The sequence below is a fragment of the Halalkalibacter lacteus genome (genome assembly GCF_036663595.1).
Taxonomy (GTDB): Bacteria; Bacillota; Bacilli; order Bacillales; family Bacillaceae_D; genus Halalkalibacter; species Halalkalibacter lacteus.
This window is the reverse complement of sequence record NZ_JAWRVL010000001.1, coordinates 1-230,686: the sequence shown is the minus strand read 5'-3', so window position 1 is coordinate 230,686 and position 230,686 is coordinate 1. Positions and strand designations below refer to the sequence as shown.

At 38.5% G+C, this 230,686-nt stretch carries 213 protein-coding genes, 3 tRNA genes, 1 rRNA gene, 2 pseudogenes, 1 riboswitch and 3 other annotated features (1 of these 223 cut by a window edge); of the genes and pseudogenes, 167 read left to right on the top strand and 52 right to left on the bottom strand.

Annotated elements, in window-relative coordinates; all coding sequences use genetic code 11:
- From pheT to SAZ04_RS01060, 7 genes are all read left to right on the top strand, one after another.
- Positions 1-1,994 carry the 3' portion of a phenylalanine--tRNA ligase subunit beta gene (gene pheT / locus SAZ04_RS01090; protein WP_332689697.1) on the top strand. 433 nt of this gene lie to the left of the window's left edge, so 1,994 of the gene's 2,427 nt are visible here — the last part of the coding sequence; the start codon falls outside the window, past its left edge; the stop codon is at positions 1,992-1,994.
- Positions 1,995-2,362: 368 nt separating this feature from the next.
- Positions 2,363-2,638, top strand: coding sequence for a cell division protein ZapA (gene zapA, locus SAZ04_RS01085; protein ID WP_332689694.1), 276 nt, complete (start codon positions 2,363-2,365; stop codon positions 2,636-2,638).
- Between the two features lies 1 nt (position 2,639).
- Positions 2,640-3,179, top strand: coding sequence for a CvpA family protein (locus SAZ04_RS01080; RefSeq protein WP_332689691.1), 540 nt, complete (start codon positions 2,640-2,642; stop codon positions 3,177-3,179).
- Positions 3,180-3,497: 318 nt separating this feature from the next.
- Positions 3,498-5,228 carry a DNA polymerase/3'-5' exonuclease PolX gene (gene polX, locus SAZ04_RS01075; RefSeq protein ID WP_332689688.1) on the top strand — a complete coding sequence of 577 codons (1,731 nt, stop codon included), beginning with the start codon at positions 3,498-3,500 and terminating at the stop codon, positions 5,226-5,228.
- Positions 5,229-5,315: 87 nt separating this feature from the next.
- A complete protein-coding gene (locus SAZ04_RS01070) occupies positions 5,316-7,673 on the top strand; it encodes an endonuclease MutS2 (RefSeq protein ID WP_332689685.1) in 2,358 nt (785 codons plus the stop codon).
- A 14-nt stretch (positions 7,674-7,687) separates the two neighbouring features.
- A complete protein-coding gene (locus SAZ04_RS01065; RefSeq protein WP_332689682.1) occupies positions 7,688-8,101 on the top strand; it encodes a DUF350 domain-containing protein in 414 nt (137 codons plus the stop codon).
- Positions 8,102-8,522: 421 nt separating this feature from the next.
- Positions 8,523-10,229, top strand: coding sequence for a long-chain-fatty-acid--CoA ligase (locus SAZ04_RS01060; protein WP_332689935.1), 1,707 nt, complete (start codon positions 8,523-8,525; stop codon positions 10,227-10,229).
- Positions 10,230-10,708: 479 nt separating this feature from the next.
- Here SAZ04_RS01060 and SAZ04_RS01055 read toward each other — a convergent pair whose 3' ends face one another.
- Positions 10,709-10,843 (bottom strand): hypothetical protein, encoded by a 135-nt coding sequence (locus tag SAZ04_RS01055; RefSeq protein ID WP_332689680.1) that lies wholly within the window; start codon positions 10,841-10,843, stop codon positions 10,709-10,711.
- 598 nt (positions 10,844-11,441) lie between these two features.
- Here SAZ04_RS01055 and fadR point away from each other — a divergent pair.
- The 7 genes from fadR to SAZ04_RS01020 all read left to right on the top strand — a co-directional run bounded on the left by fadR (position 11,442) and on the right by SAZ04_RS01020 (position 19,239).
- Positions 11,442-12,026: a fatty acid metabolism transcriptional regulator FadR gene (fadR, locus tag SAZ04_RS01050; protein ID WP_332689678.1), complete on the top strand. Its 585-nt coding sequence runs from the start codon at positions 11,442-11,444 to the stop codon at positions 12,024-12,026.
- 23 nt (positions 12,027-12,049) lie between these two features.
- Positions 12,050-12,823: an enoyl-CoA hydratase gene (locus tag SAZ04_RS01045; protein WP_332689676.1), complete on the top strand. Its 774-nt coding sequence runs from the start codon at positions 12,050-12,052 to the stop codon at positions 12,821-12,823.
- 114 nt (positions 12,824-12,937) lie between these two features.
- The gene (locus SAZ04_RS01040) at positions 12,938-13,708 is read left to right on the top strand and encodes an electron transfer flavoprotein subunit beta/FixA family protein (RefSeq protein WP_332689673.1); all 771 of its coding nucleotides are present in this window, start codon (positions 12,938-12,940) and stop codon (positions 13,706-13,708) included.
- 238 nt (positions 13,709-13,946) lie between these two features.
- Positions 13,947-14,924, top strand: a complete 978-nt coding sequence (locus tag SAZ04_RS01035) for an electron transfer flavoprotein subunit alpha/FixB family protein (RefSeq protein WP_332689665.1) — start codon at positions 13,947-13,949, stop codon at positions 14,922-14,924.
- Positions 14,925-15,215: 291 nt separating this feature from the next.
- Positions 15,216-15,530: a thioredoxin gene (gene trxA, locus SAZ04_RS01030; protein ID WP_332689662.1), complete on the top strand. Its 315-nt coding sequence runs from the start codon at positions 15,216-15,218 to the stop codon at positions 15,528-15,530.
- Positions 15,531-15,664: 134 nt separating this feature from the next.
- Positions 15,665-17,443, top strand: coding sequence for an excinuclease ABC subunit UvrC (gene uvrC / locus SAZ04_RS01025; protein ID WP_332689659.1), 1,779 nt, complete (start codon positions 15,665-15,667; stop codon positions 17,441-17,443).
- Between the two features lie 249 nt (positions 17,444-17,692).
- A riboswitch (Lysine riboswitch) is annotated at positions 17,693-17,881 on the top strand.
- A gap of 119 nt (positions 17,882-18,000) precedes the next feature.
- Positions 18,001-19,239 (top strand): aspartate kinase, encoded by a 1,239-nt coding sequence (locus SAZ04_RS01020; protein WP_332689656.1) that lies wholly within the window; start codon positions 18,001-18,003, stop codon positions 19,237-19,239.
- A gap of 149 nt (positions 19,240-19,388) precedes the next feature.
- On the opposite strand, the gene SAZ04_RS01015 is transcribed toward SAZ04_RS01020, so the two are convergent.
- On the bottom strand, positions 19,389-19,784 hold the full coding sequence (locus SAZ04_RS01015; protein ID WP_332689653.1) for a YslB family protein: 396 nt from the start codon (positions 19,782-19,784) through the stop codon (positions 19,389-19,391).
- Between the two features lie 380 nt (positions 19,785-20,164).
- Here SAZ04_RS01015 and SAZ04_RS01010 point away from each other — a divergent pair, with 380 nt between their 5' ends.
- The 5 genes from SAZ04_RS01010 to SAZ04_RS00990 all read left to right on the top strand — a co-directional run bounded on the left by SAZ04_RS01010 (position 20,165) and on the right by SAZ04_RS00990 (position 25,491).
- A complete protein-coding gene (locus SAZ04_RS01010; RefSeq protein ID WP_332689650.1) occupies positions 20,165-21,514 on the top strand; it encodes a TrkH family potassium uptake protein in 1,350 nt (449 codons plus the stop codon).
- A gap of 278 nt (positions 21,515-21,792) precedes the next feature.
- Positions 21,793-22,422: a succinate dehydrogenase cytochrome b558 subunit gene (locus SAZ04_RS01005; protein ID WP_332689646.1), complete on the top strand. Its 630-nt coding sequence runs from the start codon at positions 21,793-21,795 to the stop codon at positions 22,420-22,422.
- 14 nt (positions 22,423-22,436) lie between these two features.
- Positions 22,437-24,206, top strand: coding sequence for a succinate dehydrogenase flavoprotein subunit (gene sdhA / locus SAZ04_RS01000; RefSeq protein ID WP_332689643.1), 1,770 nt, complete (start codon positions 22,437-22,439; stop codon positions 24,204-24,206).
- Positions 24,203-24,952 carry a succinate dehydrogenase iron-sulfur subunit gene (gene sdhB / locus SAZ04_RS00995; protein WP_332689640.1) on the top strand — a complete coding sequence of 250 codons (750 nt, stop codon included), beginning with the start codon at positions 24,203-24,205 and terminating at the stop codon, positions 24,950-24,952. Before sdhA ends, sdhB begins: the two co-directional genes overlap by 4 nt.
- 68 nt (positions 24,953-25,020) lie before the next feature.
- A complete protein-coding gene (locus SAZ04_RS00990) occupies positions 25,021-25,491 on the top strand; it encodes an acyl-CoA thioesterase (protein ID WP_332689637.1) in 471 nt (156 codons plus the stop codon).
- 184 nt (positions 25,492-25,675) lie between these two features.
- On the opposite strand, the gene SAZ04_RS00985 is transcribed toward SAZ04_RS00990, so the two are convergent.
- A complete protein-coding gene (locus tag SAZ04_RS00985) occupies positions 25,676-25,900 on the bottom strand; it encodes a helix-turn-helix domain-containing protein (protein WP_035664029.1) in 225 nt (74 codons plus the stop codon).
- A 606-nt stretch (positions 25,901-26,506) separates the two neighbouring features.
- On the opposite strand from SAZ04_RS00985, the gene SAZ04_RS00980 reads away from it, so the two are divergent.
- The 10 genes from SAZ04_RS00980 (at position 26,507) to SAZ04_RS00935 (ending at position 33,689) form a co-directional block, all read left to right on the top strand.
- Positions 26,507-26,770, top strand: coding sequence for a phosphocarrier protein HPr (locus tag SAZ04_RS00980; RefSeq protein ID WP_332689627.1), 264 nt, complete (start codon positions 26,507-26,509; stop codon positions 26,768-26,770).
- Positions 26,770-28,485 (top strand): phosphoenolpyruvate--protein phosphotransferase, encoded by a 1,716-nt coding sequence (ptsP, locus tag SAZ04_RS00975; RefSeq protein ID WP_332689625.1) that lies wholly within the window; start codon positions 26,770-26,772, stop codon positions 28,483-28,485. Before SAZ04_RS00980 ends, ptsP begins: the two co-directional genes overlap by 1 nt.
- Positions 28,486-28,676: 191 nt before the next feature.
- Positions 28,677-29,120: a MarR family winged helix-turn-helix transcriptional regulator gene (locus tag SAZ04_RS00970; RefSeq protein WP_332689623.1), complete on the top strand. Its 444-nt coding sequence runs from the start codon at positions 28,677-28,679 to the stop codon at positions 29,118-29,120.
- Between the two features lie 33 nt (positions 29,121-29,153).
- A complete protein-coding gene (gene racE, locus SAZ04_RS00965) occupies positions 29,154-29,951 on the top strand; it encodes a glutamate racemase (RefSeq protein ID WP_332689621.1) in 798 nt (265 codons plus the stop codon).
- Positions 29,952-30,190: 239 nt separating this feature from the next.
- Positions 30,191-31,273 carry a GerMN domain-containing protein gene (locus SAZ04_RS00960; protein ID WP_332689618.1) on the top strand — a complete coding sequence of 361 codons (1,083 nt, stop codon included), beginning with the start codon at positions 30,191-30,193 and terminating at the stop codon, positions 31,271-31,273.
- Positions 31,274-31,432: 159 nt separating this feature from the next.
- Positions 31,433-32,170, top strand: a complete 738-nt coding sequence (gene rph / locus SAZ04_RS00955; RefSeq protein WP_332689615.1) for a ribonuclease PH — start codon at positions 31,433-31,435, stop codon at positions 32,168-32,170.
- A 26-nt stretch (positions 32,171-32,196) separates the two neighbouring features.
- The gene (locus SAZ04_RS00950; protein ID WP_332689932.1) at positions 32,197-32,790 is read left to right on the top strand and encodes an XTP/dITP diphosphatase; all 594 of its coding nucleotides are present in this window, start codon (positions 32,197-32,199) and stop codon (positions 32,788-32,790) included.
- Positions 32,791-32,808: 18 nt separating this feature from the next.
- Positions 32,809-33,321 (top strand): metallophosphoesterase family protein, encoded by a 513-nt coding sequence (locus tag SAZ04_RS00945; protein WP_332689612.1) that lies wholly within the window; start codon positions 32,809-32,811, stop codon positions 33,319-33,321.
- A gap of 216 nt (positions 33,322-33,537) precedes the next feature.
- Positions 33,538-33,608: transfer RNA gene (locus SAZ04_RS00940), tRNA-Gly, on the top strand.
- A 4-nt stretch (positions 33,609-33,612) separates the two neighbouring features.
- Positions 33,613-33,689 (top strand) — tRNA-Arg (locus SAZ04_RS00935).
- 41 nt (positions 33,690-33,730) lie between these two features.
- Here the strand turns inward: SAZ04_RS00935 and SAZ04_RS00930 are convergent.
- Entirely contained in the window at positions 33,731-34,141 is a 411-nt protein-coding gene (locus SAZ04_RS00930; RefSeq protein WP_332689609.1) for a hypothetical protein, read from the bottom strand.
- Between the two features lie 309 nt (positions 34,142-34,450).
- On the opposite strand from SAZ04_RS00930, the gene ilvE reads away from it, so the two are divergent.
- The 15 genes from ilvE (at position 34,451) to yihA (ending at position 55,199) form a co-directional block, all read left to right on the top strand.
- Positions 34,451-35,344, top strand: a complete 894-nt coding sequence (gene ilvE, locus SAZ04_RS00925) for a branched-chain-amino-acid transaminase (protein ID WP_332689606.1) — start codon at positions 34,451-34,453, stop codon at positions 35,342-35,344.
- Between the two features lie 64 nt (positions 35,345-35,408).
- The gene (gene ilvD, locus SAZ04_RS00920) at positions 35,409-37,076 is read left to right on the top strand and encodes a dihydroxy-acid dehydratase (RefSeq protein WP_332689603.1); all 1,668 of its coding nucleotides are present in this window, start codon (positions 35,409-35,411) and stop codon (positions 37,074-37,076) included.
- Between the two features lie 3 nt (positions 37,077-37,079).
- Positions 37,080-37,322, top strand: a binding site (T-box leader).
- Positions 37,323-37,438: 116 nt separating this feature from the next.
- Positions 37,439-39,166 (top strand): acetolactate synthase large subunit, encoded by a 1,728-nt coding sequence (ilvB, locus tag SAZ04_RS00915; protein WP_332689600.1) that lies wholly within the window; start codon positions 37,439-37,441, stop codon positions 39,164-39,166.
- Positions 39,163-39,684 carry an acetolactate synthase small subunit gene (ilvN, locus tag SAZ04_RS00910; RefSeq protein ID WP_332689597.1) on the top strand — a complete coding sequence of 174 codons (522 nt, stop codon included), beginning with the start codon at positions 39,163-39,165 and terminating at the stop codon, positions 39,682-39,684. The genes ilvB and ilvN overlap by 4 nt, the downstream gene beginning before the upstream one ends.
- A 57-nt stretch (positions 39,685-39,741) precedes the next feature.
- The gene (gene ilvC / locus SAZ04_RS00905; RefSeq protein WP_332689594.1) at positions 39,742-40,743 is read left to right on the top strand and encodes a ketol-acid reductoisomerase; all 1,002 of its coding nucleotides are present in this window, start codon (positions 39,742-39,744) and stop codon (positions 40,741-40,743) included.
- A gap of 12 nt (positions 40,744-40,755) precedes the next feature.
- On the top strand, positions 40,756-42,303 hold the full coding sequence (locus tag SAZ04_RS00900) for a 2-isopropylmalate synthase (protein WP_332689591.1): 1,548 nt from the start codon (positions 40,756-40,758) through the stop codon (positions 42,301-42,303).
- Between the two features lie 17 nt (positions 42,304-42,320).
- Positions 42,321-43,412 carry a 3-isopropylmalate dehydrogenase gene (gene leuB, locus SAZ04_RS00895; RefSeq protein WP_332689589.1) on the top strand — a complete coding sequence of 364 codons (1,092 nt, stop codon included), beginning with the start codon at positions 42,321-42,323 and terminating at the stop codon, positions 43,410-43,412.
- Between the two features lie 92 nt (positions 43,413-43,504).
- Complete coding sequence (leuC, locus tag SAZ04_RS00890) at positions 43,505-44,923, top strand: 3-isopropylmalate dehydratase large subunit (protein ID WP_332689586.1); 1,419 nt, start codon at positions 43,505-43,507, stop codon at positions 44,921-44,923.
- Between the two features lie 11 nt (positions 44,924-44,934).
- Complete coding sequence (gene leuD, locus SAZ04_RS00885; protein WP_332689583.1) at positions 44,935-45,513, top strand: 3-isopropylmalate dehydratase small subunit; 579 nt, start codon at positions 44,935-44,937, stop codon at positions 45,511-45,513.
- 333 nt (positions 45,514-45,846) lie between these two features.
- Positions 45,847-46,905, top strand: coding sequence for a hypothetical protein (locus tag SAZ04_RS00880; protein ID WP_332689580.1), 1,059 nt, complete (start codon positions 45,847-45,849; stop codon positions 46,903-46,905).
- Positions 46,906-47,014: 109 nt separating this feature from the next.
- Positions 47,015-48,307 carry a trigger factor gene (gene tig / locus SAZ04_RS00875; RefSeq protein ID WP_332689576.1) on the top strand — a complete coding sequence of 431 codons (1,293 nt, stop codon included), beginning with the start codon at positions 47,015-47,017 and terminating at the stop codon, positions 48,305-48,307.
- Between the two features lie 623 nt (positions 48,308-48,930).
- Positions 48,931-50,205: an ATP-dependent protease ATP-binding subunit ClpX gene (clpX, locus tag SAZ04_RS00870; RefSeq protein ID WP_332689573.1), complete on the top strand. Its 1,275-nt coding sequence runs from the start codon at positions 48,931-48,933 to the stop codon at positions 50,203-50,205.
- Positions 50,206-50,413: 208 nt separating this feature from the next.
- Positions 50,414-52,078 carry an ATP-dependent protease LonB gene (gene lonB, locus SAZ04_RS00865; protein ID WP_332689570.1) on the top strand — a complete coding sequence of 555 codons (1,665 nt, stop codon included), beginning with the start codon at positions 50,414-50,416 and terminating at the stop codon, positions 52,076-52,078.
- A gap of 210 nt (positions 52,079-52,288) precedes the next feature.
- Positions 52,289-54,610, top strand: coding sequence for an endopeptidase La (gene lon, locus SAZ04_RS00860; protein ID WP_332689567.1), 2,322 nt, complete (start codon positions 52,289-52,291; stop codon positions 54,608-54,610).
- Between the two features lies 1 nt (position 54,611).
- A complete protein-coding gene (yihA, locus tag SAZ04_RS00855; protein ID WP_332689564.1) occupies positions 54,612-55,199 on the top strand; it encodes a ribosome biogenesis GTP-binding protein YihA/YsxC in 588 nt (195 codons plus the stop codon).
- Positions 55,200-55,565: 366 nt separating this feature from the next.
- Here yihA and SAZ04_RS00850 read toward each other — a convergent pair whose 3' ends face one another.
- On the bottom strand, positions 55,566-56,042 hold the full coding sequence (locus SAZ04_RS00850) for a LiaI-LiaF-like domain-containing protein (protein WP_332689561.1): 477 nt from the start codon (positions 56,040-56,042) through the stop codon (positions 55,566-55,568).
- Between the two features lie 396 nt (positions 56,043-56,438).
- Between SAZ04_RS00850 and hemA the strand changes: the two genes are divergently transcribed.
- From hemA to ysxE, 9 genes are all read left to right on the top strand, one after another.
- Positions 56,439-57,818: a glutamyl-tRNA reductase gene (hemA, locus tag SAZ04_RS00845; protein WP_332689558.1), complete on the top strand. Its 1,380-nt coding sequence runs from the start codon at positions 56,439-56,441 to the stop codon at positions 57,816-57,818.
- 18 nt (positions 57,819-57,836) lie between these two features.
- The gene (locus SAZ04_RS00840) at positions 57,837-58,652 is read left to right on the top strand and encodes a cytochrome C assembly family protein (RefSeq protein WP_332689555.1); all 816 of its coding nucleotides are present in this window, start codon (positions 57,837-57,839) and stop codon (positions 58,650-58,652) included.
- A 290-nt stretch (positions 58,653-58,942) separates the two neighbouring features.
- Entirely contained in the window at positions 58,943-59,878 is a 936-nt protein-coding gene (gene hemC / locus SAZ04_RS00835; RefSeq protein ID WP_332689552.1) for a hydroxymethylbilane synthase, read from the top strand.
- On the top strand, positions 59,875-60,666 hold the full coding sequence (locus SAZ04_RS00830) for a uroporphyrinogen-III synthase (protein ID WP_332689549.1): 792 nt from the start codon (positions 59,875-59,877) through the stop codon (positions 60,664-60,666). Before hemC ends, SAZ04_RS00830 begins: the two co-directional genes overlap by 4 nt.
- Positions 60,663-61,646: a porphobilinogen synthase gene (hemB, locus tag SAZ04_RS00825; protein WP_332689547.1), complete on the top strand. Its 984-nt coding sequence runs from the start codon at positions 60,663-60,665 to the stop codon at positions 61,644-61,646. Before SAZ04_RS00830 ends, hemB begins: the two co-directional genes overlap by 4 nt.
- A gap of 16 nt (positions 61,647-61,662) precedes the next feature.
- Entirely contained in the window at positions 61,663-62,949 is a 1,287-nt protein-coding gene (hemL, locus tag SAZ04_RS00820; protein WP_332689544.1) for a glutamate-1-semialdehyde 2,1-aminomutase, read from the top strand.
- Between the two features lie 246 nt (positions 62,950-63,195).
- Complete coding sequence (gene spoVID / locus SAZ04_RS00815) at positions 63,196-64,455, top strand: stage VI sporulation protein D (RefSeq protein ID WP_332689541.1); 1,260 nt, start codon at positions 63,196-63,198, stop codon at positions 64,453-64,455.
- Between the two features lie 14 nt (positions 64,456-64,469).
- On the top strand, positions 64,470-65,381 hold the full coding sequence (locus tag SAZ04_RS00810; protein WP_332689538.1) for a hypothetical protein: 912 nt from the start codon (positions 64,470-64,472) through the stop codon (positions 65,379-65,381).
- On the top strand, positions 65,378-66,400 hold the full coding sequence (ysxE, locus tag SAZ04_RS00805; RefSeq protein WP_332689535.1) for a spore coat protein YsxE: 1,023 nt from the start codon (positions 65,378-65,380) through the stop codon (positions 66,398-66,400). The genes SAZ04_RS00810 and ysxE overlap by 4 nt, the downstream gene beginning before the upstream one ends.
- 63 nt (positions 66,401-66,463) lie before the next feature.
- On the opposite strand, the gene SAZ04_RS00800 is transcribed toward ysxE, so the two are convergent.
- Positions 66,464-66,673 (bottom strand): hypothetical protein, encoded by a 210-nt coding sequence (locus SAZ04_RS00800; RefSeq protein ID WP_332689532.1) that lies wholly within the window; start codon positions 66,671-66,673, stop codon positions 66,464-66,466.
- A gap of 176 nt (positions 66,674-66,849) precedes the next feature.
- Positions 66,850-67,103, top strand: a binding site (T-box leader).
- A 46-nt stretch (positions 67,104-67,149) separates the two neighbouring features.
- Between SAZ04_RS00800 and SAZ04_RS00795 the strand changes: the two genes are divergently transcribed.
- From SAZ04_RS00795 to SAZ04_RS00730, 14 genes are all read left to right on the top strand, one after another.
- On the top strand, positions 67,150-69,792 hold the full coding sequence (locus tag SAZ04_RS00795) for a valine--tRNA ligase (RefSeq protein WP_332689529.1): 2,643 nt from the start codon (positions 67,150-67,152) through the stop codon (positions 69,790-69,792).
- Positions 69,793-70,334: 542 nt separating this feature from the next.
- A complete protein-coding gene (locus SAZ04_RS00790) occupies positions 70,335-71,630 on the top strand; it encodes a bifunctional folylpolyglutamate synthase/dihydrofolate synthase (protein ID WP_332689526.1) in 1,296 nt (431 codons plus the stop codon).
- A gap of 570 nt (positions 71,631-72,200) precedes the next feature.
- Positions 72,201-72,962 (top strand): prepilin peptidase, encoded by a 762-nt coding sequence (locus SAZ04_RS00785; protein WP_332689523.1) that lies wholly within the window; start codon positions 72,201-72,203, stop codon positions 72,960-72,962.
- Between the two features lie 37 nt (positions 72,963-72,999).
- Positions 73,000-73,353: a hypothetical protein gene (locus tag SAZ04_RS00780; protein ID WP_332689520.1), complete on the top strand. Its 354-nt coding sequence runs from the start codon at positions 73,000-73,002 to the stop codon at positions 73,351-73,353.
- Positions 73,331-73,609 (top strand): hypothetical protein, encoded by a 279-nt coding sequence (locus SAZ04_RS00775; protein ID WP_332689517.1) that lies wholly within the window; start codon positions 73,331-73,333, stop codon positions 73,607-73,609. Before SAZ04_RS00780 ends, SAZ04_RS00775 begins: the two co-directional genes overlap by 23 nt.
- 42 nt (positions 73,610-73,651) lie before the next feature.
- On the top strand, positions 73,652-74,704 hold the full coding sequence (locus SAZ04_RS00770; protein WP_332689515.1) for an SPOR domain-containing protein: 1,053 nt from the start codon (positions 73,652-73,654) through the stop codon (positions 74,702-74,704).
- A 404-nt stretch (positions 74,705-75,108) separates the two neighbouring features.
- Positions 75,109-75,681, top strand: coding sequence for a Maf family protein (locus SAZ04_RS00765; protein WP_332689512.1), 573 nt, complete (start codon positions 75,109-75,111; stop codon positions 75,679-75,681).
- A gap of 54 nt (positions 75,682-75,735) precedes the next feature.
- Positions 75,736-76,428 (top strand): RadC family protein, encoded by a 693-nt coding sequence (gene radC, locus SAZ04_RS00760; RefSeq protein ID WP_332689930.1) that lies wholly within the window; start codon positions 75,736-75,738, stop codon positions 76,426-76,428.
- 290 nt (positions 76,429-76,718) lie between these two features.
- The gene (locus SAZ04_RS00755) at positions 76,719-77,759 is read left to right on the top strand and encodes a rod shape-determining protein (RefSeq protein WP_332689509.1); all 1,041 of its coding nucleotides are present in this window, start codon (positions 76,719-76,721) and stop codon (positions 77,757-77,759) included.
- A 13-nt stretch (positions 77,760-77,772) separates the two neighbouring features.
- Positions 77,773-78,648: a rod shape-determining protein MreC gene (mreC, locus tag SAZ04_RS00750; RefSeq protein ID WP_332689506.1), complete on the top strand. Its 876-nt coding sequence runs from the start codon at positions 77,773-77,775 to the stop codon at positions 78,646-78,648.
- Entirely contained in the window at positions 78,645-79,169 is a 525-nt protein-coding gene (gene mreD, locus SAZ04_RS00745; RefSeq protein ID WP_332689503.1) for a rod shape-determining protein MreD, read from the top strand. Before mreC ends, mreD begins: the two co-directional genes overlap by 4 nt.
- A 125-nt stretch (positions 79,170-79,294) precedes the next feature.
- Positions 79,295-80,020, top strand: coding sequence for a septum site-determining protein MinC (gene minC, locus SAZ04_RS00740; protein ID WP_332689499.1), 726 nt, complete (start codon positions 79,295-79,297; stop codon positions 80,018-80,020).
- A gap of 80 nt (positions 80,021-80,100) precedes the next feature.
- On the top strand, positions 80,101-80,895 hold the full coding sequence (gene minD / locus SAZ04_RS00735; RefSeq protein ID WP_332689496.1) for a septum site-determining protein MinD: 795 nt from the start codon (positions 80,101-80,103) through the stop codon (positions 80,893-80,895).
- Positions 80,896-81,242: 347 nt separating this feature from the next.
- On the top strand, positions 81,243-81,767 hold the full coding sequence (locus SAZ04_RS00730) for a MogA/MoaB family molybdenum cofactor biosynthesis protein (protein WP_332689493.1): 525 nt from the start codon (positions 81,243-81,245) through the stop codon (positions 81,765-81,767).
- A gap of 131 nt (positions 81,768-81,898) precedes the next feature.
- Here SAZ04_RS00730 and SAZ04_RS00725 read toward each other — a convergent pair whose 3' ends face one another.
- Positions 81,899-82,819, bottom strand: a complete 921-nt coding sequence (locus SAZ04_RS00725; protein ID WP_332689490.1) for an aldo/keto reductase — start codon at positions 82,817-82,819, stop codon at positions 81,899-81,901.
- Between the two features lie 328 nt (positions 82,820-83,147).
- On the opposite strand from SAZ04_RS00725, the gene SAZ04_RS00720 reads away from it, so the two are divergent.
- The 32 genes from SAZ04_RS00720 to SAZ04_RS00565 all read left to right on the top strand — a co-directional run bounded on the left by SAZ04_RS00720 (position 83,148) and on the right by SAZ04_RS00565 (position 111,108).
- On the top strand, positions 83,148-83,942 hold the full coding sequence (locus SAZ04_RS00720; protein WP_332689487.1) for a M23 family metallopeptidase: 795 nt from the start codon (positions 83,148-83,150) through the stop codon (positions 83,940-83,942).
- Between the two features lies 1 nt (position 83,943).
- Positions 83,944-84,813 carry a M50 family metallopeptidase gene (locus tag SAZ04_RS00715; RefSeq protein ID WP_332689927.1) on the top strand — a complete coding sequence of 290 codons (870 nt, stop codon included), beginning with the start codon at positions 83,944-83,946 and terminating at the stop codon, positions 84,811-84,813.
- A gap of 79 nt (positions 84,814-84,892) precedes the next feature.
- Positions 84,893-86,395 (top strand): Rne/Rng family ribonuclease, encoded by a 1,503-nt coding sequence (locus SAZ04_RS00710; RefSeq protein ID WP_332689484.1) that lies wholly within the window; start codon positions 84,893-84,895, stop codon positions 86,393-86,395.
- Positions 86,396-86,458: 63 nt separating this feature from the next.
- Positions 86,459-86,533, top strand: a sequence feature (ribosomal protein L21 leader region).
- 12 nt (positions 86,534-86,545) lie between these two features.
- Positions 86,546-86,854, top strand: coding sequence for a 50S ribosomal protein L21 (gene rplU / locus SAZ04_RS00705; RefSeq protein ID WP_332689481.1), 309 nt, complete (start codon positions 86,546-86,548; stop codon positions 86,852-86,854).
- 4 nt (positions 86,855-86,858) lie between these two features.
- Positions 86,859-87,200, top strand: coding sequence for a ribosomal-processing cysteine protease Prp (locus SAZ04_RS00700; protein ID WP_332689478.1), 342 nt, complete (start codon positions 86,859-86,861; stop codon positions 87,198-87,200).
- 5 nt (positions 87,201-87,205) lie between these two features.
- Positions 87,206-87,484, top strand: coding sequence for a 50S ribosomal protein L27 (gene rpmA, locus SAZ04_RS00695; protein WP_332689475.1), 279 nt, complete (start codon positions 87,206-87,208; stop codon positions 87,482-87,484).
- A 320-nt stretch (positions 87,485-87,804) separates the two neighbouring features.
- Complete coding sequence (locus tag SAZ04_RS00690; protein ID WP_332689472.1) at positions 87,805-87,978, top strand: hypothetical protein; 174 nt, start codon at positions 87,805-87,807, stop codon at positions 87,976-87,978.
- Positions 87,975-88,709, top strand: coding sequence for an MBL fold metallo-hydrolase (locus SAZ04_RS00685; protein WP_332689469.1), 735 nt, complete (start codon positions 87,975-87,977; stop codon positions 88,707-88,709). Before SAZ04_RS00690 ends, SAZ04_RS00685 begins: the two co-directional genes overlap by 4 nt.
- A 124-nt stretch (positions 88,710-88,833) precedes the next feature.
- A complete protein-coding gene (locus tag SAZ04_RS00680; RefSeq protein WP_332689466.1) occupies positions 88,834-89,256 on the top strand; it encodes a disulfide oxidoreductase in 423 nt (140 codons plus the stop codon).
- Positions 89,257-89,260: 4 nt separating this feature from the next.
- Entirely contained in the window at positions 89,261-89,734 is a 474-nt protein-coding gene (locus SAZ04_RS00675; protein ID WP_332689463.1) for a thioredoxin family protein, read from the top strand.
- 125 nt (positions 89,735-89,859) lie between these two features.
- The gene (locus tag SAZ04_RS00670; RefSeq protein WP_332689460.1) at positions 89,860-90,210 is read left to right on the top strand and encodes an ArsR/SmtB family transcription factor; all 351 of its coding nucleotides are present in this window, start codon (positions 89,860-89,862) and stop codon (positions 90,208-90,210) included.
- Positions 90,211-90,225: 15 nt separating this feature from the next.
- Entirely contained in the window at positions 90,226-91,290 is a 1,065-nt protein-coding gene (gene arsB / locus SAZ04_RS00665; protein WP_332689457.1) for an ACR3 family arsenite efflux transporter, read from the top strand.
- A 24-nt stretch (positions 91,291-91,314) separates the two neighbouring features.
- On the top strand, positions 91,315-91,740 hold the full coding sequence (gene arsC, locus SAZ04_RS00660) for an arsenate reductase (thioredoxin) (protein WP_332689454.1): 426 nt from the start codon (positions 91,315-91,317) through the stop codon (positions 91,738-91,740).
- A 156-nt stretch (positions 91,741-91,896) separates the two neighbouring features.
- Positions 91,897-92,253, top strand: a complete 357-nt coding sequence (arsD, locus tag SAZ04_RS00655) for an arsenite efflux transporter metallochaperone ArsD (protein WP_332689451.1) — start codon at positions 91,897-91,899, stop codon at positions 92,251-92,253.
- Complete coding sequence (gene arsA, locus SAZ04_RS00650; RefSeq protein ID WP_332689448.1) at positions 92,250-94,013, top strand: arsenical pump-driving ATPase; 1,764 nt, start codon at positions 92,250-92,252, stop codon at positions 94,011-94,013. Before arsD ends, arsA begins: the two co-directional genes overlap by 4 nt.
- Before the next feature lie 123 nt (positions 94,014-94,136).
- The gene (locus SAZ04_RS00645; protein WP_332689445.1) at positions 94,137-94,460 is read left to right on the top strand and encodes an ArsR/SmtB family transcription factor; all 324 of its coding nucleotides are present in this window, start codon (positions 94,137-94,139) and stop codon (positions 94,458-94,460) included.
- Between the two features lie 97 nt (positions 94,461-94,557).
- Positions 94,558-94,935 (top strand): ArsR/SmtB family transcription factor, encoded by a 378-nt coding sequence (locus SAZ04_RS00640; RefSeq protein ID WP_332689442.1) that lies wholly within the window; start codon positions 94,558-94,560, stop codon positions 94,933-94,935.
- The gene (locus tag SAZ04_RS00635; RefSeq protein WP_332689439.1) at positions 94,932-97,040 is read left to right on the top strand and encodes a heavy metal translocating P-type ATPase; all 2,109 of its coding nucleotides are present in this window, start codon (positions 94,932-94,934) and stop codon (positions 97,038-97,040) included. Before SAZ04_RS00640 ends, SAZ04_RS00635 begins: the two co-directional genes overlap by 4 nt.
- Before the next feature lie 256 nt (positions 97,041-97,296).
- A complete protein-coding gene (locus SAZ04_RS00630) occupies positions 97,297-97,794 on the top strand; it encodes a DUF2243 domain-containing protein (protein ID WP_332689436.1) in 498 nt (165 codons plus the stop codon).
- Complete coding sequence (locus SAZ04_RS00625; RefSeq protein WP_332689433.1) at positions 97,784-98,614, top strand: cytochrome c oxidase assembly protein; 831 nt, start codon at positions 97,784-97,786, stop codon at positions 98,612-98,614. Before SAZ04_RS00630 ends, SAZ04_RS00625 begins: the two co-directional genes overlap by 11 nt.
- Before the next feature lie 177 nt (positions 98,615-98,791).
- Positions 98,792-99,052 (top strand): metal-sensitive transcriptional regulator, encoded by a 261-nt coding sequence (locus SAZ04_RS00620; RefSeq protein ID WP_332689430.1) that lies wholly within the window; start codon positions 98,792-98,794, stop codon positions 99,050-99,052.
- Positions 99,053-99,615: 563 nt separating this feature from the next.
- On the top strand, positions 99,616-101,079 hold the full coding sequence (locus tag SAZ04_RS00615; protein WP_332689427.1) for a SulP family inorganic anion transporter: 1,464 nt from the start codon (positions 99,616-99,618) through the stop codon (positions 101,077-101,079).
- Between the two features lie 152 nt (positions 101,080-101,231).
- A complete protein-coding gene (locus tag SAZ04_RS00610; RefSeq protein WP_332689424.1) occupies positions 101,232-101,648 on the top strand; it encodes a universal stress protein in 417 nt (138 codons plus the stop codon).
- A gap of 217 nt (positions 101,649-101,865) precedes the next feature.
- Complete coding sequence (locus SAZ04_RS00605) at positions 101,866-103,026, top strand: GNAT family N-acetyltransferase (RefSeq protein ID WP_332689421.1); 1,161 nt, start codon at positions 101,866-101,868, stop codon at positions 103,024-103,026.
- A 280-nt stretch (positions 103,027-103,306) separates the two neighbouring features.
- On the top strand, positions 103,307-104,329 hold the full coding sequence (locus SAZ04_RS00600) for a PstS family phosphate ABC transporter substrate-binding protein (RefSeq protein ID WP_332689418.1): 1,023 nt from the start codon (positions 103,307-103,309) through the stop codon (positions 104,327-104,329).
- A 111-nt stretch (positions 104,330-104,440) separates the two neighbouring features.
- Positions 104,441-105,397, top strand: coding sequence for a phosphate ABC transporter permease subunit PstC (gene pstC / locus SAZ04_RS00595; protein ID WP_332689924.1), 957 nt, complete (start codon positions 104,441-104,443; stop codon positions 105,395-105,397).
- A 1-nt stretch (position 105,398) separates the two neighbouring features.
- The gene (gene pstA / locus SAZ04_RS00590) at positions 105,399-106,283 is read left to right on the top strand and encodes a phosphate ABC transporter permease PstA (RefSeq protein WP_332689415.1); all 885 of its coding nucleotides are present in this window, start codon (positions 105,399-105,401) and stop codon (positions 106,281-106,283) included.
- Positions 106,284-106,303: 20 nt separating this feature from the next.
- Complete coding sequence (gene pstB / locus SAZ04_RS00585) at positions 106,304-107,128, top strand: phosphate ABC transporter ATP-binding protein PstB (protein WP_332689412.1); 825 nt, start codon at positions 106,304-106,306, stop codon at positions 107,126-107,128.
- 14 nt (positions 107,129-107,142) lie between these two features.
- Positions 107,143-107,796 (top strand): phosphate signaling complex protein PhoU, encoded by a 654-nt coding sequence (gene phoU, locus SAZ04_RS00580; protein WP_332689409.1) that lies wholly within the window; start codon positions 107,143-107,145, stop codon positions 107,794-107,796.
- A 338-nt stretch (positions 107,797-108,134) separates the two neighbouring features.
- Complete coding sequence (locus SAZ04_RS00575; RefSeq protein WP_332689406.1) at positions 108,135-109,757, top strand: Na/Pi cotransporter family protein; 1,623 nt, start codon at positions 108,135-108,137, stop codon at positions 109,755-109,757.
- A 268-nt stretch (positions 109,758-110,025) separates the two neighbouring features.
- Complete coding sequence (locus SAZ04_RS00570; protein WP_332689403.1) at positions 110,026-110,430, top strand: response regulator transcription factor; 405 nt, start codon at positions 110,026-110,028, stop codon at positions 110,428-110,430.
- Between the two features lie 315 nt (positions 110,431-110,745).
- A complete protein-coding gene (locus SAZ04_RS00565; protein WP_332689400.1) occupies positions 110,746-111,108 on the top strand; it encodes a DUF1516 family protein in 363 nt (120 codons plus the stop codon).
- Between the two features lie 26 nt (positions 111,109-111,134).
- Here SAZ04_RS00565 and hpaB read toward each other — a convergent pair whose 3' ends face one another.
- Positions 111,135-112,595: a 4-hydroxyphenylacetate 3-monooxygenase, oxygenase component gene (gene hpaB, locus SAZ04_RS00560; RefSeq protein WP_332689397.1), complete on the bottom strand. Its 1,461-nt coding sequence runs from the start codon at positions 112,593-112,595 to the stop codon at positions 111,135-111,137.
- Between the two features lie 291 nt (positions 112,596-112,886).
- On the opposite strand from hpaB, the gene SAZ04_RS00555 reads away from it, so the two are divergent.
- Entirely contained in the window at positions 112,887-115,769 is a 2,883-nt protein-coding gene (locus SAZ04_RS00555; RefSeq protein WP_332689394.1) for a PD-(D/E)XK nuclease family protein, read from the top strand.
- A gap of 102 nt (positions 115,770-115,871) precedes the next feature.
- Complete coding sequence (locus tag SAZ04_RS00550; RefSeq protein WP_332689391.1) at positions 115,872-119,252, top strand: UvrD-helicase domain-containing protein; 3,381 nt, start codon at positions 115,872-115,874, stop codon at positions 119,250-119,252.
- Positions 119,253-119,300: 48 nt separating this feature from the next.
- On the opposite strand, the pseudogene SAZ04_RS00545 reads toward SAZ04_RS00550, so the two are convergent.
- Positions 119,301-119,492: pseudogene (locus SAZ04_RS00545) on the bottom strand (phosphonate ABC transporter, permease protein PhnE); the annotation flags it as partial.
- 96 nt (positions 119,493-119,588) lie between these two features.
- Here SAZ04_RS00545 and SAZ04_RS00540 point away from each other — a divergent pair.
- Entirely contained in the window at positions 119,589-119,885 is a 297-nt protein-coding gene (locus SAZ04_RS00540; RefSeq protein ID WP_332689388.1) for an IDEAL domain-containing protein, read from the top strand.
- A 213-nt stretch (positions 119,886-120,098) separates the two neighbouring features.
- Complete coding sequence (locus tag SAZ04_RS00535; RefSeq protein WP_332689385.1) at positions 120,099-120,239, top strand: lmo0937 family membrane protein; 141 nt, start codon at positions 120,099-120,101, stop codon at positions 120,237-120,239.
- A 122-nt stretch (positions 120,240-120,361) separates the two neighbouring features.
- Here the strand turns inward: SAZ04_RS00535 and SAZ04_RS00530 are convergent, their stop codons facing one another.
- Positions 120,362-120,547: a hypothetical protein gene (locus tag SAZ04_RS00530; RefSeq protein ID WP_332689382.1), complete on the bottom strand. Its 186-nt coding sequence runs from the start codon at positions 120,545-120,547 to the stop codon at positions 120,362-120,364.
- A 208-nt stretch (positions 120,548-120,755) separates the two neighbouring features.
- Here SAZ04_RS00530 and SAZ04_RS00525 point away from each other — a divergent pair, with 208 nt between their 5' ends.
- From SAZ04_RS00525 to meaB, 5 genes are all read left to right on the top strand, one after another.
- A complete protein-coding gene (locus SAZ04_RS00525) occupies positions 120,756-121,397 on the top strand; it encodes a TetR/AcrR family transcriptional regulator (protein ID WP_332689379.1) in 642 nt (213 codons plus the stop codon).
- A 23-nt stretch (positions 121,398-121,420) separates the two neighbouring features.
- Positions 121,421-122,971: an acyl-CoA carboxylase subunit beta gene (locus SAZ04_RS00520; RefSeq protein ID WP_332689376.1), complete on the top strand. Its 1,551-nt coding sequence runs from the start codon at positions 121,421-121,423 to the stop codon at positions 122,969-122,971.
- Between the two features lie 62 nt (positions 122,972-123,033).
- On the top strand, positions 123,034-125,058 hold the full coding sequence (locus SAZ04_RS00515; protein ID WP_332689373.1) for a methylmalonyl-CoA mutase family protein: 2,025 nt from the start codon (positions 123,034-123,036) through the stop codon (positions 125,056-125,058).
- Between the two features lie 23 nt (positions 125,059-125,081).
- A complete protein-coding gene (scpA, locus tag SAZ04_RS00510) occupies positions 125,082-127,205 on the top strand; it encodes a methylmalonyl-CoA mutase (protein WP_332689921.1) in 2,124 nt (707 codons plus the stop codon).
- A 94-nt stretch (positions 127,206-127,299) separates the two neighbouring features.
- Positions 127,300-128,304, top strand: coding sequence for a methylmalonyl Co-A mutase-associated GTPase MeaB (meaB, locus tag SAZ04_RS00505; RefSeq protein ID WP_332689370.1), 1,005 nt, complete (start codon positions 127,300-127,302; stop codon positions 128,302-128,304).
- A gap of 196 nt (positions 128,305-128,500) precedes the next feature.
- On the opposite strand, the gene SAZ04_RS00500 is transcribed toward meaB, so the two are convergent.
- Both SAZ04_RS00500 and SAZ04_RS00495 read right to left on the bottom strand, forming a co-directional pair.
- The gene (locus SAZ04_RS00500) at positions 128,501-130,255 is read right to left on the bottom strand and encodes a B12-binding domain-containing radical SAM protein (RefSeq protein ID WP_332689367.1); all 1,755 of its coding nucleotides are present in this window, start codon (positions 130,253-130,255) and stop codon (positions 128,501-128,503) included.
- 492 nt (positions 130,256-130,747) lie between these two features.
- Positions 130,748-131,422 (bottom strand): GerMN domain-containing protein, encoded by a 675-nt coding sequence (locus SAZ04_RS00495; protein ID WP_332689364.1) that lies wholly within the window; start codon positions 131,420-131,422, stop codon positions 130,748-130,750.
- Between the two features lie 235 nt (positions 131,423-131,657).
- Between SAZ04_RS00495 and SAZ04_RS00490 the strand changes: the two genes are divergently transcribed.
- Positions 131,658-132,743 carry an AI-2E family transporter gene (locus SAZ04_RS00490; protein ID WP_332689361.1) on the top strand — a complete coding sequence of 362 codons (1,086 nt, stop codon included), beginning with the start codon at positions 131,658-131,660 and terminating at the stop codon, positions 132,741-132,743.
- A 54-nt stretch (positions 132,744-132,797) separates the two neighbouring features.
- Entirely contained in the window at positions 132,798-133,166 is a 369-nt protein-coding gene (locus tag SAZ04_RS00485; protein ID WP_332689358.1) for a rhodanese-like domain-containing protein, read from the top strand.
- Between the two features lie 158 nt (positions 133,167-133,324).
- On the opposite strand, the gene SAZ04_RS00480 is transcribed toward SAZ04_RS00485, so the two are convergent.
- Positions 133,325-133,456, bottom strand: coding sequence for a DUF3941 domain-containing protein (locus SAZ04_RS00480; RefSeq protein ID WP_332689355.1), 132 nt, complete (start codon positions 133,454-133,456; stop codon positions 133,325-133,327).
- 133 nt (positions 133,457-133,589) lie between these two features.
- Between SAZ04_RS00480 and SAZ04_RS00475 the strand changes: the two genes are divergently transcribed.
- From SAZ04_RS00475 to SAZ04_RS00460, 4 genes are all read left to right on the top strand, one after another.
- Entirely contained in the window at positions 133,590-133,862 is a 273-nt protein-coding gene (locus tag SAZ04_RS00475; protein ID WP_332689352.1) for a hypothetical protein, read from the top strand.
- A gap of 104 nt (positions 133,863-133,966) precedes the next feature.
- On the top strand, positions 133,967-134,752 hold the full coding sequence (yjfP, locus tag SAZ04_RS00470; RefSeq protein ID WP_332689349.1) for an esterase: 786 nt from the start codon (positions 133,967-133,969) through the stop codon (positions 134,750-134,752).
- Positions 134,753-134,773: 21 nt separating this feature from the next.
- Positions 134,774-135,601 carry a YitT family protein gene (locus SAZ04_RS00465; protein WP_332689919.1) on the top strand — a complete coding sequence of 276 codons (828 nt, stop codon included), beginning with the start codon at positions 134,774-134,776 and terminating at the stop codon, positions 135,599-135,601.
- Positions 135,602-135,616: 15 nt separating this feature from the next.
- Positions 135,617-136,096 (top strand): BsuPI-related putative proteinase inhibitor, encoded by a 480-nt coding sequence (locus tag SAZ04_RS00460; protein ID WP_332689347.1) that lies wholly within the window; start codon positions 135,617-135,619, stop codon positions 136,094-136,096.
- Positions 136,097-136,153: 57 nt separating this feature from the next.
- Here the strand turns inward: SAZ04_RS00460 and SAZ04_RS00455 are convergent, their stop codons facing one another.
- The 12 genes and pseudogenes from SAZ04_RS00455 to SAZ04_RS00400 form a co-directional block, all read right to left on the bottom strand.
- Positions 136,154-138,112 carry a heavy metal translocating P-type ATPase gene (locus SAZ04_RS00455; RefSeq protein ID WP_332689344.1) on the bottom strand — a complete coding sequence of 653 codons (1,959 nt, stop codon included), beginning with the start codon at positions 138,110-138,112 and terminating at the stop codon, positions 136,154-136,156.
- 633 nt (positions 138,113-138,745) lie between these two features.
- A pseudogene (locus SAZ04_RS23315) lies at positions 138,746-138,817 on the bottom strand (YjcZ family sporulation protein); the annotation flags it as partial.
- 287 nt (positions 138,818-139,104) lie between these two features.
- A complete protein-coding gene (locus tag SAZ04_RS00445) occupies positions 139,105-139,305 on the bottom strand; it encodes a hypothetical protein (protein WP_332689339.1) in 201 nt (66 codons plus the stop codon).
- A gap of 422 nt (positions 139,306-139,727) precedes the next feature.
- A complete protein-coding gene (locus SAZ04_RS00440; RefSeq protein ID WP_332689336.1) occupies positions 139,728-139,886 on the bottom strand; it encodes a hypothetical protein in 159 nt (52 codons plus the stop codon).
- Between the two features lie 6 nt (positions 139,887-139,892).
- Positions 139,893-142,898 carry a DEAD/DEAH box helicase gene (locus SAZ04_RS00435; protein WP_332689333.1) on the bottom strand — a complete coding sequence of 1,002 codons (3,006 nt, stop codon included), beginning with the start codon at positions 142,896-142,898 and terminating at the stop codon, positions 139,893-139,895.
- Complete coding sequence (locus SAZ04_RS00430; protein ID WP_332689330.1) at positions 142,888-144,153, bottom strand: hypothetical protein; 1,266 nt, start codon at positions 144,151-144,153, stop codon at positions 142,888-142,890. The genes SAZ04_RS00435 and SAZ04_RS00430 overlap by 11 nt, the downstream gene beginning before the upstream one ends.
- A gap of 381 nt (positions 144,154-144,534) precedes the next feature.
- Entirely contained in the window at positions 144,535-144,840 is a 306-nt protein-coding gene (locus SAZ04_RS00425; RefSeq protein ID WP_332689327.1) for an AzlD domain-containing protein, read from the bottom strand.
- Positions 144,841-145,379: 539 nt separating this feature from the next.
- On the bottom strand, positions 145,380-145,982 hold the full coding sequence (locus SAZ04_RS00420; protein WP_332689324.1) for a hypothetical protein: 603 nt from the start codon (positions 145,980-145,982) through the stop codon (positions 145,380-145,382).
- Between the two features lie 219 nt (positions 145,983-146,201).
- Positions 146,202-146,657 (bottom strand): GNAT family N-acetyltransferase, encoded by a 456-nt coding sequence (locus SAZ04_RS00415; protein ID WP_332689321.1) that lies wholly within the window; start codon positions 146,655-146,657, stop codon positions 146,202-146,204.
- 118 nt (positions 146,658-146,775) lie between these two features.
- Positions 146,776-147,000: a DUF3813 domain-containing protein gene (locus SAZ04_RS00410; RefSeq protein WP_332689318.1), complete on the bottom strand. Its 225-nt coding sequence runs from the start codon at positions 146,998-147,000 to the stop codon at positions 146,776-146,778.
- Positions 147,000-147,158 carry a hypothetical protein gene (locus tag SAZ04_RS00405; RefSeq protein ID WP_332689315.1) on the bottom strand — a complete coding sequence of 53 codons (159 nt, stop codon included), beginning with the start codon at positions 147,156-147,158 and terminating at the stop codon, positions 147,000-147,002. Before SAZ04_RS00405 ends, SAZ04_RS00410 begins: the two co-directional genes overlap by 1 nt.
- Before the next feature lie 72 nt (positions 147,159-147,230).
- The gene (locus SAZ04_RS00400; RefSeq protein WP_332689312.1) at positions 147,231-148,043 is read right to left on the bottom strand and encodes a Cof-type HAD-IIB family hydrolase; all 813 of its coding nucleotides are present in this window, start codon (positions 148,041-148,043) and stop codon (positions 147,231-147,233) included.
- Between the two features lie 109 nt (positions 148,044-148,152).
- On the opposite strand from SAZ04_RS00400, the gene ctaG reads away from it, so the two are divergent.
- The 14 genes from ctaG (at position 148,153) to SAZ04_RS00330 (ending at position 162,861) form a co-directional block, all read left to right on the top strand.
- Entirely contained in the window at positions 148,153-149,070 is a 918-nt protein-coding gene (gene ctaG / locus SAZ04_RS00395; RefSeq protein ID WP_332689308.1) for a cytochrome c oxidase assembly factor CtaG, read from the top strand.
- A gap of 15 nt (positions 149,071-149,085) precedes the next feature.
- Positions 149,086-149,682 (top strand): SCO family protein, encoded by a 597-nt coding sequence (locus SAZ04_RS00390; protein WP_332689305.1) that lies wholly within the window; start codon positions 149,086-149,088, stop codon positions 149,680-149,682.
- A 45-nt stretch (positions 149,683-149,727) separates the two neighbouring features.
- Positions 149,728-149,919, top strand: coding sequence for a hypothetical protein (locus tag SAZ04_RS00385; RefSeq protein WP_332689302.1), 192 nt, complete (start codon positions 149,728-149,730; stop codon positions 149,917-149,919).
- An 18-nt stretch (positions 149,920-149,937) separates the two neighbouring features.
- A complete protein-coding gene (locus SAZ04_RS00380; protein ID WP_332689917.1) occupies positions 149,938-150,252 on the top strand; it encodes a redoxin domain-containing protein in 315 nt (104 codons plus the stop codon).
- 817 nt (positions 150,253-151,069) lie between these two features.
- Entirely contained in the window at positions 151,070-152,107 is a 1,038-nt protein-coding gene (gene argC / locus SAZ04_RS00375) for an N-acetyl-gamma-glutamyl-phosphate reductase (protein ID WP_332689299.1), read from the top strand.
- A 17-nt stretch (positions 152,108-152,124) separates the two neighbouring features.
- Positions 152,125-153,357 (top strand): bifunctional glutamate N-acetyltransferase/amino-acid acetyltransferase ArgJ, encoded by a 1,233-nt coding sequence (argJ, locus tag SAZ04_RS00370; protein WP_332689297.1) that lies wholly within the window; start codon positions 152,125-152,127, stop codon positions 153,355-153,357.
- Positions 153,358-153,383: 26 nt separating this feature from the next.
- The gene (gene argB, locus SAZ04_RS00365) at positions 153,384-154,169 is read left to right on the top strand and encodes an acetylglutamate kinase (RefSeq protein WP_332689294.1); all 786 of its coding nucleotides are present in this window, start codon (positions 153,384-153,386) and stop codon (positions 154,167-154,169) included.
- 10 nt (positions 154,170-154,179) lie between these two features.
- A complete protein-coding gene (gene argD / locus SAZ04_RS00360; RefSeq protein ID WP_332689290.1) occupies positions 154,180-155,352 on the top strand; it encodes an acetylornithine transaminase in 1,173 nt (390 codons plus the stop codon).
- A gap of 97 nt (positions 155,353-155,449) precedes the next feature.
- Positions 155,450-156,529: a carbamoyl phosphate synthase small subunit gene (locus SAZ04_RS00355; protein ID WP_332689287.1), complete on the top strand. Its 1,080-nt coding sequence runs from the start codon at positions 155,450-155,452 to the stop codon at positions 156,527-156,529.
- Positions 156,522-159,671, top strand: a complete 3,150-nt coding sequence (gene carB / locus SAZ04_RS00350) for a carbamoyl-phosphate synthase (glutamine-hydrolyzing) large subunit (RefSeq protein ID WP_332689284.1) — start codon at positions 156,522-156,524, stop codon at positions 159,669-159,671. The genes SAZ04_RS00355 and carB overlap by 8 nt, the downstream gene beginning before the upstream one ends.
- A 16-nt stretch (positions 159,672-159,687) precedes the next feature.
- Entirely contained in the window at positions 159,688-160,644 is a 957-nt protein-coding gene (argF, locus tag SAZ04_RS00345; RefSeq protein ID WP_332689281.1) for an ornithine carbamoyltransferase, read from the top strand.
- Between the two features lie 65 nt (positions 160,645-160,709).
- Complete coding sequence (locus tag SAZ04_RS00340; protein ID WP_332689278.1) at positions 160,710-160,901, top strand: YjzC family protein; 192 nt, start codon at positions 160,710-160,712, stop codon at positions 160,899-160,901.
- Positions 160,902-161,154: 253 nt separating this feature from the next.
- Positions 161,155-161,898, top strand: a complete 744-nt coding sequence (locus SAZ04_RS00335) for an alpha/beta hydrolase (protein ID WP_332689275.1) — start codon at positions 161,155-161,157, stop codon at positions 161,896-161,898.
- A 66-nt stretch (positions 161,899-161,964) separates the two neighbouring features.
- On the top strand, positions 161,965-162,861 hold the full coding sequence (locus SAZ04_RS00330; protein ID WP_332689272.1) for an NAD-dependent epimerase/dehydratase family protein: 897 nt from the start codon (positions 161,965-161,967) through the stop codon (positions 162,859-162,861).
- A 265-nt stretch (positions 162,862-163,126) separates the two neighbouring features.
- Here the strand turns inward: SAZ04_RS00330 and SAZ04_RS00325 are convergent, their stop codons facing one another.
- Complete coding sequence (locus tag SAZ04_RS00325; protein WP_332689269.1) at positions 163,127-164,719, bottom strand: peptide chain release factor 3; 1,593 nt, start codon at positions 164,717-164,719, stop codon at positions 163,127-163,129.
- A gap of 241 nt (positions 164,720-164,960) precedes the next feature.
- Here SAZ04_RS00325 and SAZ04_RS00320 point away from each other — a divergent pair, with 241 nt between their 5' ends.
- From SAZ04_RS00320 to SAZ04_RS00305, 4 genes are all read left to right on the top strand, one after another.
- Positions 164,961-165,923 carry a BMP family ABC transporter substrate-binding protein gene (locus SAZ04_RS00320; protein WP_332689265.1) on the top strand — a complete coding sequence of 321 codons (963 nt, stop codon included), beginning with the start codon at positions 164,961-164,963 and terminating at the stop codon, positions 165,921-165,923.
- 236 nt (positions 165,924-166,159) lie between these two features.
- Complete coding sequence (locus SAZ04_RS00315; protein ID WP_332689915.1) at positions 166,160-166,333, top strand: ComZ family protein; 174 nt, start codon at positions 166,160-166,162, stop codon at positions 166,331-166,333.
- 110 nt (positions 166,334-166,443) lie between these two features.
- Positions 166,444-166,776 carry a hypothetical protein gene (locus SAZ04_RS00310; protein WP_332689262.1) on the top strand — a complete coding sequence of 111 codons (333 nt, stop codon included), beginning with the start codon at positions 166,444-166,446 and terminating at the stop codon, positions 166,774-166,776.
- Between the two features lie 68 nt (positions 166,777-166,844).
- On the top strand, positions 166,845-167,126 hold the full coding sequence (locus SAZ04_RS00305) for a penicillin-binding protein (protein ID WP_332689260.1): 282 nt from the start codon (positions 166,845-166,847) through the stop codon (positions 167,124-167,126).
- 28 nt (positions 167,127-167,154) lie between these two features.
- On the opposite strand, the gene SAZ04_RS00300 is transcribed toward SAZ04_RS00305, so the two are convergent.
- Entirely contained in the window at positions 167,155-167,472 is a 318-nt protein-coding gene (locus tag SAZ04_RS00300; RefSeq protein ID WP_332689258.1) for a hypothetical protein, read from the bottom strand.
- A 339-nt stretch (positions 167,473-167,811) separates the two neighbouring features.
- Here SAZ04_RS00300 and SAZ04_RS00295 point away from each other — a divergent pair, with 339 nt between their 5' ends.
- Positions 167,812-168,750 carry a beta-ketoacyl-ACP synthase III gene (locus SAZ04_RS00295; protein ID WP_332689256.1) on the top strand — a complete coding sequence of 313 codons (939 nt, stop codon included), beginning with the start codon at positions 167,812-167,814 and terminating at the stop codon, positions 168,748-168,750.
- Between the two features lie 26 nt (positions 168,751-168,776).
- Positions 168,777-170,018 (top strand): beta-ketoacyl-ACP synthase II, encoded by a 1,242-nt coding sequence (fabF, locus tag SAZ04_RS00290; RefSeq protein WP_332689254.1) that lies wholly within the window; start codon positions 168,777-168,779, stop codon positions 170,016-170,018.
- Between the two features lie 123 nt (positions 170,019-170,141).
- Here fabF and SAZ04_RS00285 read toward each other — a convergent pair whose 3' ends face one another.
- Complete coding sequence (locus SAZ04_RS00285) at positions 170,142-171,158, bottom strand: LCP family protein (RefSeq protein ID WP_332689252.1); 1,017 nt, start codon at positions 171,156-171,158, stop codon at positions 170,142-170,144.
- Positions 171,159-171,600: 442 nt separating this feature from the next.
- On the opposite strand from SAZ04_RS00285, the gene SAZ04_RS00280 reads away from it, so the two are divergent.
- Both SAZ04_RS00280 and SAZ04_RS00275 read left to right on the top strand, forming a co-directional pair.
- Entirely contained in the window at positions 171,601-172,815 is a 1,215-nt protein-coding gene (locus tag SAZ04_RS00280; protein ID WP_332689250.1) for a M20 metallopeptidase family protein, read from the top strand.
- Positions 172,816-173,142: 327 nt separating this feature from the next.
- On the top strand, positions 173,143-173,886 hold the full coding sequence (locus tag SAZ04_RS00275; protein ID WP_332689248.1) for a FixH family protein: 744 nt from the start codon (positions 173,143-173,145) through the stop codon (positions 173,884-173,886).
- 66 nt (positions 173,887-173,952) lie between these two features.
- Here SAZ04_RS00275 and SAZ04_RS00270 read toward each other — a convergent pair whose 3' ends face one another.
- A complete protein-coding gene (locus tag SAZ04_RS00270; protein ID WP_332689246.1) occupies positions 173,953-176,460 on the bottom strand; it encodes a CBS domain-containing protein in 2,508 nt (835 codons plus the stop codon).
- A gap of 715 nt (positions 176,461-177,175) precedes the next feature.
- On the opposite strand from SAZ04_RS00270, the gene SAZ04_RS00265 reads away from it, so the two are divergent.
- Complete coding sequence (locus tag SAZ04_RS00265; RefSeq protein ID WP_332689912.1) at positions 177,176-177,562, top strand: GNAT family N-acetyltransferase; 387 nt, start codon at positions 177,176-177,178, stop codon at positions 177,560-177,562.
- A gap of 165 nt (positions 177,563-177,727) precedes the next feature.
- Here SAZ04_RS00265 and SAZ04_RS00260 read toward each other — a convergent pair whose 3' ends face one another.
- Complete coding sequence (locus tag SAZ04_RS00260) at positions 177,728-178,315, bottom strand: cell wall hydrolase (protein ID WP_332689245.1); 588 nt, start codon at positions 178,313-178,315, stop codon at positions 177,728-177,730.
- A gap of 418 nt (positions 178,316-178,733) precedes the next feature.
- Here SAZ04_RS00260 and SAZ04_RS00255 point away from each other — a divergent pair, with 418 nt between their 5' ends.
- A complete protein-coding gene (locus SAZ04_RS00255) occupies positions 178,734-179,411 on the top strand; it encodes a CAP domain-containing protein (protein ID WP_332689243.1) in 678 nt (225 codons plus the stop codon).
- Between the two features lie 158 nt (positions 179,412-179,569).
- Positions 179,570-180,697 (top strand): D-alanyl-D-alanine carboxypeptidase family protein, encoded by a 1,128-nt coding sequence (locus SAZ04_RS00250; protein ID WP_332689909.1) that lies wholly within the window; start codon positions 179,570-179,572, stop codon positions 180,695-180,697.
- A gap of 186 nt (positions 180,698-180,883) precedes the next feature.
- Here the strand turns inward: SAZ04_RS00250 and coaA are convergent, their stop codons facing one another.
- On the bottom strand, positions 180,884-181,837 hold the full coding sequence (coaA, locus tag SAZ04_RS00245; protein WP_332689241.1) for a type I pantothenate kinase: 954 nt from the start codon (positions 181,835-181,837) through the stop codon (positions 180,884-180,886).
- Positions 181,838-182,083: 246 nt separating this feature from the next.
- On the opposite strand from coaA, the gene SAZ04_RS00240 reads away from it, so the two are divergent.
- The 4 genes from SAZ04_RS00240 (at position 182,084) to SAZ04_RS00225 (ending at position 186,482) form a co-directional block, all read left to right on the top strand.
- Complete coding sequence (locus SAZ04_RS00240) at positions 182,084-184,234, top strand: DNA topoisomerase III (protein WP_332689239.1); 2,151 nt, start codon at positions 182,084-182,086, stop codon at positions 184,232-184,234.
- A gap of 312 nt (positions 184,235-184,546) precedes the next feature.
- Positions 184,547-185,392, top strand: coding sequence for a DUF2268 domain-containing putative Zn-dependent protease (locus tag SAZ04_RS00235; protein ID WP_332689237.1), 846 nt, complete (start codon positions 184,547-184,549; stop codon positions 185,390-185,392).
- Positions 185,393-185,417: 25 nt separating this feature from the next.
- The gene (locus SAZ04_RS00230; RefSeq protein WP_332689235.1) at positions 185,418-185,642 is read left to right on the top strand and encodes a YuzI family membrane protein; all 225 of its coding nucleotides are present in this window, start codon (positions 185,418-185,420) and stop codon (positions 185,640-185,642) included.
- A 96-nt stretch (positions 185,643-185,738) separates the two neighbouring features.
- Positions 185,739-186,482, top strand: coding sequence for a YjbA family protein (locus tag SAZ04_RS00225; protein ID WP_332689233.1), 744 nt, complete (start codon positions 185,739-185,741; stop codon positions 186,480-186,482).
- A gap of 493 nt (positions 186,483-186,975) precedes the next feature.
- Here SAZ04_RS00225 and trpS read toward each other — a convergent pair whose 3' ends face one another.
- Complete coding sequence (gene trpS / locus SAZ04_RS00220) at positions 186,976-187,968, bottom strand: tryptophan--tRNA ligase (protein ID WP_332689231.1); 993 nt, start codon at positions 187,966-187,968, stop codon at positions 186,976-186,978.
- A 199-nt stretch (positions 187,969-188,167) separates the two neighbouring features.
- On the opposite strand from trpS, the gene SAZ04_RS00215 reads away from it, so the two are divergent.
- Positions 188,168-189,283 carry an MGDG synthase family glycosyltransferase gene (locus SAZ04_RS00215; RefSeq protein WP_332689229.1) on the top strand — a complete coding sequence of 372 codons (1,116 nt, stop codon included), beginning with the start codon at positions 188,168-188,170 and terminating at the stop codon, positions 189,281-189,283.
- 39 nt (positions 189,284-189,322) lie between these two features.
- Here SAZ04_RS00215 and SAZ04_RS00210 read toward each other — a convergent pair whose 3' ends face one another.
- Together SAZ04_RS00210 and SAZ04_RS00205 are read right to left on the bottom strand one after the other, a co-directional pair.
- Positions 189,323-190,414, bottom strand: a complete 1,092-nt coding sequence (locus SAZ04_RS00210) for a class II aldolase/adducin family protein (RefSeq protein WP_332689227.1) — start codon at positions 190,412-190,414, stop codon at positions 189,323-189,325.
- Between the two features lie 2 nt (positions 190,415-190,416).
- Positions 190,417-191,655, bottom strand: coding sequence for a zinc-dependent alcohol dehydrogenase (locus SAZ04_RS00205; RefSeq protein WP_332689906.1), 1,239 nt, complete (start codon positions 191,653-191,655; stop codon positions 190,417-190,419).
- Between the two features lie 165 nt (positions 191,656-191,820).
- Here SAZ04_RS00205 and SAZ04_RS00200 point away from each other — a divergent pair, with 165 nt between their 5' ends.
- A complete protein-coding gene (locus SAZ04_RS00200) occupies positions 191,821-192,699 on the top strand; it encodes a diacylglycerol/lipid kinase family protein (protein ID WP_332689224.1) in 879 nt (292 codons plus the stop codon).
- Positions 192,700-192,756: 57 nt separating this feature from the next.
- Here SAZ04_RS00200 and SAZ04_RS00195 read toward each other — a convergent pair whose 3' ends face one another.
- Together SAZ04_RS00195 and SAZ04_RS00190 are read right to left on the bottom strand one after the other, a co-directional pair.
- Positions 192,757-192,912 carry a hypothetical protein gene (locus tag SAZ04_RS00195; RefSeq protein WP_332689220.1) on the bottom strand — a complete coding sequence of 52 codons (156 nt, stop codon included), beginning with the start codon at positions 192,910-192,912 and terminating at the stop codon, positions 192,757-192,759.
- Positions 192,913-193,028: 116 nt separating this feature from the next.
- Positions 193,029-193,205 (bottom strand): hypothetical protein, encoded by a 177-nt coding sequence (locus tag SAZ04_RS00190; RefSeq protein WP_332689218.1) that lies wholly within the window; start codon positions 193,203-193,205, stop codon positions 193,029-193,031.
- A gap of 89 nt (positions 193,206-193,294) precedes the next feature.
- On the opposite strand from SAZ04_RS00190, the gene SAZ04_RS00185 reads away from it, so the two are divergent.
- The gene (locus tag SAZ04_RS00185; protein WP_332689215.1) at positions 193,295-193,849 is read left to right on the top strand and encodes a TlpA disulfide reductase family protein; all 555 of its coding nucleotides are present in this window, start codon (positions 193,295-193,297) and stop codon (positions 193,847-193,849) included.
- 134 nt (positions 193,850-193,983) lie between these two features.
- On the opposite strand, the gene SAZ04_RS00180 is transcribed toward SAZ04_RS00185, so the two are convergent.
- Both SAZ04_RS00180 and SAZ04_RS00175 read right to left on the bottom strand, forming a co-directional pair.
- A complete protein-coding gene (locus SAZ04_RS00180) occupies positions 193,984-194,967 on the bottom strand; it encodes a sodium:calcium antiporter (RefSeq protein WP_332689212.1) in 984 nt (327 codons plus the stop codon).
- Positions 194,968-195,303: 336 nt separating this feature from the next.
- On the bottom strand, positions 195,304-195,840 hold the full coding sequence (locus tag SAZ04_RS00175) for an HD domain-containing protein (RefSeq protein ID WP_332689209.1): 537 nt from the start codon (positions 195,838-195,840) through the stop codon (positions 195,304-195,306).
- A gap of 173 nt (positions 195,841-196,013) precedes the next feature.
- On the opposite strand from SAZ04_RS00175, the gene trhA reads away from it, so the two are divergent.
- The 5 genes from trhA to SAZ04_RS00150 all read left to right on the top strand — a co-directional run bounded on the left by trhA (position 196,014) and on the right by SAZ04_RS00150 (position 199,277).
- On the top strand, positions 196,014-196,658 hold the full coding sequence (gene trhA, locus SAZ04_RS00170; RefSeq protein WP_332689206.1) for a PAQR family membrane homeostasis protein TrhA: 645 nt from the start codon (positions 196,014-196,016) through the stop codon (positions 196,656-196,658).
- Positions 196,659-196,818: 160 nt separating this feature from the next.
- Positions 196,819-197,049 (top strand): excisionase family DNA-binding protein, encoded by a 231-nt coding sequence (locus tag SAZ04_RS00165; protein ID WP_332689203.1) that lies wholly within the window; start codon positions 196,819-196,821, stop codon positions 197,047-197,049.
- Positions 197,050-197,103: 54 nt separating this feature from the next.
- Positions 197,104-198,312 (top strand): putative glycoside hydrolase, encoded by a 1,209-nt coding sequence (locus SAZ04_RS00160; RefSeq protein WP_332689200.1) that lies wholly within the window; start codon positions 197,104-197,106, stop codon positions 198,310-198,312.
- Positions 198,313-198,540: 228 nt separating this feature from the next.
- On the top strand, positions 198,541-199,104 hold the full coding sequence (locus SAZ04_RS00155) for a GNAT family N-acetyltransferase (RefSeq protein ID WP_332689197.1): 564 nt from the start codon (positions 198,541-198,543) through the stop codon (positions 199,102-199,104).
- Positions 199,105-199,139: 35 nt separating this feature from the next.
- Complete coding sequence (locus tag SAZ04_RS00150) at positions 199,140-199,277, top strand: hypothetical protein (RefSeq protein WP_332689194.1); 138 nt, start codon at positions 199,140-199,142, stop codon at positions 199,275-199,277.
- Between the two features lie 153 nt (positions 199,278-199,430).
- Here SAZ04_RS00150 and SAZ04_RS00145 read toward each other — a convergent pair whose 3' ends face one another.
- Together SAZ04_RS00145 and SAZ04_RS00140 are read right to left on the bottom strand one after the other, a co-directional pair.
- Positions 199,431-202,496 (bottom strand): efflux RND transporter permease subunit, encoded by a 3,066-nt coding sequence (locus SAZ04_RS00145; RefSeq protein WP_332689191.1) that lies wholly within the window; start codon positions 202,494-202,496, stop codon positions 199,431-199,433.
- Between the two features lie 9 nt (positions 202,497-202,505).
- Positions 202,506-203,717: an efflux RND transporter periplasmic adaptor subunit gene (locus SAZ04_RS00140; protein ID WP_332689188.1), complete on the bottom strand. Its 1,212-nt coding sequence runs from the start codon at positions 203,715-203,717 to the stop codon at positions 202,506-202,508.
- Positions 203,718-204,162: 445 nt separating this feature from the next.
- Here SAZ04_RS00140 and spxA point away from each other — a divergent pair, with 445 nt between their 5' ends.
- A complete protein-coding gene (gene spxA / locus SAZ04_RS00135; protein WP_332689185.1) occupies positions 204,163-204,558 on the top strand; it encodes a transcriptional regulator SpxA in 396 nt (131 codons plus the stop codon).
- Between the two features lie 246 nt (positions 204,559-204,804).
- Here spxA and SAZ04_RS00130 read toward each other — a convergent pair whose 3' ends face one another.
- On the bottom strand, positions 204,805-205,458 hold the full coding sequence (locus tag SAZ04_RS00130; protein ID WP_332689182.1) for a TerC family protein: 654 nt from the start codon (positions 205,456-205,458) through the stop codon (positions 204,805-204,807).
- A gap of 463 nt (positions 205,459-205,921) precedes the next feature.
- Here SAZ04_RS00130 and mecA point away from each other — a divergent pair, with 463 nt between their 5' ends.
- From mecA to pepF, 4 genes are all read left to right on the top strand, one after another.
- A complete protein-coding gene (gene mecA / locus SAZ04_RS00125) occupies positions 205,922-206,566 on the top strand; it encodes an adaptor protein MecA (protein ID WP_332689180.1) in 645 nt (214 codons plus the stop codon).
- 193 nt (positions 206,567-206,759) lie between these two features.
- Positions 206,760-208,271, top strand: coding sequence for a cardiolipin synthase (gene cls / locus SAZ04_RS00120; RefSeq protein WP_332689177.1), 1,512 nt, complete (start codon positions 206,760-206,762; stop codon positions 208,269-208,271).
- A gap of 153 nt (positions 208,272-208,424) precedes the next feature.
- Entirely contained in the window at positions 208,425-209,675 is a 1,251-nt protein-coding gene (locus SAZ04_RS00115) for a competence protein CoiA (RefSeq protein ID WP_332689174.1), read from the top strand.
- Between the two features lie 31 nt (positions 209,676-209,706).
- Positions 209,707-211,506 (top strand): oligoendopeptidase F, encoded by a 1,800-nt coding sequence (pepF, locus tag SAZ04_RS00110; protein ID WP_332689171.1) that lies wholly within the window; start codon positions 209,707-209,709, stop codon positions 211,504-211,506.
- Positions 211,507-211,634: 128 nt separating this feature from the next.
- Here pepF and SAZ04_RS23700 read toward each other — a convergent pair whose 3' ends face one another.
- The 4 genes from SAZ04_RS23700 to SAZ04_RS00095 form a co-directional block, all read right to left on the bottom strand.
- Positions 211,635-211,757: a hypothetical protein gene (locus SAZ04_RS23700; protein ID WP_488803314.1), complete on the bottom strand. Its 123-nt coding sequence runs from the start codon at positions 211,755-211,757 to the stop codon at positions 211,635-211,637.
- 177 nt (positions 211,758-211,934) lie between these two features.
- Entirely contained in the window at positions 211,935-212,858 is a 924-nt protein-coding gene (locus SAZ04_RS00105) for a ClpXP adapter SpxH family protein (RefSeq protein ID WP_332689168.1), read from the bottom strand.
- Between the two features lie 15 nt (positions 212,859-212,873).
- Positions 212,874-213,254: a globin domain-containing protein gene (locus tag SAZ04_RS00100; RefSeq protein WP_332689165.1), complete on the bottom strand. Its 381-nt coding sequence runs from the start codon at positions 213,252-213,254 to the stop codon at positions 212,874-212,876.
- Positions 213,255-213,521: 267 nt separating this feature from the next.
- Entirely contained in the window at positions 213,522-214,106 is a 585-nt protein-coding gene (locus SAZ04_RS00095; protein WP_332689162.1) for a CYTH domain-containing protein, read from the bottom strand.
- Positions 214,107-214,278: 172 nt separating this feature from the next.
- Between SAZ04_RS00095 and SAZ04_RS00090 the strand changes: the two genes are divergently transcribed.
- From SAZ04_RS00090 to SAZ04_RS00075, 4 genes are read left to right on the top strand one after another with little or no spacing between them, the layout of a single operon-like run.
- Entirely contained in the window at positions 214,279-214,656 is a 378-nt protein-coding gene (locus SAZ04_RS00090; RefSeq protein WP_332689159.1) for a UPF0738 family protein, read from the top strand.
- 48 nt (positions 214,657-214,704) lie between these two features.
- Positions 214,705-215,337: a GTP diphosphokinase gene (gene yjbM / locus SAZ04_RS00085; protein ID WP_332689156.1), complete on the top strand. Its 633-nt coding sequence runs from the start codon at positions 214,705-214,707 to the stop codon at positions 215,335-215,337.
- A gap of 16 nt (positions 215,338-215,353) precedes the next feature.
- Complete coding sequence (locus SAZ04_RS00080) at positions 215,354-216,148, top strand: NAD kinase (protein WP_332689151.1); 795 nt, start codon at positions 215,354-215,356, stop codon at positions 216,146-216,148.
- Positions 216,141-217,049, top strand: coding sequence for an RluA family pseudouridine synthase (locus SAZ04_RS00075; protein WP_332689148.1), 909 nt, complete (start codon positions 216,141-216,143; stop codon positions 217,047-217,049). Before SAZ04_RS00080 ends, SAZ04_RS00075 begins: the two co-directional genes overlap by 8 nt.
- Positions 217,050-217,215: 166 nt before the next feature.
- Here SAZ04_RS00075 and prpE read toward each other — a convergent pair whose 3' ends face one another.
- Positions 217,216-217,956, bottom strand: coding sequence for a bis(5'-nucleosyl)-tetraphosphatase PrpE (gene prpE, locus SAZ04_RS00070; RefSeq protein ID WP_332689145.1), 741 nt, complete (start codon positions 217,954-217,956; stop codon positions 217,216-217,218).
- Between the two features lie 255 nt (positions 217,957-218,211).
- On the opposite strand from prpE, the gene SAZ04_RS00065 reads away from it, so the two are divergent.
- On the top strand, positions 218,212-220,275 hold the full coding sequence (locus tag SAZ04_RS00065; protein ID WP_332689142.1) for a cation:proton antiporter: 2,064 nt from the start codon (positions 218,212-218,214) through the stop codon (positions 220,273-220,275).
- Positions 220,276-220,862: 587 nt separating this feature from the next.
- Complete coding sequence (gene fabI, locus SAZ04_RS00060) at positions 220,863-221,642, top strand: enoyl-ACP reductase FabI (RefSeq protein ID WP_332689903.1); 780 nt, start codon at positions 220,863-220,865, stop codon at positions 221,640-221,642.
- 127 nt (positions 221,643-221,769) lie between these two features.
- Here the strand turns inward: fabI and SAZ04_RS00055 are convergent, their stop codons facing one another.
- The 4 genes from SAZ04_RS00055 to SAZ04_RS00040 all read right to left on the bottom strand — a co-directional run bounded on the left by SAZ04_RS00055 (position 221,770) and on the right by SAZ04_RS00040 (position 225,945).
- Positions 221,770-222,147, bottom strand: a complete 378-nt coding sequence (locus SAZ04_RS00055; protein WP_332689137.1) for a hypothetical protein — start codon at positions 222,145-222,147, stop codon at positions 221,770-221,772.
- A 158-nt stretch (positions 222,148-222,305) separates the two neighbouring features.
- Entirely contained in the window at positions 222,306-222,668 is a 363-nt protein-coding gene (locus tag SAZ04_RS00050) for a hypothetical protein (RefSeq protein WP_332689134.1), read from the bottom strand.
- A gap of 292 nt (positions 222,669-222,960) precedes the next feature.
- A complete protein-coding gene (locus SAZ04_RS00045; protein WP_332689131.1) occupies positions 222,961-223,605 on the bottom strand; it encodes an HD domain-containing protein in 645 nt (214 codons plus the stop codon).
- The gene (locus SAZ04_RS00040; RefSeq protein ID WP_332689129.1) at positions 223,606-225,945 is read right to left on the bottom strand and encodes an ATP-dependent helicase; all 2,340 of its coding nucleotides are present in this window, start codon (positions 225,943-225,945) and stop codon (positions 223,606-223,608) included.
- A gap of 121 nt (positions 225,946-226,066) precedes the next feature.
- Between SAZ04_RS00040 and SAZ04_RS00035 the strand changes: the two genes are divergently transcribed.
- Both SAZ04_RS00035 and SAZ04_RS00030 read left to right on the top strand, forming a co-directional pair.
- Positions 226,067-226,264, top strand: coding sequence for a hypothetical protein (locus tag SAZ04_RS00035; RefSeq protein WP_332689126.1), 198 nt, complete (start codon positions 226,067-226,069; stop codon positions 226,262-226,264).
- Positions 226,261-227,160: an MBL fold metallo-hydrolase gene (locus SAZ04_RS00030; protein ID WP_332689123.1), complete on the top strand. Its 900-nt coding sequence runs from the start codon at positions 226,261-226,263 to the stop codon at positions 227,158-227,160. The genes SAZ04_RS00035 and SAZ04_RS00030 overlap by 4 nt, the downstream gene beginning before the upstream one ends.
- Positions 227,161-227,177: 17 nt before the next feature.
- On the opposite strand, the gene mscL is transcribed toward SAZ04_RS00030, so the two are convergent.
- Both mscL and SAZ04_RS00020 read right to left on the bottom strand, forming a co-directional pair.
- Complete coding sequence (mscL, locus tag SAZ04_RS00025; protein WP_332689120.1) at positions 227,178-227,684, bottom strand: large conductance mechanosensitive channel protein MscL; 507 nt, start codon at positions 227,682-227,684, stop codon at positions 227,178-227,180.
- 111 nt (positions 227,685-227,795) lie between these two features.
- Positions 227,796-227,867: transfer RNA gene (locus tag SAZ04_RS00020), tRNA-Gln, on the bottom strand.
- A 211-nt stretch (positions 227,868-228,078) separates the two neighbouring features.
- Between SAZ04_RS00020 and comGA the strand changes: the two genes are divergently transcribed.
- From comGA to SAZ04_RS00005, 3 genes are all read left to right on the top strand, one after another.
- Positions 228,079-229,134: a competence type IV pilus ATPase ComGA gene (gene comGA / locus SAZ04_RS00015; protein ID WP_332689117.1), complete on the top strand. Its 1,056-nt coding sequence runs from the start codon at positions 228,079-228,081 to the stop codon at positions 229,132-229,134.
- Positions 229,124-230,167: a competence type IV pilus assembly protein ComGB gene (gene comGB, locus SAZ04_RS00010; protein ID WP_332689900.1), complete on the top strand. Its 1,044-nt coding sequence runs from the start codon at positions 229,124-229,126 to the stop codon at positions 230,165-230,167. The genes comGA and comGB overlap by 11 nt, the downstream gene beginning before the upstream one ends.
- A gap of 447 nt (positions 230,168-230,614) precedes the next feature.
- Positions 230,615-230,686 (top strand): 16S ribosomal RNA (locus SAZ04_RS00005); the annotation flags it as partial.

Sequence of the window (230,686 nt, the reverse complement as noted above, 5' to 3'; positions counted from 1 at the left end):
ACGATAAAGTAGAAGTTGGTAGTGATGCGCTTGCAGCACTTAATCTTGATGATGAAGTATTAGAATTAGATTTAACTCCAAACCGTTCAGACTGTTTAAATATGTTAGGGGTAGCCTATGAAGTCGGTGCACTATATGAACGGGAAGTGACATTGCCAAACATTGAAGTCATAACAAACGCAGAGGAAGCTTCGGATTACATCAGTGTCACTGTTGAGGCAAGTGAAGATAATCCATATTACGGAGCGGTTATTATTAAGGACGTAAAAGTCGGCACGTCTCCTCTGTGGTTACAGAATCGTCTCATGGCAGCAGGGATTCGCCCAATTAGCAATGTTGTCGATGTAACAAACTATGTGTTACTTGAATATGGTCAACCACTTCATGCATTTGATTATGATCGATTTGGTTCAAAAGAAGTAGTGGTTCGTCGCGCGCAAGGTGGCGAGAAGATTGTCACGCTTGATGAGCAAGAGCGTACGCTCACAAGTGATCACCTTGTCATCACAAATGGCAACGAACCTGTAGCCATCGCTGGTGTTATGGGTGGAGCAACTTCAGAGGTCCATGATGGAACGACAACTGTACTTTTAGAAGCAGCTTATTTCAAGGGAGCAACGATTCGGAAAGCTTCTCGTGACTTAGGACTTCGAAGTGATGCAAGTACAAGATATGAAAAAGGTGTTGATCAAGACCGAGTGCTTGCAGCTGGTAGAAGAGCAGCTGCTATGATTGCTGAACTTACTGGAGGAACAATTGTATCAGGTGTTGTGGAAGAAGATGTCCTTTCTTATGAGATGGCAACAGTCCGCCTTGATTTAGAACGAGTAAACAATCGTTTAGGGATGAGTGTATCCATGGAGGAAGCAGCTTCCTTTATGTCAAGATTAGGATTTACGTATGAGCAAGATGGCGATGTCTTGCATGTGACCGTTCCTTCTCGTCGTTCCGATATTCAAATTGAAGAAGATTTAATGGAAGAGGTTGCAAGATTATATGGATATGATCATATTCCAACAACACTTCCTAAAGGGGCGACAACTCAAGGAGCTCTTTCTGAATACCAGAAAAAGAGACGCCATGTTCGTCACGTATTAGCATCTTCAGGTTTGTCTGAAGTGATCACGTATTCATTAACAAGTCCTGAAAAAGCAAAAGGATTTGCATTTGAAACAACTAATAACTCACCGATTCGCTTAGCGATGCCAATGAGTGAAGATCGAAGTACAATGCGAACAAGTTTGATACCGCATTTATTTGATGTTCTTAGTTACAATATTAATCGTAAAAATCAAGAAGTTCATGTGTTTGAAATTGGTTCGATCTTCTTAACAGATGAAGATTCGTTAACGAAACAACCGACTGAAAAAGAAATGGTTACAGGTGCTTTGACAGGTTTATGGCATGAGCATAGCTGGCAAGGAGAAAAGAAGTCCGTCGATTTCTATGTAGTTAAAGGTATTCTTGAAGGTCTTTTCGCAGAATTAGGTCTAACAGAGCCAATTGTATTTGAACAAGCGAAATTGCCTGATATGCATCCAGGTAGAACAGCGCTAATATTGCTCGATGGGAAAGAAGTTGGCTTTATCGGTCAAGTACACCCAGCCTTGCAAAAGGAGTTAGGATTAAAAGAAACGTACGTTTACGAGCTTGAATTAGAAGTTCTTTTGAAGCATGATACGAAGCCAGTTGTGTATCAGGATTTGCCACGTTTTCCTGCAATGGTTCGTGACATTGCCCTTGTTGTCGATGCTCATCGTTCTGCTGGAGAAGTGGAAGCGGTCATTCGTTGGGCAGGAGGAGCACTGTTGAAAAAAGTTCGTCTCTTTGACCTATACGAAGGTGAGCATATGGAAGAAGGGAAGAAATCACTCGCCTTTTCGTTAACCTATCTTGATTCAGAACGTACATTAACAGACGAGGAAGTAACAAAAGCGCATACACAAGTATTGAAAATGCTCGAAGAACACGTAGGAGCAGCGTTAAGAGGATAAGGATCCCTTTCAATTGTTGAAGGTGACTAAAAATTCAAAAGGGCTACCCGCTAGTGCTCAATATTTGAAGCTAACTAGTCAAGGTAGCCCTTTTTGAGCACCTTCTTTTTTCTTAGTCATAATTTAAAAAACGTTCTCCCCTTTTTTCCTAGGAAGTCGCATGGCTTCGAGATTATTCAACAAGGAAATCCGCCTTTCTTGTAACAATCTCTTTAAATTTAACTGTGCGAAGTCTACATTTGTGTCATAATTCTCACATTTTCTTGATAACACTTTGTTTCAATAACTAAATCTTCATGTTATGATAGAATGTAGGATTTTATTGGAGTTATAGATTCAACTGGCAGATAGAGATAGGAGGCTTTTCCATGGCAAAGCAAAGTGGAAAGCAACGGATAACTGTTTCAATATATGGTCAACAGTATACAGTCGTCGGTGAAGAGCCTCCGGCACATGTAAAAGAAGTGGCTCATATAGTGGATCATAAAATGAGAGAAATAAGAAAACGAAACCCTTACCTTGATACAACCCGTTTAGCTGTTCTTACAGCGGTTAACATTGTTGATGATTATATGAAGTTACTAAAGGAAAATGAAAGGTTAAACGAAAAAGTCAACCAAGAAAGAACGACAGGAGACGAATAACATGCTTAGCTTTCTAATTCTATTTATCTTATTTTGCAGTTTCTTTATTGGTAGAAGAAGAGGGTTTATTCTCCAAATTATACACCTAGTAAGTTTTATTGTTGCCATCGTCGTAGCTTATAAGTACTTTGGCGAATTAGCAACCTATATTCGATTATGGATTCCATATCCTCAATTTTCATCAGATAGTACGGTTGGTATGATTATTAATACTTTTGATGCTGAAGGTGTTTACTACTCTGGTATTGCTTTTGCTATTCTGTTTTTTGCAACAAAAATTGTTTTACATTTACTAGGTTCAATGTTGGATTTCCTTGCTTACTTACCAATATTGCGTACCATCAACCAATTATTTGGTGGAATTCTCTGTTTTGTAGAGACATACCTTATTTTGTTTGTTCTTCTTTTTGTTGTGGCGCTTCTTCCGATGGAAGTTGTTCAGGATGTGATGCAGCGATCAATTGTAGTTCAAGTCATGCTTAACCATACACCCTTTCTATCAGTGTGGCTAAAGGAACTATGGATAAATAATCAATTGTAGTCGACCAACTGTTTAGCGTATAGACCAAAAAAATTATAGCTTCACTTACTATTTGAAGGTATGGAAAAAGGGATTATTATCCTTTTCCATACCTTTTTTAAAGGTAACTTATAAAATTCGAATAACGAGTTAAGCAGTGTAAAGGTATGTTCGAAGAGGATTTTTGATTACTTGAAGAAGGGCAATGGCTGATTTAAAATCTTGGTAGCGGCTATGTTCATTGCTTTAAGAAAACCGACACAGTCGGTTTTCTTAAGTAACAACCGTTGATTTTGTCTGCCAACTATCGGTATGATGGATAATAGAAGGAAAGGAACGGTGAAGATGAATAAAAAAGATGTAATAGGTTGTCTTGAGACGATTGCAACCTATTTAGAAATTAAAGGAGACAATCCTTTTAAAATATCTGCATACCGAAAGGCAGCGTTAGCATTAGAATCAGATGAGCGTACGTTAGTTGAAATCGATAATCCAGTATCATTAAATGGAATTGGAAAAGGAACGGCTGAAGTCATTCTTGAGTTGAAGAATGAGGGGAAATCTTCATTGTTAAAGGAACTGCAAGAAGAAGTGCCGTCAGGTCTTTTACCTCTTTTAAAGCTTCCTGGTCTAGGAGGAAAAAAAATAGGGAAACTATACAAAGAGTTACAAGTAGTAAATATGGATACACTTCAACAAGTATGTGAAGAAAAGAAAGTTCAGACATTAGCAGGGTTCGGGAAGAAAACAGAAGAAAAAATTTTGATTGCGATTCAAGAAGCGAATACACGTCCGGAACGTTTAGCTCTTCCTATCGTATTACCGATAGCAGAAGCGATTGAACGTGCTTTAACTGACATGCCAAGTGTTGAGCGTTTTTCACGAGCAGGAAGTTTACGTAGAATGAAAGAAACAGTGAAAGATTTGGATTTTATCATTGCGACAACAGACCCAGAAACAGTGAAATCAGGACTACTTGAACTTGAAGCAATGAGCAAAGTGATAGCTAATGGAGATACGAAAGTCTCTGTTGAAATCACGACAGATTTTCCGATATCAGTTGATTTTAGAATGGTTCTGCCAGAGGAATTTGCAACGACGCTGCACCATTTTACTGGATCGAAGGACCATAATGTGAAAATGCGACAACTGGCGAAAAAACGAGGGGAAAGTATTAGTGAGTATGGTGTGGAGAACTTGGAAACGAGTGAAGTAAAGACCTTTAAAACCGAGCAAGAGTTCTTTGCCCATTTTCAGCTTCCATACATTCCTCCAGAAGCAAGAGAAGACCAAGGGGAAGTGGAATTAGCTGCTAAAAGAAAAGAATTTCCTATTTATTTGACCAATGAAGATATTCGAAGTGATTTACATATGCATACGACATGGAGTGACGGGGCTCACTCGATAGAGGAGATGGTTGAGACAGCGAAAGCGCGAGGATATGAGTATATTGCGATTACCGATCATTCGAAGTTCTTAAGAGTTGCTAATGGGTTATCGGTAGAGCGTTTAAAAGAACAGCATGCAAAAATTCGTAGACTAAATGAGCACTATGATGACTTTACGATTCTAACAGGAATTGAAATGGATATTTTGCCTGATGGAACACTCGACTATGAAGATGACATTCTTTCAGAAGTTGATTTTGTCATTGCGGCGATCCATTCTTCTTTTCAGCAAGATCGTTCAACGATTATGTATCGATTAAAGACAGCACTTGAAAACAAACATGTTGATTTAATTGCTCATCCAACAGGGCGACTTCTTGGTCGTCGTGATGGATATGATGTTGATGTAGAGATGCTGATTCAATTGGCTAAAGAAACAAATACAGCACTTGAGTTAAATGCTAATCCACATCGCTTAGACTTATCTGCATATTGGTTAAAAAAGGCAGAAGAAGCTGAAGTTGTTCTGGCAATTAACACGGATGCTCATAATAAGGAATCGTTAGACTTAATGTCTTATGGCACAGCTGTAGCTAGAAAGGCCATGCTCAAATCAAACTCTGTAATGAATACTTGGCCGTTGGAACGTTTGCAAAAATATCTTCGTCGATATGAGAATTAAGACATTTAAAATGAAGATAGGATGTCATTATTAAATAAGGCAGTGAGAGAATGGTCTTTCTCTTAAAAAGGTGAAGGAGTTACGTAAATGGAACGAGTATTACGAGTATTAGAATATGAAAAGATGAAGAAACAACTGCTCGACCATGTGTCATCTTCTTTAGGAAGACAGAAGATTGAGGCGTTAGAGCCGTCTATCAATATAGAAGAAGTGCGAAAATGGCAGCAGGAAACAGCAGAAGGTGCGACAGTATTAAGGTTAAAGGGGCAGGCACCACTTGGCGGAATTACAGATGTTGCAGCAAATGCTAAAAGGGCTAAAATAGGTGGGGCTCTTGCTGCTACAGAGTTAATAGCGATTGCTAGTACGATTTATGGAGGACGTAGACTAAAGAAATTCATCCATACAATGGTAGAAGAAGAAATCGGCTTACCACTTCTTAATGAATATGCCGAGCAAATCGAGGCTTTAACCGATGTTGAACGTGAAATTAAGCAATGCATAGATGACAATGGTCATGTTCTTGATTCTGCTAGCTCAGAACTTCGAATGATCCGTCAGCAAGTTCGAAGCTATGAGTCTTCAGTCCGGTCGAAGCTCGAAAGCATTACACGCTCTTCTAGTACACAGAGAATGTTATCAGACGCCATTGTGACAATTCGAAATGATCGTTTTGTGATTCCTGTTAAACAAGAATATCGGAGCTCATTTGGAGGGATTGTCCATGACCAATCGGGATCTGGCGCGACGCTCTTTATTGAGCCACAAGCGATCGTCACATTGAACAATCAACTACGCGAAGCCAGGGTCAAAGAAAAGCAAGAAATTGAACGGATTTTAGCTTTTCTTTCTACTCAAGTAGCTGAAATAGCCGATTTGCTTTTGCATAATCTCACCGTTCTTGCAATTCTTGACTTTATCTTTGCGAAAGCACGCTATGCAAAGCAAATAAAAGCAACAGAGCCGATACTAAATGAAGATGGATATATGTATTTAAAAAAGGCACGTCATCCATTGTTAGAAGAAGATGAAGTAGTCCCAATTGACGTTGAACTTGGTGGCGAATATCGTTCTTTGATTATTACAGGTCCAAATACAGGAGGGAAGACCGTCACATTAAAGACGGTTGGCTTGCTCACTCTTATGGCGCAATCGGGTATACACGTGCCAGTTGAAGAAGAGTCTGAACTGGCTGTTTTTAAACAGGTGTTTGCCGATATTGGAGATGAACAATCAATTGAGCAGAGCTTGAGTACATTCTCTTCTCATATGACGAACATCGTGGACATTTTAGATAAAGTTGATTTTCAAAGTTTGGTTCTCTTTGATGAGTTAGGGGCAGGGACAGACCCAACCGAAGGGGCTGCTCTTGCCATTTCCATTCTAGATGACGTGTATAATCGCGGAGCATGTGTTGTTGCAACAACACATTATAGCGAGTTAAAAGGCTATGCTTATAATCGTGAAGGAGCGATTAATGCTAGTGTAGAATTTAATGTTGAAACGTTAAGACCGACTTACCGTCTTTTAATAGGAGTTCCAGGGCGAAGCAATGCATTTGCGATTTCAAGAAGACTTGGGCTTGATGAAAGAGTGATCGAAAAAGCAAAAGAGCAAATTGATAGCGAAACCAATCAAATTGAGAAAATGATTTCCTCTCTTGAAACAAGTCAAAAATCAGCTGAAAGTGAGAGAGAGGAAGCAAAATCGCTCCGACTAGAAGCAGAGAAGCTACGAGCTGATCTCGTTAAACAATTAGAGAGTCTAGAAGAGGAGAAGGAGCGAATCTTTAAAGAAGCAGAAGAAAAGGCTGAGAAAGCTGTTAAAAATGCAAAAGAAGAAGCAGAACTTATTATCGGAGAACTTCGGGAGATGCAAAAAGAAGGTCTTTCTGTTAAAGAACATCAGATTATTGATGCAAAGAAGCATCTGGAGCAAGCTACTCCGAAATTAACATCTAAACAAAAGAAAATTAAGAAAGACGTGGCTAAAGCGAAGCAGAATATTCAAGCCGGTGATGAAGTCAAAGTTCTTAGTTTTGGTCAAAAGGGGTTTGTGGTTGATAAAATTAGTGACAATGAATTCCAAGTCCAAATGGGAATTATGAAAATGAAAGTAAAGAAAGATGACCTCCAGCTTCTTGATCGACAGAAGCCAGTAGAAACAAAACCGCTTGCCATGATTCGTGGAGGAGAATCTCATGTGAAATCAGAATTGGATTTACGTGGTGAGCGATTTGAAGATGCCATGCGGCTTGTGGAGAAATATATTGACGATGCCCTTCTTGCTGGCTATCATCAAGTTTCAATCATTCACGGTAAAGGGAGTGGAGCTCTTCGTAAAGGTGTTAAGCAGCTCTTGAAAAAACACCCCCAAGTTAAAGGAGAACGTGATGGTGGAATGAATGAAGGTGGACTTGGAAACACCGTTGTTGAATTAAAATAAGAGAGGCGAAACGAATGGACGTATTATTTGAATATGAATGGATTCGAACAATTGCCTATTATAGTGTCTCTTTGCTTGCTCTTGTTTTATTTTTAGCGATTTTTGAAATCGTAACAAGCTATCGAAACTGGCATGAGATTAAAGAAGGAAATGTTGCCGTGGCTCTAGCAACTGGGGGAAAGATTTTTGGAATGGCTAATATATTTAGGCACTCGATTGAACATTCTGATTCTATTCTCACGATGCTTGGTTGGGGAGTACTCGGGTTTCTCTTATTGCTTTTTAGTTATTTTATGTTTGAATTTTTGACGCCAAGCTTTAAGGTTGATGAAGAAATACAACGTGATAATCGCGCTGTTGGGTTAATCGCCATGATAATATCGGTTGGTTTATCTTATGTTATCGGAGCAAGTGTAATTGGACGTTAACTAATTTTAGGCAGTGAATGGAGCCATTGCACCATTTCCTGGAACAGAGGAAAAGGAGACGTACGTAGTGGAGTTATTAATGAAAATTTTATATGTCAGTTGTGGGGCATTTATTTTAGCGGGCATTATTTTTATGATCTTTTTTGCTCCTTAAGAGAAGGCGGCGCTAGTACAGAAGTGGCGAACTTTTTATAGCAGACTACTACAATGTGGTCTGCTTTTTGATGTTGGTCCATGTTAATCAAGAGGATTCAGAAGGAAATAACATAGGGGAAATGCACTATTTTAAATGAATTTTGACGAAATCGTACAGTTTCTAAAAAAAATGATTCAATATTGTAAGCGATTACAATACAATGGTGGTAGAGGAGATTGAACTATGAGAAAGGAGCAAGCTTATATTGGTGAGGAGGAGATAGTAATGACAACGGTTGATAAGATTTGGCTCGAACAGTATCCCGAAGAAGTACCGCACTCGATTGAATATGATGAGAACTGTTTACATGACTATTTGCAACGGTCAGCAAAAAAATATCCGAAACATGTTGCTCTTCACTTTCTTGGAAAGGAAATGACCTATACTGAGTTATACACCGAGGCAAAAAAGTTTGCCAATCAACTACAATCGCTTGGAGTAAAAAAGGGTGATCGAGTTGCAATTATGCTCGCAAACTGTCCACAAGGAGTTATTAGTTATTATGGAGCGCTAATGATTGGTGCGATAGTTGTCCAGACGAACCCTCTTTATGTGGAGAGGGAGTTAGAGCATCAATTAATTGATTCGGGAGCGAAAGTCATTATTTGTCTAGATCTTGTATTTCCAAAAGTTCAAAAAGTACGGTCGAAAACCAACCTAGAATATGTCATCGTCACAAGCATTAAAGACTATCTACCATTTCCAAAAAACTTGCTCTATCCATTTGTTCAAAAGAAAAATACTGGCATAAAAGTTGATGTTGTCTATGATAAAAATACACTTGCCTTTAAACCTTTTTTAAAGATTGGAAAAACAACTGTCGTGAAGGTAGAGATGGACCCTGTCGAAGACCTAGCACTTCTTCAATATACTGGAGGAACCACTGGTCCAGCGAAAGGAGTTATGCTCAGTCATCAAAACCTTGTTGTGAATACGATACAATGTATTCACTGGACGTATAAGACAACTGCCGGACAAGAAAAGGGCTTAGCTGCCTTGCCGTTCTTTCATGTATACGGAATGACTGTAAGTATGAATTTAGGCATTATGAATGGGTATACTACGGTTATTTTGCCAAAGTTTGATCCGAAAGCTGTCCTAAAAACAATTGAAAAACAAAAAATCACGCTGTTCCCTGGAGCTCCAACGATGTATGTTGCTCTAATTAATCACCCTGCTATTAAAGATCATGATTTATCATCGATCAAAGCATGTTTAAGTGGAGCAGCCCCGCTGCCATTAGAAGTACAGCAGAAATTTGAAGAGCTAACAGGTGGTAAACTTGTTGAAGGGTATGGGTTAACTGAGACCTCGCCAGTTGCAATTGCAACTCCAATTTGGGGAAAACGCAAGTCGGGAAGCGTTGGTCTCCCGTGGCCTGACACGGAAGCCGTTATTATGTCAGCTGAAACGGGAGAGCCAGCAGATATTGGTGAAGTAGGGGAGGTTGCTATCCGAGGGCCTCAAGTAATGAAAGGCTATTGGAACCGACCAGAAGAAACGACAAAAGTATTTAAAGATGATTGGTTTCTTACAGGTGACATGGGATACATGGATAAAGAAGGTTATTTCTATATCGTTGACCGAAAGAAGGATATGATTATCGCGGGTGGATTTAATATTTATCCAAGAGAGATTGAGGAAGTTTTATATGAACATGAGGCAATTCAAGAAGCGGTTATAATTGGAGTGCCTGATGAGTATCGTGGAGAGACGGTGAAAGCCTTTATTGTCCGAAAAGAAGGAAGTGCACTTACGGAGAAGGAACTAAATGACTATTGCAGAAAACACCTGGCAGCTTTTAAAGTACCAAGATTATATGAATTTCGTGATGAACTACCTAAAACACTAGTTGGAAAAATCCTTCGTCGCGTACTGGTAGAAGAAGAAAAACAAAAGCAAGCGTTAGAAGAAAAAGTGAGCAATGAATGAAGGTAACTAGCTGCCTTAAAAGGGTCTGATCCCGACTGAACAGCGCTTGTATGGGTCCCCCATAATTGTGCTCTAGGAGTCAGACCCTTAGTTTTCTATAAATGACGATTTTGCTCAGCCATTTGCATCTCACCAAACATCTCAATCACACTTTCACTTTTATAATGGATTTGAACGAGCCCTTTTTCTTTAGCGAAGTGGTAAATGATATCATCGACTTGAACAGGAAGGGTTGTAATTTCTTGTCCATCAATAAGTGTTATTTCTTTCCGCTCTTTTGTGGATGAAAAATAAACGATGTTTGCATTCTGATCTTTATCCTTAAATTCCTCAAGTAAATCAAAGGCAGAAATGCCATTCGCGAGTTCGCTGTGAATCGACTCGAATTCTTCACTACCTTCTCTGTAATCATGCGTAATGACAATCCTATTATCCTCTTCAACAATTTCAAGTATTCGATAAAAAGCTACTGCCTGCCCTTAATGGCCCTCGGCAAGAACAAATGGTTCGCTCGTAGTAAGAAAAGTCATCCCTTCTCCTAAACCTGTAGCATCATGGTACATATCATAATCGGTAAAAGGAAGATACGTATTTATTATCTCATTAAAAGACATCTCCTCATCTCTTCCTTCTTTTGCACCTAACTCACCTTGTTCTTCCTCTTTTTTTGAATCAGGAACGGCCTCCGTTCCATTGCCATTGCCTTGGTCTGGGGTTATCGGTTGAACTGGGTCTTTACCCTAACAAGAAACGATGACCAAACTAGAAACGCCGACTAACTAAAACAAACGTTTCATAAAAAATCACCTCTTTCCCTATTATTTCACTAGAGAAAAGCTCTAAAACCTAAAACCTAAAACCTAAAACCACTGACTTTAAAAAAAGTAGTAAAAACCTATAGGGAAATGAATGAACATTCATTACAATTAAGAAGAGAGGAAGAAAGCTTTGAAAGATGGTTTCTTCTATATTATTGATTGCAAAAAAAGATATAATTATAGCTGGTGGATTCATCCTCGTAAATGAATTTAAAAATAATTACAAAAAACGATGATATGGGAAGAATTTCAAAAAGAGTTTTAACTGAAGAAGAAGAAAAGAAATCGAGTTAAATTTTTCTGATAAATTGTAGTGGATCATTGACAGTTTCATTCTTTTTCACTAAAATAAGATGTATGAATGAATATTCATTCATAAAAAGGAGAGACGACAGTGGGAAAGAAAAAAGGGCCTAAATACAACCAGATTATAGAAGCAGCTGTAAAAGTTATTGCTAATCACGGGTACCATCAAGCACAAGTATCGAAAATCGCCAAAGAAGCAGGTGTAGCTGACGGGACCATTTACTTATACTTTGAGAACAAAGAGGATATATTGACTTCATTATTTGAAGAGAAAATGGGAAGCTTTGTTAGCAAAATTCGTGATCGTATTACTCTAGAATCGTCGATCAATGAAAAGTTTTTACTTTTAATCACGATGCATTTTGAACAGCTCCAAACAGATAAACAACTAGCTATCGTAACACAGCTTGAACTACGGCAATCAAATACGGACCTTCGTCTAAAAATTAATGAGATTTTAAAAGATTATCTGCAATTACTTGAAGAATTATTAACGGAAGGAAAAAGCAATGGCTATTTCCGAGCCGATCTTGATAATCGTCTAGCTCGTCAAATGGTTTTTGGTACATTAGATGAGGTTGTCACAAATTGGGTAATGAAAGATTGTAAATATCATTTAGCATCATCAGCGAAACCAGTACATCAAATGCTTATGCGTGGGTTTCGTGCATAACCTTCGGGAGAGGAGTGAAAAATGTGCAATTTTTTACTGTGAAAGTTGAAGAAAGGGTTGCTATCATTACGTTAGAAAAACCGCCAGCAAATGCTCTTTCAAGTTCTGTACTAACAGAACTTGATCAAGTACTAACAGAACTTGAAGGCAATGAAGACGTTCACGTTCTCCTACTACATGGAAAGGGTAGATTCTTTGCAGCAGGAGCTGATATTAAAGAGTTTACTGGTGTGAAGAATGGGACAGAATTCGCCAAGCTTGCACGAAATGGGCAACAATTGTTTGATCGAATCGAAGAGTATCAGAAGCCAGTTATAGCTGCTATACATGGAGCAGCTTTAGGTGGTGGATTAGAACTTGCGATGGCTTGCCATATTAGACTAGCAACGGAGGATGCGAAGCTTGGGTTACCAGAACTTCAGCTTGGTCTGGTCCCAGGTTTTTCTGGAAGTCAACGTCTTCCTCATATTGTCGGAACAGCTAAAGCGACAGAAATGGTGTTAACGAGCGATCCAATTACCGGTTCCGATGCAAAAATGGTAGGGCTTGTTAATCAGGTTCATTCTGAGGAAACTCTGTTGGAAGAAGCTAATAAACTTGCAAAAAAAATCGCTGCTAAAAGCAGGGTATCTGTTAAGGCTGCACTTGAGCTTTTACGTTACAATCGTCCAACACACCATAAAGATGGTTCGATTCGTGAAGCCGAGTTATTCGGTCAAGTGTTTGATTCTTCAGATGGAAAAGAAGGAATAAATGCATTTATTGAAAAGCGTTCACCAAACTTCAAAAACTATTAAAGCGTTAGTTCCAAAAGGTCGGGTTTTACCTTTGGAAACAAACTCGAAGCAATTGTAAATGGTATGAGAAGTGTGTAGTGCCCTGAACACTATACTTTATTAGGAGGGACGAATATGAATATTTTTGTCATAATGAAACGTACGTTTGATACAGAAGAGAAGATTGCGATTAGCGGTAATCGAATTGATGATAGCGGAGCTGAGTTTATTATTAACCCATACGATGAATACGCCATTGAAGAAGCAATTGTTCTACGTGATGAGCATGGCGGTGAAGTAACGGTTGTAACAGTTGGGGAAGAAGAAGCAGAAAAGGAGCTTCGCAAAGCATTAGCCATGGGAGCGGATAAAGCTATCTTACTTGATAGTGAGGAAATTGATGAACTAGACCAATATACGACAGCTACTCTACTTGCAACTTATTTAAAAGATCAAGAAGTTGACATTGTATTAGCCGGAAATGTCGCAGTTGATGGTGGTTCTGGTCAAGTTGGTCCTCGAGTGGCAGAGCTCTTAGGAATGCCACAAGTGACAACGATTACAAAGTTAAAAGTGCAAGATGGAGTCGCTACGATTGTTAAAGATGTAGAAGGGGATGAGGAAACAATTGAGGTTTCTCTTCCAGTTCTAGTAACCGCACAACAAGGGTTAAACGAGCCAAGATATCCATCTTTACCAGGTATTATGAAGGCAAAGAAAAAACCATTAGAGAAGCTTGACTTAGATGATCTGGACCTAGATGTAGATGATGTAGAAGCAAAAACAACAACAGTAGAAATCTACTTACCTCCTGAAAAGCAACCTGGAAAAATTCTCGAAGGTGACTCAGTAACTAAAGTAAAAGAGCTTGTGTCATTGCTTAAATCTGAAGCGAAAGTTATTTAAGAGATAGTCCCCAAAGGGTGATCTTCCCTTTGGGGACTATCTCAAAACGCAATGAGCGAAGCCGCCGCAATGTTTTAAGCCTACTATGAGCGGGTTTCTCATAGTAGGCGTGCGGCGAGTGAAGCCATTGCACACTCTTCTTTAGTGGCTAATTTGGTGTTCAAAAAGGGTGATCTTCCCTTTGGGGACTATCTCAAAACGCACTCGTTTTAAAAATACATTAGTAGGAGGGGTAATCATGGCTAAAAAAATAGTAGTAGTTGGGGAAGTACGAGATGGAGAATTACGTAACGTTTCATTTGAAGCGATTGCTGCAGGTAAGACAGTATCTGATGGTGGGGAAGTTGTCGGTGTTTTATTAGGTGAAAATGTAAACGGTTTATCAGAAACGCTCATTCACTACGGAGCGGATCGTGTAATTGTAGTCAATCACGCCGACTTAAAGAGTTATACGACCGATGCTTATCAACAAGCGATATTACAAGTATTTGATGTCGAAAGACCAGAAGGTGTTATTCTTGGACATACGGCTATTGGAAAAGATTTAGCACCACGCCTTGCGATGAAAGTAAATGCAGGTTTGGTATCAGATGCTGTTACCGTTGAAGTAAATGGTGGGGAGGCTATATTTACTCGTCCAATATACTCTGGGAAGGCTTTTGAAAAGAAAAAAGTGAAAGAAGGTGTGGTGTTTGCAACGATTCGACCAAATAATATAGCATCACATGAACCAGATCCTTCCCGTAGCGGAGACGTTTCTGTTATGAAGGTTGATATTAAAGACCTTCGAACAACGATACATGATGTCGTTCGTAAAGCAACGGGAGGTGTTGACTTGTCGGAAGCTAACGTCATTGTAGCTGGGGGGCGTGGTGTGAAGAGCAAAGAAGGGTTTGGGCCACTTAAAGAACTTGCAGATCTACTAGGCGGTGCTGTTGGAGCCTCTCGTGGAGCTTGTGATGCGGACTACTGCGATTATGGACTTCAAATTGGTCAAACAGGGAAAGTTGTTACTCCTGACCTTTATTTTGCGATTGGGATTTCAGGAGCCATTCAGCACTTAGCGGGAATGTCAAATTCAAAAGTCATTGTTGCCATTAACAAAGATCCAGAGGCGCCAATCTTTGAAGTGGCTGATTATGGCATCGTTGGAGACTTGTTTGAAATTGTCCCTATATTAACGGAAGAATTAAAAAACAGCTTAGTATCAAACTAGTAACTGTCAAGGAGGAGGTGAAGACCTTCTCTTTTTCATTGTCGAATGTGATCGTTCATCAATCATAGGAGTATGACAAAATAGCAATAGGGGAAAGTATGAAATGAAGAAATGTAAGAAGCACTGACACTCTTTTTTAAAAGCGGAGATAAAACTATGCGTAACCTAGGATGGATCCAAGCTATTTTTAGGGGGAATTCTAATTTTCTCAAGCAACTTATTCGCCAGGAGGATAACTGTTTGGTATAATCGTGTTGAATTCAAATAGTGAAACATGAGGAGGCTATAAATATGGCGATCGTAAAAGTAACTGATCAAACATTCGCATCTGAAACAAGTGAAGGTGTAGTACTTGCAGATTTCTGGGCACCGTGGTGCGGACCTTGTAAAATGATTGCTCCAGTCCTTGAAGAATTAGATTCTGAAATGGGCGATAAAGTAAAAATTGCTAAACTTGATGTAGATGAAAATCAAGAAACAGCTGGAAAGTACAGTGTTATGAGCATCCCAACACTTCTTGTTTTTAAAGATGGTCAAGTGGTTGATCAAGTTGTTGGTTTCCAACCAAAAGAAGCATTAGCTGAATTGCTTAATAAACATCTATAAGGACTTTTGAACGTATACTAAGAAAAAAACTGCTTTCTCTTTGAGGAAGTAGTTTTTTGTTTTGCTACTTCCAGTTTTTCTGACTTGCATTTCAAGCTCTTTTAAACAAACAATAGAAAGAGAGGTGGAAAAAGATGAGTCAGATTAAAGAAAAATTAATGATTCTTCCGGATCGACCTGGCTGTTATTTAATGAAGGATCGCCAGGGTACGATCATCTATGTAGGAAAAGCAAAAGTGTTGAAACATCGAGTTCGGTCTTATTTCACAGGATCACACGATGGCAAGACGCAGCGTCTTGTTAGTGAAATTGCCGACTTTGAATATATTGTTACATCGTCAAACATCGAAGCATTGATTTTAGAAATGAATTTAATTAAGAAGCATGATCCTAAATACAATGTCATGCTAAAAGATGATAAATCATATCCTTATCTTAAAATTACGAACGAAGAGCACCCGAGACTTATTACGACACGACAAGTAAAGAAAGATGGTGGCAAGTATTTTGGACCTTATCCGAATGCAGGGGCTGCAAATGAGACGAAGAAGCTTCTTGATCGTCTTTACCCATTAAGGAAATGTCGAACACTTCCAGATAAAGTTTGTCTTTATTACCACATTGGTCAGTGTTTAGCACCGTGTGTGGCAGAAGTTACTAAAGAGCAGAACCGAGTGATGGTTCAAGATATTACGAAATTTCTTCGGTCTGGCCATGATGAAATCAAAGGGCAGTTAACTGAGAAAATGATGAAAGCTGCTGAAGAAATGGACTTTGAGCGTGCGAAAGAAATTCGTGATACTCTTCAACATATGGATACAGTCATTGAAAAGCAAAAGATGATGGTTGGTGATCTCGTTGATCGGGATGTATTTGGTTTTTCGTACGATAAGGGCTGGATGTGTGTCCAAGTGTTCTTTATTCGCCAAGGAAAACTGATTGAACGAGATGTTTCGATTTTTCCTTTTTATAAAGATGCCTCTGAAGATTTGATGACGTTTATTGGCCAATTTTATTTAAAAAAGGAACATATTAAACCAGCCGAAATCTTACTACCAGATGAAGTGGACCTTGGTTTGATGGAACAGTTATTAGAAGTAAAAGCGCATCATCCGAAACGAGGAAAGAAAAAGGAGCTACTTGATCTTGCCAATCAAAATGCTGCGATTGCCTTAAAAGATAAATTCTCTTTAATTGAACGTGATGAACAAAGAACGGTTAAAGCAGTTGAACGTTTAGGGGAAGCGATGAGCATTGCCACTCCTTATCGAATCGAAGCGTTTGATAATTCAAATATACAAGGAACAGACCCGGTCTCAGCAATGGTTTCGTTTGTAGATGGAAAACCGAGTCGAAAAGATTATCGCAAATACAAAATAAAATCGGTAGAAGGGCCAGATGATTATGGATCAATGCGTGAGGTAATTCGTAGACGCTATGTTCGCCTTTTAAAGGAATCCTTACCTTTACCAGATCTGATCGTCATTGATGGAGGGAAAGGTCAAATAGCAGTTACCCAAGAAGTGATCGCTGATGAACTTGGCCTATCGATTCCAGTTTGTGGACTAGCAAAAGATGAAAAACATAGAACATCACAGTTGTTGATGGGAGACCCACCTACTATCGTTCCACTTAGACGGGATAGTCACGAGTTTTATTTATTGCAACGAATTCAAGATGAAGTACACAGGTTTGCGATTACATTTCATCGTCAAACTCGTTCGAAGACATTTTTTAAATCAGCGCTCGATGATATTCCTGGTGTTGGAGAGAAACGAAAACGTCAACTTTTAAAGCATTTTGGATCAGTGAAAAAAATGAAGGAAGCAACAGTTGAAGATCTAAGACAGCTTGCGATTCCAGAAAAAGTAGCAGAGGCGATTGTTGAGACGTTAACAGAAAAAAAGGAATAGTCTCAACAAAAAGGAGAAAGTCGTCCCTTTATCATAAAGAGTGCGAACATGTTGCAATGGCTCCACACGTCGTGCGCCTTTTGAGAAGAGCACTCAAAAGGCTTAAAAGATAACGACGGCTCCGCACATCGCTTCGATTTATAAACAAAAAGGGAAAGGTCGTCCCTTTTTGTTTATAAATCTCTCTTGCGTGATTTTAATTCCTTTGCTAGAATGTAAATCAATTGAATATGCCACACTTCAAATGAAGTGATTGGTAGAGGAGCGAAAACCAATAGTACGCTTTCTGATGGTAATGAGAACCGTTGAAGAGAGTTGAAAGGGGAATTCGCCGAAGTGCAAGAATAGTCTCATCCTTCTTGTGCTGGACCTATGTTGAAAAAGCATAGGGCTGTCACATACCTACACCCAATTGGTATGTGGAGAACTATCTCACGAGAGAAAAAGGGAGCAGTGTGGTACCGGACTGGTATGACTAGCAACAGTGAGGGGTTTTCCTTATTGTTGCTTTTTTGCATTCCATTATCCCTGTGAGGAATAAGGAGAGGACGCGGAAAATGGCAAGGATAGTACAGAAATATGGAGGAACATCAGTAGGGTCAGTAGAGAGAATCAAGCATGTTGCATCAAGAGTAGAACGGTCTGTTAAAGAGGGCCATGAGCTTATCGTTGTTGTATCTGCTATGGGGAAATCAACAGATGAACTCGTTTCGTTAGCAAATCAAATTACCGACGCACCAAGCAAGCGAGAAATGGATATGCTTCTTACAACAGGAGAACAAGTCACGATCTCATTACTAACCATGGCTCTTCATGAGTGTGGAATTGAAGCTGTATCGCTTACAGGATGGCAAGCAGGTATGGAAACAGAAGCAAGTCATGGCAATGCGAGAATTTCGGCTATTAAAAATGAACGATTGGAAGCAGAGCTTGCAAAAGGAAAAGTAGTTATCGTAGCAGGCTTTCAAGGGTTAAGTGAACAGGGTGAAATTACGACGCTTGGACGTGGAGGCTCTGATACAACAGCAGTCGCTATAGCAGCTTCACTAAAAGCAAGTCGTTGTGATATTTATACCGATGTAACAGGTGTGTATACAACGGATCCACGTTATGTGAAAAAAGCAAGGAAACTTCATTCCATTTCCTATGATGAAATGTTAGAAATGGCCAATTTGGGGGCAGGAGTTTTGCACCCACGTGCAGTCGAATTTGCAAAAAATTATGATGTTCCCCTAATGGTCGCATCAAGCATGGAAGACGTGGAAGGTACATTAATCGAGGAGGAAGTTTCAATGGAACAAAATTTAGTCGTACGTGGGATTGCATTTGAAAATGACGTTATAAAAGTGACAGTCAAAGGACTGCCCAACCGTATTGATACACTATCAAAATTATTTACGACGTTGTCAGAAAATCATGTGAATGTCGATATTATTATCCAGAATCAATATGATGAAGAGCATGTAAATATCTCTTTCTCAATTACGCAAAGCTCGTTAAAAGAGACTCTAGCTGTTTTGGGAAAAGCGCAAGAGGATTTACAGTTTGCTGATGTTTCTTTCGAGGAAGAACTTGCGAAGCTATCGATTATTGGTTCAGGAATGGTATCCAATCCTGGCGTTGCTGCAAAAATGTTTGATGTGCTTGCAAAGAATGATATATTCGTGAAGATGGTTAGTACATCGGAGATAAAAGTTTCTGTAGTCGTTCTAGGAGCAGATATGACTCTTGCCGTAGAGATGTTACATGAGCAGTTTCAATTAGCAGAAGAAGTACAAGTGGCTGTTACGGTTTAATCTGTGTGAAAGTGACAGGATCCGAATAAGTTAGTGCAATAGTGATGACTTGAGCTTTTTTGAAGGTCATAGAATTGTGAGTTAGTTTTAGGCGGCAGACCCTTGTAGAGAATAGACGAAAGGTTGTTTTTTGACCTTTCGTCTATTCTTTATTTAATAGTGTCTTTTTTATCTGTTTCGATTTTGATTAGGATCAAGCCATTTTTTTCGGTATAAGTCGCGCCGGAGATACAATTATTCCATGTCTCAACTTGCTGAGCTAGAAACCCGGCTTCTAATTGGTAACAACGTTGATCCGATTTGTTCATCCATTCACCGGTTAGTTCAAAAAGCTGTTCTTGTTTTTTTTCTTTTATTCTTGCGAGTGTTCCCCAATTCGCTTCTTCAAAAAAGGTGATCATCTCTTCAACTGTTGGAACGGGGTATTTACGCGCAAGAGACTTTCCAATCCAATATAAAATTGTATCATGGTCTTTTCCTAGTAAGTCTCTAAGCACATCGTTCCGAATTAAATCATACCCAAATCGATTTGTTTCTACTTCCATGTGGTTATGCACCTCTTCCATACTCTTGTAACCAATTACTTGGTCGAGTGTAAAACAATGTAAAGTTATGTAGCCAATGTGATTATGGCATAAGTTCAAAACAGTACTATTGATTTTTAAAAAGCCCGAGTGCGGTCTTTCTTATTGAAAATATAGCTACTACTTTTGATCATAAACGATGTCGTAATCACGTACAAGCATAATTCACGATAAGGAGAAACGGTGTCTTAAGGTTGAGAAGGGAAAATAGATATGAGTAGTAGAAAAATCACTCGAGTATGGATTAATTAGGACCAAGTAATTCGTTAGCTTGCGCTTGTAGCCTTGCTGTTTCTTAAATGGTATACTTAAGCGCGAAATGAACATGGAGGTACGTATTAATGAAATCAGGACTGAATCAATTCCTTTCTCCATTTAGGGTCATTATTATCGCCTATATTATTGCAATGTTTGTCTTTAGCATTTTGTTATATTTGCCAATTTCTCATTTACCAGGGGTCGATATTTCGTTTGCAGAAGCATTATTTACTTCTGTTAGTGCGGTAAGTGTCACGGGATTAACTGTTGTGAACGTTCCCGAAACATACAGTTACATAGGGATTATCTTTCTTGCATTGGCTATTCAACTTGGTGGAATTGGAATTATGACAATGGGGACCTTTGTATGGATGCTATTTGGTCGAAAAATTAACCTTTCTCAACGAATGTTGATTATGGTTGACCAAAATCAAAACACGTTTTCAGGGCTCGTTAATTTGATGAGAGGAATTTTATTTGTTGCTTTAATCATTGAATTAGTTGGTGCGCTTATACTTGGTACTTATTTTATCCGTTACTTTGATACGGTTGGACAAGCTTACTATCAAGGAGCGTTTGCATCATTAAGTGCATTTACAAATGCCGGTTTTGATGTGACGGGTGAGTCTCTTATTCCGTTTGCGAATGATTATTACGTGCAGTTTGTTGTCATTTTGCTGATTTTTGCTGGGGCTATTGGATTCCCTGTTTTATTAGAACTTAGAGAATACTTCTCAAAAAGAAACAATAACTTTAAATTTAGTTTGTTTACGAAGATAACAACGACAACGTACTTTGCTGTATTTCTCATTGGTGTTATCGGAATTTGGGCGTTAGAAACGGGTCATTATTATATGGGGTTAGAATGGCATCAACAGTTGTTTTATTCAGTATTTAACTCTGCAACTGCCAGAAGTGGTGGACTGTCGATTATGGATGTGTCTGAGTTAAATATTGGTACTTTGCTTTTTGTTTCAGGATTGATGATTATTGGAGCAAGTCCTTCTAGTGTAGGTGGGGGGATACGAACGACTACCGTAGCGGTCATGTTTTTAACGATTCGTAGTTTTGCATTAGGGAAAGATGATGTAAAAGTATTCGGAAGGGAAATACACCCGGAGGATCGTCAAAAAGCGTTTATTGTCCTATCCGTTTTTCTTATAATGTTGTTTGTGGCTGTTACATTAATAGTAGCCTTTGAAGAAAGAAATCAAATTAGTTTAATCTCTATTATTTTTGAAGCAGCCTCGGCGTTTGGAACGTGTGGTTTATCAATGGGGATCACGCCTGATTTAACTTTTCCAAGTCAATTTGTGCTAATGATTCTTATGTTTATTGGTCGAGTTGGATTAATAGCGTTTTTATTTTCGATTAGAAAGAGAGAAACAAAAACTCATTTCAAATATCCAACGGAAAGAATTATTATCGGATAAAAATACTAGAATGTCTCAAAAGCCCTCATAAGAAGGGCTTTTTTCTATATTTGAAACCTTGAAGATTTGTATACGTTTTCTTGACGAGGGTACTTGATGGGAGTACAATAAATTTGTCGGATTTTTTTCACAGAAACTTACTAAAAGTTTCATAATATTGTTACTATAAAAATTTTTATTATTTTAATAGTAGAGTAACAGTATAAAGAAACAGATAGAAAAAAATCATAGTTTTAAAAAGTTTGGAAGGACAAAAACATTTGTGGGGGGAAAAAGGTATGGCCGGTAATCGAGAGTATTTCAATCGTAAGTTACATTCATTACTAGGTGTGATTCCAATTGGAATATTTTTAATTCAACACTTAGTAGTAAACCATTTTGCAACAAGAGGAGCAAGCGCTTTTAATCAAGCTTCTCACTTCATGGAGAGTTTACCTTTCCGTTATGCACTTGAAATTTTCATTATTTTTATCCCAATACTTTATCACGCAATTTACGGTCTTTATATTGCTTTCCAAGCAAGGAACAATACAAGTCGCTATGGCTTCTTCCGTAACTGGATGTTTGTTTTACAACGAATTTCTGGTGTCGTTCTCCTTATATTCATTGCTTGGCATGTATGGGAAACGAGAATTGCCGCAGCTTTTGGGGCAGAAGTAAGTTATGACATGATGGCTGATATTTTCAGTAATCCATTTATGATTGCATTTTATATTGTTGGTGTTGTTGCTGCAACGTTCCACTTTGCAAATGGTCTTTGGTCATTCGCGGTTTCATGGGGCATTACAGTTACACCTCGTTCGCAACAAATTGCAACATATGTAACGATCGCGGTTTTCTTTGTATTAACATTCATTGGCATTAGAGCTATTCTAGCATTCGTTAATCCAGACTTAGCAAACATTTAAGGAGTGGGGTCAATATGAGTAAAGGTAGAATTATTGTTGTCGGAGGCGGACTAGCTGGTCTGATGGCAACAATTAAAGCAGCAGAAAAAGGCGTACCCGTTGATCTATTCTCATTAGTTCCTGTAAAACGTTCACACTCAGTTTGTGCACAGGGTGGAATTAATGGAGCGGTTAACACAAAAGGGGAAGGTGACTCTCCTTGGGAACACTTTGATGATACTGTTTATGGAGGAGATTTCTTAGCAAACCAACCTCCAGTAAAAGCAATGACAGAAGCAGCACCAGGAATCATTCACTTAATGGATCGTATGGGTGTTATGTTTAACCGTACTCCAGAAGGTTTACTAGATTTCCGTCGTTTTGGTGGAACGCAACATCACCGTACAGCATTTGCAGGTGCAACAACAGGACAGCAATTATTATATGCTCTCGATGAGCAAGTTCGCCGTCATGAAGTAAGTGGTCTTGTTACAAAGTATGAAGGATGGGAATTCACTTCAGCTATCGTAGATGATGAGGGAACCTGTCGTGGGATAACGGCTCAAGATTTGAAATCTTCAGAGATCCGTAGCTTCCAAGGTGATGCAGTCATTATGGCAACTGGTGGACCTGGGATTATTTTCGGTAAATCTACTAACTCTGTTATCAATACTGGTTATGCAGCAGCAAAGCTATATCAGCAAGGGGTTCATTATGCAAATGGGGAATTCATTCAAATTCACCCGACAGCCATTCCTGGTGACGATAAACTTCGTCTCATGAGTGAATCTGCACGCGGTGAAGGTGGACGAGTATGGACGTATAAAGACGGTAAACCTTGGTACTTCTTAGAAGAAAAGTATCCAGCTTACGGAAACCTAGTTCCTCGTGACATCGCTACCCGTGAAATCTTTGACGTATGCGTTGAGCAAAAGCTTGGAATTAACGGTGAGAACATGGTTTATCTGGATCTTTCTCATAAAGATCCAAAAGAGCTTGATATTAAACTTGGTGGAATTATTGAAATCTATGAAAAATTCATGGGTGATGATCCTCGTAAAGTCCCTATGAAGATTTTCCCTGCTGTTCACTATTCTATGGGTGGTATGTGGATCGATTATGATCAAATGACGAACATCCCTGGATTGTTCGCAGCAGGTGAGTGTGATTATTCACAACATGGTGGAAACAGGTTAGGAGCAAACTCACTTCTTTCAGCTATTTATGGTGGAATGGTGGCAGGCCCTAAAGCTGTTGAATACATGAATGGGTTAGAAAAAACAGCTGATGCTATGCCTTCTTCTTTATTTGAGAATGAAGCAAAGAAAGAGCAACAAGCTTATGATGATATCATGAAGATGGATGGGAAAGAAAATGCTTACATTCTTCACAAAGAACTAGGTGAATGGATGACAGATAATGTAACGGTTGTTCGTTACAATGACAAGTTATTAAAAACGGATGAGAAAATCCAAGAGCTAATGGAACGCTTTAAAAACATTAATATCAATGATACAGCGAAGTGGAGCAACCAAGGTGCATCATTCACTCGTCAGCTAGATGGAATGTTAAGTTTAGCGCGTGTGATCACTCTAGGTGCTTACAACCGTAATGAAAGCCGTGGAGCTCATTATAAGCCTGACTTCCCAGAACGTAATGATGAAGAGTTCTTGAAGACAACTAAGGCTACGTTTAATCGAGCGAAAAATGGTCCTGACTTTTCATGGGAAGAGGTTGATACGTCGCTTATTAAGCCTCGTAAACGTGACTACTCACAAAAAAAGCAAGGAGCTGCTAAATCATGAGTGAAAAAACAATTAAATTCAATGTAACACGTCAAGATGACCCGAACAGTGCTCCTTATGTTGAGGAGTTTGAGGTACCTTATCGTCAAAATATGAACGTCATTTCTGCATTAATGGAGTTCCGTCGTAACCCTGTTAACAAAACAGGGGAACAAACAACTCCAATTGCATGGGATATGAACTGTTTGGAAGAAGTTTGTGGTGCGTGTTCAATGGTTATTAACGGAAAACCTCGTCAATCTTGTACAGCGCTAGTTGATCAGCTTGAACAACCGATTCGCCTTGAACCGATGAAAACATTCCCAGTCGTTCGAGATTTAATGGTTGATCGTAGTCGTATGTTTGATTCACTTAAGAAAGTGAAGGCGTGGATTCCAATCGATGGAACGTATGACCTTGGACCTGGTCCACGTATGGCAGAAACAAAGCGTCAATGGGCATACGAACTTTCGAAATGCATGACATGCGGTGTATGTCTAGAAGCATGTCCGAATGTTAACAGCAAATCAGAATTTATCGGTCCAGCGCCGCTATCACAAGTTCGTTTGTTTAATGCTCATCCAACGGGTGAGATGAATAAAGAAGAGCGTTTAGAGACAATTATGGATGAAGGTGGACTTGCTAACTGTGGAAACTCACAAAACTGTGTACAGTCTTGCCCTAAAGGAATTCCACTTACAACGTCGATTGCTGCATTAAATCGTTCAACGACTTTACAATCATTTAAGAACTTTTTCGGTGCGTAAGATTGGGGTCTGGTCTCTTAGAGATCAGGCTCTTTCTTTTTACTATCTTAGAGTGGGATGTGGTTGAAATGAAGACACCGTCTTATATACAAAATATAAATGAGTGGAAAGAAAAATTTACTTTCCAGGTTCCTGTGAAAGTGAGATTCTCTGAAACAGACGCTTTTGGCCATGTAAATAATACAAACGCCTTTGTTTATTTTGAAGAGGCGAGAATCGAATTTTTTAAACATCTTGGTTTCATGCAAAAATGGGCTTCGGATAGACATGAAACGATGATTGTCGTGGCAGATTTGCAGTGTGATTATATTAAACAAATGAAGTTCGACCAGAAATTATCTGTAGCCGTTCACATCAATCAAATTGGCCGTTCTTCCCTTGATCTACATTATATGGTTGTAGATGAAGATACTGAATTTTGTTTGACAGGAAGAGGGACGGTTGTCCAAATAAGCAAAAATACAGGTCGTTCGATTCCGTGGGATGATGAGGTGAAGATGGTTTTAGAAAAAGAATTAGACATAGAAGAAAGAAGGTGACTGCATCTTTCTGACCTCTACTACGCAATAATATAGAGTGTATCGACTAATTTTTATTGCGTGGCACGTGAGGTCAGTAAAGGATATGAATTAATTATCAAAAAGATGAGTCACCTTCATTCTAAATATGAGACGACTAAAACTCAGGTGAAGCAACGAAATAGTGCTGAGATTTTTAGCGTACCTATATTTCAAGTTCTCCTAGTCTTATTAATTCGATTACCGCTTGAGAGCGCCCCTTGACTCCTAGCTTCTGCATCGTATTAGAGATGTGATTTCGTACTGTTTTCTCACTTATGAAAAGTTCTTGAGCGATTTCTCGCGTTGTCTTGTCTTGGACAAGAAGTTCGAATACTTCGCGTTCCCTTTTCGTAAGTAAAGGTTTAGGTCCGAATTCTGCTCCTTTCAATGAGTTCACTCCTTCTTGCTCGGGCTGAGAGCGTTGTGGGGACTCAGGTCCCACGAATGGAAGGGTTTTAGTCTCGATAGTATATGTGTAGAACAGGGACTACGTGTTTTATTTCTGCGGTTATTAGCAAGTTCTTTTAAGAAATAAACTCTTGTCTACTTTTTTGTTTGAGGACCATGTCAATTTGTCGTTCTTTCTGTGTTATCGAAACAACGTAATTATGAGAAGTTAAACGTAATCTATTTTTAAAATTTTAGAAACAATAATTTAATCTATTGTAAATAAAAAAACACTTATGATATACTGATAATTGTTTAAATCCTACATTCGTACTTATAAATTACATTCTTCTTAGGTGAATGCACTTAATACGTGTTACTGATTCGATCAGGCATGAGTATAGAAGTGTATATGGGATTCAGTTGGGGTACGCTATAGTTGTACGCTCTCATTGTTTTCTGCATATGCGTTTCTTTACTTATGCCTTTTTCAGTACTAAGATGAATTGATGAAGGTACGGTGCAGTGGGGAAGTAAGTAGAAGAGAGAAAAGGGATAGATCCCTTTTTCTTGATAAATTTATACAAAAAGAAAGAGGTAGATTATTATGGCAGAAAAAACTTTTTTAATTACAGCAGATACGGGAATTCACGCACGTCCGGCTACACAATTAGTGAACAAAGCAGGTCAATTTTCTTCAGATATTACCCTAGAGCACAAAGGAAAAGCAGTAAATCTAAAGTCAATTATGGGTGTTATGTCTCTAGGAGTCGGAAAAGGTGCTGAGGTTACAGTTAAAACAGAAGGTTCTGATGCAGATGAAGCTCTTAAAGCAATTGAGGAAGTAATCAAGGAAGGATTAGGAGAATAATGCAAAAACTGACTGGTATCGCTGCTTCTTCTGGTGTGGCGATTGCAAAGGCTTTCGTACACGAAGAGCCCGATATGACTATAGAGTTAAAAGAAGTACAAGATCCAACTAGTGAAGTGGATCGTCTTTACGCGGCATTAGCTAAATCGAAAGACGAACTTTCTGTTATCAAAGATAAAACAGAAAAAGACTTAGGTGCTGATAAGGCTGAGATCTTTGCTGCACATTTACTCGTTTTAAGTGATCCTGAACTTGTAGATGCTGTAAAAGGAAAGATTACAGACGAAAAACAAAATGCTGAATATGCATTGAATGAAGTGGCTACGATGTTCATTACGATGTTTGAAAATATGGATAATGAATACATGAAGGAACGTGCATCTGATATTCGAGATGTATCAAAACGCGTTTTAGGCCATTTACTTGGGATTCAAACACAGTCTTTAGCGACGATTTCAGAAGAAACGATTATTATTGCTGAAGATCTAACTCCTTCAGATACAGCGCAATTGAATCCAGTATTTATTAAAGGATTTGCTACTGATATCGGTGGACGTACATCACACTCAGCCATTATGTCTAGATCACTAGAAATTCCTGCAGTCGTTGGAGCGAAAGAAGTAACTGCGCAAATTCATACAGGTATGACGGTTATTGTTGATGGTCTAGAAGGACTTGTCATCCTAGACCCTACTGAGGATGAAATTGCCGCATACACAAAAAAACGTGATGATTTCGCAAAACAAAAGGCTGAATGGGCAAAATTAGTGAACGAACAAACAACTACAAAAGACGGCGGGCACGTTGAGCTTGCAGCGAACATTGGGACACCTAAAGATTTAGAAGGTGTGATAAACAATGGTGCTGAGGGAATAGGTCTATATCGTACCGAATTTCTTTATATGGGGAGAACGGAACTTCCATCAGAGGAAGAACAGTTTGAAGCATACAAAGAAGTAGTCGAGCGTATGGAGGGCAAACCAGTTGTTATTCGTACTCTAGATATCGGTGGAGATAAAGAATTACCATACTTAGATTTACCAAAAGAAATGAATCCGTTTTTAGGATTTAGAGCGATTCGTTTATGTTTAGAAGAAAAAGAAATTTTCCGTACACAATTACGTGCTCTTCTTCGCGCGAGTGCATTTGGAAACTTGAAAATTATGTTTCCAATGATTGCTACACTTGATGAATTCCGTCAAGCGAAAGCGATGCTTCTTGAAGAAAAGGACAAGTTAGTTGCTGATGGGAGTTCGGTTTCTGATTCGATCGAAATTGGGATGATGGTTGAAATTCCTTCCACTGCAGTCGCAGCTGACTTATTTGCTAAAGAAGTCGACTTCTTTAGTATTGGTACAAATGATTTAATTCAATATACAATGGCAGCTGACCGCATGAATGAACGTGTCTCCTATTTATACCAACCATACCACCCAGCTATTTTACGACTTGTGAAAATGGTTGTAGATGCTGCTCATAACCATGGGAAGTGGGCAGGAATGTGCGGTGAAATGGCTGGAGATGAAGTTGCCATTCCGCTATTACTTGGTCTAGGCTTAGATGAATTTAGTATGAGTGCTACATCCATATTACCTGCACGAAATCAATTGCTAGAACTTTCAAAAGAAGAATTAGCGACATTTTCGTCTGAGATGCTTTCGTTAGATACAGCCGAAGAGGTAGAGCAACGAGTTCGTGAAACCTATATGAAATAGAGTAAAGAAACGTGTCTCAAATATTGAGACAGCATTTTGCTTCGGAGGTGTCTCGAAAGGTTACTAATGACCTTTCCGAGACACCTCCTTTTTACGTGCTGAATATGTAACATAATATACTTGCTTTTCACTAAGAAACAGGGGACAATAATGAAAGTATATGTAACTAGTTTTATAGGAGGTGCGTTGATATGGATTATCGCCAAATTGAACAAATAGAACGTTCATTACGCAGAGTGTCAGAAATGGTTAAACAGAAGGGGCGAGAAATCTTGACGCAATTCCCGATTACCCCACCACAATTTGTGGCGTTACAATGGTTAAATGAATATGGTGATATGACGATAGGTGAACTTTCAAGCAAAATGTATCTAGCTTGTAGTACGACTACAGATTTAGTCGATCGAATGGAAAAAAATGAGCTTGTTGAACGAGTGAAAGATAAAAATGACCGGCGCGTCGTTCGGATTCATTTATTAGATAAAGGTCGTACCATTATTGAGGAAGTAATCAAAAAACGTCAAGATTATTTAGAGAATATCTTAACCGATTTCTCACAAGAAGAAGTTGATTTTCTTGAAAAAAGTTTACATGTTCTTCACGAAGAAATGAAAGTGTCACGTATGAATCAGTAGTGAAGAGCTGGATAAGAAATTGAGGGGTAATTGTTGGATAGACCGATTGGTGTTATTGATTCGGGCTTAGGTGGCCTTACAGTAGCGAAAGAAATTATGAGACAACTGCCCAAAGAGGAAATTGTTTATTTAGGTGATTCTGCACGCTGTCCGTATGGACCGAGAACACCGGAAGAAGTTAGACAATTCACATGGGAAATGATTGACCGTCTATTAGAAGAAAGTATAAAAATGCTAGTTGTAGCTTGTAATACAGCAACAGCAGTTGTTCTTGAAGAAGTAAAGAGAGAACTGAATATTCCTGTTGTAGGAGTTGTTCATCCAGGTGCAATTAGTGCGTTAAAAGTCACAGAACGTGATCATGTAGCAATTATTGGTACAGTTGGGACGATTCATAGTCAGGCTTATGAAAAAGCATTAAAAGCGATTAATAGTGAAGTGAAGGTTGATAGTCTTGCTTGTCCTTCCTTTGTTCCGTTAGTGGAGCGTGGTATTTTTGAAGGGGAAGAAGCTGAACGTATCGTTGATGAAGCGCTCAAGCCTCTAGACAGACTTCACTTTGATACGCTTATTTTAGGGTGTACCCACTATCCTTTGCTAAAAGAAGCCATTGGAAAGCGGGTAGGTGAAGGGATTCAATTAATCTCTTCTGGAGACGAAACAGCTCGTGAAGTAAGTAGTCTTCTCTATTACAAAAATCTTTTATATACAGAAGATAGAAAACCTGGTCATCGTTTTTTTACAACAGGTGATGCTGTAAGCTTTAAGAGACTTGCAGATAAGTGGCTCGAGATAAATGTTAAACACGTGGAAACGTTGGTATTAGGTTGAGAATAGTATGGTTGAATCGAAGTGAGACTTTTTAAGTCTTGCTTCGTTTTTTTTTTTTTTTGTTGGAGAGAAAAAGAAGACCCCAAAAATAAATTTATTGGTTGGAAGAGAGTTGGGAAGTGGGTTTGTATGTTTCATCTAAAGGAATCTAGAGAGGGCCAAGTTTTTCAAAAAAACTTGGTCTATTCTGGGGTGAGGCTCGTATACATGTAGTACAAACTATCTTAGGAGGGAAAACAATGCGCAAAGTGTTACGAAAAGGGGTTCCCATTCTTGCTTTTACTATGTTAACAATGACAGCTTGTTCGTTTGGTTCGAATGAGACGACGAATGAGATGGATACACCTCCAACCAATTATGTAGAAGAAGATGAGTCGCTAGGATTAGAAGAAGATCCGGAACAAGTGCCAGATGAAGAGGTGGATGAAGGAGATGAACTAGGAGAAGAGGCTGTGGAAGAGTCAACTCAGCGTGAGCTTTATTTAATTGATGCGAATGGGCTCGTCGTTCCTCAAACATTAGAGCTTCCGAAGACGCAAAGTGTGTTAAGACAATCATTAGAATATTTAGTTGAAGGCGGTCCTGTAACTGACATGCTTCCAAGTGGATTCCGTGCTGTTATTCCTGCTGGCACAGAGGTGGATGTTAACTTAAAAGATGGTATTGCCATAGCTGATTTCTCTAATGAATTTAAAGAGTATGATCCAAATCAAGAAAAGCAAATTTTAGAGGCAATTACATGGACATTAACGCAATTTGAAAGTGTTGATAGTGTTCAGATTAATATTAATGGCTATAAACAAGATACGATGCCGGTTAACGATACTCCAATTGGTGAGGGGCTTAGCCGTGCGAACGGTATCAATATGGAAACGGGTTCAGTTACAGATGTGGTCAATAGTAAAGGGGTCACCCTTTACTTCCTTGCCCAAAATGGAGAAGAAACTTATTATGTCCCTGTAACGCGTCGTGTTTCATTAGGAGCTGATTCATTGACTGCTGCAGTGACTGAGTTGCTAAAAGGACCTGCTCATGAAACACAACTATTAACTGATTTCAGACAAGGTGTCGAACTTGTTGAAGAACCAATGTATGAAAATGGTACGGTGACACTAGATTTCAATGAAGCGCTGCTTTCGCAAATGCAATCAACAGCTGTGTCTTCTGATGTATTAAACATGTTAGCCCTTACGTTAACGGAACAAGAAGGCGTTGAAAAAGTTGCAGTTACTGTGAATGGTGAAGCAAATGTTCTAACAGAATCAGGTAAGGTTGCAGAACCTGTTTCTAGACCAAGTCTAGTAAATACAGGTAGTTATTAAACGAGTTATTGGACTATATGTACAAAATTCTTTATAATAGTAAATGGTTAAAAAAGGAGGAGCATCTGTGCTACCTCCTTTTTACCCTTACATAAAGGAAATAAAGATTTTGGGGAACGATAACATAGAACTATCTATTTAAAATAGGGAGGCGTTTGAATGAGGCAAGACGGACGTGAGGTTGATCAATTACGAAACCTCTCAATCGAAACAAATTATGTGAAGCATCCAGAAGGTTCTGTATTGATTTCAATGGGAGACACAAAGGTGATATGTACAGCTACTGTTGAAGACCGTGTGCCGCCTTTTTTAAGAGGACAAGGCAAAGGTTGGATTACGGCTGAATACTCCATGCTACCACGAGCTACAGAACAAAGAAATATACGAGAGTCATCAAAAGGGAAAGTGTCAGGAAGAACGATGGAAATTCAACGATTGATTGGGAGAGCGCTTAGGTCCATTATTGATCTTGATAAAATTGGTGAGAGAACTGTCTGGATTGATTGTGATGTGATCCAAGCTGATGGAGGAACGAGAACAGCAGCTATTACAGGGGCGTTTGTTGCTTTGGCGCTAGCGATGGAAAAAACGATAAAAAAGGGAAAAGTGAAACAATGGCCTATTAAAGATTTTCTGGCAGCTGTGTCAGTAGGTGTGGATACAAAAAAAGGCGTATTACTAGATTTATGTTATGTAGAAGATGCGGCGGCTGAAGTAGACATGAATGTAGTGATGACAGGGAGTCATCAGTTTGTTGAACTTCAGGGGACTGGAGAAGAAGCGACATTTTCTCGTGCGCAATTGAATGAGTTGCTTGATATAGCGGAAAAAGGAATTGACTCTTTAATAGCCAAACAGCGCGACGTTTTAGGGGAGATTGCTGATCGAATCAAATAAACGAGGCTTAATGGAAGGAGAAGATGATGAAGGAGTTAGTCATATCGACGCAGAATAAAGGAAAAATAGCAGAATTCAAACAAATGTTAGGAGAAAAAGGGCTGGAAGTGAAATCTTTACTTGATTATCCAACTATTCCAGATATTATAGAGGATGGAAAGACTTTCTCTGAAAATGCAACAAAAAAAGCAGAGACATTAGCGCAACAGCTTAATTGCATCGTCATTGCAGATGATTCAGGTTTGGTTGTGGATGCGTTAGATGGTCGACCTGGTGTCTATTCAGCACGTTATGCAGGAGAGGCGAAAAATGATAACGCCAATATGGAAAAAGTGTTACGTGAATTAGTCGATGTACCAAGTGAAGATCGAACTGCTCGATTTGTTTGTGTAATCGCAGTAGCTAGACCAAATAAAACGACACTCGTTTTCGAAGGCGCGTGTGAAGGAGTTATTGCAAGAGAACGACGCGGAACGAACGGTTTCGGATATGATCCGATTTTTTATGTACCGGAACTTGAAAAAACAATGGCGCAATTGACTTCTGAACAAAAAAACGAGCGAAGTCACCGTGCGAATGCTTTGAAAAAACTTTTTGCCACACAAGGTGAATGGAGTTAGCCTGGGGAGGATTAGTAAATGAAGGCCTTAATTATAAGTGATAGCCATGGATGGGAAAAAGAACTCCAGATTATTCTAGATCGTCATCGAAATGACATGGACATTCTCATTCATTGTGGTGACTCAGAACTAGACAGCGACCATCCAGCTATAGAAGGAGTAAAAGTTGTCAAAGGGAATTGTGACTTCGGCGATGACTTTCCAAATGAGAGAACGGAGAATGTAAATGGAGTTTCCATCTATGTTACTCACGGGCATCTTTATAATGTGAAAATGACAAATGTGCCACTAAGCTATCGTGCAGAAGAAAAACAAGCGCAAATAGCATGTTTTGGTCATTCTCATGTTGCAACAGCATTTCTTGAGAATGGTGTTATCTACATAAATCCGGGAAGCATCAGACTTCCACGCAATCGAGTTGAACGAACATATTGTATATGTGAACATCATGAAACAGAGGCTACGGTTACGTTTTATGAATACAATGGTGACGTTGTCTCTGATATGATTTATCATTATCAGTTAAAGTAAAAGGCGCAGTTCTCTTCCTAGTAGTTGTTCAAAAGGTTGATCCTTACCTTTTTGAACAACTTCATAAGTTAGGAAGAAAACATAATGATCAATATTTTTTGTGAAACTATTGACTTCTTGTCTTAGATCCTTTATAGTAATAAATGTCGCTGAAAGATATTAAGTAGTTGCTTCTAATGCGATGTTAATTTAAGAGTTAAATATATTTTAGAATATGCGGGTGTAGTTTAGTGGTAAAACCTCAGCCTTCCAAGCTGATGTCGTGAGTTCGATTCTCATCACCCGCTTTTTGTCCCAGTAGCTCAGCAGGATAGAGCAACGGCCTTCTAAGCCGTCGGTCGGGAGTTCGAATCTCTCCTGGGACGCCATTAAATTATAACATAAATAAATTAAATCAAAATGTCTCCCCTCATATTGAGGTGGAGACATTTTTTGTTTGAGTTGGAGCTTGTTGTAACACAAGGTTCACATACAATTGTTCATTTTGTAACAATTGGTCTGTGTCGTAAAATAACACCCGCCAACCACGCTTTTTTAATAGACGAATTATTTTCTTCTCATTGATTCCTGGTCTTAACTCGATTAAAGCTAAGCGGTAAGGCACAAGAGCAAGATTCGCACGTAAGTTATCAATCCAGAAATGTGGAGTCGGATAATACATGTTTGCTCGCAATTGACGATATAGAAGTTTTTCACTCTCTGTGTTACATACTTTCCAAAGATCTTCAACAACAACTAAAGAGGCTCGTTGTCTGTGCGGAAATCGAATATAAGGAAATTTTTTCGACAGTCTTACGTACTTTTTGTATTTTTTTAACATCTTCTATCACCCAACTATAGGATGTCCGCTAAAGCCGTTAATATGCTTAATATAGGTAATAGTGGAATTTTTATTTTAAGAAGCTACTAATAGCAGAGGTGTAAGCGTGTTCATTTATAATGACTAATCGCAATAGTCAAATTATTTTAAAAAAATGGTTGACCATATTGCTGAATGAGCGTATGATAAGTTTCAAACAACCTTATATCGAAAAACAAATGTCCGCTCTACAGAGATAAAATCATGTATAGTTTAATCTCTAAAATTGGGATCCTAACGTCTACGTGATACACGAGGAGAGTAAACGTCATGAGTGAACAATGGATTTATTTAAATGGGGAATTTGTTGAAAAAAAAGATGCTAAAATTTCAGTGTATGACCACGGTTTTCTTTATGGCGATGGCGTGTTTGAAGGTATCCGTGTCTATGAGGGGAATGTGTTTCGATTACAAGAACACCTCGATAGACTGTATAACTCAGCAAAATCCATAATGCTATCAATTCCACACACAAAAGAAGAAATGAAGAAACTTGTCGTAAAAACATTACAAAAGAATCAATTGAGTAATGCATATATACGTCTTGTTATTTCTAGAGGAGTTGGGAACTTAGGTCTTGATCCTGCATCGTGTTCAACACCTCAAATTATTATTATTGCAGAAGAACTTGCTCTATTTCCAAAAGAGCTATATAAGTCTGGATTAGAAATTGTAACCGTGGCGACACGGAGAAACCGTCCAGATGTCTTAAGTCCTAAAGTTAAATCATTGAATTATTTGAATAACATTCTTGTTAAGATTGAAGCGAGCTTAGCTGGAGTAAGTGAAGCGTTAATGCTAAATGACCAAGGCTATGTAGCAGAAGGATCTGCTGATAATGTATTTATTGTGAAGGGGAAAGAGCTTTTGACTCCACCTGGATACGTTGGAGCGCTTGAAGGAATCACAAGAAATGCAATCATAGAATTTGCTAGAGATCTTGGGTATACAGTAAAAGAAGAACCTTTTACAAGGCATGATGTCTACGTTGCTGATGAAGTGTTTTTAACTGGAACAGCTGCTGAAGTGATCGCAGTTGTAAAAGTTGATGGTCGAGTAATCGGTGAAGGAAAACCAGGCAAAGAGACTACGTGTTTACTAGAAGCATTTAGAAGTAGAGTCGTTCTTGAAGGAGAAAAGGTCTATACGGAGACCTTAAAATAAAGATAGTAAAGCAGAGTGGAGATTGAGCTAAAGATAGATGTAATGTAAATAGGGAGCGGGTAGTATGAGAAGTGATATGATAAAAAAGGGAATTGATCGAGCGCCACACCGAAGCTTACTACGAGCAGCTGGTGTAAAAGAAGATGAAATGGATAAACCATTCATTGGTGTATGTAATTCTTACATTGATATCATTCCTGGTCACATGCATTTAAATAAATTTGCAGAAGTGGCAAAACAAGCAATCCGAGAAGCTGGTGGTATTCCATTTGAATTCAATACAATTGGAGTAGATGATGGAATCGCAATGGGACATATCGGAATGAGATATTCTCTTCCAAGTAGAGAAATTATCTGTGATGCAGCCGAGACAGTCATTAACGCTCACTGGTTTGATGGAGTATTTTACATTCCAAACTGTGATAAAATAACTCCTGGAATGCTAATGGCTTCAGTAAGAACAAATGTACCATCTGTATTCGTATCAGGTGGACCGATGGAGGCAGGAAAAACAAAAGACGGTCAAAATTTGTCTCTTGTATCTGTCTTTGAAGGCGTAGGCGCATTTGCGTCAGGAAATATGACAAGAGAAGAGTTGCTTGAAATCGAACAGTCTGCTTGTCCAACCTGTGGTTCCTGTTCTGGAATGTTTACAGCTAACTCAATGAACTCATTAATGGAGATGCTCGGTTTAGCTTTACCTGGTAATGGTACCATCGTAGCCACGTCTAATAATCGTCATCAACTAATAAAAGATGCAGCAAAACATTTAATGAATTTAATTGAAAAAGATATTAAACCAAGAGATATTATTACTGAAGAAACAATCGATGATGCATTTGCCCTAGACATGGCGATGGGCGGATCTACTAATACAGTTCTTCATACGTTAGCGATAGCCAATGAAGCAGAAATTGAGTATGATCTAAATAGAATTAATAAAGTGGCTGAACGAGTTCCGTATTTATCAAAGATAAGTCCAGCTTCTGATTATTCTATGGATGATGTACACCATGCTGGTGGAGTAAGTGCTATTATCAAAGAATTATGCAACATTAAAGGAGCTATTCATCCAGATCGAATCACGATAACTGGAAAAAGTTTGTATGAAAATGTGAAAGATGCAGAAATTACAAACGATGATGTTATTCGCAGGCAGGATAATCCTTATAGTCCAGTTGGTGGTCTTTCTGTATTATACGGAAATATTGCACCGGATGGAGCAGTAATTAAAGTGGGAGCTGTTGATCCATCAATTAAAGTTTTCGATGGAGAGGCGATTGTTTTTAACTCTCAAGACGAAGCACAAAAAGGAATTGATGAAGGGTTAGTACAGGAAGGTCATGTTGTAGTCATTCGCTATGAAGGACCTAAAGGTGGACCTGGAATGCCTGAGATGTTGGCACCAACATCATCGATTGCTGGTAGAGGACTTGGAACGAAAGTAGCCCTTATTACCGATGGACGATTCTCAGGAGCGTCAAGAGGGATTTCAATTGGTCATATCTCACCAGAAGCTGCTGATGGAGGTCCAATTGCTTTTGTGGAAAATGGTGACCGTATTCGAATCGATTTAGTAAACAGAACGATTGAATGGTTAGTATCTGATGAAGTTCATGCTGCACGTAAAGAAGGCTGGGTTGAACCAGAACCTAAAGTGAAAAAAGGGTATTTAGCAAGATATGCTAAGCTAGTAACTTCTGCCAATACTGGTGGGGTAATGAAAATTTAATACGTGAAAACGTAGAAGAGGAAAAGTACTCAATGTGTTGACTTCAACAGAGAGCCGTGGTGCTGAGATGCGGTGTTGTGACCATTGACGAAGCTCGCCTCGGAGTATCAATCTGAAAGAATCATTCTAGTAGGATTGGTCGAGTGTTCACAGGCACTCGTTATCAAAAAACGATAAGATTGAACGGGGCTTTTCGTTCAATGAATAAGGGTGGTACCGTGGAAAGAAAATCTTTTCGCCCCTTTTAGCTACATGGGTAGCTTATATGGGGTGGGAAGATTTTTTTATTTTTAAATTGCACAATGTTCATTTTGTTTAAATGGGATGAGAAAAGAGAACAATACGTAAGGAGGCATTAAGAGATGAGTACGAAATTTAAAAAGAAAGAACAGCAAACGAATGAGCAGTCCAAACAACTATCAGGTTCGAGTATGTTGATTGAAGCTTTGGCCCAAGAGGGAGTGGACGTCATTTTTGGCTATCCCGGCGGGGCGATCCTACCAACGTATGATGAAATTTATAAAACAGGCATCCATCATGTATTAGCAAGGCATGAACAAGGAGCGATTCATGCTGCAGAAGGGTATGCTAGAGTATCTGGAAAACCAGGTGTCTGTATTGTGACCTCTGGACCTGGGGCGACAAATGTCGTAACTGGGATTGCTGATGCAATGATTGATTCGTTGCCTCTTGTTGTCATAACAGGGCAAGTTGCGACAACGGTAATCGGAACAGATGCTTTTCAAGAAGCTGATATGATCGGGATCACAATGCCGATTACAAAGCATAATTATCAAGTCCGTTCAGTCGAGGAATTTCCAAGAATTATAAAGGAAGCCTTTCATATTGCAACAACAGGAAGACCTGGCCCAGTATTAATTGATTTGCCTAAAGACGTTTCGTTAGCAACAGGAGTGTTTGACTATGATAAAGAAGTTAATGTTCCTGGTTATCAGCCAACTGTCATTCCGAATCGTTTGCAAATTCGCAAAGTAGTTGAAGCTGTGGCAGAAGCAAAGCAACCAATTATTTTAGCGGGTGCAGGAGTGTTACACGGGAAGGCATCAAGTGAGCTGTTTGAGTATGTAGAAGAAACAAAAATCCCTGTTGTTAATACATTACTTGGACTTGGAAGCTTTCCAGGGGATCATGAATTGTTTCTAGGTATGGGTGGAATGCATGGAACATATACAGCCAATATGGCCATTTACGAGTCTGATCTGTTAATAAGCATTGGTGCAAGATTTGATGACCGTTTAACAGGGAATCTCGCACACTTTGCTCCAAATGCTCGTGTAGTTCATATTGATATTGATCCTGCAGAGATCGGGAAAAATATTAAAACAGAAATTCCAGTAGTTGGTGATGCGAAGCAAGCATTACAAATGCTACTAGAAGAAAAAGGGACTCCTGGAGATACAACCGAGTGGCGGGCTAAGCAGAAACAAAGAAAAGAAGAGTTTCCACTTTGGTATAAAGAAGATGGCGAAACGATTAAGCCACAAAACCTGATTGAATTGATCCATGAAGTAACAAATGGCGAAGCAATTATCACAACAGATGTTGGTCAGCATCAAATGTGGTCAGCACAATTTTATCGTTTTACGAAACCGAATCGTTGGGTAACATCAGGTGGTCTTGGAACAATGGGCTTCGGTTTTCCAGCAGCAATTGGTGCTCAATTTGCTGAACCGGAGACTCCAGTTGTTGCAGTTGTGGGTGATGCAGGTTTTCAAATGACGGCACAAGAGCTTTCAATTTTGCAAGAGCGCAACATTCCAGTGAAGGTAGTTATTCTCAATAATGCCTCTTTAGGAATGGTTAGACAATGGCAGCAGCTCTTCCATGGTGAACGTTATTCTAACTCGTTATTCCCAATTCAGCCTAACTTTGTCAAACTAGCTGAAGCCTATGATATAAAAGGAATGAGAGTTGATAACCTCTCTGAATTAAAAGGTGCGCTTGAAGAAATGATTGCCCATCCTGGTCCAGTGTTAGTGGATGTCCGCGTGGCGAAAGAAGAAAATGTATATCCGATGATTTCGCCAGGAAAAGGACAGCACCAAATGGAAGGGGTTAAGCCGCTATGAAAAGAACGATTACTGCACTTGTAAACAATACATCAGGTGTATTGAACCGAATTACTGGATTGTTTGCAAGAAGACATTACAACATCGAAAGCATTACCGTTGGTGTAACAGAAAATCCATCTATTTCAAGAATGACATTTGTTATCGCTGCCGACAGTATGCAAAACATTGAGCAAGTTATTAAACAACTCAACAAACAAGTTGATGTACTCAAAGTGAAAGATATTACAGATGAGTCAATTGTTGCTCGCGAGCTTGCGCTAATAAAAATTGTTACAACACCACAACAACGTGGGGAAGTAGCAGCACTTGTTAATCCTTTCAGAGCAACAATTATTGATGTTGGTCGAGAGTCTATGACGATTCAAATAACGGGTGATCATCCAAAAGTTGAAGCCTTTATTGAGTTACTACGACCATATGGGATTAAAGAAATTGCTCGAACTGGGATTACTGCATTTAACCGCAGCACAAAAAAACCAGTAAATGACCCATATCGATTAACTCTAATTAACTAATTTCGTGAATTCATAATTCAAATATAAAATATGTAAACAAAAGAGGAGAGTTTTATTATGGCAAAGGTATATTACAATTCAGATGTAAACGAAGGAATTTTAAAAGGTAAAAAGGTAGCAGTAATCGGATATGGTTCACAAGGTCATGCTCATTCACTAAACATGCGTGAAAGTGGTCAAGATGTAATCATCGGTCTTCGTCCAGGGAAATCTTGGGATAAAGCTGTAGAGGATGGATTTGAAGTTGTATCTGTTCGCGAAGCTGCCGCTCAAGCTGATTTAATTATGATTCTTCTTCCAGATGAGCTTCAACCAACAGTATACAAAAACGAAATTGAGCCAGAATTAACAGCAGGAAAAACACTTGCATTTGCACATGGTTTCAACATTCATTTTAACCAAATTGTCCCACCAAGCAATGTTGACGTATTTCTAGCAGCACCAAAAGGTCCAGGTCACTTAGTTCGTCGTGTATTTGAAGAAGGTGGCGGTGTACCAGGATTAATCGCGGTATATCAAGATGCTACTGGTAACGCAAAAGATATTGCATTAGCTTATGCTAAACAAATTGGTTCTGCTCGCGCAGGTGTATTAGAAACAACATTCCAAGAAGAAACAGAAACAGATCTATTCGGAGAGCAAGCTGTATTATGTGGTGGAGCATCTGCACTTGTTAAAGCTGGTTTTGAAACACTTGTGGAAGCTGGTTACCAACCAGAAGTTGCTTACTTTGAGTGTTTACATGAATTAAAACTAATTGTTGATTTAATGTATGAGGGTGGACTTGAAACAATGCGTTATTCAATCTCTGATACTGCACAATGGGGAGATTATGTAGCTGGTCCTCAAATCGTAACGGAAGATACAAAGAAAGCAATGAAGAAAGTTCTAACTGATATTCAAACAGGGAAATTTGCAAAAGGTTGGATTCTTGAAAACCAAGCAAACCGTCCAGAATTTACAGCAATCACTAGAGCAGAAAGTCAACATCCAATTGAAGTAGTTGGTCGTGAATTGCGTGAAATGATGCCATTCGTTAAGGCAAAATCAAAAATCTAAGGAGTGGTAGTAGTGCGGAAAATTAATGTTTTCGATACCACGCTACGGGACGGAGAGCAGTCTGCTGGTGTGAACTTAAACTTTCAAGAAAAGCTAGAAATAGCAAAGCAACTAGAGCGTTTGGGTGTAGATATTATTGAGGCTGGTTTTCCAGCCTCCTCTCAAGGTGACTTTTCTTCTGTTCAAGCGATTGCACGAACAGTAAAAGGGAGCTCGATAACTGGTCTGGCCCGTTCACTTGAGCGTGATATTGAAACAACTTGGGAAGCACTAAAAGATAGTGCTGAGCCAAGAATCCATGTTTTCATTGCTACATCTCCGATTCATATGGAATATAAGCTTAAAATGACGCCAGAGCAAGTTGTTGAAAATGCAGTCGCTGCTGTGAAACTAGCGAAAACAAGATTTCCACAAGTTCAGTGGTCTGCAGAGGATGCAAGTCGTTCTGATTTACCATTCCTTGCACAAATTATCCGTGCCGTTATTGATGCAGGAGCAACCGTTATTAACCTTCCTGATACAGTTGGTTACACAACGCCATATGAAATAGGTCAAATGTTCCGTTATGTTTCAGAAAATGTCCCGAACATTGATAAAGCGATTTTATCTACTCATAATCATGATGATCTTGGGATGGCAGTTGCGAATTCACTAGCAGCTATCCAAAATGGTGCTGGTCAGGTGGAATGTACAGTCAATGGGATTGGTGAACGTGCAGGTAATGCTTCCCTTGAAGAAATTGCTGTTGCACTAAACATTCGTCAAGATCATTACAAAGCTGATACAGGTCTTGTATTAAAAGAAATTAAACGAACTAGTTCTCTTGTTAGCAAATTGACTGGTATGCTTATACCTAATAACAAAGCTGTTGTTGGTGCTAATGCCTTTGCGCATGAATCAGGAATTCATCAAGATGGTGTGTTGAAAAACAAAGAGACGTATGAAATTATAACGCCTGAACTAGTTGGAGTATCTTCAAACAGAATGGTGCTTGGAAAGCATTCTGGCCGTCACGCTTTCAAAGAAAAGTTAGTTGAGCTTGGGTTCAATGGAACAGATGAACAGTTACAAAAAACGTTTACTGCCTTTAAGAGTCTAGCTGATAAGAAGAAAGATATTACAGAAGATGATTTATTTGCACTTATGACAGAAGCAACTGTTGGTTCTGCCGTTGCCCATTATGAGATTGAAACATTACAAGTTAACTATGGTACAACAAACATTCCTACAGCAACGATTACGATGAAGTTACCTACTGGTGAAACGGTTCAAGAAGCGGCAACTGGTTCTGGTAGTGTAGAAGCTATCTACAATACGCTTGAACGCGTTATTGATGAACCGATTTTATTAATGGACTACCGAATTCAGTCAACAACAGCTGGGCGCGATTCTTTAGCTGAAGTATATGTTACTGTCAAATACGACGGAACAGAATCTTCAGGTCGTGGAACCGCTCATGATGTGTTAGAAGCGTCAGCTAAGGCATACATTAATGCGGTCAACCGTACAATTAATCGCAAACAATTCAATGAACAACGAACAAATACAGTAAAGATATAACGAGTGGGAGGAAGATCATGAAAAAACGCATTGCTATTCTCCCTGGTGATGGTATTGGACCAGAAGTATGTGACGCTGCTACCAAAGTATTAACCGAAATCAGTCGTTTGTACAATCACGAGTTTGAATTTACGTATGGCGATCTTGGTGGTGTGGCAATTGATTCTTCTGGTACTCCATTACCAGAAGAGACTCTCTCAATTTGTAAACAAAGTGATGCTGTCTTATTAGGAGCAGTCGGTGGACCTAAGTGGGATACACTCCCTGGAGAGAAGCGTCCAGAAAAAGGATTGCTCGGTTTAAGAAAAGAATTAGATCTTTTTGCAAACCTTCGTCCTGTTACGATCTATGGGTCCTTAGCAGAAGCATCACCATTAAAGGATGAAATCATTCAAGGTGTTGATCTCGTGATTGTTAGGGAATTAACCGGGGGACTTTACTTTGGTGAACCGCGTGAGCGTCGCGGTGAAGGTGAAGAAGAACTTGCTATTGATACCCTACTATATTCACGAAAAGAAATTGAACGCATCGTCCGAAAAGGATTTGAGTTTGCAAAGGTTCGCGGTGGAGCACTAACGTCTGTGGACAAAGCAAACGTTCTTGAATCAAGTAGGTTGTGGCGTGAAGTTGTAGAAGAGGTCGCAAAAGAATTTCCTGAGGTCCCATATAGTCATATGCTTGTTGACAATGCAGCGATGCAACTTATACGTAATCCAAAACAGTTTGATGTGATTGTCACAGAAAATATGTTTGGAGATATATTAAGTGACGAAGCATCCATGATTACTGGTTCTTTAGGGATGTTACCATCTGCGAGTTTAAGTCAGGATGGACCGGGTTTATTTGAACCGATTCATGGCTCTGCACCAGATATTGCGGGTAAAGGGATTGCAAATCCATTAGCAACACTTTCATCCGTTGTCATGATGCTAACGTACGCATTTAAATTAACTACTGAGGCTGATGCTCTTGCTGAAGCCATTAATGATGTGTTAGAGGATGGCTATAGAACAGCTGATTTAACACAAGACGAAAGCACGGCATTATCAACAGTTGAAATGACTGAAAAAGTGATTGACGCGTTAACAAAAAAAGTAGTCATATCGTAATCAATAAAGAATGACAACGATGATGAACTACATCATTGTTGTCATTCTCTTATTTTATAAAGAGAAATGATAAGGACTGGGAGGAGCGAAAAATGGCACCTAAAACGATAATTGAAAAAATTTGGGAAACTCATGAGGTCATGCAAGAAGAAGGAAAGCCAAGTCTCCTCTATATCGATTTACACATGGTTCATGAAGTGACATCTCCTCAAGCATTTGAGGGCCTAAGGCTCGCAAATCGAAAAGTGAGACGACCTGATTTAACATTTGCTACAATGGATCATAACGTTCCAACGGTTAATCGATATGATATTACCGATCGAATTGCTAGAACTCAGATGGAAACACTAGAGACAAATTGCAAAGAGTTTGGCGTTGATCTTGTTGATTTAGTGCATCCTGAAAACGGCATTGTTCATGTTATTGGTCCCGAGCTTGGGTTAACACAGCCAGGGAAAACGATCGTTTGTGGAGATAGTCATACGTCAACACATGGAGCATTTGGCGCATTAGCCTTTGGGATCGGAACGAGTGAAGTAGAGCATGTTCTTGCGACTCAAACGCTTTGGCAATCACGTCCAAAGACACTAGAAGTTCGTGTTACCGGAAAACTTTCACCTGAACTTTCAGCTAAAGATGTTATTTTAGCGATTATTGCTAAATTTGGTGTAGATGTTGGTACAGGTTCAGTTATTGAATTCACAGGTGATGCGATTCGCGGTATGACCATGGAAGAAAGAATGACGATTTGTAATATGTCTATTGAAGCTGGAGCGAAAGCGGGTCTTATTAGTCCGGATCAAGTGACGTTTGATTATTTAGAAGGGCGAGAGAATGTTCCTTCAGGTGATGAGTTTATCAAAAAGGTAGAACAATGGAAGCAGTTAGCAACGGACGCTGGTGCTACTTATGACCGTGTCGTGACAATTGACGCATCTGAAATTGAACCGATGGTGACATGGGGAACAAATCCTTCACAAGGTGTCGGCATCTCAAAAACGGTTCCAGCGCCTACGGACGGAAAAACAGAAACAGATCAGCGGGCAATTAAACAAGCATTAGAGTATATGGATTTAACTCCAGGTACACCCGTATCTTCTATTGACATTCAACATGTCTTTATTGGATCCTGTACGAACTCGCGTTTAAGTGACCTTCGTGCGGCAGCTAACCTTATAAAGGGGAAAACTGTATCAAAGCATGTACGTGCACTCGTTGTACCAGGTTCCGAAAAGGTAAAACAACGTGCTGAGGCAGAAGGTCTTGATCAAATATTTATTGACGCAGGGTTTGAGTGGCGTAGTTCTGGCTGCAGTATGTGTTTAAGTATGAATCCTGACGTTGTACCTGAAGGGGAACGCTGTGCATCGACATCCAACCGGAATTTCGAAGGACGTCAAGGAAAAGGAGCACGTACACACTTAGTAAGTCCTGAGATGGCTGCAGCTGCTGCGATTGCTGGACATTTTGTCGATATTCGTCAGTGGAAGCTACAACAAGTAACACAGTAGGGGGGAGAACGATGGAACCAATTATAAACCATAAAGGGACAGTTGCGACAATGGACCGAGTAAATGTTGATACGGATCAAATTATTCCAAAACAGTTTTTAAAGCGTGTAGAGCGTACCGGGTTTGGACAGTATTTATTTTTTGACTGGCGCTTTTTACCAGATGGTAAACCAGATCCGAAATTTGAATTAAACCAAAAGCATAATCAAGGAGCAACTATTTTAGTAGCAGGACACAATTTCGGTTGTGGTTCATCTCGTGAACATGCACCTTGGGCTTTGGATGATTACGGGTTTAGAGTGATTATAGCACCTAGTTTTGCTGATATCTTTTACAACAACTGCGTGAAAAATGGAATGCTTCCAATCCGATTAGATGAGAAAAAGGTGGATCAACTCTTAAGTAAAGGGGCAAATGACACCTACTCGCTTACTGTAAGTTTAGAAAATCAAAAGATAAGTGGAGAAGGTTTTGAAGCAACATTCTCCATTGATCCTTACTGGAAGGAAATGCTTCTAAATGGTTGGGATGAAATAGGATTAACACTTCAATATGACAAGGAAATTCAAGCGTTTGAGCAAAAAGCATAAGTAAGAGGGTAATTCTAGGGATCAATTAGCTAATCGGTTTATGAGAACAGCTAATGAATACTTGGAGTTACCCTTTTGTCTTGCGTACATAAGCATGAATTGTAATGGCTTGTTGGAACTGATAAAATTAAAGGAATAGTGTGAGTGATAATTCATTATAGAAGTTGTAAAAAGGATTAACGATTCTACGGCTCATTCATTTACTTTTTTAAAAGCATTGCTCTTCTTGCCTCTTTCAAAGCTTGCGGCAATGAAAACTTAGGTATTCTAGGTAAGAGAGGTGAATGGTTGGGAAAAAAGAAAAACGCATGAAAAAAGAGTGGAGCGGTTCCAGTGGATAAACGAAAGCAGCATAAAAATAAGAACGTTATTTTATACCCTGGTCTTGTAAAGCGTCTCATTGAGAAAGGAATGGATGCTTTAAAAAATAAGGACGGAAAAGAAGCTTATAAATTTTTCTTATCAGCAGAAGAACATGAGCCAGATCACCCTCAAGTTTTGTTTGGGAAGATGTTAAGTCTAGTCGAGTTAGGACGTTTAGAAGAAGCGGTTCGACATACTAATGATTTACTGAAAGAAGGGATAGGCGATTATTTTGAAAATCTCCAAGTACATATTTCATTGCTTGTCCAGTTGGGTAAATATCAAGAGGTTGTAGATATACTTGATGCTGTCTTAACGGAAAATCAATTCCCTTCTCAATATGCAGAATCACTCTATCAGTTGCTGCATTTTAGCCGTCAAATGGTTGGTGATCAGGAGTGGCTCGGTCAAACGGAAATGAAAGAAGAACAAATACCTATAGAAGTTATTCAAATGCTGCATTCAGGTTCATTGGAGCTTCAGTCTAAAGCGATTCAACACCTGAGAGAGATAGAAGGTGACGATGCTATCAATGAATTAATTCAGTATTTAGATGACAAAAATCATGATTATGTGCTGCAAAGTATGGCTTTGCAAGCTTTACATGATAAAGGATGTAATGAGAAAATACATATTGTAAAACAAGGTAGGGAACTGACTGTCATTCCCAATGAGCTTACCCAGGTTTATGAACAACAATTTCATAATGAAATTCTAGCATACTTAAGTAACCAACTTGAACATAATGATCCATTGTTATTCGAATTAGCGAAACAACTTAGTTGGACTCACCTTTGGTCGCTCTATCCTTTCTTGCCAGAACCAGAAGATCCTAAACTGTGGGGACAAGTCTTTCATTATTGCGCAGCAGAGAGAATTGGCTTAGAAGAAGAAGTAGGGGAGTTAGAAGAGGAGTATCAATTTAAACTCAATTTTTTTATTGAAAAAGTGCTAGAAGTAAAAGAACTAGAGTCATCTGTCTATCAAATAGACCAAAATCATTATATTAATAAGGGTGATGACAATTAGTTCTATTTGAAATGGACAAACGTTATGTTATACTAGAGTGGTTGTCAAGGATAATAGAAGAAATCTATCGTTCGAAAACGAAGATGTGTATAAGTTGGAGGGAAAGTAAATGACTACAAAATGGGAAAAATTAGAAGGAAATGAAGGCGTCCTTACAGTTGATGTAGCAGCTGAAAAGGTAGATGCTGCTCTTGATCAAGCTTTCAAAAAAGTTGTAAAAAAGGTGAATGTACCTGGATTCCGTAAAGGAAAGGTACCTCGTTCTATGTTTGAAAAGCAATTTGGTGTTGAGTCTCTTTACCAAGATGCTCTAGATATCTTACTTCCAGAAGCGTATGCTGGTGCGATTGAAGCAAAAGGAATTGAGCCTGTTGATCGTCCTGAAATTGATATCGAAACAATGGAAAAGGGAAGCACTCTAGTATTCACAGCCAAAGTGACTGTAAAGCCAGAAGTGGAACTTGGAGAGTATAAAGGTCTTGAAGTAGAAGAACAAGATACAACTGTTACAGATGAAGATGTTGATGCTGAACTTAAGACACTTCAAGAACGTCAAGCAGAGCTTGTTGTTGTAGAAGACGGAGCGATTGAAAACGGCGATACTGCAGTATTCGATTTTGACGGCTTTGTTGACGGTGAAGCATTTGAAGGCGGACAAGCTGAAAACTACTCTCTTGAAATCGGTTCTGGTCAATTCATTCCAGGTTTTGAAGAGCAACTAGTAGGTCTAAAAGCTGGGGAAGAAAAAGATGTTGAAGTATCATTCCCGGAAGAATACCATGCTGAAAATTTAGCTGGTAAGCCTGCAACATTTAAAGTGAAAATCCATGACATTAAACGCAAAGAGTTACCGGCTCTTGACGATGAGTTTGCAAAAGATGCAAACGAAGAAGTAGCAACTTTAGAAGAGCTTAAGACTCAACTAAAAGATAAGCTTCAAAAAGATAGAAATCATCAAGCTGAGCATGCAGTTCGTGATACTTTAGTAGAAAAAGCTGCTGAAAATGCAACAATTGATATTCCAGAAGCAATGATTAATACAGAAGTAGACCGTATGCTTCAAGAATTTGAGCAACGTCTTCAAGCTCAAGGCATGAATCTTGAAATGTACTTTCAATTTTCAGGTCAAGATGAAGCAGCTATGCGTGAGCAATTCAAAACGGATGCAGCAAAGCGTGTACGTGTAAATCTTACACTTGAAGCTATTGCTGCTGCAGAAAACCTTGAAGCATCTGACGAAGATGTGGACAAAGAAATCGAAAAAATGGCTGAAATGTACAAACGTTCAATTGAAGAAATTAAAAATATTTTTGCTGCTCAAGGTGGTCTTGAAGGTATTAAAGGTGACCTTAAAGTTCAAAAAGCAGTTGAATTTCTTGTCGAGAATAGCAAAAAAGCATAATATTTTGATGGAGTTTGTAGAGTCATTCGAAACAAGGCGCGAATTATCGCGCCTTGTTTTTCCTTTCAAGCGAGTAAGCTAAATCCTCTCTTTTTTTAAGAAGTTTTTAAAATAATTTGCCCTTTTGAACTTATGCCCATGTATGGAGAATGCAGGTTTTGAACAAGCTGAATTAAGGGATGGAAACATATGAATAAGTAGAAAAATGAATTTTTATCAAGAAAAAGGATTTTTATCACTTTATCTTGAATGTATAATCAATCCATACATAATATGATAGGAAGTAATCAAACTTAATTGCCTGTCTCTATGTCTATAGACAAATTGTACATAGGTGAAAGATGTTCGCATGGAGGTGAAATTGCTAAAGTGTATTGGTGTCGGATCCTTGTGTTCGACTGCAATCGATGTTGAGTGTTTCATGTGATAAGAGCAATAAGGGTTTTCTTTATGGTTCTCATCGCAAATGTGATACAATAACAAAAACATATGATTGTTTAATCGGTAAGTTTTAGTTTTATAATGTTCATAGTTAATTGTATTGTCGTTTCCATTTTTAATAGCCTGTATGTAGGTAGATTTTCTTGAGGATGGTACAATATTTACTAAGGGGTGATGATTGAATGTTTAAGTTTAATGAAGAAAAGGGACAACTTAAGTGTTCTTTTTGTGGAAAAACTCAAGACCAAGTTCGAAAATTAGTTGCTGGACCTGGTGTGTATATATGTGATGAATGTATTGAATTATGTACAGAGATCGTTGAAGAAGAACTAGGTACAGAAGAGGAAGTTGAATTTCAAGAAGTACCAAAGCCAAGCGAAATTAGACAAATCTTAAATGACTATGTAATCGGTCAGGATCGCGCGAAAAAATCGCTATCAGTTGCTGTTTACAATCATTATAAGCGCATTAACTCTTTATCACGTTCTGATGAGGTGGAACTCGCGAAGAGTAATATTTGTATGATTGGTCCAACAGGTAGTGGGAAGACATTACTTGCTCAGACGTTAGCTCGTATATTAAATGTACCATTTGCGATTGCAGATGCTACTTCATTAACAGAAGCTGGTTATGTTGGGGAAGATGTAGAAAACATCCTCTTGAAATTAATCCAAGCCGCTGACTATGATGTGGAGAAAGCAGAAAAAGGTATCATTTATATTGATGAAATTGATAAAGTGGCCCGTAAATCAGAGAACCCTTCAATTACACGTGACGTATCAGGTGAAGGGGTTCAGCAGGCCCTTTTAAAAATCTTAGAAGGTACGAGCGCAAGTGTCCCACCACAAGGAGGACGTAAGCACCCACATCAAGAGTTTATTCAAATTGACACAACGAATGTTCTCTTTATTTGTGGTGGTGCGTTTGATGGGATCGAGCAGATTATCAAGCGCCGTCTCGGTAAAAAAGTAATTGGATTTGGATCAGATGTCAGACAAGACGATCTTAAGCCAGGTGAATACTTAGGAAAAGTGTTACCTGAAGATTTGCTTCGTTTTGGTTTAATCCCTGAATTCATCGGACGTCTACCGGTTATCTCTAGTCTAGAACCGCTTGATGTAGATGCATTAGTTGAGATTTTAACTGAACCCAAAAATGCACTAGTTAAGCAGTATAAAAAATTACTTGAGCTTGATGAAGTGGAGCTTGAATTTACGCAAGAAGCACTAAGGGAAATTGCGAACAAAGCAATTGAAAGAAAAACTGGAGCGCGTGGATTACGTTCCATCATTGAAACGCTTATGCTTGATGTGATGTTTGATCTACCTTCACGTGAAGATATTGTGAAGTGTATTATCCACGGTAAGTGTTTGACTGAAAATGAGTTGCCAACGTTATTAACGGCTGATGGGCAAGAAATGAGTTTGTCTAAAACAGAACCGAAAGAAAGTGCTTAAAACACCAAGACTGACTCGTTAACGGGTCAGTCTTGCTTTTTTTTGTAAAATGATTTTCTGTTCATAGTACCCTTCTACATACGAATTTCTATCCTTGATTTCGTGGAGGGATTTTTTCTCCAATCATTCTCAAAACTTTCTTTGATTAGTGTTGTTCTTCCCGGTCATACTAAGGGAAAGAAAACGACTACTTCTGGGAGGTTTCATCATGAACTGGACAGGAATTGCTTTGGTGATACAGCTTTTCTTTGGTGTCATCATTGGTGTATATTTTTGGAATTTATTAAAAAGCCAACGAAATCAAAAAGTGTCAATCGATCGTGAATCAAAGAAAGAGATGGAGGAATTACGAAAGATGAGAGCCATCTCTCTAAGCGAACCTTTATCTGAAAAAGTTCGTCCTTTGACATTTGCTGATATTGTTGGACAAGAAGAAGGAATTAGGTCTTTACGAGCTGCATTATGTGGACCTAATCCACAACATGTCATTATATACGGACCACCTGGTGTCGGGAAGACCGCAGCTGCTCGCCTAGTTCTAGAAGAAGCAAAGAAAAATGCTTTGTCTCCTTTTTTACAAAAAGCAGTATTTGTTGAACTTGACGGGACAACAGCTAGGTTTGATGAAAGAGGAATTGCAGATCCATTGATCGGTTCTGTTCATGATCCAATTTATCAAGGTGCAGGTGCAATGGGACAAGCTGGAATCCCACAACCGAAACATGGAGCTGTGACAAAAGCGCATGGTGGAGTTTTATTTATTGATGAAATAGGTGAATTGCATTCTATTCAAATAAATAAACTTTTGAAGGTACTTGAAGATCGGAAAGTATTTCTTGAAAGTGCTTATTATAGCGCTGAAAATCAACAAATACCCCGCCATATTCATGAAATTTTTCAAAAGGGATTACCAGCTGATTTCCGATTAGTTGGGGCGACAACTAGAACACCAGATGAATTGCCACCAGCCATTCGTTCGCGTTGTTTAGAGGTGTATTTCCGGGCGTTAAAGCCAAAAGAAATTATTCAGATTGCAGAAAAGGCAACTGATAAAATTAATTTTGGAGCAGAAGTAGGAGCGATTGAACGTATTGCCAAATATGCGACTAATGGTCGTGAAGCTGTTAATATTGTTCAAATTGCAGCGGGAATTGCTACAGGTGATAATAGAGAAGAAATTACATTAGCAGATGTGGAATGGGTGCTTCATGCAAGTCAAATTGCACCAAGACCAGAAAGAAAGATTTATCACGAATCTGCTGTTGGTCTCGTTAATGGGTTAGCTGTTTATGGACCAAACTTAGGAGCATTACTTGAAATCGAAGTAAATGTCATTGAAAACGCTGGAAAAGGATCTGTTAATGTTACAGGGATAGCGGAAGAAGAGAGTACTGGAAATCAAATGCGATCGATTAAAAGAAAGAGCATGGCCAAAGGATCTGTTGAAAATGTTGTGACCGTCCTCAGGCGCATGGGCATTCCAACTCAAGACTACGATATCCATGTGAACTTTCCAGGAGGAGGTCCAGTCGATGGACCGTCAGCTGGAACCGCCATTGCTACAGGAATTTACTCTGCCATTCGTGGTGAAAAAGTTAAGAATACGATTGCTATGACAGGGGAGCTCGGCATTCATGGTAAGGTAAAGCCAATAGGAGGTGTAGTAGCAAAGGTTGAGGCAGCTAAAATGGCTGGTGTTAAAATGGTCATAATTCCTAAGGAAAATGAACAAGCTTTGCTACAAAAAGTAACGGGCGTTGAAGTGGTGGCGGTTGAGCATCTAGATGAAGTTCTAGAACTTGCAATTGAACAAGAAAAGGAAGAAATAATTCCAGCAAGTACCAATCTAAACACTTCCATCGCACCTGTTTAAATTAGACAAACATATGGTGATGAGATAAAATTGAAAATGACCAATTTTAATCTTTAGTAAAAATCACCAATTGAATCCAGTTTAACGTAAGGGTCTGACCTCAAAATCATGATGTTTGATGTCTTAACAAAGACACACATATGTACTTTGGGGTCGACACTTATGAGACTATACTGGATTCTCATTTTGGATGTATGGAGGTGTGTGCGGATGGTCGATACAAATGACAAACGACAAATTCCGCTTCTACCGTTACGCGGATTACTTGTTTTTCCTGCAATGGTTCTCCATTTAGATGTAGGAAGACCGAAATCCGTTCAGGCGTTAGAGCAGGTGATGGAACAGGACCATCAAATTTTACTTGCAACTCAAAAAGAAATTTCGATAGATGATCCGACAGAGGATGAAATTTATCATATAGGAACAATAGCAAAAGTAAAAAGTTTACTTAAGCTACCAAACGGTACCGTTCGAATTCATGTTGAAGGACTGCAGCGTGCACGAATTGATCAGTTTTTACAACATGATGATTATTTACGAGTTGAGGCTGAACTACTTCAGGATGAGGATGCATTTGTAACACCAGAATTGCAGGCACTCATGAGGAGTCTTCTTTCAATGTTTGAACAATATACGAAGGTGTCGAAAAAGGTTTCAGCAGAAACATTAGCATCTGTTAAAGATATTAGTGATCCAGGACAGTTTGCTGATGTCATTGCAGCAAACTTACCTCTTAAGCTAGTTCAAAAACAAGAGTTGCTTGAAATGAACTCGTTAAAAGCTCGTCTGTTAAAATTAATCGAAATTCTAAACAATGAGCAAGAGGTATTGGGTCTTGAAAAGAAAATCGGTCAACGCGTGAAAAAATCAATGGAAAAAACGCAAAAAGAGTATTATTTGCGCGAACAAATGAAGGCCATTCAAAAAGAGCTTGGGGATAAAGAGGGACGTACTGGGGAAGTCTCAACACTTCGAGAAAAAATTGAAGACTTAGACATGCCTTCTTCTGTAAAAGAAAAAGCATTAAAGGAATTAGATCGATATGAAAAGATGCCAGCTAATTCAGCAGAAAGTTCTGTGCTACGCAATTATTTGGATTGGCTTATTCAATTACCGTGGACATTTGAGACAGAAGATCAATTAGATGTCATTCGCGCTGAAGAAATATTAAATGAAGATCACTATGGCCTTGAAAAGGTAAAAGAACGCGTCTTAGAATATTTAGCTGTTCAACAGCTGACGAAAGAACTAAAAGGGCCAATCTTATGTTTAGCAGGACCTCCAGGAGTCGGGAAAACATCTTTAGCTCGTTCAATAGCGCGTTCACTGAATCGTAAGTTTGTTCGGATCTCTCTTGGTGGGGTTCGAGATGAAGCTGAGATTCGTGGACACCGTCGTACATACGTCGGTGCAATGCCTGGCCGAGTGATTCAAGGAATGAAAAAGAGTGGGTCAATTAATCCAGTGTTTTTGCTAGACGAAATCGATAAAATGGCTAATGACTTTAGAGGTGATCCATCTTCAGCACTGCTAGAAGTGTTAGACCCTGAACAAAATAGTACATTTAGCGATCATTATATTGAAGAACCGTATAATCTATCAAAGGTTATGTTTGTAACGACAGCCAATAATATAGGGACTATACCGGGTCCGCTTCTTGATCGAATGGAAATCATTTCGATTGCTGGTTATACAGAACTTGAAAAGATTCATATCGCAAAAGATTACTTATTACCAAAACAATTGAAGGACCACGGATTAACGAAAGGCATGTTACAAGTGAAAGATGAAGCGATTCAAAGCCTTGTTCGTTACTATACTCGTGAAGCGGGAGTTCGTAGCCTTGAAAGACAGCTAGCCTCACTTTGCCGTAAAACAGCGAAGATGATTGTGTCTGCCGAAAAGAAAAAAGTAATTTTGACTGCAAAAAAAATTGAAGACATGCTTGGTAAACCTAGATTTCGCTATGGATTAGCAGAAGAAGAAGATCAGGTAGGTGCTGCAACTGGATTAGCCTATACAACTGTTGGTGGCGATACGCTCACGATTGAAGTTTCCATTGCACCTGGGAAAGGCAAATTAACGCTAACCGGAAAACTTGGAGACGTCATGAAAGAATCAGCACAAGCTGCTTTTAGTTATATCCGGTCACGCTCAAAAGAACTAAACATTGATCCAAGTTTTAATGAAACAAACGATATCCATATTCACGTTCCAGAAGGAGCAACACCGAAAGACGGCCCTTCTGCTGGAATAACAATGGCGACAGCGTTAGTTTCTGCACTGACAGGTCGTAAAGTAAAAAAAGAAGTGGGAATGACAGGGGAAATTACATTACGTGGTCGAGTCCTCCCAATTGGTGGGTTGAAAGAAAAGTCAATGAGTGCACACCGAGCTGGACTGACTACCATTATTATTCCAAGAGATAATGAGAAAGATTTAGAAGATATACCAAAGAGCGTGCGAAACGACTTACAATTTATTCTCGTCTCTCACTTAGATGAAGTTTTGAAGCATGCGTTAGGAGAGTAGTATGAAAGTTACAAAGTCAGAATTAGCACATGTTGCTGTCAAGCCTGAACAGTATCCGATTTCACGTTTACCTGAAATTGCTTTATCAGGTCGTTCGAATGTTGGAAAATCATCTTTTATTAATAAGATGATTAATCGAAAGGGACTGGCACGTACGTCGCAACGTCCAGGAAAAACACAAACATTAAACTTTTACGAAATCAATGAAATCCTTTATTTCGTTGACGTTCCTGGTTATGGATTTGCGAAAGTACCGAAGACAGAACGTGACGCTTGGGGACGAATGATTGAAACATATTTGCAAGACCGAGAACAATTAAAAGCCGTTATTCAAATCGTTGATCTTCGTCATCCTCCTTCAGCAGATGATAAAATCATGTACAAGTGGCTCAAGCATTTTGATATTCCGGTTATTGTTGTTGCAACGAAAAGCGATAAGATTCCTAAAGGGAAATGGCAAAAGCATTTAAAAATCATAAAAGACGATTTGGAGAAAGTAGAATCAGACCCATTAATGCTCTTTTCTTCTGAAACAGCTCAAGGGAAAGAACAAATTTGGAAAACAATTCTTCATTATACTTCAAAGTAATGAGTCAAGAATTTTTTCGGAAATGAAATCGGTTATAATCGATAAGTGAGGAGTTGATCCTCACTTTTTTATTTTGTTTAAAAGTGGAAATGCGGGCACAACTTGATTAACGCATTCGTCATAAGAAAAACCTTTTTAGCAAATAGTATTTATGTGCCGAAAATCATAGGTCATCCCGTACCCGATCTACCAGGTATGCCAAATGAGAATAGTCCAGGTTTATCTGATTTAAATTCGTAAACATGAAAAAAACACTAGAAAATTTACTAGTGTTTTTTTCATTGGAAAAATAAGATTATAAAATGTGAATGACTATTCAAGCAGTGTTATAAGAAAAGGACCGCGGTTGCGGTTTTTCTTATCTATTTATTTTCTTTTGAAAATAAGGAATGCCCCAAGTCCGATTAAAAATATTGGCCAAAGAGAGCTAAGGAATGAATAGGCTTCATATAACCAACTAAATGGATTAATAGAAGCAAAGCTCAGAAGAGAAAAGACAATGAGTAAGATGCCGATAAAATAACCTTCTCGTTTTGTTTTTCGCGCTGAAAGAATAAAGGAAATACCAACAATACATGTATACATGCCCAAATGTTTTGGCCACCAGGTAACAAAGGAAATGAGGTGAAAATGGATTGCAAGACCTGTTAAAAGTGCACCTGGAAAAATCATGGAGTATTCTGGACCGACATATCCTTGTACTAAAAAAGCAAATCCTATCACAAATAAAAGGGATGGCCAGCTAAGAAGCTGTTGCTCGAAAGGAATAGAAAATTGTTGAAGTAAATAATAGCACCCGACTCCAATTAATAGCACTCCTGGAAAGATACGCTGTGTCTTCATAGTGTCCCCCTTATAAAAGGTTAAGTAACTGTTATACAAACTACAATAGTCAATACCCTAATAATAGTTCTCGTTTTTTCTTGGTATACTAGTTTTCTATATGTTATAAAGTCATACTTCTTGTCTCAATTGGATACAGTAATTGAATATAGGTAGTAATTGGCTGGTTAACCAAAACAATAACCTCATGATAGCATAGCTTCATGGTCTGTTCACAATTTTTTTTGGTTTCGTTGATTAGACATGTTATAATGTACTCAGTTATACTGGTAGAGGTCAGTCCAGTATGTTGGATCGAACAAATTCATTTATTATTTATACTTTTTGAATATGCTCTTATGATAAATATAGAGATAAATGGTCGAATGGAAATTAAATTTGGGGGTGAACGTCAGGATGCATATACTTGTTGTCGGATTCAACTATAAAACGGCTCCTGTCGAATTAAGAGAGAAATTTGCATTCCAAGAAAGTGAGCTTCCAACTGCACTAGCTCAATTACGGAATATGAAAAGCATTCTTGAATGTACGATTATATCAACCTGTAATCGCACAGAAGTCTATGTAGTGGCAGATCAATTGCATACGGGTCGACATTTTACCAAGCAGTTTTTGGCTGATTGGTTCAACTTACCTAAGGACGATTTCATCCCTTATTTAGATATTCGGGAAAACGACCATGCAATTGAGCACTTATTCCGTGTTGCCTGTGGGCTTGATTCGATGATTCTAGGTGAAACGCAAATACTAGGGCAAGTAAGAGATAGCTTCTTACTCGCACAAGAACAGCGAGCAACGGGTACAATATTTAATCACTTATTTAAGCAAGCTGTTACATTGGCGAAAAAAGCTCACACAGGTACCGAAATTGGTGCGCAGGCAGTTTCAGTCAGTTATGCGGCAGTTGAACTTGGAAAGAAGATATTTGGTGATTTCACAGGGAAACATGTCGTTATTTTAGGCGCAGGGAAGATGAGCGAATTAACGGCCAAGCATTTACATTCAAATGGAGCGGATCAAATTACCGTTATTAATCGTACAAAAGCAAAAGCGGTCGAACTTGCTGCCCGTTTTCTCGGACAGGCGCGGCCTTTTGAAGAATTACAGCGTACATTAGCAGAAGCGGATGTATTAATTAGTTCAACAGGAGCTCGTGATTTTGTCATTACAAAAGAGATGCTTGCAGGATCTTTGAAAAAGCGTAAAGGTCGTCCACTCTTTATGGTTGATATTGCAGTACCCCGTGATTTAGATCCAGCACTTGCTGAATTTGATGATGTTTATTTATATGATATCGATGATTTGCAAAATATTGTAGAAGCTAATTTAGCTGAACGTAAGCGTGAAGCAGAAAAAATTGAGCTTATGGTTGAAGTAGAAATTGATAATTTTAAACAATGGTTAAACATGTTAGGTGTTGTGCCGATTATTACGGCGCTCAGAACAAAAGCACTTGCGGTCCAAGCTGAAACAATGGAAAGCATTGAACGTAAGCTACCTAATTTAACAGACCGTGAAGTAAAAGTATTGCGCAAGCATACAAAGAGTATTGTAAATCAGCTTTTACGTGATCCAGTAACTCGAGTAAAGGAACTAGCAGCTGAACCAGACGCAGATGCAACTTTGGAGCTGTTTACAAAGATTTTTGCACTAGAAGAAGAATTAGCTTCACACGAAGAAGAAATTCGAATTACAGAAGCAGAAAAGCAATGGGAGACACAAAAACAAGAACACGTAAGCGTAGCAAGACAACGTACAGCTCTTGTCCGTTCTTAAGAAAGAAGGGGCGAACGCATGAATTGGATTTATCCTATTACAATTGTTTTATATAGTATTAGTTTATTTGGTTACTTCATTGATTTCTTACAGAACAACCGGAAGGTCAATCTATTGGCCTTCTGGTTGCTTTCTATTGTTTGGGTTCTTCAAACTGTTTTTTTTGTAATCCGAGCGGTTGAACTTGATCGAGTCCCCTTATTGACTCCTTTTGAAGGCTTGTTCTTTTATGCTTGGTTAGTTGTTACTCTTTCACTGGCAATCAACTGGTATTTTCGAGTCGATTTTCTTGTTTTATTCACAAATGTAATTGGGTTTAGTATGATGACCTTTAGCTTGTTTACTCCCGATGGTGATGTACCAGAATCGCTCTCTGCTTTACTTGCTTCAGAGCTCCTCATCATCCACATTTCATTTATTTTGCTCTCATATGCGGCATTTACTTTCTCATTTGCTTTGCAAATCATGTATGTGATCCAGCACCAAATGTTAAAGCGGAAAATTTGGGGGAAACGGTTAATACGATTTGGAGCACTATCCAAATTAGATTCACTTTCATTTTTTTCTGTTGTCATCGCTTGGCCATTTTTGCTAATTGGACTCATTTTAGGGTTTACATGGGCGCATAGCCAACTTACATATGTACCATTTTTTGATTCAAAAGTAATTAGTTCCTTAATTGTCTTAATCGTCTATGGCATATATATTTATCAAAGAGTTGTCAAATTAATGAAAGGCTACAACATGGCCTTACTTGGCATTGCCGGATTTCTCATTTTGTTAATAAACTATTTTCTCTCGGGACAATACTCGTCGTTTCATATATGGTATTAGAGTCAGTACAAAAAGGTCGATTTTTATCTTTTGTCCTAACTTTAACCAATGAGCGAAGCCACTGCCAATCTTTTAAAGCCCGTTATGAGTACTCTTCTCATAGCGGGCCGCTAACTAAGCGGAGCCATTGCAAATGTGTTTAAGCTACCTATAAGGATTCCAAAAGCCTAAGAGCAATCTGAGCGAATCCATTACAAGTAGAAACTACCACAAGCAATTGTCTCTATTTACCAGTTATGACTAAAAACATTGAGTTTAGGTCAAAATGTTACTAAAAATTGGAGGAACATATGCGTAAAATAGTAATTGGTTCACGAAAAAGTAATCTTGCCCTTGTTCAAACTGATTGGGTTATTGAACAGTTGAAGAAAATAGGACTTCCTTATGAATTTGAAGTAAAAAAAATTGTTACAAAAGGTGACAAAATCCTTGATGTCACGCTATCAAAAGTAGGAGGAAAAGGGTTATTTGTCAAAGAAATTGAACAAGCACTTGCTGATGGTGAAATTGATTTAGCCGTACATAGTATGAAAGATGTACCCTCTTCTTTGCAAGATGGCTTTACGCTAGCAGCGGTGACAGAGCGAGAAGATCCAAGGGATGCCTTTATTTCCAATAATCATGTAAAACTAGCTGATCTACCTGCGGGGTCTATTGTCGGAACGAGTAGTTTAAGACGATCTGCGCAAATTTTAGCGGAGCGCCCAGACCTTGAAGTAAAATGGATTCGTGGAAATGTTGAAACAAGATTGAGAAAGCTAAAAGAGGAAGACTTTGCTGCAATTATTTTAGCGGTAGCCGGTATTAAGCGGTTAGGCTTCCCAGACGATTTAATTACGGAATATTTAGATGAAACGATGTGTGTCCCAGCTGTTGGGCAAGGGGCATTAGGATTAGAATGTCGTTCTGATGACGAGGATTTAATTACCCTTCTGCAGAATATTAATCATGATCATACAGCCCGTACCGTAACGGCAGAGCGTACATTTTTAAATCGCATGGAAGGTGGATGCCAAGTTCCGATTGCTGGATATGCTGTCGTCACTGAAGATAATGACATTCAACTGACGGCACTTGTTGGCTCTCCTGATGGAAAAGTTTTGTTAAAAGAAACAGTATCAGGTACTGACCCTGTTGATGTTGGAGAGAAAGCGTCACAGCTATTGCTCGATCAAGGAGCAAAAGAGATTCTTGACCAAGTAAAGAAAGAGCTTGATCAAGGATGAGTGGTGGGCCTTTAGCTGGTAAAACGATTCTCGTTACACGAGCAAAGGAACAGGCTAACGACTTATCTCAGTTAATTAAAGAGCAGGGCGGAAACGCGGTAGAGGTTCCGCTTATTGCTTTTGAATCAAGCTTCTCAAAAGAAATTGGGCAAGCCATTCGTCAATTAAAAGACTACGAATGGTTACTTTTTACAAGTGCGAATGGCGTACGTTTCTTTATTGATCATTATAAAACAGTGCAACGAAATGAAGGGTTTCCTGCTATAAAAATAGCTGTCGTTGGGACAAAAACAGAAGAGGCACTAAAGAGCTATCACCTGAGGGCAGATCTGCTTCCAAAAGATTTTGTCGCAGAAGGATTAATTGAAGCATTATCTCCGAAGGTAAAAAAAGGTGATCGCGTTTTAGTTGCTAGAGGAAATCTAGGAAGAGTTGAATTAATACAAGAGTTAACTCAATTAGGAGCGCTTGTTGAAGATCTTCCCGTATATGAAACGATTCATCCGAAAACGGCTACAAAAGAGTTGGAGGCTGTCCTTAATAATAAGGTGAAAATCGATTATGTCACCTTTACAAGCTCTTCGCAGGTTCATCACTTTATGAACGTGCTTTTGGACTTAGGCAAAGAACTAAGCGAAGTTGGAGCAAAGATAGCCTGCATCGGCCCGATTGCTGCACGTACGGCAAGGAATTATGGATTACGTGTTGAAATTATTCCACATACATATACAATTGAACACCTTGTTGAACAAATAATTCTTGATTCGAAGGAGGAGTATTCTAAATGAAAGAGTTATTATTCCGTCGCCACCGCAGATTACGCCAAAGTGCTAGTATTCGTAGTATGATAAGAGAAACTCATTTACATAGTGAAGATTTGATTTATCCGATTTTTGTCGTAGAAGGAACAAATGTCAAAAAGGAAGTTCCTTCGATGCCGAATGTATTTCATTGGTCTCTTGACCTGGTTGATCAAGAGGTAGAAGAAGTGGTGGGCCTTGGAATTCCAGCGATCATCGTATTTGGAGTTCCGGATACAAAAGATGACGTTGGATCATCAGCTTTTCATGATCACGGCATTGTTCAAAAAGCGGTTCGTCAAATCAAGGAAAATCACCCTGATCTAACGGTCATAGCGGATACTTGTTTATGTCAATTTACCGATCATGGTCATTGTGGTGTCATTGAAGAAGGCAAAGTTTTAAATGATCCGACCCTTGATCTACTAGCGAAAACAGCCGTTTCTCAAGCTGAAGCAGGAGCGGATATCATTGCCCCATCGAATATGATGGATGGCTTTGTTGCGGCGATTCGTCACGGGTTAGATGAAGCTGGATATGTAGATGTACCGATTATGTCGTACGCTGTGAAGTTTTCATCTGCTTTTTATGGTCCTTTCCGTGATGCAGCACATAGTTCACCGAAATTTGGAGATCGAAAGACGTATCAAATGGATCCAGCCAACCGTCTAGAAGCGCTACGTGAAGCTGAATCTGATATGGAAGAAGGGGCAGATTTTCTTATTGTGAAACCAGCGCTTTCGTATTTGGATGTGATCCGCGAAGTGAAAGATTTCTCAGGCTTTCCAATTGTAGCTTACAATGTTAGTGGGGAGTATTCGATGGTGAAAGCAGCTAGTCAAAATGGCTGGATTAACGAAAAAGAAATCGTATTAGAGAAGCTTGTGAGCATGAAGCGTGCTGGGGCTGATTTAATTTTAACGTATCATGCAAAAGATGTTGTTCGTTGGATAAAAGAAGATCAGTAAGAAGGGAGCATGAGTGATGCGTACATATACAAAATCAAAGGAAGCATTTAGTAAAGCAAAGCCGTTAATGCCAGGTGGGGTCAATAGTCCAGTTCGTGCCTTTAAATCAGTGAAAATGGATCCTGTCTTTATGGAGCGAGGAGAAGGAGCTAAGGTCTATGACATAGATGGAAATGAGTACATTGATTATGTATTGTCATGGGGACCGCTCGTTTTAGGACATGCTGATGAAAAAGTAATTGCGGCATTAAAAGAAGCTGCCGAAAAGGGAACAAGCTTTGGTGCACCAAGTGAACTTGAAACAAAGCTTGCGGAACTTGTCATCGGTCGTGTGCCGTCGATTGAAGTTGTTCGTATGGTTAACTCAGGAACAGAAGCAACGATGAGTGCCCTGCGTTTAGCAAGAGGCTATACAGGAAGAAACAAGATCTTAAAATTTGTAGGCTGTTATCACGGACATGGTGACTCCTTGCTTATTAAAGCAGGATCAGGTGTTGCGACACTTGGATTGCCTGATAGTCCTGGTGTGCCAAAGTCAATTGCTCAAAATACATTAACAGTCCCTTATAATGATGTAGAAAGTGTTCGTTATGCATTTAAAGAATTTGGTGATGATATTGCTGGTGTCATTGTAGAGCCGGTTGCAGGGAATATGGGTGTTGTTCCACCTGAGCCAGGTTTTCTTGAGGAGCTAAGAACGATCACAGAGGAAAACGGAACGTTATTAATCTTTGACGAGGTTATGACAGGTTTCCGTGTTGGGTATAACTGTGCACAAGGAAAACTTGGGGTGACTCCAGATCTTACGTGCCTTGGAAAAGTAATTGGTGGTGGATTACCGGTTGGTGCATACGGTGGAAAGCGTGAAATTATGGAGCAAATTGCTCCAAGTGGACCAATTTATCAAGCTGGTACACTTTCTGGAAACCCGCTTGCGATGACTGCTGGGTATGAAACCCTTTCACAGTTAACGCCAGCTGATTACGATCGGTTTGAAGAGCTGGCGGAACGTCTTGCAACGGGACTATCTGATGCAGCAAAAAAACATGAGATCCCGCATCATATCAATCGGGCTGGCTCAATGGTAGGGTTCTTCTTTACTGATGAAAAAGTAACGAATTTTGAGAAAGCATCAACATCAAACCTTGATTATTTCACTCGTTATTTCCAAGAAATGATGAACCAAGGAATTTCACTTCCTCCTTCACAATTTGAAGGGATGTTCTTATCAACGAAACATACGGACGAACATATTGATCAAACGATTGCTGCTGCTGAAGTAGCGTTTTCGAAGTTGAAATAGCGAGAAGTCTATCCTATCTATGGTTACTCATAGAAAGGATAGACTTTTTTATTGTTTCAAATAAAAGTACATTGACTTCGCTCCCTGCTTAGAGGTTGTTCAAAAAGGACAAAATCGATCTTTTTGAACAACCTCTATTAATCTTTCCCTTTTTAAGCATAATGCCGAATAACTTGTCATAGAGTGATATTGTACTGACTATGATCGTAACAGAAGGAAAGAGAATATGTTGAGGAGGAATGCAACGTGACACAAGAACACCCGTCTAAGTTATCATTTTCGATTGAGGAATCCGTTTGGTTAAATAAAGGTCAAGAAGTAGAGGAAATCCTAGGGATGTCCTTAGAACCTGAGATCGTCATTGAAGAAAAAGATCTTCATGTCTACATTAAGGGTGGATTACGTCTCGTTGGAGAATACCGTCCAACAGGTAGCGCTGAAGTAGTTGATGTAGATAGTGAATCGCTTGAGGCACAGCTATCATTTAGATCAGCTGGAGATGTGACAATTTCTGATGATGGAACTGGTGAGATTAAACACTTTTTTCCAATTGATGTAACCATTCCAATTAGTCGTATTCAAAATCTTGATGATGTCTATGTGCAAGTGGAGTCTTTTGATTATGATCTTCCTGAAAGAAGTTGCATTCAATTAACTGCTGATATAAGTATTTCTGGAATGACTACGCAACAAGAGACAGTTGAAAAGCGAGTCGAGCAAGAAATCGAAAAAGAAGCCGCAAAGGTAGAAGAACCGAAATTCGGAGCGATTCCGACAGCATTTTCATTTGAAGCTAAAAAACGTCCAGAAGTAGGAGACATGACTCCACCTTCACCGGGAAGATATCCATCTCGTCCTTTTCCTTTTACTCCAGTGAGTGAGGAAAGTGCAGAGCCTGTGGAAGAAAAAACACCTGCAATTGGAGCATCTCCATCAACTAGATATACACGTCAGGAACAAGAGGTAGCAAATTTGAGTTCGAATGAACCTCGTCAAGAGCTAGAGACAAATGAGACATCAAACATAGAGGAAGTAGAGGAAGTAGAAGCAGCAGTAGCAGCAGTAGCAGTACCAACTGAAAGAGTGGAACTAGTAGCAGAGGAAGTAGAAGAAGTAGAGGAAGAAACGGTAGAAGAAGTAGAAGAAGTAGAAGAAGTAGAAGAAATAGCACCAGCCCAAGCTGAAACAAAGATCAACCTAGCTCCTCTAAAAGAAATGGCGGAAGCATTAGTAAAAGCGGAAAGACCAGACACCGTCGATGATGAAAAAGAACAAGTGGCCCCCCCTCGTGAAGAAAATGCTTTGTATTTAACGAGTATGCTTTCAAAAGGGGAAGAAAAGTTTTCGAAATGGAAAATGTGCATTATTCAAGAGAATGAATCTCTAGACACTATTGCCGACCGGTACGATATTAGTACGAGTCAACTCGTTAGAATGAATCGCTTGCAAGGGGAGCAAATAGAAGAAGGTCAGATTCTTTATATACCGGTTAGTGTAGAGTCTTAAAAAGGAGTAACAACATGGAATTGTTGGATTGGCTTAAGGAGAACTATCAATGGCAAAGCGTGAAATTTGTTAACGAAGCGTTAATCGAGACGGAACAAGGTCGAAAAAGGTTGCGCTATTGGTCGGATAAAGCCCTCCTTGATTGGCATATAGAATGGCGTGATCGTTGCAGTGTCACGCCTTATATGCTAGCCGACCGGATGATTCGAAACAAAGATCAAGAAGCTTCCATCTCATGGAAAGGTGGATGGTTGACAGTTCATGATGAAGTCGATCAAAGTGCTGTGGTCAGTCAGTCAGAAACAGAAATTGGCAAGATGATTGGTGCAATGGTTCATTATGGAGTTCAATCAGCAGTTGATGTAGACTCGGTACCTCAGAAAGAACCAATGTATTCCGAGCTTTATTCGCACGTACCATTTCTGAGAGATTCACATAGACAATTTATTGCCCCGTTGCTAATGGAATCAGAAAAGCGAATGAAGAAAGCAATAGCGTTAAAAGCCAGTTTTAAAAACGAAACATTGCCACTACTAGATCCTATTACAACACCGAAACAGGCGAAGAAGGTGTATCAAGTTCTTATCTGGTTTGGCACAAGGCAACCTCCAGAACGTGGATATTATTCTTTACGAATGTTTCTTTCTGAGTGGCTTGAAAAGTATGGGCGAGAGTCACTTGAGATCCTTTTAGCGGGCATGTATGAAGATGATCGAGTTACTAGAGAACAAGCGATTTTACTTTGTGCTGAATGCTTGCACCCATATGAACTCGACAGTCTCGTTATGATGTTAGAACGAAACCCGAGAGATACAGAGATTGAAGAGGAATTACAAAAAATAACAAAAGAGTGGGAACGATCAAAGGTACTTGTTCAAGTCATCAGCGCATCGATCGATAAGAAAAAGAAGGTGTTAACACAATGAATCAAGCACGAACACCGTATGATTCGATTCTTTTTTATTATGACCTGTATCCTCAATCGATTGAAGATTACGGAAAGATTAAGAAAGTCACAACAAGCCGTGGAGTGTTTGCTTTAAAAGAAACAACAATTGGGGCGCATCAAGCAGATGAATTTATCCATGCCCTGCGAAAGCTAACGAAACTAGGCTTTAAGCAAGCTGTTCCGATTCTTCCAACGAAATTTGGGGAGTATACTCTTTCAACTGGAACTCATACCTATTATTTAATGCCTTGGATGGAAGCGATTGAGTATTCGGCAAGAGATTCACAGGAACAAAAGCTTGCATCACAACTTGGAACGATCCATCGTTTAACGGTAAAGACACAACCTTTTTTAAAAGAAAACATTGATGAATCCTATCATCAACTGCTTCGGCGTTGGGAGATGAGGAGGCTTACGTTAAATCGCTTTGCGGATGAATCAGAACGAAAAACATACATGTCACCATTTGAATTAACCTTTCTAACGCATGCCTACATGCTTGATCAGATGGCAGAGGCTGCAAAGAACCATTTGGAAAAGTGGTATGAAATTTGTTTAGAAAAAGAAAAATATCGGACGGTACTTTGCCATGGACGGATAAATCGATCGCACGCTTTTTTTAATTCTGATAATGAACCTCTTTTATTGAACTTTGAAAGAGCCTGTATTGATACCCCGTCTCGAGATATTGCGAGTTTTTGTCGATATAGCTTCCGTCATGCTTATTGGGTTGAAGAAGAGGTGCTGAAATGGTTTATGAACTACGAGCGCCATCTTCCTCTTTTAGAAGAAGAAAAACATTTAATCTGTGCGTATTTGAATTTTCCAGAACCGATTGCTTTTGCTGTCGATGCATATGTTGCAAGCAAAGGGAATATGAGAGAGTTTGAGCATGTCCAAAGACTAGAAAAGCGCTTAACGTCAATGCGCAGAGTACAGCGACTGACGCAAAAGCTTATCATCGTGTCAGATCATCAACAACAAGAACAACAGTAACGTTCTCTTCATTGAAGAGAGCGTTATTTTTTCTTTAATGAGTAGATAGGTTTTGTCTTTGTATTAGATAAATCGTAGGCTAATGGAAAAATATAGGACGATCATTATCGTTAATAAGATAACATCAAACGTAGTTGGTAGCAAAAGTGTACGTAAAAGCTGAAAGCCGATGAGCGGAATGAGTATTTGAGCAAACATAGCCCGTAATTTTAACCACCAAATAGGGCGATTATGATGGTGATGATGATGAAAACGCCTGAAACGACGACGCATCGTGACACCTCACTTTCTAAAGAACTCCTTACTTTTACGTTATGCAACAACCCAATAGATGTGCAAGCAAGTAGACTTTTTGCAACGAGTTGTAATCATCGTATAAAAAAGAAAAAAATGGGCGATCCTGTTATTGACGAATGAATACAATTCGAGCTAAAATATAACAACAATCATTGAATGCATAGAATAGGAAGAGTAGGATCGGAACCTTTTAGAGAAAGAAATCATTTGCTGAGAGATTTCTTAAGATGTACGATTCGAATGTCGCCTAGGAGCAGCTTTGCTGAAAAAAGTGTCCATTAACAAAGACGCTAAAGTAAGCTTAGCCGGATACTGACCGTTATCAGTTTAAGTGTGTAGCACACATAGGATTTATTTGTGTTGCAAACAAAGGTGGTACCGCGAGTGAACTCACTTCGTCCTTTGGATGGAGAGGGTTTTTTTATTTGTTCTATTTTAAGGAGGATCTAATAATGAGTGATGAAAAGCTAACGATGCCAACGAAATACAATCCACAAGAAACCGAAGCAAAATGGTATTCTTATTGGATAGAGGGTAAATTTTTTGAGGCAACAGGTGATGAATCGAAACAACCATATTCAATTGTTATTCCACCACCCAATGTAACTGGAAAGCTTCATTTAGGACATGCTTGGGATACGACATTGCAAGATATTCTTGCTCGTGTGAAACGAATGCAAGGGTATGACACTCTTTGGTTACCAGGAATGGACCATGCAGGGATTGCAACACAAGCAAAAGTAGAAGGGAAACTAAAAGAAGAAGGACTAAGTCGTTATGATTTAGGCCGTGAGAAGTTTCTAGAAAAATCATGGGAATGGAAAAAAGAGTATGCTTCTTTCATTCGCAACCAATGGTCAAAGGTTGGACTCTCACTCGACTATTCCCGTGAACGTTTCACGTTAGATGAAGGTCTTTCAAAAGCGGTTCGTGAAGTATTTGTTAAGCTTTATGAAAAAGGATTAATTTACCGCGGAGAATACATTATTAACTGGGATCCACAAACAAAAACAGCGCTATCAGACATTGAAGTCATTCATCAAGATGTTCAAGGCGCATTCTATCATATGAACTATCCTTTAACAGACGGTAATGGGCAAATAGAGGTCGCAACAACGCGTCCAGAAACGATGCTTGGTGATACAGCTGTTGCTGTTCATCCTGAAGATGAACGATACAAACATTTAATTGGCAAAACGGTTACCCTTCCGATTACAGGTCGAGAAATTCCAATTGTTGCGGACAATTATGTTGACATGGAGTTCGGTTCAGGAGCCGTAAAAATTACACCAGCCCATGACCCGAATGACTTTGAAATTGGAAACCGTCACAATCTAGCACGCATCCTCGTTATGAATGAAGACGGTACGATGAATGATAAAGCTGGAAAATACAACGGAATGGACCGCTTTGAGTGCAGAAAACAAATCGTAAAAGATTTACAAGAATCTGGCGTCTTATTTAAAATTGAGGAGCATATGCATTCTGTTGGGCATTCAGAGCGTAGTGGTGCAGTTGTTGAACCTTATTTATCAACACAATGGTTTGTGAAAATGCAACCATTAGCAGATGCTGCAATTGACCTCCAAAAAACAGAAGAAAAAGTAAACTTTGTTCCAGACCGTTTTGAGAAAACGTACATGCGCTGGATGGAAAACATTCGTGACTGGTGTATTTCAAGACAGCTTTGGTGGGGGCATCGTATACCAGCATGGTATCATAAAGAAACAGGTGAAGTATACGTTGGACACGAAGCACCAGCAGATGAGGAAAATTGGAAACAAGATGAAGACGTACTAGATACATGGTTTAGTTCCGCTCTTTGGCCTTTTTCAACGATGGGATGGCCAGATGAAGCATCACCAGATTTTGATCGTTTCTATTCAACGAATGTGTTGGTAACGGGTTATGACATCATTTTCTTCTGGGTATCAAGAATGATCTTCCAAGGGCTTGAATTTACAGGGGAAAGACCATTTGATGATGTCCTTATTCATGGGCTTGTTCGTGATTCAGAAGGCCGTAAAATGAGTAAGTCTCTCGGAAATGGAGTCGATCCAATGGATGTTATCGACAAATACGGGGCGGATTCCTTGCGATTCTTTCTATCTACTGGTAGTTCCCCGGGAAATGACTTACGCTTTTACTGGGAAAAAGTCGAATCAACGTGGAATTTCGGTAATAAGATCTGGAATGCTTCACGTTTTGCCCTTATGAATATGGAAGGCTTAACGTACGATGAGATTGATTTAACAGGTGAGAAAACAATTGCTGACAAATGGATCTTAACTCGCCTTCAAGAAACGATTGCCGATGTAACGCGTTTAATTGATGCCTATGAGTTTGGCGAAGTGGGACGTTTGCTTTATAACTTTATCTGGGATGACCTCTGTGATTGGTATATTGAAATGGCGAAATTGCCATTGTACGGAGAAGACGAAGTAGCTAAGAAAATGACTAGATCAGTTCTAGCTTATGTTCTTGATCAGACAATGCGACTTCTACACCCAATGATGCCATTTATTACCGAGGAAATTTGGCAGCATTTGCCGCATAAGGGCGAATCGATTACAATCGCAGCATGGCCAGAGAAAAATGAGGCCGATATATTCGAAGATGCTGTTGAAGATATGGAACTATTAAAAGAAATCATTCGCTCCGTTCGAAATACAAGAGCAGAGTTGAATGTACCAATGAGCAAGCAAATTGAATTGCTGATTTCTGCTAAAGACGACCAAGTACTAGGGAAACTAACTCGTGGCCAAAGCTATATCGAGAAATTCTGTAACCCAAGTAAACTTGAAGTTGGTACGGATGTAAAAGCACCAGAAAAGTCAATGTCACAAGTTCTTTCTGGAGTAGAGATATTCTTACCACTAGCAGGCTTACTAGATTTGGATGCAGAAATTGCTCGTCTCGAAAAAGAATTAGAAAAGTTGAATAAAGAAGTCGAACGAGTAGACAAGAAATTAGGCAACAAAGGTTTTATCGCGAAAGCTCCTGAGAAAGTCATTGAAGAGGAAAAAGCGAAGCAAGCTGATTATATGGAGAAGCGTGAAACGGTGCAAGCGAGAATTGCGGAGTTGAAGGCTTAGAAGAATCGTATTTTGGAAAAAGAGCTTGGATTGTATCCAAGCTCTTTTCTACATGTAACTATATATATTTACTCAATTACTAGGTTTATTGATATATGATAAGTGAAAGATTTAATCTTTTCATATTGTGAATCCAACGAAGAACTAACAAAAATAGCAATGGTAAGGTTAAAATTATTTTGATCCTCAGTTTCTACATTAAGAATCTTTTATAAGAAATAACCCTTTCAAAGAAGGTTTAGATTATTCTATAGATTTACTTGTTCAGTTTACTCTTAGATAATCAAACGGCTTTCATGTTACGAGTGGTGGAACGAAGGTTGTGTTTAAGAATATTCATGAATATAAATCGGAAGAGAAATACTCCCGCTTCAATAAAGATGATCTTGAAGATTGAAATGCTGAAAGAATTATCGGTATAATAGACCGTGACCAAGACGAATAGCATCGGCTTTAATGTTTTAGAGGTTGGTCCAAAAGGTGAGTCGCCTTTTTGGAGCAACCTTTATTTTAGAGAAATAGAGGAAAAAGGGGATGGGTACATGAAGACGAGTGCTGAGACAATTGAATGGATTCATAGTTTATTGCCATTTGGAATCAAGCCTGGGTTAAAAAGAATGGGCTGGATGCTCGAACGCCTTGGGAATCCTGAAAAACAACTAAAGGCCGTTCATATTGGTGGAACGAACGGGAAAGGCTCTACACTTAGTTTTATGAGGCATGTGTTAGAAGCAGCTGGTTATAATGTAGGGACGTTTACTTCGCCTTTTATTGAATTGTTTGAAGAACGGATTTCATTTAATGGGATACCAATCGATGAAGCTTCGCTCGTTGAATGTGGCAACCGCGTTCGTCCATTAGTGAAAGAGCTGGCGAAAACTGAGCTTGGCAGTCCGACAGAATTTGAAGTGATTACAACGATTGCCTTTGACTATTTTGCCAATATAGCAAAGCCTGACATCGTTTTACTAGAAGTAGGCTTAGGTGGGAGATTAGATTCGACGAATGTGATTGAGCCGATTCTTTCAGTCATCACATCAATTGGATTTGATCATATGCACATTTTAGGCGAAACGCTTTCTGAAATTGCAACTGAAAAAGCAGGAGTCATAAAACAGTCAATCCCAATTGTTTCTGGCGTATCACAAAAAACGGCGCAAGATATCATAATGGGGAAAGCAGCCAATGTACATGCAGACTACTATCAACTAAGTGTTGATTTTCACGAACGTTTACTTAGCGTTGATGGGACGAAGCAACAGTTTACATATGAAAGTGATGTTCGCTCTTTGGCCAATGTAACGATTCAAATGCCTGGAGCCCATCAACGGGAAAATGCTTCAGTTGCCATAAAGACATTAGATGTGTTGCGAGAAAAAGAGTACCATTCTATTACGGATGAGCATATTCGAAAAGGCTTAGCTGCCACGACCTGGATTGGTCGATTTGAAAAGCTAAGTGAAAAGCCTCTTGTGATTGTTGATGGCGCCCATAATAAAGAAGGAATGGAGTCATTAGCGCAGACGCTCGAGCAGCATTATCCATTGAAACGCTATCGCTTTCTTGTGGCGGCTACAAAAGAAAAAGATATGAATGCATTGTTGAAGCCTTTTGAAAAAATGGATGCCTCATTTGCATTCACAACGTTTGATTTCTTTCGTGCAGCAGATGCCCAAACATTATGTGAGCAAGCAGCAGTTACAACAAAACGGTACGAAACAAACTGGACGAATGCTTTCATTGCGGAAGTAACCGCGCTCGAAGAAGATGAAATGTTAATCATTTGTGGATCCCTTTATTTTATCTCTGCCGTTAGAGAAAGATGGTATAGCAAGTAAGAGTAGGCTCGATTGTATTTAAAAGTCGAGCATGAAAAGCAACCGTTCTGCAAAGGAAAAGATATGAAAGAACCTGCAACGTAAAGAATAGGTTCTTTCATGTTTTTTCTTCTAGTTAAAATAAGTATTTATTCCTAATAGCCATCCCAAATTACTTAATTTCTGTCAAGCTTTCCGTCAAAGCCGTTCTTTTCATTAGTTCTTCTTTATTATACAATAATCACAGCATGCTTAATAGATTCAGAGATGACTATTGTCATAGGCATATATGCTAACGTAGCGTTACTTACTTTTTTTCGCCTTGAGTATTCTATTCGCGTTTTTTCTTTCAAAACAAGTAGAACTTGAATGGAAAGAAAAAAAGCTCGTAGAAGAAATGAGTAGTATGGAGAAACTCCGATATTAACGGTTGGAGAACTAATTGAAAACAGGTATATGAATACAGAAGAGAATGAGCGATTTTTTCAGAGCTTTTCAAAAGAGTTGTATGTGATGGTAAATGGAAATACAATTGGTTACTCTGCTTATTTGGTCAAGTCTCGAGATTCTAAGTAAAGTAGGTACAAATGGATGATGGTACTCATTTTTATTTATATCTTTATAATAGGCATTACGCTAGGTTCCTTCTATAACGTTGTCGGCATCCGCGTTCCGGTAGGAGAATCAATCGTTCGGCCACGGTCACATTGCACGGCCTGTAACCGTGACTTAGGAGCGCTTGATTTGGTGCCTGTTTTTTCGTATTTGGTGTTACGTGGACGCTGTTGCGGGTGCAAACAAATGATTTCGCCGTTGTATCCTTTTACCGAGTTCATGACAGGTGTGTTGTTTGTTGCTTCGTTTATCGTGTTTGGATGGACGTGGGAGACGGTTGTTTCGATGCTGTTAATGTCGCTACTAGCAATTATTTTTGTCAGTGATCTTCGTTACATGCTCATACCGGATAAAGTGTTGCTGTTCTTTTTTCCTCTTTTTCTCCTTTTGCGAGTGACAGTTGCACCACTTGACCCGCTTTGGGATGCATTGGTTGGGGTGGCACTTGGCTTTACGTTATTGCTTGCAATTGCCATCATTAGTCAGGGTGGTATGGGTGGTGGCGATATTAAGTTGTTTGCGGTGTTAGGTCTCGTGCTAGGTTGGCAGGGCGTATTATTTGCGTTTTTCTTTTCTTGTTTTTATGGAGCGATCATTGGTGGAATCGGTTTAGTTATCGGCAAGTTGGAACGTAGGAAGCCAATTCCTTTTGGGCCATTTATTGTACTGGGCACAATTACTGCTTATTTTATTGGCTCGAGTTTAATAGAATGGTATATAAGCACGTTTCTAACATAAACCAAAGGGTCTGACCCTTTTACCCTTTGATATAATAATGAAATCTGTGAATGCGTTAATGGATCAGCTTCTTTTGGCATTAGCTCGTGCAGTAGGCATTTCCGACACATATCTCAGTTCGATTGTGATCGTGGAGGGCGATGGGACAGATTTTTTAGCAGATGAAGAGATGGAAGAAGAAGAAACAGTTGTCACCATTTTCCCTAAAATTTCTGATCTGTATGAAGATGAACAGGAATCGAATGATTCATCACCAGACGTCGAATCATTGCCGATCTCCATAGAAGGAATACGGACAGTTAGGTTACATGTGAAAGTTCGTGCAAATGATTACGAGGGACTGGCTCGTTTCACTGAAGAAATTGATCTTGGATCGTTTGATGAATATTGATTCTATTTCATATGTTAGTCCACGTGAGCAAATTCGAGTGAAAGATGCAGTCGATCTTTTCGAATTTATGATCGTCCTCTCCGCATTCTATTTTCCTGAAGTAGCTGAAGGATTACAGGAGGAAACGCCTTTAATAGAATATCCGCGACCAGGTGGGAAACGCTCACCTCTTTATAACGAATCCGAATACAAAAAAGAAGGAAGAAATCTTCCTTCTTTTTTGTATTCTCTCGTTCTATTATCTGTTCACTTTTAATAGAATAAGAGTAAAGAACGGTTTACGAGAGGAGTGACTACTGTGGGAAGAGAAAAACAAACAATCTCGGTTCGTTTAAATGGGAAAGAACAAAAGATCAACGAGCATAATAAAGATGCAAACGTGAAAGATGAAGTTGGAGCGACCCGTGAACATGTAGTAGAAGACGAAGCTGAAATCATTCCTCAACCAGATAACATCATAGATTTTGGAAAAAGACAGGAAGAAAGAATCCGAAATGGACAACCTTATTGGGATGATGGATTTAGTGAAAAAAGTCCAAAGTTACCCTTTAATCGTAAGAAAAAAACACATAGTGGTGCAAAAAATCCGAAGTTTCCGGTGATGCTTGTTGTCGCCTTATTTTCAGCAGTAGTAGTGGGACTTAGTTTAGGTTTTATGATCTTAACGGTTTTTACAGGCAATCCTACTAGTGTAACAGTCGAAGACACGACAACAGGAGCGATTCCGACTTTCTCAGATGGTGGAGATAGCTTTCCGGTTTTAACGTTAGAGGTCGTTCAAGGTGGAGCCTTTTCTGATCTCGCGAAAGGCGAAGAAATTGTTGCTCAGTTAAAAGGCCAAGGAGTTGCTGGTACGTTAACAAAAGGGACTGATCCGATTTATATGTTTATAGGTGCTGGTGGAGATCGTGCACAAGCGAATAAAGTCGCTTCTCTTTATGAAAGTTATGGACAAGATACGTATTTAAAATCTTTTCAAGTTGATGGTCAAGCTGTGACAGGACAATCCGAGGCAGTAACGGCCTGGTTTACGAACGCAATCGCTCATTACAAGGAACTTCTTCAGTTATCAGTTGATGCCCTTGGTGGTGGATCTTTGCTTACACCTGAGCGTCTTGGGCAATTAACGCAATCAACAGACAGTTTACAAGCGGAAAGAGATCAAGCATTTACGCAGCTGTCACAAGCAGCACAAGTTCATGCATTGGCACTTGGCGACAATTTGGTTCTTGCTGGAGACAAGCTCGCAGCATATGTTGATTCTTCTGATGAAAAAGTGTTATGGCAGTCGCAACAAGCACTTTTGGATGCTCTCGTTGAATATGATCAACTCGTACAAGCGCAACAATAACTAAAGTAGAGAAAGGTGGCCAACGAACTTGCGCCATCTTTTTTGCGTATTTCAATAAGGTACAATATCCACTTATCTTCATGTAATTAAATGCTGAAATTCGCAATTAAACCGGATTCGCTGTTAAAAAACGGAATTTGCTAATATAAATTCGATTTAGCTGATAAATTAAGCTTTTCGCTGATATATTGACGAATTCGCTGATAAAATTCAAATGTAGCGAAAAAGTGTGGTAGTTCCTGAACAAAAAGCACTGAAGCAAGTCAGGTTTTGAATGGACAGCAACATTATAAGCTCTTAGGTCAGTTTTCCTAACACATTTATGGCAGAAATAAGAAAAATTTGGTATTCTAATTTCGAACCTGTACAATAAAAAGAAAAACAATTGTAGAGGTGACCCCTTCATGAAATCTTTCATTTTAGCCTCAGGTTCCCCGAGGCGAAAAGAATTGCTCGAACAAGCCCATTATGTATTTTCCATTGAAACAAGTACGGTAATCGAAGAAGTAGAGGAGGGACTGTCTCCAGCTGATGTCGTTATGCAATTAGCTAGTCAAAAAGCAGAAGATGTTTGGGTAACAAATAAAGACGCGATTGTGCTTGGCTCTGACACTGTCGTTGCGTTTGGTGATAATATTCTTGGGAAACCACAAGACGAAAAAGAAGCAGAAGTAATGCTACGATTGTTATCTGGTCATACTCATAGTGTCTATACTGGAGTGGCGCTTTACTCTCGCGAAGGAAACAAGATATTTTATGAGAAAACCGATGTTGAATTTTACCCGTTATCAGATGATGATATCTCGATGTACATTCGTAGCGGTGAACCGTTTGATAAAGCGGGTAGCTATGGTATCCAGGGTTTCGGAGCCTATTTGGTGAAGCGAATAATCGGTGATTACTTCTCCGTTGTTGGATTGCCTCTTGCAAAAACGATGAGAGAATTGCAAAAACTAGGCATTACCCCAAATATGTAAGTGAAGTTTCATAAAACCTACCTCACTTGAACAAAGTAGAAAGGAGTGTTTCCTCTGCCTCAATCATCATTCCTCATCCGAGATGTTCCCTTACGTGAAAGACCGCGTGAACGATTGTTGAAAGAAGGAGCAAGTGCTTTGACGAATCAAGAGATCCTGGCGATATTACTTAGGAGTGGGACGAAAAAAGAATCAGTTTTACAAGTTGCTCAACAAGTGTTAGCGAAATTTGATGGACTTATGCTGTTAAAGGACGCCGCGATTGAAGAGTTATGTACGATTAATGGAATTGGAGAAGCTAAGGCGATCGAGCTTTTAGCCGCGATTGAGCTAGGTAGACGAATTCACTGCTTGAAGCCTGATGAACGATATGTGATTCGTTCACCAGAAGATGTGTCCAATTACGTGATGGAGGATATGCGCTTTCTGAAGCAAGAGCATTTCGATTGTTTGTATCTTGACACGAAGAATCATGTCATTTTACGAAAAACGATTTTCATTGGCAGTTTAAATGCAAGCATCGTCCACCCACGTGAGGTGTATAAAGAGGCATTTCGTAGATCAGCGGCTTCGATTATTTGCTTACACAATCATCCTAGTGGCGATCCAACCCCTAGCCGGGAAGATATTGAAGTGACGAAACGATTAACAGAGTCAGGAAAAGTGCTCGGGATTGAACTACTTGATCATATTATTATTGGGGATCGCAAATTTGTCAGTCTAAAGGAGCAAGGACATGTCATATAATAAGGACGCCACATCGAGAAAGAGGTCAAAAGAAAATTTGAGGATAGCGATCCTTTGATGAGAATGGTAACATAGGTTTGTCGCCTTTTTCTGGGGGGAAAGGGAGAATGGAGAGCTGTTGATCAAAACGATTTCCTTGTATACTTGGTAAGTTCAGCAATTAAATTTGAGGAGTTTGATTAATTCTTTGCATTTCGTCAAAAGTTGGGGAACTTAAGGCTATTTTTTTTAATAATTATTCGTTATAATGAAGGTTATGATTTCGGATTTGTATGAAGGGAGATACATAGATGTTTGGTGGGTTCTCAAAAGATATAGGAATTGATTTAGGAACAGCAAACACGCTTGTTTACGTAAAAAGTAAGGGCATTGTCGTTCGTGAACCATCCGTAGTAGCACTAAGAACAGATACAGGATCAATTGAAGCAGTTGGTAACGATGCAAAGAACATGATCGGACGTACGCCTGGTAACATTGTTGCCGTTCGTCCAATGAGAGATGGGGTTATTGCCGATTTTGATACAACCGCAACGATGTTAAAATATTTTATTCAACAGGCACTAAAAAATCGTTCGATTTTTGCACGTAAGCCATCAGTAATGGTATGTGTACCGTCTGGCATTACAGCAGTTGAGAAGCGAGCAGTTGAAGATGCGACGAAGCAAGCTGGAGCAAAAGAGGCTTATACATTAGAAGAGCCGTTTGCTGCAGCGATTGGTGCCGATCTGCCTGTATGGGAACCAACGGGAAGCATGGTTGTTGACATCGGTGGAGGTACGACCGAAGTCGCGATTATTTCACTCGGTGGCATTGTTACGAGCCAGTCGATTCGCGTAGCTGGTGATGAGATGGATGAGGCAATTATTCAATATATTAAGAAAAAGTATAACTTAATGATTGGAGAAAGAACGTCTGAAGCGCTTAAGCTAGAGGTTGGATCTGCTGGTGCACCAGAAGGCGTTGATGATATGGATATCCGTGGACGAGACTTGCTAACGGGTCTTCCAAAGACTATTACGGTTACAGCGGAAGAAATTGCGGGAGCACTCGCTGATACGGTCACAACGATTATTGAAGCAGTGAAAAATACGCTAGAACAATCTCCACCAGAGCTTGCAGCGGATATTATGGATAGAGGAATCGTCCTTACAGGTGGGGGAGCGCTTCTGCGTAACCTTGATCGTGTATTAAGTGATGAAACGAATATGCCTGTTCTTGTAGCTGAGAATCCATTAGATTGTGTAGCGATTGGAACAGGAAGAGCGCTTGAAAATCTTCATTTATTTCGTTCAAAAGCGGGGATCACATCACGCTCGGATAGAAAATTGTAAGTAGGTGTCAGGCATGCCATCCTTTTTTTCAAACAAAAAATTAATTATTCTTCTCGTCAGCATTATTATTTTGGTCGCCATGATTGGCTATTCTCGTTCAGATCGAGAACAAGTAACGGGACCAGAACAAGTCATCAGAGATGCTGTTGGATGGGTGCAAACCATTTTTACGAAACCCGCATACGCTGTAGCGGGTTTCTTTGAAAATGTTAGAGATATCCAGCATATGTATGAGGAAAATAAAGTGCTTAAAGCAAGACTTGATGAATATGCGCAAATTTCAGTTGAGCGGAGTTTGCTTAGAAATGAGAACAATACATTAAAAGACATGCTCGAATTAGAAGAAAGTTTAAACGATTATTTAATGAGATCGGCGGTTGTAATTCAAAGAAGTCCAGATCGTTGGACAGAGTATATTGGGTTAAACAAGGGATCAGATGATGGAATCGAGCCAAACATGGGTGTCATTGATTCAAAAGGTGGGTTAATTGGAAAAGTAAAGCAAGTAAGTGAATTTTCCTCTAGAATTCAGCTTTTATCCGACAATGATCGCACAAACAGAGTATCGGCAATGATTGCAATGGATCAGCCAGAGTATGGCTTCATAGAAGGCTATGATGAGGATGCTGGGTTATTGATTATGCGAAAAATTGATTTCGAAGCAGAAATTGAAGAAGGTCAAATGGTTACGACATCAGGTAAAGGTGGCGTGTACCCAAGTGGCTTGCTAATTGGTGAAGTCGTCCGTGTAGAACCAGATGAATACGGATTAACTCAAAATGCTTTTATTGAGCCCACAGCTGACTTTTATGCATTAGATTATGTGTATATTATTGAGCGTACAAGTACGACACTTGATCCAGAATTGCTTGAGGAGGAAACATCGTGAGCCGTTTCTATATTCCTACACTCGTTTTTCTCTTGTTGGTTATAGAAGGTACGCTCTTTCAATTGGTCACACCTTATCAGCATGATATCGGTGTAACAATTGTGCCTCGGTTTATTGTTGTGATGCTTGTCCTTATTGGCATCCACTTCGGTCGTTATAGTAGTATTATATATGGTCTTGTTTTAGGACTTGTATACGATATCGTTTATACGCAGCTCCTTGGTGTATACATGTTTGGTTTTGGATTCATAGGCTATGCGTTTGCCTATACATATAAGCTCGTACAGGATTCTCTTTTGCTGCATTTGTTATTTGTGGCGCTAGCAGTTTCTATTTTTGAGTATTATCAATTTGGTTTGTACCGACTAATTGGAATAACGGATTTGTCAGCCATTCATTTTTTCAATGAACGTTTTTTACCAGGATTGGTGTTAAATATCGCTTTTGCTACCCTAGTCTATATTCCTGTTAAGAAACTATTTCAGTATGTCGGAAAACAAGCAAGTCTTCGTCAAAGGTAAAATACGACAAAAAAACGTGATTTTTCTACATCTTTCTCAAGACAAAGAAGGGTTTAGCGGGCGTCGTGTTGAATTAACGTATCATCACTGTTTTCTCGTTTTACTCGGGTGAGGTGACCGTACAAGTGCGAGCAACGAAGGTGAGTGAGGCTGAGGTGAACACAACTATGGTTTCGAAAAAGCAAAATGTGACGATAAAAGGAACAAAAGAAGGATTGATCTTTCTATTAGATGATTGTTGCTCCTATGAGAGTTTACTCGAAGAACTAGTAGAAAAACTGTCATCTAAGCACTATCAACAAGCAGACGGACCAGATGTTTCGGTGAAGGTCGATATTGGTTATCGGTATCTTCAAGAACATCAGCAAGCTGAGTTAGAGGATATTATTACAGAAGGTCGTAATTTAGCTGTTGATCAGTTTGAATCTCGTGTTCTATCAAAAGAAGAATCTGAGAAAATTCGCCAAGATTCACAAACTGTGACATTAATGCGAATCATTCGGTCTGGACAAGTACTTAAAGTAAATGGCGACGTCTTGTTAATAGGCGATGTCAATCCTGGAGGAACCCTTATAGCAAACGGTAACATCTATGTAATGGGTGCTCTGCGCGGTATCGCTCATGCCGGATTTGAAGGCAATGTTAAGGCAGTTATTTCTGCCTCTTTATTAGCACCTTCACAGCTGAGAATTGCTGAAGAGATTAGACATTTTGAATCAGATAAATCGAATGAACAAATAATGGCTAGTGCTTTCTTGGATGAACAAAAAACGTTTCAACTAGGACGAGTTCAACAATTGATTCAAACTCATCCAGAACTTGCAAAAAATGAGGCAAAGCTGCTAGTTTAAGAGGTTGTTCAGAAAGTTCGATTTAGTACCTTTTTGAACAAGATCTTTAAGGAATGATATTTTAGAAAGGGGTCATCAACGTGGGAGAGGCAATCGTCATTACAAGTGGAAAGGGTGGCGTTGGGAAAACAACAACGTCAGCCAATATTGGCACTGCCCTTGCGCTTTCGGGGAAGAAAATTTGCTTAGTAGATACAGACATCGGGCTCCGCAATCTTGATGTTGTCATGGGTCTAGAAAATCGAATTATTTATGACCTCGTTGATGTGATAGAGGGGCGTTGTAAATTAAATACTGCTCTTATCAAGGATAAACGCTTTGATTGCATGTATTTACTACCAGCTGCACAAACGAAAGATAAGACTTCTGTAGAACCGGAGCAAATGAAGGAAATTATTGATGAGCTGAAGCAAGAATACGACTATGTGATTATTGATTGTCCTGCTGGAATTGAGCAAGGCTTTAAAAATGCTATAGCAGGAGCAGACCGCGCGATTGTTGTGACAACACCTGAGATTTCTGCCGTTCGAGATGCAGATCGAATCATTGGGTTACTGGAACAACAGGATATCGAGTCTCCTAAATTAATTGTCAATCGTATTCGTAGTCATATGATGAAAAATGGTGACATGCTAGATGTGGATGAGATAGCTGAACGACTAGCGATCGACCTAATTGGTATTGTCGTTGATGATGAAAATGTCATTAAGCATTCAAATAAAGGAGAGCCAATTGCTCTTCACACAACGAGCAAAGCATCGATCGCTTATCGAAATATTGCTCGTCGAATTCTTGGAGAAACGGTACCACTTATGTCCCTTGATGAACAAAGGGGCATGTTAGCTAAGATTAAGCAGTTTTTTAGTGTACGATAAGAATTGATAATACAAGAGTAAGGGATCAGGACATGACCCTTGCTCTTTTTAATATTAGCGTCTAAACTTGTTTGTTAACAAGCTAAAATGCGGAGGTACAAGATCATTTCTCAGTAAAATGGAAAAAAAATGACCTTTTTGAAAACTTCGAAAAGTTCAAATTTCGCCATTATGGATGATTATCTATGTGTAAGATCCTTGAGACGGGGTGAGAAAGGTTTCGCTTCTTATCATTCACTTTCTGAGCGTCGTGCCAATTATTTGGCAGAGTTCGGTAACAGAGGAAGGAAGGCATGTTATTATAGTCTCCGAGAATGTGGTTTTTAAAAATAGGAGGCCAAAAATACATGACGATGATGGAAGAACATTTGGAAGAAACTACAAAGAGCATTCGTTGTATGGTGTTGACGATTACGGATTCATGTTCATACGAGAATGATAAGAGTGGAGCACTTATCCGGTCAATGTTAGAAGAAAAAGGACACATTGTTTCTGAATATCAAATTATTAATGCGGAATACAGTTTGATTCAACACTGGATTAAAATTGCTGCGATTCGTGCAGATGTTGACGCTATTCTAATTACAGGTGGAACAGGTATTGCCCTACATGATACGACTCATGAGGCTGTTCGCGATAGCTTAGATAAAGAAATGCCAGGGTTTGGAGAGCTTTTTCGTCATTTGAGTTTCACAGAAGAAATCGGTACAGCTGCCATTTTAAGTCGTGCGATTGCTGGTGTACGTGATGGCAAAGCGATTTTTTCAATGCCACGTCCAACAGGTGCGATTCAACTAGCGATGGACCGAATTATCTTACCAGAGCTTTGCTCGGTTATGAAAGAAATACTTATGGATAAAGTGCGAGTGTAAATAGAATTTAGTGACGAAGAAGGCTGTTTTGAGTTGATCTCATGCAGTCTTTTTGTGTTGAAATCTGAAATAACAGATAGATACTAACTGCCCTAAAAGGTTTAACCTTTTGGGGCAGTTAACTTCCGTTCTTACCGATGCTGTTCATAAACAGCAGCTTTTGTTTGGTTCTTTAGCCATTCTATCTCTTCTGCTTTGAGTTTGCACGATTCAATGGCTTTGCTGTTGGCTATAACTTGCTCCGCACTGCTTGCTCCTGTAACAACAGATGCTACAACTGGAGAAGTGAGGCAATAGGTAAGAGCAATCGCTTGGAGTGGGCGCCCTTGTAAAAGCTCTGCTTCAAATGATGATCTAAGTGAGTCTAGTTCATCATAGGAGTAATTAAGATAGCCTTTTTCTTTCATAGAGTCAGAAACCTTCTCAAGTGATCGGTTAGTAAGCAAGCCTTTTGCGACAGGTCCTCTTGCTACAATGCTGACTTGATGGTTTTCTAAGAAAGAAAACATTTCTTCTGGTCGACGGTCAAGCAAATTGTATTGCATCATAATGCTGACAACTTGTGAACGCTTTACGTATTCGCGAATAACATTAGGGCGAATTGATGAAATGCCGTAATAACGAATCAGACCTTCTTGCTGTAATTCATCAAACGCTTCAATCGTTTCATCAATGTTGTCTTCAATCGTGCCGCCGTGAAGCTGAAACAAGTCAATATAATCGGTTTGTAATCGTGTTAGACTATCTTTTACAGCGTTTTTAATGTGTGATTTAGATGGGTCCCACGTCCACCCTTCTTTGCCCTTTTCAAAGCGATTGCCTGCCTTCGTAGCTAAAACAAGGTCTTGGCGCTTTCCTTTTATGACATCCCCAATGATCTCTTCGTTTAGACCTTGGTCATACAAGTCAGCGGTATCTAAGTAGTTAATTCCACAATCTAAGGCTGTTTCGATAATTTTTTTTGCCTCATTTGTTTCTGTGCCGATACTCATGCAACCGAGTCCAATCTCACTAACAACTAAATCAGAGTGTCCGAGTTTGCGTTGTCTCATTTTCTAGCTCCTCTCATCTGAATCAATTTTACTTGTTACTAGAGGTAAATGAAAAAGGGAAGGTCCCCCTTTTGAGTAATCCTCGAGGAAGTTAAAAAAGGACAGGTCACCCTTTTTTAGTCCTGAGGAAGCTGCAATGGCTCCGCACGCTGCGCACCTTCTAGGAGAACCCCACTCCTAGGAGGCTTAAATGAAGGCAACGGCTCGAGGTAAATCAAAAAGGGAAAGGTCACCCTTTTTGATTTACCTCTTCTATTATGTCATATCGAAAACGGACAAGTCATATAGTTTAAGTAAATAAGTTCGTAAAAAAAGGATGGGGGAGCTTATGTCCAAGAATCTTAATAAAGTTCGGAGGCAATTAGACACTAAAAGGCGACAGATTAATCAAAATGTAAAGCAACGTGAACGAACTGTGCCGATGTTTATGAATCGTCACGAGGATGCAAGAGAAGAACCAGATTTCTATGTACCACCGAATGAAAACAACAGTGCTCTACCACAAGCGAAAAAAGGGGATTTCTTTTTATTTCGAGTAATGGCTGCCATTTGTATATTTTTGATGACGGCGATTCTTTTTCAGTCTTCAGTTCCACAGGCAGAAGGAGTGAAGCAGTTTGTCAAGCAGTCATATGAACAAGAGTTTCAGTTTGTAGCTGTTGCCAATTGGTATGAAAATCAATTCGGACGCCCTCTTGCTCTTATTCCGATGAATCAAGATGTTGCACAAGGTAATCCGAATGAACAAGTCGAGATGGCTTATGCTTTGCCTGCATCTGGGACCATTAGTCAAGACTTTGAACATAACGGAAAAGGAATCCTTGTGGAAACAGGGATGAATGCAGAAGTAGAAGCTGTAAAAGGTGGCCAAGTAATTAAAGTAGGAAAAGATGAGAGCGACGAAAGCCTCGGAAAAACAGTAACCGTTCAACACTATGATGGAACGGAATCACTTTATGGAATGCTCGATAACATTGAAGTGAATTTGTATGACCATATTCAAGCAGGATATGCAATTGGCAAAGTCTCGATGAGTGAAGAGGCTGAAAAAGGAATTTTCTATTTTGCCCTAAAGAAAGATGATCAGTATATTAATCCTAGTGAAGTTATTCCATTTGATTAAAATGAGAGAACTTGCACGAAAGGTCAAAGTAAATCCTTTATTTTGGTTTGTTGTTGCGATTGGTGTCGTAACAGGTTATTTTCGTGAAGTGCTCATGATTTTTCTGATCGTCTTCATACATGAAATGGGGCATGCGTTTGCTGCCCACCACTTTAAATGGCGAATTCATAAAATTGAGTTATTGCCTTTTGGGGGTGTTGCAGAAGTAGAAGATGCTGGCAACCGGCCGTTTCGTGAAGAGCTGATTGTCATCATAGCTGGGCCGCTTCAACATATATGGATGATTGTTTCGTCATATTGTCTTGTTCATTTTTCATTTTGGACTAGTACGGATCACCGTATTTTTGTCTGGCATAATCTTATGATTCTTTTCTTTAATTTGATTCCGATTTTACCTCTTGATGGGGGGCGTCTTGTGCAATTGTGGTGTACCTATCGTTTTCCTTATGTACAAGCGCTTCGTTATTCCAGGTGGGCTTCAAATGGCGTGCTACTTCTTCTCATTTTCGTAAGTGTTATTTGGTTTCCTTATCATTTGAATTTATGGGTCATCCTCTCGTTTCTTGGGATCACAAACTATTTGGAATGGAAGCAAAGGCATTATCGGTTCCTGCGTTTTCTTATGGCACGCAGGACGAGTAAAGAAAAGCATTATATGAAACAGTCCTTTTTATCGATTCGAGATTCGATACCGTTAAGAGAAGCGATGAAACAAATCAAAAGAGGGCATTATCACTTCTATAAAGTGTTTCAACTGAAAACGGGTACCGCTGAAACGATAGAGGAAAAAGAGTTGCTTCATCTCCTTTTTACTGTAAAAAAACCGCACGTTCCTCTTTCCAACCTTTTACATGAATTAAAAAAGCGATAGTTTTATTATGGTTGCTTTCATGAATGTGATCAAGACTGGTACAATGGAGAAAAGAATCAAGTAAAAGGGGCTTTTCTCATTGAAGAAAATTTATTTGAATATGGCGACGAGGGAAAGAAGAGCGGCTGTTGTTGAAAACGGTCGCGTTGCGGAGCTTATGATTGAACGTACGCTTGAAAATAGGATCGTAAGCAATGTATATCGGGGCCGTGTCGTCAATGTGTTGCCTGGTATGCAGGCTGCATTTGTTGATATCGGTCGTGATAAAAATGGCTTTCTCTATCGTGATGATTTACTCTCGTTTCATCTATCAGAGGAAGATGAGGAAACGAGAAAAGAATTAAGTATATCCAAATTTGTGAAAAAAGGCGAGGAGTTATTAGTACAAGTGACAAAAGAGGGGTTCGGTTCCAAAGGTCCTCGCCTGACGGGGGTTATCTCGTTTCCAGGCCAATTTCTCGTTTACATGCCAGAAGGGGATTATGTCGGCGTTTCACGTCGCTTTTCTGGTGAAAGGGAGCGCGAACGCTGGCGTCAGCTTGGAGAAAAGGTAATAGAGGATAAGGAAGGTCTTATTATTCGAACCTCTTGTGAAGGACAAGCTCCTGAAATCATTATTCAAGAACTTCAATTTTTACGGAAATTATGGAGAGAGATTTGGAAAGAAGGGAAAAATGAGAAAGCTCCGGCTTTAATTCATCAAGACTCAGGTGTAATCGAGCGGATCGTACGAGATTTTTCTTTTTCTGAGATTGATGAAATTGTCGTTGATCAACTTGACGAATATAAATCGCTGAAAGAGCTATTAGAGCCGTTTCCTCAGTTACAAAGCTCGCTCAGATTGTATCGTGAAAAAGAAAACATCTTTTCTGCATACGGAATCGAAAAGGAACTTGAGCGTGCGTTACGCAGGCAAATTTGGTTAAAAAATGGTGGCTATTTAATGATCGATCAAACTGAAGCATTAACGGTCATTGATGTAAACACGGGTAAATTTACAGGGAAAACCGATCTACATGATACAGTTCGGAAAACAAATAGTGAGGCAGCAAAGGAAATTGCTAGACAACTCCGGTTACGAGATATTTCGGGCATCATTGTCATTGATTTTATTGATATGAAGCGCGAACAAGACCGCGAGCATGTCCAATCTATATTTGAAAAAGAGTTGAAGCATGACCGGACAAAAACAAATGTATTAGGAATAACTGGGCTTGGATTGCTTGAAATGACCAGAAAAAAAATCCGCCAAAACCTTCAAGCAAGCTTATCAAAAACATGTCCAACCTGTGCTGGAACAGGGGTTGTGCTCTCCAATGAAGCGCAAGCGTTTAAAATTGAGCGCCAGCTATGGGAGCATCGCGGAATGGCTGAAGAAGCGATCGTTCTTGAATTACCTTCTGCTGTTGCACCGGTATTATTTGGGCAAAAGGGTGAGCATCTAAAACGTTTAGAAGAAACACTAGGGTTTCGAATTCTTGTTTATCCAAATAAGACGTTACAAGAAGAGAGTTATGCGTTACGTTATATAGGGGATTTCACCGAAGGAATAGCACAACTTGAACGGTTAAAAGCGAAATAAACACATTGACACAATTCATGGAAATATGCTACAATATCGCTTGTTAGTTATTTGGTCGCACCCAAACAACTATAACCGCACAGAGCAGGTTTTATAAAGGTTTTTCACCTACCTGGGATGGCGAGTCTGAGTATATGAGGAGGTGCAAGTATGTACGCAATTATTGAAACTGGTGGTAAGCAAATCAAGGTTCAAGAAGGCCAAGAAGTTTACATTGAAAAATTAGACGCAGAAGCTGGTGAAACAGTTAGCTTCGATAACGTTTTATTCGTAGGTGGCGATGAGGTGAAAGTTGGTGCTCCATTTGTTGATGGTGCAACAGTTACGGCTAAAGTTGAAAAACACGGTCGTCAAAAGAAAATCATCGTTTGGAAAATGAAAGCTAAGAAAAACTATCGTCGTAAGCAAGGTCATCGTCAACCTTACACGAAAGTGGTAATCGAAAAGATTAACGGCTAATCGAATGATTACGGTTGTGATTACACGAAACGACATGAGTGACATTGTTTCTTTTACGATGAGTGGACATGCAGACTCTGGTCCGCATGGTCATGACCTCGTTTGTGCTGGAGCTTCAGCTGTCTCTTTTGGATCCGTCAATGCCATAACTGCACTTTGTAAAGTGGAGTTAGAGGTGGAGATGGAGAAGGATGGTGGCTTTCTCCGCTGTTATGTTCCAAGTAGTTTGGATGATGTGACATTTGAGAAAGTGCAGCTTCTTCTCGAAGGGATGATTGTGTCCCTTGAGTCGATCGCTGAAGAATACAGCAGCTATATTCAAGTCAACGATATAATCGGGAGGTGAATTCCATGTTAAAAATGAACCTTCAATTTTTCGCATCGAAAAAAGGGGTAGGTAGTACAAAGAACGGACGTGACTCACAGTCTAAGCGTTTAGGTGCTAAGCGTGCTGACGGTCAAGCTGTAACAGGCGGTTCTATTTTAGTACGTCAACGCGGAACACGCGTATATCCTGGTGTGAACGTAGGTAGAGGTGGAGACGATACACTATTTGCGAAAACAGACGGCGTTGTGAAATACGAGCGCGTTGGTCGTGATCGCAAACAAGTGAGCGTATACCCTGCATAATTGAAAAAGCTCTCTAGCAGCATTTTGCTGATAGAGAGCTTTTTTGTACTCGTTTATTGATTGAGGCAGACTGGCTGATGAAGAGGAGCTGTCGTGGTTTGGAGTAATCATCCATTTTCTGCGCTGCGATTGTAGAAAAAACGTTTATTCAAGGTAATTATGTATATAATGTATAAGGGATAGATTGTCAAAAGATAGGCGATAAGGATATCGGGTGATGAAACCAGTTTGAATCACCCTTAGGAAGAGAGTTGCTATTGGTAACTCTCTTTCATCACCTTTTTGAGAGGAAAGAAACAGGAAGTAGAAGGTGTTATCTAGTGAATAAAATAGAAGAAGAAAAAATTAAGCGGTTACAAGAATGTGCTTCTGATGCTGAGGCAGAACAGGAGCAAAAGAAGTTAATGACAGAAATAGCAATATTGAGTGAGCGAGAACGGATCGAAGAGGCTGAGGTCGCTCCTACTTCTTGTTGGGAGAGTGATAAAGAGTGAAGCTAACAGTTGTAGGATATTGGCATGGGTATCCTGAAGCAGGGGAGGCAACATCAGGCTACTTACTTGAAGAAGGTGAGTGGAAATTGTTGCTTGACTGTGGCAGTGGTGTCATTTCTTCTTTGCAAAAGTATTGTGACGTTACAGATCTAAATGGAATCGTTTTGTCTCATTACCATCATGACCATCGAGCCGATGTTGGTGTTTATCAATATGCTAGAATCATAAACAAAGGCTTAGGCAAAGCGATGAAAAATGCAACGATTTATGGACACCGTCAAGATGAACAAGCGTTTTTAAAGCTGGGGTACAAGGACCTGCTGACTGCGCAATCATATGATGACAAGAAACCAATAAATATTGGCCCTTTTACATTTACGTTTTTACAAACCCATCACCCAGTTCCGTGCTATGCTATGCGTATTGAAACGAAAAACAAAATCCTTGTTTACACAGCTGACTCCAGTTACTTTCCCGAGCTTGCCGATTTTGCTATTGAAGCTGATCTATTGATTGCAGAATGTAGTGGTTATGAAGGAGATGCGATTGGACAGTTTGGTCATATGACAAGTGAGGATGTCGGACAGCTAGCAAAGAAGTCGAATCCAACGCAGGTACTTTTAAGTCATCTACCGCACTTTGGGAACCATGAACAATTGCGTACAGAGGTTGCGAAGCATTTTTCAGGAACCGTTAGGCTCGCATCATCGGGGTTACAACTGAATGTTTAGGAGAACATCACTTTGCTATTAAGTGGTGTTCTTTTTATTGTCAAAGGTAATTAGTAGCTTTGTTTTTTTAATCTAGGTATAATGGAAGCTGGAATTTAAGAAAACGCAAAGAAGAGGGCAAACAATGAATAAGAGACTTGAAAATATTACGATCTTTGCATGGCTAACATCTTTAATAGCGACATTTGGGTCATTGTACTTTTCTCAAATAAGGCTGTATGAGCCGTGTACGCTTTGTTGGTATCAGCGAATTGTTATGTATCCACTCGTAGTCATTTTGGTGATAGGAATGATAAAAAAGGATGCAAATGTTGCGCTTTACTCAGCAGTTTTTTCATTTATTGGCATTTGTCTATCAATCTATCATTATGCGATACAAAAGCTTGCTTTCTTCAGTCAAGCAGTACCAGCATGTGGTCGTGTTCCTTGTACAGGTCAATATATTAATTGGTTTGGTTTTGTGACGATTCCGTTTCTTGCATTAACGGCATTTGTCATTATTTTTATAAGCAGTCTCGTTATTTTAAAGCTAGCTAGGGGGAAATAAGCAAATGAAGAAAATTATTATATTTGGCGGCATTGTCGTGTTACTATTTGTCGCACTTGCTATTGTATCCAATTTACAACAAACGAAAAAAGCAGAAGGAAATCCGTTTGGAAAAGAGAAATTACATCCAGCGACAATTGAGTTGGTTAATGATCCAAACTATCAAAATGTCATTTTACCAGAAGAATTAGTTGAGAAGCTTGCAAATGAAGAAGCAATGACTGTTTATTTCTACGCTTCAGATTGTGCGTTTTGTAAAGAGGCTACCCCAAGGGTTGTTCCACTTGCAGAAGAACTTGAAATTGATCTTGTTCAATATAATTTACGTGAGTTTGAAGAGGGTTGGAACAAATACGGAATCAATTCAACACCAACAATTGTCCACTTTGAAAATGGTGCTGAAGTAAACCGGATTGAAGGCGCAGTAACGAATGCAGAGTTTGAGCAGTTTTTTAACGAATACGTTCTAACGAATTAGAAAATATAAGGATAAGTGAAAAGAATCATCTTTACTTATCCTTTACTTTTTCTTATCATAAAATCACTTGCGTATATAAGTATATGATTATATAATGAGTTCAAATATAGAAAGGACTGAATTCGATGAGCGGTACCATTTCTTTAGTTGAAATAGAAACAGCTTCAAAAATATTAAAACTGCTAGGGGATAAGACACGCTTAGGCATGGTAGCGATGCTCTCAGAAGACGAATGTTGTGTTTGTGAGTTTGTCGAGTTATTTCAAATGAGCCAACCTTCTGTTAGCCAACATTTACGGAAATTAAGAGACGTCGGTCTTGTTGAAGAAACAAGACGTGGTCAGTGGATCTTCTACCGTATTAATACGTCACATGAAGCGTATCCAATGGTTCAAACGCTTCTTGTACATCTACCTGATCAGAGAAGCAAGCTCATTGAATTGGAACAACGCGGCTTGCGTGTAAGTTGTGATTAGAGGAGGGGTAAGAGAATGAGTAATGAAAGTGGAAAAGGTATCGGGTTTTTTGAACGATATTTAACATTTTGGGTTATTATCTGTATTATCATTGGGGTTGCAATTGGACAGTTTCTTCCTGCTATTCCCGAAACATTATCGAGGTTTGAATATGCCCAAGTATCAATTCCAGTGGCAATACTAATTTGGTTAATGATTTATCCAATGATGGCTCAAGTTGATTTTAGTTCAATTGTCAATGCAGGAAAGAAACCAAAAGGTTTAGTGATCACCATTATCGTGAACTGGTTAATTAAGCCTTTTACAATGTTCTTTTTTGCTTGGTTGTTTTTAAAAGTTATCTTTGGAGGAATTCTTCCTGCTGATTTAGCTACAGAGTATATTGCTGGAGCGGTCTTGCTTGGAGCGGCGCCTTGTACGGCAATGGTATTTGTGTGGAGTTACTTAACAAAAGGTGATGCTGGATACACTCTTGTCCAAGTGGCAATTAATAATTTGATTTTATTAGTTTTGTATGCACCGATTGTTATGTTACTTCTGAGAGTTGGAAATGTAAGTGTTCCGTTTGATACGGTCATACTCTCAATTGTTCTTTACGTTTTAATCCCTTTAATTGCCGGGTATTTGTCAAGAGTATTGATTATTAAAAAGAAGGGGAAGGAATGGTTTGAAAATGTCTATTTAAAAACAATTGGTAAATTTACGATTGTCGGACTTTTATTAACACTAATCATTCTATTTTCATTCCAAGGGGATGTAATTATGAGTAATCCTCTTCATATCGTCTTAATCGCGATTCCATTAACAATACAGACCTTCTTTATCTTTGCTATTGCATACTTCTGGGCAAAGTATTGGAGAGTGAATCATAGTGTTGCAGCTCCAGCAGCCATGATCGGAACGAGTAATTTCTTTGAACTTGCCGTAGCTGTTGCCATTGGCTTATTTGGACTTCATTCTGGTGCAGCATTAGCTACAGTTGTCGGTATTTTAGTAGAAGTACCACTTATGCTTTTCTTAGTTAGAATTGCAAATAACACGAGACACTGGTTCCCGGCACATTCGGCTACCAATCAATAATTAAAATCTAAGGAGACAATGAACATGACTCAAACAAAACCAATTATTTATTTTCTGTGTACAGGAAACTCTTGCCGTAGCCAAATGGCTGAAGGGTGGGGTAAGAAATACCTTGGAGACAAATATGACGTATACTCAGCCGGAATCGAAGCTCACGGTGTGAATCCAAACGCTGTAAAAGCAATGGCAGAAGTAGATGTTGATATATCAAAGCAAACATCGGATACGATTGATCAAGAGATCTTGAAAAAAGCAGATTTAGTTGTGACTCTTTGTGGCCACGCAAACGACGTCTGCCCAGCGACACCGCCAAATAAAGAGCGCGAACATTGGGGCTTTGATGACCCGGCAAAAGCGGAAGGAACGGACGAAGAAAAGTGGGCGTTCTTCCAACGTGTTCGTGACGAAATCGGCGATCGTATCAAAACATTTGCTGAAACAGGAAAATAAGTAAGAGGTTGCCTCAAAAGGTCGCTTTTTGACCTTTTGAGGCAACCTCGAAGCATAAGCTTTCATATTTCTTTAAATTACTTGTATTTTATTTTTTGAAATTATGATCCAGAAGAACAGAGGTCAAGTTAGGCTGACAATAAAGGAGGCAATCAAATGCCAACGATTAAAATTTACGATCCAGCATTGTGTTGTGCAACAGGGGTATGTGGACCGAGTGTAGACCCAGAATTAACACGTGTTGCAACGACTATCTTTTTGTTAGAGAAAAAAGGGATTGATATCACTCGCTATAATTTAGGATCTGAGCCACAAGCATTTATTGATGAGACAAACATACAGGACCTATTAAATACAAAGGGGACAGATACGTTACCTGCCGTTATGGTTGACGGTGAAGTAAAGCTTGTAGGACGTTATCCTACAAATGAAGAATTTGCAAAATGGGCGCATATCTCAGTAAGTGAGCTGACAAAAAAAGAAGCAAAGTCTAAGGGGATTGAGTTATTATGAACAGGCGTTTTCAGCCAACATCAAATAACGTAACTCCTTATTTGTTTTTTACAGGAAAAGGTGGAGTAGGAAAGACGTCAACTGCGTGTGCCACAGCAGTTGCGCTAGCGGATGAAGGGAAACAAGTGTTAATTGTGAGCACTGATCCAGCTTCGAATCTCCAAGATGTGTTTGAGGAAGAAATCGGCTACGAAAAAACAACGATTCCACATGTTCCCAACCTACAAGCGATTAATCTCGATCCAGAAGCTGCAGCTGCGGCTTATCGTGAAAAAGTTGTTGGACCGTATCGTGATAAGCTTCCAGGTCCAGTTGTGGCTCAAATGGAAGAACAACTCTCAGGAGCGTGCACGGTTGAAATTGCGGCATTTGATGAATTTGCGTCGATATTAACGAATCCAGAACGAACAAGCGAATTTGACCATATCATTTTTGATACAGCACCAACTGGGCATACGTTGCGCTTGCTCCAGCTCCCGACAGCTTGGTCAAGCTTTTTAGAAGATAGTACGCACGGTGCCTCATGTCTTGGACCGTTATCAGGATTAGGCGAGAAAAAGCAATTATACGCAGAAGCAGTGAGGGCATTATCAAATCAAGAGCTCACAACACTTGTCCTTGTTTCAAGACCTGATGAATCTGCTCTGAATGAAGCAAACCGAGCAGCGAACGAGTTAAAGGAAATTGGGTTAACAAATCAGTTGCTTCTACTCAATGGGAAGCTCCAGGAATATGTGGAAGGAGATGCAGTTTCGACAGCCTTTTACGAACGTCAAGAACAAGCATTAGCGCACATGCCAGATCAATTAAAAACGCTCGAATCCTTTGAATTGCCATATGTTCCTTATCAATTAACGGGTATTAAAGCGTTACGTACATTATTTAAAGAACAAACCTTCATCGAAGAGACTGTTGAGACCAATTCTCTAGCTGATGTATCTTCCTTACGAAACATGATTCAACAACTTGGACAAAAAAATCATGGCGTCATTATGACGATGGGCAAAGGCGGAGTCGGAAAAACGACCGTAGCTTCCGCAATAGCAGTTGGACTAAACGAATTGGGTCATTCAGTCCATTTAACGACAACCGATCCAGCAGAGCATCTGACGTATGTGTTAGGAAGCCAATCCAATCAAGATTTTACCGTAAGCCGAATTGATCCAAAAGCAGAAGTTGAAGCGTATAAAAAGGAAGTACTAACAAAAGCGAAAGACACTGTTGATGAAGATGGTCTTGCTTATTTAGAAGAAGATTTAAATTCACCTTGTACAGAAGAAATTGCTGTGTTCCGGGCTTTTGCTAATGTCGTAGAGAAAGCGAAGGATTCATTTGTTGTCATTGATACAGCCCCAACTGGACATACATTGCTTCTTCTCGATGCGGCTCAATCTTATCATAAGGAGTTAGAGCGTTCGACAGGAGAAATACCAGAGGCTGTTTCGAAGTTATTGCCAAGACTAAAAAACGCGCACGAAACCGATGTCGTCATTGTCACCCTGCCAGAAGCAACGCCTGTACACGAAGCAACTCGGTTGCAAGATGATTTAGCTCGAGCAGGCATTACACCAAGCTGGTGGGTAGTCAATCAAAGCTTTGCAGCTACAGATACATCTGATCCAGTTTTAAAAGCTCGTTCTGAATCAGAGGCAAAGTGGATTGAACTTGTTGCTACGAAGCGTTCGCGACAAACGGCAGTCATTCCATGGCAATTAGAAGCAACGGTTGGGTATGATCAAGTTAAACAATTAACGAAATAAAGAAACTCTCAATGAGACAAACGAAGGAAGCATACTTGTAAGTATGCTTCCTTTGATTTGCAATCCACTAGCATCTAGTGGTATATTATGTATATCAATATAAGTTGATGTAGGAGGCTATAAATGGAAATTCCTATTCGTTTTGAAACGAAAAGCAATTCCTTTGATCCGGCATATTATGAAAAGAAGTTTAAAGCGCTTGCTGATGAAAAAAGATTAACGTTATTAAATGAATTATGTGTCCGTGGAGAGACATGTGTGTGTGACTTAACGGAGATTCTCGATATTCCGCAATCAAAGCTTTCGTATCATATTAAAATTTTGCTCGATGCCGAGTTTATTGAGCGAGAAAAGAAAGGGCAGTGGAATTATTACAAATTAAAAGAAGAAACGATGAATGAAATACTATCAGAAAAACTGTGTTGTATCTTAAGACCAAGCGAGTGAAGGAGAAACCTTTGCTCGCTTTTTTTTGTTGCACATTTCGACACTTATAGAATATACTAATAATCAAATGTATGTTTGAATGATTGGGGATGGATTGATGGAAAAACAGACGAAGAACATCGATACATGTGAAGTGTTTTCTTATGATGAAGAAGTAGTAGAGACAGTAAAAGGACAATTAACTGGCCAGCGATTTGATCGATTAGCTGATATGTTTAAAGTATTAGCAGATGAAACGCGTGTCAAAATAGCATATGCACTCTGCCAACAAAAGGAACTATGCGTTTGCGACGTTGCATCGATTATTGGGACAACAAATGCGACGGCGTCACATCATCTCAGACATTTGCGTAACCTTCGTATCGCCAAAAGTGAAAAAAGAGGGAAGCTCGTTTTTTATTCTTTGGATGATGAGCATATTCGTACACTACTGATGACAGCCATTGCCCATCAAAAAGAGGAGGTAGATGGATGAGCCGTATGGAGAAATATGTCGTACAAGGATTTACATGTGCACATTGTGCGAGTCAATTTGAGAACAATGTGAAGCAATTACCAGGTGTGGAAGAGGCAGAAGTGAATTTTCAGGCTTCGACGATTACAGTGATTGGAAATGTTACTAAGAAAGACGTAGAAAAAGAAGGAGCCTTTGAAAATCTGAAACTGTATTCAAAAGATGAGAGTGTAGAAACGAAATCAATTTGGCTTCAAGCGACTACCTGGAGAACGCTAATTGCTGGCATATTGTTACTGAGCGGTTTTTTCGTACATGGTGTTTGGGGAGAAGAATTACTTGCGATTCTTTTTTATGCCTCTTCAATGGTCATTGGTGGTTATTCTTTATTTATTCAAGGGTTAAAAAATCTTTTCCATGCCCGTTTTGATATGAAAACGTTAATGACGATAGCGGTCATTGGGGCAAGCATCATTGGCGAGTGGGGAGAAGGTGCAACGGTTGTCTTTCTTTTTGCAATTAGTCAAATGCTTGAAACATACTCAATGGAGCGCGCACGTAGGTCGATACGGTCGTTATTTGACGATACTCCGAAACAAGCGCGAACATGGAGAAATGGGACGTGGATCGAAGTTGCTGTTGATGATGTAATGGTTGGAGATAGAGTAATGGTGCGTCCAGGCGAGAAAGTAACAATTGATGGAAAGGTAATCAAAGGTGCCTCTACCATTAATCAAGCGGCTATTACAGGGGAGTCCATTCCGGTTGAGAAGCAAAGTGGAGATACAGTATTTGCCGGTACATTAAACGAAGAAGGTCATCTTGAAGTAGAAGTAACAAAGCGCAACGAAGATTCAACATTACAGAAAATGATAAAAGTAGTCGAAGAAGCTCAATCAAAAAGAGCATCAGCACAAGCATTTATTGATCGATTTGCTACTGTGTATACACCGATCATTATTGTCATTGCCTTTGCGGTTGCAATCATTCCGCCCTTATTTTTTAACGGAATATGGCTTGAATGGGTGTATCAAGGCCTTGCTGTCTTAGTTGTAGGATGTCCGTGTGCCTTAGTAATCTCAACACCCGTTTCGATTGTCACTGCACTTGGAACAGCTGCACGTCATGGCATTTTGCTAAAAGGTGGAATCCATTTAGAAGAAGCGGGAAAAATTGAAACGGTCGCCTTTGATAAAACAGGAACGTTAACAAATGGAAAGCCAGTTGTAACCAATATTTGGCTTGCTAATGAAAAGAAGAAAGCAGAGTTTTTAACAATCGTTGCATCACTCGAACAGCATTCGAAGCATCCACTTGCTGTAGCGGTCGTCAAGTACGTTGATGAGAAAAACTGGAAAAATGATAGAGAAGTAACGAACTTTCACTCAGAAACGGGTAAGGGAATATCAGGTGAAATAGAGGGGATTTCCTATTATATAGGAAGTGAATCTTTTATTACACAAGTTAGCGAAATCACTGATCATACGCAAGCGGTTATTCAGCAATTTAAGGAAGAAGCAAAAACGGTCATGATCCTTGCGACAGAAAAAGATGTAATTGGAATGATCGCTCTTAGTGATTCAGTGCGAGAGGAAAGCAAATCAATTGTATCAGCACTTCATCACCTTGGTATTCGTAACACCATTTTACTTACTGGTGACCATGAACGCTCAGCGCAAGTGATTGCCAATCAAGTGGGGATATCGGAAGTGAAAGCGAATCTGCTTCCAAATGAAAAAATGTCCTATGTTCAATCTTTACGTGACAGCGGACGACATGTTGCGATGGTTGGAGATGGTGTAAATGACGCAGCTGCATTAGCGACGGCGAATGTTGGGATGGCGATGGGAGGTGCGGGTTCTGATGTAGCGTTAGAAACGGCTGATATTGTCTTTATGAAGGATGACTTATCAAAGCTTCCATTTGCGATTCAACTAAGTAGGCGTGCAAAAACGATTATCAAACAAAATATTACGCTATCATTAGTGTTGAAGCTTCTTGCTTTATTACTCGTTATTCCAGGTTGGCTAACACTATGGATCGCGATTGTTGCCGATATGGGTGCAACCTTACTTGTTACGTTGAATGGACTTCGGCTGCTAAAGGTGAAGGAAATTAAAAAATGATAGTGAATGTGTAACAATAGATTAATGGTCTGAATCCCTCTGGCATAATTGTCATGCGGGATTCGTCCTAATGTGTGAAGTCAGCTTTTAATAAGTTGGCTTTTTCAGTTGTATAGAAAGGTGATGATTGGATTCCTTTTGGGGGATACCCTAGCTCATCTCTAACATGATTAGAATAGTTGATAAGGGGTAAAATGGGATATATTGGTGAGGATAATGTAAATTATATAAAAAGTGTGCGAAGAAGGAGATTTATATGGATTCAGAAACGATGAACATAAAAAACAAAGAAAATTATAGAACACGTAATCTATGGTCGGGTATTTTGTTTGGTCTTGGTCTAGTGGCATTTATCGACGAGACTGTATTTCATCAACTTTTACGCTGGCATCATTTTTATGATAAATCTACAACTGATATTGGCTTGATCTCAGATGGACTCTTTCATGCGTTTAGTTGGTTTGCAACAATAGGTGGGTTGTTTATGTTAGCTGATCTTAGAAGACGCAATGCATTGTGGCTGAATAGATGGTGGGGAGGTGTATTGCTAGGTGCGGGTGTATTTCAATTGTATGATGGAATTGTTCAGCATAAGCTTATGCGTTTACACCAAATTCGTTATGTCGAAAATGTTATTATCTATGACATAGTATGGAATATCATTGCAATAGCAATGGTCGTTACTGGTGTCATCCTCCTCTATCAAACAAGACCCCATCAACAAACAGGAGGGATTGTCTCACATGATCAGTGACAATCATCACCATGCAGGTGGAACGCATATCCATGATGTAATCGGGATCGTGCCTCAGTTTATCTTAGTTCTTCCATTTGTACTAAGCTTAGTTATTTATCTCTTAGCTGTAATTAATTCAAATCGTCGATACAGAAAATGGTCGGTTTACCGTACTGCCTTTTGGGTAGTTGGAGTTCTCTGCGCGATTGCGGCAGTGGCAGGACCTTTAGCGCAGCGTGCACATGCTGATTTTACAGCACATATGTTAGTTCATTTACTTCTTGGAATGCTTGCTCCGCTTCTCATGGTGTTAGCTGCACCCATGACTCTTGTCTTGCGAACTCAAAATGTGACTCTAGCACGACGTCTTACCCAACTGTTGAAAAGTGGGCCAGTTCGTTTGTTAAGCGATCCGATTGTTGCATCCTTGCTTAATGTAGGTGGATTATGGATCCTTTATACAACTGACTTGTACGCAGCAATGCACGAAAATATCCTTCTTCATATGCTAATCCATATACACGTATTTTTAGCAGGCTATCTTTTTACGTTATCGATGATTTACATCGATCCGACACCACATCGAACGAGCTATGTCTATCGTGCAACCGTGTTGATTCTTGCATTAGCTGGTCATGGCATTTTATCGAAGTATATTTATGCGAATCCCCCTTCTGGTATTCCTGTATCGCAGGCGGAAGAAGCTGGGATGCTTATGTACTATGGTGGTGACGCCATTGATATTGTCATTATCTTTCTTCTTTGTTATCAATGGTACAGAGCAACGAGACCGAAAACACCAGTAACCATGAGTAGAGAGTATGTAAAGTATCTTTAATCATTAGAAGTTTCAATGTTGTAAGAAGAGATTCATTTAAAAAAGGCTTGAATAGAGGGAAACGTGTTTGACAGATGGCCATACTTCGCTTAGAATATACCCACACTAGTATGAATAAGTGATTGATAAAGATAGAAAATATGATGTAGGTAATTAGAAAAAGTGGAGGGGAAATCCATGGAATATACAGATCAAATGAAAAATAGAGTAAAACGAGTCGAAGGACAAGTTAAAGCTATTGTAAGAATGATGGAAGAAGGAAAAGATTGTAGAGATCTAGTCATTCAAATGTCTGCAGCGAGAAATGCGTTAGACCGCACAATAGGTGTCGTCGTCAGTACAAATTTAGAACAATGTGTGAGAGCGCAAATCGAAAAAGGGGAAGACACAGATGCTTTTATCCAAGAAGCAGTTAATCTATTAGTGAAAAGCAGATAACTGGCTTAATGTCCCGGTCAAAGCCCCGCATAATTCAGTCAACCGGCTATCATCCAGTCGACATACCGCATATCTTGAGCCAAGGCATAATTTGACTTCCATAACAGAAAAAACAGTGGGTTAGCTTCAAGCAAATCCACTGTTTTTAACACGTTATAACACCTTTTGTGAAGCCAGCTCCTTATCGTTGGCTTTTTCTGGTTTCTTCGCAAGGAATGCACAAATTAACCCGATTGCTGGACACACAAGTAACAATAATATGAGTTAGCACAAGGTGTGTTAGCTTCTTTTATATAATTATGTTTTTTTCTAAACATTCATTTAATTTTGCGTAATTCAACATTTTGATTGGGGCGATTTTATGAGAAGTTTATTGTATTGAGACAATAATAGAGTAATAAAGAGGTAATGGAAGTAAAATATTGATGATGTACGCTTACATAAAAGTTTGAAATTTTGTGGGATGGTGGTAAGATACGTTTGTTAATAACGGACCCCGACTTTTGTGAGAGTCAAAAGTCGAACAAATAATAAAAAAACTAAATAGGAAAAGAGGTGCTAGATTGAACATTCAATCTATTAAACAAGAATGGTTTGGCAATGTTAGAGGTGACGTATTGGCCGGGCTTGTCGTTGCACTTGCATTGATTCCAGAAGCAATTGCCTTCTCAATTATTGCTGGTGTTGACCCAATGGTTGGGTTGTACGCCTCATTTTGTATTGCCGTTGTGATTGCCTTTGTCGGTGGACGTCCAGGGATGATTTCTGCTGCAACAGGTGCGATGGCATTGCTCATGGTGACACTTGTGGCCGATCATGGCTTGCAATACCTACTAGCAGCTACCATTTTAACTGGTGTTTTACAAATTTTATTTGGTGTATTTAAGCTTGCTAGAATTATGAAATTTGTTCCTCGCTCTGTAATGGTTGGTTTCGTTAATGCATTAGCGATTTTAATTTTTATGGCGCAATTAGATCAATTTGTAGATGCAACATGGCTAATGTATGTTCTTGTTGCTGCAACACTATTCATTATTTATGGATTGCCGCGTATTACCAAAGCAGTACCATCAGCGCTTGCTGCAATTGTTGTCATTACAGCGGTCGTTATTTTTGCTGGGTTTGATAATCTTCGTACTGTAGGTGATATGGGGAATTTAACTCAAGCTTTGCCAATGTTTTTAATCCCAAGTATTCCATTAAATTTGGAAACATTAATGATTATTTTTCCATATTCACTTGCGTTAGCGATCGTTGGTTTGCTTGAATCGCTTTTAACTGCGAATATCGTAGATGATATGACTGATACAGAAAGTGATAAAAACAAGGAAAGCCGTGGACAAGGGATTGCTAATATTGTTGCAGGATTCTTTGGTGGAATGGCTGGTTGTGCGATGATTGGCCAATCTGTTATTAATGTAAAATCAGGTGGGAGAGGTCGCCTTTCTGCTTTAGTTGCTGGTGTGTTCTTGATGTTTTTAATATTAGTTCTTGGTAGCTTAGTTGTGCAAATTCCAATGGCTGCATTAGTCGGAGTTATGTTTATGGTCTCGTTTAGTACATTTGATTGGGGTTCTGTTCGAAACATTCATAAACTTCCTCGTACAGACGCAATCGTCATGATTGTTACAGTTGCGACAGTTGTTATTACTCATAACTTAGCAATTGGCGTATTTGCCGGTGTGCTATTAAGTGCGATTTTCTTTGCTGCGAAAATCTCAAAAGTTAATGTAGAGAAATACTATATTAATCACTTAGATAAGCAAGTGTACAAAGTACACGGTCAAATTTTCTTCGCATCGGTTACAGACTTTGTAAACAAATTCGATTATAGACAAGATGTAAGGAATGTTGAGATTGATTTAACGAACGCTCATTTATGGGATGACTCAGCAATCGGTGCTCTTGATAAAATCGAAGGTAAATTTGAACAGAGTGGTATTAAAGTAGAGTATGTAGGCTTAAATTCAGAAAGTGAAAAGTTAAAAGATAAAATTGGTGGCTTATCAAAAGCATCAGGGCATTAAAGTATAGAAGACAGCGGGTTAGATCCTTCTGTCTTCTTTGCTTATGAAAATATGTAAGTAGATTCCATGAACGATCTTTACAATAGAACTGCACTTGATTACGATAGATGTAAGATTATATAGTTTGTCATATGCTAGAGGGGGACTCTTATATGTTTAAAAATATTTTATTAGCATCAGATGGCTCAGAACATTCATTTCGTTCGGCTGAAAAAGCAGTTAGTTTGGCAAAATTGCATAGTGGCAAAATTGATGTGGTGTATGCAATCGATGGTTCAACATCGAAATCTGATGTATTAACGAATAATAGTAAATATGAAATTGAGAGAAAACGCAAAGAAAAGCTAGCACTGGTTGTTGAGTTATTAGAAAAAGAAGAAATCGATTATAAGATCCATATTATTCAAGGAGAACCAGGACCAACCATTGTCAACTTTGCTAATAAAGGACAGTATGATTGTGTTGTTGTAGGCTCACGTGGGTTAAATAAGCTACAAACGATGGTGTTAGGTAGTGTGAGTCATAAGATTGCAAAGCGCGTAGAAGTACCAGTGTTAATTGTTAAATAAATCAGTCGAAAGAAGGATCCATTCCAGTCACATGAGAATGGATCTTTTTTATATGTTGCACATTGTCAGCTGAGGAAGGACTTTTCTTAAAAAAGGAGAAATAGTAGTCCTGACGATAACAAAATTGAAATGAGAAGAAGGAGTGAAAGCAGAGTTGTTACTAGTCTTTTATCTCTGATTATTGATTTTAATATGAAATTTTGGGGGAGTTGAACGTATGGACGTTGTGAACATAGGAGAAGAGAGATATTTGGAAGCGATTCGATTATCTGAATATGCATTTCAAAATAGGGTAGCAGACGAGCAATTGGAAGAACGGCTCACTCATTTAAAGAAACATCAACAGTTAATAGGGATCATTGAAGAAGATGCGCTTGTTGCAAAACTCCACTTTCTTCCATTGGAAGTATACGTTGGCGACATGAAAATAAAAATGGGTGGGATTGCCGGTGTTGCTACGTACCCAGAGTTTAGACGAAACGGTTTTGTAAAAGAAATGCTTATAACGATCTTAGAAAGAATGAGAAGTGAAGGATATAGTATCTCCATGCTCTATCCATTTTCTGTCCCGTTTTATCGTCGCTATGGCTGGGAATTGTTTTCGAATCGTATAAAGGCAACCATGTCCAAATCAGATCTCCACTTTCAAGCAGCGACCGAAGGGAAAATAAGGCGAATGTTCAATTCTCCTCCCATTCAAGAGCTAAATGACCTATATGAAACCTATGCGAAAAACTATTCAGGAATGTTAGTTCGCGAACAAGATTGGTGGGAGAAGATCGTAAAAGATCAGCAGATTGCTATTTATTATGATCAAGCCAATCAACCAAGTGGATACATAATGTATACGGTGAAAAACAAAACAATGAAAGTGGAAGAGCTCGTTACGTTAAATGCTGAAGCGAAACGAGGCATCTGGAATTACATTTGCCAGCATGATTCCATGAGTGATGACTTTGAAATCATCACTCATGAGAAAGAACCATTGCTTTTTTCCATTAACGAACCGAGAGTTAAACTCGAGATCACTCCTTATTTTATGGCACGAATTGTAGACGTGGAATTATTATTTAAGACATATGTATTAAATTGGGGTAGTGACATAGAAGAGCTTGTCTTGCAAGTGTCAGACTCATATGCCGCTTGGAATGATAAGACATTCGTTCTTACGCCAAATAAAATATTCATTGAAGGTAGGGATGTTCGCAGAGAAAAGAGCTTACACTTATCAATTAACGCATTATCTACGATCCTGTTTGGCTATAAAACACCAAGTGAATTATCAGAGGTTGGTCAAGTAAAAGGAAAAAGGGAAGAAATCGAGAAGTTTGAGCGTCTCCTACCAAAAAGAGCACCGTTCTTTTACGATTTCTTTTAGACGATCTTAGGGTCTATTCCACTTATGCTACATAACAGTAGCATGAGTTGGACTAGATCCTTTTTTGTTGTCTCAAAGTGACTTACAATCCATCGATGCTCGACTATTTTCAAAAACTGTTTCTATATGTAACTAGCAAATTTCGAGTTGATTACAGTGCTATTTACAAAACCTTTACATTTCAATCATACGTCCTTAATATTCCTCTACTATACTAGCAATTGTGAGAGGGAAACCTTAAAACATAAATTTGCTAGAGAGAAAAGGGAGGACAATTTCAGTGAATCTTAAAAAGTATTTCTTGTTCCTAGTAATGGCAGCAGTAATGGTCGTAGCCACAGCGTGTGGAAGCGGAGATGAAGAAGCAACTACCGAAACAGAAGAGCAAACAGGTTCTGAAGAAGTAGAAGGTACAGACGCAGAGGAAACAGAAGAGGCGACAGACGGTGCTGAGTTAGAAGGTAGTGTAGTGGTAGATGGTTCTGGTACTGTTTATCCTTTAATGTCAGTAGTAGCTGAAGAATATATGTACACAGAGCAAGAAAATGTATCAGTTGAAGTAAGTCGTGCTGGAACAAGTGCTGGTTTTGGTAAATTCCTAATAGAAAATGGTACTGATTTTAATAATGCATCACGTCAAATTAAAGATGAAGAGCAAGCAGAAGCTGATACAGTTGGCTTTGATGTAAAAGAAATGAAAGTCGCATTAGATGGATTAACATTTGTAATTAATAAAGAAAACGATTGGGCAACTGAGTTAACAGAAGAAGAATTAATTCGAATTTTCAAACATGACGGTGGGGTTACAAAATGGTCTGATCTTCGTCCTGAATTCCCAGATGAAGAAATCAATCCAATGGGTCCAAATGAAAACCATGGTACGTATGAATTTTTCTATGAAAATATTCTTGAAAAAGAAGATTTAGTTGACGGTGTTAACCTTCAACAAGAATACTCAACACTTGTAAACCTAGTATCAGAAGATGTGAATGGAATTGCGTTCTTTGGCTTTGGTTACTACGTTAACAACCAAGACAAATTAGCTGCGGTAAATGTTGACTTCGGTGATGGTCCAGTTGAACCGACTTTAGAAACAATTGGGGAAGATGCTGAGTATGCTCCATTTACACGTCCAGTATTTACGTACTTGAATGTTGATATGGCGAAGGAAAAACCACAAGTATTAGATTTCGCTTTATATGTAGCTAACAATGTGAATGATTTTGCTGGTGATGCTGGTTTTGCGCCATTACCGGAGGCGGAACTTCAAGAATATGTTGACTTTTTAGAAGGATTGAAATAAAGAATTGTTACGTTTTTGAGGATGAGAGCATCCCAACTGTTCTCATCTTCAATTCTGTTTAACTGTTCGTATTGTTTAGAACAAGTTAGGTAAAAAAGGGGTGCACACATGATGGAAACAAACAGCGCTTTAAATGAGGGGAACGCTGTTAACGTTCGAGAATTAATTATTGAAAAAAAGAGTAAACGAAACATAACTAATGTTTTAGAAAAAATAATGCCTAAAGTTCTTCTTTCGATTGCTATGATCTCGATCCTTACAACAGTTGGGATTGTTCTTACGCTGTTAACAGAAACAGTTGAGTTCTTTTCAAGGGTACCATTAATTGATTTTTTTACTGGAACAGTACTGAAACCACTTAGTCAGAATCCAGAATTCGGTGTTTTGCCGTTATTAACAGGAACAATTATTTCGTCATTTATTGCCATGTTTGTAGCCATTCCGATTGGTCTGATGACAGCTATTTATTTAAGTGAATATGCGTCAGATAAAGTAAGAAGACTGTTAAAACCTATGCTTGAAATACTTGCAGGGATCCCTACAATTGTTTATGGATTTTTTGCCTTTACATTTGTCACTCCTATTTTAAGAGAATTGATTCCGGGGCTACAAGCAACCAATATACTCAGTCCGGGGATTGTAATGGGAATTATGATTATTCCAATGGTAGCGTCGTTATCTGAAGATGCAATGAGTTCTGTACCGAACTCGATGAGAGAAGGAGCTCTAGCATTGGGATCAACGAAGTTAGAAGTAACTGGAAAAGTAATTATTCCAGCTGCGATGTCTGGAATTGTTGCTTCATTCGTTCTTGGAATTTCACGTGCGATTGGTGAAACAATGATTGTAACAATCGCGAGTGGTAGTTCAAAAAACTTTACATTTGACATTACTCAATCTATGCAAACGATGACTGCATATATTGTTGAAGTAACTGGTGGGGACGCACCTGCTGGTTCGACTATATATTATAGCTTATACGCTGTTGCGATAACTTTGTTTATCTTTACATTTATTATGAATTTACTTGCTAGATACATCTCTCGTAGGTTTAGGGAGGAATATTAAAATGAAATATGTAGATACAGTACAAGTGCAAAAGAAAATGAATACACGCTTAGTAACAAATAACCTAGCAAAAACGTTATTCTTTGTATCAACCATGTTTGGCCTTGTTGTACTAGCAGTTTTAATTTTTCGAGTCGTGTCAGAGGGAATCAGTTGGGTTAATTTTGATTTCCTTACAGGGAAATTATCAACGAATGCTGACCGAGCAGGAATAATGGGGGCGATCCTCGGAACGTTGTGGTTAATGGCCGTGGTTGCACCAGTAACGATGATTGTAGGAGTAGGTACAGCCATTTATTTAGAATCGTATGCGAAAAAAGGCCGTTTACAATCATTTATCCAAACGAATATTTCGAATTTAGCTGGTGTACCATCAATTGTCTTTGGGATATTAGGTCTCACTGTTTTCGTGCGAGCAATGGAATTTGGAAATGTCATCTTAGCCGGTGGGTTAACAATGTCACTCTTAGTGTTACCGATTGTTGTTGTTGCGAGTCAAGAAGCAATTCGTGCAGTACCTGCTCACCTAAGTGAAGCGTCATATGGAATGGGCGCAACAAAGTGGCAAACAATTAAGAATATCGTATTGCCAGCAGCACTACCAGGAATTTTAACAGGTGCAATATTATCGCTTTCTCGTGCAATCGGAGAAACTGCTCCACTTGTCGTAATCGGGATACCTGCATTGTTAATTCCATTTCCAGGTGGCATTATGGATCGTTTCACGATATTGCCAATGCAAATTTATTATTGGACAATCGACTCGGCTCTAGTAGCAGAGTATGCAAACCTTGCAGCAGCTACCATTGTTGTATTATTAATTGTTTTGTTTTTACTCAATTCAATTGCAATTATTATTCGAAATAAATTCCAACAAAGATACTAATTATCTAGGGGGTAAACGTGATGGCACTTGCATCAGAAAAAGCACCATTTCAAACAGTACATGAACCCGTTCATAATGTTCAAGTAGATCAGAAAGTTGTTTATGATACCAAAGATTTAAATCTTTGGTATGGAAAAGATCACGCTCTAAAAAATATAAATTTAAATATTTATGAAAAAGAGGTAACTGCCATCATTGGACCTTCTGGATGCGGCAAGTCAACGTATATCAAAACGCTTAATCGAATGGTTCAATTGGTTCCTACTGTACGAATTTCTGGAGATATCTCTTATCGTGGAAAAAGTATCATAGATAGATCCTATAAAGTAGAAGAGTTGCGCACTCGTGTTGGAATGGTGTTTCAAAAACCAAATCCATTTCCAAAGTCGATTTACGAAAATGTAGCGTATGGACCGAAAATTCATGGCATTCGAAATAAGAAAATTCTCGATCAAATTGTTGAGCGTAGTCTACGGGGGGCAGCGATTTGGGATGAGGTAAAAGATCGACTGAATGAGAATGCGTATGGGTTATCTGGTGGACAGCAACAACGTCTTTGTATTGCTCGCTGCTTAGCAATAGAACCGGACGTTATATTAATGGATGAACCTACATCTGCCCTTGATCCTAAATCAACCCTTAAAGTCGAAGAATTGATTCAAGAATTAAAAAAAGAATACTCAATTATTATTGTCACACATAATATGCAACAAGCTGCACGTATTTCAGATAAAACAGCCTTTTTCTTAAATGGCGAAGTGGTTGAATATGACCAAACAGATGTTATTTTTTCTAATCCATCTGATAAGCGGACAGAAGATTACATTACAGGAAGATTCGGATAAGAAGGTGCAATGCTATGGTTGTTCGTGAGAGTTTCCATTCACAGCTTGATTTAGTAAAACGACAACTTCTTGATATGGGAACGCGTGTTTGTGAAGTGATTGACTTAATGATACATGCATTTGCATCTTCAAAAGCAAGTGTGATGGAAAAGATTATTACCCATGATTATCAAATTAATCAACTAGAGATTGGAGTGCATGATCAAGTAACTCTTCTAATCTCTAGGCAACAGCCTGTTGCAACTGATTTACGAAAGCTGATCGTTGCTTTGAAAATTTCAAGTGACTTGGAAAGAGTAGCTGACTTAGTCGTAGATGTTGCTAAACAAGCGAAACGAATAAAAAAGGATAGCTTATTGACTTTCCAAGTGAAAATAGTGGCGATGTTTACAATGGCTCAAGAAATGATTACGAAGTCGTTGGAGGCTTATCGACAAACAAATTTACTGATGGCTCAAAAAATTGCAACAATGGACGATAAAGTCGATGATTTGTATGGAGAAATAATACGAGAACTTTTCAAAATGGATAGCGATCAAATTGAAGTGGACCAAGTAACTCAGCTGGCTTTTATTGGTCGCTACATTGAACGAATTGCTGACTATGCAACCAATATTGCAGAATGGGCTGTTTATGAAGTCAATGGCAAGCATTTTGATTTGAATTAAGCTCTGTTCTTAAATGATTTGGGACTAAGTCTTAAAAGTTCGTAAAAAAATATCTTTTGCTGGGTACAAGTATGTGACCTAAAGTCGGCAACCTTTCTTAGTAATAAAAATCAGGAAAAAACATCATCCTAACACTGGTTGGTGTTTTTTCTTTTGCGGAATGAACCCAGAATTGAACGTGGGAAAATGATCTATAAAGCAAACCGTTAATGAATTAAAAAATCTTTACAAAATCTTTACATTAACACTATTTACAAAAGCTTATAAATTTCTTAACATGATGTAGGGGATTAGAGTTGTAGAAACATGTCGAATAGCATCGAAGAAGGGATGATAAAATGGATTTGCAAGAACTGTTGTTTATGTTTTTTGGAGGACTGGGGATCTTTTTATTTGGAATAAAGTATTTAGGAGATGGTCTCCAAAAGGTTGCAGGGGATGGTCTAAGAGATTTACTTGATCGTTTTACGACGAACCCACTTATGGGTGTACTTGCAGGAATTATTGTAACGGTCTTATTACAAACAAGTACAGGAACAACTGTATTAACGATAGGTTTAGTAAATGCGGGCTTTATGACGTTAAAGCAAGCAATTGGTGTTATTATTGGGGCAAACATAGGGACAACAGTTACAGCTTTTATTATCGGTATTAAAATTTCTGCGTATGCCTTACCTATTGTTGCATTAGGTACATTTTTCATCTTCTTCTTTAAAAATCATAAAATTAACAATTACGGTCAAGTTATTTTTGGGTTTGGTGCCTTATTTTTAGGGCTTAATTTTATGGGCGATGGAATGAAGCCACTTCGAGACGTGCAAGCATTTCAAGATTTAACAGTAAGTATGAGTGATAATCCGCTATTAGGAGTTCTTATCGGTACTATATTCACGGTTATTGTTCAAAGTTCATCAGCTGCAATTGGTATGCTTCAAACATTATATGGACAAGGCTTAATGGAATTGGATGCCGCATTACCAGTTCTTTTCGGAGACAACATTGGGACAACGATCACGGCTGTATTAGCAGCGATTGGTGCTTCGATCGCAGCAAAACGTGCTGCATTAACGCATGTTATCTTTAATTTAATTGGTACTACGATTGTATTGTTGTTAATTATTCCATTTACCATTCTAATTGAGTACATCCAAGCGAGTTTGGGATTGAACCCTGAGATGACGATTGCCTTTGCACATGGAATTTTTAATGTGTCGAATGCGATCATACAATTACCGTTTGTAGCAGTTTTAGCTTGGATAGTCGTTAAATTAATTCCAGGTCAAGATACGGCAATTCCTTATAAGACTGAACATTTGGATGAACAGTTTATAAGACAATCTCCTGCTATTGCACTTGGACAAGGAAAAAAAGAAGTATTGCGTATGGCGGATCTAGCTGAAAAAGGACTAGAAGAAGTAAGCCAATATTTTAATACGCATGGGAAAAAACATCGAGAACTAATTCCTCAGTATGAAGATGCGATCAATAACTTAGATAAAAAAATTACAGAATATCTTGTTCAAATTTCTTCTCACTCTTTATCAGATCAAGATACAAAAGTTCATCATACGCTTTTAAATACGGTTAGAGATTTAGAGCGTATTGGCGATCATATGGAGAATGTTATGGAGCTTGTTGAATATCAAATTACGAATAAGGTGAAGTTTTCTGAATCTGCTATCGCTGATTTAGATGAAATGTTTGACTTAACGATTCAAACCATTAGACAGGCAATTCACGCTTTGGATACGGATGATATTGAGGAAGCAAGATCTGTTCTTGAAAAAGAAGAGAAAATCGATAAAATGGAGCGTGACCTTCGTAAGAAACATATTATCCGTTTAAATGAAAGCAGATGTACAGGGGCAGCCGGCATTGTATATGTAGATATTATTAGTAATTTAGAGCGTGTTGGTGATCATGCTTGTAATATTGCTGAAGAAGTTATCGGGGAAGAATAGGTATTGAAGTGATTAAAGCTTAGCTTTGGTCACTTTTTTTTAATTATCGCGTTTCCTATAAGAGTGTATTCAAGAAGTTGACAATGGTTTCACTCGCTCTTTGCTTAGCTTTGTAATATTTGTGTATCTGCTTACAAAAACTTTACAAATCAAACAATTGATTTTACATTTACAGTCGCTTAACATATAAGCTGTTGGTTATATGTTCTTAAGTTTTATTTAAACGTGCACATTATAAGAATAAACATAAAAGCGGGGCGGATATTTTATGTATTATGAAGAGAAACAGGGCGGAAAAATTGCTTTAGTAGAGGATGAACCGTCTCATGCACTTTTAATGAGTTATAATTTGGAATCAAGAGGGATGAAGGTTACACTTTTTGAAAATGATAAACTGTTTTTAATCAGTGAACATGATTCTGATTTTGATTTTGATTTAATTATTATAAATGTAAATCTTCACGATGTAGAGGGACTACAGTTATGTGCCAGCATTAGGAGTAGGAAATTAGAAGTCCCTATTTTATTTGTCACTACAAGTCCAAGTTTAGAAAATTGTTTATGTTCAGATGAACCACTTGACTATTTAGTCAAACCTTTTTCGATTAAAGAGTTAATTGATAAAGTAAACCAACTTTTAGCCAATCATGAAATGAAAAAGGAATACGTATAATAGAAGCAGTATTGAGAAACATTTACATAGTCAAGAAATTTAAATGAAACACGACTGGATGGGGGGCCAGTCGTGTTTCATGTTTGTCGAATGAATACTTTTTGGGGATGATTGTATTCGTAACATATTATAGCTAACTGTTTTAGTGCAATGCAATGCGATTAACTAAAAATTAACAATGTTTATGAAACATTTACAATTATTAATTTTTGTAGAAGTAACGATGTTTTGTTGAATGTTCATCTTTCCTATTATTACATCTTGTTGTTTTCGATTATAATAGAACAGACTGTTATTTTTAAAGGAGGTTTTTGCGTGTTTAATGCTATGACATATGCTCACGGAGATTCATGGTGGGTTATGATTCTATTGTTTATCATTACCTATTTTCTCATTAGAGCCGGTGTGAACAAAGGTGCTAAAATTCTACATATGATTTTACGATTGTTTTACATCATTATGATTTTCTCTGGTGTTGTGCTGTTGTTTAATTGGGGATTCCCGGCTGCTTATGTATTGAAAGGAATTCTTGCAATCGTGTTGATTTATGCGATGGAGATGATTCTTGTTCGTACAAAAAAAGGGACCCTTGGAACAAAAGCGCCAATGTATTGGGGATTATTTGTTATTGTCCTTGTCATCGTCGTGTTACTGGGCCTTCGAATCATTACATTTTAAGAGCTAGCTAGGGATGAATGCCCTAGCTAGTTTTCTTGTAGAAATTTTTCTATTTGTTTGACAAAAGCCGTTTTATCATACAATTGGTATAGAGAAGAAGAGAGTCGTATCGGGTCACCGAAAAAATACCTCTCGTACTGTGTTTGACGGGATCCAAAGGAACTCATTGATAAATCCCATGCTAAACGAAACAGTTGTACACGTTCTTTTGCTGGAGCATTTTTCGCTTGTAAATATTGTTCTAAATCTTTACCGATAGCTGAATCAAAGTCTTTTTCAGTCGGTAAGGAGATAAAGCCGCTAGCTCCTAGTAAATGAAGGTACTCGACAAGGCGTGGATATGTTTTTTGATAATAATTTTGTGCTACCATTAGTGGCTTTGTATCGGGAACCATCGTGCCAAATCGATTTTTCTCAGCGTTTAATTCTGCCGCAGATAATAAAGATTTCATGATTTCAAGAGTCATAATCATCTCACTAAGCTTGTCTTGGACATGCTGATAGTCAGTAATGCCGATCGTTGTTGCAAGAGATTCACCAAGCCCTAATAGAAATTCCGTTTTGATGACTTGCCTACAAACAGCTTGATAGAGCAGCATCATGTTAAGGTTTGTTTCGGTAAAGATTCGAGTGACCGCATCTAAATCTTGATAGACAAAAACGCGCTCCCATGGCACAAGTACGTGATCAAAGACAACAACAGAGTCAACTTCATCAAATTTGAAAGTGAGAGGATGATCGAAGCGACTTGATACATTTTTTGCATACGATTCCCGGCATAGAAATTTTAATCCTGGAGTATTGGAAGGGATAGCAAAGGCATAGACATACGCGGGGTCGATCGAATTCCCTCCAACAGGCAAAACGAGAATTTCATCTGTTATTCCCCCTTGTGTCGCAAGCAAGCGAGCACCATGGATAATAATCCCTTCCTCATTTTCGTCAATCACTTTCGCAGCAATAATCTCTTCTTTATCAGAAAACTCGATATAGTGAGGGGAACGGTTCACTTGTGGATTAATAAATGTGTGAGTAAATGCCAAGTCATTTTGACGTGCGTTCAAGAATAGTTGCTGGATATTTTCTCCAAAATGATCTTCAAAAAAAGAAGAAGAAGTTCCGAGTGTCATAATCGCTGTGTTAACATAATCTGGAGAGCGACCAATTGTTCCTCCGCTTTTCTGAGCCCAAAGCTGAGTTGCCGCGCGGCGCTTTGCTAACGCTTCTATTGATGTTGGTTGTTCGAATGCAAAGTTAAATCGCTCATTCTCTTGATCAGACATTCGCGTCAGACAGGACTGTGTTGTAGGATCATGCTGTAAATCATAAAGTTCCCCTTTGCTTTGTAATATGCCTTTAAAAGCTGGATGCTTAGAAAATTTTCCTTCGACTCGCTTTCCATCGATCCAAACTTCATTGTTTAATGCATCAATCCGTTCAATGTATTGTTTACCAGTAATAATGGACAAGTTCATCTCACCCCACATGTATGACGATTCTCCATACTATATGTTGTCACAGTTTATTCAATGTGTAATTTTTTAAACAACCTCAAGCAATGATCGGAGCCATTGGAAAATAAGAAAAGGACTGCGACTTACGGTTTTTCTTAAGCAACCTTTTAAAAAATGATAAACTAGAGCAAGAACCAATTGTAGGAGGAAATAGGCGGTATGAGCTGGACTGTGAAAAGGTTTGAGCAATTATCAAGTGAAGAATTATATGAGATCATTCGTTTACGTATAGACCATATGGATATGCGGAGGAGGGGATAAAAGATGAGTAGACATGTTGTCTATGGTACACATGTTTTGGATGTAGCAAGCAAAGAACGGTTGGCAAGGGCTTTTCAGGTTCAAAAAGAGCAGCAGAAAACAGTCTTTTATGTACTTCCATCGCACAAGTGGTTACATGATGCTAGAGGAAAACAACCTGGTTTGCTTATTACGACGTTTGATGACATCGCGACTTTCATTTTGAAGCAAGCGTGCATCTCGTATATCCCACTAACCGAGGAAGAAAGAACATTGTTCTTTCTTCAATTTTTAAAAGAAGAAGTGATGTTTAAAGGTGATGATATCGTCTCAGGAAAAGCACGTGCATATGCTGACACGTACGGTCAAATCAAGCGTTTAGGGTTAGCGATCGAGGATATTCCGTCTTCTCTCTTACCTTTACAACCCCTTTTTAAAAGTTATGAGCAACAAATAGTCAAGGAGAGAGATCTACTCGATCCAGAAAATATTTTGTTGCGAGCAATTAAAGTGCTCCAGCAACAATCAGATCAAGTAGAGTTAGCAAAGATCGTCATTGATGGGTACTATGATTTTAGTCCTCTTCAGGCCTTATTTATTGAAGCATTAAGAAAAGCAGACATTTCTGTTGATATCTATGTACCAAATCATAAAAAGTTTGACATTGTTGATCAAACAGTAAATGAGTTACTGACAATGGGATTTGAAGATAAAAGAGAAGAAAATATAAAAAAGAAAATTACTCAAAAGGTCGAGCTGATTGCTGCCTCTACTAAAGAAGAGCAGTGGAAAGGTGTTATAGAAGAGATTTGTTATTGTGACTCTTATGAAAGTGTTGGAATCTTAGTTGTTGATGAGAAAAATGGAGTCGCTGATTTAGAGAAATATGCAATAGGATATCCATTGCCCATTAATAGAGCAAAAAAAAGAAAACTATCGACAACGTCGATTCATTCCTTTCTATTAGCTGCACTCTCAAATAACCGTGCACCGAAAACAAAGTGGGAACAACTACCATTAGTTGAACGTATTTTAAGACTTTTTCAAGTCAGTGGGCTGGACTATGCTAAACAAAAGCAACTATTCTTAAGTACGGGTGAATGGCAACAAGATCATCATCAAGAGCTGTTTAAACAAATACATGCGATTACGTGGAAGAAAAGTGCCCCATTTTTGACGTATATTAAACAACTTCGGTCTATCATTGAACAATTGCCGTTTCAAGCGTTTTGGGAAGAGCAATTTGAATATGCGCAAGATGTTGTAAAGGTTAAAGAAATGGCTGATGAGTATAAGGCTTTGACCCAAATTGACAGTCAACTAGAACGGTACGAGCAACTCCTTCATGAAAAAGGGTTAGAGAACTTGATGATGACTCACGATTTATTTATGGAATGGACGAAGGAACTAGGTGAACGTCTGCAGCTGCTTGAACAGCGAGCTTCAAAACGCGGTGTCGCTATTCACACTTGGCGAGATGTCAGTTTATTTCAAGGGGATAAATTGTATGTTGTTGGGATGAATGAAGGGATATTTCCTGCTCCTCATCATCTAAGTGGATATGTTCAAGAACGAGATTTACTTGGGGGGGCTGTTCGTTTCAGTCCACCGACACAAGATCATTTTCGAGCAAAGCAGCAGGCATATTTCGAGCAACTGCAATATGTTGCTAAAATAATTACGTACACGTATGTCAAAGGAATTGATGCAAATCATCCACTGCTCCCTTCGACATTACTAGAAAATGTACAAGAGTCGGATCAAATATGGACATGGGAACAGAGAATCGAGAAACCTTATTCTTTTTCTACTGAAGATCAGGAAGAGAAAATTGCCTTTCATGTTGGAAAAGGGCAGTCAGTTGAAAAGCTTCCAGATGAGATGGGAAAAGTATCAAAAAGGCTTGACCGCTTGGACCAAGCGGACGAACCAATTACGTTGTATCAACGTGAACCATTGCAACCAGTTGTTTCGATAACCGCACTTGAAAGTTATGCGCGTTGTCCTTTCCGTTACGGGATGGAACGAATTTTGCAAGTTCCAGAGCCTGCTTCACTACAAGAACGAGTATCGCCGCTTGATATCGGAGAACTGATTCATGCCATTATTGAGGAAGTGTATACCGAAATCAATGTAATTGGACAGTCGTTTGCCAAGTTAAAACAAGACATTGGCCATATTCCTGAGCGAATAGACGAATTATTTGAAGAAAAGTGGGAGCAGATTGAAAAACAAAGTCCTGAACTATCACGACTTGATTTAGAACTGACAAAACAAGAATGGCAGAAGCGCTTGCGGCGTTGGTGGCAAGCGGAACGAAAACATTTTTGGGATAATGACCACCTCGCGCAAATGCAAGTTATGGCGATTGAGAAACCGGTACAGTTCGAATTACCATTGTCTGAGGAAAAGACATTGGTATTGACAGGAAAAGCAGATCGTGTCGACCGAATGGATGATGCGATTGTTGTTTATGATTATAAATCTGGACAAATGAATGTGAAAATGGAAGAGGTACGATTGGGCTTAAAGTTACAGTTACCGTTATACGCATTTGCGATACGAGAGGAACTCGAAAGAATTGAACAAATGCCTGTAAAAGCAGACGGAGCTACTTATATTTCGCTTAAAGAACCAAACAAGCGAGCAGGTAATGGTATGTGGCGTAAGGAACATATTGGGAAATCTTCACGCTATAATGTTTCTTCTTTTTGTCGAAATAAAGAAGATCAACTTGGAACAGAGCAATTTATAATTGACCATGAACTAAAAGAGAGAATTACCGAAATTTGGGAAGGGATGCAGACCAATTTTCCAGTTGAACCGCTTGAATGCTCAAAATTTTGTCAGTACCGTTCTGTTTGTCGGGTAACGGATGAGAAACGAGAAAATGCAAATGGAAAATAGAGGTTGTTTTAAAAAGAAGTCAGTTTATCCCATTTTGAACCTTGAAGCTATTGCGCCCATTTTTGGACACGCTCTAATAAGAGTAAGAGAGGAGGAAAGGCTATGAAGTTTAATGATGCTCAGCAAGAAGCAATAACAAGTGAAAAAGGCCTTATCCTTGTTTCAGCAGGAGCTGGATCTGGGAAGACCCGCGTTTTAACCGAACGCTTTATCCATTTATGTGAACTTCGACTTCAACATCAGGACAATCCTGTAGGGGCGACTGCGGATGAAATTGTCGCCATTACGTTTACAGAAAAAGCCGCGCGAGAAATGAAGGATCGAATACGAAAAAGGTTAGCAGAAAAAGAGAGTGATGCAAAAAAGGAAAAAGAGCGCCTCTTTTGGTATGAACAAAAAGAAGCAATCGAGCGAGCTAATATTTCAACGTTTCACAGTTTTTGTCAACGTCTTCTATCTCAACATGCGATGGCAGCTGATTTGATTCCGCAAAGTCGTGTTATTGATGATGTAGAGGCAAAAAGCCGCAAAAGAACGATCTTAACGAAGTTGTTTGAAGAACGAGATTTTCATGAAATGGCATTGCCATTACTTCGAATCATTAGTAAGAATCAGCTTTTTGAATCGATTGAATCCATTTATAGTGATATCCGTGAATTTGTTGTAGGAGAAACTGCGATTGAATCGTTACATGTCAATGTGATGCTAGAAAAACAACGAATCGCAAAGCAAAATGTTCAAAGGGAAGTAGTCCAACAATTTCATGAGAAAGCTCTTAAGTGTGTAGCAGCTTTCCCCTCTGTTGATGAATTGACGAAAGCACAAAGAGATCACGTGGAACGTATAACAGAAGCATTTCAAACAGGAGCGATTTCTGATGACCCAAATAAATATGTCAGGCTGATGAAGCAAATTATGCCTGCCCGCTCTGACAAGAAACGTTGGAGTGACAAAGCTCCTGCATTGTTAGAGCTTTATGAAGAGCATTGGAAGCCGTTAAAAGATCGTTGGGATGATATCGGAGGAGACATAACAATTGATGAAGTGACAAAGCAGCTTTTAGAGCGAGTCGTTAGCCTGCTTCAAGAATTCGCAAGACGTTACGAGAATGAGAAGAAACTTGCTGGTGTTCTTGACTTTTCTGATTTGCAGCAAAAAGCAGTCTCTCTCCTCGAACAGAAGACGATTAAAGAATCGTGCCAAAGACAGTTTCGACATATGATGATTGATGAATTTCAAGATACCAATCGCCTACAACTGGAGATGCTAGAGCGAATCGATCCTGAGTTTCAATTTATTGTAGGAGATCAAAAGCAATCAATTTATCGTTTCCGTGGCGCGAATGTTAGTTTAATGAATGAGAGAGAAGAACTTGCAACAAAACAAAGCAATGCCGAAGTCATTTTAATGAACGAGAATTATCGGACGACAGCACCTGTTATTGAGGCCGTAAATGAACTTTTCTTCAATGCGATGGTACAAAAGCGGACGGAATCATATGAAACAGTGTATGCACCACTCAACGCGAATCGACCTGGTGAACATGTTGAAGAAAAAAGAGTAGAGTTGACAGTACTTGAGAAGGATGAAGAACGAGAACAATCATCATATGATGTTTTAGCGAATCGAATTGTAGAGATGATCCAAACTGAAAATCCACATGTGTACAAAGATGAGTTCTGGGTTCATCCAACCTTTGGTGACATCGCAATTTTAATTCCTGCAAGATCACACCTTCTTTCACTTGAGCGTGCACTAATTAATAAAGGAATTCCTTATGTTGTGAGTGGAGGGATAGGGTTTTATGAAAGACAAGAGATACTCGACTTCTTAACAGTATTAAGATGGCTTAATCGACCATTTGAAGAGCTCTATTTGTTGTCAATGTTGAGAAATCCAATTTGTGGCCTTACAATTGATGATTTCTTAACTCTAAAATCAACGTTAGAAGAAACCGAATCGCTCTATCAGCTTGTCTATGATAGTTCCGCATTTACCTTTACAAACTTACCTATAGCAATCCAAGAAGCCTGTCACAAGCTTCAGACGTGGCTAAATCAATGGACACCGTTTCGAACGCAACAGTCACTTGAACAAACGTTAGTGGCGATTTTCATGGAAACGGGTTTACGGACTGCACTACTCTTGCAAAGTAATGGCTTGCAGAAAGTGAGAAATGTTGAAAAATTAATACAAACGATTGTTGATAGTGGGCATACAGACTTAGAAACGATTTTAGCGGATTTAGAGGACCTTATTGCCCTTAGTGAAAAAGAAGGGGAATCTGAAGTGGAACGTGTCGATGGTGATGTCGTGCAAATTATGACGGTACATGCTTCAAAAGGGTTGGAATTCCCCATAGTTTGCTTACCTCAATTAGAAAGAACGATTCGAGGCGACAAAGGTAGCATTCGATTTCATCCTGAATTAGGAATTGTCTTACATATAGAAGAAGAGGCAATAGAGATTGAGGAAAAGAAGATTGTGTATCAAACTCCTGGATTTCCTATTGTGAAAGACCGGGCGAATCAAGAAGCAAGAGAGGAAGCAAAGCGGTTGTATTACGTAGCTATGACAAGAGCACGTGATTATTTATATATGATAGGTGAAGAATCAACAGCTAATCATACGTGGCTTTCCTTAACAGAATCAGCATTGGAACAAACTCAGTTAGCGGATAAACTAAATATCAGTGAGCAAAGTGACGATCTAGAGCCATTTCAAACAAGGTCGTCAGCATACGAGATTCCAAAGCTGGTACAGTATAAGGAAGTACTGCTAACCTTGTCTGTTTCAGAGGTGATGCTTTTTATAAAAGACCCAGTTGCTTATTTCAATCGCTATGTCATTGGCTTACCCGAACTTCCTGCTAAGACAAGTTTACATCTTCCTATTGAAAGTTCGAACAGAGTCGATCCATCTACGCTTGGAACACTTGTGCACCGTGCTTGTGAACTGCGTGATAACGGCTTATCGTATGAAGAAGCCATTGACGAAGTGGTGCGGGAAGAAGAGGAATTAGGTGAGGATCTTTCAAAGTATCGAGCCGAAATGATGATGTTAATGAGAAGTTATTCTGATCGTGCAAAACAAGGGTTAGGAGAAACGGTTGCAACGGAATGGTCATTTGTAACAGAGATTGAAGGCGCTGATATTATTGGAGAAATAGATAAAATTACAATAAAGGATAGCAGTCTTCATATAGTTGATTTCAAAACAAATAAAATTACCAATTCGGGAAGTGAGCTAATTGATCTGTATTGGTCACAACTCTATCTTTATAAGTTGGCCTATGAAAAAGAAACGGGTGAATCGATTGATACGATGTCGTTATTTGTTTTCCGCGATGGTGTAAATCCCGTTCATACATTAGAGAACAACGAAAAAGACGAGGAGGCAGTTCGACTTGCTATCCGAACCATTTGTGCACTTCGAAAGAAGGGCGCGCCAAAGACCGATTATGCATCTTTAATACGTAAATAGTCAAAAAAAGAAGCTAGCAGATCACACACACTGCTCGCTTCTTTTTTATTATACAATTCTTTTTTGTATAGCTGCACTGGCGTAGTCAATAATCGTTACAACAATGATAACAACAAGAATCATCCCTACTTCATCCTAATTTCGGTGCGCTGTTGCAATGGTAATGAGTGTACCAATATCACCTGCACCGATAATACCTAAGATTGTAGAGGCTCGAACGTCGAATTCAAAACAATAGATCAATAACAAAATTAAAAGGGGTTTGATACCTTAAAATGTTTGAAACTTTTGTTAAGTGGGTATTTTAAGAATAACAATGTCGTAGGAGGGGTAGAAATGATAAATGATTTTGCAATGGATCCAAAGATAAAAAAACAATTAAATGTTATAAAGAGCTTACAAGCACGTTCAGAAGATACTGTGCAAGCTTTATATGCGCAGGCGATCCTTGAATATTCTCTCTATCATTATAGAAAAGATGACCTACATGACCGAATTGACCAAGCATTGATAAATAAAAATGAAACACAATTTAATAAATATGCATTAGAGTATAGACAATGGATCGAGTCTCATAGAGAAGGAAAGACGGTTGTAGAAGATGGATTTGAACTATACTTAACGTTTGAATAAATAAGCGTGCTGGTGATTTACCAGCACGCTTATATTTTGACAGAAGGAAAAAACTAGTTATGAAAGAAAAGATGAAACAGGACTAGGCACCTTTTACAGAACCTATCCCTACGTGGCTAGACCTTACTTAAATTGTTTAATATGTTTTTAATTTGAAAATTAGGGAATATAACTACTATAAGAGAAACAAATAATACAATGAGGTGAGGAAAAATGTGGACCATATTAATCATCATTTTTATCTTGTGGATACTTGGATTTAGCTTTGAAATAGCAGGAAATCTCATACATTTACTATTGGTTGTCGCGCTTGTCATATTTATCATAAGGCTTATTACCGGAAGAAGGGTTTAGGAAGAAAGAGGATGTCTTCAGGTTGTTTCAATGACTTGTGACATCCTCTTTTTCAATTATTTGGAAAGGTGTGTAGTACGCGCACATCTGAAACCAACTCATTCCCTTCTACAGTAGATGGGTCATCCTTGCTCAGTCAACAAGTCATAAGCATTTTGAAAAATCGGATCGCTATTTACATAATGTTGAAATACATAAAAAAGGGCTTCTTCTTCACTTTTAATATGATTCAAAACATCATCGTATGCAGAAGACAAAAAGCGATCTTGTTCAAGTAGGGATTTCATTCGATCAGGGTGATAGGTCATGTTATATTCGTCTCCTTTGATGTTATTTTCGTTACTAGTTTATGTAAACATTCTAAATTGGCTCAAACTTTTTTTGAAATAGCAAAAACGAAACATGTAACCGTTTGCAAAAAAACATTGACAATTATCTGAATTTTTCGTACGATTTTAACAGACTGACCAGTCGGTTAAAGACCTGTATAAATTGCATGAAGGCGGTGGAAGCAAGATGAAAAAAAAACCAACGAAAGAACGGATCATAGATACAGCACTCCTTCTTTTTGAGGAGTATGGATTCCATGCTGTAACGGTTGACCGCATTGTAAAAGAGAGCGGTACATCCAAAGGTGGATTTTATCATAATTTCAAATCGAAGGATGAGCTTTTATATACGGTACATGATTCGTTTATTACATATATTCTTGATAAAGCAGAGGATGCTTACAATCGGTATGATACGCCTGCTGAACGGTTATATGAGACTGTGAAATCGTTTGTGATGATGTTTGAATTATACCGACCACATGTTACGGTGTTTTATCAAGAATCACTTTATTTAAGCAAAGAGTATTTCGACAACATTAAACGTAAGCGCAATCGTTATAAACAGATGATGTTCCGTTTAGTGGAGGAAGGCATTGCATGTGGCGAATTCAGAAAGGAAATACCTGTGCAGATCACATCAATGGCGATTTTTGGAATGACCAACTGGACATATAAATGGTACAAAGAAACTGGTGAGTACTCGATTAAAGAAATTGCTAACATTTATACAGACATCGTAATGAATGCGGTTTTAACTAAAGAGGCAAGTATGAAGACAGAATATGTACGCTTTTTTCTTTCAAGTAACCAGGATTCAATCGTTTAGATTCCAATTAGGGGGTGTTGTAGATGGATATGTTTGATTATATACATGAGATGGAAGAACGACGCGACATGATTAAACAAGGTGGTGGGGAGAAGCGAATTGATGCTCAACATAACCGCGGGAAACTGACAGCACGTGAGAGAATTAATTGTTTGCTTGATGATGAAACATTTGTTGAACTTAACCCTTTTATTGAGTTTCGTGGAGATGCTTTTCAAGCAAGTGAAGCACGTGGTGAAGGTGTCGTTACTGGTTACGGTAAAATTCATGGACGACTTGTCTTTTTATTTGCTCAAGACTTTACGGTATTTGGTGGCGCATTAGGAGAAATGCACGCACAAAAAATCGCGAAGGTGATGGATTTAGCTGCGGAAAATGGTGCTCCTATTATCGGTTTAAATGACTCTGGAGGAGCACGGATTCAAGAAGGTGTCTTGTCATTAGATGGCTATGGACACGTCTTTTATCGGAATGCTATTTATTCAGGTGTTATACCACAAATTTCAGTGATTATGGGACCTTGTGCAGGGGGAGCCGTTTATTCCCCGGCGATCACCGATTTTGTCTTTATGGTTGAAAAAACGAGTCAGATGTTTATTACAGGACCTAAGGTGATTGAAAGTGTGACAGGGGCAAAAATCAACTCAGAAGATTTAGGCGGAGCGAAAGTTCACTCAAGTGTTAGTGGCAATGCACATTTTACTGCACAGTCAGAGGAAGAAGTGTTATTGGAAGTACGGAGATTAATCGAATTTCTTCCTTCAAACTTTGAAGAACATGCATTACACCTAGAACCTAAAGAGAAACGTCCAGTGCAAGAACGTATAAATGAGTTAATTGATCTTGTTCCTGTTGATGGAACAAAAGTGTATGATGTTCGCAAAGTTATCAAAAAAATCGTCGATGACGAAGAATTCATGGAAGTTCAACCAATGTTTGCTAAAAATATCGTTGTTGGATTTGGACGCATAGAAGGAAATACGGTAGGGATTGTTGCAAATAACCCGAAAATGATGGCAGGTGGACTGGATATCAATTCTTCAGATAAATGTTCACGTTTCATTAGGTTTTGTGATTGTTTCAATATCCCTATTATTACTTTTGAAGATGTAAGCGGATTCATACCTGGAGTTCAACAAGAGCATGGAGGAATTATTCGTCATGGTGCAAAGATTTTATATGCCTATTCGGAAGCTACAGTCCCGAAGATTACAGTAATTCTCAGAAAAGCATTTGGAGGAGCATATGTTGCTTTAAATAGTAAAGCAATTGGAGCCGACTTAGTATTTGCTTGGCCTAATGCAGAAATCGCAGTTATGGGACCTGAAGGTGCAGCGACGATTATCTATGCAAAAGAAATTCGAGAAAGCAATACCCCTGAAGAAACTAGGAAACAAAAAATTGCCGATTACAGGATGCGGTTTGCGAACCCATATGTTGCTGCAGCAAATGGAATGGTTGATGATGTCATTGACCCACGTGATACAAGGAGAAGTCTCATTCAAGGGTTAGAGATGTTAAGAAAGAAAAAGAAACAACTTCCGAAAAAGAAACACGGGAATATGCCTTTGTGATAAACCTGTAAATGTGCTAGGAAGGGAGTGAGCGGATAGCCTGAAAAGGTAGCCGCATAATAATGGATATGACATTTAATGAATTTCCAGTTCCTACGTATCGGCAATGGCGAAAGGTAACAGAAAAATCTTTAAGAGCGGAGACGTTTGACCAGACTCTTAGAACGAAACTCTTTGATGAGATAGTACTAGAGCCAATGTATCAAAAAAAAGACTTAGAGAATTGCAAGACGATGGGAAGTGAGCCAGGAGTTTATCCGTTTGTAAGGGGAACATCAGCTCAACCAAAACCTTGGATGATTAGTCAAGAGTTGACTGCCATGACTCCAGTACAACTAAACGAACGAATGAAGGAAGACTTTGCAAGAGGCCAAAATGTCACTCATATTGTCTTAACCGATGAAATGAAAAGAGGAAATAAGCCCAATCTTCTTGAAAATAATGGTGTTACACTATATGACTTAGAAGAGATGCAAGTAGCTTTTAATGGAATTGATTTGTCCAATCAGCCGGTTCATCTAGATGCAGGTGTCGTAAGTCTCCCACTATTAGCAATGTTTTGTTCACTATCTAATCAATTAGAAGGAACAATCGCCGCAGATCCGCTCCACCAATTAGTAAAAGATGGGACATTGACGTATTCATTAGATCGCTGTTACGACTATATGGCACTCGCTGTAAAGTGGGCACAGGCGAATCACCCCAAGTTACGAACGATCCTAGTTCAAAGCCATGTTTATCATAATGGCGCAGCTAGCCCAGCAGTAGAATTGGCCGCGGCCTTAGCGACAGGGGTAGAATATGTGAATGCGTTACTAGAAAGAGGAGTATCTGCTGATCAAGCAGGAGGATCGATTACATTTGCTTTCTCTATAGGGAATGATTTTTTTAGTGAAATTGCAAAAATACGAGCTGCACGATTACTGTGGGCAGCGATAATGGCGGAGTTTGGTGCAGGAGAAACCGGACAAAAAATGAGCATTCACGCCAGGACATCATCATTCACAAAAACGAAACAGGATACGTATGTCAATCTACTGAGAGGAACAAGTGAAGCGTTTGCTGCTGCGGTTGCAGGAGTTGATAGCTTGCATGTAAGTCCGTTTGATGACGAATTACAAGATCCGACTGCGTTTTCAAAAAGGATTGCTAGAAACACGTCACTTATTTTACAAGAAGAAGCCAATATCGGAGTAACGGTAGATCCATCAGGTGGTTCTTGGTATGTAGAACATATAACGGAGCAATTTGCGAAAAAAGCATGGGAGTGTTTCCAAGACATCGAACGTGAAGGTGGAATGATTGCAGCACTTAAAAATGGTCTTGTACAAAATCGAATTCATACGACATGGAAAAAGCGCTTAGAAGATGTCGAGTACCGGAGACAATCGATTGTTGGAATAAATAAATATGTCAATTTAAATGAGGCACTACCACCGAAGCAGGAGCCAGCTTGTGAAACGCAAGACGCGTATAGCAAACGCTTGGAAAGGAAAGATGAAAAAGTAGGAGAGACGCGACCAAAGACAATGGAGGATGTGCTTGCTTTGATTCGTCAAAATGTTTCCATTCACCAAGTACATGAACGATTACAAGATAATGTTTCTTCGATTGAAATTGAACCGATACCAAAAAGACGGATAGCTGAAGGCTTTGAACTGTTACGTCAAAAAAGTGATGACCTCTATGAGTTGCTTGGACAACGTCCAACTGTGGATGTACTTAGTCTCGGCCCACTCGCTACACATAAAACGCGAGTCGATTTTATTGCAGAACTATTTCAAAGTGGAGGATTTGAGGTTCAACTTTCTGATCCAATAGAAGGAGTTGAGGAAGCTCTTAAACAAGCAGAATCGTTTGACCTTGTCGTTCTCTGTGGAACTGATGAAAGCTACTCTCAGTTAGGTGTACCTCTAGCAACGGAATTAGCAAAAAGGTCATGCGATGTTTTTATCGCAGGTCGTCAGCAAGAAGAATTTGAGGATCTGTTGAGACAAGCGGGAGTTCAAGGATTCATCCATGCAAAAACGAATGCATATAAGCTTTTATTTGACTTACAAGCTAAGATGGGAGGAACAAAAAAATGAGAAAGAAGCCTACTTTTCATTCGATGCCATTTCCATCTTTTAAACAAGTAAAGCAATCAAAGAAGCAGGATGGGCCTGCTTTTCATACAATGGAGCAAATTGCGATTAAACCGGTTTATATCAAAGAAGATATAGAAGATATGAACCACTTAGATTATGTTGCAGGAATTGCGCCTTTTTTTCGTGGACCATATCCAGCCATGTACAAAACACGTCCATGGACGATTCGCCAGTATGCAGGGTTTTCTACCGCAGAAGAAAGTAACGCTTTTTATCGTCGAAATCTAGCAGCAGGTCAAAGAGGATTATCGATCGCCTTTGATTTAGCAACCCATCGTGGCTATGATTCTGATCATGAACGAGTTGTTGGGGATGTCGGAAAAGCTGGAGTGGCAATTGATTCTATTTTAGATATGAATCTTTTATTTGACGGGATCCCACTTGATCAAATGTCTGTATCGATGACGATGAATGGTGCTGTCCTTCCTATTATGGCGTTTTATATTGTAGCCGCAGAGGAACAAGGAGTACCTAAAGAGAAATTAACGGGAACCATTCAAAATGATATTCTAAAAGAATATATGGTACGAAATACTTATATTTACCCACCCAAAGCTTCTATGAAAGTGATCTCCGACATCTTTGAATATACTTCTAAATATATGCCTAAGTTTAATAGTATTAGTATTTCAGGCTATCATATGCAAGAGGCAGGTGCGACAGCAGATATTGAACTTGCCTATACACTAGCAGACGGACTTGAGTATGTCAGAACAGGAATAAAAGCAGGTCTTGATATTGACGAATTTGCACCAAGACTTTCTTTCTTTTGGGCTATAGGAATGAATCATTTTATGGAAGTGGCTAAAATGAGAGCTGCGAGACTTATTTGGGCAAAGTTAATCAAACCATTTAATCCAAAAAATGAAAAGTCACTCGCTCTTAGGACGCACTCGCAGACATCTGGTTGGAGTTTAACGGAACAAGATCCATACAATAACGTGATCCGTACTTGTATCGAAGCAATGGCAGCAGCTCTTGGTCATACGCAGTCTTTGCACACGAATGCACTTGATGAAGCGATTGCTTTGCCAACAGATTTTTCAGCACGAATTGCCAGGAATACACAGTTGTACTTACAGGAAGAAACAGGAATTACCAATGTCCTTGATCCTTGGGGAGGCTCTTATTATGTTGAAACACTAACGGCGGAGCTTATGAAGAAAGCTTGGGGTCATATTGAAGAAATTGAAAAGCTTGGCGGGATGGCAAAAGCAATTGAGACCGGTTTGCCGAAAATGCGAATTGAAGAAGCGGCAGCTAGGCGACAAGCGCATATTGATTCGAAAAAAGAGACAATTATCGGTGTAAACAAATATCGTCTTGATCAGGAAGAGGATCTCGATATTTTAGATATTGATAATACGGTAGTACGAGAATCGCAGCTTAGACGTTTGGAGAAATTGCGTCATGAACGTGATGGAAAAGAAGTGAAGCGGACTCTCGCTGCGCTGTCTAGCTCGGCTGAAACGGGCAAGGGCAATTTACTAGAGTTAGCTATCGATGCGGCAAGAGCGCGTTGTAGTTTAGGAGAGATCTCAATGGCTTATGAAAAGGTTGTTGGTCGTCATAGAGCAGTTATCCGTTCGATAAGCGGTGTATATCGTGCAGAGTTTGGAGAGAAAGATGAAATGAAAGAGATCCGTCATGTAACAGATCAGTTTGCCGAGAATGAAGGGAGACGTCCGAGGATTATGATTGCAAAAATGGGTCAAGACGGTCATGATCGAGGCGCTAAAGTGATCTCAACTGCTTTTGCCGATATGGGCTTTGATGTTGATATTGGTCCTTTATTTCAAACTCCTAAAGAAGCAGCTCTTCAAGCAGTCGAAAATGATGTTCATATTTTAGGAATGAGTTCACTTGCAGCTGGTCACAAAACACTCTTGCCTCAAGTCGTAGAGGAACTACGGAAACTTGGTCGTGAAGACATTCTAGTTATTATTGGCGGAGTCATACCTGCCAAGGACTACGAGTTTTTAAAAGAGCATGGAGCTGCTGCGATATTTGGACCCGGAACGGTCATTCCTGTAGCAGCACAGCAAATTATGCAAGAATTAAATAGGCGATTAGGCTATGTTGAGTGAGGAGACAATTGAATAAGGAAGAAGAAGAGTTGAGGAAGCTCCCTCTTTGAAAGAGATCTGGCGGAGGTTAAGTTTTTTTAAAAGGAGATACCGTATGAATTTGAATTATAGACGTCAGCCACTGTCTTTAGAAGAGTATGTAAAAGGAGTCAAAACAAATAATAGGGCTGTTTTAGCTAGAGCAATTACGCTAGTGGAGAGTAATGCATCACGACATGTTACTCTTGCCCAAGAAGTACTTACAGAGATTATGCCGAATGCAGGGAAATCTATACGGATTGGAATTACAGGGGTTCCTGGAGCGGGCAAGAGTACGTTCATTGAAACGTTTGGGACGATGCTTTGTGAAAAAGGGCATCGTGTTGCCGTTCTTGCTGTAGATCCTTCAAGTTCTCTTTCGCACGGAAGCATTCTTGGTGATAAGACAAGAATGGATCAGTTATCAAGACATCCAAGAGCATTCGTCAGGCCATCACCTGCAGGAGGTGCTCTTGGTGGGGTTGCGAGAAAAACAAGAGAGACATTACTTTTATGTGAGGCAGCGGGATATGACATCATCATTGTAGAAACAGTTGGTGTTGGACAAAGTGAAGTATCTGTTCGTTCCATGGTAGATTGTTTCTTAGTGTTGGTGCTAACTGGGGCTGGTGATGAGTTACAAGGAATGAAAAAAGGGATTATGGAAATGGTTGATATTATGCTTATTAACAAAGCGGATGGAACAAATATTCAAGCTGCAAATCAGGCGAAAATAGAGCTTAGTCGCATTCTTCATATGCTTCCTAGAATCACGGAAGGATGGGAAACAAAAGTACAAACGGTGTCCTCGATGACAGGTGAGGGGATAGAAGAATGTTGGAGTACGGTCGAACAGTTTCGCACTCATCTGATCCAGTCTAAGCAGTTTGAAGAACGGAGAAAAAAACAAGCAGCCAATTGGTTTCATTCATTAGTGGAAGAACAACTTTTGTCTTCTTTTTACGGGAGCGACTTAATAAAAAACGAGCTCCCACAAATAAAGCAGACCGTATTACAAGGTCAGGTTAGTGCAACACAAGCAGCATTAACTTTGTTGAAAAAATATCAACAGAATAAATAATCCATATACTAAAGTCATTCCGTTCTTTGCACTGATTAGGTAAACGAAAACGACAAATAGAATAAGTCATAAGTAGTCAAGATGAATTGTTCATATAAGCAGTGTGCTCAATTTGAAATAATTTGTTTTGGAAAAAAGTAAAAAAGACGAGGGGAGTCTCTCTACCCTCGTCTGTGTCAATGTTTCTCTCGTCCGTTCATTCAGCACTAATAGCAATCTTTTCAAGTGGAACAGTATAAACCGATGAACGATTCGTTTTTGGATTAAAATAGGCGATCAGTAAACTTGTTGCTTCCTTCATGCCCGAATCTGTCAAATGGAAAGGAAGTCTCTCAATCATTGTATGCTTGTGTAATTCTTTTTCCTTCAAATTTAGGGTAGCGAAGGAAGCGGACACAAGAGCTGGTTCATTTGCTAATATCGTTAAGAAACGTGATTGTTCCTGCTTAGACATTGAGAACTCCCACCATGTTTTACGTGGTTTGTGTTTATGGTTTTCAAAATAATCTACCATCATTAATCCTCTCACCAAAGGAGAGTTTGCCTGTGTTTCTCGTTGCGATAAAAACTGATCGAGCCTTGTAAATAGATCTTCTAATTGATGGCCAATCCGCGCCCATCCGCGCTCGTCCCAAAAATCACCGAACTCTTGAAAGAAATCAAATGCAGAATCAAATTCATTCGTAACCAAATATTCAATCGTTCGATCCATTCTATGATCATTCCAATACTTTTCAAGGACATCTTCTACTCGTTTGATGCGAATAATCTCATCAAATGTTAATACGTTGTTTTTTAAAATCTCATATGGTGAATGGTCCATATACACATAATCATGTTGCTCAGCTCGTAATCGTAAGCCAGTTCCGCGAAGCATTTTCAAAAAGCCTAGTTGCATTTCCTCTGGACGCATCTCAAATACGTCATTAAATGTTCTGCGGAAAGAATCGTAATCTTCTTCAGGTAGTCCAGCAATTAAATCAAGATGTTGATCAATCTTACCGCCTTCTTTCACCATGGTTACGGTTCTTTTTAATTTATCAAAATTTTGACGACGCATAACGAGGTCGTTCGTCGCATCATTGGTTGATTGCACGCCGATCTCAAAGCGGAATATTCCTGGTGGTGCATGATCATTTAAATAAGTGAGTACTTCTGGCCGCATAATATCAGCAGTAATTTCAAATTGAAAGACACAATCTTGATGATTTTCAATTAGAAACCGAAAAATCTCTAGTGCATAGTCACGTTTTATGTTAAATGTACGATCGACAAATTTAATCAGCTTTGTGCCACTTTCAATTAAAAAAAGGAGGTCTGCTTTGACTCGGTCAATATCAACATATCTGACCCCAACTTCAATAGATGAGAGGCAGAACTGACAGCTGTACGGACAGCCGCGACTCGTTTCAAAATAAGTAACACGTTTTGATAAGCCATCCAAATCCTCGTGAAAGCGATACGGGGTCGGAATGTCATCGAGTTTTAATTTTGGTCTAGGAGCAGTAATGACTACTTCAGCTTCTTTACGATAAGCAAGCCCGAATACCATATGATATTTTTGGGTGCTACTAATTTCTTCAAGTAGCTGCTTGAACGTTTCTTCCCCTTCCCCGACTACGATAAAGTCAACATTCTCTAGAGTTTCCAACCATTCTTTCGTGTCATAAGAGACTTCAGGTCCACCTAGAACAATTTTTGTTTCAGGCAGCACTTTTTTTAGCATATTAATTACTTTTATTGTTTCTTCTATGTTCCAAATATAACAACTAAATCCGATCACGTCTGGTTTTCGATCATAGAGATCGGAAACAATGTTCATGACTGGATCTTTGATCGTATATTCAACCATTTCTATTGGAAAATCAGGTTCGGAATAAGCTTTCAAGCAACGTAAAGCTAAACATGTATGGATATATTTTGCATTCAACGTCGTAACGACGGTTTTCATTCTGTACCCCTCAATTCTTTTCTTTTGTTCCGTACTGTATCATATCATAATTCTGCTCTTAATTAAAAAACAATCAGAATGAAAGAAGGGTCAATCAGTAGTCTGAATCGATGATCTAACAAACTACTTCGATCTGTAATAAAAGCTTATCCAGCAACGATTGTTTTTGTAACACATGACCGTTATTTTGTAAAAATGTTGGTAACTCATGTGCTGCATATTACTCTTTGAAGACTTAATTGATAAATGATCAGGAGGAAATGAATTTATTGATGATTGAAATGGAGTTAGCGGCAACCATTAGTTCAAATGTCACTAGCTAATAGTAAAGAGGAAAAACAAATGTTATAGAGAAAGTATATTGAATGGTGGGTGAATAGAAAGCAGAGCCTTACATAATAATTAGAAGATAATCGTTATGTAGGGTGAAGATAAAAAGACGAAATCTAATGTGGTCAATGACCTCATTAGATTTCTCTCGATTCAAAACTCTTATTCTACTTTTTCATAATCACTGATATCTTCAGCAACGATCGGTTGACTCGTATCAATGTGGCCAAATAACTCTGAATGAACTTCTCCATCAATGAGAATTTGAGTCTCGTCGAATCCGAATTGCTGCATAGCCATAGCGATTTGTTGTACCAACATGTACTCTGTTCCAGAACCAACTTGGGCATTCAATAATTCAGAAGAGAAAGATACATGTGCGACACCTTCTTTATCTTCAACAGATTGTACCTCAACGTCACTAGGAATAATGGAAATGAGACCTTCTTCAGTTGGACCTTGAACCCAAGCTTCTAATGTTGCTACAAATAGAGCATCTTCAGTTATTTCTAACTGGCGTTCTACGCGGTACATGTCGATTACTTGATCATCTGAGAAAACAAGTTCAATTGAACTTGTAGTTTCCGAGCTACCTTCTTCATTAGTGGGTGTATCTTCTGCCTCTGTTTCAGTTTCAACCGTCTCAGAATCTACTTCTGGTTCTACTTCTTCATCTGTGTCTACTTCAGTTTCCTCTTCAACTAAATCACTGTTTTCTTCGGATTCAATGCCATCAGCAGGCTGTTCTTCTTGTTCGTTGCTTGTAGTTCCTTGACCACATGCACCTAGAAGAAGGATGGATAACCCTAGTAAGAGAAACATCCAATGTTTTTTCACGATACTTCCCCCTTTTTCTCGTTCATCCTTAAAAAGATAGTGATAGAGTTTCATAACTCTATCACTTAAATTCTACATCATTCATGTTGAAATTCAATGACCAATTTCGACATAGGTAATTAGAATGAGTTTTTTTGCAGGGGGGTGATCTTAGAATTTCTGGGCATTTGAGGAAGAAGAAAGCGGAAGAAAATGGTACAATAAAAAAAAGAATGTGTAGGAAGGAATTTTGCTTATGCCTCAAACGAAAGCTTTCAGGATTGGTTATGGGATTGTACTCCTTTTCATTATTATTTATTTAGGTTCGTTAATTGATTGGGTATTTACTCCATTTGTCATTCTAATCCAGACCTTATTCGCACCAATTATATTGGCTGGGGTTCTATTTTATTTATTTCGTCCTTTTGTAAACATACTATCAATGAAATTACCAAGGTCCATAGCTATTTTAATTTTGTATTGTGGTGTAATCGGCTTAGTAACAGCCCTTGTTTTCATCATAGGACCTGAATTACAGAAACAATTTTATAGTTTTACACGAAACATGCCTATTTTTATTAATGAAATTCGCGATATGTTTATTAATTTGCAAGAGAACGAGTACATCTCACGCTTCCAACAAGGTGAGAATTTTTCGATAGAAGAAATCACGATGGAATTTGCAAATTATCTTAATAATTTTGTTTCAGGTATCGGACACAATATTGCAAACTTTATTGGGATCATTGCAAATACAATTATTATCATCATTATCATTCCATTTGTGTTGTTTTACATGTTAAAGGAGGGGGAAAAGGCTCCGAACCAATTAGTGAAATTACTCCCTGAAAAAAGACAAAGTGAAGGCAGAGAAGTACTAAAAGCAATGGACTTTGCATTGAGCTCCTATATTCAAGGGCAAATTATTGTCAGTATTTGTGTAGGAGTATTAGCCTATGTTGCATTTCTCATCATAGGGCTTGATTATCCGCTTGTATTGGCTCTTGTGGCTATGTTTACCAATGTGATTCCGTTTATAGGACCATGGATTGGAACGTTACCAGCTGTCATTGTTGGATTTTTGCACTCTCCTTTTATGGCGCTACTTGTCATTTTGGTCGTTGTGGTCGTTCAACAGATTGAAAGCAATTTAATTTCACCACAAGTAATGGGGAGGAAATTATCGATTCATCCAATAACTATTATCTTTTTGCTTTTAGTTGCAGGAAGATTTGCAGGTTTACTCGGGCTTCTTTTAGCGGTGCCCACTTATGCAGTAGGGAAAGTTCTCGTGCTTCATATTTATCGATTATGGATATTGCGAAATACGACGATTGATTGACTTTCCTCATTTTCATTTGTATGGTTACAAGATAGACTATTATGAGGTGATAAAATGGCATTTGAACAAGATGGTATCAAGCAACTTGAAGTGGATGAATTGAAGGAACTAATCAAAAACGATACGAAAGAATCAATTATCATTGATGTTCGAGAAGTGGAAGAATATGAAGAAGCTCATATTCCAGGAATACCGTTAATTCCGATGAACACGATTCCGAATGTCATGGATCAATTAGATAAAGATCAATCATACTTATTTGTTTGCCGAAGTGGAAACAGAAGTCAAAATGTTGCTCTCTATCTTCAAAATCAAGGATTTCAAAACGTCCAAAATTATTTTGGCGGAATGCTTGCGTGGGACGGAGAAGTGAAAAAAGGTCCTGAATGGATTGTTAGTGATGTGAAGGAATTAAAAAAATAATAACTATAAGGTTTGTTCTCTGATTAGAGGACAGACTTTTTTTATGCGGAGCGAAAAAGTACACCAGAAGTGTTCGAAACGAAGTTGGCAATGGCTCCGCACGCTGCTTCGAGCTATTTGAAAAAGGAGAAAAAGCACCCCTTTTTCAAATGGCCATCTTATAGATGGTCTGTTTTCTTCGAGTAGTCGTGTTTTCCGTGTTGTGCATTTGAACGTGCGTGTTCGTTTTTTTGACGATTTAATGCATTGTTGTCTTTTTTCTTTTTGTTATTATCACCCGTTCGAGACATGATTTCACCTTCTTTCGTCATTTTTCTTTTATAGATTGTCCTAATTGTGAAGTTGTATGAACAAAATAGGAAGTTTCGTTTTTATATTAGCGGGTATACAGACTGTACACTCACAAGAAAAGGTGGAGATAATATGGGTAGAAAATCAATGATTGCATCAGTTGTTGCCATTGCCGGAACGACCACTGTTTTACTTGGAAAAAGAGGTCTGAGAGCGAAAGTGACGCAAACCGTTCATGAGGCGTATCATAAGATAACAGGAAAAAAAAAGAGAGAAGAAAAAGAGAAGCAACTGAAAATTGGGCATTCTCATCCACATGATTATGATGATAATAAGATGGTAGGAGAAGGTGCCCTGACAAGTGTACAGCACTATAACAAAAAGCAACAAATGAGTCACCAATAATTGGTGGCTCTTTTCTTGTGTACAAAGAGAAAGAGTGGTAAGGTGAATTCACTATTTTGGAATGCTATAATTAGGAAAAATGTTGAAAAAAGGTGGAGAATTTGATGATCACAATAAAAAATGAAACGATTGCTCAAGTTCCAACGTTACATGTAGTGAAGGAAGAATCGCGATGTGAACAAGTGATCCCTACTATCTTTTTCTTTCATGGCTTTACCAGTGCAAAAGAACATAACTTACATGTAGCTTATTTACTAGCAGAAAAAGGATTTCGTGTGATATTACCTGATGCTCTCCATCATGGTGAGCGTGAAGACGCATTAAAAGGGAATAAAAGAGAGCTTGCTTTTTGGGAAATCATTTTAACATCGATTAAGGAATTAGACGAAATGAAGCAAGAATTAGAAGCAAGAGAGCTTATAAATGGAGAAAAAGTTGGAGTTATCGGTACGTCCATGGGCGCTATAACCATGTTTGGTGCACTTACTCAATATCAATGGATTCAAACTGCAGTTTCGTTTATGGGAACGGCTTACTATGAAACATTTGCCAACCGACTGTTAGAAGTCGTGGAACAAAAGGAACTTACGATTGAGCAACAAATGAAGGAAACAATCTTACGAAATATTAAACCATTTGATTTATCAGCCCAATTAGATAAGTTAGGTGGACGTCCGTTGTTGATTTGGCATGGGAAGGAAGACAAAGTCGTCCCTTATCCTTTCTCAGAGAATTTGTATCAAGCATTAGCAGCAAACTATGAAGATGCCCCAGAGAACCTTCAATTTCTTGCTGAGGAAAAAATAGGCCATAAAGTATCGCGGAGAGCGGTTCTGACTTCTGTAGGGTGGTTCGAACAACATCTATTATCAAATAAGGTAACTTCATAATTGGGTTTGAATAAGAGAGAGATGAAAATAGTAAAAGAAATTCAGAAGATTATTGTCATTGTTATTGGCGCATTCTTTTTAGCTGCTGGGTTAAATTTCTTTTTAATACCAGCCAATGTATTTGCTAGTGGGTTTACTGGGGTAGCCCAATTAATAGCCACCGTTATTCCTTTGTCTACAGGGGTTTTACTCTTTCTATTAAACATACCTGTAGCCATTATAGGCTGGATGAAAATCGGAAGAAGTTTTACGTTTTATAGCTTTGTTAATGTTGCTCTAACGACTTTCTTTTTAGAACTATTACCGGTTTGGCAATTTTCACCTGATATCTTGCTTAATGCAGTATTTGGTGGTGTCATTTTAGCATTTGGAGCTGGAATTACTTTGAAATGGGGCGCTTCCTCTGGTGGTCTTGATATAATTGCGTTAATATTATCTAGAGTTAGTGATCGTCCAGTAGGAATTTACTTTTTAGTGTTAAATAGTATTATTGTTATTACTGCTGGATTGTTATTTGATCCAGAACAAGCGCTGTATACACTTGTGGCGGTATATGTGTCATCACGAGTTATTGATGCCATTTATACTCGTCATGTGAAATTAACAGCGATGATCGTCACAAAACAAGCTGAACAATTAAGAGAGGCCATTCATGATCGAGTGACAAGAGGAATTACAAGAATTCCTGCCAAGGGTGGATATACGGCAGATGAGAAAGAAATTCTGATGATCGTTATTACACGATATGAATTATACGAATTAAAACAAGTCATACAAGAGGTTGATCCTGATGCCTTTACAAATATTGTTGAAACAGCGGGGATATTTGGTTTGTTTCGGAAAGAATGAGGGGGATGAATCGAGATGAGGAAACTAATATGGCTTTTTTCTTTACTCATTGTACTGAGTGCATGTGGACAAGGGGTTAATGCACCAGGTCCGACAGTTGAAGGAGATGAAGAATTGGCAAGTGCAGAATGGTTATTTGAGGTTGGGACAGAACAAACTGATAATGAATTGAATATAAAGCTTAACGTAACGAACAATAAAGAGGAAGCTTCCACAATCGATTTTTCATCTGGACAAAAATATGAAATTGTTCTTGTAGATAAAGATGGGGCAGAGACATACCGCTACTCTAATGGCCGAATGTTTACGATGGCCCTTGTCCATGAATCATTTGAGCCTGGTGAGTCAAAAGAATTTAGCGAAACGATTTCCCTAGACGAAATGGAAGCAGGAACCTATACACTAACAGCACAATTAGTACTTGCAGCCATAGACGGCGAGCAGTGGAGTGAAGATGGAACTTTCCAAAAAAGTCTAGATGTTGAGATTAAATAAAGAATAATCATTAGAATGAGGCTGTCTCACCTTGAGAGACAGCCTCTATTACTTTCATTAGCCCCGCAAAAGTCGCAACCCATTTAAAATGACAAGAATAGTGCTTCCCTCATGTCCAATTACACCGAGTGGAAGTGAAATTTGTCCCATGAAGTTGGAGATGATTAGCAAGAGGATAACAGCGATGGAGAAAACAATATTTTGTTTCACAATTCGGTTCATTCGTTTAGATAAGGTGATTGCTTTCGCTATTTTTGATAAGTCATTTTTCATAAGAACGATGTCGGATGTTTCGATGGCGGCATCTGTGCCACCTCCCATTGCAATTCCGACATTAGCTGTTGCGAGAGCAGGTGCATCATTAATTCCATCACCTACCATCGCAGTGGTTTGATACGTATCAGTTAATCGTTTAATTTCAGTCACTTTCTCTTCGGGTAAGCAATTAGCTACAAAGTCATCAACGTCTGTTATCTTCTGAATGGCTTTTGCTGTTTTTTCTTGATCACCCGTAAGCATCACCGTGTAGATTCCTTGCTTTTTAAAAGACTTAATTGCATCGATTGTTTCTGGGCGGACTAAATCCGAAAGGGCGAATAGTCCAACGATTTCATCTTCGTAACTAACATAAACAAGTGTTTTACCTTCTTCTGATAGCTTGCTAGTTTCGGCAGGGTAAAAAGCATCTGCTAGAGAATCTCCCATAAAACTGCCCTTGCCAACTTTCCATTTTGTATTTGAAATCGTTGCTTCTATCCCAAATCCAGTAACATCTTGCATGTGATCAACATTCAAAATAGACGTTACTCCTTGATCCTTTGCAAAACGAACAACGGCTTCCGCTAATGGATGGGTCGATAACTTTTCAATAGAAGAGACCACTTGTAGAAATTCATGACGGTCGATCCCGTCACGAATAAGTACGTTTGCTACTTCTGGTTTTCCTTTTGTTAATGTACCTGTTTTGTCTAAGGCAATAGCCTTTAATGTAGCCAATTTTTCTAAGTGCATACCACCTTTGAATAGAATGCCTTGACGAGCTCCATTTGACACAGCAGAAAGTGTAGCTGGCATTACCGAGGCAACGAGTGCACAAGGGGATGCAACAACAAGCAGTACCATCGCTCGATACCACGTTTCGGTCCAACTCCAACCAAGTAAATAATGAGGAAGGAACATCATGACCCCAACTAGCACTAGAACCACTTTCACATAAGTGCCTTCAAATTTTTCGATAAATTGCTGAGATGGTGTTTTTTCTTTTTTTGCCGTTTGGACGAGGTCAATAATCTTTTGGAAGAGAGATTCTTTACTTTTTTTTGTAACCGATATAACAATCACACCATTTTTGTTTACCGTTCCAGCAAAAACGTTGTCGTTGATTGTTTTGTCAAGAGGAATTGATTCGCCACTTAGAGCGGACTCATCAATCATTGTCTGTCCACGAATAATTTGACCATCAGCAGGGACTCGCTCTCCAGATTTTATTAGAACATGATCACCGATTGATAGTTGTGATATATTGATTAATTGTTCACCTTGTTCAAATAGCACAGTCGCTGTTTCAGGTTGAATATCTAGTAAGGCTGAAATTTCACGATGACTTTTGTTCATCGTATAGGTTTCTAAGGCACCACTTAATGAAAAGATAAAAATTAAGATCGCACCTTCAACCCAATATCCAATGATTGCAGAACCAATAGCAGCAAAAATCATTAACAATTCAACATTGAGTGAACGATTATGAATGACGTCTAATAGCCCTTCTTTTGCCTTGAAATATCCACCAATTACATACGCGCTTAAAAATAATGAAATTGATATTGACGAATAACCAAAATGCTCCGTCAACCAAGCAATAAGAATCATGACACCACTAGTAAGAGCGAAAATGAGCTCGAGATAATGTTCACTAACTGTAAATTTCTTATCTTTTTTACCATCACAGCTTTGTTGATTGGCACACACATTTTGAAAAAGGTCGCACTGAGTACACTCAAGTTGTCGAATATTCATTTTGTTCTCCTCCTGTCATGAATAAAAATAAGGATGTAACTTAATTGAGAATAGATATTAATTAATAATATTAATTATTATATGGTTAATAAGTTATTTATAATTATTTTAAATTAAATTATATTTATCCTTATCATATTAGAAAAAAAATCATTTGGCAACAGTTATAAAACACTTATTTTATAAGAGACTCAAAAACATTTCTCAATTAGTAATTGTAATTGATTATCATTACTAATTGTAGTTGTAGATAGTTATACGAGAAATAATAAAGTGTAGTTGAGAATGGATATTAGTAACGATGTAAAGACCTTTACTAGTTCTAATTAAATAATTCTAAAGTAGAAGGGAGAGAACGTAGAAAAGGGACTAACGCTGAAAAGGAAAATGATAACCAGTTATTCTCTTGAAGGATGAGAGAGGTTAATAAGTATCGAGTGGGAAGGGAAAAAGAGGAAAAGTGATGTGAAGTTAATAGAGTGTGAAATAAAATGTCATTTAAAAGTTGTACTATGAATAATAACTCGTATATGTGTTTAAGAGAGAGGTGACTCAAATTAGTAGTGTAAGGGGATATGTTTTGAGTCATCCTCTTTTTAAAGGAAGTGTTGCTGGATATCTAAACTGTAACAATTACTTACAGAAAGATGCTCCAACAATGATTAATAAAATAAACAGCACGACAATTAAGACGAAGCTGTTATTTGGACAGTACGCACCAGCAACTGGCCCGCCATAACCATAGCACCCATATCCGTAACCCATGGAGAATACCTCCTTTCTAATGGAACTACTTTATGATATGCGAAGTTCTGAAAAATGTCTTAGAAATAAGGAGGATTAAGAAAAGGATTCAGGAAGTTGGCATGAGCTATGTTTATTCATAACAAAGAGGAAGCTCAAAAGGTATATAGTGACCTAATGAGACTTCCTCTTGTTTTTTGACCTCGGTATAAAAATAGTTGCCTATGCGTGCTTTTCCTTATCCCACTTTAGGTCTTCTGATCAAACGAACGATGAACTCCGGACGAAGAGTAGCTTTGAACCATTTTATGTAGGTTTTTGTGTGCTTCTCTTAATTTAATCGTTTCATCAACAATTTTTTGAAATCCCTCGAGATCCTTATCAGATGCATTTAATACCGATTTTGAAATTCCTTCGGCGATTTGTTGTAAGGTAAAGTCTCGGCTCACGAACAACGACCACCTTTCTTGGTTTATTGGAAGTTTCACTCTTTAACTAATTTCTGAAAGAGTTATCATTTTCCTGCAAACAACTACAAAAAACTTATCAACATAACTCATTAGAATTAGTTATAAACTTCATGTTTAAAAGAGATCTAACACTGATATGTTGATCCTCTGAATTTACGCAAGAATTGCTATTACAGTTCCAACATTATCGTATATTGTTTGTTAGATAAAGTATAGCTAGTCCATGACTTTCTAGTTTTCTTAGAGAATTTTACAACTTTCACGGTAAGTTTCCATATTTTTTTGAATAATATAAAGCATATAAAACACTAGGTAGCCTGTACCTAGTGTTTAAGGGGGAGAGTGAAATCAAATGGTGGAGAAGCTGTATCTTTCTTCTCCTCGTATATTGAATGTGTGTGTTATCTCCACTTTCGTAATGCTTCCTCTTGTATCGCTTTTTTTAAAAGGCGATACTGATCATCTTCTGAATCGCCAGTTGGGCTCGTTTTTGGGGTAGAGTTTACCTCAATATCTTTTCCGTACCAGAAAGCAGAAAAAGGTTTTTCCAATTGTTTCAAATTAGCTTACTCCTTTTGTGTTGGAATGGTCAATTGAATAAGTTCAATTATTTCATCGTTCGTTAATTCTGTTACACGTTGTTCACCTGCAGCAAGAATTTGATCAGCTAATGCTTGTTTCTGCAAAAGCATACGGTCAATTCTTTCTTCTAATGTTCCAGTCGTCACAAGTTTATGGACAGTAACATCTTTCGTTTGACCGATGCGGTAAGCGCGGTCCGTTGCTTGATTTTCAACAGCAGGATTCCACCAGCGATCATAATGAACAACATTGGTTGCTGCTGTTAGATTAAGTCCTACTCCACCAGCCTTTAAAGAAAGAACAAAAAAGTTGATGTTCTCACCTGTTTGAAAAGCCTGAATCGCTTCTTGGCGTTTTGATCTTGTTAGGCTTCCATGTAAAAAAGGAACTGTTTGCTTAAAGCGTTTTTCAAGTGCTTTCGTTAGTAATCCACCCATCTCTTTATATTGTGAGAAAATAAGAATCTTTTCTTTTTTTGCAAAGAGGTCATTTGCTAAAGTGACTAACGTATCCCACTTACCTGATTCGTGGTCTTCTAGAGAACGTTCCTTGAGAAAATGAGCAGGATGATTACAGATTTGCTTGAGTTTCGTTAGGCTTCGTAAAATAAGTGCTCTTCGCTCAAATGCTGTTACTTCATTTAATTTTGTTACGATGTCATCAACAACAGCTTGATAGAGTGCCGCTTGTTCAACAGACAAATGAACATGATGAACTTTTTCTTCTTTTTTCGGTAACCCTAACTGCAAAGTCTGATCTGATTTTTTACGTCTAAGAATAATCGGATGAATAAGCTTCTGTAGCTTTTGCAATTGCTTTTCATCTTGATCGCGTTCAATTGGCTTCATGAAAGTCATTTGAAAATCTTGGTATGACCCTAAATAGGTTGGGTTTAATACATCGAGTAATGACCAAAGCTCGCGTAAACGATTTTCGATAGGAGTACCTGTTAAGGCAACTCGATGTGTTGCCTTCATTTTCTTCATGACACGGCGCTGTTTCGTTTCAACATTTTTAATGTGTTGTGCCTCGTCCAGTACGAGACCATTCCAAGTGATTTGTTGGAACAACTCAGCGTCTCTCACTACCAATTGATAAGACGTAATCACTAAATCCCACTCTAATGCATGTAAATTTTTTTCATCAAGACGTGTCGGTCCGTGATGGACAAACACACGAAGTGAAGGGGCAAATTGTTCACACTCATTCACCCAATTGTAAAGAAGTGATGTAGGACAAATAAGTAAGAAAGGAGAATGGGCAACCTCTGCTTCTTTTTGCGCTTTTAAGACGTAGAGAATGTAGGCGATCGTTTGAATGGATTTACCAAGTCCCATATCATCAGCTAAACAACCGCCGAAACCGGTTCGTCTTAAATGAATGAGCCAAGAAACTCCTTCATGTTGATAGTGGCGTAGCTCTCCTTTCAATTCTGCGGGTATTTGAATTAGGGAAGGCGACGTTGTATAAAGCTCTTTGATAGAATTGGTTAATTCTTTTCCCCACGAAACATCCCAATCGATATCATCGTCTAAATCAGATTTGCCGTCTTCTTCAAGTTGATCTAACCGCCAAGTTTCTAAGAAAGAAGAACTATTTTCTGCGCCTTCTAAGTAATGCAACAGCTTATTGGCTAATGAACGGTCCCAAGACATCCATTCACCATTTGCATAAAGAAATGGGCGTTGTCCATCAACAAATTCCTCAAAGTCCTTTTTGCTAATCGAACTATCACCTAGTGCAATATCGTACGTAAAAGAAGCAACACTTTGCCAATCTAGTAAAGGTTCACTCGTTGCTCCGCCACCCTCAGGAGGTTGTATCCTTAGTTTGACGCGTGGCTTTTTCTTCTCAGTCATCCATTTTGGAACGATTAAATGAAAGCCGATTTGTTCAAGAGAGTGATCAACGGTCGTAAACAATTCATACGCTTGATCTGGACTCAATGATAAAGTTGGTGCAGATAACCGTAATGGTTTTAAAATATCAACAGTTTCTTTTGCTTTTTGTAGGTCAATTTTTAATTGAGCGATCGGATTTTCTCGCCAAGGATGCTCTCCTTTTTCTAATTGGTCCATCTCAACCATGATAGAAGGGCGCTTTCGATCAACCATGCAAAGAGAAACCTTCCATTCACCGTCTTTAGAAGTCGGTTCTTGTAAAGCTAAACTTGAGATGAAAGGCTTTGTTTGGACAACGCCTATTTGTTGCTGAAATACAGTTGTTGATAATTCTGTATCTAATTTACCTGTTTTTGTAAGCTTGTTTACAAATGGTAGCCATTTTTCGTTAACAGATTGCTGCCATTCTATATAGGCAGAAGAAACAGGTGGTGCTTTGAACAAAGACCGAATCATAGCATCTGATACGAGAGTTACGATTTCTTTTAATTGAGTAGCTGTTACGATACCGGTCGATTGCTTTTGGATATAGCTTGTATTTGCCCGAATCGATCGACCTGATAATGGAATCATTTCTAGCCACTTTTCATAAGGGAATTGTTCTAGTTGCCACTCTCCAGATGAAGTTGGTGAAAATGCGCCTTCAATTATATATTCTTGAACACTGTGAAAAAGCTTTAACCACATAATGAGGTCTGGAGCAAGTTCCAATTCACTTTCGTCATTCCATTCTTGAAATAGAGGCAAGTAAGTAATAAGTGAATCAATATCAAAAACAAGTCCTTCAAGTGGAAATGAGTATTGGTTCATGGATTCCTGTGCTTGGTAAACTGTCATTTCTCCTGCCATTGAAGAATACACTCTTGAGTGTATGGGCACATCTATGACCGCATTATCATTTTGAATAAACGTTCCATAGAAAGAGGTTTGATCAAATTGGAATAAGGTAAGTTTTAATTCAAAAGGTGAAAATAAAAAAGGATATTGAAAATTTACTATTTGATCGAAGCGAGACGTCGGTGCTCGCTCACCCCAAATGAAGAAAGATTCTTCTAGCCAACCGCCATGAATGATGATGTTAGAGGCCAATTCGTTTCAACTCCTCTATGAACGCTCTGTATGTTCGGTACAATTTCTTTAACCTTCTTACATAGTCCATAAATATAATTTTATCTTCTTGACTTTCATATAAAGATTGTAATTCTTTTAAATAAGCTGCAGCCTGTTCGTAGTGAACTCGTGACTTCTTTTCAACGAGTCGCACAATAAACTGATGATAAATAGGACGTACAAGTATAGGATTGGCATTTTTAACTGCATGTAATAAATCGACTTTTTCCTCCCGTAATTTAAGAGGATCTCGTTCATTTTTCAAAAGGTAGCGAACTGCTACTTCATGTTTTTCAAACGTAAGCAACATTTTTTCATATGTTTTTGCAACATCAAGTTGATGAAGACGTTGTTCAAGTTCTGGAAGTAAGCGTTCAATAAGATCTTGTTTCTGTTCACTTGACAAATGTTGAACATATGTTTGAAAACGATGAAAACTTGGTGACACTAGCCACCTCTTCCAAATTGAATCCTGTTCTTTTGAACTAATCGGTAAGGCTGTGTTCATCTCGTCTGCAAACTTCTGAAGTGACCCATACTGGCCATTATCCTTTTTCGGAAATAAGACACTGAACCATTGTTTCATCGTACGCCAGCGGCCACGAGTTTTTAATAGTTGATAGTGTGATGCTACATCTTGTTCATGAAAAGTCGCTTTATGCTTTTGGAGAATCGCCAAAGATGTTACTTCTTTACCGGCTAGTAAGGCTACATAGCTATAGCAAAGAGCAAAATTTCGCGAACAATCCGTAGCTGTAATCGATTTAGACAGAAACTGGTCGTATACAAAGTCGATCTGCTCTTGTTGCATTTGCTGAAGCAACTTGAAAAGGAGTGATGGCCAAGGGGCATTCTCTACTTTAGGATCAGCAATTATAAGATCAAGCAATATAGTCAAAAATTGGCGGTATTGTTCTTGATCTATTTCAGGAACATACTCCAAGATATCGTGACTAATGGATTGGTAGAAGTAAGAGAACCGGCGTTCAAAATCTTCGTAATGATTCTTACTTCTAGAAAGTGAATAGATTCCTCTCATATATGTTAAGAGGTCTTGCCATGGCTTATCACTAGTTAGGTTAGCCACTCGTTTTTTGGCGTCATTTGAAACTTGCTCAAGGTTTCGATTGTTCACGTATCTTGAGGAAGTAATCAATTTATACGTGTGGGCCACATCTTGTTTGAGTACACGATACTGTTCTGACTCTTCTTGAAAAAGCGAGCTATTGGTCATAAGTCTCACCTACTTTGCGAAAAATTCCATTCTTCCATTGTATCGTTTTAAAAGGAAGAAGAAAAGGGAACAAAGAAATTAGCTTGAAGAGTTTGTTTAAAAAGGGGCGATTTCGAGGGCACTGAAAAAGTCCATCGAGGAAGCGGCAATGGCTCCGCACGTTGCGCGCCTGCTATGAGAAACCCACTCATAGCGGGCTTTAAAACAAGGCAACGGCTACGCTCATTGCTTAAATGCCACTGAAAAAGTTAAAAATCAACCTTTTTCAGTGGCTTCGCGATTTCCCCCTTTTTGAAAGGAAAATTTATAGTGGATCAATAGAAGTATGAAAATCTACTCAGAGAAGGCAATGGCTCCACACGCTGCAAGATTTTGATTCTTTTACAGAACAACTGATAAGAGCATTAGTACGACAATACTACTCATTACGACGACGATCAAATTCGTACCGATATAGGCAACGATAATAGCCGTGATACTACTTATGATCCCATACCAAATATTTGCATGAATAGTTAGAACACCAGGAAATATTAATGCCCCTAAAGCTGCGTAAGGTACATTACGTAAAATTGCTTGAAACCATGCAGGGATTTTTTCAACATCCATAAACACAAGCGGAAGCATCCGTGGAATATACGTGACAAGAGCCATACCGGCAATGATCAATAAATTTGTCATGTTCATATCAATTGCCACCTTTACGGTAGAATAATTCAATTCCTGCAGAGGCAAATAATGTGGCAATGATAATCGACCACCCACTTGGCATGAAAAGGGAAGCGATGCTATTACATATCGCAGCACTTACAGCTAGTACCATAACTTTTTGATGTTTTTTTATGAAAGGCATAAGTAAGGCAAAGCGGCAGGAAAATATCCTATTGCAATGCTAGAACCAGCCAATAATCCTTTTGAAAAAGCTGATCTTTGATTTGATATAGCAGTTGTGGACATTCTGTTTCTCCCTTTCACATTCGTTAGAACTTTAATAAGAAAACTCGATCTAGAAGTATAACATTTTGATTGTAAGATAGGCAGTAAATTTTTTACAAGTGATAACCACCTGTATTACCCTACGAATTGTACGAAAGTTAGGATGGGAGTAGATGGTGACGAGAGAGTTGAATAGAGGTCCCGAAAAAATGCAAGCACGACTAAATGTGCTTGCATTTTTCGTTGCATGTAAGGAGTGCAACGAATATAGATGCATTGTTGTGAATTTTTTAGAGGAGTTGTTCAACTTGTTCACGACGTGATAATAGTTTCTTTAACTTTTTTTTGTGAGACTCAATTAACCAGTCGTCTGAATCGAGAAGAGCTTCGTGTAGCTCCATTAGGACATAATCAATTTCAAGATTCATCATATTATATATCGTACGTGGCTCAAGTGACTTCCCATCATCTTTGTACTGAATCATCGATCCATTTCGGTTCATCATGACCTTTTCACTCCCATCAATTTCGATCATCGACTCAATATCACCGGATTGGTATGAAGTAATATAGAGGGGGCCTTCGGTGGAACGTTTTACAATGCCATTGCCTTTTTCATGTTGCAGCAGCTTCTCAAGCGCACTTGCTAACACATCATCATATAAAAGAAGACTGTCAGCAGAAAGGGTGAGAAATTCTGTATTTCGGATAAAAGGGAGCTCATGAACTGAATCCTCTAGTTCAATCATAAGGTAAATCGTTTTTACATCATAACGCCAAAAGAGAGAGTAATGTTGACTCATCATTCTTTTAATAAACTGGTGTAATGCTGGTTTAGATAGCTCGATATAGACATCGGAAAACTCCACTTCAACAAACGAATCTCTCATCATAATGCAAACACTCCTTTGACAGCTTCACATTGTTAAGGTTATGGTTGCTTTATCATATGTTGAATAATTTAAAAAAAGAAGCAAAACGCCCAGTTTCAAGAGAAATGGGCGTGCTTAATATATACAAAAACGGCTCCACTTATTGCTTAGATTGTGTTCAAAAGGGTTGGTTTTCACCCTTTTGAACACAATCTAAAAAAACTGCTGAAATATCAGCAGTTAGAAGCGAGATCCGTATCGTTTTGAGATGATATCATGAAAGCCTAGTGAGTTATACAAGGCTTTTGTGGCTTCATTGTTAATGCCTGTTTCAAGTTCAATTCCTTTAATTTGTTCCTGCTCAGCCCAATAAATAACCTGCAGCAATAACTTTTTGGCGATTCCTTGATTGCGGTGTTCTTGATGGACATATAGGTCATTTAACCAAATATAGTGACCACCCTTATCAATACTTAATGCAACATTTAAAAAGGCTGCTCCAACAAGCGTGTCTTCTTTTTCTGCTACAAAAATATGTGCCTGTGAATCTTTTTTTAAGGCTAAATCAAGAGTTGTCATTAGCTGTTGATAAGCATCTTTAGCGCCAATTGGTTCAATCTGCCCCATAAATAAATTGGCAATTCGTCGTTTGAATTGGATATCTACGTCTTTATCCACCTCATACACTTTCACCATTCTCCCAGTTCCCCCTACAATAAACCATTTAGTAATAGCTCAAGCGTAACACAAAACAAAGAAAGTGAGTAGATAAATAATTGAATGGCAAAGTGAGTTAGAGGTGTGAGATTGATCGCTAAAGATCTAATTCACTCATGTTAGAAAGATGTTCTTGCATATGCATAAGTTGATCTTGTTCTGCTGGTGAGGAGGTTAAAAACGCAGAATGTAAAGCTTCCTTTGCACGTTGCAGTTCTTTTTGGACAGCCTCTCGTTGAATATCTGTCTCAGCAGCTAATGATAGCAACTCAAACCGAGCGACAGATTCACGAGCTTCTTGAAAGCTTTGAGGATGGTCCATTATTGAGCACCCAATTCACGATTTTTACTTTGGTTTCGCTCCGATTTTCCAAGAGTCATATCACTCATAGTTACCGTGTCCATTTCTGTTTCGTTAGTAGGTTGAGCAGCAACTTTTTCTTGCGTGATGGCTCTGTTTGAACGTGATTTTTTACTCATTTTTCTTTGCCCCTTTAAAATGAAATTCGTACGTTCTTAACGTACCCAATTCATTCCATCTCATTCTACACCTTATCGTAAATGTAGGGCTTCTTCTAAATAAAGGGCAATTCCATCTTCTTCGTTTGTTCGTGTAACTGAATTAGCTAGTACTTTTAATTCATTGATTGCATTTCCCATTGCGATCCCTTGCCCGGCATATTCAATCATTTCAAGATCATTGTCCTCATCCCCAAAAGCAATGATACGCTCTTTGGGGATATTGTAGAAATCAGCCACTTTTTTGAGTCCTATAGCTTTATTCATTCCCGCTTTTACAATTTCAATAACATTCCACGGGGCTCCCCAAACTCTTTGGTCAATTACTTCGGCATGAGCGTCAACAAGGAGTTCGCGCAACTGTTTGACATGGTGGTCTTGTGGATGGATCAGTATGCAAGTTGGATCATCCTTTAAAATATGTAGTAAGTTTCCGTGATCAACAGGGTTTTGACCAGATAGAAAAGTCTCAACAAACACTTCATCAAAGGTACGTAGGTAAAAATCATCGATTACTTCTACCATAATATTACTAACGTTAAAGGCTTCACACGTTTCAATGACTGTTTTGGCAGTCTGAAGATCAAGCGGAGAATGATACGTACCGAAGCTTTTATCATGGGGGTGATGAACGAAAGCGCCGTTAAAATTAACAATTGCTGTATTTAGATTTAATTCCTGGTAATACTGGATGCTAGCTCGATACGGACGGCCAGTTGAAATGGACACAATATGTCCTTGCTCTCTAGCCTTTGCTATTATTTGTTTCGATCTATGGGAAATTGTTTTATCATTGGTAAGCAATGTACCATCTAAATCTAGTGCAATCAAATGTTGTTTTGGCATCAAATCTTCCTCTCAAGAATTTTCCTTATTCGTTCAAATTTTCTTACTTACAAATGTGTTATGATAGACATGCTTTTTATAGTGAATTCTCCACAAAGGAGGGAAAGCAGTGGACGTTTTAATTGAAAACTTTGGTTTTCGAGCTCTATGGACACCGGAGTTAGTAATAGGATTACTCTTTGTCTTAGTTCTTTATTTCTTGTTTGTAACGAAATGGCGCCATCGCATTAAGGATGCAGCTCCTGTGTCAGTTAAACAGAAAGTGTATTTTGTCCTCGCCCTACTTGCATTATATATTGGTTGGGGGAGTCCATTATATGTTGCTGGCCATATTATGATCAGCTTTCATATGACGCAAATGGTGTTTGCTTATTTTATTGCGACACCGCTTCTTTTACTCGGAATTCCTTCATGGTTTTTTCAAGCACTGATAGACCGTTTTCGAACTCCTTTTACAGAACGAGTGTTTCGTGTGATATGGAGTCCGATCGTCGCGCTTTTCTTGTTTAATGGACTTTTTTCATTTTACCATGTACCGTTTATGTTTGATACTTTGATGCAGTCTGTAGTCTTGCATAGCTTCTACGAATATTTACTATTATTTGCATCGGCCTTAATGTGGTGGCACATGATTGCCCCACTTCCGAGTAGCTTCGCATTATCTGATTTACGACGCGTCGGTTATATTTTTGCAAATGGTATTCTAATTACCCCTGCCTGTGCATTGATTATTTTTGCACCTACGACGCTATATCAAACCTATACAGACCCAACAATTTGGGCAACGGTTATGGCATATTGTTTGCCAGCTGGTGCAGAGGTGCCGATGGGGCTTTTCTCTGGTCCGGATTCCTTTGCAGTTCTTGAAACGAGAATGGATCAGCAGTTAGCTGGTGTATTAATGAAAATTATGCAAGAAGTTGCGTACGGATTTACAATTGGGTATGTGTTTAAACAATGGTTGAAGAAAGAAAAGCAACAAGATGGTGCATTAACGATTAGTGATATTCCAACAGCAAAAACGTAAGAAAGAGGTTATATTATGAGATTGTTTATTCCTATTTTGCTCGTGCTTTTCTTAGGAGGGTGCGGCTGGGTCTATCAAGTAGGTAGTAACAAGGCTTCCGAATTTGATATCTCTGAAGCTCAAATGCAAATAAGCGAGTTTGAGTTTATTAATCAAGATAATGAGCTATATGGATCGGAACAACTTGAAGGAGAATATTGGATGGCGAATATGATCTTCACCTATTGCCCGTCTGTATGTCCAACAATGACGCCAAATATGCAACGTCTTCAATCTGCAATGCAAGAAAAAGGAGTGAAGATGTCATTTATTTCATTTACTGTTGATCCAATTAGAGACACACCTGAGCAACTCTTATCATATGGAACAAATGTTGGTGCCGATTTAGAGTCATGGCAGTTCTTAACAGGCTATACTGTGGACGAGATTGCTGAGTTTTCTAAAGAGAGCTTTAAATCAAGTGTTCAAAATGTAGAAGGTAGTGAAGACATTTTGCATACTACGAGTTTTTTCTTAGTTGATCCGAATGGGTTTGTGATTCGCAAATATGATGGTCTACAATCGGATCAAGAGTCTATTATTAAAGATTTAGTAGAAACACTTAATGAATAGAAACTATTATTCATGATAGTAATGGAAAAAAATGGAGGTGAAAGCGTGAACGGATTAAAGAGAAATTTTATGAGCTTTTTGGTTGCCGCTGCATTTCTTATGTTTTTAACTGGATGTGGTTCAACGAGTGAACAACCAGAAAGCGCATTAACTCTTCTGAATGAACAAGGAGAGGAAGTTACGCTTACAAATAAAGAACGAGCAACTGTGCTGTTTCATTTTACTGAAGTTGGCTGAGGTCTCTGTCAACAGCAACTGGTTCAGTTGCAAGAGAATCTAGATTTATTTGACGGATTAGGTGCTGATCTGTATGCCATTAGCACAGATACACCTGATAACTCCAAGAGGTTAAAGGAAGCCGGGGCATTTACTTTTACCTTCTTATCAGATAATACGTTCGAAGTACTTGAACATGTGGAAATGAGAAATGGCGATCTGTCTTACCGTGGAATAAGCATATTGGATAAAGATGGAAATCATATTTATCATCAAGTGAATGATTTGTGGGGAGATCAAATTGAAGCAACGAAAAATATCATCTTTGAGCAAGTTGAAAAAATAGAGAACTAACTAACTCTGATTCGGAGCAAACTTTAGCAGGTTGCTCTGAATCAGAGTTATGATATAGAAATCTACCTTCTTTTTCTTTCCTAAATCAGTAATTAATTACTTTAATGTCGCACAAACAAAAGGAATATGTTTCTTCATTCACTTATTAAAAAATCTCCCTGCCGCCTGAGACTTGTAGATCATCAACAACATGAAGTTAGACCCCAGCCCCTTATCAGGCTTAGACCAAAGAGTGGAATACCAATGAATATAAACAAAAGAGAGAGAAAATTGAGCCACTAATTCTATGAGACACCCTCTGTAATGTATAAATACGATCCTTATGCACTTTCCCTCACCAGTTATTGGCTTTCCTACTTCGTAGATGCTTGCACAACCACATTTAGGTTTCTAATCACTAAAAAAGGACATGACCAACTATTCGGGCTTTCCTATATTCAAAAAATTAACTATTTATTAATGTATTTGTTACTGTCCCCTCCCTAGCCCTAGCTGTTGTAAATAATAAAAAAAGTTTCTTCACAGTTACTGTAAAACACTCTAGAGGTGGCCAAGTTGTTCTAAATTAATATTATGTACATTTTAGATAGAAGACAAACACAAAAGATAAGGCAAAAATCTATTATGGTTTTATATTGGTTTCCCTATTTTATCGCCAATTATAATAGTCCTTTGTTTCGCAGGTATAATAATAACGTTAGGAAATTTCAAATAATGAAAAATAAAATAAAAATACAGTTGAATTAATTTTTATACATATATATAATGAGTAGCAAGATCAAAAGAGCAGATAAAGAAATGTTGGGAGAGGTAAAAAATGAGAGTTGGGATTATTGGGGCTACAGGTTATGGTGGCGCAGAATTATTACGGTTATTACACCAACATCCTCATGTGCAAGAGGTTGTGTTATATACGTCATCAAAAGAAGGAATGAATATACAAGAATCTTATCCACATGTCTCGGAGATTTACGATCATACTTTAAAGTCAATGGATTTTTCTTCAATAAAAGAAGAGGTAGATACCGTGTTTTTAGCTACACCACCAGGCGTTTCAGCAGAATGGTCAGGACGGATTGCTGAAGCGGGCTGTCAAGTAATTGACTTGTCTGGGGATTTGCGTTTGCGAGATCCTGAAGTCTATGAAAAGTGGTACAAACGAGAATCAGCACCAGTTTCTCTTATTAATAATGCAGTATACGGATTACCTGAATGGAATCGAGCAGAAATAAAAAATGCACAAATTATTTCTAATCCAGGTTGTTATCCAACAGCGACGTTACTCGGTTTAGCACCTCTTGTTAAAAATAAATTGATTGATGTTGACTCCATTATCATTGATGCTAAATCGGGAACGTCTGGAGCTGGTAGATCGCCTTCTGCTATCACTCATTTTAGTGAGATGAATGAGAATTTTAAAATATATCAAATTAATGAACATAAACATATTCCTGAAATTGAGCAAAACCTCAAAGAGTGGGACGCACACATTCCGAATGTGACGTTTCAACCGCATCTCGTTCCAATGGTTAGAGGAATTATGGTAACGATATACGTGAAGGCAAAGAAGAGGATGAGCGAAAAAGAATTGCGCAACCTTTATCAGGATACGTATTCAGGTGAAAAATTTGTTCGAATTAGGAAAGAAGGCCAGTATCCTGCAACGAAAGAAGTGTATGGTAGTAATTACTGTGATATTGGGCTTAATTACGATGATAGAACAGGGCGCATTACGCTCGTCTCAGTTATTGACAATGTTGTCAAAGGTGCATCAGGTCAAGCGATACAAAACTTTAATCTAATGAATGGATTTGAAGAGAATACAGGGTTACAACTGGTTCCGATGTATCCATAATGGAAGGTGGTCATCTTATGAAAAGCATAGCAATGTCAGCAGTTACAGAAGTAGATAACGGAAGTATTGTAACCCCTCAAGGTTTTTCTGCAATTGGTTTATATACAGGGGTGAAACGAAAGAGATTAGACTTAGGTGCTATTTATTGTGACGTGCCGGCTAGTGTAGCAGCTGTATATACATGTAATAGAATTCAAGCTGCACCGCTTCAAGTAACGAAGGAATCAATAGCTAAAGAAGGAAAAATTCAAGCGCTAGTCGTGAATAGTGGAAATGCAAATGCTTGTACAGGTAAAAAAGGCTTAGCAGATGCCTATCAAATGAGAAGTGAAAGTGCCAACCATTTTCAAGTACCAGAGCACTATGTTGCTGTTACATCAACAGGTGTAATTGGAGAGTACTTGGCGATGGATAAGATCGTGGCCGGTATAAAAAAGCTTGATCTTGAATCTACTTTAGAGGGTGCTGAGTCGTTTAACCAAGCGATCTTAACGACTGATACGACCAATAAAAAGGTATGTTTCCAAACGAAAATCGATGGAAAGACAGTATCAATCGGAGGTGTTGCCAAAGGATCAGGCATGATTAATCCGAATATGGCGACAATGCTTTCATTTGTAACAACGGATGCAAACATAGAAACAGCTGTCCTACAACAAGCACTGTCAACGATCACAAATCAAACATTTAACCGAATTACTGTTGATGGTGATACCTCGACAAATGATATGGTTGTTGTCATGGCTTCAGGATTAGCTGAAAATGAACCACTTTCGCCAACTCACCCTGATTGGGAGACGTTTTACGTTGCATTACAACAAACGTGTGAATCATTAGCAAAGAAAATAGCACGAGATGGAGAAGGTGCCACCAAGTTAATTGAAGTTCAAGTGAACGGGGCGTTAACAAATGAAGAGGCTGGAAAAGTGGCAAAAAAGATTGTCGGTTCAGACCTTGTGAAATCAGCTGTATATGGAGCAGACGCTAATTGGGGAAGAATTATTTGTGCAATTGGATATAGTGGTTGTGAGATTGATCCTGAGACAATTGATATTGCGATCGGTCCTGTCCAAACGCTTGTTAATAGTCAGCCAGTTACATTTTCAGAAGAAGAAGCAAAATCATACATGGAGAACAATGAAACGATTGTGATAAAAGTTGATTTACATGTTGCAGAGGGTTCAGGGAAAGCATGGGGTTGTGACTTGTCATACGATTATGTGAGAATTAACGCTGGATATAGAACATAAAGAAAGATCCCGGGGAGGGGAAAAATATGAAGGATATCGTGGTTATAAAATGTGGGGGAAGTACGATTGCTGAATTATCGACTGAATTTTTCCAAAGTGTCGTCAAGATGCAAAAAAGTGGAAAACATCCAATTATCGTTCATGGTGGCGGTCCAGCGATTAACCAACTTCTGCAAAAGCTAGATATCAAATCAGAATTTGTTGACGGACTAAGAAAAACAACCGAAGACGTATTAGAAACAGCAGAGATGGTTCTTTGTGGAAAGGTTAATAAACAAGTTGTTACTAGTTTACATCAAGCAGGAGGGCAGGCTGTTGGTTTATCTGGTTGTGATGGGAAATTGTTAGAAGTAAAGCCGATTAATGAAGGAATGCTTGGGTATGTAGGTGAGCCTACCGGTGTTAATACAAGTTTGCTCACTTCATTAATGGAGCTTCAAATGATTCCTGTCATTGCTCCAATTGGCATGAATGACCAAGGAGTTCATTACAATGTTAATGCTGATAGCGCGGCTGCCGCAATAGCTAAGGAGCTAGAGGCAGAGCAGCTAGTATTTGTAACAGATGTGGATGGCATCTTAAAAGATGGAAAATGCTTGGAAAATGTAACAGCTGATGAAATTGAAGAATATATTGCAGACGGGACGATTTATGGTGGGATGCTACCAAAAGTGAAGGCTGCACTTTCAACGTTAACAGATAGTCTACAATCAGTGATGATTATGAATGGAAAATCGACGACAGTTGGAAAAGACGGATCGGTTCAAGGGACAACAATTATGAAAACGAAGATGAAGCAATGTGTTTCGTAAGGAGGATAATATGAGTGCACTTTTCCCAACCTATGCAAGATGGAATATAAAGCCAGAAAAAGGCATCGGTTCGAAGATTATTGATGTAGAAGGAAACGAATATCTAGACTTCATTTCAGGCATTGCTGTTTGTAATTTAGGACATTGCCACCCTAAAGTTACTTTAGCATTAGAAAAGCAATTAGATAAGTTGTGGCATGTGTCAAACCTATTTCAAATAGAAGGGCAAGAGAGTGTTGCTCAGTTACTCGTAGATCATAGCGTAGGAGATTATGTCTTTTTCTGTAATAGCGGTGCTGAGGCAAATGAAGCGGCTATTAAATTAGCGAGAAAATCTACTGGAAAACACCATATTGTTAGTTTGCTAAATTCATTTCATGGTCGAACTCTAGGAAGCATGGCTGCAACAGGTCAAGATAAAATTCACAAAGGATTTGGTCCATTATTAACGGAATTTACGTATATTGAAATGAATCATCTAGCCGCACTTGAAGAAGCTGTCACTGAAAAGACAGCAGCCATTATGGTCGAAGTGATTCAAGGTGAGGGCGGTATTCGCTTAATGAGTAAGGAATATGCAAAAGCTCTACAAGATGTATGTGAAAAATATAACTGTATTTTAATAATAGATGAAGTACAAACAGGAATTGGCCGTACTGGTACAGCTTTTGCTTATGAACAATTTGGGCTATCGCCAGATATGATTACACTGGCAAAAGGATTAGGAAATGGTTTTCCAGTCGGGGCTTTGATAGGAAAAGAAGGATTAAAAGACTCATTCTCTCCTGGTAGTCATGGTTCTACTTTTGGAGGAAATCCACTTGCCATGTCAGTTGCAGAAGCGGTCCTAACGGAAATTTTTAAGCCTGAGCTATTAGAATCTGTTCAACAAAAAGGCGAATTTCTTAAAAATCAACTTCAGCAACAACTAAGCTCACATAAGGTTATTGAAGAAATCAGAGGCAAAGGGTTAATGGTAGGGGTTGCTTGTCAAATAGACGTTGCTCCAATTATTGAAGCTTGTAGAGAAAAAGGATTACTTGTATTATCTGCTGGTCCGAAAGTTCTTCGTCTCCTACCGCCTTTAATCGTAACAAAGAGTGAAATAGAAAAGGCTGTTGAGATTATAGCAGACGTATTTGCAGATATTGAACAAAAACAAAGTATGAACGTATTAAAGTAAAGATCACTGCGTGAATAAGTAGTGATTTTAAAAGAATATCATTGTATAAAAATCAGATATTAAGTATAATTATTCGTTAATGGGTGGAGGGAATCAGATGAAAGGATACGTAGTGTTAGAAAATGGTGAGGTGTTTGAAGGGACTCTTCATACTGATCACAAAGAAGTTCATGGGGAAATCGTATTTTTCACAGGAATGTCAGGGTATCAAGAGGTGTTAAGTGATCCTTCATTTAAAGGGCAAATGGTCGTGTTCACGTATCCGTTAATAGGAAATTATGGGATAAATGAAGTTGATTTTGAAAGCATGAATCCACAGGTGAACGCTCTTCTTGTAAGCGAAGTTTCAAATGAAGGGTTTCACTACGAAGCTAGATCCTCACTTCTTACTTATTGTGAGAAACATTCTATTCCACTATTATCAGGAGTAGATACAAGAGCGATTGTAAAACGGATACGAGAACAGGGTGATATGCGAGCAATCATTACAACGGATCCAACCAATTTATCATTTGACCAATACACTCCATTAGGGCAACAAGAAGTTGTTCCAATGGTATCTAGTGCCAAGATTGAAACTTATGGAAATGGCGACCATCATATTGTTATGGTTGATTTTGGATACAAAAGATCGATTTTGGATGTTTTGTTGAAGCAAGGCTGCAAAGTAACAATCGTACCGTATCATTCATCGTTTCAAGTAATTGAAAGTCTTCAACCAGATGGAGTTCTTTATACGAATGGGCCAGGGAACCCAAAACAGTTGCAAGGTATTTTGCCGACGATTAAAGAAGTCGCAAAAGCATATCCAACTATGGGAATTTGTTTAGGTCATCAGCTACTCGCGTTAGCGTTTGGTGCTGATACAGAAAAATTAACATTCGGTCATCGTGGAGCCAATCAACCAGTTATAGATTTAGCAACGAATAAAGTGTATATCACTTCACAAAACCATAGCTATGTAGTTAAAGAAAATTCGCTTGAAGGAACAGACTTTGAAGCAAAGTTTATTAATATAAATGATCGTTCGGTGGAAGGTTTAATTCATAAGAAATATCCAGTGCTTACGGTGCAGTTTCATCCAGAAGCGCATCCGGGACCATCTGACAGTGAACAGCTCTTCTATACATTCATAGAAATGCTACGTAATAAAGGGAGAGAGAAAGTGTATGCCTAAACAAAAAACGTTAAAAAAAGTTCTCGTTATTGGCTCAGGACCAATCGTCATTGGGCAAGCAGCAGAATTTGATTATGCAGGAACGCAAGCTTGTCTTGCACTTAAGGAAGAAGGAATTGAAGTTGTTCTTATCAATAATAACCCGGCAACAGTCATGACTGATGAGTCTTGTGCTGATCGGGTTTACTTCGAACCTTTAACGGTCGAAAGTGTTGAAGCAATCTTACAAAAAGAACAGCCTGATGGAATTTTAGCGACGCTCGGAGGTCAAACAGGGCTGAATTTAGCTTTGGATTTGCACGATAAGGGCATTCTGAAGCGCTATAATGCTGAGTTATTAGGAACCCCAATTGAATCAATCAAAAAAGGGGAAGACCGTGAAGAGTTTCGAGCGTTAATGAAAGAATTAAACGAGCCGGTGCCAGAAAGTGAAATTGTTACTACTAGTGAAACGGCTATTCAATTTGCCAATGAAGTTGGGTATCCTATTATCGTTCGTCCTGCTTATACACTCGGTGGTGCAGGTGGAGGAATTGCGTCAAGTGAAGCAGAATTAAAACAGATCATTAAAGGCGGGTTATCACTTAGTCCGATAAGCCAATGCCTAGTTGAAAAGAGCATCGCTGGTTTTAAAGAAATTGAGTACGAAGTGATGCGTGATAGCAACGATACATGTATTACGATTTGTAATATGGAGAATATCGACCCAGTCGGTATTCATACGGGCGATTCGATTGTGGTTGCACCGTCACAAACACTTACTGATGTAGAATACCAAATGCTACGTACTTGTTCAGTAAAGATTATTCGAGCTCTTGGAATTGTTGGCGGGTGCAATATTCAATTTGCACTTGATCCACATAGTAAACAATATTATTTAATTGAAGTGAACCCTCGTGTAAGCAGATCCTCAGCGCTTGCATCAAAAGCAACAGGGTACCCAATTGCGCAAATGGCAGCAAAGGTAAGCATTGGCTATGATTTGCATGAACTCATTAACCCAGTAACAGGTCATACGTACGCTAGTTTTGAGCCTGCGCTTGATTACGTTGTAGTAAAATTTCCGCGCTGGCCTTTTGATAAATTCGTTCACGCAGAACGGAAACTTGGTACACAGATGAAGGCAACGGGTGAAGTGATGGCGATTGAACGCAATTTAGAAGCAGGAATTCAGAAAGCGGTTCGGTCACTTGAACTAAAAACAAATGGACTCGATTTACCTTCTGTAACGAAAAAATCGGATAACGAGTTATGGCACTTAGTTAAGAATGCAGACGATCGTCGTTTCTTCGTTTTGTTAGAGTTAATGAGAAGAGGGTTCTCGCGCCAAGATCTACACAAAGAAACAGGTATCACAGAATTTTTCCTTCAGTCGTTTGAGCGTTTGATCTCATTTGAAAATCAAATTAAAGCATCAAATTTTGATGATATTGAAAACGAATCGTTGTTAACATATAAAAAAGCAGGATTTGCTGATGAGTGGCTTGCTACTGTATGGGGAGTTACAACAAAAGATGTTCGCAAAAAACGAATAGAGCTAAACATCAAACCTTCGTTTAAAATGGTTGATACATGTGCTGGTGAGTTTACGGCATCAACTGCTTATTTCTATTCAAGTTGGTCTGGTGAGCATGATATCATTCCTCAGTCAGGGAAGAAAAAGATTTTATTATTAGGTTCGGGTCCTATTCGTATTGGGCAAGGAATTGAGTTTGATTATTGTTCCGTTCAAGGCATTCAAAGTCTTCATCGACTTGGCTATGAAGCGATCATGATGAATAATAACCCAGAGACGGTTAGTACTGATTATGCAACGGCCGATCGATTGTATTTTGAACCACTTACTGTTGAAGATGTATTAAACGTTATAGACTTGGAACAAGTGGAAGGCGTTATAGTTCAACTTGGTGGTCAGACGGCGATTTCATTAGTTGAAGGGTTAGAAGAAGCAGGAGTAAAGCTTTATGGAACAAATCTAGATACGATTGATCAGTTGGAAGATCGCGGACGCTTTTATTCGTTCATGAATCAAGTTGATGTGCCACATATTCCTGGTGTAATAGCGATTGATGAAAAAGATGCCCTTGTAAATGCTTCTAATATTGGTTACCCTGTCTTAATTCGACCATCCTATGTGATTGGTGGTCAAGGGATGATGTTATTTCAATCAGAAAAAGAATTCGTTTCGTACTTAGAGGATAAAGAAAATGTTGTATCGTTTCCGCTTCTAATCGATGCATATTATCCAGGAATTGAATTAGAAGTGGACGCCTTAACAGATGGAGAATCTGTTTGCATTGCAGGAATGTTTGAGCATGTTGAACGTGCAGGCGTGCATTCGGGAGATAGTGTTGCCGTTACCCCTCCATACACGATTACAGACCGTGTGAAAGAACTTGTTCTTTCCTACACGGAAAAGATTGCAAAAGGAATGGACTTTAAAGGGATTTTTAATATACAATTTGTGTTATTTAAAGAGCAATTATATGTGATTGAGATAAACCCTCGTGCTTCGAGAACCGTACCGATTTTAAGTAAAATCTCAAATAAGTCACTTATTAGTTATACCATTCAGCTATTGCTTGGAGAGTCATTACATTCTCTTGGTTTAACGACTAAAACATTGCCTGAACCTAACTTTTATACGGTAAAGGCTCCTGTATTTTCCTATCAGAAGCTAGCAGGTCTCGATCCAATTCTTGAAGCTGAAATGAAGTCAACGGGTGAGCTTATGAGTATGAGCGACAATCTAGATGAAGCATTTTTAAAAGCATTTGTCTGGTCTGAGCAAGCTAAACCAAAGTTCTTTACTCAAAAGGGTAGCATTTATTTCGATGTTGCAGAGGAGTTTTTACCTGAATTTGCATCATATCAAGTGCAGTTAAAGGAATGCGGATTTACACTTGTAACCGAAGGGTTTGACGAGTGGGTCCAGTCTGATGAAGCAATCGCGTTAATCAGCCTACCGAAGCTTGGTACGAAAGATGGTACAGAAAAACGTCAAGAAGCATTAAGACAGCGTTGCTCTGTGATTTCTGAACTTACGACATTAGACGTCATGTTAAGAGGCTTAGCTGTAAAAGAAGTTGACTTTCTTGCCATTCAAGATTGGTGGTTAAAAGAAAAGGAACTTATTAAGTAAAGGGAAGTGACAAAAATTGAAAGCTGAAATAAAAGCAAGTACTCAATCATTATACGGACGTGATTTTCTCACACTGCTTGACTATACACCAAGCGACATAAACCATTTACTTGAAAGTGCGTTAGAAATTAAGAACAATAAAGCAGCATATGCTGATATATTAAAAGGTCAATCGCTTGGAATGATCTTTGAAAATGCGTCAACTCGTACACGTGTCTCGTTTGAAGTAGGGATGACACAGTTAGGAGGCCATGCGCTGTTTTTAAGCCCACGCGATATGCAAATTGGACGTGGAGAACCTATAAAGGATACGGCTAATGTACTTTCACGTTACGTTGATGCCATTATGATTCGGACGAATTCACATGAACTTGTTGAAGAATTAGCAGAGCATTCAAAGGCTCCTGTAATTAATGCACTCACGGACCATTACCACCCTTGTCAAGCAATGGCTGATTTATTAACAATATATGAGCATAAAAAAACGTTAAAAGGGCTTAAACTTGCTTACGTTGGTGATGGCAATAATGTAGCACACTCACTTCTTGCTGCCGGTTCTAAAGTAGGAATGGATGTTTTTGTTGCAACACCTGAAGGTTATGAAGTGAATAATGATATCTTTGAAGCCGCTAAGCAAGCTGCTAAAGAGACAGGTGCAACTCTTGTTCAAACTCATGACCCGAAAGAAGCAGTGAAAGACGCAGATATCATCTATACAGATGTGTGGGCTAGTATGGGATTTGAGCAAGAACAGGAAGAACGCTTAAAGCAATTTAATCAATATCAAGTGAATTCAGACTTAGCTAGCTTAGCAAAGAAAGATTTTATCTTTCTACATTGCCTACCTGCTCATCGCGAAGAAGAAGTAACTTCAGAGATCATTGATGGAAGTCAATCAGTTGTATATGATCAAGCTGAAAATCGACTTCATGCACAAAAAGCAATATTAGTATCGTTATTAACCAATTCTTAGTAGTTGCCCGATGTTCATGATTCGATTGCTTTTGGGCAATCTAATTATCGAAGGAGGGAAAAAACATGGGACAAAATCGACAGTTTGAACCAGGTCAGAAGGCACCAAATAACGGAATTTATGTTGAAATAGGTGAAACAGGTGATATGGTACAAAATCCAAAGTCACTACAGATGGAAGCGGGAGATACGTTCCCACATACACAAAATCAAAATCGTAAATGGACACCAAAACCAAAGCCTAAAGCTGGACTATAACCCAGTGCACCATTATAAACCTCTCTTGCACTTTCTTATGAATGCACATAAAGAAAGTGAGAGAGGTTTTTTTATAGATAAGTATAAAATTTGAGCGAATTCAAAGAAGTTTGAAAGCCTACTCAAATAAGAAAAGACAGCTTGACGGTTTTTCTTATTTCATGTGTACTTTTGCTTCCGTTTTTTCATCTCTTGGCATAACGTAGTAAAGATAATACTACTACATTTGAAATGATGGGAGAGACGTAAAGCAATGGTGCATGCTCGTTTTATTCGCATAGAAGAACAGTGGAACGTCATCTATCTTCCAAAACGTCCGAATGGTTTTGCTGTATTTTTACTTGGAAATAACGGGATGCTAGTCGAAGCGAAAACAAGTGACTGGGAACACCATCCTGAGAAAAACCAATTTATAAATGATTTGCTCTGTCGAGGTTATACGGTTGTTGCATCCTCTCTCTTTGATCGGAATTGGGGAAGTACGAAAGCTTTTCAATTAATAGAACAACTTTATCATCTAGTCTTAAAAAAAGAAATTTTAAATAAAAAAATTCATCTTTTTGCAGAAGGAAGCGGGGCACTACTTGCGATTCGCTGGTTAAATGTATATTCTGACCTAATTCGGTCCTGCTACTTTGTGAACCCTTGTTTTTCTCTAGAAACGTACTATGAACAGGAAAAAGAGAATAAGCTGTACTTTAAACGATTTATAAAAGAAATTGGAGAAGCTTATAAGCTTGACCATAAAGAAATAAACCGTGACATGATAAAAACAATTACACCAGAACTACACAAAGGGTATGTTCCACCGTTATCGATACATTGTCATATGCAAGAAAAGCACTTTCCTCTACAGTCGCAAAGCCGTCCGTTTCAAAAACAATTGGCTGATAGAGAGATTATTGTTAATCTGCGAATCCATGGCAACAATAAATCTTTTTATAAGGCAGCGCAGTCTGCGTTCCCTTTTTATAAAAAGTACGAGGAATTCCTATAGCCTGTCTCTTCTTTGACATAAGAGAAGGCTTTTTACATAAGTTGAAAGTATAGGGGTGAGATGCATATGAAAAAAGCATTTGTCACAGGGGGGTTAGGGTTTGTCGGGTTTCACTTAGTACAACGCCTTTTATTAGAAGGAATTGAAGTAATCGTTGTTGATGAAATAACTGATGAAAAAAAAGAAGTGCAAGAAGAAATGTGGATGAGAATGGGGCGCAATGATTTAGCTACATTACTAAATGAAAAAGTTAAAAATATTGATTTAGCAACTGTATTAAAAGATGTTGATATGATTTACCATTTAGCTGCTACTACGTCTTCTGATAGCAAATGGTCTAAGCTTGTAAAGGTAATTGAGAATAATGTGAATCTGACCAAAAAATTAGTGAAGGCAATACCCGATCATGCCAGCTTTATATATGCTTCTACAGTAGAAGTATATGGGGAGCGTCCTGGATTGATTACAGAACGTACACCAACGAATCCTACTTCCGCATATGGCATAACGAAATTAGCAAGTGAGAGGCTCATTCAAAAGGAATGCTCAGAACGTGGCATCACTTATACTATTTTACGATTACCGACTATTTATGGTCCGTGGCAAAGAAGCGATATGACGTATCAGCAAATTATCCTTGGAAAGAAAAATCCTGAGATAGATCGTTCCACATTAGATGTTCTTTATGTGGATGATTGTATCGATGCGTTTTTATTAGCAGCAAACATAAAACAAAAGAACGAAATCTTCCATCTTACTTCAGGGCAAGAAGACGCATGGTATGAAGGGATTCGTTTTTTAGGATGCCGAGAAATAAAAAAAGTGAGTAAAATAAAAACGACACTAAGTTCTGATAAATCAAATTCACTGCTCGGCTTTCGTCCGAAAACTCCGCTTGACAAAGGACTTGCCAAACAACGTGAACATGTGAAACAATGGCAGAATCAACAACGGTTGTCATAAGGAAGTGAACTAGTGCAAATAAAAAGAGCAATAATAGGGATTTTGATATTTGCCTTCGTAACCATTCTTTCCTATTTCTTTCTCCATGAGCTGTTTAATCTTGGAGAGGGATTGAGTGTAGTAATAGCCCTAGTCTTTGGGGGAATTGTTGAATTCATGTATCAAAAAAGAGGATGACTATGTGCAGTCATCCTCTTTTAATTTGAATAATTGTTTTAAAAATGATGTTATAGTAGCAGAGTCGATTTATATTAGTAATCTCATTTTACGTTTCTTTTATGAACGAATTCTCATAAAACTTCATTTCAGGGTACTTATCAAGCGCTGTTCGCATTTGGAATTCATTTTCGAAAAGAACAACGGTTCTACCGTCTCTATCCGTAACAAGATTGCGTTGTGTTTTCTTGAATGCATCCATTGCTTCTGGTGGACCAGCTGCCCAACGTGCAAACGAAAATGGAAGACGTTCAAGTTGAATATCGACATGATACTCATGCTTTAGGCGATATTCTAAAACTTCAAATTGAAGAACACCTACAACTCCTACTATTTGCTGCTCAGTAAAACGATTATAAGTTTTAAATAACTGGATTGCTCCTTCTTCCGTTAATTGCTGTAATCCTTTTTCAAACGATTTGTGTTTTAAGGCTTCTTTAACCGTAATTGCACTAAAAAATTCAGGAGAGAAGTGTGGCATTTCAGCAAATTCAAACTGATCACCTTCAACAAGCGTATCTCCTATTCGGAATGTACCTGGGTCAAATAATCCAATAATGTCTCCTGCATAGGCTTCGTCAACAATGCTACGGCTTTGAGCCAAAAATTGTGTTGGTTGCGAGAGCTTAAGATTTTTCCCGATTCGAACGTGTTTAACGGACATTCCACGCTCAAACTTTCCTGAAGTAATTCGTAAAAAGGCAATCCGATCGCGGTGAGCCGGGTTCATATTTGCTTGAATTTTAAAGATAAAACCAGAGAATGATTGATGTTCTAACGGGTCAATCAAACCATTCGTACTTTCCCTTGGTGTAGGGGAAGGTGAAAGCGTTAGAAAATGCTCTAAAAATGTTTGAACACCGAAACTTGAAATCGCACTTCCAAAGAAAATCGGTGTAATTTCCCCTTTTGCAATAAGTTCTTGGTCAAACTCATCGCCGGCAACGTCTAATAATTCAATTTCTTCTCGAAACTGTGCGACTAGACCTTCATCACCGATCGCTTCATCTAGTTTTGGGTCATCTGGACCTTCAAGTTGAATAACATCGATTTCTTTAGGGTTTTCTGGATTGTACAATTCGAGTTTTTTATTATGACGATCGTATACACCAGAAAAAGATTGCCCCATGCCAATAGGCCAGCCCATCGGATAAGATCTTATTCCCAGTAAATTTTCAAGTTCTTCCATCAATTCGAATGGATCACGTCCTTGACGGTCTAACTTATTCATAAATGTAAAAATAGGAATGCCGCGCATTTTACAAACTTTAAATAATTTCTTTGTTTGCGCTTCAACCCCTTTAGCTGCGTCAATAAGCATCGTTGCAGAGTCTGCTGCAGTTAACGTACGATATGTATCTTCGCTAAAATCTTCATGCCCTGGTGTATCCAAAATGTTCACATGATACCCACCGTACAGAAATTCAAGCACGGAACTAGTAACTGAAATTCCACGTTGTTTTTCAATTTCCATCCAATCACTCATAGCGTGTTTAGATGTTTTCTTACCCTTAACTGAACCAGCTTCACGGATGGCTCCTCCAAATAAAAGAAGTTTCTCCGTTAGTGTTGTTTTCCCCGCATCCGGATGCGAAATAATTGCAAATGTGCGGCGCGTTTGGACCGCTTTCGTATAATCCATAAATGTTCCTCGCTTCTACTTCAAAATTGTCTTGGTTCATTATAACAGTGTTGCTCAAATGTTTCACCTTTCCGACAAAAAAGATTACAATCATATTACAAGTTCATATCAAAAAGCAAGTCGTAAAGGATTTGAATATACGATTAACGAATAATTAGGACTCATAAATCAATCGTATAACGATGAAATATAGCAGATTATGTTATATTAAGGGAGCAAACATAACAGGGAGAGTGTCAACATGTTTATTCAACGATTTTTACTGTTGTTGTTACTAATTCAACTTATAGGATGTTCTAATAGTAGTAGTACCCCCTCTACAATTAATAGAGTTGGATTGTTACTCGAGGATACAATTGATGACCAAGGATGGAATAGCAAAGGATATCAAGGCTTATTAAACATTCATTCTAATCTTAATGTCGATGTTGTATTCAAGGAGAACATCAATACAGAAGAAAAAGTGAGAAAAGCTGTAGAAAGCTTTGTAACAGATGATGTGAATCTTATTTTTGGTCATGGACGTTTCTTTGCTGATCTCTTTACGGAACTCGGGACAACATATCCAGATATTCATTTCGTTAGTTTTAATGGAGAAGTTCAAGGTGATAATGTAACGAGTCTTCATTTTGATAGTTATGCGATGGGATACTTTGCAGGCATGGTTGCAGCTGCGATGACAGAGACTGGGGATGTTGGTGTGATCGCAGCACATAATTGGCAACCAGAGGTTGAAGGGTTTCATGATGGAGCCTCTCTTAGTGGGTTAAAGACAAATGTTCATCTGAAGTTCGTTGAAGGATGGACGAATAGTGACGTTGCATTAACGTATTTCGATGATTTGAAACGAACTGGAGTAGATGTATTTTACCCAGCAGGTGATGGCTATCATCTTGATCTTATCGAACAAATAAGAAAAGAAGGATTGTATGTCATTGGTTTTGTCGGGGATCAATCAGATTTAGGCGAGTCAACAGTATTAACAAGTACTGTTCAGCATGTTGATTATTTATATGAATTAGTTGCAGAACAGTTCAACAAGAACGAATTAGGACCTGGTAATTTGCGTTTTGATTTTCAAGATGGAGTTATATCATTAGGGGACTTCAGTTCGAAAGTTCCAGAAGGCATCCAATTACAAGTTGAAGAAGCGATAAGAAATTATATAGAAACAGGTGAGTTGCCAAAAGAGCCTATAAAGTAGTTGGCTTGCGTTCAATTGGTTGTCATAGTATTGTAAGAAGAAGTTCAAAAGGTACGAGAATCATAACTTTCAAATCATATTTGCACATGCTATAACCTACAGAAGGCATAAAGGAAAACTTCTGTGCCGCTCTGTTTGTAAAGCATAAGGAACTAGTGGTTATAATAGTTCTCTTTTTTGAACATAGGATGAAGAAAGAATGAAAATAGAGGTGGATGACTGTGAATAACCCTGAAATGAATATGAAGTTTATGCAAATTGCTATGAAGCACCTTCCAGAAGGAAAGAAGTTGCTAGATGACAAAGGAATTGAATTGAATATGGAAGATTTACAACCAATGTTAGAATTACTATTAAATGTGATGTCAGAGGCTTATGAGTTAGGTAAAAATCATACTTCAGAAGAATAAATTGAATTAAAAGAACTAAAGGTAGCTCGAATCGAGATAGTCTCGGACGAGCTTTTGTTATGTATGAAAGTTTAGTCAGGTTTTTTTACATTTTTGAAGGAGGAGATTGTATGGAGAAAAACGAGAAGTTAATAGCTTTTGCAAAAGAAATGAAAGAAGGCTTTCAGTTAGTGAAAGAAAAACGAGATGACGAAGCAATAAAGAAGTTACAACCTTTCATAGAGTTAATGAGAAAAAGTGGAGCTCCACACATTCGTCTTTTTTCTACTTACAGCATTGCTCAAATACGTACTGGTGAATTAGAAGGATTCATGCAAACATATGCCGAAGTAAAAGAAATGGAGCCCAAAAATGAGGAAGAAAGAAAGCTGAAACAGCAGTTAGATGGCTTTTTCAACAACCTAATGGAGGAATTGCAGAAGGAAGAAGGGCATTCATCATAATTGACAAGCTCAAAAGCAGACAACATCTCATAGGATGATATAAACCTATGGGAAGGAGCTGACTATGAATGAACTATTATTCTTATCAACCGATGATGAGAAATACACATCATCATGGCGGGAATCAACGATTTTTTCCGGTACTTCCATTTTTAGCAGGGTTAGCGGTAAGTCCATTCATCTTTGGTGGTGGATACGGTCGTCCGAATTATGGACCAAACTACGGACCAAACTATGGTCCGAATTATGGACCTCAATATGGACCGGGATTTGGCCCGCAGTATGGGCCTAGTTATGGACCTCAATTTGGTCCGAATTATGGCTATCAACAACCATATTATAAATGGTAACAATAAAACAGAGAAAAGAACGCTAACGTTATTCGTCAGCGTTCTTCTTTTTTGATGTCTCTTCTTTGTTTTCTTGGGTAAAATAATCAGTAACCTTACTAGCAAGTGGTGCAAGTTTAACAAGATAAGGACTAAGTGATTGAACAAGTGCCATAATGTTAGCGAGCTGATCGGTTTGAGCAGTCGAATGTTGGTCACTTGCGTATTCATTTTGTGCCTGTTCTTCACTCGTTTCTTGAATGGACTCTGTTTGTTCTGTCGTTGCAGATTGATCGGTTTGGGTTGGGCGTTTTCCGAACATTAATTCAGTAAAAAAATCTGGTTGCTGATTTTGCTCATCTTTCATGTTCTTCCCTCCTATAGAGTGCTCTTAAATATTGTATGGATAGGAACGTAACACTGTGTATAGGCAGATACATAAATAAAGCGTTCGTGTAGACAGAACTAATTAAATACGTTAAAATTAGTATCAGGTACTAATAGAGCCTGTTCAAAATGTGGTTGCAATGGATCCGGACGGTGCTCACCCATTCTGAGAAACCCACTTAGAATAGGCTTTAAAACCAAGCAGCGGCTCCACTCATTGCTTAGAGGTTGTTCAAAGAGGGGAAAATCGCGCCTTTTTGAACAACCTCTAATAATAACCCAAAGAATCGTGTGCTTATCGCGAAAGGGGAATGAAACGATGACAAAAGCAGGAATATTAGGGATGGGAAGCTATATTGGAGAAGAGCTTGTCACAAATGCTGACTTTGAAAAGAAAATAGATACAAATGATGAATGGATCAGAACGAGAACTGGAATTGAAGAAAGACGCTTTGCTCCGAGTGGGGTTGATTCTTCGGATATGGCTTATTTGGCAGCAACGGATGCTTTGGAACATGCGGAGATTTCGGCAGAGGATATTGATTTGATCTTGGTTGCAACCGTTACACCAGACATGGCCTTTCCGACTGTCTCCACTTTAATTCAACATCGCCTTGGGGCAAAGAAAGCAGCTGCAATGGATATTAGTGCGGCATGCGCTGGATTCATTTATGGTTTAGCTACCGCACAACAATTTATTGAAAATGGCGCATATAAGAACATTCTTGTTGTCGGGGTGGAAAAGTTATCTAAAATAACTGATTTTACTGATCGTAATACAGCTGTATTATTTGGCGATGGTGCGGGTGCAGCAGTCGTTGGTCCAGTAGCTGCAGACAAAGGTATATTGGCATTTGAGCTAGGTGCTGATGGAACGGGTGCGATGCATATTAACCAACAAGGACAGTATTTACAGATGAATGGTCGTGAAGTGTTTAAATTTGCTGTTCGTCAAATGGGTGACTCTTCGTTACGAGTACTCGAAAAAGCTGGTTTAACAAAAGAGGACTGTGATTTTCTTGTTCCTCACCAAGCGAATATTCGGATTATGGAAGCAGCAAGAGAACGTCTAGATCTTCCTCAGGAGAAGATGTCTAAAACAGTTCATAAATATGGGAACACGTCATCAGCCTCTATCCCAATGGCTATGGTAGATGAATTAAAAAGTGGTAAAATTAAAGATGGAGATGTTTTAGTTTTAGTTGGTTTTGGAGCGGGTCTTGTGTGGGGCTCTGTTGCACTTAGATGGGGGAAATAACCATTAACGCAAAGGAGAGAAGTAATGTGGAAAAAAGACGTGTCGTAATAACAGGTATGGGAGCTGTCACTCCGCTTGGTTTAGATGTGACAACTACATGGAATAATGCGATTCAAGGAAAATCTGGAGTAGGTCCTTTAACAAGGGTGTCGGCTGATGAATTTCCGATGAAGGTGGCGGCTGAAATTCGTGATTTTGATCCAGCTGCATTTATAGATAAGAAAGAAACAAGAAAAATGGATCGGTTCACTCAGTTTGCTGTCGCTTCATCATTAATGGCTTTAGAAGATGCTAATCTAGAAATTACAGAAGACATTGCTTCACGTGTGGGGGTATGGATCGGATCAGGTATTGGTGGCATGGAAACGTATGAACAGAATTTCCGCCAATTTCTTGAAAAAGGGCACCGTCGAGTTAGCCCATTTTTTGTTCCGATGATGATACCCGATATGGCTTCTGGCCAAGTATCCATTATAACAGGAGCAAAGGGAATTAATTCTTGTACGGTTACGGCTTGTGCATCTGGGACAAATTCGATTGGAGATGCGTTTAAAGTCATTCAACGTAGTGATGCAGATGTGATGATTACGGGAGGATCTGAAGCACCAATTACGAACATGGCGGTTGCAGGTTTCTGTTCAGCTAAAGCTGTTTCAACAAGTGAAGATCCAACAACCGCTTCAAGGCCTTTTGATGCAAATCGCGATGGTTTTGTCATGGGTGAAGGTGCGGGGATTTTGATCCTCGAAAGTCTCGATTCAGCACAAAAACGTGGAGCAACGATTTATGCTGAGATTGTCGGATATGGCGCAACGGGTGATGCACACCATGTAACAGCACCAGCACCTGAAGGTGAAGGCGGCGCTCGTGCAATGAAGCAAGCTATCGATGATGCGGGATTAAAGCCTGAAGACATTGATTATATGAACGCTCATGGTACAAGTACACCATATAATGATAAATTTGAAACAATGGCAGCGAAGACAGTCTTTGGGGATCACGCTTATAAATTAGCCATTAGCTCAACTAAATCAATGACTGGTCATCTTCTTGGAGCAGCTGGTGCTGTTGAAGCGATTCTTTCGATTCAGGCAATAAAAGAAGGAATCATTCCTCCAACCATTAATTATGAGACTCCAGATCCTGATTGTGATCTTGATTATGTTCCAAACGAAGCTCGTAAGCAACAAGTAAGAGCCGTATTAAGTAATTCACTTGGTTTTGGTGGACATAACGCAACATTAATTTTTAAGGAATACACGGAATAAGCAAAAAGGCTGACATACCAAGTATTGTCCCTACCTTCTAGGGAGAACACAGCTTGGTATTGTCAGTCTTTTCTTATAGAGACTTATCAAAAAAAGACGTTTTTTCCTTTTTTGAACAACCTCCTATATATGTTCGTCTTCACTACTTCCAACTTCGCTTGTACGACTATTGAAAATGTCTTTGATTGCTTGACGATTGCTATCCAACTCCATTTCTAAAACAGCTCCTGCATGATGATAATAGGCGTCTTGAAAGCTTCCTTCCACTGGAATTCGAATCGTTTCTATTCCGTCGATTGGATTTAACACTAGATCTCGACCAAGACTTAGCATTTTAGATGTGCGTATGTTCGTCTCAAGATGGGGTTCAAGTGTCCCGATTAATTTTGGTATTTTTGACATGCCTGAAAGGGTAAATAGTTCATCTTTAAGGAGTTTGAGCGTTTCTTGTTGACGCCTTACGCGTCCAAAGTCATTTTCAATGTCTTTTCTAAATCGGACATATTTCAAAGCATCCTCACCATGTAACCGATGATTTCCTGGCTGAAAATCAATTTGATTGCTTTGATCGTACATAGGCCGGTCAATTGTGACAGGAAGGCCGTTTGGGACAATTGTATCTACTGTACTAATAAAACCAGCATAATTAACTAGTGCGTAATAATGAATATCAAGGTCAAAATTGTGTTCAATCGTTTTTTGAAGCAATTCGACTCCACCAAAAGCAAATGCCGCATTTATCTTATTATTTGAACGTCCTGGAATTTCTACATAAGAATCACGCATGATTGAAGCAAGCCGAGCTTCTCCATTAAGAGGATTGTATTGTCCAATCATAATCGTGTCAGTTCTGGCTAACCGATCATTTGACGTGTCCACTCCAACTAAAAGGACATTAATGGGTTGATTATTTTCTGGCTCTTTTGCCTTTATTACCGTTGAATTTGAGCTTTCTTTGACAAGGACAGGAGATTTGTTTGAGATTTGCTGCTGGGTTTCGGCTTTTCCTGCTTTATATTCGATGTATACATACCTTCCAATTGCTCCAAAAAAAATCGGAAAAACGATCAAACTTATCGCGAGAATCGTTCTGTGCAGTCTCTTTTGTTTACGCCTCTTTGCTTTGTTACGGATAGACATATGGAGCCTCCTTACGTTCCTACATATCGTTTAATATGACATATGATTAACATTAAGCATAGAAAGTCTTCACTTGGTTTCAAACTAAAACATAGTAATATTATTCGTTGGATAAATCATTTTCATGAATAAAAAATAGAAATAGTTAAGGAAAAAGGGGTATGGCGAAAGATAAAGGGTGAAAACGACGGTTTTGTACTTATTTGAACAACTTCTATTAGAGCGTGTCCAAAAAGTGGGTGCAATGGCTCCACACGCTACATGGAGTTTGTTTTAAAAAGGATTTAGTTGGTTGATTTTACATATTCCCTGTTTTAGAGTCGGTGTTTGTGATCATACACTTTCATATAAGCATAGTTTCGTTTCGTATATATCCAACTAAATAGTATTTATCTTTTATATTGCTGACATCTCTTAACTATCTATAAGGGGGAGATTTTAAATGAGAGAAAACAAACTGAAGGTTGTTATGAAAGCTAATGAACTTACAGGGCAGTTAAGCAAATGGCGTCGACATCTTCATAGAAATCCAGAGCTGAGTTTTCAAGAATTCCAGACAGCGACGTACATTACAGAACAGCTGAGTCGGATTGAAGGCATTAAAATTCAAACAGGAGTAGCGAATACGGGTGTTGTTGGGACAATCACAAATGGGGAAGGGCCAACGATTGCTATTCGTGCAGATATAGACGCCCTTCCGATCCAAGAGGAAAATATAAGTGATTATTGCTCTACTAACAAAGGAGTCATGCATGCATGTGGTCATGATGCGCATCCAGCAATCGTATTAGCAACGGCTCTACTAATAGCTAACACTTTTAAAGAAGAAAACTTAAATGGTACAGTTAAATTTATTTTTCAACCTGCAGAAGAATGCACGGATGAGTATGGTCTTTCTGGGGCTCCTTATATGATTCAAGAAGGAGTGTTACAAGGAGTGGACGCCATCTTAGCATTACATATGTGTCCATGGCTCCCCGTAGGTAGTGTGCAATTACATGATGGTTATAGTATGGCCAATGTAGACGTCTTTGAAGGGAAATTGTTTGGTACAGGTGGTCACGGGGCCTACCCTCATTTAGGAACAGATCCCATATGGATGCTTGGACCTGTGATGCAAGCCCTTCATGGAATAGTTGCTCGTAAAGTATCGCCACTTGAACCAGCAGTTGTCAGTATAGGTCAAATTCATGCAGGTACAGCTAGTAATATTATACCTACAGAAGTTGCCATTGAAGGTACAATTCGTAGTTACAGTGAAGAGGTACGAAAATTAGTAGAAGATGAGCTTGAAAAAGCGTTTTCGATTGTTAGAAATCTTGGTGGAAATTATCAATTGCGAATTGAAAATGGAGAACCTGCCCTACGTAATAATCCGACAATAAATTGTTGGATTTCTAAAACAATTAACGACATCTATCCAAATTTGCAAGTCCATAATGCCCCCTTTGGATTGGGTGGTGAAGACTTTGGCTACATGACAAGAGAGATACCAGGATCTATGTTTTTTCTAGGCTGTGCGTTTCCCAATGACGTTACAAGAGATCTTCATACACCAACCTTTGATATAGATGAGGGCTGTTTATCAATTGGAACAGCGATCCTTACAAATACAATCATTAGTTATTTAAAAGGCGAATTTACTATACGTGATTAGAAATCGAAGCCATAATCAATCTAGGTGAATTTGGAAACTACAACACAAACAATGATGTTTAATATCAAATAATATGATATGTAAGCCCTTTGTTGAGGGCTTTTTCTTATAAAAAAACACCTTTTGTTTTATCACTATTCGTAATGTTCGTTCTAAAAGAATCGTTACTTCAACGTTTTATCACATTCTTATGCTAAGATGGTTTCAGACGTAAATACTAACAAAAAACATTGTCTGAGGAGAGCAAGAATTATTTTACTGAACTAGGTAGTTAATTGGACAAGCATAATGAAAAAAAGTATATTCGTAATCGAAGAGGTGGTAAACATGAGAATAAATTGGTTCATTTCGGTGATAGCAACTATTATGATCGTTGCAGCTTGTGGACAAACTGAGGAAGAACAAGGTGGAGCAGATCTTGTTGATGAGCTAACACCGATAGAAGTAGAACTAGATGTACCTGAGTCAGCTGAAATAGGAGAAACAATTACTTTTTCTAGTTCAGTTACTCAAGGAGAGGATTTCGTTGATGATGCAAGAGAAGTTGTATATGAAATCTGGCCTGAAGGTCAAAAAGAACAAAGTGAGTTAATCGAGGCCGAGGAACAGGAGGGACATGTCTACCTACTTGATCATGTATTCAAAGAAGCTGGCAATTATCATGTGCAGACGCACGTGACTGCAAGAGGTCTACACCGTATGCCAACATCCCAAATACAAGTTGGCGAGGTCGAATCACATGAACAAGATGAGGAAGATCATTCGCATGAAGACGGACACCATCATGAGCACGAGCATCGAACAGAAATAGACATCAACACTAGCATTGAAGGTGTTGAGCGACTTGTGGTCCAGGTTGCAGTTGAAGGTTTAGCTTACACTGGGGGGGACGTGACCCTAGAGATGTGGCAAGATGGCGATGAACAACGTCAATGGCTTGATTTAGATGAGATAGAAGAAGGAGAATTTGAGTTACGTAACATCGATGAATTTTCGGGTACATATTATGTCATTGTTCATATTCAAGATGAAAAATTACATGAGCATTTCCACATTGAATTGGAATTTTAATGAATGAGAAGATGAGGCTACCTTTTTTAGGAGAGCCTCATCATTTGTTTTTTCTTAAACTTACAGTTACTCTTTCTTTATAGCTTGAAGCCAAGTGAGGGCTTCTTTTCGATTGACGATTTCATTGTCTAATTGTAAACTCGTTAATTGATGGAGAAGATCAGAAAATATAGGTCCTGGTTTGATGCCTTGGTCAAGGAGGTCTTGTCCAGTCAATAATGGCTTTAACTGTTCTCTTTTTTTAACATAAGAAAGTAGCAAACCATTTTGAGTTAAAAGGGCATATAAAAGAATGCTTTCCTCTCTAAACAGATGAAAACAGTTATGAATAGAACTCATGGGATCATTCCTAGAAATAGGGACTGTTTCCATCGCTTCAATTTGTTGAATGATTTGGTTCTGTTTTGTAGTTAGTGAGTAACGTTTTACTTTCTTTTTCCAACTGGATTGTTCAAAGTTTAACGTAAGGATAACGATGAATGCATCATTGAAATTGTGAGCAAGTACTTGTTCAAGCTTCATTAATGATTCAAACGTTGGCTTTGTTTTAAAAAGAGAATGCCACACATTTAATGAATCAAGCAGTTTCACACCTCGCAAAATCGTTTTTTCCTTAATTAATAGTTGAATTTCTCTAAGAAAGCGAGTCGCACTTACTTGATTTAATAAAAAAGATGCGTTTAGTGCCAGTTCCTGTGTCTGGTCGGCAAGTTCATAATCAAAGCGCAAGGCGAAGCGTACAGCTCGAACAATTCGAGTAGGATCTTCAATGAAACTAAGAGTATGGAGGATCCGAATCTTCTTTTTATTCATATCCTCTTGTCCTTGAAAGAAATCCAGGAGTGTGCCAAATTCGCTTTTGTTTATTTGTAATGCTAACGCATTGATGGTGAAATCACGTCTTCGTAAGTCTTCACGAATGTTTGAAGGACGAACCGTTGGAAGAGCAGCTGGTGCATCATAATATTCAGTCCGACAAGTTACAATATCAAGCTTTATGTTTGCTGGAGTTGTCCAAGTGGCTGTCCCGAACTGTTCATGGGTTTTTACCTGTCCTCCTAACTGTTCAGCAATCGCATTAGAAAACGTTATGCCATCACCTTCGACAACTAAATCAATATCTTCATTTGGACGGTTTAATAAAAAATCACGAACGATCCCGCCAATTAAATATACGTTTATCCCATGTGTATCAGCGATTTCGCCTATTTCATGAAGAAGGTTGTAAATAGCTGGGGGCAATTGAGCTTGCATTTTCGAGACGACGGATAGATCGGTTACAGGGCCTGACTCACGATGTAATTGTTCAATGACATCTGTCCGAGAGACAATCCCAAGCATGTTTTGTTTTGAAACAATAGGAATTCTCCCGATATTATGCTTCATCATGGTTGTTTGGATCTCTTCTAATGAAGAACTAGGTTCTAAAGTGACGATTTGTGTAGACATATACGCCTTAACAGGAGCATGCCCAAGGCCATGGTGCGTAGCTTTATCAACGTCGCGTCTTGAAATGACACCGACAAGTAATCCGTCTTCGTCTAACACTGGAAATCCAGTATGTCCATATTGATACATTTGTTCGAGCACGTTATTGATTGAATCATAAGGTGAAACAGATTTCACAGGTTTAGCCATCATCTCACTTGCTGTAACGGCAGGCTTAATAATCTGCTTTAGTACATGTTTAACTTTATTTAATACGTTAGCTAATTCTTGCTTTTTCATTGTTGCAGACGCAGCTTGTGCATGTCCGCCTCCGCCTAGTTCGTTCATTAATGGACGAAAATCAATCCGATTTGAACTTGAGCGGGCAACGACATACACGCGGTCTTTCATCTTAACAATAGAAAGAGCAGCATCAGAATCTGTTGATTCCATTAATCTTCGTGTCAACGTAGCAAGTCCATTTTGGTAGGTAGGTTGCTCATGAGTTGTGATCAATAACGTTATTCCGCTATCAACGATTTCTTCACTATTTGTTAAGAGAGTTTGGAATAACTTTCTTTCTTCCGTTGTTAAAGCTTGTTCTGAAAAACGATTGATGAGCGTTACATCCATCTCTCGTTCTTTAAGAATAGAAGCAATGAAAAGATCTCTCGATGTCGTCTGCTTATAAGTGAAGTTGCCAGTATCGGTATAAAGGCCAAGGCCAAATAATGTCGCTTCAAATGGGGTAATAGCAACTTTCTCTTTTACTAACCGCTCCATCAGAAGTGTTATTGTTGCCCCAACTTGTTCCACGTAGCGTTCACCATCTCGTACATCGTTTTCTTTAGGTGTATGGTGATCATAAATAATCGTTTTTAGACCCGTTGATAAGTCGTTGGTTGGAATGCCTGTCCTTTTTAAGGAAGCGACATCTACTAGGATTAAGGTTGTGACATGTCCCCAATTGATACCTTCATATGAAGTAAAGGCAAGTTGATCACGGTAAATCGCTAAGTAAGATTTCACCGTTGGATGCTGTTTAGCTGAAAGAGCTACCTTTGCACTTGGGTAAAGCTTCTTAGCTGCTAGCAAAGAAGCAAGTCCGTCAAAATCAAGATTCACATGTGAAACGATAACATCCATAATTTGTTCCTCTTTCCCATAACCCAGAAGCACTTGGCAAAGCTGTATAACTTAGACATGAGACGTGTCTTGCATCTAGTTCGAGCGGAACCAATGCTTCTCTTTTTTTAAAACTCTCTCCCTTTAGTGTACCAAAATTTCACAGGAATTGATAAGGTGATAAGAGATGTGGTAGGCAATATTATCCTTCTTCTTCTATAATTAGGCCTTTTACTTCAATTGGTTGTTTCTCATATCATAGGGGAGAAAGGTTATTGAATCAATAGATAGGCTTTTACCATGACACAATGTGAGACCTAATTTCATGAATTGTTCTTCGTTTTGTAGGGAATTTTGACGAATGAATGAAATGTAATTTGTATTAGCTACTCATCGAAACCTTGTAATGACTTAAGCACTTGATTAAATTTTTGAACAATCTTAACTTGTGGTAGGATTTCTTTACTACAATCATCTAACTCTGCTATGGATATAACTAATTGCTGTTATATTTATAAAGGCGATTACCTTCTCGTCTTACAGCCTGTTCTGTTTGATAATAGCGCTCATACGCTGCTAGTAAATGATTTTCAGAAGGGTGATTTGTTTGATTTTTCGTATTTAATCGTTTTATTCATTGTTTTGTTAGAAAGTACCTGTATTTATTTGAGTATTCTTAAAAATCGGTATAATCGAATGATGTTATTGGTAAAGAAAGGATGTGATGGTCGTGGAAATGAGAAAGCTTAAAAAAAAGGATGTTCATTTGTTTCGACAAGTAAGGTTAGAAGCCCTGGAGGAAGTACCCGAAGCTTTTGCTGCAAGTTTTGAAGAAGAGGTCAATCAACCACTTGCATTTTTTGAGTCAAAGCTGACAGAAGATACTAGTTATTATGGAATGTTTGATCATAATAGAAGCCTAGTAGGGATCATAAGTCTTACACGATCCAAATTACTAAAAATGAGTCATAAAGCAGCTATAGGAAGTGTATATGTAGCAAAAGAAGCGAGAGGGAAGGGGGTAGGAAAAAAGTTACTCCTAAATATAATCGGAACAGCACGAGAGTTAATGATTGAGCAGTTGCAATTGGTTGTCGCTTCAAAAAATGAACGGGCTAAGTAACTCTATGAATCATTAGGGTTCCATACATTTGGATTTGAAGAAAGAGCGTTAAAGGTCAATGGAAAATACATAGATGAAGATTATATGATGATGCATTTAAATCACAAAAGAGACTGAACCAAGGTCCAGTCTCCTGAGAAAAGACGGCTGCGCCGTTTTTCTTATTTATTTTGCAAACACGTGATTTCCGATACGAATGGTTTCAGTTCGTGTTGCATTCCAGTGGTTGGTAGCAGTTACTGGGTTATAGAAGAACAATGAGCCAGCACCTTGTCCACGAAAAGTGATAGCATCGTTAACGGCACGAATCGATTCGCTGTCTGCTGCACGATTAATGCGGCCGTCTAGAACAGGTGAGAATGCATAGTACCCATTTGATACTTCCTCAACGACTCCACGTACAGAATTTGGAAAGTCACTATGATCAACGCGGTTTAGAACAACTGTTGCAACGGCAACCTTTCCTGCATAAGGTTCTCCTTCTGCTTCTGCGAGAACGAGACGAGCGAGCAAGTCTTTATCTGCTGAAGAAACGGTTGCTGGAATTGTTAATTTTTCACCAACCATTATGTTAGAGGATGATTGATTATTTGCTCGTTGAATAGCGGCAGCAGGGACACCATATTGTTGTCCAAGTTTGTAAAATGTATCTCCAGAAACGACAGTATGTGTAGCTGATTGTGCATGCGTATCATTAGCACCGATTAATAAAAGAGATGCAGTCGCACAAAATGTAATAATTAACTTTTTCATTTGAAAAAACCCTCCTTGGAAAATCCTACTCTACTAAACTAGCACAAAAAATGATAGGAAGGAGAAGCTAAGTTTTTCCAGTTCATTTCTTTTTATGTATCATACCTTGGAGCTGTAAGTACGGCTCCCCTTTTTTACAGTTCTGTAACGAAATATGGAGAAATCTATAAGATTAGCGATTGTCAGTGGGATTTGGAAATGGAAAACCTTAAAATAATATCGTATACATGAATCTCTCAGACCGCTGAAAATGAAGGGTGAATAGTATTTACAACAGTTCAGTTAAGCAAAAAACTGTGGAATACAGAGGAAGTTGATTTTCCTATTACTCTAGTTTTTTCCAGTGATCCCTTCAATCCTCGCATGTTACATTCTAGTTGTGCAAAAGCACGATAGAATTACCTTAGGAGGGAAAAACATGAAGAAACTACTTATAGCATCGGTATTAGCAACTTCATTAACAGCAGGTTTAGGAGGACAAGTTGATGCAGCTAATTCTTCAAATGAAGTGCAAACTCAAGTTCAAACCTTTACGTTTGAACAAATGGATCAAGATAAATTGAAAGAATGGATGAATGAAATATATCAATCGTATCAATCAGGACAAGATACGAAACAGACTGTTGTAACGGAAGAGAAAGCTGTGCCAGTCGAAAGAGAAACCCGTTCTACCCAGCAGGTACCATCACAACAAGAGTCTCAAAACGTTGAAGGAGTAACTCAAGAGGAGCAACAAATGATTGATTTAGTCAATCAGGAAAGAGAGCAGAAAGGATTACGTCCTCTATCAATAAATTTAGAATTAACAGAGGTTGCTAGAGCAAAGGCTCAAGATATGATTGATAATAATTATTTTGCACATCAATCGCCGACTTACGGTTCTCCATTTGAAATGCTGACTCAGTTTGGGGTAGAATATCGCACTGCAGGTGAGAACTTAGCAGGAAATCAGACTGTTGAAGCAGCTCATCAGGAATTAATGAATTCAGAGGGACACCGTGCCAATATTCTTAATGGAGATTATCAAGAAGTTGGAATTGGTATTATTGAAGGCGGTCCATACGGCAAGATGTTCGTTCAATTGTTTAAAGGATAATGGAGTGTAGGTAGAGGGTGATGCAATCGGGAAAGTGACCGGTTGCATTACCCTTTGTACTTTATAAAGTCTTGTAATATAGATGTTAACGAGCTGTAATATTAGTGAGGTATACTATACCCTATGATAGTAACAGAGCTAGGAGGAAAGTTGTGAAGATGACGTCAATCAAGACAAGCATCCAATGTATCGTTATCATCCTATTTTCTCTCATCGTAACGGGAATTCAAAAAGTAGAAGCTGCAGAAGATATTTCATTATACAGTGAGACAGCCATTCTAATGGATGCAAATACTGGCGAGGTGCTTTTTAAGAAGGATATGGAAAAAATGATGTATCCTGCCAGCATAACCAAGATCGTGACTGCGATTATTGCCCTTGAGGAAGGGGAGCTGGATGATATTGTAACAGTAAGTAAGAAAGCAACTGAAGTAATTGGGACTCGAGTCTATTTAGTAGAAGATGAGAGGGTAAGTTTATTAAGGCTTGTACAAGGTTTATTAATTAACTCAGGAAATGATGCAGGAACTGCAATTGCAGAACATATGGCAGGGAGTGAACTTTTTTTTGCAAAGAAAATGAACCGATTTATGGAAGAGGAGATTGGAATAAGAAATACACATTTTACAAATCCCCATGGTTTATATGATGAGAACCATACAACAACAGCTTATGACATGGCTAGAATTACGCAATACGCTATGCAAAATGAAACGTTCCGTGAAATTGTGGGCACAAAAGAGATGGAGTGGAAAGGTGAAGAGTGGGAAACGACGATTTACAATCATAATCGAATGTTATGGGATTACGAAGGTGCGACTGGTGTGAAAAATGGGTTTGTACACAAATCAGGTTATACACTTGTGACAACTACTAAGCGGAATGATATGGAATTAATCGCTGTAACTTTGAATGCTCCTTCGGCAGATCATGCTTATCATGATATGAAGACATTATTCGAGTATGGTTTCGACCATTTTCAGACGAGCGTTCTTTTCAGTAATAAAATGTTTGAAGCAGATAATGGGACAAGGTATGAACTTGATGACGATTTATATTTTGTAACAACATATGATGAAGACATTTCCATTGCTGTTAACCGTCTTGGGCGCTTATGGATTAAAGGTGATAATGATCGCATCATTCGATCAGAATTGTTAAGTCCTGTAGAAAGTACTCTTGATACTGTTGAGGAAACGATAGTAGAAGAAGAAAGGAAAACCGAAGACTCTTCTAAATTTATGCGGTGGATCACGCAACTTTGGTCCTCGTTTCCTGTAAACTAGTGGATCCACTCATTGTTCGAGCCAATGTAAAAAGGTCAAAAAGCGACCTGATTTAAAGAAGCAATGGCTCCACGTTTTCAAGATGAGAAAAGGATACCTCTTGAAAATTAAAACCGAGTAGCGGCTTCGCTCATTGTTAGAGGCTATGAAAAAAGGTCAAAAAACGACCTTTTTTCATAGCCTCTTCTACATCTTTTTCAAGTGAACTTCTTCGACTTTGTGTCCTGCACCTTTTTTTAGGATTAGATCAGCTCTGTGGCGCGTTGGACGGATGTTCTTTTCTAGATTTACCCCATTGATCGTTGACCAAATGTCTTTTGCGAAATTAACTGCTTCAGAATCTGATAATTGTCGGAAGCGGTGAAAAAATGATTCAGATTGTTGAAATGCCGTATTACGGAGTAACTTGAACCGTTCAATATACCAAGATTGAATATTTTCTTCGTCAGCATCAACGTAAATTGAGAAATCAAAGAAGTCTGAAACGAAAACGTGTGGAATACGACGGTCCTTTTTATTTACTTGTAAAACATTAATCCCTTCAACGATGACAACATCTGGTTCAGTTATTTTCTGAACTGTATCTGTCAGAATGTCATACGTCAAATGAGAATATACTGGCGCTTCAATGTAAGCGTAACCAGATTTAAGTTCATATAGGAAACGAATCAAACGGCTAATATCATAACTTTCAGGAAATCCTTTTCGTTTCATTAAACCGCGTTCTTCAAGGACGGCATTTGGATATAAAAATCCATCAGTCGTAACTAAATCAACTTTAGGGTTATTCGGCCATTGAGATACAAGCGCTTGAATGAGCCTGGCTGTTGTGCTCTTCCCAACTGAAACACTTCCAGCTACTCCAATTACAAACGGAACTTTTTTTGTTTTTTTCTGTAAAAAATGATTTACATTTTCATGTAATTTGACAGATTGAGTCATATGCATATACAGCAATTGTGATAATGGTAAATAGATATCAGAAACTTCTTCTGCTGAAATCGTTTCGTTAAGACTACTTAGCTTTGCGCGTTCTGTAGCAGAAAGGATTTCACTTGTTGAATTAGATAGTTTTGCCCATTCAGCACGACTAAATTGAGTATAAGCAGACAATGGGACAGACTTGTTTAAAGTAGCCATGTTGTTCTCCTTTTTCTGGTGTGTGATCCAAAAAGGAGGCAATGGTCTGCACGCTGTGTGGTCACACACAAAAACCAGCAGCTCAGCTCATTGCTCCTACATTGTTTAAATTAAATATAACGAATATCGGAAGAATTTATCTTATTGTATAGTAACACTTATTGCTTGAAAAAGGGGAATTTTTCGCTCACTTATTATGGAATGAGTTATAATGAACGAAAAGAAACGAGAGGAAAGAATATAGAAATGAAAGTCATTATTGCTGAAAAACCAGATCAAGGAATGAAATTAGCTGCACCTTATTCATCAATAAAAAAGTCCGGTTATATTGAAATTAAGAAAACAGCTCAATTCCCTAAAGGAGCATATGTCACATGGGCTGTTGGGCATTTGTGTGAATTAGTACCTCCAGAGATGTATGATCAGAAATGGAAAGCATGGAAGCTAGAGACGTTGCCAATTTTACCAGAAACATTCAAACATCAAATAACGAAGGGAAAGGGAAAACAATTTCAAATTATAAAAAAACTAGTTCATCAACCTAATATAAGTGAAATTATAATGGCCGGAGATGCTGGAAGAGAAGGGGAGTTAATTGTCCGCTTAATTATAGAGCAATGCAAAGTACAAAAACCAATGAAGCGACTTTGGCTTTCCTCACTAACGGTGAATGCTGTAAAAGAGGGGTTTCAATCATTGCATACCGAAGAAGCTACACGTCCCTTGTATTTTGAAGCGCTTAGTCGATCTTGTGCTGACTGGCTTGTAGGCATGAATGCATCACGTGCTTATACACTTCTTTTACAAAAAAAAGGTGTAACGGATGTTTTTTCAACAGGAAGAGTCCAAACACCAACGTTAGCATTGATCGTGAAGAGAGAAAAAGAAATTGAGGATTTTAAGTCGGAACCTTTTTGGGAAGTAACGGCTTTTTTTACATTTAAGGAAAAAGAGTACAAAGGAATTTGGCATAAAAAAGGGCAAACAAGGTTACAGTCCGCAGAATTAGCAAAGAAAATTGAAATGTTTTGTAAAGGGAAAACCGCAGCTGTTATCGATGTCAAACAGGAAGAAAAACGTTATAAACCACCATATTTATTAACGCTATCTAGTTTACAAACAGTAGCGAATCAACGATATCGTTATTCCCCAAAAATGACGCTTGACATTGCCCAAAAGCTTTATGTGAAAGGCTATATTTCTTACCCACGTACTGATTCTCATTTTGTTACAAAAGGAGAAGCCGAGACGTTTCCTGCAATACTAGACACACTATCAGTCAAAAAGGAATACTCGTCATTTTTCCCTCTCCCTGTCTCGACTCTGCTCGGAAACCCACGTTACGTTAATGATAAAAAAGTGACCGATCACTATGCAATCATTCCGACAGAACAAGTGCCTGTTTTGGAGAAGCTGACAGCAGAAGAAAAGAAAGTGTATGACTTAATCGTAAAATCACTTCTTGCTGCACATGAAAAGGAAGCAATTATCAGTACAACAAAAGTGGAAACGCTTGTTGACGATCGAGCCACCTTTCAATCAAAGGGCAAAGTAATGAAGCAACTTGGATGGAAGCGAATCATACAATCAGGCAATAAAGAAAGAGAAGAAGAATTGCCAATGATGAAAATTGGTGATCAGGGTGTGGTGAATAAAGTTGAAACAAAAGAATCTATGACACAACCTCCGAAGCGCTATACCGAAGGACAATTGATTAATGTAATGAAGACCGCAGGGAAACAAATGACAGACATGGAGCTCGAGAAGGTGTTAATGGAATCACAAGGATTAGGGACTGAAGCTACCCGAGCAGGAATTATAACGGTCCTAAAAGACCGAGGCTATATGATCGTAACGAAAAACATCGTTATTCCAACAGCAAAAGGTCGATTACTGATCGATGCATTAGGCTCAAGTTTGCTTACATCTGCTGAAATGACGGCAAAATGGGAGCAGCGTTTAAGAGAGATCGGAAAAGGAGAAGCTTCAGCAGCCGTATTTATCGATCAAACGAAAAAGCTTGTGAACCATTTGATTCAGGAAGCAGAAAACGCAGCTCAGTCATGGGATTTTTCAAATATAGACCTTTCGTCGATGCAAAAAAGACAGGGAAAAGGAAAGCGGCGACCTACTTCAGTTGGTAAATGTCCAGATTGTGGGGGAGTTGTATTAGACAGAGGGAGTTTTTTTGGATGTAGTCAATACCAATCACATCAATGCAAGTTCACAATTTCGAAAATGATTTTAGGTAAAAAGATCAGGCAGAAAGACGTAAAAGCAATACTATCGGATGGAAGAACAGAGAAGTTAGAAGGTTTTACAAAAGAGAATCAGACATTTCACGCTTCTCTTAGTTGGGATAGCGACCAGAAAAAAATTATATTTAACGGGAAATAGAGAAGTAAAAAGAGCTGGAGGGTGATTTATTTTGATCACCCTTCAGCCTTTATTATTTAAAAAGGAGATAAAAATTCTCCGACTGGAACATCGAGAACTTGGTCGACCAATCTTTTTAGGCTCGTGGACCATTTGTAAAAAGAATGCAGGGAGTAAGTCAGTACGCACACTTTTCGTTCTATTTTTCTATGGACAATCCCAAAAATATCGAGTTGGAAAGAATGAAATTTGAATAAATTCTAGAAATAAAGCAGAAGTTGGTTCATTATAGACAAACTCTTCATATAGTAATAATAAGGAGGGTGTCATCATATGGGAGTTGTGAGAACAGATAAGTGGTTACGTGCATACACACTTAAATGGAATAAAGCAAAAACACTACAAGAACAGTTTGACTGCCAACGTGATGTCATCACCTGGCCACTATGTGAAGTGTTTTCAACAAAAGATGTAGCGGGCCTCCATCAATACCTTTTACAAATGGGACTGTTTCAGCCTGATCAATCCATCGATTTAGAATATGACAGATGGAAAGAGACTTTACCTTGGTCCATTATTCAACAGCAATTTCATAAACTAAAAGAGAAGTGGAACGGACCAGATATAAAAATATATATCCTTCCAATGAATGATCAAAATACATTTCTCATCAATGAATTAGGTGGGAAAACTGGTTTATCATTGCCGCATGCCATCATTTTATTTATTCAATCTACTATAACGAAAGAAGATCTACTTGCTCTAATCACACATGAATACCACCATGTATGCCGTTTGCAAACGATAAAACAACCCGAAGATTCGATGACGTTACTCGAATCACTGGTCATGGAAGGGCTTGCTGAATTTGCTGTAAGAGAAGAAATAGGTTCTCGTGCATGTGCATCATGGACATATCGGTATGATGATGTTTGGAATGGTGAATGGTTTGAAAGGTGGATTCGTCCTAATTTACAAATAAAAGGAAGGAAAAAACATCATCCGATTCTTTATGGAAGTAAAGAAGGAGGAATTCCTCTTTGGTTAGGTTATTATGCAGGCTACAAAATGGTTGACACTGCTACAACCAAATTGGATTCAACAACAAATTTATTAGGTTTATCTGCTGAAACGATTTTTGAACGTTCAATTTTCACTGAAGGAGAGGGGAGAAACTAATGGCAGCCGTTTGGCGTGATAGCTCATGATTCGATTGTTCTTTGTTATGGTCGGTTTTACTTTGGCAGTTGTAGGTGGTGTGAGTATCCTTGCTTATTTAAATTTACTTATAGCTGGGTATCAATTTTCTGCATATTTACTTTTTTTAATAGAAAGAATTGAATTTTACTTGTTCTTAATTGGAGTGGCGATGATTATTATCTCGATGACATTTCCAACGAATCGTAATCGTGATCGAAAAAAATCATAGAATAAATTTGGAATGAATTGAGAGAGTGTGGAATAAATTGGTTGTCCCCTGCCTATACTGTGGATACAAAACGAATTAAGGTGAGGGGGGTTTTATATGGTCCATATCAGGGACGTATGGGTCAATTGGTTCGAAGGTGAGGAAAATGGTTACAATGTTTGTGAGTTTCATGAATGGCGTAGTGATGATCGGATAGAGGTGTTAGATCAAGCTATCCTTGTATTCGTAAGTAAAGAACTGTTCCATTACATTGAAAATGATTTATCAGAATTGCCAGATGCATTGTTGGCTGAGGTTCATCAACAAAGTTACCTTCGAAAAAATATGTCACGTATCCAACTTGACTATTGTTTTATTGCAACAGATGGTGAAAGAATTATTGCAATTGATACAATGGGGTACAAAACCCCGATTCGAAAAAGTCGTTTAACCCCAAGACAAGAACAAATGGTTTATGAACAACTTAAACAAAATCAGTTTACACAGTTCGATTTGCTCGAATATGTGGAAAAAGATTATCACATCTTGTCACCACATCCAGAAGATCTAAGTGGACTAACACGTAAAGAGCGTCAATTAAAGCAGTTGTTATACATGGCGTTAGATCAGCTTTATTCAACGGGTACAGATGCCGAAGTTCGTTACTGGTATACAGAATGGAGCCCGAGTGATTATGTTAGGATTCAAATGCTTACAAGAGAGGAAGCTTGGGAACAACTCTATTCGGAAATACGTTCAGGGTGGACTGAAAGACATCATCAGTTGTGCGAAGCAATGGTAAGAGGACAAGCCTTCTTTGAAAAGCTCTGGGAGCTTGAGCACGGTGCAAGCGTCAAATAATGAATAGTTTGTGAACAAAGGGATAGGACATATAATAAAAATGCATAATAATGCCTAAGAAATAGCCAATCGTGCTTTTTCTTAGGCATTTACAATGAATCGGAACTCTCCTATAATAAATGAAGAAATATTGACTGCATGAGGAGGGGAAACTATGGATAACTTTGCATACACTGTAATGCAAATCCTAACGGTTGTATTGCTCGTAGGAACACTCGGACTTTCGTTTTTCGTTGGAAAAATCATGAAAAAAAACTCAGGATATTAGAAACAAAAAGGACGGTGGTTTTCCCGTCCTTTTTGTTAATTAGGGCGTCTTTTAAAGCACCCTCTTCGACCAAAAAACAGCAAAAAGGGCTAAAACTACTACTACACTCGCTTATGTTCCCGCAAAAGGGGTTCCAGCCGCTAGCAATTGCTGGGCAATATGAAAAAACTCACCCAAAACAGGTGAGTTTCTTTTGATGCTCCTTCATTCGCATTCAATCATTATTTATTTACGCTTTTTGCGTCCTAACCCCATGGCACGTTCTGCTTTTTCCATCATGCGAGAGGCTACTTTGTTTGCTTTGTTGGCACCATGGTCCAAAATGTCATCCAGTTCTTCTGACTCGATTAGCGCATAATAGCGCTCTTGAATGGGTCGTAAAGTTTCAACAACAACCTCAGCAAGGTCAGATTTAAAGTCACCATATCCTTTTCCAACGTAACGCTCTTCTATGGATTCAATTGATTCTCCTGAACAAAGAGAGTAAATCGAAAGCAAATTAGAAACAGCAGGTTTTTTATCACGATCAAAACGAATGGTACCTTCTGTATCAGTAACGGCACTTTTAATTTTTTTCGTAATCGTTGCCACGTCATCTAGCATGGAAATATAACTTTTCGGGTTCGGATTTGATTTACTCATCTTCTTAGTTGGGTCGTTTAGTGACATAATACGAGCACCGACTTTTGGAATTCGAACCTCTGGGATTGTAAAGATATCATTATATTTTTTATTAAAACGTTCAGCGAGATCACGCGTAAGTTCAAGATGCTGCTTTTGATCTTCTCCAACGGGAACGATATCTGTTTTATAAAGAAGAATATCTGCAGCCATAAGTGGTGGATATGTAAGTAAGGCTGAAGATACCGCTTCTTTGCCATCTGACTTGTCTTTAAATTGAGTCATTCGTTCAAGTTCACCTATGTAAGATACGCATTGCATCAACCACCCAAGTTGAGCGTGGGCTGGAACTTCAGATTGAATAAAAAGGGTTGCTTTTTCGTGATCAATTCCTACAGCTAAATAAAGTGCGGCTAAACTTCGGATGTTTTCTCGGAGCTTTAATCGATCTTGTGGAACGGTTATAGCGTGTTGGTCTACGATACAAAAATAACAATGATAATCATTTTGCATATCAACAAAGTGTTTCATCGCTCCTAAATAATTCCCAAGCGTTAGCGTACCACTCGGTTGAATACCTGAAAATACGGTTTTCATTCTTGTCATTCCTTTCATTAACAAATAGTTCAAACTATATATACACCAAATCATATCAGATTGCTTGCAAAAAAAATAGGTGATAGTTCTTTTGTGAAGCGCTTCTGTTTTTTAAAGAAGTTAATGAATGTTCTTCAAGAAAAAGTTAACACTAACTTTATCATATTTGTATCAGATTCAAGGAAGTGAGGTTCGCTTTATGAGTCAAATTACCATTTTTTCAGCTTCAATTGGAAATGGTCATAACGAAGCTTCGAAAGCGTTGAAAGAGCAATTTGAACTACAAGGCGAAACAGTTACTATTATTGATACATTCCATTGCATACATCCATTATTACACAAAACATTTTTGGAACTTTATTTACGGATGATAAAGAAAACACCACGTCTATGGGGAAGGTTATATCGGTATAGTGAGGAATATTCGTGGTTTCTTCTATTGGATCAATTAGGAACATTTTTTTGCCAGAAGCTGAACTCGATCATAAATAAGCAAAGAACAACCGTGATGATTTCAACTCATCCATTTGTTACTGCTTTTTTAGCGAAATTAAAGAAAAAGAAAAATTTGTCATTACCGCTTTATACAGTGATAACAGATTTATATCTTCATCCAGCTTACGTAAGACCAGAAATTGATGGGTATTTTACAGCCTCTCCTCATCTTGATCATTTTGCTTTTGAGCATAATTTGCAGGCAGATCAATGGTATTGTACGGGTATACCAATCAAGGCGATACCGGATATAAACATTCCAAGGTGGAAGATAAGGAATGATTTAAAGTTACAACCTGATGAGAAAACGGTGCTTATTACAGGTGGAGGTTTAGGTCTTGGAAAGTATGAAGAAATCTTACATTCTTTAGAAACGATTCATGATAAAATTCAATTATTGTGTATGACCGGAACAAATAAACAAATTGAACAGAAAATTCACCAATATGACAGCAAACACCGTATTCATGTCATCCCTTATACAGAACAATTCACAAAATATTTACGGGCAAGTGATGTCGTGATCTCAAAAGCAGGTGGACTAACAATGTCAGAAGCGCTTGCTTGTGAAACGCCAATTTTAATCTATCAGCCAGTTCCAGGACATGAAGAAGATAACGCACAGTTTTTAATGGACTTTGGAACAGCGGTTAAAGCGGAAGCGATTGAAGAAGTAACTGAGCTTTTACAGGGGATTTTATTTGATGAAAAGACATACCAACAGTTAGTGTTAAACGCAAAAAAATTGAAGAAACCTGATGCGGCAAAGCATATAGCCTATGTTATAAAACAATTAATTCGGACAGAACAAGTTCTATAAAAGGGGTGACATTCGATAAGAACGTTACCCCTGATTATATTAAGACATTGGAACTTGTCGCTTAATTTTTCCTTCAATTCGATTAAAAATGTTTTCAAGTGAAGGACCTGTAATCGTTAGCCCGTGATTTTTTAATCCAATAATGGTCTCAGAAGGGTTGTCAGATTCTCTAATTAATGAGGCTACCGTTTCAGCGAGTTCAATCGTTCCACAAGGATAATTGATCTCAGTAGCTTGAATTCCGTCCATCCAAGCATGAATATGGACAATGGCACCAACATCAGGATGCTCTTTGTAAATCATCCAATGTTCAATGGCATCAACAGACGCTCTTTTTGGTGTGACATTTGGCGGGATACTAACTTCGATTAAATTTTCAACATCATTGTACCCTTTAATATAAAGAATATCTCTCCCAATTTCTTTCATATTCGCTTTGTTAATTCCACTTGCACTCATCCAAAAATGTTCTTCGTCACTTCTTGCACTTAGATTTCCATAACTTAAGCCACCAAGACCATAGAGCTTGTTCAAGTGACGCATGTCTCTTTCGCTTAAATATTTATCTAATGGGAAAGGAGCAGGGAGCAAGTTCATGTCATCCAATTTTTTCCCTGATTGACTTAATTCAGTCGTTACTCGTTCACCACCCCAAAGTTGTTTAGGAAGATCTTCTGAAAATTGATTGTCAATTACAAGTCTAGAGCAAGTTAACGGTTCTAACCGCTTGTATATCTTGTCAAGAAATTCCTGTTCATCGTCACCTTGAGTAAACGTGATGGAGTAACAGCCTTGTTCAGGAGTTAAGAAATGAACATCCGTCTTACCAAAGCGATGGTTTACATACATAAAATGGTTTGCTAAAGAGCGAATGAGAAAAGGGTACACTTCTGTAAAGAGGTCAAATGGTTGTCCAGTACTTTCAAGTACTGCAATAACAAACGTTGCTTGTGCTTTACGACGAAATGGCTTGATAGTATCTTCAGTTACAAAGTGAAAGACGAGCTGAAGAGGATCAGATGGATCTTCCGTATAGGAAAAACCATTTTTTGAAAAGGTTGTAACGAGTCCTTTTGATAGTTGTTGTAGAAATGGACTCGTTGGGTTTGAACTTAACATAAAGTTTTTCATGGCTAACCTCCAACAGTAGTTTGATCATGGTTGAAAACAACTTTCAAAGCATTTTCACGGTTTTTCTTTGTGATTGTTTTGAAAGCTACCTTATAGTCATGTAGAGGGTATTGATGAGTAATAAGAGGTGAAAGATCTACTTTTCCTCTTTTCATTAATTCAATAGCGATTTGAAGGGTATTCATTTTTTGTCCTTCGAACTCGTTTGTGCTATATGCAAAGCACCCTTTAATCGTTAATTCATTTAACCAGACAGTCGTCCAATCAATTTGTTTCATAATACTAGCTAATCCAAGTAGAACGACTGTCCCACCGCTCTCAGAAAAACGAAGAGCATCAGTGACACTTTTCTTCTTCCCAACACATTCGTAAATAATATTTGCTCCTCCTTGAACAACTTCTGGTCCAAATAAAGGCTTTAAAGTCTCAGCTCCTAACACATCAGCTGTGTTTTTTACATATGAGTCATCAAGGTAAATAACTTCATCTGCTCCGAGTGTTTTGGCCATTTCCCCTTGGAAGGAATGCTTGACTAAAATAGATACGTTGCATGAATAATCAAGTGCTTTAATTGCTGCAACAACAGAGAGCCCTATGACACCCGCACCAATCACTAAGACTTTATCATCTGCCTTTGGTGGGTTACGTAAAACGGCATGTAGAGCACAACTAAATGGTTCTACTAATACTCCATTTAAATCATTTACTTCATCTGGAAGAGGAAGAATTTGACTTTTATGTGCAACGAAATGCGGACTCCAGCTTCCTCCCGTATCCTTGCAAGCTCCTATAAGCAGGCCTGATTCTATTGATCCTTTTGTCTTCTGCTGACATAAACTTTCGTCTCCGCGTTCACATGCAGGACAAGGGTCTAAACCCCGGCTCTCACAAGATAGAACAGGATTGATAACGACTCTCTGTCCTTCTGTAAGATGACTTATCTTTTTCCCTAATTCAGCAATTTGACCGACCGCTTCATGTCCGATCGTGAAAGGAAACGAAACATATGGAGATGTTGTTGGACTATCATGAAGAAAAAGCAAATTCATGTCACTCCCGCAAATTCCGCCATATTTTACTTTGATTTTTGCCCAGTCATCATTTGGAAGTGCCGGTTCTTCTGTTTCTCCCCAAATCAAACACGAAAAGCGAGGATTCCAATGGATAGAAGGAAACCAGCGACCAACGGTTTTCGTAAATACATATTTTGGAATGGTAAAATTAAATTGCAATGCGTTTATATAAATCACCTCCTTACGTATATATGGCAGAACGAACTTAATTACTTGTAATTTGTGCAAAAAAACGTATTTTATTCATATTTTTCCTTTATAATTGGAATGAATATCTTCGTATATTGAGAAAGATTTGGGGAAGACTACAAGCAAAAAGAGGAGCGTGAGAAAATGTATTATTTTCTTGTTAATCGAACTTCTGGAAAAGGACGCTCTGTAAAAGTTTGGTTTGAAATCGAGAGAATTTTAACTGAAAAGAAAGTAGAGTACGACGTTATCATTACGGATACTAAAGATGAAGTGTTAAGTTATCTTACTGAACTATTACAATCTAATAAGCGCATAACCGCAATTATCGCGCTTGGAGGAGATGGGACGATTCATGCAATCATGAACCAATTGATTGGGACATCTGTTCCGTTTAGTGTGATTCCAACTGGATCTGGAAATGATTATGCAAGAGCACGAGGAATTACAAAAAATTACGTAAAAGAAGTTGAAAAATTATTAAAGAATGAACAAAAAAAAATCGACTTACTAAAGATCGGTGATCGGCACTGTATGACAGTCGTAGGAATTGGGTTCGATGCAAAGGTTGCAGATGAAGCAAACAAAACGAAGATGAAAAAGTGGTTTGGTGGATTGGCCTATTTTCTAACGATTTTTAAAGTTCTCTTAACGTATAAGCCTTCATCTATCCGGCTTAAGTTAAATGATGAAGAACGGATTTTTGATAAAGTGTGGCTAATTGCTATTGCCAATCATGCTTATTATGGAGGAGGTATTAAAATATGTCCTGATGCAATGAGTGATGATGGGAAATTAGATATATGTATCATTCACAGTCTCCCAAAATGGCGGTTACTACTTATTCTTGCAAATGTTTTTGAAGGAAAGCACGTTTCAATGAGTGGAGTTGATTATATTCAAGTAGAATCAATCCAAGTTGATAGTGATGATCCACTATACGTAACAGCTGATGGCGAAATGATGGGCCAGACCCCTACTGCCGTTTCCGTTAAAAAGGATGCCTTTCATGTTATGATGTAACAAAAAAATCTATCCGTATGCTCGTTACGGTTAGATTTTTTGCTTAAATTTAATTTCTTAATTTATTGAAGGTTTTGAATCTGATAAAGGCTTAAGTTCTGTTTGTTTCTTGTCCACTTGATTGTCTTTATGAATATTTTCGTACTCTAAAATAAAGAGGAGATCTAAAAATTGGTAGCTAAATTCTTTGATTTTTGCTAGCTGATGTTTCATAAATATACCTCCCTGTTTAGAAATTGCTGTACGAATAATATGTGCCAATGTGTATAAAAACATGCAAGAGGTTGTTCAAAAAGGTTGGTCTTTACCTTTTTGAACAACCGACAGGCTTAATCAACTCGATCTGTTTTTCTTCGTTCTAATAGTCTTAAAATCCATAAGACTATATTAATGATAGCGATAAGGTAAAACAGCCATGGAATGGTCGTATCATTTTGATAAGATATAAACACAAAAATAACGAGTGTGATAACCGCAATCAACTGCAGTATTTGAATTTTGGACAATGTATTTCCCTCTTTTCGCATGATTTTGGTCATTTGGACATACGCTACATTATAACAATCTTGAATTAGAACGAAAAGAGGCGTGATCCATGAAAAAGAAGCAAGCGTTTTACCGAAGTATTCTGATCTTACTTTTATGTGGAGTCGGATTTATGTATAGTCAATCAGACAGTTTTTTTCAACAAGTAGAGGAGTCTGTTGCTGCATCCATTCAAACAGGAGTCCAAGTCGGACAAGAGGCTCTTCCTATTGAACTAACTACTCTTAATGGAAAACAAGTTTCATTAGATGATTTTATTGGACAGCCAGTAGTGCTAAATTTCTTTGCGACATGGTGTCATCCTTGTCAAGAAGAAATGCCCGTGATTCTAGAAATGGAAAAACGGTTAAAGGAGAAAGGGGCAGCTTTTTTAGCTATAAATATGACGAGTCAAGAAAAAAGCAAAGCCGAGATAAATCCATTTCTACAGCATTTCAGGGCAACCTTTGATCCCCTCCTAGATGAAGACGGTGAAACGATGAAAAAGTATCAAATAATTGGAATTCCAACAACAATTATTATTGATGAACAAGGTGTGATTATTCAACGAATTAATGGAGGGTTAACATTTGATTTAATGGAAGATTTAGTCTTGTTTCAATAAAAGAGGTTGTTCAAAAAGGTCGGTTCCTTTATGAACAACCGTACGTACAAAACATCAAGGGTGTTTGAAAAGGTCAACTGGACCTTCTCAAACACCCTTTTTCGGAAATGAGTATAAGTGCGAGGGGCACTTCGTTATTGGATAAAAATGAAGTAGGAAGAAACGAAATAGAGAACGACAAGAATTAATGATGGCAATGCATATCGAATAGTTGATTCTCTTGGTTTTCTGATCAGTGCATATAGGATAACAACTGATAAAATGCCAACGGCTGCAGCGGTAATTTGGTGAACGTCAGATACGGCTGCAATAATTGATCCTTTACGGTAAAAGACATCGGAAGCTCCTAAGATGAGAATATTAAATAGATTGCTACCTAAGATTGAACCGATAGCAAGATTATGATTCCGTAACTGCAATGCTACAAGTACGGCAATGGCTTCTGGTAAAGAAGTAGTTGCAGCGATGAGGAAACTTCCAACAAAGCTGGCCCCAAGACCTGTTATGACAGCAATTTGATCTCCAGTAACTGTTAATAATGTTCCGGCACCCATGATCACAAGTGCTGCGATTACAAATCCAATGATAGCTTGTTTGAGAGGAATGGCTGACATATTGTATTCCTCGGGTTCTGAAACTGGTTTTTGAAGATTTATTTTGGATAGATAAGAGATAATCCACATTCCTAGCCCGTAAATCGTTATCAAAACCCAGATATCTATGCCAATACCTAGAAACGCATATTCTAACTTTAAGGAAAGAGCGAGAAGGGAGACTATTGCAAGCAATAGTCCAATACTTGCCGTATAAATATGTGTTTGCTCGGCGTTTTTAAAAATTTGTTGTCTACGATAATACAGATCAAAACTTGCGATAATTAATAAGTTAAACATATTGCTACCAAATACATTCCCAACTGCAATATCAGGGCTGTCGAGTACAATTGCAGACACGCTTGTTGTAACCTCAGGTAGAGAGGTGGCACCCGCTAGAAAGATCGTACCAACGACCAAGCCTCCAAGTGATGTCTTTTCTCCGATCGTATCAGCATATGTAGATAACTTAATGGCAGCTAAAACAGTGATAATAGCAGCAAAAATAAAACCTACAAAGACCATAAAATAACTCCCCCTAAAAAATTTATAAACAAAAAAAGACCCTTTTATGAAAGTCTTCCCGTAAAACGAGGCTCTCATAAAAAGGTCTTGCGTACTTTGATAACATCATGATATAAAACAATCAAAGCTCAATGAACCGAGTGAATACTCACTGTAGTGACGACTCATTGACCGTATAGGTTGCTACTCCCCTTTTTAGGGTATTTAATTGTATTGGAATTAATGTAGCATGATCGACTTGTGACGTCAATTTAATTTTTTTATGAAAATGTTGACTCGATCAGATCTACACTACTTACAACGTTTTGTAGGCAGATATATGAGCCAACTTATAACTTATATCGATTGTTCAAAATAATCAAGATTGGATTGTGATTCAATCTTCTTATCAAGCAATTGGAGCATTCTTTTGGCCCGTAAATCAGAAATCGTACGGTAATGGTGTTCGCCTCCTGGCTCTTCATCAGCTTCATCTGCCATGGCGACAACGTGTTGAAGTGGGTTAAGCTCAAGATAGCCATTTGGTAAATAAGAATCGGTATGCAGCAATATCGCTAAGGTTATATCTTTAGCTATACGAGGATGTTCACCAAGTCGTATGAGCAATTTATGAGCACGTTCAGCACCTTTAATTGCATGAATATCATTTTCTTTATATAAATCGTAATCCCATTTTCCATCTCGGTACCAAGTATAATGCCCGATATCGTGAAGGAATGCAGCCTTCGTTGCACGGTCAGGATCGACTCCTTGCTCTTGGGCTAAACGAAATGCATGATAAGCACAAGCGATCGCATGGGCCATACCGGAGCGTTTTACATACTTTTGCGTAATCGGATGATCGAACAATTGAACTAATGTAACATGTCTCACGTCACATTCCTCCTTTATTTAAGTGAGTGTAAAGAAATCTTCCTATAAAAAAGTATATTTCAACTATTATATAGATTTATTGGATCGGATGCAACCATTTCTTTGGAAATGGGCTAGAATCCAATGAGTTATATGTGTATAATGGACGGAAGGAAGTAAGAAAGGAGTTTTCCATGGCAACAACACATACATTTTCAAAAGGTGAAGAAATTGCAAACGCAATTACACACGGTATTGGAGCTATTCTTAGTGTCGCAGCACTTGTCCTACTCGTTGTCTACTCGAGTATATATGGCTCAGCTTGGCATGTTGTAAGTTTCACGATTTACGGTGTGACGATGCTTTTGCTTTATTTCTCTTCAACATTGGTGCATGCATTTCCTAAAGGGAAAGTAAAAAATTTATTTGAAATATTTGATCATGCTTCAATTTATTTGTATATTGCTGGTAGTTATACTCCTTTATTGTTTATTGTCGTTCAAGGAACGCTTGGATGGACATTATTCGGTATTGTTTGGGGAATTGCTACTATTGGAGTTGTCTTTAAAATCTTTTTCGTGAAAAAGTTTTTATTTATGTCGACTATTTTTTATATTGGTATGGGCTGGCTTGCGATTTTTGCGATTAAACCAATTATCCAAACGCTTCCCCCTGCTGGAACTGCTTTGCTTTTGGTTGGTGGGATATGTTATACGGTCGGAACGATTTTCTATGTTTGGCGTGGATTTAAATTTCATCATGCAATATGGCATCTGTTTGTTCTTGCCGGATCAATCTTTCATTTCTTTTTAATATTGTTTTATGTATTACCAATCTAAAATAAAAAGCAGATACTGCCTCAGGAGAGTCAGTATCTGCTTTTTTAAATGTTTGGGTACGTACTTCAAAGGAGCAAACAAAGACTTACAATATGTTAACATTATTCTATGATGACAATGTCTGTCTAATAACGTTATAATTTGGTAGGAGGGGATAAACATGTATGTGACCATTTCAGAGCTTGCAGCATACTTAGAATTAACAGAAGACTATCTTTTACATCAAATAAAGCGAGGGCAAGTGAAAGTGGTATTCGATGGAGAGAAGTATTTAGTGAACCGTGAAAACTTCTTGTGGCATAAAGAGCAGCTTGATCTAAAGCGGAGACAGTTGGCTGCAGAAGCAGAGGAACCTCTTCCTGAAGATTGGGATGCTAAAGACGAGGATTAATACATACAATATAAAAGTGAACACAAAACCAAAAGAGAAGGTTGTGAGACATACATGGGGAAACATTTGGTGTTTGTGCTCATGCTTTGTATCTTTGGCTTCGTTGTGGCACCATTTTCTGTACAAGCAGAAGAAACAGAGTCAAACAAAGCAAGAGACCATGAGCATAAGGTAATAACGAAGACGCTGTTAGATTTACCTGAACAGTTAGCTCGGTTTGAATACGATACAGGATATTCATTCATCTATCCAGATGACGGAGTAAGAGGGGTTTATGTAACTGGACACTCAGCAGGTGGACAGCGCTTTAATTCATTACTTGAATTGATCAATTCGACTGAACTCAATGCTATGGTCATTGACATTAAAGATGACCATGGTTACTTAACTTATCGACCAGATAAGGAGTCACCTTTTTTCGATATTTCTCAAAATTTAATTAGGAATACAGAACAATTGATGACAACTCTAGAGGAAAATGAAGTGTATCCTATTGCCCGTATTGTCGTGTTTAAGGATACTGTGTTAGCTGAAAAGAAACCAGAACTTTCTTTTAGAGAAAATGGTAAAGTGTGGAAGAACAATAGAGGAGAAGCGTTTGTCAATCCATTCTTAAAAGAAGTCTGGGATTATAACATTGCTCTTGCGGAAAAAGCTGCAAAATTGGGTTTTAAGGAAGTACAATTTGACTATGTTCGTTTTCCGGAAGGGTTTGAACGTCGCGATGAAATCCTTGAGTATGATACTGGGGATTATAAAGATGGCGATGATAATGTGAAAAAAAGAGTTGAAGCGGTTACTGATTTTGTTGCTTATGCAAGAGAACGGTTATCTCCCTATAACATAGATGTATCAGTCGATATTTTCGGTTATGCGGCAACGATTACAGAAGCACCTGGAATCGGACAGAACTTCTCCAAAATTTCAGATAATGTGGATGTTATTTCATCCATGATCTACCCAAGTCACTGGACGCCTTATTTTGGAATTACTAAACCTGACCTTTATCCTTATGAATTAACGAAAGAATACGCTAAGGTTGAAAATGAAGTGTTAGGATCTTTGGACGATCCGCCAGTTTCGAGACCTTGGATTCAAGATTTTACTGCTTCATGGTTAGGATCAGGGAACTACAAAAGCTATGGAAAAGAAGAAGTAGAAGCCCAAATTAGAGCGCTGAATGAACAAGGAATCGATGAATTTCTACTTTGGAATGCTACAAATCGCTATACTCAGGGTGTTAATTATAAACCATTGGATTGAGATAAAAAGCTGTTACAACTGTAGCAGCTTTTTTGAGGAACTAATTGGGGCTGAGGTAAAGTGGAGGCTGACTCCAAGAAACACCGTGCAATTGTATGAGATAATGGCATATACTATAAATAATGGGTATGAGGCATAATTTTCCTAATATATGCTGAAATGAGGCAGTTTAAGGAGAGACGAAAGTTGAATATACTAAGGTTATAATGATCATGGAGGGTCAAACGCATGAATTGGTATGAGAAGCTAAATGAATACTTTCCTATTGAGGAAATGAAATCAAAAGAGCATATGGAATTACTGTTAAAAGAAAAAGCTGATATTTACCATAAAGATGAAGGACCAAATCATGTTATGATGTATGTAGAAACCAACGATTTCGTCTTTGTTGATTACCTATTTGTTTCAACAGATGCTAGAGGTCAAGGATTAGGAAAAAAACTGATCAATCAGCTAAAGCAAAAGGATAAGCCAATTATTCTTGAAGTTGAACCAGTCGATTATGATGATACTGATACAAAAAAGCGACAACATTTTTATAATCGAGAAGGGTTTAAGCATGCACAGTCAATTGGTTATAGCAGACGCTCTCTTGCCACAAATGAAGTGAATGAACTCGAAATTCTTTATTGGTCTCCAACGAATGAGTCAGAGAAAAGCATCTTCGAAAAAATGAAACATACGTATGAAAATATTCATACGTACAAAGATAAAGAGCTCTATGGCCAATCTTATCAGGGTGTAGACGAAGTACTCACCTATGAAGAAGAAAAGGATCAAGCGACTGTGTAGCTGTGAATCGTTCATCAAAAATGAGGGTGATTCGAATGAAACGGAAAGATGTAAAAAAACGGAAGAAAAAACGCGAAATGTTAAAAGATTTTTTGAAGAAAAATGTACGAGATTGGAAGCAACGTTCTAACCGGAATCCAATGCCGACACCATCAAGACGAACAATAGCATAACAATGAAAAGGGGTGGCTCACATGTGAGTCACCCCTTTTCAAAAGAAACTATAAAATTTGAGTGGATTTAAAGAAGTATGAAAGCTTACTCAGAGAAGGCAGTGGCTCCACAATCTGCATTGCTTATAAGAAAAGGCCGATTTGTGGTTTTTCTTATTGTTGTTCGGTCGTTGTTTCTCCTTTCTTCATTTTTCTTCTGTCGGTTAGCTCATAAATGACAGGCACTAAAAATATCGTTATGAATGTAGAAATAGCTAAACCAAATACAATAACAATTGCCATTGGTTGCTGGACCTCTGTGCCTTCTCCAAAGCCTAGAGTGAGCGGAATAAGACCTAAGATGGTTGTTAAGGCTGTCATCAAAATAGGTCTTAACCTTGTTGGACCAGCTAACATGATGGCATCATAAGTTGAAAAGCCTTCTTTTTTTAATGTGTTAATATAGTCAACTAAAACGATCGCATTATTAACGACAATACCGGTTAAAATCAAAATGCCAATTAATGACCCTACTCCAACAGGTTGGTTCGTTACAAGTAAGCCAATAATAATACCAATCGCCGTTATGGGAACGGAGAACATGATGATAAACGGATAAAAGAAAGACTCGAAACGACCTGCCATTACCATGTACACAAGAACAACGGCTAATGTAATGGCACCACCTAATTTCACAAATGCATCATTCATCTGTTCGTTTTGACCACCAAATGTGATGCGATAACCGCTAGGGAGGGTAGGGCGAACCTTTTCTTTAAGTGTAAGTTCAATATCATTAATGACACTCCCTAAATCGCGCCCTATAATGTCGGCTGTTACAGTCATTTCACGTAATCGGTCAGCTCTTCGAATGGAACTTGGACCTTGTCCACGCTCAATATTTGCGACCTCAGATAATGGGATTCGTTCTCCGGATGGAGTATCAATAAGAAGGTGCTCTAAGTGAGTAACAGATGCTGTATATCGTTCGTCCACTTGTAACCTCACATTTCGTTCGTCTCCATTTCTAGCAAGCTTTGTTGCGATAAGTCCTCTTGTTGCATGTCTGATTGTATTGGCAATTTGTGCACTTCCTATACCGTAAGAGGCGGCGGACTGACGGTTGATTGAAACGGTTACTTCTGGATTCCCTTCAGTGTAATTTGAAGTGGGTTCACGAACACCTTCGATAGTAGAAATTGTTGAAATAATATCTCCTGTAATCCGTTTCAAAGTCTGTAAATCTGTACCTCTTATTGTTACGGAAATCGGATGTTCTGATAGACCCATGTCACTTGCTGATATTGTTATACTTGCATTAGCGACTTGTTTCAGACGTGTGCGAATTTCTTCTGCTACTTCTAGGTCGGAGCGACTGCGTTTTGTCAGTTCTTTTAGCAAAATACTATACGATGCCCGGTTTGCCTGGGATCCAGCTCCAATCGTAAAGGTATCCGTTCCTCCAACTGTTACAAATGTTACATCAATCTCGGGAATGTCGCGAAGTTGTTCATCGATTTCCTCAGTTAATTCATATGTTGCTTTTAAAGCAGATCCAACTGGTAAGCGAGCATCAATACTAATAAAACCTTGATCTTGTTCAGGCAAAAATTCTGTACCAAGAAGGGGAATGCAAGCAAGAGATAACCCGAGTAATCCTAGTGTAGATAAAAGAATGGTTTTTGGCTTTGCTAATGATTTCCTTAATAGCCGTTCATATATTATTTTAGTTCGATTAAACCCACGTTGAAAAGCTGTTACATCATCATTCATTTTCAAAAAAGTGGATGATAGTAGGGGAACAATGATCAGTGCTGTTATAAGAGAAGCAAGCAAGGAAAAAGCTACTGTAATTGCAAGAGGCCTAAATAATTGAGCTGCTAAACCTTCAACAAATACAATGGGAAGGAACACAACAACTGTAGTTAAGGTGGAGGCAATGATGGCTCCACCAATTTCATTTGTTCCAGTTATGGCTGCTTCTTGTTTTCCTTCACCTACTTGTCTCTTCCTGTAAATGTTCTCAAGAATGACGATGGCGTTATCAACCATCATTCCAACGCCAAGAGCAAGTCCGCCAAGTGTTAAGATATTTAATGTTTCCCCGTAAAAAAATAAAAACAAAAACGTTGTCATGATCGAAATCGGTATTGAAATACCAATGATAAGCGTACTACGAACATTTCGTAAAAACATATATAAAACAAAAGCAGCTAACAAACTACCGATTACAATATTCCATCCAACTGCACGGAGCGATTGTTCTATAAACCGGCTTTGGTCGAAAATCGTCCTAATTTCGGTGCCTTCAGGAAGAAAGGATTTCAAATGTTGAATTTCGCGATTAATGCTCCTGGAAACCGCAACTGTATTTGTCCCTGAGCCTTTTAAAATGGACACACCTACGGCTGGGGCGCCATTTACATAACTTTCTTGAGCAATGGGTGCTGTTGTTTCAAGAATGTCTACAAGTTCCCCTAGAGGGACTATGCCTTCAACGGTGGAGATTGGCAAAATTTCCAGATCATAAACCGATTGGAATTCCCCTGTTACGCGGATCGGGAGGCTTTGATTAGCATCTGTCACTTGTCCACCAGGAAGATTAAGATTTTCGCTACTAATCAACTGCTGTAAATCTGTCATACTTAATCCGAAATTTGTTAAGCGATCTGGATTAACAGCTAGTTGAATCTCCTGATCAGCACCTCCTTCAATGCGAACAGCTGCTACTCCGTCTATAGAATTGAGCCTAGGTTGAATTTCATTCTCAACTAATTTTTTGGCTTCTGCAATATTTCCAGTCGGTTCTGTAATGGCTAATTGAATAATTGGCAACATACTAGGATCGAACCGCATGACTTGTGGAGTGGCAACTTCATTTGGCAAATGATCACGAATTTGATCAATGCGTTCTCGCATTGTTAAGGTGGCAAAGTCTAAATTCGTTCCCCAATCAAAAGAGACGAGGATTAGAGCCCCACCTGTTCGGGAGGTAGATGAGACCGATTCGACATTCGGTACACTTGACATCATTTCCTCAATAGGACGAGTAAGAAGCTGCTCAACTTCTTCAGGGCCAGCCCCTTCATATGATGCTGTGACAGCTACGACAGGAAAGCTTAATTCAGGAAAGAGATCAACTGGAAGATTTCGAAGCGAGACCGTCCCTAAAATGATTAATAGGACGATAAACATCGCCATTGCAACGGGTCTTAATACAGATAATTTTGCTAGGTTCATTTTATAGTCTCACTCACTTCGAATTGTTATTTCGGCACCATCGGTTAATCGTTCTTTTCCAGTTGTAACAACTTGATCTTTTTCTTTTAAACCAGAAATTACTTCAATAAGGTCTCCATCTCTTGACCCAAGTTTAATGGTTTGTCTTGTTGCTACTTGATCGTTTAAGACAAATGTATACGGTTTCCCGTCCTCATACAAGATCGCTTCAGCAGGGATAACAAGGGCCTTGCTAATGGTGCCTAAATCTATCGTAGCGTTTACTCGCATTCCTCCTTTAAAGTGCATGGATTCATTGGTTAAAGGAATTTGAACCATAAACGTATTCGTTTGTGGATTTATAACAGGTGAAATGCTCGCAACTTCAGCTTCAAATGTTTTAGGCATTCCTGCAACAGCAAGCTTAGCTGTTAACCGAGGTGATAGTTTGGCAACTTGAAAACTATTTACTGAAAACGTAGCGTCCATTTGTGCTAAGTCCGAAACGACAATAAGTGGGTGATTCGACAGAGCAGTTTGTCCGGCTGAAACGTCTAATTGGGTAACAACTCCTGCAATTGGTGCTGTTAGCTTTGTTGCTTGTACGGCTTGTTCAGCTTGACGAACAGCTTCTTTAGCATTTGTTATTTGCGCTTTTATTTCAAGTGTGTTTGCGGGAGAAATAGACCTTATATTACTAGTAGCTTGCGCAAGTTCAGCTTGTTTTAAAGAAACTTCTAATGAAGCTTGAAGTAAGTCGACAAGTGACCCTTCAAGATCCTCTTTATTAAGTTCCTCAATTATTTCTTGTGAACTGACAATTGAACTCTGTAATTGCTGTTCTAACTCTTTAACGTTTTCGAGGTTTTCTTCAATTGAAAGATTTAATTGTCTTGCTTGAACAAGGCTACGTTCGAGCTCTTCGACTACACTTTGAGCTTGTGCAACTTGTCTAGTGGCTTCTTCATTATTTAACGTAATGAGTAGATCTCCCCGATCAACAGCTTGTCCTACTTCCACATGCACGTTTGTCACTTCAAGTGGCATCATTGTTACAAGTGGAATTTGCTTCTTAGGAGAAAGTTGTCCTGAAAGTTCTAGTGTTTGTTTGATTGAACTTCGGTTAATTGAGTCTACTTCTACAAGTAGACGTTGATGTCCGATTTGATCATTTGTTATATCGTCTGTGGAACAAGCAGATAGGACTAGAAGAATAATTAATATTCCAATCTTAATTTTCAATAATGTTCAGCTCCTACTTGAATATGTAAAGAGTGAAAAGCTTATTCTGCCAATAGAATGGGCTCTAATAGGTTGCTGCAATGGCTCTGTACGCTGTTCATTGTTAGTAGATGCGAAATAAGGAAAAACGACCCTTTTTGTGCATCCTCCATTAACTTGTGACAAACATGTGACAAGTATGAGGCAGAAATAAAAAAATCATAAAACGACTAAATAAACATATATGTTTAGAAAAGATTTTTTTGTATAATAGGTTTATAATGTCATATTGAGGGTACTTACCTTTGTGTTGAGTTTATTGCTTTTGTAAAGGATGAACATATCGCTGTAAATTGTATATACAAAAGTTTGACGACTTTGTATAATAGTACGTAATCAATAAAAATGACATTTTAAACATCTTAGTTCGTCATAGATCTCAAACTTGAAAGGAGAGGTCCGTTAAATGGTTACATTATTAACATCACCTAGTTGTACATCATGCCGTAAAGCAAAAGCGTGGCTAGAAGAACATAATATCCCATTCGAGGAACGAAATATTTTTGCATCTCCACTGTCTATTGAAGAGGTAAAAGAAGTGGTGAGAATGACTGAGGATGGTACCGATGAAATTATTTCAACACGTTCGAAGGTTTTCCAAGAACTAAATGTTGAGTTAGAGTCGTTACCTTTACAAACGTTGTTCAAAATTATTAGTGAAAACCCTGGCTTACTTCGTCGTCCTATCATTTTTGATGAGAAACGTTTGCAAGTAGGGTATAATGACGCTGAAATTCGTCGTTTTCTCCCTCGTAAGGTTCGTACGTTTCAATTACAAGAGGCTCAGCGCCTAGTCAATTAATAAAAAACCCTTCTACTAAAACAAGTAGAAGGGTTTTGTTTTCTCTTGAATAGCCTCGAAGCAATGAGCGGAGCAATGTGCAGAGGCATTGCATCCATTTCTTTTCTTTGAACACGTTCTTAAAAGGATTTTCAACTGTGTGCCTAAGCAATACTTATGCAGAACAGAAAGGAAATTCTTCAATTATTATGGAAAGAGCGAACTGGGTAGGGCGTTGAATATAAACTAAGCGCTCTGCCCGATTTCTTAGTTAGACCTAATTCGATAAGCTCCTGCTAAGAGCACTGCTACAATAACGAAAAGTTGAAAGCCCATAGTGAAGATAGGATGTTGAATGAACAGTGGGCTGAGCATTTCTTCATGGGTAATCATTCGACTGGCAGTAAAAGCAAGGATCCCTGCACCTAAGTAAATAATAATAGGGAAGCGATCAAACGCCTTTAAAATCAACGTGCTCCCCCAAATGATGATCGGTACAGAAATGAGTAAACCGATTAAAACAAGGGTGTGATTTCCATGAGCCGCTCCTGCAACGGCAATGACATTATCAAATCCCATGACGAGATCAGCAAGTATTATTGCCTTTATGGCACTCCAAAGGTTTGTTCCCCCTTCAACTTTATGGTCCTCTGCTTGATCTGATAACAAACTATAAGCAATGTAAACGAGTAATGCGCCACCTATAGCAAGAAGGAACGGAATCTCAAGTAAATTGACTGCAACAACAGTAAGAGACATTCGCATGAAGAGAGCCAAACATATACCTAGAATAATAGCTCGATTCCTAATTTCTTTTGGCAGGTTTCGACAAGCAAGAGCGACTACAATCGCATTGTCTCCACCTAAAATGATGTCAATTCCTATAATTGCAAGGAGAGAGAGGAGAAAATCAGTATCCATATTTCGCATCATCCTTCGGCGTAAGCACGTTATTTGTTTCATAATGGTCAAAGGTTACTCATACATTGATCATAGAGATTAAGTAGGAAGCTTGTCTGACCCTCTACTAAGAACATATATGGATTTAAGGAACAAAATATGATGAAAAAATTTATAGGCATAAGTTTGCTTACACCTGTTATAATGGATGGTAATACTGATTTTTTGAAAATATACGAAATTCTAGTTTAAAAATTTCCAATTTCAATCGATATATCATAAAATAGTAGTAAGCAAATTATTCTCTGTGAGATTATATTGATTTACTGAAGGGAATTTGTTTACTTGTATTGAAGTAATTTGGGTATTATCATTAAGATGTGCAAATTGTTACATTGACTAAGTATTTGAAGGGGGTTTAATAGCAAGTTCCTCATCAAGATTAAGTCTAGTGAACATTACTCGATTAGGAGGGAGAGCGAACATGGATATTGAACGCGTCAATGATACGACCATTAAATTTTTTATAACTTATACAGATATTGAGGATAGAGGCTTTGACCGAGATGAAATTTGGTACAATCGTGAGCGTGGAGAAGAGCTCTTCTTCGAAATGATGAATGAAGCAAACGATAGAGATGATGAATTTGAGTTGGATGGACCATTATGGATTCAGGTTCATGCATTAGATAAAGGGTTAGAAATTGTTGTTACAAGAGGGCAAGTTTCTGATGGAAGTGTAAAACTGGAAATTCCAGTTACCGATAAAGAAACAGGTGAAGCAAATCTTGTGGATTTAATGTCTGGAAATGAAGATGATGAGTTAGACAATTCAAATGATCATCTTGAGATTGTCATTGGGTTCAGAGATTTTGAAGATGTCATCTCACTAAGTCATAATTTCTTTATTGATGATTTATACAATGAGCTTTATCATTTTGAAGGTACGTATTATTTACATGTTCTATTTAATGATGAGCGCTACAATGAAGATGAGCAGGATGACATGTTAAGTCAAATGCTTGAATATGGATATGAATCTGACCTTTCTATTTACCGAGTGAAGGAATATGGAAAAGAGATTGTCAAAGAAAATGCACTCCCTGTAATTAGAAAGTCATTTTCTTAATAATGCAATGATTTTGTTGTTTGAAACAATGTCAAACAAGGTATATATCTAATAGGGATATCTCTTAGAAATGATATATGCTGTAAAAAAGGGGGATCCTATGGGTCTCCCTCTTTTCTTGAGCTAAGAAAAAACTGGTTCTGAGTTTTTTTATGATTTCTAATAGGTGAAATTTCATTGAGCGGAGTGTCAGATGAAAAATCAATTAAATATACTCGTTTTTTTAGCTTCGCTGCTAGCGGTGCTTTATATGACAAGGATCTATTGGGAAGGTTGGGTTGTCGGAGCTCTAAGTGTTGCTTTTTCATTATCTGTTGTTTTCATAGCTGTCGTTATCTTTTTTGAAAATCGACATCCAACCAAAACCCTTACTTGGTTATTAGTATTGGCTGCTTTTCCTTTAGTAGGCTTCTTCTTTTATTTATTATTTGGTCAAAACCACCGTAAAAATCGCTCTTTTTCCCTCAAGGCGATTCAGGATGAACAAGCTTTTCACAAGATTGAAGGTCAGAAGCAAATAAATGAAGATCAAATTAAAAAGATGGGTGGGCATCAACAGTTACTCTTTCGTCTAGCGCATAGGTTAGGAAATAACCCTGTTTCCTTTTCAACAGAAACAAAAGTACTTACAGATGGAAAGGAAACGTTTGCTCATATTTTACAAGCACTTAAGCAAGCTGATCATCATATTCATCTAGAGTATTATATTGTTCGCGATGATGAGATTGGTCATGAATTAAAGGAGATATTAATTGCTAAGGCCAAGGCTGGAGTAGAAGTTCGGTTTCTATATGATGCGGTGGGAAGTTGGCAACTTTCCAAAGCGTATATTCATGAGTTGCGAGAGGGTGGAGTTGAAATTACTGGATTTTCTCCTGTTAAGTTACCCTTTTTAAATCATAAAATTAACTTTCGTAATCACCGTAAAATCATTGTTATTGATGGTATTATTGGCTTTGTAGGAGGTCTTAACATAGGCGATGAATATTTAGGAAGGCATTCCTATTTTGGCTACTGGAGGGATACGCATTTATTTGTCAGAGGAGAAGCTGTGCGGACATTGCAGTTAATCTTTTTACAAGATTGGCATTATCAAACGGGGGAAACGATTTTAAATCCTACTTATTTATCTCCTGCCCTGACATCAGTGCATGCAGATGGTGGTGTCCAAATGATTGCAAGTGGACCTGATACTCGTTGGGAAATTAATAAAAAGCTGTTTTTTTCTATGATTACATCTGCCAAGAAAACAATTTGGATTGCAAGTCCATACTTTATCCCAGATGATGATATATTAAGCGCTTTAAAGATTGCTGCGTTAAGTGGAATTGATGTAAGAATTCTCGTGCCAAATCGTCCAGACAAACGAATCGTTTTTCATGCCTCGCGCTCTTACTTTCCAGAGTTACTTGAGGCAGGAGTGAAGATTTATGAGTATAACCAAGGATTTTTACATAGTAAACTTATTATTGTTGATCATGAAATTGCTTCTATAGGAACGTCGAATATGGATATGAGAAGCTTTCACTTAAACTTTGAAGTAAACGCATACCTATACCGTACAAAAAGTGTGACAAAGCTTGTGAGTGATTTTGTTTATGATCTGGAGCATTCAAATCAATTAAGCTATCAATTATTTAGAAACAGATCTATTTTCTATCGTATTATTGAATCAACGTCAAGATTATTATCACCGCTCTTATAGAGAGGGTTACACCCTCGAGGCTACTACCAAAGGTGAAAACCTACCTTTGGTAGTAGCCTCGAATATCCTCTTTCTTTTTTTGTTTTTTTACAGGAATTTGTAAATAAAAGGCGAAACAAAATAAGGAGCAATAAATGAAATGGAGGTAGATATATGTTTAACGCTAAGCTAGGAGATGGTACCATTATCTCAATGACGGACAAGTGGCATATTAATGAGTTAAGGGAATTACGAGAAAAACGAACTTTCTACTGTCCTGCTTGTAAGTCACAAGTTCAACTGAAGTTAGGTGAATCAAAGTTATGGCATTTTGCTCATCGGTCCAATGCAGCTTGTGATAAACTTATAGAAAATGAGACGTTGTATCACTTACTTGGAAAAAAGCAGCTTTTTGAATGGTTAACAGCAAAGAAAATCGAAGTAGCCATGGAAATGTACTTACCTCTAATCAGACAAAGACCAGATATTCTATTCCGCTATAATCATACAATCTATGCCTTGGAATTCCAATGTTCCCCCATTCCATCCTCAGTCATAGAAGAACGTTCTAAAGGATACTTGCAGTTAGGGATGATTCCGTTGTGGATTCTTGGTGGAAACCGGATGAAACGGAAGGGCCCCCATTCTTTTCAAGTCGCATCATTTGAATGGTTTGCAACTCGTAAGACGGATCAACATCAGCATTTGCTTACGTATTACTGTCCTGAGAGATCTCATTTTGGAATTCTTCAACAGATTACCCCTTCTTCGTCAACAAAGATTTTAGCCTCTTATAAAGAAAAGCCAATTCGAACCACATCACTTGAAACGATTCTTACTCCAACAATTGAGTTAAACAGCACACTCTTTGATCAATGGCTCATTGTCAAAAAACATTGGCGCTACTATCATCCAAATCCGTACCCAACGAGAACAGAAAAGAGAATTCAAACAATTCTCTATAGACATCGCATCCCACCTAGCCTTTTTCCAATTGAAGCAGGCTGGCCCTCGTATAATCATTATCTTATTACGAGTTCTCCTTGTTACTGGCAAACTTTTCTTTTGTTAGAATGTCTTCAATACCAACCTCTCAATCAACCATTTTCCTTGCGAATTGCAACTCAATGCTTACAGCAACATATTGAAAAAGGTTTTTTTCTTCCAAGGCGCTTAACCGGTGATGAAAATTGGACTCATGCTGTAATGGGCTATCTTTATATGCTTGTACAGATTGGATATTTGGAGCAAGTGAACACAGAACACGAATGTTACAGAAGGATAAAAGAACTAACCATTCCTACTACGGTAGAAGAGGCAGTCTCTTTTGATCGGGCATTGTTGAAACGTTTAATAGGTCACATCACGAATGATAGGAATCTCGGACCGAATAAAGGAATAAGTGTAGAAAAGACGAATATATAGAGTGTGGAATGAATTTGGAGGTGTAAAGCTTTTGTCAAAAACATTGCAAAAACGCGTAGAAGTACCTGTTGAACGAACATGGGATTTAGAAGATATTTATTCAACCGATGAAGATTGGGAAAAAGAATTTAAAGAGATTCAAATAATGCTTCCTTATTTAGAGGCTTGTAAAGGCACATTAGCTGACTCCGCAGATACGTTATTTGTAGCTCTTGAAAAACAAAATCAAATCACTGAAATGCTTGAACGTTTGTATACGTATGCTCATATGCGATATGACCAAGATACAACGAATTCGTATTACCAGGGCTTAAATGATCGTGCAGCAAGTCTTGCTTCTCAAGTCGGACAAGTTGCATCATTTATTGTTCCTGAACTGCTAATGATCGACGAATCAAAGATTGAACGGTTTAGTAGTGAACATGATGGCTTGAAATTGTACAAGCAAATGTTTGCTGAGTTAAATGAGCAACGTGCTCATGTGCTATCTGAAAAAGAAGAAGCGATTTTGGCACAGGCAAGTGAAGTGACAAGTACTCCGAGTAATACGTTTGGAATGTTAAATAATGCTGATTTGAAATTTCCTGCGATCAAGGATGAAGATGGCGAAGAAATAGAGGTTACTCACGGGCGTTATATGCGCTTTTTAGAAAGTAGTGATCGTAGAGTACGTGAAGAGGCATTTAAAGCTGTTTATAGTACGTATGATAAATATAAAAATACATTTGCTTCAACATTAAGCGGGCAAGTGAAAAGTGATTTGTTTTATGCAAATGTCAGAAAATATAAATCAGCTAGGCAAGCTGCTTTAAGTGAAAATCATATTCCGGAAGTGGTTTATGATCAACTGGTTGAAACAGTTAATAACCGTCTAGAGCTCCTGCATCGTTACGTGAGGATACGTAAAAAAGTTTTAGGTGTAGATGAACTGCATATGTATGATCTTTATACACCACTTGTGAAAGATGTAAAGATGGAAATTCCTTACGAAAAGGCACAAGACCTTGTACTTAAAGGAGTTTCTCCGCTTGGTGAAGAGTATGGGTCCATTTTAAAAGAAGGCTTTGAAAAACGTTGGGTTGATGTTGAAGAGAACGTTGGAAAACGTAGTGGTGCTTATTCCTCCGGTGCTTACGGGACTATGCCTTATATTTTAATGAATTGGCAAGATAATGTGAATAATCTTTTCACACTTGCTCATGAATTCGGTCATAGCTTGCATAGCTATTACACACGTAAGCATCAGCCTTATTTATATGGCGATTATACTATCTTTATAGCTGAGGTCGCATCAACAGTTAATGAGGCGTTGCTCAATGATTACATGGTCAAGCGTACAGATGATCCTAAGGAAAAGCTCTATCTTTTAAATCATTTCTTAGAAGGTTTTAGAGGGACGGTTTTCCGTCAAACAATGTTTGCTGAATTCGAACAACTGATTCATGAGAAATCAGCTAGCGGCGAGGCTCTAACACCAGAGCTATTAACGAAAACATATTACGATTTAAACGTGAAATACTTTGGTGAAGACCTTGTTATTGATGAGGAAATTGGGTTAGAGTGGGCTCGGATTCCGCACTTCTACTACAATTTCTATGTCTTTCAATATGCAACAGGTTATAGTGCCGCCGCGGCCCTATCAAAGCAAGTGCTTGAAGAAGGAGAGCCTGCTGTTACACGCTATTTGGATTTCTTGAAAGCTGGAAGTTCTGATTATCCAATAGAAGTATTGAAGAGGGCAGGGGTCGATATGACATCGTCAGAGCCTATTGAACAAGCGCTAGATGTTTTTGAAAAGACATTATCAGAAATGGAAGAGTTGCTTGAATAGTAATACGTAAAAGAGGGTGATTTCCCTTCCTTGCAATTTTAGCCTGCTATGAGTAAATACTTATAGCAGGCTTTAAGTATGAGGTTGGACTTCTAGGTTTTGATCTTCAATGAATACCCTAATTTGCATTAGTGAAAACCTTTAAAGCGTTTTTGACTGGAGAGGGGAGACAAGGTAAATACGAGAGCACCAAGTAAAAGAGGTGTCGAGATCCAAAGGGGAAACAATCGCATTAATGATAAGAAAAACAAGAAATAGCTAATGAATACGAAAAGTAGGCCAATAATTATTTTTATTCGAGTCAATCTAAGCCCTCCTAACAAACCATTCTATCTTATTTTATGATAATTAGTGCAAGCTTAGAAGGAAAAAAAGTCAAAAAAGCTGTTGAATCGTTTTCAACAGCCATAGAATGGAGAACATTCCTTTTAGTTATTTATATAGCGCCAAAATACACCGTATTTCACAGGGACAGCTTCAACTTTTTGTTGGAGGACGAGTGCTTTTAATTGCTTTTCAGCTTCTTCCTCTGTCATATTGAAAACGACAGAAACCTCAATCGTTGCTACGAATTCATATTGAGCTAAAAATGCTTCTAGTGTAAGAGAGGTTGAAGGTTCAGGCTTAAATCCAAGCATTTCCTCAATGATTTGTACATAAACTTTGTAAGGGTAATTTCCTGTTACTTTTATTCCATCATCTTCAACATTGGCATTAAAAAATACAAAAGTCGGTACGATATCAACGCCCATTTCATTTGTTGTTTTTATATCATGTTGGAGTGCTTTAGTGGCTGTTTTAGATGATAGATCATTTTTAAATTCAATAGGATCTAACCCAGCTTTTTCTGCGCAGTGTATTAATACACTTTCCTCTGTAATATTTTGCTTGTTTAGAAAGAGTGCCTCCCGCATTTTTCGTAAGAAACGTACCCCAGCTTGAGGACCTTGTAATTCAGCTGCCTTTATGGCAATCGAAGCCAAGTATGGAGATTGCCATTTATATTCTAACCAAACATCTCCATCACACGACATGCCCGTTTTTGAAGCAATTTCTTCCCAAATCGAAGCAAGTGCTTGTTTTTTTGAAATAAGGCCCTTTTTTGTATGTTTACAGACATTCCATGCCTGTAAACGTCCGGCAACTAGAGTGCGGATTCGGAAATAATTACCATATTCAATCTGAAGTCTTTTTAACATTGGTTCAAAGGCCCAGCAATCAGCACATAAAGGATCAATAAATGTGTATAATTCGATTGGTTTATGGCGCTTTATTGAGTATTGTTGTTCAGGATCTAGACCACAAACGCCAAGTTGATTGTCACATGTTGAAGGAGTATCTTTTTGGTTCAATGGTCATTCTCCTTTCTACGATGAATGATTCACCATATGGTGAGCAGTCATCGTTAAACGTTCAATCATATACTCTCGGATCAGGCCCTTTAGCCCAACTTCGTCCATTGCGCTTTCCATACAACTAAGCCATGCTTGGGCATGTTTAGGGGTAATAGTAAAAGGCATATGACGGGCTCTTAACATTGGATGCCCGTGTTCTTCTGTATAAAGTGAAGGACCACCGAGAAATTGAGTTAGAAATTGCTTTTGTTTTCTTGCTGTTTCCGTTAGGTCATCCGGAAACAATGGAGCGAGTTCAGGGTGGTCAGACACTTTCTGGTAGAATGTATCAACTAATAATGATAAGACATCTTCACCTATTGCTTCATAAGGTGTTTGACTAGAATTTTCCATAGTGAAATCTCCTCTATATTAAAGCTAAATGAGTAAAACTCTCCTCATATTGTAGCAACATGAGACATGAACGGCAAATTTGATGATCTTTATATAAAAAGCTAACAAGTTCGTTAGCTTTTTATGTTTGATTATGGAGGGTCAAGGTATTTTTGAAGTGATTTTTTTGGAGTTAATAGTAAAAAAGTATTCCTCCTAGTAACAGCTTCTTATATTTTTACTATGATAGAAAACGTGTCTTTAAGACAGGCATTGGTTGTTATTTTGTTATACCTTTAGACTGTTTTTTCGAGTGAAGAAGCGACGAACTTTATTTTCTGTCGGAATGAAATCTACTTGATATGTAGTTAATAAGTTCTTCAATGTAGTAGTGGCGTGTTCTTCCGATTTTCCTTCAAATTCAATTTCATAATCAATTTGGTCGAAGTAGCTACTTTGATCAAAACAAAGGTTGCCTTCTTCATATTGTATTTCAATTCGCTTTGTTGATAATGTCCCTACAAATTTCAATTCGTTTATTGGAATATTGAGCATATCAAGTTGTGTTTTTACTTCACCCGAAGGTAATATTCCTTCTTCTTTTGCTTGAAGCCAGTCAGCCTCACTTATGGTTTGATGCGTTTCAAGTTTGCCGACCTTATGAGGTTGTTTCAGTGTTAATGTATAAGTTTCTGCCCTCTCACGAACACGTAGACCAGAGCCTGTTTCTTTCAATGAGAAGCTAGGTGTCTCAAGGTAATGATTATGTTGGACAATTGCATCTTCTTCTGTTAATCCAAATCCACTTAATAATTTAGAATAGGATTGCTTCGTTAGCATTGATTTTACTTCAATTTCAACTTCTTGTGCCATTTGTGACCACCCTTTTTAGAAAATTGACAAATCCTTATGTTTTTAAAGTAGAATTCCTTTTCATTATAGCAGGTTGCCACTACAATAGGCATTGATACGTAATTACATATGAACTATGTTAGAATAAAATGGTATCTTTGTAAGAACGCGATTGAATAGTTGGAGGGACATTATGAAGAAACTAACTGTAAATACAATTAAAAGTGAAAATGAATGTTTCAATGCTTACCTACAAGAAAAGATGGATGTCAAGTTAGCTAAGTCGTTACAAGCAAGTAATCGTATGCTTGTGGATTCTGACGGACTTGCTTTTGTTTACATTCTTGAAGATGATTCAGCATTTTATTATGTTAGCTTTCCACAAGAGACATGGTCTATGTTAAAAGACATTTACGATCAAGAAGCTACACTTATGCTCATCCCAGCCGATGACGTCCAAATTGAATTAACATCATTACAAGAGGAACTTGCTTTTCTAACAGGAAATATAGAAGGGAATAGCAACTACGGAGAAGAAATGGAAAGAGCTGTACAGGAGATCTTTAGCTAACGTACAATAGGATACATTTTTTCTTTAGATAAGACGGACGGTGATTACATGAGTAACTGGAACATTTTCTTAACACCTTACCGGCAAGCTGTCGAGGAGTTGAAAATTAAGCTGAAAGGAATACGAGAACAATATCAGCAATCATCAAAACATACTCCTATTGAGTTCGTTACGGGAAGGGTCAAACCGATATCGAGCATAATAGATAAGGCAAAACGAAAAAATATTCCTCTTGATCAGTTGGAGGAAGAGATGCAAGATCTAGCTGGTGTTCGAATAGTGACGCAATTTGTTGAAGATATTGAAACAGTTATATCACTTATTCGTACAAGAAAAGATTTTGAAATCATTGAGGAAAGAGATTACATAATTGAAAAAAAGCCAAGTGGCTATCGTTCTTATCACATTGTACTCCGCTATCCGGTTCAAACGATTGAGGGAGAGAAAAAAATCTTAGTGGAATTACAAATTCGAACGTTAGCGATGAACTTCTGGGCAACGATTGAACATTCATTAAATTACAAGTATAGCGGTGAAATTCCAGAGGATATTAAGATGAGATTGCAACGAGCTGCAGAAGCTGCATTTTTGCTAGATGAAGAAATGTCAATTATTCGTGATGAAGTAAGAGAAGCACAAGAAATTATTACGAAAAAGCAAGAACAAGGAAGAAAGCTTTAGAAGAGGAGGAAGTCCAATGAAGTTTACCGTAACATCTCGGGGTGATGATGTGTCGAATACCTTACAGCAACGGATCAAGCGTTATTTGCTAGATTTTGGTTTAACGCATGATGATACAGAGCCTGAAATGGTTGTGACTGTTGGTGGCGATGGAACATTATTACAAGCTTTTCATGATTATTGCGATCGGCTTGAGGATACGGCATTTGTAGGTATACATACTGGGCACCTAGGATTTTATGCTGATTGGGTTCCTGATGAAGTGGAGAAATTGGTGATTCACGTTGCAAAGACACCTTATCAAATCGTAGAATATCCACTTCTTGAAGTGGTGATAAGGCAAGAAGGAGTTGCTAATTCTGAACGACATCTTGCTTTAAATGAGTGTACAATCAAAAGTATAGGTGGTTCACTTGTCAGTCAAGTAGACATAAAAGGAGAACCATTTGAGGTTTTCCGTGGGGATGGATTGTGTATTTCTACTCCTTCTGGTAGCACTGCGTATAATAAAGCTTTAGGTGGAGCAATCTTACATCCGTCCTTGTCTTCTATTCAAATTGCAGAAATGGCTTCTATTAATAATCGAGTTTATCGAACAGTCGGATCACCCCTGGTTTTGCCACAGCACCATACGTGTTTACTTAAGCCTTTAAATGATGTAGATATTCAAGTTACGGTTGATCATTATACACTAGAACATAGACGAGTAAAGTCAATACAATGTCGTGTAGCTGAAGAGAAGATTCGTTTTGCTAGGTTTCGTCCATTCCCATTTTGGAAAAGAGTGAAGGAGTCTTTCATTCGTGAGTAAGTATCTTGCAACGCTTAAGTGGCAGGTTGACGGTAATTGGAATAATCAGTTGCTTCGGCTTTTTTTACGTGACTATTGCCAAATTTCCAAACGAGCCTTAGCTGATATTAAGTTTAACGGTGGGTTACTATTACAAAATGGAAAAGAGGTTACGGTACGTACTTTGCTTAAAGAAGGAGATGACATTACTGTTTGTCTCCCGCAGGAAAAAGTAAGTGAGTCATTAGAACCAGAAAATTTAAACCTTGATATTGTATATGAGGATGAACATTTGCTTGTTATAAATAAAGTTGCAGGAGTGCCGACGATTCCATCACGTGAACACCCAGTGCACACTCTAGCAAATGCAGTGTTAGGTTATTATGTAAAAAAATCGATCTTTGCTACATTCCACGCAGTTAACCGTTTAGATAAAGATACGTCTGGTCTATTACTTGTTGCGAAACATCGACTAGCTCATGATCGACTTTCAAAATTACAACAAGAAGGACGAGTGAGTCGATATTACACAGCTATTTTAATGGGACAATGGAAGGAAGAAAAAGGAACAATCGATGCTCCTATTGGTCGAATGTCAAATAGCATTATCACTCGGGAAGTGAGAGAGGATGGCAAGCGGGCAATCACGCATTATGTCGTTCGGTTAAGCTCAGATAATCTGACTGTTGTCGATATTAAATTGGAAACAGGGCGTACGCATCAAATACGAGTTCATTTCTCTTACATGGGGCATCCATTACTAGGAGATGAATTATATGGTGGGACACGTGGCGCAATGAAGCGTCAGGCGCTTCATTGCGGTCATATTCAGTTTCAACATCCTTTTACACATAGGACGATTAATGTGAAGAAAACACTACCAGAAGATATGCAAAATGTTTTGAAAGAAACGGAGAGTTAGAATATATTAACGAGAGAGTCTGACCTCAAGTAAACACGATAACCGCTTAGATGGCTTATTAAAGTGTGTTAACTAGTCGAGGTTCAGACTTTTTTGCCTGTGGTCCACATGCAGTTAAAACAGCAAGTAATACTACAAAGATTATGTATTGTTTCATGACTTCACTTTATTCATCAAAAGATCTGAACTTTTCAATTACATATGGTTGAGAAGAGGGAACTTGAACCGTGTTCATTTCTGGATATTGTAGCGCAGTTAGCGCACCACCAAACACACAACCTGTGTCAATATTAACAGAATGATTCACAAAACGAGGTTTTTTTACTGGAGTATGCCCATAAATGATCCATACACTTCCTTCGTGTTTTTTTGCCCAATCTAGGCGTACAGGAGTCCCGTCTGGATTCGTCTCACCCGTAATATCACCATATAGGACAAATGATTTCACGCGCTTATTCGTTATTCCTATTAAATCAGGACGTATCCCAGCGTGAGCTATGACAAGCTTTTTATCATCAAGAACATGGTAGAGGGGTGAACGGTCGACTAATGACATGAATTGGTTGCGAATGCTTTTGTACTCATTTTTCGATAAAGAGGTTAATTCTTCCACTGTTGTTTCTAACCCATGTGTAATTTGAACGTTTCGTCCTAAAAAATAACGATAAAGTTTATCACAATGATTCCCCGGACAGTAATATGCAAGATCTTCCTCAATGAGTGTGGAGACGACTTTTATCACATCTACTGATTGAGGACCTCGATCGGTTAAATCTCCAACAAAAGCTAATTTCCTTCCTTCGGGATGTTGATAATACCCATTTTTTTGTTCATATCCTAGTTTTATGAAAAGAGAAATGAGTTCTTTGTAGCATCCATGAATATCACCAATAATATCTATTTTCATACATGTGTCTCCTCTTTCTTCTGTTTAATTTGATGGTTCAAATAATAGCTTATCCAATGATGAAAATGCAATTACATCTGTTAAAAATTCATACTGACGTCTAACAATCATAGAATTCAAAGTGAAAAGGTTTTCAAGGATGTTTAACATTGACATTCATACTACACGTTCTTTACTATTGATAGGATCAATTAAATGAGTCCTTAAAAAAGGGTGTTGCAGTGGAAGGTATAAAAATAAGGGAGTGAAAATTCAATGTTGCCACAACCTGTTACGAACCCTGTTCTTATTTTTGCCATGGCTATGGTTGTTTTCTTAGTGGCTCCATTGATTATGGCAAAACTGAGAATACCAGGGATTATTGGTTTTATTTTTGCTGGTGTCGTTATTGGTCCCAATGGTTTGGGTTTGCTAGATAGGGATCCAACAATTGTCTTACTTGGAACAGTCGGACTTCTATATATTATATTTATTGCAGGTCTAGAAATTGATTTAGAAGGGTTTAAGAAGTACCGGAACAGAAGTTTGATGTTTGGAACACTTTCCTTTATTATTCCTTTTGTTTTAGGGACGATCGGAGCTTACTATTTAGGCTACTCGATTGCAGGTGCCATTTTACTCGGCTCATTACTAGGGTCACATACATTATTAGCTTATCCAATTGCAAGTAGACTCGGGATATCCAAAAATAAAGCGGTGACAACTTCTGTTGGTGGAACCATTATGACCGATACACTTGCTTTACTCGTATTAGCAGTTGTAGCTGGCTCTACTCAAGGTGAACTAACAGCGAATTTTTGGTTTATTTTAGTCGTTTCTCTTATTGTATATGTGGCAGGAGTCTTTATTATTGTTCCGATCGCAGCAAAATTTTTCTTTCGAACATTGAGTAGTGAAGGGACGTTAGAATATATTTTTGTCATGGCGGTTCTTTTTGTTTCTGCTTATTTTGCCACGGTTGCAGGTTTAGAACCAATTATCGGAGCGTTTTTAGCAGGACTCGCTTTAAATCGATTTATATTTGAACAAAGCCCGTTGATGAACCGAATTAAATTCATTGGGAACTCATTGTTTATCCCGTTTTTCTTGTTGTCTGTTGGGATGTTAATGGATCTCAGTATTTTGATTTCAGACCCATCAGCTTGGAAAAAGGCGACATTGGTTGTTGCATTAGTTGTCATTGGGAAGTATTTAGCGACTTGGATAACAGGGAAATTCTATCGCTACTCAGGAGAAGAAGTTAAATTAATGTTTGGGTTAACGATTCCTCAAGCTGCGGCAACACTTGCTGCTACTCTTGTTGGGTTTGATCTTGGATTGTTTGATCAGGCAACTGTAAATGCAATTATTGTCATGATTTTAGCTACTTGTATGATTGGCCCTTATACAGTTGAGAAATTTGCGAGAATCATTGCGATGAAAGAAGAGCAAAAACCATATGAACCGTCTTTGGCACCTGAGAGAGTCATTGTTCCGATCGCCAATCCACATACGATGGAATCGTTAATGGATTTATCATTTATTATTAGAGGTCAATCTCCGGAACCTCTCTATACACTATCCGTTGCCCAAGGAGGAAGAGAAGATTCCTCTGCTAAAATAGTGGAAGCAGAAAAAATTCTTGGGCACGCGGTAACGTATGCTGCAGGCGCTGAAGTTCCAATCCAAATGCTCACTCGCGTTGATACGAATATTACATCTGGGATGATTAGAGCGATGGAAGAGTCGCGGATTACAACAGCTGTTATTGGATGGAACGGGAAGCTATCTACGCCACAAAAAATATTTGGTGGCGTGTTAGATCAAATGCTTGAGCGTACGACACAAATGGTCTTAGTTTCAAAGCTTGGTCATCCTTTGAATACAACAAAACGGATTGTCATCATCATCCCATCTGGTTTTGATCATAAGGCAGGTTATTATCAATCTGTTCAAATAGCAAAAAAAATGGCGAATCAATTAGGGGCCTCCATTTCTTGTTTTGTCGTGAAAGATAATATAAAAAGTTATGAAAAAAGTTTTAATGAAATCAAGCCGGATGTAAAAGTGACCATAATAAGCCTTGATTCTTGGAATGTATGGCATAACAAGTACAAACCACTTCTTCGAGCAGATGATGTCGTTCTCGTTTTTAGTGCGAGAAGGGGGACGATTGCATGGCACCCGCAGCTAGAACGATTGCCGCGAGTATTAGCTCATTCAGGTCCGGAAAGCTTTATTATGGTATATCCTCCAGAAACAGAACAAGTTGATTTACGAGGCACAAGAGGAACTGCGTTGCCAAAAACATTCTTATCAAATAGTTCGTATGAAGAATAAAGTGAGAGGGAACCGAAAAGGGTCCAAAACCGGAAGCCACTGAAAAGGTGATAACCGATGGCTACTGAAAAAGTCCATCGAGGAAGCGGCAATGGCTCCGCACGTTGCGCGCTTGCTATGAGAACCCCACTCATAGCAAGCTTTAAAACAAAGCAACGGCTGCGCTCATTGCTTAAATGCCACTGAAAAAGTTAAAAAGCAACCTTTTTCAGTGGCCTCAAAAGTCGACCTTTTTCAATGCCTCGATAACCGACCTTTTTCGGTTCCCTCTTGTATGAATTTTTCTGGATTAGGGGAGACTGATTGGAAAAATGGTAGGAGTGAGTGATGAATGTTAGTGGATGTTATGGTTATTTGCCCTAATTGTCAGGATCAGAAGCCTATATCGAACTTATTAACAGCTCAATCAAATCAAAATATGATTTATAAATGTGAAGCTTGCCGTTATGAAAAGAAGAATATTCAGACAAAAAAGGGTTAAGAGGAAGTTTTGTTGAAACTATCTATCGATAAACTTGTGTGCTATAATTATTAGTACTTGGTATTAATAACTACTAGTAACTACTAGTAACGGAGGGGAAAACATGATTCAACTTTCTTTAGAGAATCGTACATACGTAGTAATGGGTGTTGCTAACAAACGTAGTATTGCTTGGGGAATCGCTCAGTCATTAGCAAATGCGGGTGCAAGATTAATTTTTACATATGCAGGAGAAAGATTAGAGAAAAATGTCCGTCAACTTATGGAAACATTAGAGCGTAAAGACCATCTTATATTACCTTGTGATGTTACAAATGATGAGGAAATCGCAAAAACGTTTTCGTCTATTAAAGACGAAGTTGGAACGATTCACGGAATTGCTCATTGTATTGCTTTTGCTAATAAAGATGAGCTTGAGGGTGAGTATTTAAACACAACTCGTGAGGGCTTTCTTCTTGCTCATAACATTAGTGCTTATTCTCTTACTGCTGTCGCAAAAGAAGCTCGTCCACTTATGACAGAGGGCGGTAGTATTGTGACTCTTACATATCTTGGTGGAGAGAGAGTTATCCGCAATTATAATGTAATGGGTGTAGCAAAGGCGTCTTTAGATGCAAGTGTAAAGTATTTAGCAAATGATTTAGGAAAAGAAAATATTCGAGTCAATGCGATTTCTGCAGGACCAATTCGTACATTAGCTGCTAAGGGAATTGGTGGATTTAACGATGTCCTGAAGGAAATTGAAGAGCGTGCTCCCCTTCGTCGAACAACAACACAAGAAGAAGTCGGAGATACGGCTTTGTTCTTAATGAGTGACCTTTCGCGTGGAATGACTGGTGAAATCCTTCATGTAGATAGTGGATACAATATCTTGTCTTTGTCGTAGTACTTTTACAGAAAGACTTTTTCTTGCTTTTACAAAAAAATAGCCTTCTGATTAAAATCAGAAGGCTATTTTTCTATTTAAGGAATGAAACGAGGTATGCTTAGAATATTTTCATGTCATCATATGGTTAATATCGTTGCTGTGAGCTACCAAAAGCCTGCCCGAATATCCATGGGAAAAACCCGCCACCGCCGCCAGGGTAACCGCCACCGTAATAAGGTGGTCTTGGTCTTGGCCTTGGGGGTCTACCTGGTCGAGGTGGAATTGGCCCATAGTAAGGAGCGATTCCGACTAAGTCACTATTATGGACTTGGATATATTGCGGTTGATAAAATGGTGCTCGATAAATGAACATTGAGACCATACCCGTACGACGATTGTAGTCAGTTATATATGCAGTGACCTCACCGTAATTGGGTATGGATGTTGTAACCCATTGATTTACATATTGAGATACGACAACAGGTGGTAGGTATTGAACAGATGGTTGTTGCGGACCATACATTGAAAGTTCCTCCTTTTCGCTCTGTAGATTTCTCTTTATCATATGGGGATTATGAGAGTAGGTGAATGTCCATTTTTAAGAAAAGTATTGTACAAACGTAGGAGATAGATGAAGGAGAATGTGTAAAAGGATGACTTGAAATAAGCCACCCTCCTTCACTATGATAGGTTATGAAGCTTGAAAGCAAGCCAAGGTTTTAAATTGACAGGTTCAAAATGATAAATGGTTTGTTTTCGAATAGGGTGTTTCGTATAAAAAAGAGTCGTTGCATGTCCAGAAGGAATGGTTGAACTCAGATCACAAATAGTATGATCTGTGATGTCTTCAAATCTAGTTGCTGGATCAAGAGTGTGTCTCTTTTCGTGTAATAGGACTTTCAATGATTTGATGGTTTGGGGGACAGTCAAGTTACGGTTTGTTTCCATTTCTTCTGTTACGATTTGGAGCAAGTTCTCATAATGATTCATTGCATCTTCCAAGTTTTGAAGTGCTTCTTTCAATTTCTGACCGGATTGTTCCACTTTCTTCACCTCTTTACATAGACTAATTTGTTTGGAAGGTTACGTGCATCGTATCGGAGGCTGTTAAAAGGGGGAAACCCTTGAAGCCAACCGTTAATTTGAATCACCTTTTATACTTATGTGGCTTATCCACTTTTTATCATCTAATTTCTATTACAAGAGTAATTGTTTTCGATTAGTAGCAATCATGGAGATATCTAATTAGGATTAAAGAAGACCTGCCTAATTACATCATTGGCAGGTTTTCTTATAGTACGGGTTTAAGGTTTTAGAAGTAATTAATGGTAGTTTACTACTCTTCTCCCCACTCATCAAAAAATTGCTGAAGATAGTTCTCTAAAAATTGATGGCGGAGTTCGGCTCGCTTCTTTCCTTCATTTGTATTCATTAAGTCTTTTAGTTTCAGGAGCTTTTCATAAAAATGTCCAATTGCACTCGAGCGTCCATTTCTGTATTCCTCAATTGTTACATTTTCACGAACGGATAAGGACGGGTCGTGCATGAGATCACCTTTACTACCAGCATAAATAAAGGTTCTTGCAACTCCGATAGCCCCTATTGCATCTAGCCGATCAGCATCTTGAACTACTTGTGCTTCTAAGGTAGACACTGGGCCATTGTTGCCACCTTTAAAGGAAATGGTCGTAATAATTGTAATAACATGTTTTCGCTGCTCCTCGGTTGTTCCAATTGAAATGAGCCAATCAGTCACATTCTTAAGGCCTTCTTCAACGCTTGTGACAACTTTATCGTCAATCAAATCATGTAGGAGGGATGCTAATGCCACAATTAGTTCGTCGGCACCTTCGATTGTAGCGATTTCTTTCGCTTGTTTTGTTACACGACGGATGTGGTACCAATCATGTCCTGTTTTTTCATTTTTAAGTTGGGCTTTCACCCATTTTTCCGTTTGTTCGATCATTTGATTTGCGTTCACTTATTTGCTTCTTTCCTCTCTTAGTTGGTTTGTGGCCATTCGTTGTACTTCTCTCACGAAGCGAGAGCGAAAAGCTTTTTTCCCACGCCTCGTAATCGGGACAGAGATTTTTAAATGGTTTTCGGCCCTTGTCATGGCTACATACATAAGACGACGTTCTTCTTCAAGTGGTTTATCATCCCCTTCACGCCAAGCGTCAAGTGCATAATCGTGAGGCAAACCACCTTCAACTGCACCTAGTACATAGACGTGTTTAAATTCAAGTCCTTTTGCGCGGTGAATCGTCATCAGTTGAGTGGTGTTATGATCATTTTTTTGATAGCGAATCTCATCATATTTAATGGTCATATGGTCAATGTAATCTATAAAGTCTTGTATAGAAGGATGAAGGTTTGCAGCGACTTTTAAATCGCGAACATCGTCTGAACCACGCTCCATTTTATTTCCTTCATTCCCTTGCTTTTTCACATATTCACTAAATCCCATTTCTTGTTCAATAAAAGTAATAGCTTCAACGGGCGTTTTTGTTTTTAACTGTTTGAACTTATTCGGCAACGTAGATAATTTTTTTGATTGAAAAGGCTGAAGGCCTTGAATGTGTGGCAGAGCTTCAACAAATGTACAATCTTGTGTGATGCTGGTTGCTTTCACTTCTTGGATAACTTGTTGTTTTAAAAACAATGCACCGAGCAGATCGGTTAACGCAGTCGCGTCATCTGGATTAAGTGCAAGTCGTAAATAAGAAAGGATTTTTCTTACTGATTTCCGCCGATAAAAAGATTCTCCATCCGCATCTAATTGAAAAGGGATGCTTGATGAAACGAATCGTTCAATCAGCGCTCTTGCTGAACTGTTTGTTCGAAATAAAACAGCAAAGTCAGCTGGTTTTGCACCTGCTTCAAGCTGTTTTTTTATATCGGTTACGATCATAGTTGCTTCCTCTTCTTCGTCAAAAGGATAAAAAAGAAGTGGAGCATCACTAGAAGAGGCTTGAGCATGCAATTGTTTTGAGTAACGTGTACGGTTCGTTGCAATCACATTATTTGCTGAGGCAACAATCTCATGCTTGGAGCGATAGTTCTCGTCTAAAACAACCATTTTTGTATCCTGAAACCGTTCCTTAAAGGTAAGGATATAGGATGGATCACTTCCTCTGAATGCATAGATGGATTGATCATCATCGCCAACTACACATAAATTCTTTGTACGTTCACTAAGCATTGTAATTAATTCGACTTGAACTTTGTTAATATCTTGAAACTCATCTACGGACACATAAGCAAATCGTTGTTGGTATCGTTTTAATAGTCTAGGATTGTTCGTTAATAGCTCATACAAACCGAGTAACATATCATCAAAGTCAAACAAATTCTTGGTAAGTCGCATCTGTTCATAGCGTTTATACAAATAAGCTACACGCTCTTCCCACTTATCTTTTGTCTCCACTTGGTCAGGTGCAAGGAGATGATTTTTCCACCAGCTAATTTGTGTCAATGCCTGGTCAAAGGCGAATTCTTTCTCGTCTATATCAATTTCTCGACCAGCTTCTTTAATCATCGCTTGCCTTTGCCATTCTTGCTTTAATAAATTGTTTGGTGCCCATTGTTCCGGTTCATGATGCATAAGCATTTTATAAAATATGCTATGGAAGGTGCCGATTACTAACTGATTAAGCACCGATTGATGAATTCCAGGATATGTGCGCATCCGCTCCTTCATTTCTTTGGCAGCTTTTGCTGTGAATGTAACAAGTATCATTTCTTTTGCGGAGTAATTTAGTTCGGTCAGCATATAAGCAGTTCTAGTCGTAAGAACGCGTGTTTTTCCACTTCCAGCCCCAGCTAAAATAAGAAGAGGACCTTCCGTTGATTGAACAGCTTTCCACTGATTGTCATCTAGGAAAATACCGTTTTTTGTTAAAGTATGCCTATATCCATTTTGGACTACATTAGTAGGAAGATGTCTTGGTGCAAAGGGTGGAATGGCTTTAACGAGTTCAGGTTCCTTCCAACTTTCACTCACTTGATTAGAGGAGGAAGTAATGGTTCTTTTCTTAGGCAATTGGAACCCTGCAATAGCTGATGGTGTAGGTTCATCATCTTGATTGGTTGTTTGTTGCATCTTTTTTTCCAAGAGTTGAGCTGTTTCCAGACATTCTTCGCTTGCTTGTAAATGAATGAATGTTGGGGGAGTGAGGATGCTTAGTTCCAGTCGTAGAGGCGAATGACAATGGATACAAGTGACCTCTTGTCGAATACTAGCCATATACAATTGTTGCCATTTCTCACGCTCACAGCTAGGAAGGTAAATAAGCTTGTCTTGGTGATAAGCCACTTGCATGATAGGTTCTCCTCTCGTCTATATATCTTGTCCTATCGTAGCAAATTTTGTCGTGTATGTGTGTCTCTTTTCGTAATAAAAAAAGGAAATAATAAAAGAAATCTCGAAAGGATGAAGTACAATGTTATCATTTTTTATTTTAGGTTTGGTTGTCACTATAAGTGCTCTAGCTTATTTTGTATATGGTTGGATGGAGTATGGTCAGTTTCTCTATGCGCCATTTATTGCCGCTATCGTTGGGATTAATTTTCTATTTATTAGTTTTGTGCAAGTAAGGCGGGAACGTGCAGAAAGAGAGGAGAGAAGGCGAACGTCATGAAGTGGGTTAAGATAACAGATCAATGTAGTTACTTTTCGGCTTCGGTAAATATTGGCTACATTGAATCAAACGGAAAAGGTTTATTGATTGATGCGGGTATTGATGATCAAGCAGCTAAAAAAGTACTGAAAACGCTAATGGAGGAAAATAAGCCAATTACTTCACTATTTCTAACTCATGCTCATTCTGATCATTTTGGAGGAGCGGCATTTTTACAAAAGAAAGTCCCTCATGTAAAAACATATGCTCCTTCTTTTGAAGAAGCTATTATGAGAAACCCGAGACTAGAACCAATATATTTGTTTCAAGGTAATGAACCCATTGCAAGCTTACGTAATAAATTTTTAGAAGGTCCTACAGTTGATATTGATGAGGTATGTGATGAAGGGAAAATGAATATTGGTGGCTTAGACGTAATGTTACATTCCTTTCCTGGACATAGTTATAATCAGTTGGGGCTAGAATATGATGACATTCTTTATGCTGCAGATAGTTATTTTAGTGTGGAGACCTTAATAAAGCATAGAATTCCATTTCAAGTGGATGCGTTATCTACCAAACAATCCCTTGAAAAACTACTTACTCTGCATGTGAAAGGAGCAGTCCCTGGCCACGGAGAATACGACGAACAGTTTCAAACTACAGTTGATGAAAATATACGTCTCCACGAAGAGATTTTGCAAGATATTGTTCACTGTCTTGAAAGCGAAGGTGGCACTATGTCACAAGATGATTTATTGCAGCGAATGTTTCAAAAGAAAAATATTAAATTGAATCAGCTTTCTGCGTATCTTTTGTACCGGACAGCAGTATTGGCATTCGTTAGTGAGTTAGTAAAAAAGGAAATACTTGAATTTTGCATAATTGATTATAAAATTTATCTTACACAAAAGTAACAAAGTAAGTTGGAAAATCAAGAAGATGGCTTTCGTTGTGTTCGAACATAAGGTGGGCGCTTATTGCTTTTCCCACGTACATCTTCAAGGTTTGATGTACAGCTTGGACATCTTGTCGCTTTGTAGGCGATGGATTGGCAACAATAAGGGCATACTTTCGTTTTCATATTTAAGAGAGGGTCTTCTTCTGGTCGTCTGATTCGATTGATTTGTCTAACAAATAAGAATAGGACAAATGCTACGATTAGAAAATGAACAGCGTGATTTAAGAACACCCCATAATTCAGCATCGGAATTCCTGCTTCTTGTGCCTCGACAAATGTATCAAAATGGCGATCAGATAAATTAATATATAAATTGGAAAAGTCAACTTGTCCAAATAGTAGGCTAAAGGGAGGCATAATAATATCGTCCACAAATGATTCTACAATTTTAGCGAATGTCGTGCCAATAATGACACCGATACTCATATCTATGACATTACCTCTGACAGCAAATTCTTTAAATTCACTGAAAAGCTTCAATTCATCACCTTCTTTGCTTCGTAGTAACAACCTTATGCAAGAGGGGGAGATTTATGCCAAGCAAAAAAAGAAATGAGCTAAGTGGATTCACTTAGCTCGTTTCTTTTGGTACTGGGCTAGCTGGATTCGAACCAACGCATGACGGAGTCAAAGTCCGATGCCTTACCGCTTGGCTATAGCCCATCGACATTTTTCTTATTGTGTCCAACCAATAAAAAATGATTCAGGAAAATATTTGATTTGAATTAATCATTTTATCAAAAAAAATGGCTGTTGGTTAATGACTCTAATTATAATGTTTCCTTATCGAAAAATTTTATACAAGAAAAAAGGAATTTGTTTTTTTTTGTAGAATATTAGCATTGGTTTAACTTATAAATAAAAGAGGTGGTAGATGTTGTATGAAATTGAACAGTATAGCAGAAAGCTTCTTAATGAGGCAATAAACATGAAAGTCACAGATCTTCATTTTATTCCTGAAGATGAGAATTATTTAGTGTTATATCGCTTCAATGGTCGGATGGAGCGTTGGAGAAAATTGCCTTTAAAAATGGCCGAGCGATTAATTAGCCATTTTAAGTATCGATCCGGTATGGATATTGGTGAAAGGCGCAAACCCCAAAGTGCTTCGATGGTATATAAGAAACATGCGTTAGTATTTTCCCTCAGATTATCTACTATACCCACTAGAGATAAGGAAAGTTTAGTCATACGCTTACTTCCTAACTTTTCCACTCAATCATTATCTACGTTATCAATTATCCCTAATAAATCAAAAGTCCTTCATGCAATAACTTCATTAACTCATGGTCTCTGTTTAATATCAGGACCAACAGGATCTGGTAAGACGACAACTCTTTATACAATTGTTGATCAAATTATTCGAGAGGGAGGAAAGTCAGTTATTTCAATTGAAGATCCCGTAGAACGGTTCATTCCGAATTCGATTCAAGTCGAAGTAAATCCAAAGATCGGTATGACGTTTGAAGCTATTCTTAAGGCTTCTTTAAGACATGATCCTGATGTCATTTTAATTGGAGAAATTCGAGACGAAGTTACAGCTGCACTTGCTATTCGTGCTTCATTAACTGGGCATGTTGTCCTTGCAACTGTTCATGCTGATAGTTGTTATTCTGCTTTAATGAGAATGCTTGATCTTGGTGTATCACGTTTTGACCTTATCGAATGTTGCAAAATCATCCTCTCACAACGAATTATTAATACAAAGTGTCCATTGTGCGAAAGTATTTGTCACCCTATTTGTGATCGAGATCGACATATGTCTAGAGCTTCTTTATATGAAGTATTAAAAGGGGAGGCGCTAAATCAATCAATACTTAAGGAACAAAGACAAGTTGATAATCCGTTTGTATTAGAAGCAAAAAAAGCATGGGCACTCGGTTATATAGAAGAGAAAGAGGTGTTGAGATTTGTTACCAATGCTTTCTAAAAGGCGACTGCGTAAGCAACATCTTCGAAATGTAGCTTCCTCATTTATTCGTATAGGTCGGTTGCTTGAGCAAGGCTACCCACTTGAAGCGGCACTCAAGTTTGTTCAACTACATGTTATCCATATAACGAGAGATCAAATTAATGAAGTTCTAATGCATTTAAAAGAGGGGCATTCTGTCCATGAATCATTTCGATCTTTTGACATTCCAACTAGTATTAAATCGTTCCTTTATTTTTATGATCACCAAGGAAATTTGGCACAAGGGTTTACTCATGCTGGTACATTGTTAGTTCAACGAGAGAAAGTGCTATCTGATGTAACGAAACTCCTTCGCTACCCACTCGTTCTGATCTTCTTCTGTACGATTGTTTTGATATTAATGTTTCAATTTGTTATTCCTCATTTTCGTTCTTTTTTTACAATGATGAACGATAGCCCACCATTCCTTACGAGTGTTTTCTTATCTTTTGTTTACCATTTACCCTATTTCGTTTGTGCTTGTATCGTTATCCTTTTTCCTTTGATTTTTTATTTTCTTGTTAAAGTGAAAAAGTTATCTCCTTATCAAAGAACGAGGAAGCTTATGTCTATTCCATTTTGTAAGAAGTATGTTAAAACAGTTATTACGTATTTTTTTGCTTTGCAATTAGGCAAATTTATTAGTACAGGTATGTCTTTGCAACAATCGTTGGCGCAATTTCAAAAACAGGATTATCTTCCGTTCTTTCAACAAGAGTGCGTACAAATTTCACACGAACTTCATCAAGGGCGATCATTCCAAGAGATACTATTTGCAAAAGATTATTTACGTACTGAATTATCGTACGTTGTTGATAATGGTGAGAAAGCTGGGTATTTGGGGAATGACCTTGAGCAGTATAGTGAAATTTTATATCTAGAACTAGAGGAAGCATTAAAGAGGGGGTTACGACTAGTACAACCGGTCCTTTTCTTACTTGTAGGTGGATTTGTCTTTTTATTATTTCTTGCAACGATGTTGCCACTTTTTCAAATGTTAGGGTCACTATAGTTTGTATTGAACGTTCTTTAGAGGGGCTGATCTTTAGTAATAGTCCAGTATATTGCGCTTAAACATTTTTAGGAAGCTATATATTGTGTGCTATAGATCACTCTCTTTGGCTATGAATAAAAATCATAATTCTTTTAAAAAAAGGTTGCATGTTTTCAAATGTACGTGGTATATTATTACCTGTCGCTGATGAGCGGCAAGCAACTTTCGAAAAAAGATCTTGACTTTACCTTTTGTAGAATGTTAAGGTATAAAAGTTGCTGTTAAAATAGTTCTTTGAAAACTGAACAAAAGCCAAGCGAAATAGAGATAGTTTTGTTGGTGTTTATCAACGAAACCACAATCTCGTCAATTAAATCCTATCATTAGATAGGTTGAAATAAATTAGTATCGTTAGCGATGCTTTTGAGCTATGTTGTAACACGAAGGTGAAGCAACTCAAACACTTTTATGGAGAGTTTGATCCTGGCTCAGGACGAACGCTGGCGGCGTGCCTAATACATGCAAGTCGAGCGGACT

Excerpts from the sequence above, each read along its gene's own strand:
- zapA (WP_332689694.1), top strand. The coding sequence starts at position 2,363 with ATGGCAAAGCAAAGTGGAAAGCAACGGATAACTGTTTCAATATATGGT.
- SAZ04_RS01080 (WP_332689691.1), top strand. The coding sequence starts at position 2,640 with ATGCTTAGCTTTCTAATTCTATTTATCTTATTTTGCAGTTTCTTTATT.
- SAZ04_RS01070 (WP_332689685.1), top strand. The coding sequence starts at position 5,316 with ATGGAACGAGTATTACGAGTATTAGAATATGAAAAGATGAAGAAACAA.
- SAZ04_RS01065 (WP_332689682.1), top strand. The coding sequence starts at position 7,688 with ATGGACGTATTATTTGAATATGAATGGATTCGAACAATTGCCTATTAT.
- SAZ04_RS01060 (WP_332689935.1), top strand. The coding sequence starts at position 8,523 with ATGACAACGGTTGATAAGATTTGGCTCGAACAGTATCCCGAAGAAGTA.
- SAZ04_RS01055 (WP_332689680.1), bottom strand. The coding sequence starts at position 10,843 with ATGTCTTTTAATGAGATAATAAATACGTATCTTCCTTTTACCGATTAT.
- SAZ04_RS01040 (WP_332689673.1), top strand. The coding sequence starts at position 12,938 with ATGAATATTTTTGTCATAATGAAACGTACGTTTGATACAGAAGAGAAG.
- SAZ04_RS01035 (WP_332689665.1), top strand. The coding sequence starts at position 13,947 with ATGGCTAAAAAAATAGTAGTAGTTGGGGAAGTACGAGATGGAGAATTA.
- trxA (WP_332689662.1), top strand. The coding sequence starts at position 15,216 with ATGGCGATCGTAAAAGTAACTGATCAAACATTCGCATCTGAAACAAGT.
- uvrC (WP_332689659.1), top strand. The coding sequence starts at position 15,665 with ATGAGTCAGATTAAAGAAAAATTAATGATTCTTCCGGATCGACCTGGC.
- SAZ04_RS01020 (WP_332689656.1), top strand. The coding sequence starts at position 18,001 with ATGGCAAGGATAGTACAGAAATATGGAGGAACATCAGTAGGGTCAGTA.
- SAZ04_RS01015 (WP_332689653.1), bottom strand. The coding sequence starts at position 19,784 with ATGGAAGTAGAAACAAATCGATTTGGGTATGATTTAATTCGGAACGAT.
- SAZ04_RS01010 (WP_332689650.1), top strand. The coding sequence starts at position 20,165 with ATGAAATCAGGACTGAATCAATTCCTTTCTCCATTTAGGGTCATTATT.
- SAZ04_RS01005 (WP_332689646.1), top strand. The coding sequence starts at position 21,793 with ATGGCCGGTAATCGAGAGTATTTCAATCGTAAGTTACATTCATTACTA.
- sdhA (WP_332689643.1), top strand. The coding sequence starts at position 22,437 with ATGAGTAAAGGTAGAATTATTGTTGTCGGAGGCGGACTAGCTGGTCTG.
- sdhB (WP_332689640.1), top strand. The coding sequence starts at position 24,203 with ATGAGTGAAAAAACAATTAAATTCAATGTAACACGTCAAGATGACCCG.
- SAZ04_RS00990 (WP_332689637.1), top strand. The coding sequence starts at position 25,021 with ATGAAGACACCGTCTTATATACAAAATATAAATGAGTGGAAAGAAAAA.
- SAZ04_RS00980 (WP_332689627.1), top strand. The coding sequence starts at position 26,507 with ATGGCAGAAAAAACTTTTTTAATTACAGCAGATACGGGAATTCACGCA.
- ptsP (WP_332689625.1), top strand. The coding sequence starts at position 26,770 with ATGCAAAAACTGACTGGTATCGCTGCTTCTTCTGGTGTGGCGATTGCA.
- SAZ04_RS00970 (WP_332689623.1), top strand. The coding sequence starts at position 28,677 with ATGGATTATCGCCAAATTGAACAAATAGAACGTTCATTACGCAGAGTG.
- SAZ04_RS00960 (WP_332689618.1), top strand. The coding sequence starts at position 30,191 with ATGCGCAAAGTGTTACGAAAAGGGGTTCCCATTCTTGCTTTTACTATG.
- rph (WP_332689615.1), top strand. The coding sequence starts at position 31,433 with ATGAGGCAAGACGGACGTGAGGTTGATCAATTACGAAACCTCTCAATC.
- SAZ04_RS00950 (WP_332689932.1), top strand. The coding sequence starts at position 32,197 with ATGAAGGAGTTAGTCATATCGACGCAGAATAAAGGAAAAATAGCAGAA.
- SAZ04_RS00945 (WP_332689612.1), top strand. The coding sequence starts at position 32,809 with ATGAAGGCCTTAATTATAAGTGATAGCCATGGATGGGAAAAAGAACTC.
- SAZ04_RS00930 (WP_332689609.1), bottom strand. The coding sequence starts at position 34,141 with ATGTTAAAAAAATACAAAAAGTACGTAAGACTGTCGAAAAAATTTCCT.
- ilvE (WP_332689606.1), top strand. The coding sequence starts at position 34,451 with ATGAGTGAACAATGGATTTATTTAAATGGGGAATTTGTTGAAAAAAAA.
- ilvD (WP_332689603.1), top strand. The coding sequence starts at position 35,409 with ATGAGAAGTGATATGATAAAAAAGGGAATTGATCGAGCGCCACACCGA.
- ilvB (WP_332689600.1), top strand. The coding sequence starts at position 37,439 with ATGAGTACGAAATTTAAAAAGAAAGAACAGCAAACGAATGAGCAGTCC.
- ilvN (WP_332689597.1), top strand. The coding sequence starts at position 39,163 with ATGAAAAGAACGATTACTGCACTTGTAAACAATACATCAGGTGTATTG.
- ilvC (WP_332689594.1), top strand. The coding sequence starts at position 39,742 with ATGGCAAAGGTATATTACAATTCAGATGTAAACGAAGGAATTTTAAAA.
- leuB (WP_332689589.1), top strand. The coding sequence starts at position 42,321 with ATGAAAAAACGCATTGCTATTCTCCCTGGTGATGGTATTGGACCAGAA.
- leuC (WP_332689586.1), top strand. The coding sequence starts at position 43,505 with ATGGCACCTAAAACGATAATTGAAAAAATTTGGGAAACTCATGAGGTC.
- leuD (WP_332689583.1), top strand. The coding sequence starts at position 44,935 with ATGGAACCAATTATAAACCATAAAGGGACAGTTGCGACAATGGACCGA.
- tig (WP_332689576.1), top strand. The coding sequence starts at position 47,015 with ATGACTACAAAATGGGAAAAATTAGAAGGAAATGAAGGCGTCCTTACA.
- clpX (WP_332689573.1), top strand. The coding sequence starts at position 48,931 with ATGTTTAAGTTTAATGAAGAAAAGGGACAACTTAAGTGTTCTTTTTGT.
- lonB (WP_332689570.1), top strand. The coding sequence starts at position 50,414 with ATGAACTGGACAGGAATTGCTTTGGTGATACAGCTTTTCTTTGGTGTC.
- lon (WP_332689567.1), top strand. The coding sequence starts at position 52,289 with ATGGTCGATACAAATGACAAACGACAAATTCCGCTTCTACCGTTACGC.
- yihA (WP_332689564.1), top strand. The coding sequence starts at position 54,612 with ATGAAAGTTACAAAGTCAGAATTAGCACATGTTGCTGTCAAGCCTGAA.
- SAZ04_RS00850 (WP_332689561.1), bottom strand. The coding sequence starts at position 56,042 with ATGAAGACACAGCGTATCTTTCCAGGAGTGCTATTAATTGGAGTCGGG.
- hemA (WP_332689558.1), top strand. The coding sequence starts at position 56,439 with ATGCATATACTTGTTGTCGGATTCAACTATAAAACGGCTCCTGTCGAA.
- SAZ04_RS00840 (WP_332689555.1), top strand. The coding sequence starts at position 57,837 with ATGAATTGGATTTATCCTATTACAATTGTTTTATATAGTATTAGTTTA.
- hemC (WP_332689552.1), top strand. The coding sequence starts at position 58,943 with ATGCGTAAAATAGTAATTGGTTCACGAAAAAGTAATCTTGCCCTTGTT.
- SAZ04_RS00830 (WP_332689549.1), top strand. The coding sequence starts at position 59,875 with ATGAGTGGTGGGCCTTTAGCTGGTAAAACGATTCTCGTTACACGAGCA.
- hemB (WP_332689547.1), top strand. The coding sequence starts at position 60,663 with ATGAAAGAGTTATTATTCCGTCGCCACCGCAGATTACGCCAAAGTGCT.
- hemL (WP_332689544.1), top strand. The coding sequence starts at position 61,663 with ATGCGTACATATACAAAATCAAAGGAAGCATTTAGTAAAGCAAAGCCG.
- SAZ04_RS00810 (WP_332689538.1), top strand. The coding sequence starts at position 64,470 with ATGGAATTGTTGGATTGGCTTAAGGAGAACTATCAATGGCAAAGCGTG.
- ysxE (WP_332689535.1), top strand. The coding sequence starts at position 65,378 with ATGAATCAAGCACGAACACCGTATGATTCGATTCTTTTTTATTATGAC.
- SAZ04_RS00800 (WP_332689532.1), bottom strand. The coding sequence starts at position 66,673 with ATGCGTCGTCGTTTCAGGCGTTTTCATCATCATCACCATCATAATCGC.
- SAZ04_RS00795 (WP_332689529.1), top strand. The coding sequence starts at position 67,150 with ATGAGTGATGAAAAGCTAACGATGCCAACGAAATACAATCCACAAGAA.
- SAZ04_RS00790 (WP_332689526.1), top strand. The coding sequence starts at position 70,335 with ATGAAGACGAGTGCTGAGACAATTGAATGGATTCATAGTTTATTGCCA.
- SAZ04_RS00785 (WP_332689523.1), top strand. The coding sequence starts at position 72,201 with ATGATGGTACTCATTTTTATTTATATCTTTATAATAGGCATTACGCTA.
- SAZ04_RS00780 (WP_332689520.1), top strand. The coding sequence starts at position 73,000 with ATGAAATCTGTGAATGCGTTAATGGATCAGCTTCTTTTGGCATTAGCT.
- SAZ04_RS00765 (WP_332689512.1), top strand. The coding sequence starts at position 75,109 with ATGAAATCTTTCATTTTAGCCTCAGGTTCCCCGAGGCGAAAAGAATTG.
- SAZ04_RS00755 (WP_332689509.1), top strand. The coding sequence starts at position 76,719 with ATGTTTGGTGGGTTCTCAAAAGATATAGGAATTGATTTAGGAACAGCA.
- mreC (WP_332689506.1), top strand. The coding sequence starts at position 77,773 with ATGCCATCCTTTTTTTCAAACAAAAAATTAATTATTCTTCTCGTCAGC.
- SAZ04_RS00730 (WP_332689493.1), top strand. The coding sequence starts at position 81,243 with ATGACGATGATGGAAGAACATTTGGAAGAAACTACAAAGAGCATTCGT.
- SAZ04_RS00725 (WP_332689490.1), bottom strand. The coding sequence starts at position 82,819 with ATGAGACAACGCAAACTCGGACACTCTGATTTAGTTGTTAGTGAGATT.
- SAZ04_RS00720 (WP_332689487.1), top strand. The coding sequence starts at position 83,148 with ATGTCCAAGAATCTTAATAAAGTTCGGAGGCAATTAGACACTAAAAGG.
- SAZ04_RS00715 (WP_332689927.1), top strand. The coding sequence starts at position 83,944 with ATGAGAGAACTTGCACGAAAGGTCAAAGTAAATCCTTTATTTTGGTTT.
- rplU (WP_332689481.1), top strand. The coding sequence starts at position 86,546 with ATGTACGCAATTATTGAAACTGGTGGTAAGCAAATCAAGGTTCAAGAA.
- SAZ04_RS00700 (WP_332689478.1), top strand. The coding sequence starts at position 86,859 with ATGATTACGGTTGTGATTACACGAAACGACATGAGTGACATTGTTTCT.
- rpmA (WP_332689475.1), top strand. The coding sequence starts at position 87,206 with ATGTTAAAAATGAACCTTCAATTTTTCGCATCGAAAAAAGGGGTAGGT.
- SAZ04_RS00680 (WP_332689466.1), top strand. The coding sequence starts at position 88,834 with ATGAATAAGAGACTTGAAAATATTACGATCTTTGCATGGCTAACATCT.
- SAZ04_RS00675 (WP_332689463.1), top strand. The coding sequence starts at position 89,261 with ATGAAGAAAATTATTATATTTGGCGGCATTGTCGTGTTACTATTTGTC.
- SAZ04_RS00670 (WP_332689460.1), top strand. The coding sequence starts at position 89,860 with ATGAGCGGTACCATTTCTTTAGTTGAAATAGAAACAGCTTCAAAAATA.
- arsB (WP_332689457.1), top strand. The coding sequence starts at position 90,226 with ATGAGTAATGAAAGTGGAAAAGGTATCGGGTTTTTTGAACGATATTTA.
- arsC (WP_332689454.1), top strand. The coding sequence starts at position 91,315 with ATGACTCAAACAAAACCAATTATTTATTTTCTGTGTACAGGAAACTCT.
- arsD (WP_332689451.1), top strand. The coding sequence starts at position 91,897 with ATGCCAACGATTAAAATTTACGATCCAGCATTGTGTTGTGCAACAGGG.
- arsA (WP_332689448.1), top strand. The coding sequence starts at position 92,250 with ATGAACAGGCGTTTTCAGCCAACATCAAATAACGTAACTCCTTATTTG.
- SAZ04_RS00645 (WP_332689445.1), top strand. The coding sequence starts at position 94,137 with ATGGAAATTCCTATTCGTTTTGAAACGAAAAGCAATTCCTTTGATCCG.
- SAZ04_RS00640 (WP_332689442.1), top strand. The coding sequence starts at position 94,558 with ATGGAAAAACAGACGAAGAACATCGATACATGTGAAGTGTTTTCTTAT.
- SAZ04_RS00635 (WP_332689439.1), top strand. The coding sequence starts at position 94,932 with ATGAGCCGTATGGAGAAATATGTCGTACAAGGATTTACATGTGCACAT.
- SAZ04_RS00630 (WP_332689436.1), top strand. The coding sequence starts at position 97,297 with ATGGATTCAGAAACGATGAACATAAAAAACAAAGAAAATTATAGAACA.
- SAZ04_RS00625 (WP_332689433.1), top strand. The coding sequence starts at position 97,784 with ATGATCAGTGACAATCATCACCATGCAGGTGGAACGCATATCCATGAT.
- SAZ04_RS00620 (WP_332689430.1), top strand. The coding sequence starts at position 98,792 with ATGGAATATACAGATCAAATGAAAAATAGAGTAAAACGAGTCGAAGGA.
- SAZ04_RS00610 (WP_332689424.1), top strand. The coding sequence starts at position 101,232 with ATGTTTAAAAATATTTTATTAGCATCAGATGGCTCAGAACATTCATTT.
- SAZ04_RS00605 (WP_332689421.1), top strand. The coding sequence starts at position 101,866 with ATGGACGTTGTGAACATAGGAGAAGAGAGATATTTGGAAGCGATTCGA.
- pstC (WP_332689924.1), top strand. The coding sequence starts at position 104,441 with ATGGAAACAAACAGCGCTTTAAATGAGGGGAACGCTGTTAACGTTCGA.
- pstA (WP_332689415.1), top strand. The coding sequence starts at position 105,399 with ATGAAATATGTAGATACAGTACAAGTGCAAAAGAAAATGAATACACGC.
- pstB (WP_332689412.1), top strand. The coding sequence starts at position 106,304 with ATGGCACTTGCATCAGAAAAAGCACCATTTCAAACAGTACATGAACCC.
- phoU (WP_332689409.1), top strand. The coding sequence starts at position 107,143 with ATGGTTGTTCGTGAGAGTTTCCATTCACAGCTTGATTTAGTAAAACGA.
- SAZ04_RS00575 (WP_332689406.1), top strand. The coding sequence starts at position 108,135 with ATGGATTTGCAAGAACTGTTGTTTATGTTTTTTGGAGGACTGGGGATC.
- SAZ04_RS00570 (WP_332689403.1), top strand. The coding sequence starts at position 110,026 with ATGTATTATGAAGAGAAACAGGGCGGAAAAATTGCTTTAGTAGAGGAT.
- hpaB (WP_332689397.1), bottom strand. The coding sequence starts at position 112,595 with ATGTGGGGTGAGATGAACTTGTCCATTATTACTGGTAAACAATACATT.
- SAZ04_RS00555 (WP_332689394.1), top strand. The coding sequence starts at position 112,887 with ATGAGTAGACATGTTGTCTATGGTACACATGTTTTGGATGTAGCAAGC.
- SAZ04_RS00550 (WP_332689391.1), top strand. The coding sequence starts at position 115,872 with ATGAAGTTTAATGATGCTCAGCAAGAAGCAATAACAAGTGAAAAAGGC.
- SAZ04_RS00540 (WP_332689388.1), top strand. The coding sequence starts at position 119,589 with ATGATAAATGATTTTGCAATGGATCCAAAGATAAAAAAACAATTAAAT.
- SAZ04_RS00535 (WP_332689385.1), top strand. The coding sequence starts at position 120,099 with ATGTGGACCATATTAATCATCATTTTTATCTTGTGGATACTTGGATTT.
- SAZ04_RS00530 (WP_332689382.1), bottom strand. The coding sequence starts at position 120,547 with ATGACCTATCACCCTGATCGAATGAAATCCCTACTTGAACAAGATCGC.
- SAZ04_RS00525 (WP_332689379.1), top strand. The coding sequence starts at position 120,756 with ATGAAAAAAAAACCAACGAAAGAACGGATCATAGATACAGCACTCCTT.
- SAZ04_RS00520 (WP_332689376.1), top strand. The coding sequence starts at position 121,421 with ATGGATATGTTTGATTATATACATGAGATGGAAGAACGACGCGACATG.
- SAZ04_RS00515 (WP_332689373.1), top strand. The coding sequence starts at position 123,034 with ATGGATATGACATTTAATGAATTTCCAGTTCCTACGTATCGGCAATGG.
- scpA (WP_332689921.1), top strand. The coding sequence starts at position 125,082 with ATGCCATTTCCATCTTTTAAACAAGTAAAGCAATCAAAGAAGCAGGAT.
- meaB (WP_332689370.1), top strand. The coding sequence starts at position 127,300 with ATGAATTTGAATTATAGACGTCAGCCACTGTCTTTAGAAGAGTATGTA.
- SAZ04_RS00500 (WP_332689367.1), bottom strand. The coding sequence starts at position 130,255 with ATGAAAACCGTCGTTACGACGTTGAATGCAAAATATATCCATACATGT.
- SAZ04_RS00490 (WP_332689361.1), top strand. The coding sequence starts at position 131,658 with ATGCCTCAAACGAAAGCTTTCAGGATTGGTTATGGGATTGTACTCCTT.
- SAZ04_RS00485 (WP_332689358.1), top strand. The coding sequence starts at position 132,798 with ATGGCATTTGAACAAGATGGTATCAAGCAACTTGAAGTGGATGAATTG.
- SAZ04_RS00480 (WP_332689355.1), bottom strand. The coding sequence starts at position 133,456 with ATGTCTCGAACGGGTGATAATAACAAAAAGAAAAAAGACAACAATGCA.
- SAZ04_RS00475 (WP_332689352.1), top strand. The coding sequence starts at position 133,590 with ATGGGTAGAAAATCAATGATTGCATCAGTTGTTGCCATTGCCGGAACG.
- yjfP (WP_332689349.1), top strand. The coding sequence starts at position 133,967 with ATGATCACAATAAAAAATGAAACGATTGCTCAAGTTCCAACGTTACAT.
- SAZ04_RS00465 (WP_332689919.1), top strand. The coding sequence starts at position 134,774 with ATGAAAATAGTAAAAGAAATTCAGAAGATTATTGTCATTGTTATTGGC.
- SAZ04_RS00460 (WP_332689347.1), top strand. The coding sequence starts at position 135,617 with ATGAGGAAACTAATATGGCTTTTTTCTTTACTCATTGTACTGAGTGCA.
- SAZ04_RS00455 (WP_332689344.1), bottom strand. The coding sequence starts at position 138,112 with ATGAATATTCGACAACTTGAGTGTACTCAGTGCGACCTTTTTCAAAAT.
- SAZ04_RS00430 (WP_332689330.1), bottom strand. The coding sequence starts at position 144,153 with ATGACCAATAGCTCGCTTTTTCAAGAAGAGTCAGAACAGTATCGTGTA.
- SAZ04_RS00425 (WP_332689327.1), bottom strand. The coding sequence starts at position 144,840 with ATGAACATGACAAATTTATTGATCATTGCCGGTATGGCTCTTGTCACG.
- SAZ04_RS00420 (WP_332689324.1), bottom strand. The coding sequence starts at position 145,982 with ATGATGAGAGATTCGTTTGTTGAAGTGGAGTTTTCCGATGTCTATATC.
- SAZ04_RS00415 (WP_332689321.1), bottom strand. The coding sequence starts at position 146,657 with ATGGTGAAAGTGTATGAGGTGGATAAAGACGTAGATATCCAATTCAAA.
- SAZ04_RS00410 (WP_332689318.1), bottom strand. The coding sequence starts at position 147,000 with ATGGACCATCCTCAAAGCTTTCAAGAAGCTCGTGAATCTGTCGCTCGG.
- SAZ04_RS00405 (WP_332689315.1), bottom strand. The coding sequence starts at position 147,158 with ATGAGTAAAAAATCACGTTCAAACAGAGCCATCACGCAAGAAAAAGTT.
- SAZ04_RS00400 (WP_332689312.1), bottom strand. The coding sequence starts at position 148,043 with ATGCCAAAACAACATTTGATTGCACTAGATTTAGATGGTACATTGCTT.
- SAZ04_RS00390 (WP_332689305.1), top strand. The coding sequence starts at position 149,086 with ATGAGATTGTTTATTCCTATTTTGCTCGTGCTTTTCTTAGGAGGGTGC.
- argC (WP_332689299.1), top strand. The coding sequence starts at position 151,070 with ATGAGAGTTGGGATTATTGGGGCTACAGGTTATGGTGGCGCAGAATTA.
- argJ (WP_332689297.1), top strand. The coding sequence starts at position 152,125 with ATGAAAAGCATAGCAATGTCAGCAGTTACAGAAGTAGATAACGGAAGT.
- argB (WP_332689294.1), top strand. The coding sequence starts at position 153,384 with ATGAAGGATATCGTGGTTATAAAATGTGGGGGAAGTACGATTGCTGAA.
- argD (WP_332689290.1), top strand. The coding sequence starts at position 154,180 with ATGAGTGCACTTTTCCCAACCTATGCAAGATGGAATATAAAGCCAGAA.
- SAZ04_RS00355 (WP_332689287.1), top strand. The coding sequence starts at position 155,450 with ATGAAAGGATACGTAGTGTTAGAAAATGGTGAGGTGTTTGAAGGGACT.
- carB (WP_332689284.1), top strand. The coding sequence starts at position 156,522 with ATGCCTAAACAAAAAACGTTAAAAAAAGTTCTCGTTATTGGCTCAGGA.
- SAZ04_RS00340 (WP_332689278.1), top strand. The coding sequence starts at position 160,710 with ATGGGACAAAATCGACAGTTTGAACCAGGTCAGAAGGCACCAAATAAC.
- SAZ04_RS00335 (WP_332689275.1), top strand. The coding sequence starts at position 161,155 with ATGGTGCATGCTCGTTTTATTCGCATAGAAGAACAGTGGAACGTCATC.
- SAZ04_RS00330 (WP_332689272.1), top strand. The coding sequence starts at position 161,965 with ATGAAAAAAGCATTTGTCACAGGGGGGTTAGGGTTTGTCGGGTTTCAC.
- SAZ04_RS00325 (WP_332689269.1), bottom strand. The coding sequence starts at position 164,719 with ATGGATTATACGAAAGCGGTCCAAACGCGCCGCACATTTGCAATTATT.
- SAZ04_RS00320 (WP_332689265.1), top strand. The coding sequence starts at position 164,961 with ATGTTTATTCAACGATTTTTACTGTTGTTGTTACTAATTCAACTTATA.
- SAZ04_RS00315 (WP_332689915.1), top strand. The coding sequence starts at position 166,160 with ATGAATATGAAGTTTATGCAAATTGCTATGAAGCACCTTCCAGAAGGA.
- SAZ04_RS00310 (WP_332689262.1), top strand. The coding sequence starts at position 166,444 with ATGGAGAAAAACGAGAAGTTAATAGCTTTTGCAAAAGAAATGAAAGAA.
- SAZ04_RS00305 (WP_332689260.1), top strand. The coding sequence starts at position 166,845 with ATGAACTATTATTCTTATCAACCGATGATGAGAAATACACATCATCAT.
- SAZ04_RS00300 (WP_332689258.1), bottom strand. The coding sequence starts at position 167,472 with ATGAAAGATGAGCAAAATCAGCAACCAGATTTTTTTACTGAATTAATG.
- SAZ04_RS00295 (WP_332689256.1), top strand. The coding sequence starts at position 167,812 with ATGACAAAAGCAGGAATATTAGGGATGGGAAGCTATATTGGAGAAGAG.
- SAZ04_RS00285 (WP_332689252.1), bottom strand. The coding sequence starts at position 171,158 with ATGTCTATCCGTAACAAAGCAAAGAGGCGTAAACAAAAGAGACTGCAC.
- SAZ04_RS00280 (WP_332689250.1), top strand. The coding sequence starts at position 171,601 with ATGAGAGAAAACAAACTGAAGGTTGTTATGAAAGCTAATGAACTTACA.
- SAZ04_RS00275 (WP_332689248.1), top strand. The coding sequence starts at position 173,143 with ATGAGAATAAATTGGTTCATTTCGGTGATAGCAACTATTATGATCGTT.
- SAZ04_RS00270 (WP_332689246.1), bottom strand. The coding sequence starts at position 176,460 with ATGGATGTTATCGTTTCACATGTGAATCTTGATTTTGACGGACTTGCT.
- SAZ04_RS00265 (WP_332689912.1), top strand. The coding sequence starts at position 177,176 with ATGAGAAAGCTTAAAAAAAAGGATGTTCATTTGTTTCGACAAGTAAGG.
- SAZ04_RS00260 (WP_332689245.1), bottom strand. The coding sequence starts at position 178,315 with ATGAAAAAGTTAATTATTACATTTTGTGCGACTGCATCTCTTTTATTA.
- SAZ04_RS00255 (WP_332689243.1), top strand. The coding sequence starts at position 178,734 with ATGAAGAAACTACTTATAGCATCGGTATTAGCAACTTCATTAACAGCA.
- SAZ04_RS00250 (WP_332689909.1), top strand. The coding sequence starts at position 179,570 with ATGACGTCAATCAAGACAAGCATCCAATGTATCGTTATCATCCTATTT.
- coaA (WP_332689241.1), bottom strand. The coding sequence starts at position 181,837 with ATGGCTACTTTAAACAAGTCTGTCCCATTGTCTGCTTATACTCAATTT.
- SAZ04_RS00240 (WP_332689239.1), top strand. The coding sequence starts at position 182,084 with ATGAAAGTCATTATTGCTGAAAAACCAGATCAAGGAATGAAATTAGCT.
- SAZ04_RS00235 (WP_332689237.1), top strand. The coding sequence starts at position 184,547 with ATGGGAGTTGTGAGAACAGATAAGTGGTTACGTGCATACACACTTAAA.
- SAZ04_RS00230 (WP_332689235.1), top strand. The coding sequence starts at position 185,418 with ATGATTCGATTGTTCTTTGTTATGGTCGGTTTTACTTTGGCAGTTGTA.
- SAZ04_RS00225 (WP_332689233.1), top strand. The coding sequence starts at position 185,739 with ATGGTCCATATCAGGGACGTATGGGTCAATTGGTTCGAAGGTGAGGAA.
- trpS (WP_332689231.1), bottom strand. The coding sequence starts at position 187,968 with ATGAAAACCGTATTTTCAGGTATTCAACCGAGTGGTACGCTAACGCTT.
- SAZ04_RS00215 (WP_332689229.1), top strand. The coding sequence starts at position 188,168 with ATGAGTCAAATTACCATTTTTTCAGCTTCAATTGGAAATGGTCATAAC.
- SAZ04_RS00210 (WP_332689227.1), bottom strand. The coding sequence starts at position 190,414 with ATGAAAAACTTTATGTTAAGTTCAAACCCAACGAGTCCATTTCTACAA.
- SAZ04_RS00200 (WP_332689224.1), top strand. The coding sequence starts at position 191,821 with ATGTATTATTTTCTTGTTAATCGAACTTCTGGAAAAGGACGCTCTGTA.
- SAZ04_RS00195 (WP_332689220.1), bottom strand. The coding sequence starts at position 192,912 with ATGAAACATCAGCTAGCAAAAATCAAAGAATTTAGCTACCAATTTTTA.
- SAZ04_RS00185 (WP_332689215.1), top strand. The coding sequence starts at position 193,295 with ATGAAAAAGAAGCAAGCGTTTTACCGAAGTATTCTGATCTTACTTTTA.
- SAZ04_RS00180 (WP_332689212.1), bottom strand. The coding sequence starts at position 194,967 with ATGGTCTTTGTAGGTTTTATTTTTGCTGCTATTATCACTGTTTTAGCT.
- trhA (WP_332689206.1), top strand. The coding sequence starts at position 196,014 with ATGGCAACAACACATACATTTTCAAAAGGTGAAGAAATTGCAAACGCA.
- SAZ04_RS00165 (WP_332689203.1), top strand. The coding sequence starts at position 196,819 with ATGTATGTGACCATTTCAGAGCTTGCAGCATACTTAGAATTAACAGAA.
- SAZ04_RS00160 (WP_332689200.1), top strand. The coding sequence starts at position 197,104 with ATGGGGAAACATTTGGTGTTTGTGCTCATGCTTTGTATCTTTGGCTTC.
- SAZ04_RS00155 (WP_332689197.1), top strand. The coding sequence starts at position 198,541 with ATGAATTGGTATGAGAAGCTAAATGAATACTTTCCTATTGAGGAAATG.
- SAZ04_RS00150 (WP_332689194.1), top strand. The coding sequence starts at position 199,140 with ATGAAACGGAAAGATGTAAAAAAACGGAAGAAAAAACGCGAAATGTTA.
- SAZ04_RS00145 (WP_332689191.1), bottom strand. The coding sequence starts at position 202,496 with ATGAACCTAGCAAAATTATCTGTATTAAGACCCGTTGCAATGGCGATG.
- spxA (WP_332689185.1), top strand. The coding sequence starts at position 204,163 with ATGGTTACATTATTAACATCACCTAGTTGTACATCATGCCGTAAAGCA.
- SAZ04_RS00130 (WP_332689182.1), bottom strand. The coding sequence starts at position 205,458 with ATGGATACTGATTTTCTCCTCTCTCTCCTTGCAATTATAGGAATTGAC.
- mecA (WP_332689180.1), top strand. The coding sequence starts at position 205,922 with ATGGATATTGAACGCGTCAATGATACGACCATTAAATTTTTTATAACT.
- cls (WP_332689177.1), top strand. The coding sequence starts at position 206,760 with ATGAAAAATCAATTAAATATACTCGTTTTTTTAGCTTCGCTGCTAGCG.
- SAZ04_RS00115 (WP_332689174.1), top strand. The coding sequence starts at position 208,425 with ATGTTTAACGCTAAGCTAGGAGATGGTACCATTATCTCAATGACGGAC.
- SAZ04_RS00100 (WP_332689165.1), bottom strand. The coding sequence starts at position 213,254 with ATGGAAAATTCTAGTCAAACACCTTATGAAGCAATAGGTGAAGATGTC.
- SAZ04_RS00095 (WP_332689162.1), bottom strand. The coding sequence starts at position 214,106 with ATGGCACAAGAAGTTGAAATTGAAGTAAAATCAATGCTAACGAAGCAA.
- SAZ04_RS00090 (WP_332689159.1), top strand. The coding sequence starts at position 214,279 with ATGAAGAAACTAACTGTAAATACAATTAAAAGTGAAAATGAATGTTTC.
- yjbM (WP_332689156.1), top strand. The coding sequence starts at position 214,705 with ATGAGTAACTGGAACATTTTCTTAACACCTTACCGGCAAGCTGTCGAG.
- SAZ04_RS00080 (WP_332689151.1), top strand. The coding sequence starts at position 215,354 with ATGAAGTTTACCGTAACATCTCGGGGTGATGATGTGTCGAATACCTTA.
- prpE (WP_332689145.1), bottom strand. The coding sequence starts at position 217,956 with ATGAAAATAGATATTATTGGTGATATTCATGGATGCTACAAAGAACTC.
- SAZ04_RS00065 (WP_332689142.1), top strand. The coding sequence starts at position 218,212 with ATGTTGCCACAACCTGTTACGAACCCTGTTCTTATTTTTGCCATGGCT.
- SAZ04_RS00055 (WP_332689137.1), bottom strand. The coding sequence starts at position 222,147 with ATGTATGGTCCGCAACAACCATCTGTTCAATACCTACCACCTGTTGTC.
- SAZ04_RS00040 (WP_332689129.1), bottom strand. The coding sequence starts at position 225,945 with ATGCAAGTGGCTTATCACCAAGACAAGCTTATTTACCTTCCTAGCTGT.
- SAZ04_RS00035 (WP_332689126.1), top strand. The coding sequence starts at position 226,067 with ATGTTATCATTTTTTATTTTAGGTTTGGTTGTCACTATAAGTGCTCTA.
- SAZ04_RS00030 (WP_332689123.1), top strand. The coding sequence starts at position 226,261 with ATGAAGTGGGTTAAGATAACAGATCAATGTAGTTACTTTTCGGCTTCG.
- comGA (WP_332689117.1), top strand. The coding sequence starts at position 228,079 with ATGTTGTATGAAATTGAACAGTATAGCAGAAAGCTTCTTAATGAGGCA.
- comGB (WP_332689900.1), top strand. The coding sequence starts at position 229,124 with ATGCTTTCTAAAAGGCGACTGCGTAAGCAACATCTTCGAAATGTAGCT.